Origin of the sequence: Agrobacterium tumefaciens (assembly GCF_005221385.1) — a bacterium.
GTDB classification, from domain to species: Bacteria; Pseudomonadota; Alphaproteobacteria; order Rhizobiales; family Rhizobiaceae; genus Agrobacterium; species Agrobacterium tomkonis.
In genome coordinates this window covers 2,415,001-2,645,686 of the sequence record NZ_CP039903.1, presented here as the reverse complement: position 1 = coordinate 2,645,686, position 230,686 = coordinate 2,415,001, and the positions used below count along the sequence as shown (strand labels likewise).

The 230,686-nt window shown below is 59.1% G+C and carries 198 protein-coding genes and 3 riboswitches (2 of these 201 running past the window's edge); of the genes, 107 read left to right on the top strand and 91 right to left on the bottom strand.

Translation table 11 applies throughout. From position 1 onward, the window contains the following. The 3 genes from CFBP6623_RS13215 to fdxA form a co-directional block, all read left to right on the top strand. Nucleotides 1–1,832 carry the 3' portion of a helicase-related protein gene (locus CFBP6623_RS13215; RefSeq protein WP_046799634.1) on the top strand. It extends 1,261 nt beyond the left edge of the window, so 1,832 of the gene's 3,093 nt are visible here — the last part of the coding sequence; its start codon lies beyond the left edge, outside the window; the stop codon is at nt 1,830–1,832. Nucleotides 1,833–1,836: 4 nt separating this feature from the next. Continuing rightward, on the top strand, nt 1,837–2,253 hold the full coding sequence (locus CFBP6623_RS13210) for an RNA-binding S4 domain-containing protein (RefSeq protein WP_046799633.1): 417 nt from the start codon (nt 1,837–1,839) through the stop codon (nt 2,251–2,253). A 158-nt stretch (nt 2,254–2,411) separates the two neighbouring features. After that, nucleotides 2,412–2,750, top strand: a complete 339-nt coding sequence (gene fdxA, locus CFBP6623_RS13205) for a ferredoxin FdxA (protein ID WP_046799760.1) — start codon at nt 2,412–2,414, stop codon at nt 2,748–2,750. An 87-nt stretch (nt 2,751–2,837) separates the two neighbouring features. Here the strand turns inward: fdxA and holA are convergent, their stop codons facing one another. The 3 genes from holA to leuS are packed head-to-tail and all read right to left on the bottom strand — an operon-like array spanning nt 2,838 to nt 7,055. Continuing rightward, complete coding sequence (gene holA, locus CFBP6623_RS13200; RefSeq protein ID WP_046799632.1) at nt 2,838–3,875, bottom strand: DNA polymerase III subunit delta; 1,038 nt, start codon at nt 3,873–3,875, stop codon at nt 2,838–2,840. Between the two features lie 11 nt (nt 3,876–3,886). Then, nucleotides 3,887–4,432: an LPS assembly lipoprotein LptE gene (lptE, locus tag CFBP6623_RS13195; RefSeq protein WP_046799631.1), complete on the bottom strand. Its 546-nt coding sequence runs from the start codon at nt 4,430–4,432 to the stop codon at nt 3,887–3,889. Next, nucleotides 4,425–7,055, bottom strand: a complete 2,631-nt coding sequence (gene leuS / locus CFBP6623_RS13190; RefSeq protein WP_046799630.1) for a leucine--tRNA ligase — start codon at nt 7,053–7,055, stop codon at nt 4,425–4,427. The genes lptE and leuS overlap by 8 nt, the downstream gene beginning before the upstream one ends. Nucleotides 7,056–7,247: 192 nt before the next feature. On the opposite strand from leuS, the gene CFBP6623_RS13185 reads away from it, so the two are divergent. Continuing rightward, nucleotides 7,248–7,907 (top strand): YggS family pyridoxal phosphate-dependent enzyme, encoded by a 660-nt coding sequence (locus CFBP6623_RS13185; RefSeq protein ID WP_046799629.1) that lies wholly within the window; start codon nt 7,248–7,250, stop codon nt 7,905–7,907. 60 nt (nt 7,908–7,967) lie between these two features. Here CFBP6623_RS13185 and CFBP6623_RS13180 read toward each other — a convergent pair whose 3' ends face one another. Next, the gene (locus CFBP6623_RS13180) at nt 7,968–8,669 is read right to left on the bottom strand and encodes a DUF1013 domain-containing protein (protein WP_046799628.1); all 702 of its coding nucleotides are present in this window, start codon (nt 8,667–8,669) and stop codon (nt 7,968–7,970) included. Nucleotides 8,670–8,904: 235 nt separating this feature from the next. Here CFBP6623_RS13180 and acs point away from each other — a divergent pair, with 235 nt between their 5' ends. After that, nucleotides 8,905–10,860 carry an acetate--CoA ligase gene (acs, locus tag CFBP6623_RS13175; RefSeq protein WP_046799627.1) on the top strand — a complete coding sequence of 652 codons (1,956 nt, stop codon included), beginning with the start codon at nt 8,905–8,907 and terminating at the stop codon, nt 10,858–10,860. 96 nt (nt 10,861–10,956) lie between these two features. On the opposite strand, the gene CFBP6623_RS13170 is transcribed toward acs, so the two are convergent. The 6 genes from CFBP6623_RS13170 to CFBP6623_RS13145 form a co-directional block, all read right to left on the bottom strand. After that, a complete protein-coding gene (locus CFBP6623_RS13170) occupies nt 10,957–11,964 on the bottom strand; it encodes a TRAP transporter substrate-binding protein (RefSeq protein ID WP_046799626.1) in 1,008 nt (335 codons plus the stop codon). Nucleotides 11,965–12,003: 39 nt separating this feature from the next. Then, nucleotides 12,004–13,281, bottom strand: a complete 1,278-nt coding sequence (locus tag CFBP6623_RS13165) for a TRAP transporter large permease (protein ID WP_003492595.1) — start codon at nt 13,279–13,281, stop codon at nt 12,004–12,006. 4 nt (nt 13,282–13,285) lie between these two features. Continuing rightward, nucleotides 13,286–13,816, bottom strand: a complete 531-nt coding sequence (locus tag CFBP6623_RS13160; RefSeq protein WP_046799625.1) for a TRAP transporter small permease — start codon at nt 13,814–13,816, stop codon at nt 13,286–13,288. Between the two features lie 105 nt (nt 13,817–13,921). Beyond that, nucleotides 13,922–15,082: a fumarylacetoacetate hydrolase family protein gene (locus tag CFBP6623_RS13155; protein ID WP_046799624.1), complete on the bottom strand. Its 1,161-nt coding sequence runs from the start codon at nt 15,080–15,082 to the stop codon at nt 13,922–13,924. A gap of 204 nt (nt 15,083–15,286) precedes the next feature. Continuing rightward, nucleotides 15,287–16,003: a FadR/GntR family transcriptional regulator gene (locus tag CFBP6623_RS13150; protein WP_046799759.1), complete on the bottom strand. Its 717-nt coding sequence runs from the start codon at nt 16,001–16,003 to the stop codon at nt 15,287–15,289. Nucleotides 16,004–16,119: 116 nt separating this feature from the next. After that, nucleotides 16,120–17,565, bottom strand: coding sequence for an FAD-binding oxidoreductase (locus CFBP6623_RS13145; protein ID WP_046799623.1), 1,446 nt, complete (start codon nt 17,563–17,565; stop codon nt 16,120–16,122). A 217-nt stretch (nt 17,566–17,782) separates the two neighbouring features. Between CFBP6623_RS13145 and denD the strand changes: the two genes are divergently transcribed. From denD to CFBP6623_RS13125, 4 genes are all read left to right on the top strand, one after another. Further along, complete coding sequence (gene denD / locus CFBP6623_RS13140; RefSeq protein WP_046799622.1) at nt 17,783–18,769, top strand: D-erythronate dehydrogenase; 987 nt, start codon at nt 17,783–17,785, stop codon at nt 18,767–18,769. Next, entirely contained in the window at nt 18,766–19,668 is a 903-nt protein-coding gene (locus CFBP6623_RS13135; RefSeq protein ID WP_046799621.1) for an NAD(P)-dependent oxidoreductase, read from the top strand. Before denD ends, CFBP6623_RS13135 begins: the two co-directional genes overlap by 4 nt. Before the next feature lie 9 nt (nt 19,669–19,677). Then, on the top strand, nt 19,678–21,462 hold the full coding sequence (locus tag CFBP6623_RS13130) for an IlvD/Edd family dehydratase (protein ID WP_046799620.1): 1,785 nt from the start codon (nt 19,678–19,680) through the stop codon (nt 21,460–21,462). Between the two features lie 124 nt (nt 21,463–21,586). Further along, complete coding sequence (locus CFBP6623_RS13125; RefSeq protein WP_046799619.1) at nt 21,587–22,561, top strand: threonine ammonia-lyase; 975 nt, start codon at nt 21,587–21,589, stop codon at nt 22,559–22,561. A gap of 15 nt (nt 22,562–22,576) precedes the next feature. On the opposite strand, the gene CFBP6623_RS13120 is transcribed toward CFBP6623_RS13125, so the two are convergent. Both CFBP6623_RS13120 and CFBP6623_RS13110 read right to left on the bottom strand, forming a co-directional pair. After that, nucleotides 22,577–23,680 carry an NAD(P)/FAD-dependent oxidoreductase gene (locus CFBP6623_RS13120; protein ID WP_046799618.1) on the bottom strand — a complete coding sequence of 368 codons (1,104 nt, stop codon included), beginning with the start codon at nt 23,678–23,680 and terminating at the stop codon, nt 22,577–22,579. Nucleotides 23,681–24,128: 448 nt separating this feature from the next. After that, nucleotides 24,129–25,307 (bottom strand): M20 aminoacylase family protein, encoded by a 1,179-nt coding sequence (locus CFBP6623_RS13110; RefSeq protein WP_046799617.1) that lies wholly within the window; start codon nt 25,305–25,307, stop codon nt 24,129–24,131. Nucleotides 25,308–25,881: 574 nt separating this feature from the next. On the opposite strand from CFBP6623_RS13110, the gene CFBP6623_RS13105 reads away from it, so the two are divergent. After that, complete coding sequence (locus CFBP6623_RS13105) at nt 25,882–34,377, top strand: GH36-type glycosyl hydrolase domain-containing protein (protein WP_046799616.1); 8,496 nt, start codon at nt 25,882–25,884, stop codon at nt 34,375–34,377. A 101-nt stretch (nt 34,378–34,478) separates the two neighbouring features. Here the strand turns inward: CFBP6623_RS13105 and CFBP6623_RS26825 are convergent, their stop codons facing one another. Together CFBP6623_RS26825 and CFBP6623_RS13095 are read right to left on the bottom strand one after the other, a co-directional pair. Beyond that, the gene (locus tag CFBP6623_RS26825) at nt 34,479–34,796 is read right to left on the bottom strand and encodes a hypothetical protein (protein WP_162249030.1); all 318 of its coding nucleotides are present in this window, start codon (nt 34,794–34,796) and stop codon (nt 34,479–34,481) included. Between the two features lie 292 nt (nt 34,797–35,088). Beyond that, nucleotides 35,089–36,852 (bottom strand): glucan ABC transporter ATP-binding protein/ permease, encoded by a 1,764-nt coding sequence (locus CFBP6623_RS13095; RefSeq protein WP_080841830.1) that lies wholly within the window; start codon nt 36,850–36,852, stop codon nt 35,089–35,091. Nucleotides 36,853–37,190: 338 nt separating this feature from the next. Here CFBP6623_RS13095 and CFBP6623_RS13090 point away from each other — a divergent pair, with 338 nt between their 5' ends. The 6 genes from CFBP6623_RS13090 (at nt 37,191) to CFBP6623_RS13065 (ending at nt 45,729) form a co-directional block, all read left to right on the top strand. After that, entirely contained in the window at nt 37,191–37,928 is a 738-nt protein-coding gene (locus CFBP6623_RS13090) for a helix-turn-helix transcriptional regulator (RefSeq protein WP_080841831.1), read from the top strand. A gap of 106 nt (nt 37,929–38,034) precedes the next feature. Further along, complete coding sequence (gene pyc, locus CFBP6623_RS13085; RefSeq protein ID WP_080841832.1) at nt 38,035–41,496, top strand: pyruvate carboxylase; 3,462 nt, start codon at nt 38,035–38,037, stop codon at nt 41,494–41,496. 128 nt (nt 41,497–41,624) lie between these two features. Beyond that, the gene (locus CFBP6623_RS13080; RefSeq protein ID WP_046799612.1) at nt 41,625–42,425 is read left to right on the top strand and encodes a DeoR/GlpR family DNA-binding transcription regulator; all 801 of its coding nucleotides are present in this window, start codon (nt 41,625–41,627) and stop codon (nt 42,423–42,425) included. 13 nt (nt 42,426–42,438) lie between these two features. Then, nucleotides 42,439–43,629 (top strand): MFS transporter, encoded by a 1,191-nt coding sequence (locus CFBP6623_RS13075; protein ID WP_046799611.1) that lies wholly within the window; start codon nt 42,439–42,441, stop codon nt 43,627–43,629. A gap of 120 nt (nt 43,630–43,749) precedes the next feature. Continuing rightward, complete coding sequence (ispG, locus tag CFBP6623_RS13070; protein WP_046799610.1) at nt 43,750–45,000, top strand: flavodoxin-dependent (E)-4-hydroxy-3-methylbut-2-enyl-diphosphate synthase; 1,251 nt, start codon at nt 43,750–43,752, stop codon at nt 44,998–45,000. A gap of 66 nt (nt 45,001–45,066) precedes the next feature. Continuing rightward, entirely contained in the window at nt 45,067–45,729 is a 663-nt protein-coding gene (locus tag CFBP6623_RS13065) for an OmpA family protein (protein WP_046799609.1), read from the top strand. Between the two features lie 32 nt (nt 45,730–45,761). Here CFBP6623_RS13065 and CFBP6623_RS13060 read toward each other — a convergent pair whose 3' ends face one another. After that, nucleotides 45,762–46,676, bottom strand: coding sequence for a polyprenyl synthetase family protein (locus CFBP6623_RS13060; RefSeq protein WP_046799608.1), 915 nt, complete (start codon nt 46,674–46,676; stop codon nt 45,762–45,764). Between the two features lie 135 nt (nt 46,677–46,811). On the opposite strand from CFBP6623_RS13060, the gene mtgA reads away from it, so the two are divergent. Next, nucleotides 46,812–47,558 (top strand): monofunctional biosynthetic peptidoglycan transglycosylase, encoded by a 747-nt coding sequence (gene mtgA / locus CFBP6623_RS13055; protein WP_080841833.1) that lies wholly within the window; start codon nt 46,812–46,814, stop codon nt 47,556–47,558. Between the two features lie 14 nt (nt 47,559–47,572). On the opposite strand, the gene CFBP6623_RS13050 is transcribed toward mtgA, so the two are convergent. Then, nucleotides 47,573–48,592 (bottom strand): aldose epimerase family protein, encoded by a 1,020-nt coding sequence (locus tag CFBP6623_RS13050; RefSeq protein WP_046799607.1) that lies wholly within the window; start codon nt 48,590–48,592, stop codon nt 47,573–47,575. Between the two features lie 74 nt (nt 48,593–48,666). Beyond that, on the bottom strand, nt 48,667–49,593 hold the full coding sequence (metA, locus tag CFBP6623_RS13045) for a homoserine O-acetyltransferase MetA (RefSeq protein WP_046799606.1): 927 nt from the start codon (nt 49,591–49,593) through the stop codon (nt 48,667–48,669). Nucleotides 49,594–49,675: 82 nt separating this feature from the next. Next, nucleotides 49,676–49,752: riboswitch (SAM riboswitch) on the bottom strand. Between the two features lie 89 nt (nt 49,753–49,841). Between metA and CFBP6623_RS13040 the strand changes: the two genes are divergently transcribed. The 7 genes from CFBP6623_RS13040 (at nt 49,842) to CFBP6623_RS13005 (ending at nt 58,157) form a co-directional block, all read left to right on the top strand. After that, nucleotides 49,842–50,495 (top strand): thiamine diphosphokinase, encoded by a 654-nt coding sequence (locus tag CFBP6623_RS13040; RefSeq protein WP_046799605.1) that lies wholly within the window; start codon nt 49,842–49,844, stop codon nt 50,493–50,495. Nucleotides 50,496–50,499: 4 nt separating this feature from the next. After that, nucleotides 50,500–52,326 (top strand): ABC-F family ATP-binding cassette domain-containing protein, encoded by a 1,827-nt coding sequence (locus tag CFBP6623_RS13035; protein WP_046799604.1) that lies wholly within the window; start codon nt 50,500–50,502, stop codon nt 52,324–52,326. A gap of 91 nt (nt 52,327–52,417) precedes the next feature. Further along, nucleotides 52,418–52,810, top strand: a complete 393-nt coding sequence (locus tag CFBP6623_RS13030; RefSeq protein WP_046799603.1) for a VOC family protein — start codon at nt 52,418–52,420, stop codon at nt 52,808–52,810. A 44-nt stretch (nt 52,811–52,854) separates the two neighbouring features. Then, nucleotides 52,855–52,965, top strand: a riboswitch (TPP riboswitch). Between the two features lie 37 nt (nt 52,966–53,002). Continuing rightward, entirely contained in the window at nt 53,003–54,016 is a 1,014-nt protein-coding gene (gene thiB / locus CFBP6623_RS13025; protein ID WP_046799602.1) for a thiamine ABC transporter substrate binding subunit, read from the top strand. A gap of 19 nt (nt 54,017–54,035) precedes the next feature. Further along, nucleotides 54,036–55,676 (top strand): thiamine/thiamine pyrophosphate ABC transporter permease ThiP, encoded by a 1,641-nt coding sequence (thiP, locus tag CFBP6623_RS13020; protein WP_046799601.1) that lies wholly within the window; start codon nt 54,036–54,038, stop codon nt 55,674–55,676. Then, nucleotides 55,673–56,389 carry an ATP-binding cassette domain-containing protein gene (locus tag CFBP6623_RS13015; RefSeq protein WP_046799600.1) on the top strand — a complete coding sequence of 239 codons (717 nt, stop codon included), beginning with the start codon at nt 55,673–55,675 and terminating at the stop codon, nt 56,387–56,389. Before thiP ends, CFBP6623_RS13015 begins: the two co-directional genes overlap by 4 nt. Nucleotides 56,390–56,696: 307 nt before the next feature. Continuing rightward, entirely contained in the window at nt 56,697–58,157 is a 1,461-nt protein-coding gene (locus CFBP6623_RS13005; protein WP_046799599.1) for a M48 family metalloprotease, read from the top strand. Between the two features lie 61 nt (nt 58,158–58,218). Here the strand turns inward: CFBP6623_RS13005 and leuC are convergent, their stop codons facing one another. Next, a complete protein-coding gene (leuC, locus tag CFBP6623_RS13000; RefSeq protein WP_046799598.1) occupies nt 58,219–59,628 on the bottom strand; it encodes a 3-isopropylmalate dehydratase large subunit in 1,410 nt (469 codons plus the stop codon). 402 nt (nt 59,629–60,030) lie between these two features. On the opposite strand from leuC, the gene CFBP6623_RS12990 reads away from it, so the two are divergent. Beyond that, nucleotides 60,031–61,308, top strand: coding sequence for an MFS transporter (locus CFBP6623_RS12990; protein WP_046799597.1), 1,278 nt, complete (start codon nt 60,031–60,033; stop codon nt 61,306–61,308). Nucleotides 61,309–61,355: 47 nt separating this feature from the next. On the opposite strand, the gene CFBP6623_RS12985 is transcribed toward CFBP6623_RS12990, so the two are convergent. The 3 genes from CFBP6623_RS12985 to rplS form a co-directional block, all read right to left on the bottom strand. Then, the gene (locus CFBP6623_RS12985) at nt 61,356–62,189 is read right to left on the bottom strand and encodes an amino acid ABC transporter permease (RefSeq protein ID WP_046799596.1); all 834 of its coding nucleotides are present in this window, start codon (nt 62,187–62,189) and stop codon (nt 61,356–61,358) included. Then, nucleotides 62,186–62,983, bottom strand: a complete 798-nt coding sequence (locus CFBP6623_RS12980) for a transporter substrate-binding domain-containing protein (RefSeq protein ID WP_046799595.1) — start codon at nt 62,981–62,983, stop codon at nt 62,186–62,188. The genes CFBP6623_RS12985 and CFBP6623_RS12980 overlap by 4 nt, the downstream gene beginning before the upstream one ends. 125 nt (nt 62,984–63,108) lie before the next feature. Continuing rightward, nucleotides 63,109–63,648, bottom strand: a complete 540-nt coding sequence (rplS, locus tag CFBP6623_RS12975; protein ID WP_046799594.1) for a 50S ribosomal protein L19 — start codon at nt 63,646–63,648, stop codon at nt 63,109–63,111. A 267-nt stretch (nt 63,649–63,915) separates the two neighbouring features. Between rplS and CFBP6623_RS12970 the strand changes: the two genes are divergently transcribed. Then, nucleotides 63,916–64,662, top strand: coding sequence for a sulfite exporter TauE/SafE family protein (locus tag CFBP6623_RS12970; protein ID WP_046799593.1), 747 nt, complete (start codon nt 63,916–63,918; stop codon nt 64,660–64,662). Here CFBP6623_RS12970 and trmD read toward each other — a convergent pair. The 5 genes from trmD to ffh all read right to left on the bottom strand — a co-directional run bounded on the left by trmD (nt 64,644) and on the right by ffh (nt 68,342). Then, complete coding sequence (gene trmD / locus CFBP6623_RS12965; protein WP_046799592.1) at nt 64,644–65,342, bottom strand: tRNA (guanosine(37)-N1)-methyltransferase TrmD; 699 nt, start codon at nt 65,340–65,342, stop codon at nt 64,644–64,646. The two genes, CFBP6623_RS12970 and trmD, sit on opposite strands and share 19 nt — an antisense overlap. A gap of 4 nt (nt 65,343–65,346) precedes the next feature. Beyond that, entirely contained in the window at nt 65,347–65,913 is a 567-nt protein-coding gene (gene rimM / locus CFBP6623_RS12960; protein ID WP_046799591.1) for a ribosome maturation factor RimM, read from the bottom strand. A gap of 121 nt (nt 65,914–66,034) precedes the next feature. Next, the gene (gene rpsP / locus CFBP6623_RS12955; protein ID WP_003505093.1) at nt 66,035–66,412 is read right to left on the bottom strand and encodes a 30S ribosomal protein S16; all 378 of its coding nucleotides are present in this window, start codon (nt 66,410–66,412) and stop codon (nt 66,035–66,037) included. A 33-nt stretch (nt 66,413–66,445) separates the two neighbouring features. Then, nucleotides 66,446–66,763: a chorismate mutase gene (locus CFBP6623_RS12950; protein WP_046799590.1), complete on the bottom strand. Its 318-nt coding sequence runs from the start codon at nt 66,761–66,763 to the stop codon at nt 66,446–66,448. Nucleotides 66,764–66,773: 10 nt separating this feature from the next. Further along, complete coding sequence (ffh, locus tag CFBP6623_RS12945; RefSeq protein ID WP_046799589.1) at nt 66,774–68,342, bottom strand: signal recognition particle protein; 1,569 nt, start codon at nt 68,340–68,342, stop codon at nt 66,774–66,776. Between the two features lie 327 nt (nt 68,343–68,669). On the opposite strand from ffh, the gene CFBP6623_RS12935 reads away from it, so the two are divergent. The 7 genes from CFBP6623_RS12935 (at nt 68,670) to CFBP6623_RS12905 (ending at nt 76,020) form a co-directional block, all read left to right on the top strand. Beyond that, a complete protein-coding gene (locus tag CFBP6623_RS12935; RefSeq protein WP_080842473.1) occupies nt 68,670–69,740 on the top strand; it encodes an MBL fold metallo-hydrolase in 1,071 nt (356 codons plus the stop codon). A gap of 120 nt (nt 69,741–69,860) precedes the next feature. Then, nucleotides 69,861–70,760, top strand: a complete 900-nt coding sequence (dapF, locus tag CFBP6623_RS12930; protein ID WP_046799587.1) for a diaminopimelate epimerase — start codon at nt 69,861–69,863, stop codon at nt 70,758–70,760. Continuing rightward, complete coding sequence (mtaB, locus tag CFBP6623_RS12925) at nt 70,757–72,031, top strand: tRNA (N(6)-L-threonylcarbamoyladenosine(37)-C(2))-methylthiotransferase MtaB (protein WP_046799586.1); 1,275 nt, start codon at nt 70,757–70,759, stop codon at nt 72,029–72,031. Before dapF ends, mtaB begins: the two co-directional genes overlap by 4 nt. 32 nt (nt 72,032–72,063) lie before the next feature. Beyond that, nucleotides 72,064–73,500 (top strand): signal recognition particle-docking protein FtsY, encoded by a 1,437-nt coding sequence (ftsY, locus tag CFBP6623_RS12920; protein ID WP_046799585.1) that lies wholly within the window; start codon nt 72,064–72,066, stop codon nt 73,498–73,500. A gap of 2 nt (nt 73,501–73,502) precedes the next feature. Then, nucleotides 73,503–74,153, top strand: coding sequence for a septation protein A (locus CFBP6623_RS12915; protein WP_046799584.1), 651 nt, complete (start codon nt 73,503–73,505; stop codon nt 74,151–74,153). Then, nucleotides 74,150–74,746 carry a DUF2585 domain-containing protein gene (locus CFBP6623_RS12910; protein ID WP_046799583.1) on the top strand — a complete coding sequence of 199 codons (597 nt, stop codon included), beginning with the start codon at nt 74,150–74,152 and terminating at the stop codon, nt 74,744–74,746. Before CFBP6623_RS12915 ends, CFBP6623_RS12910 begins: the two co-directional genes overlap by 4 nt. A 92-nt stretch (nt 74,747–74,838) precedes the next feature. Then, the gene (locus CFBP6623_RS12905; protein ID WP_046799582.1) at nt 74,839–76,020 is read left to right on the top strand and encodes a GGDEF domain-containing protein; all 1,182 of its coding nucleotides are present in this window, start codon (nt 74,839–74,841) and stop codon (nt 76,018–76,020) included. Between the two features lie 17 nt (nt 76,021–76,037). Here the strand turns inward: CFBP6623_RS12905 and CFBP6623_RS12900 are convergent, their stop codons facing one another. The 5 genes from CFBP6623_RS12900 to ccmA all read right to left on the bottom strand — a co-directional run bounded on the left by CFBP6623_RS12900 (nt 76,038) and on the right by ccmA (nt 79,158). After that, nucleotides 76,038–76,643 (bottom strand): DsbE family thiol:disulfide interchange protein, encoded by a 606-nt coding sequence (locus CFBP6623_RS12900; protein ID WP_046799581.1) that lies wholly within the window; start codon nt 76,641–76,643, stop codon nt 76,038–76,040. After that, nucleotides 76,640–76,813, bottom strand: a complete 174-nt coding sequence (gene ccmD, locus CFBP6623_RS12895) for a heme exporter protein CcmD (protein ID WP_046799580.1) — start codon at nt 76,811–76,813, stop codon at nt 76,640–76,642. Before ccmD ends, CFBP6623_RS12900 begins: the two co-directional genes overlap by 4 nt. Nucleotides 76,814–76,818: 5 nt before the next feature. Continuing rightward, the gene (locus tag CFBP6623_RS12890; RefSeq protein WP_046799579.1) at nt 76,819–77,580 is read right to left on the bottom strand and encodes a heme ABC transporter permease; all 762 of its coding nucleotides are present in this window, start codon (nt 77,578–77,580) and stop codon (nt 76,819–76,821) included. Between the two features lie 74 nt (nt 77,581–77,654). Then, nucleotides 77,655–78,314: a heme exporter protein CcmB gene (gene ccmB / locus CFBP6623_RS12885; protein WP_046799578.1), complete on the bottom strand. Its 660-nt coding sequence runs from the start codon at nt 78,312–78,314 to the stop codon at nt 77,655–77,657. Between the two features lie 202 nt (nt 78,315–78,516). Then, nucleotides 78,517–79,158: a heme ABC exporter ATP-binding protein CcmA gene (ccmA, locus tag CFBP6623_RS12875; RefSeq protein WP_046799577.1), complete on the bottom strand. Its 642-nt coding sequence runs from the start codon at nt 79,156–79,158 to the stop codon at nt 78,517–78,519. A 273-nt stretch (nt 79,159–79,431) separates the two neighbouring features. Here ccmA and acnA point away from each other — a divergent pair, with 273 nt between their 5' ends. From acnA to CFBP6623_RS12860, 3 genes are all read left to right on the top strand, one after another. Beyond that, entirely contained in the window at nt 79,432–82,125 is a 2,694-nt protein-coding gene (acnA, locus tag CFBP6623_RS12870; RefSeq protein ID WP_046799576.1) for an aconitate hydratase AcnA, read from the top strand. A 196-nt stretch (nt 82,126–82,321) separates the two neighbouring features. Beyond that, nucleotides 82,322–83,062 (top strand): DUF1223 domain-containing protein, encoded by a 741-nt coding sequence (locus CFBP6623_RS12865; RefSeq protein WP_046799575.1) that lies wholly within the window; start codon nt 82,322–82,324, stop codon nt 83,060–83,062. A gap of 400 nt (nt 83,063–83,462) precedes the next feature. Continuing rightward, nucleotides 83,463–83,855, top strand: a complete 393-nt coding sequence (locus tag CFBP6623_RS12860; protein ID WP_046799574.1) for a DUF2794 domain-containing protein — start codon at nt 83,463–83,465, stop codon at nt 83,853–83,855. Nucleotides 83,856–83,982: 127 nt separating this feature from the next. Here the strand turns inward: CFBP6623_RS12860 and CFBP6623_RS12855 are convergent, their stop codons facing one another. The 3 genes from CFBP6623_RS12855 to CFBP6623_RS12845 all read right to left on the bottom strand — a co-directional run bounded on the left by CFBP6623_RS12855 (nt 83,983) and on the right by CFBP6623_RS12845 (nt 88,206). Further along, a complete protein-coding gene (locus CFBP6623_RS12855; protein WP_046799573.1) occupies nt 83,983–84,720 on the bottom strand; it encodes a Bax inhibitor-1/YccA family protein in 738 nt (245 codons plus the stop codon). Between the two features lie 217 nt (nt 84,721–84,937). After that, complete coding sequence (locus tag CFBP6623_RS12850) at nt 84,938–87,499, bottom strand: ABC transporter permease (RefSeq protein WP_080841837.1); 2,562 nt, start codon at nt 87,497–87,499, stop codon at nt 84,938–84,940. Then, nucleotides 87,496–88,206, bottom strand: a complete 711-nt coding sequence (locus CFBP6623_RS12845) for an ABC transporter ATP-binding protein (RefSeq protein WP_046799572.1) — start codon at nt 88,204–88,206, stop codon at nt 87,496–87,498. The genes CFBP6623_RS12850 and CFBP6623_RS12845 overlap by 4 nt, the downstream gene beginning before the upstream one ends. 103 nt (nt 88,207–88,309) lie before the next feature. On the opposite strand from CFBP6623_RS12845, the gene CFBP6623_RS12840 reads away from it, so the two are divergent. Both CFBP6623_RS12840 and thpR read left to right on the top strand, forming a co-directional pair. Next, nucleotides 88,310–88,960 (top strand): arylesterase, encoded by a 651-nt coding sequence (locus CFBP6623_RS12840; protein WP_046799571.1) that lies wholly within the window; start codon nt 88,310–88,312, stop codon nt 88,958–88,960. Nucleotides 88,961–89,028: 68 nt separating this feature from the next. Further along, nucleotides 89,029–89,622, top strand: coding sequence for an RNA 2',3'-cyclic phosphodiesterase (thpR, locus tag CFBP6623_RS12835; RefSeq protein ID WP_052818732.1), 594 nt, complete (start codon nt 89,029–89,031; stop codon nt 89,620–89,622). Here the strand turns inward: thpR and CFBP6623_RS12830 are convergent. Continuing rightward, nucleotides 89,556–90,035 (bottom strand): low molecular weight protein-tyrosine-phosphatase, encoded by a 480-nt coding sequence (locus CFBP6623_RS12830; protein WP_046799569.1) that lies wholly within the window; start codon nt 90,033–90,035, stop codon nt 89,556–89,558. The two genes, thpR and CFBP6623_RS12830, sit on opposite strands and share 67 nt — an antisense overlap. A 59-nt stretch (nt 90,036–90,094) precedes the next feature. On the opposite strand from CFBP6623_RS12830, the gene CFBP6623_RS12825 reads away from it, so the two are divergent. From CFBP6623_RS12825 to CFBP6623_RS12795, 7 genes are all read left to right on the top strand, one after another. Then, complete coding sequence (locus CFBP6623_RS12825) at nt 90,095–90,400, top strand: 4a-hydroxytetrahydrobiopterin dehydratase (protein ID WP_046799568.1); 306 nt, start codon at nt 90,095–90,097, stop codon at nt 90,398–90,400. 51 nt (nt 90,401–90,451) lie between these two features. After that, complete coding sequence (locus tag CFBP6623_RS12820; RefSeq protein ID WP_046799567.1) at nt 90,452–90,832, top strand: YkvA family protein; 381 nt, start codon at nt 90,452–90,454, stop codon at nt 90,830–90,832. Between the two features lie 296 nt (nt 90,833–91,128). Next, a complete protein-coding gene (locus tag CFBP6623_RS12815; RefSeq protein WP_003523183.1) occupies nt 91,129–91,632 on the top strand; it encodes an invasion associated locus B family protein in 504 nt (167 codons plus the stop codon). 266 nt (nt 91,633–91,898) lie between these two features. Then, entirely contained in the window at nt 91,899–93,071 is a 1,173-nt protein-coding gene (gene rlmN, locus CFBP6623_RS12810) for a 23S rRNA (adenine(2503)-C(2))-methyltransferase RlmN (RefSeq protein ID WP_077998729.1), read from the top strand. 108 nt (nt 93,072–93,179) lie between these two features. Then, entirely contained in the window at nt 93,180–94,133 is a 954-nt protein-coding gene (locus tag CFBP6623_RS12805; protein ID WP_046799566.1) for an ABC transporter substrate-binding protein, read from the top strand. A gap of 106 nt (nt 94,134–94,239) precedes the next feature. Then, nucleotides 94,240–95,121 carry an ABC transporter permease gene (locus tag CFBP6623_RS12800; RefSeq protein WP_046799565.1) on the top strand — a complete coding sequence of 294 codons (882 nt, stop codon included), beginning with the start codon at nt 94,240–94,242 and terminating at the stop codon, nt 95,119–95,121. Continuing rightward, nucleotides 95,118–95,912, top strand: coding sequence for an ABC transporter ATP-binding protein (locus CFBP6623_RS12795; protein WP_046799564.1), 795 nt, complete (start codon nt 95,118–95,120; stop codon nt 95,910–95,912). The genes CFBP6623_RS12800 and CFBP6623_RS12795 overlap by 4 nt, the downstream gene beginning before the upstream one ends. 41 nt (nt 95,913–95,953) lie before the next feature. Here the strand turns inward: CFBP6623_RS12795 and CFBP6623_RS12790 are convergent, their stop codons facing one another. Continuing rightward, on the bottom strand, nt 95,954–96,601 hold the full coding sequence (locus CFBP6623_RS12790) for a LysE family translocator (RefSeq protein WP_046799756.1): 648 nt from the start codon (nt 96,599–96,601) through the stop codon (nt 95,954–95,956). Nucleotides 96,602–96,750: 149 nt separating this feature from the next. Beyond that, nucleotides 96,751–97,605: an SDR family NAD(P)-dependent oxidoreductase gene (locus CFBP6623_RS12785; RefSeq protein ID WP_046799563.1), complete on the bottom strand. Its 855-nt coding sequence runs from the start codon at nt 97,603–97,605 to the stop codon at nt 96,751–96,753. A gap of 315 nt (nt 97,606–97,920) precedes the next feature. On the opposite strand from CFBP6623_RS12785, the gene CFBP6623_RS12780 reads away from it, so the two are divergent. Continuing rightward, complete coding sequence (locus CFBP6623_RS12780) at nt 97,921–99,144, top strand: argininosuccinate synthase (protein ID WP_046799755.1); 1,224 nt, start codon at nt 97,921–97,923, stop codon at nt 99,142–99,144. A 54-nt stretch (nt 99,145–99,198) separates the two neighbouring features. On the opposite strand, the gene CFBP6623_RS12775 is transcribed toward CFBP6623_RS12780, so the two are convergent. The 3 genes from CFBP6623_RS12775 to CFBP6623_RS12765 form a co-directional block, all read right to left on the bottom strand. Next, nucleotides 99,199–100,395 carry a multidrug effflux MFS transporter gene (locus CFBP6623_RS12775; protein WP_175415497.1) on the bottom strand — a complete coding sequence of 399 codons (1,197 nt, stop codon included), beginning with the start codon at nt 100,393–100,395 and terminating at the stop codon, nt 99,199–99,201. 5 nt (nt 100,396–100,400) lie between these two features. Further along, nucleotides 100,401–100,859 (bottom strand): MarR family winged helix-turn-helix transcriptional regulator, encoded by a 459-nt coding sequence (locus CFBP6623_RS12770; protein WP_046799562.1) that lies wholly within the window; start codon nt 100,857–100,859, stop codon nt 100,401–100,403. A gap of 133 nt (nt 100,860–100,992) precedes the next feature. Continuing rightward, nucleotides 100,993–101,349 carry a hypothetical protein gene (locus CFBP6623_RS12765; RefSeq protein WP_225244928.1) on the bottom strand — a complete coding sequence of 119 codons (357 nt, stop codon included), beginning with the start codon at nt 101,347–101,349 and terminating at the stop codon, nt 100,993–100,995. A gap of 244 nt (nt 101,350–101,593) precedes the next feature. On the opposite strand from CFBP6623_RS12765, the gene CFBP6623_RS12760 reads away from it, so the two are divergent. From CFBP6623_RS12760 to ppa, 4 genes are all read left to right on the top strand, one after another. Next, the gene (locus tag CFBP6623_RS12760) at nt 101,594–103,654 is read left to right on the top strand and encodes a M3 family metallopeptidase (RefSeq protein ID WP_046799560.1); all 2,061 of its coding nucleotides are present in this window, start codon (nt 101,594–101,596) and stop codon (nt 103,652–103,654) included. A 162-nt stretch (nt 103,655–103,816) separates the two neighbouring features. Further along, nucleotides 103,817–105,637 carry a translational GTPase TypA gene (gene typA / locus CFBP6623_RS12755; protein ID WP_046799559.1) on the top strand — a complete coding sequence of 607 codons (1,821 nt, stop codon included), beginning with the start codon at nt 103,817–103,819 and terminating at the stop codon, nt 105,635–105,637. Between the two features lie 216 nt (nt 105,638–105,853). Further along, nucleotides 105,854–106,360 (top strand): GNAT family N-acetyltransferase, encoded by a 507-nt coding sequence (locus CFBP6623_RS12750; RefSeq protein ID WP_006310825.1) that lies wholly within the window; start codon nt 105,854–105,856, stop codon nt 106,358–106,360. 168 nt (nt 106,361–106,528) lie between these two features. Beyond that, the gene (gene ppa, locus CFBP6623_RS12740; RefSeq protein WP_003492422.1) at nt 106,529–107,062 is read left to right on the top strand and encodes an inorganic diphosphatase; all 534 of its coding nucleotides are present in this window, start codon (nt 106,529–106,531) and stop codon (nt 107,060–107,062) included. A gap of 5 nt (nt 107,063–107,067) precedes the next feature. Here the strand turns inward: ppa and CFBP6623_RS26820 are convergent, their stop codons facing one another. Next, nucleotides 107,068–107,379: a DUF167 domain-containing protein gene (locus CFBP6623_RS26820; RefSeq protein ID WP_046799558.1), complete on the bottom strand. Its 312-nt coding sequence runs from the start codon at nt 107,377–107,379 to the stop codon at nt 107,068–107,070. Further along, a complete protein-coding gene (locus CFBP6623_RS26815; RefSeq protein ID WP_003492418.1) occupies nt 107,376–107,666 on the bottom strand; it encodes a YggT family protein in 291 nt (96 codons plus the stop codon). Before CFBP6623_RS26815 ends, CFBP6623_RS26820 begins: the two co-directional genes overlap by 4 nt. Nucleotides 107,667–107,803: 137 nt before the next feature. Between CFBP6623_RS26815 and CFBP6623_RS12730 the strand changes: the two genes are divergently transcribed. Further along, entirely contained in the window at nt 107,804–109,036 is a 1,233-nt protein-coding gene (locus CFBP6623_RS12730; protein WP_046799557.1) for an MFS transporter, read from the top strand. 12 nt (nt 109,037–109,048) lie between these two features. Here the strand turns inward: CFBP6623_RS12730 and CFBP6623_RS12725 are convergent, their stop codons facing one another. The 6 genes from CFBP6623_RS12725 to hemC all read right to left on the bottom strand — a co-directional run bounded on the left by CFBP6623_RS12725 (nt 109,049) and on the right by hemC (nt 115,093). After that, the gene (locus CFBP6623_RS12725; RefSeq protein WP_046799556.1) at nt 109,049–109,780 is read right to left on the bottom strand and encodes a glutamine amidotransferase; all 732 of its coding nucleotides are present in this window, start codon (nt 109,778–109,780) and stop codon (nt 109,049–109,051) included. Continuing rightward, nucleotides 109,770–110,258, bottom strand: a complete 489-nt coding sequence (locus CFBP6623_RS12720; RefSeq protein ID WP_046799555.1) for a TerB family tellurite resistance protein — start codon at nt 110,256–110,258, stop codon at nt 109,770–109,772. The genes CFBP6623_RS12725 and CFBP6623_RS12720 overlap by 11 nt, the downstream gene beginning before the upstream one ends. A gap of 14 nt (nt 110,259–110,272) precedes the next feature. Further along, entirely contained in the window at nt 110,273–111,889 is a 1,617-nt protein-coding gene (locus CFBP6623_RS12715; RefSeq protein WP_046799554.1) for a heme biosynthesis protein HemY, read from the bottom strand. A 4-nt stretch (nt 111,890–111,893) separates the two neighbouring features. Next, the gene (locus CFBP6623_RS12710) at nt 111,894–113,345 is read right to left on the bottom strand and encodes a COG4223 family protein (RefSeq protein WP_062654428.1); all 1,452 of its coding nucleotides are present in this window, start codon (nt 113,343–113,345) and stop codon (nt 111,894–111,896) included. Nucleotides 113,346–113,418: 73 nt separating this feature from the next. Continuing rightward, nucleotides 113,419–114,159 carry a uroporphyrinogen-III synthase gene (locus tag CFBP6623_RS12705; RefSeq protein ID WP_046799552.1) on the bottom strand — a complete coding sequence of 247 codons (741 nt, stop codon included), beginning with the start codon at nt 114,157–114,159 and terminating at the stop codon, nt 113,419–113,421. Between the two features lie 4 nt (nt 114,160–114,163). Beyond that, entirely contained in the window at nt 114,164–115,093 is a 930-nt protein-coding gene (hemC, locus tag CFBP6623_RS12700; RefSeq protein ID WP_046799551.1) for a hydroxymethylbilane synthase, read from the bottom strand. 73 nt (nt 115,094–115,166) lie between these two features. Between hemC and tsaD the strand changes: the two genes are divergently transcribed. The 5 genes from tsaD (at nt 115,167) to CFBP6623_RS12675 (ending at nt 118,731) form a co-directional block, all read left to right on the top strand. Further along, complete coding sequence (tsaD, locus tag CFBP6623_RS12695; RefSeq protein WP_046799550.1) at nt 115,167–116,264, top strand: tRNA (adenosine(37)-N6)-threonylcarbamoyltransferase complex transferase subunit TsaD; 1,098 nt, start codon at nt 115,167–115,169, stop codon at nt 116,262–116,264. Then, nucleotides 116,264–117,247 carry an NAD(P)H-dependent glycerol-3-phosphate dehydrogenase gene (locus CFBP6623_RS12690; RefSeq protein ID WP_046799549.1) on the top strand — a complete coding sequence of 328 codons (984 nt, stop codon included), beginning with the start codon at nt 116,264–116,266 and terminating at the stop codon, nt 117,245–117,247. The genes tsaD and CFBP6623_RS12690 overlap by 1 nt, the downstream gene beginning before the upstream one ends. A gap of 88 nt (nt 117,248–117,335) precedes the next feature. Beyond that, nucleotides 117,336–117,629, top strand: a complete 294-nt coding sequence (locus tag CFBP6623_RS12685) for a YciI-like protein (RefSeq protein WP_046799548.1) — start codon at nt 117,336–117,338, stop codon at nt 117,627–117,629. 6 nt (nt 117,630–117,635) lie between these two features. Next, on the top strand, nt 117,636–118,079 hold the full coding sequence (locus tag CFBP6623_RS12680) for an EVE domain-containing protein (protein ID WP_046799547.1): 444 nt from the start codon (nt 117,636–117,638) through the stop codon (nt 118,077–118,079). A gap of 7 nt (nt 118,080–118,086) precedes the next feature. Beyond that, entirely contained in the window at nt 118,087–118,731 is a 645-nt protein-coding gene (locus tag CFBP6623_RS12675; protein ID WP_046799546.1) for a class I SAM-dependent methyltransferase, read from the top strand. Between the two features lie 9 nt (nt 118,732–118,740). On the opposite strand, the gene CFBP6623_RS12670 is transcribed toward CFBP6623_RS12675, so the two are convergent. Continuing rightward, nucleotides 118,741–119,109 (bottom strand): hypothetical protein, encoded by a 369-nt coding sequence (locus CFBP6623_RS12670; RefSeq protein ID WP_080841839.1) that lies wholly within the window; start codon nt 119,107–119,109, stop codon nt 118,741–118,743. Nucleotides 119,110–119,414: 305 nt separating this feature from the next. On the opposite strand from CFBP6623_RS12670, the gene sdhC reads away from it, so the two are divergent. From sdhC to CFBP6623_RS12590, 16 genes are all read left to right on the top strand, one after another. After that, the gene (gene sdhC / locus CFBP6623_RS12665; RefSeq protein WP_046799544.1) at nt 119,415–119,807 is read left to right on the top strand and encodes a succinate dehydrogenase, cytochrome b556 subunit; all 393 of its coding nucleotides are present in this window, start codon (nt 119,415–119,417) and stop codon (nt 119,805–119,807) included. An 11-nt stretch (nt 119,808–119,818) separates the two neighbouring features. Next, nucleotides 119,819–120,199 (top strand): succinate dehydrogenase, hydrophobic membrane anchor protein, encoded by a 381-nt coding sequence (gene sdhD, locus CFBP6623_RS12660; protein WP_046799543.1) that lies wholly within the window; start codon nt 119,819–119,821, stop codon nt 120,197–120,199. A gap of 7 nt (nt 120,200–120,206) precedes the next feature. Next, nucleotides 120,207–122,048, top strand: coding sequence for a succinate dehydrogenase flavoprotein subunit (sdhA, locus tag CFBP6623_RS12655; protein WP_046799542.1), 1,842 nt, complete (start codon nt 120,207–120,209; stop codon nt 122,046–122,048). A gap of 15 nt (nt 122,049–122,063) precedes the next feature. After that, nucleotides 122,064–122,843 (top strand): succinate dehydrogenase iron-sulfur subunit, encoded by a 780-nt coding sequence (locus CFBP6623_RS12650; RefSeq protein ID WP_003523509.1) that lies wholly within the window; start codon nt 122,064–122,066, stop codon nt 122,841–122,843. Between the two features lie 205 nt (nt 122,844–123,048). Further along, entirely contained in the window at nt 123,049–123,591 is a 543-nt protein-coding gene (locus tag CFBP6623_RS12645; RefSeq protein WP_046799541.1) for a protease inhibitor Inh/omp19 family protein, read from the top strand. A 93-nt stretch (nt 123,592–123,684) separates the two neighbouring features. Then, nucleotides 123,685–124,848, top strand: coding sequence for a cell division protein ZapE (zapE, locus tag CFBP6623_RS12640; RefSeq protein ID WP_046799540.1), 1,164 nt, complete (start codon nt 123,685–123,687; stop codon nt 124,846–124,848). 178 nt (nt 124,849–125,026) lie between these two features. Continuing rightward, nucleotides 125,027–125,989, top strand: coding sequence for a malate dehydrogenase (mdh, locus tag CFBP6623_RS12635; RefSeq protein ID WP_003504984.1), 963 nt, complete (start codon nt 125,027–125,029; stop codon nt 125,987–125,989). Nucleotides 125,990–126,021: 32 nt separating this feature from the next. After that, on the top strand, nt 126,022–127,215 hold the full coding sequence (gene sucC, locus CFBP6623_RS12630) for an ADP-forming succinate--CoA ligase subunit beta (protein WP_046799539.1): 1,194 nt from the start codon (nt 126,022–126,024) through the stop codon (nt 127,213–127,215). Nucleotides 127,216–127,232: 17 nt separating this feature from the next. Further along, on the top strand, nt 127,233–128,135 hold the full coding sequence (gene sucD / locus CFBP6623_RS12625; RefSeq protein WP_046799538.1) for a succinate--CoA ligase subunit alpha: 903 nt from the start codon (nt 127,233–127,235) through the stop codon (nt 128,133–128,135). A gap of 178 nt (nt 128,136–128,313) precedes the next feature. Beyond that, nucleotides 128,314–131,310 carry a 2-oxoglutarate dehydrogenase E1 component gene (locus CFBP6623_RS12620; protein ID WP_046799537.1) on the top strand — a complete coding sequence of 999 codons (2,997 nt, stop codon included), beginning with the start codon at nt 128,314–128,316 and terminating at the stop codon, nt 131,308–131,310. A gap of 53 nt (nt 131,311–131,363) precedes the next feature. Continuing rightward, nucleotides 131,364–132,593 (top strand): 2-oxoglutarate dehydrogenase complex dihydrolipoyllysine-residue succinyltransferase, encoded by a 1,230-nt coding sequence (odhB, locus tag CFBP6623_RS12615; RefSeq protein WP_046799536.1) that lies wholly within the window; start codon nt 131,364–131,366, stop codon nt 132,591–132,593. 69 nt (nt 132,594–132,662) lie between these two features. Further along, a complete protein-coding gene (locus CFBP6623_RS12610) occupies nt 132,663–133,076 on the top strand; it encodes an MAPEG family protein (protein WP_046799535.1) in 414 nt (137 codons plus the stop codon). A gap of 13 nt (nt 133,077–133,089) precedes the next feature. Beyond that, the gene (locus CFBP6623_RS12605; protein ID WP_046799534.1) at nt 133,090–133,734 is read left to right on the top strand and encodes a LysE family translocator; all 645 of its coding nucleotides are present in this window, start codon (nt 133,090–133,092) and stop codon (nt 133,732–133,734) included. A 67-nt stretch (nt 133,735–133,801) separates the two neighbouring features. Further along, nucleotides 133,802–135,208, top strand: a complete 1,407-nt coding sequence (gene lpdA, locus CFBP6623_RS12600; protein WP_046799533.1) for a dihydrolipoyl dehydrogenase — start codon at nt 133,802–133,804, stop codon at nt 135,206–135,208. Between the two features lie 127 nt (nt 135,209–135,335). Further along, entirely contained in the window at nt 135,336–135,836 is a 501-nt protein-coding gene (locus CFBP6623_RS12595) for a cytochrome b (protein ID WP_046799532.1), read from the top strand. 224 nt (nt 135,837–136,060) lie between these two features. Further along, nucleotides 136,061–136,549, top strand: coding sequence for a DUF2867 domain-containing protein (locus tag CFBP6623_RS12590; protein WP_046799753.1), 489 nt, complete (start codon nt 136,061–136,063; stop codon nt 136,547–136,549). On the opposite strand, the gene CFBP6623_RS12585 is transcribed toward CFBP6623_RS12590, so the two are convergent. Together CFBP6623_RS12585 and CFBP6623_RS12580 are read right to left on the bottom strand one after the other, a co-directional pair. After that, nucleotides 136,533–137,627, bottom strand: a complete 1,095-nt coding sequence (locus CFBP6623_RS12585) for a TraB/GumN family protein (RefSeq protein WP_046799531.1) — start codon at nt 137,625–137,627, stop codon at nt 136,533–136,535. The two genes, CFBP6623_RS12590 and CFBP6623_RS12585, sit on opposite strands and share 17 nt — an antisense overlap. 80 nt (nt 137,628–137,707) lie before the next feature. Beyond that, nucleotides 137,708–138,655 (bottom strand): tyrosine recombinase XerC, encoded by a 948-nt coding sequence (locus tag CFBP6623_RS12580; RefSeq protein ID WP_080841840.1) that lies wholly within the window; start codon nt 138,653–138,655, stop codon nt 137,708–137,710. Nucleotides 138,656–138,776: 121 nt separating this feature from the next. On the opposite strand from CFBP6623_RS12580, the gene CFBP6623_RS12575 reads away from it, so the two are divergent. From CFBP6623_RS12575 to fdhD, 8 genes are all read left to right on the top strand, one after another. Next, nucleotides 138,777–140,993: a primosomal protein N' gene (locus CFBP6623_RS12575; protein ID WP_046799751.1), complete on the top strand. Its 2,217-nt coding sequence runs from the start codon at nt 138,777–138,779 to the stop codon at nt 140,991–140,993. Nucleotides 140,994–141,073: 80 nt separating this feature from the next. After that, on the top strand, nt 141,074–141,460 hold the full coding sequence (locus CFBP6623_RS12570) for a phage infection protein (protein ID WP_046799530.1): 387 nt from the start codon (nt 141,074–141,076) through the stop codon (nt 141,458–141,460). Between the two features lie 261 nt (nt 141,461–141,721). After that, a complete protein-coding gene (locus CFBP6623_RS12565) occupies nt 141,722–142,288 on the top strand; it encodes a F0F1 ATP synthase subunit delta (protein ID WP_170979849.1) in 567 nt (188 codons plus the stop codon). Next, complete coding sequence (atpA, locus tag CFBP6623_RS12560) at nt 142,288–143,817, top strand: F0F1 ATP synthase subunit alpha (RefSeq protein ID WP_046799528.1); 1,530 nt, start codon at nt 142,288–142,290, stop codon at nt 143,815–143,817. The genes CFBP6623_RS12565 and atpA overlap by 1 nt, the downstream gene beginning before the upstream one ends. Nucleotides 143,818–143,847: 30 nt before the next feature. Next, entirely contained in the window at nt 143,848–144,726 is an 879-nt protein-coding gene (locus CFBP6623_RS12555) for a F0F1 ATP synthase subunit gamma (protein WP_046799527.1), read from the top strand. A gap of 23 nt (nt 144,727–144,749) precedes the next feature. Further along, complete coding sequence (atpD, locus tag CFBP6623_RS12550; protein ID WP_046799526.1) at nt 144,750–146,204, top strand: F0F1 ATP synthase subunit beta; 1,455 nt, start codon at nt 144,750–144,752, stop codon at nt 146,202–146,204. Between the two features lie 129 nt (nt 146,205–146,333). Continuing rightward, entirely contained in the window at nt 146,334–146,744 is a 411-nt protein-coding gene (locus CFBP6623_RS12545; RefSeq protein WP_003492358.1) for a F0F1 ATP synthase subunit epsilon, read from the top strand. A gap of 361 nt (nt 146,745–147,105) precedes the next feature. Further along, the gene (fdhD, locus tag CFBP6623_RS12540) at nt 147,106–147,921 is read left to right on the top strand and encodes a formate dehydrogenase accessory sulfurtransferase FdhD (protein WP_080841841.1); all 816 of its coding nucleotides are present in this window, start codon (nt 147,106–147,108) and stop codon (nt 147,919–147,921) included. Nucleotides 147,922–147,966: 45 nt separating this feature from the next. Here the strand turns inward: fdhD and CFBP6623_RS12535 are convergent, their stop codons facing one another. From CFBP6623_RS12535 to CFBP6623_RS12515, 5 genes are all read right to left on the bottom strand, one after another. Next, entirely contained in the window at nt 147,967–149,706 is a 1,740-nt protein-coding gene (locus CFBP6623_RS12535) for a methyl-accepting chemotaxis protein (protein ID WP_046799525.1), read from the bottom strand. Between the two features lie 410 nt (nt 149,707–150,116). Continuing rightward, nucleotides 150,117–150,593 (bottom strand): chemotaxis protein CheW, encoded by a 477-nt coding sequence (locus CFBP6623_RS12530; RefSeq protein WP_003504949.1) that lies wholly within the window; start codon nt 150,591–150,593, stop codon nt 150,117–150,119. A gap of 264 nt (nt 150,594–150,857) precedes the next feature. Continuing rightward, nucleotides 150,858–155,018, bottom strand: coding sequence for a translocation/assembly module TamB domain-containing protein (locus tag CFBP6623_RS12525; protein WP_046799524.1), 4,161 nt, complete (start codon nt 155,016–155,018; stop codon nt 150,858–150,860). Between the two features lie 45 nt (nt 155,019–155,063). Then, nucleotides 155,064–156,989 (bottom strand): autotransporter assembly complex protein TamA, encoded by a 1,926-nt coding sequence (locus CFBP6623_RS12520; RefSeq protein WP_046799523.1) that lies wholly within the window; start codon nt 156,987–156,989, stop codon nt 155,064–155,066. A 175-nt stretch (nt 156,990–157,164) separates the two neighbouring features. Next, nucleotides 157,165–157,416, bottom strand: coding sequence for a YMGG-like glycine zipper-containing protein (locus CFBP6623_RS12515; protein WP_003492347.1), 252 nt, complete (start codon nt 157,414–157,416; stop codon nt 157,165–157,167). 371 nt (nt 157,417–157,787) lie between these two features. Here CFBP6623_RS12515 and hemA point away from each other — a divergent pair, with 371 nt between their 5' ends. Further along, on the top strand, nt 157,788–159,005 hold the full coding sequence (gene hemA, locus CFBP6623_RS12510; RefSeq protein ID WP_046799522.1) for a 5-aminolevulinate synthase: 1,218 nt from the start codon (nt 157,788–157,790) through the stop codon (nt 159,003–159,005). Nucleotides 159,006–159,040: 35 nt separating this feature from the next. On the opposite strand, the gene CFBP6623_RS12505 is transcribed toward hemA, so the two are convergent. Further along, nucleotides 159,041–160,234 (bottom strand): 1-deoxy-D-xylulose-5-phosphate reductoisomerase, encoded by a 1,194-nt coding sequence (locus CFBP6623_RS12505; protein ID WP_046799521.1) that lies wholly within the window; start codon nt 160,232–160,234, stop codon nt 159,041–159,043. 186 nt (nt 160,235–160,420) lie between these two features. On the opposite strand from CFBP6623_RS12505, the gene CFBP6623_RS12500 reads away from it, so the two are divergent. Both CFBP6623_RS12500 and CFBP6623_RS12495 read left to right on the top strand, forming a co-directional pair. Beyond that, the gene (locus CFBP6623_RS12500; RefSeq protein WP_046799520.1) at nt 160,421–161,122 is read left to right on the top strand and encodes a phosphatase PAP2 family protein; all 702 of its coding nucleotides are present in this window, start codon (nt 160,421–160,423) and stop codon (nt 161,120–161,122) included. 33 nt (nt 161,123–161,155) lie between these two features. Then, entirely contained in the window at nt 161,156–162,409 is a 1,254-nt protein-coding gene (locus CFBP6623_RS12495) for an FAD-dependent oxidoreductase (protein ID WP_046799519.1), read from the top strand. 6 nt (nt 162,410–162,415) lie between these two features. Here CFBP6623_RS12495 and CFBP6623_RS12490 read toward each other — a convergent pair whose 3' ends face one another. The 4 genes from CFBP6623_RS12490 to CFBP6623_RS12475 are packed head-to-tail and all read right to left on the bottom strand — an operon-like array spanning nt 162,416 to nt 166,313. Then, the gene (locus tag CFBP6623_RS12490; RefSeq protein ID WP_046799518.1) at nt 162,416–163,342 is read right to left on the bottom strand and encodes an ROK family protein; all 927 of its coding nucleotides are present in this window, start codon (nt 163,340–163,342) and stop codon (nt 162,416–162,418) included. A gap of 3 nt (nt 163,343–163,345) precedes the next feature. After that, entirely contained in the window at nt 163,346–164,512 is a 1,167-nt protein-coding gene (gene nagA, locus CFBP6623_RS12485) for an N-acetylglucosamine-6-phosphate deacetylase (RefSeq protein WP_062654427.1), read from the bottom strand. Further along, nucleotides 164,509–165,531, bottom strand: a complete 1,023-nt coding sequence (locus CFBP6623_RS12480; protein WP_046799516.1) for an SIS domain-containing protein — start codon at nt 165,529–165,531, stop codon at nt 164,509–164,511. The genes nagA and CFBP6623_RS12480 overlap by 4 nt, the downstream gene beginning before the upstream one ends. A 26-nt stretch (nt 165,532–165,557) precedes the next feature. Further along, complete coding sequence (locus CFBP6623_RS12475; protein ID WP_046799515.1) at nt 165,558–166,313, bottom strand: GntR family transcriptional regulator; 756 nt, start codon at nt 166,311–166,313, stop codon at nt 165,558–165,560. Between the two features lie 439 nt (nt 166,314–166,752). Between CFBP6623_RS12475 and CFBP6623_RS12465 the strand changes: the two genes are divergently transcribed. The 5 genes from CFBP6623_RS12465 (at nt 166,753) to CFBP6623_RS12445 (ending at nt 172,257) form a co-directional block, all read left to right on the top strand. Further along, nucleotides 166,753–167,934 carry a Gfo/Idh/MocA family protein gene (locus CFBP6623_RS12465; RefSeq protein ID WP_046799514.1) on the top strand — a complete coding sequence of 394 codons (1,182 nt, stop codon included), beginning with the start codon at nt 166,753–166,755 and terminating at the stop codon, nt 167,932–167,934. Nucleotides 167,935–167,946: 12 nt separating this feature from the next. Beyond that, entirely contained in the window at nt 167,947–168,831 is an 885-nt protein-coding gene (locus tag CFBP6623_RS12460) for a carbohydrate ABC transporter permease (protein ID WP_046799513.1), read from the top strand. Further along, on the top strand, nt 168,828–169,685 hold the full coding sequence (locus tag CFBP6623_RS12455; RefSeq protein ID WP_046799512.1) for a carbohydrate ABC transporter permease: 858 nt from the start codon (nt 168,828–168,830) through the stop codon (nt 169,683–169,685). Before CFBP6623_RS12460 ends, CFBP6623_RS12455 begins: the two co-directional genes overlap by 4 nt. Before the next feature lie 38 nt (nt 169,686–169,723). Next, a complete protein-coding gene (locus tag CFBP6623_RS12450; RefSeq protein WP_046799511.1) occupies nt 169,724–170,956 on the top strand; it encodes an ABC transporter substrate-binding protein in 1,233 nt (410 codons plus the stop codon). 188 nt (nt 170,957–171,144) lie between these two features. Then, a complete protein-coding gene (locus tag CFBP6623_RS12445; RefSeq protein ID WP_046799510.1) occupies nt 171,145–172,257 on the top strand; it encodes an ABC transporter ATP-binding protein in 1,113 nt (370 codons plus the stop codon). Between the two features lie 152 nt (nt 172,258–172,409). Here the strand turns inward: CFBP6623_RS12445 and CFBP6623_RS12440 are convergent, their stop codons facing one another. Then, nucleotides 172,410–172,895 (bottom strand): hypothetical protein, encoded by a 486-nt coding sequence (locus CFBP6623_RS12440; RefSeq protein WP_046799509.1) that lies wholly within the window; start codon nt 172,893–172,895, stop codon nt 172,410–172,412. Between the two features lie 243 nt (nt 172,896–173,138). On the opposite strand from CFBP6623_RS12440, the gene CFBP6623_RS12435 reads away from it, so the two are divergent. From CFBP6623_RS12435 to CFBP6623_RS12410, 6 genes are all read left to right on the top strand, one after another. Continuing rightward, on the top strand, nt 173,139–174,002 hold the full coding sequence (locus CFBP6623_RS12435; RefSeq protein ID WP_046799507.1) for a MurR/RpiR family transcriptional regulator: 864 nt from the start codon (nt 173,139–173,141) through the stop codon (nt 174,000–174,002). Nucleotides 174,003–174,086: 84 nt separating this feature from the next. Beyond that, nucleotides 174,087–174,869 (top strand): SDR family oxidoreductase, encoded by a 783-nt coding sequence (locus tag CFBP6623_RS12430; protein WP_046799506.1) that lies wholly within the window; start codon nt 174,087–174,089, stop codon nt 174,867–174,869. Between the two features lie 44 nt (nt 174,870–174,913). Then, nucleotides 174,914–176,833 (top strand): beta-N-acetylhexosaminidase, encoded by a 1,920-nt coding sequence (locus CFBP6623_RS12425; RefSeq protein WP_046799749.1) that lies wholly within the window; start codon nt 174,914–174,916, stop codon nt 176,831–176,833. 13 nt (nt 176,834–176,846) lie between these two features. Next, the gene (locus tag CFBP6623_RS12420) at nt 176,847–178,280 is read left to right on the top strand and encodes a M81 family metallopeptidase (protein WP_046799505.1); all 1,434 of its coding nucleotides are present in this window, start codon (nt 176,847–176,849) and stop codon (nt 178,278–178,280) included. Between the two features lie 62 nt (nt 178,281–178,342). Continuing rightward, nucleotides 178,343–179,548, top strand: coding sequence for an MFS transporter (locus tag CFBP6623_RS12415; protein WP_062654426.1), 1,206 nt, complete (start codon nt 178,343–178,345; stop codon nt 179,546–179,548). A gap of 79 nt (nt 179,549–179,627) precedes the next feature. Further along, nucleotides 179,628–180,368, top strand: coding sequence for a copper homeostasis protein CutC (locus CFBP6623_RS12410; RefSeq protein ID WP_046799503.1), 741 nt, complete (start codon nt 179,628–179,630; stop codon nt 180,366–180,368). Here the strand turns inward: CFBP6623_RS12410 and CFBP6623_RS12405 are convergent. From CFBP6623_RS12405 to CFBP6623_RS12375, 7 genes are all read right to left on the bottom strand, one after another. Further along, the gene (locus tag CFBP6623_RS12405; RefSeq protein WP_080841842.1) at nt 180,334–181,485 is read right to left on the bottom strand and encodes a glycosyltransferase family protein; all 1,152 of its coding nucleotides are present in this window, start codon (nt 181,483–181,485) and stop codon (nt 180,334–180,336) included. The two genes, CFBP6623_RS12410 and CFBP6623_RS12405, sit on opposite strands and share 35 nt — an antisense overlap. Further along, nucleotides 181,482–182,729, bottom strand: a complete 1,248-nt coding sequence (locus CFBP6623_RS12400; RefSeq protein ID WP_046799501.1) for a glycosyltransferase — start codon at nt 182,727–182,729, stop codon at nt 181,482–181,484. Before CFBP6623_RS12400 ends, CFBP6623_RS12405 begins: the two co-directional genes overlap by 4 nt. 43 nt (nt 182,730–182,772) lie before the next feature. Then, on the bottom strand, nt 182,773–183,981 hold the full coding sequence (locus tag CFBP6623_RS12395) for a glycosyltransferase family protein (RefSeq protein ID WP_046799500.1): 1,209 nt from the start codon (nt 183,979–183,981) through the stop codon (nt 182,773–182,775). A 72-nt stretch (nt 183,982–184,053) separates the two neighbouring features. After that, a complete protein-coding gene (locus CFBP6623_RS12390; RefSeq protein WP_046799499.1) occupies nt 184,054–185,229 on the bottom strand; it encodes an ABC transporter permease in 1,176 nt (391 codons plus the stop codon). Then, nucleotides 185,226–186,224: an ABC transporter permease gene (locus CFBP6623_RS12385; RefSeq protein ID WP_046799498.1), complete on the bottom strand. Its 999-nt coding sequence runs from the start codon at nt 186,222–186,224 to the stop codon at nt 185,226–185,228. Before CFBP6623_RS12385 ends, CFBP6623_RS12390 begins: the two co-directional genes overlap by 4 nt. A gap of 1 nt (nt 186,225) precedes the next feature. Then, complete coding sequence (locus tag CFBP6623_RS12380; RefSeq protein WP_046799497.1) at nt 186,226–188,127, bottom strand: ABC transporter substrate-binding protein; 1,902 nt, start codon at nt 188,125–188,127, stop codon at nt 186,226–186,228. Continuing rightward, nucleotides 188,124–190,016, bottom strand: coding sequence for an ABC transporter ATP-binding protein (locus CFBP6623_RS12375; RefSeq protein ID WP_046799496.1), 1,893 nt, complete (start codon nt 190,014–190,016; stop codon nt 188,124–188,126). Before CFBP6623_RS12375 ends, CFBP6623_RS12380 begins: the two co-directional genes overlap by 4 nt. A 211-nt stretch (nt 190,017–190,227) precedes the next feature. Here CFBP6623_RS12375 and CFBP6623_RS12370 point away from each other — a divergent pair, with 211 nt between their 5' ends. Next, nucleotides 190,228–191,187, top strand: coding sequence for a glycosyltransferase family 32 protein (locus CFBP6623_RS12370; protein ID WP_046799495.1), 960 nt, complete (start codon nt 190,228–190,230; stop codon nt 191,185–191,187). On the opposite strand, the gene CFBP6623_RS12365 is transcribed toward CFBP6623_RS12370, so the two are convergent. Both CFBP6623_RS12365 and CFBP6623_RS12360 read right to left on the bottom strand, forming a co-directional pair. Then, nucleotides 191,179–191,922, bottom strand: coding sequence for a polysaccharide deacetylase family protein (locus CFBP6623_RS12365; protein WP_046799494.1), 744 nt, complete (start codon nt 191,920–191,922; stop codon nt 191,179–191,181). The two genes, CFBP6623_RS12370 and CFBP6623_RS12365, sit on opposite strands and share 9 nt — an antisense overlap. Beyond that, a complete protein-coding gene (locus CFBP6623_RS12360) occupies nt 191,919–193,016 on the bottom strand; it encodes a glycosyltransferase family 4 protein (protein WP_046799493.1) in 1,098 nt (365 codons plus the stop codon). The genes CFBP6623_RS12365 and CFBP6623_RS12360 overlap by 4 nt, the downstream gene beginning before the upstream one ends. Nucleotides 193,017–193,143: 127 nt before the next feature. Between CFBP6623_RS12360 and CFBP6623_RS12355 the strand changes: the two genes are divergently transcribed. Both CFBP6623_RS12355 and CFBP6623_RS12350 read left to right on the top strand, forming a co-directional pair. Further along, nucleotides 193,144–194,484, top strand: a complete 1,341-nt coding sequence (locus CFBP6623_RS12355; RefSeq protein WP_046799492.1) for a nucleotide sugar dehydrogenase — start codon at nt 193,144–193,146, stop codon at nt 194,482–194,484. Between the two features lie 12 nt (nt 194,485–194,496). Then, nucleotides 194,497–194,979 carry a class I SAM-dependent methyltransferase gene (locus CFBP6623_RS12350; RefSeq protein ID WP_046799491.1) on the top strand — a complete coding sequence of 161 codons (483 nt, stop codon included), beginning with the start codon at nt 194,497–194,499 and terminating at the stop codon, nt 194,977–194,979. A 37-nt stretch (nt 194,980–195,016) separates the two neighbouring features. On the opposite strand, the gene CFBP6623_RS12345 is transcribed toward CFBP6623_RS12350, so the two are convergent. The 4 genes from CFBP6623_RS12345 to CFBP6623_RS12330 form a co-directional block, all read right to left on the bottom strand. Then, entirely contained in the window at nt 195,017–196,711 is a 1,695-nt protein-coding gene (locus tag CFBP6623_RS12345) for an adenylate/guanylate cyclase domain-containing protein (protein ID WP_046799490.1), read from the bottom strand. Nucleotides 196,712–197,036: 325 nt separating this feature from the next. Next, nucleotides 197,037–197,738 (bottom strand): MBL fold metallo-hydrolase, encoded by a 702-nt coding sequence (locus CFBP6623_RS12340; protein WP_046799489.1) that lies wholly within the window; start codon nt 197,736–197,738, stop codon nt 197,037–197,039. Nucleotides 197,739–198,086: 348 nt separating this feature from the next. Next, nucleotides 198,087–198,542: a cyclic nucleotide-binding domain-containing protein gene (locus CFBP6623_RS12335; protein ID WP_046799488.1), complete on the bottom strand. Its 456-nt coding sequence runs from the start codon at nt 198,540–198,542 to the stop codon at nt 198,087–198,089. Nucleotides 198,543–198,585: 43 nt separating this feature from the next. Beyond that, nucleotides 198,586–201,303: an ABC transporter ATP-binding protein gene (locus CFBP6623_RS12330; RefSeq protein WP_046799487.1), complete on the bottom strand. Its 2,718-nt coding sequence runs from the start codon at nt 201,301–201,303 to the stop codon at nt 198,586–198,588. Between the two features lie 346 nt (nt 201,304–201,649). Here CFBP6623_RS12330 and CFBP6623_RS12325 point away from each other — a divergent pair, with 346 nt between their 5' ends. Further along, entirely contained in the window at nt 201,650–203,470 is a 1,821-nt protein-coding gene (locus CFBP6623_RS12325; RefSeq protein ID WP_167379133.1) for a serine aminopeptidase domain-containing protein, read from the top strand. On the opposite strand, the gene CFBP6623_RS12320 is transcribed toward CFBP6623_RS12325, so the two are convergent. Genes CFBP6623_RS12320 through CFBP6623_RS12300 form a run of 5 tightly spaced genes read right to left on the bottom strand, consistent with a single transcriptional unit; the run spans nt 203,438 to nt 209,226 of the window. Further along, complete coding sequence (locus CFBP6623_RS12320; RefSeq protein WP_046799485.1) at nt 203,438–205,894, bottom strand: glycoside hydrolase family 2 protein; 2,457 nt, start codon at nt 205,892–205,894, stop codon at nt 203,438–203,440. The genes CFBP6623_RS12325 and CFBP6623_RS12320 overlap by 33 nt on opposite strands. Then, nucleotides 205,891–206,874, bottom strand: a complete 984-nt coding sequence (locus CFBP6623_RS12315) for a DUF1839 family protein (RefSeq protein ID WP_052818788.1) — start codon at nt 206,872–206,874, stop codon at nt 205,891–205,893. The genes CFBP6623_RS12320 and CFBP6623_RS12315 overlap by 4 nt, the downstream gene beginning before the upstream one ends. Nucleotides 206,875–206,880: 6 nt before the next feature. Beyond that, nucleotides 206,881–207,789, bottom strand: a complete 909-nt coding sequence (locus CFBP6623_RS12310) for an amino acid--[acyl-carrier-protein] ligase (RefSeq protein ID WP_046799483.1) — start codon at nt 207,787–207,789, stop codon at nt 206,881–206,883. Nucleotides 207,790–207,793: 4 nt separating this feature from the next. After that, nucleotides 207,794–208,975, bottom strand: coding sequence for an acyl-CoA dehydrogenase family protein (locus CFBP6623_RS12305; RefSeq protein ID WP_080841845.1), 1,182 nt, complete (start codon nt 208,973–208,975; stop codon nt 207,794–207,796). Continuing rightward, nucleotides 208,975–209,226, bottom strand: a complete 252-nt coding sequence (locus CFBP6623_RS12300) for an acyl carrier protein (protein ID WP_003504852.1) — start codon at nt 209,224–209,226, stop codon at nt 208,975–208,977. The genes CFBP6623_RS12305 and CFBP6623_RS12300 overlap by 1 nt, the downstream gene beginning before the upstream one ends. Nucleotides 209,227–209,408: 182 nt before the next feature. Next, nucleotides 209,409–209,520, top strand: a riboswitch (TPP riboswitch). A gap of 94 nt (nt 209,521–209,614) precedes the next feature. Between CFBP6623_RS12300 and thiC the strand changes: the two genes are divergently transcribed. From thiC to CFBP6623_RS27020, 6 genes are all read left to right on the top strand, one after another. After that, nucleotides 209,615–211,438: a phosphomethylpyrimidine synthase ThiC gene (gene thiC, locus CFBP6623_RS12295; protein ID WP_046799748.1), complete on the top strand. Its 1,824-nt coding sequence runs from the start codon at nt 209,615–209,617 to the stop codon at nt 211,436–211,438. Between the two features lies 1 nt (nt 211,439). Beyond that, a complete protein-coding gene (thiO, locus tag CFBP6623_RS12290; protein WP_046799481.1) occupies nt 211,440–212,444 on the top strand; it encodes a glycine oxidase ThiO in 1,005 nt (334 codons plus the stop codon). Next, the gene (gene thiS / locus CFBP6623_RS12285; RefSeq protein ID WP_046799480.1) at nt 212,413–212,610 is read left to right on the top strand and encodes a sulfur carrier protein ThiS; all 198 of its coding nucleotides are present in this window, start codon (nt 212,413–212,415) and stop codon (nt 212,608–212,610) included. The genes thiO and thiS overlap by 32 nt, the downstream gene beginning before the upstream one ends. Nucleotides 212,611–212,614: 4 nt before the next feature. Further along, complete coding sequence (locus CFBP6623_RS12280; RefSeq protein WP_046799479.1) at nt 212,615–213,388, top strand: thiazole synthase; 774 nt, start codon at nt 212,615–212,617, stop codon at nt 213,386–213,388. Between the two features lie 88 nt (nt 213,389–213,476). Further along, nucleotides 213,477–214,481: a P1 family peptidase gene (locus CFBP6623_RS12275; RefSeq protein ID WP_046799478.1), complete on the top strand. Its 1,005-nt coding sequence runs from the start codon at nt 213,477–213,479 to the stop codon at nt 214,479–214,481. A 3-nt stretch (nt 214,482–214,484) separates the two neighbouring features. After that, nucleotides 214,485–214,880 (top strand): winged helix-turn-helix domain-containing protein, encoded by a 396-nt coding sequence (locus CFBP6623_RS27020; RefSeq protein WP_046799477.1) that lies wholly within the window; start codon nt 214,485–214,487, stop codon nt 214,878–214,880. Here CFBP6623_RS27020 and modC read toward each other — a convergent pair. The 4 genes from modC to CFBP6623_RS12250 form a co-directional block, all read right to left on the bottom strand. Next, nucleotides 214,849–215,925 carry a molybdenum ABC transporter ATP-binding protein gene (modC, locus tag CFBP6623_RS12265; RefSeq protein WP_046799476.1) on the bottom strand — a complete coding sequence of 359 codons (1,077 nt, stop codon included), beginning with the start codon at nt 215,923–215,925 and terminating at the stop codon, nt 214,849–214,851. The genes CFBP6623_RS27020 and modC overlap by 32 nt on opposite strands. Beyond that, complete coding sequence (gene modB, locus CFBP6623_RS12260; protein ID WP_046799475.1) at nt 215,922–216,629, bottom strand: molybdate ABC transporter permease subunit; 708 nt, start codon at nt 216,627–216,629, stop codon at nt 215,922–215,924. Before modB ends, modC begins: the two co-directional genes overlap by 4 nt. Nucleotides 216,630–216,682: 53 nt before the next feature. After that, nucleotides 216,683–217,474, bottom strand: coding sequence for a molybdate ABC transporter substrate-binding protein (modA, locus tag CFBP6623_RS12255; RefSeq protein WP_046799474.1), 792 nt, complete (start codon nt 217,472–217,474; stop codon nt 216,683–216,685). 206 nt (nt 217,475–217,680) lie between these two features. Then, entirely contained in the window at nt 217,681–218,964 is a 1,284-nt protein-coding gene (locus tag CFBP6623_RS12250; RefSeq protein ID WP_046799473.1) for an NAD(P)/FAD-dependent oxidoreductase, read from the bottom strand. A 130-nt stretch (nt 218,965–219,094) separates the two neighbouring features. Here CFBP6623_RS12250 and CFBP6623_RS12245 point away from each other — a divergent pair, with 130 nt between their 5' ends. Both CFBP6623_RS12245 and CFBP6623_RS12240 read left to right on the top strand, forming a co-directional pair. Beyond that, the gene (locus CFBP6623_RS12245; RefSeq protein WP_080841846.1) at nt 219,095–220,009 is read left to right on the top strand and encodes a LysR family transcriptional regulator; all 915 of its coding nucleotides are present in this window, start codon (nt 219,095–219,097) and stop codon (nt 220,007–220,009) included. A gap of 103 nt (nt 220,010–220,112) precedes the next feature. Next, a complete protein-coding gene (locus tag CFBP6623_RS12240) occupies nt 220,113–220,349 on the top strand; it encodes an Lrp/AsnC ligand binding domain-containing protein (protein ID WP_003521320.1) in 237 nt (78 codons plus the stop codon). A 294-nt stretch (nt 220,350–220,643) separates the two neighbouring features. On the opposite strand, the gene CFBP6623_RS12235 is transcribed toward CFBP6623_RS12240, so the two are convergent. From CFBP6623_RS12235 to epmA, 3 genes are all read right to left on the bottom strand, one after another. After that, on the bottom strand, nt 220,644–220,832 hold the full coding sequence (locus tag CFBP6623_RS12235) for a hypothetical protein (RefSeq protein ID WP_045019798.1): 189 nt from the start codon (nt 220,830–220,832) through the stop codon (nt 220,644–220,646). A gap of 377 nt (nt 220,833–221,209) precedes the next feature. After that, nucleotides 221,210–222,274 carry a lysine-2,3-aminomutase-like protein gene (locus CFBP6623_RS12230; RefSeq protein WP_046799471.1) on the bottom strand — a complete coding sequence of 355 codons (1,065 nt, stop codon included), beginning with the start codon at nt 222,272–222,274 and terminating at the stop codon, nt 221,210–221,212. Next, nucleotides 222,271–223,335: an EF-P lysine aminoacylase EpmA gene (gene epmA, locus CFBP6623_RS12225; protein WP_046799470.1), complete on the bottom strand. Its 1,065-nt coding sequence runs from the start codon at nt 223,333–223,335 to the stop codon at nt 222,271–222,273. The genes CFBP6623_RS12230 and epmA overlap by 4 nt, the downstream gene beginning before the upstream one ends. Before the next feature lie 251 nt (nt 223,336–223,586). Here epmA and efp point away from each other — a divergent pair, with 251 nt between their 5' ends. Further along, entirely contained in the window at nt 223,587–224,156 is a 570-nt protein-coding gene (gene efp / locus CFBP6623_RS12220; RefSeq protein WP_046799469.1) for an elongation factor P, read from the top strand. Between the two features lie 114 nt (nt 224,157–224,270). Here the strand turns inward: efp and CFBP6623_RS12215 are convergent, their stop codons facing one another. The 4 genes from CFBP6623_RS12215 to CFBP6623_RS12200 all read right to left on the bottom strand — a co-directional run. Beyond that, on the bottom strand, nt 224,271–225,713 hold the full coding sequence (locus CFBP6623_RS12215) for an efflux transporter outer membrane subunit (protein WP_046799468.1): 1,443 nt from the start codon (nt 225,711–225,713) through the stop codon (nt 224,271–224,273). Between the two features lie 149 nt (nt 225,714–225,862). Then, on the bottom strand, nt 225,863–228,952 hold the full coding sequence (locus CFBP6623_RS12210) for an efflux RND transporter permease subunit (protein WP_046799467.1): 3,090 nt from the start codon (nt 228,950–228,952) through the stop codon (nt 225,863–225,865). Nucleotides 228,953–229,006: 54 nt separating this feature from the next. After that, on the bottom strand, nt 229,007–230,209 hold the full coding sequence (locus CFBP6623_RS12205; RefSeq protein WP_046799466.1) for an efflux RND transporter periplasmic adaptor subunit: 1,203 nt from the start codon (nt 230,207–230,209) through the stop codon (nt 229,007–229,009). A gap of 202 nt (nt 230,210–230,411) precedes the next feature. Then, on the bottom strand, nt 230,412–230,686 hold the 3' end of the coding sequence (locus tag CFBP6623_RS12200) for a TetR/AcrR family transcriptional regulator (RefSeq protein WP_046799465.1). The gene runs 385 nt beyond the window's last position; the window shows 275 of its 660 coding nt (coding positions 386–660); its start codon lies off the right edge, out of view; it ends in the stop codon at nt 230,412–230,414.

Sequence of the window (230,686 nt, the reverse complement as noted above, 5' to 3'; positions counted from 1 at the left end):
GGATTGCGCAGATCAGAACATGGACTTATGTATCGAACCGCCCAGGATGGCTTGCCGATCCGACACACTGGCAAGAAAAGACGCGGGAAATCGAGGATCGATTGTCCGATGCGCTACATGAAAGGTTGACGAAACGCTTTGTTGATCGCAGGACATCTGTGCTCATGAGGCGCCTGAGAGAGAATGCGATGCTTGAAGCTGAAATCAGTGTAAATGGTGATGTCTTCGTAGAAGGACATCACGTCGGTCAATTGGCCGGATTCCGGTTCACGCCGGTGTCGGGAATGGAAGGGCCGGATCAGAAGGCCGTGCAAGGTGCGGCCCAGAAGGCGCTCGCTCTCGAATACGAGGCGCGTGCAGCGCGTCTGCATGCCAGTGGAAACGGCGATCTTGCTTTGAGCTCCGATGGTCTGGTTCGCTGGTTGGGCGAACCGGTGGCCCGCCTTTCGGCAGGTGATAACATCATGAAGCCGCGGGTGATCCTGCTGGCCGACGAACAGTTGAGCGGCAATGCCCGTGATCATGCGCTGGCGCGCGTCGAACGTTTCGTCAATCACCAGATTGCGACCGTGCTGAAGCCGCTGGATGATATTTCGCGCGCCGAAGACCTTCAGGGTCTGGCGAAGGGTCTGGCTTTCCAGCTGGTCGAAAATCTTGGCGTTCTGTTCCGCCGTGACGTCACGGAAGACGTGAAGTCGCTGGATCAGGATGCGCGTGCCTCCATGCGCCGCTACGGCGTGCGTTTTGGCGCCTATCACGTCTTCCTGCCCGCATTGCTGAAGCCGGCTCCGGCCGAGCTTGTCACGCTGCTCTGGGCGCTGAAGAATGACGGCCTCGGCAAGCCGGGTTATGGCGATCTCATTCCGGTTCTGGCCGCCGGCCGCACCTCTGTCGTGACGGACCCCGCTTTCGAGCGGATGTTCTACAAGCTTGCCGGTTTCCGTTTCCTCGGAAAGCGCGCCGTGCGTATCGACATTCTCGAGCGTCTGGCCGATCTCATCCGTCCGCTGTTGCAGTGGAAGCCCGGCCAGCAACCGCGTCCGGAAGGCGCTTATGACGGCCGTCGTTTCACGACGACGACCGCGATGCTTTCCATTCTCGGCGCAACGCTTGATGATATGGAAGAGATACTCAAGGGTCTTGGTTACCGCGCCGATCAGGTGACAGCAGAAGAGGCGCAGGCCTTCCTCGCCAATCAGACCGGTGCTGTTGCTCCGGCCACTGCCGATCAGGTGGCGGCTGACGAGGAAAGCGCTGAGACCGAGCAGGACGAGCCGGCTTCGGAAGAGCAGGCATCCGAGACGGTGGCTGTTGCGGAAGTCGAAGCCACCGATGAAACGCCGGTTGCGGAAGCTGTCAGCGAAGAGGCTGCGGTTAGCGAAGCCGTGCCTGTCGAAAGTGCTGAGGCAACCGAGCCGAAGCCCGTTCTTCTGTGGCGTCCGGGTGGCCGCAACGAAAACCAGCGCGGCGAAAACCGTCGTCCGGGCAATCGCGGTCACGGTCGTGAACAGGGCCGTGAACAGGGAGCGCGCGAGCAGGGCGAGCGTCGCGGCGAAGGCCGTCGCGACAATCGTGACGGCGCAAATCGCGAAGCTGCCAATCGTGGTGGTGAGGGTGAGCGCAAGCGTGATGGCGGACGCCCTGATCGCGGCAATCGCAATGATCGTCAGGATCGCGGCGAGCGCAAGGACCGGCCGGACCGCAACGACCGTGGCGGAAAGCCGCAGGGCCAGCAGCGTTTCGAAGCCAAGCCCCCTCGCAAGGAGAAGCCGATCGATCCGGACTCGCCTTTCGCAAAGCTCGCTGCTCTCAAGGAGCAGCTGAAGAAATAAGCCCATGGGGAGCAACGAACAGCCACTGGAGAGCACGCGTCAGCGTCTGGACAAGTGGCTGTTCTTTGCCCGCATGGCCAAGTCGCGTTCGCTTGCCCAGGGCTACGTGCAGTCGGGTCAGGTCAAGGTCAACGGTGTCACTATCCGCCAGCCCAGCCATACCGTGAAGGCGGGTGACAGGCTCGATATCGGTTTCGAGCGCATGGACAGGGTGCTGGTCGTCAAGTCCGGAGGGGCGCGGCGTGGACCCTACGAGGAAGCAAAACTTCTCTATGACGATCTGACGCCGCCCCGCGACCCATCCGACCGGTTTAGTCCGCTGGAGCAGGCGATGCGTGAACCGGGCAGCGGTCGTCCGACAAAAAAAGAGCGCCGGGCGCTCGACAGGTTTCTGTCTGATAGTGACGGAAGCAAAGATTAGAATAAACCTCCCGGCCAGACCCGTTTTTCAGAATTGTTTATCCTTGCTATCTGAAGTCAAAGGCATTACGTCCTTTGCGAAATTGCCCTGTCTGAATTCCGGGCGTCGGCTTGTGTTCCGAAGCCCAAAGACCCGGTCTGCATATTCTGGAGTTCATCATGACATATGTCGTGACCGACAATTGCATCCGCTGCAAATACACCGATTGCGTTGAAGTCTGCCCCGTCGACTGCTTTTACGAGGGCGAAAATTTCCTCGCCATCAATCCTGACGAATGTATCGATTGCGGTGTGTGCGAACCGGAATGTCCCGCCGAGGCGATCAAGCCCGATACGGAGCCGGGTCTCGACAAGTGGCTGAAGCTCAATGCCGAATATGCGGCGATTTGGCCAAATATCACGATCAAGCGCGACCCGATGCCGGAAGCCAAGGAAATGGATGGCGTCGCAGGTAAGCTGGAGCTTTATTTCTCCGCCGAGCCCGGACAAGGCGACTGATTTTTCGACGATACGGCATCTTTTACGCCGTTATTTTAAAAGCCCTCGCAGCCCAGGCGCGAGGGCTTTTTGCTGAATTTCAGCAGGTCATCCGCCGCGGCCGGATTGCAGGGTGGTCGACAGCAGCGTCAAAAGAGCCACGCTGTCTTCCAGGTTTTGCCGCTGGCGGCTTTGCAATATGGCGGCCTGCAGACGGTTCATTTCGCGGGCGATCGCCGCCGGCTGCCACGTCCGCAGCGCCCTTTCGATGATCGGCTTTCGGCGAAAATGGATGTGGCGTCCGAGTGTCTGCATCACCTGACCGGCCTGCTGCTTTTTCTCGTCCATCTCGGCCCGCATCTGGTCGAGCAGCTGGAATTGCTTGAGGCACCCCTGAAGCACAAGGAAGATCGGCGTCTTTGATGCGACGATCTTCTGGGTGGCGTGGAAAAAGGCGTTTCTGTCGCCTTTCAGGATGGCGTCAACGGCATCGTCAGCGGAAACCGTACTGGCATCGCCGATGATGGCCAGCACGTCCTCTTCCTCGATTACATCAGCACTACGGCAATAAAGCGCGAGCTTGCGAATTTCGTTGCGCGATGCGATGCGATCGCCTCCCAGGGATTCGATCAGCCTTTGTCGTGCGGCGGGCGCGATGCGCAGATTGTCGTTGGAAAGCTCCTGATCGATCAATGCATTCAACGATCGCGCATCATCCGCATAGCAGGGGATTGCGGCGATGGAGCGCGCGGGTTCCGCGATCTTGCGCAGCCCCGTGCCCTTCTTGATGTCGCCAGCCTCTATAATCAGGAAGCTTGCCTGAGGCGGTGTCTCGGCCAGAATCTGGAGCGCGTCCACCAGCGCCTTTTCTGCCGCTGCACCCTTTACCCAAACGAGTTTCTCACCACCGAAAAGACCGATGGCGTTCACCTCGTCGAGAAGGCGACCGGGATCGCCCTGCAGGTCGGATGCGGTCAACTTCAGCGATGCGAAAGCGTCATCGGGATCGATGCCTGTCTTTTTGGCGATGAGGCTTGCCCGCTCCGACACGAGGCCGCGATCCGGACCATAGAGCACGAAAACGCGAAAGCGCTCCGCCGGATTTTCGGCGAAGCGCTCAAATTCATGCGATTTTATCTCCGTCACGGCCGCGCTTCTCAGCGACCGAGGGTGGCGGCGATATCGGTACGGATGATTTCAGCCAGTTCCCGGGCCGCACGGTTCTCGGCGTCGCGGGTCGCCCTGATCTTGGCGAATTCCTGCTGCGGCAGGTCCACCTGCGCCGTCACGCTGCGGCGTGCGGAGCGCAGGATCTGGCCGTCGGAAATACGCGTCAGGACATATTGACCGCTCATCACCACGCGGCCGGGATAAGGGCCGTCATAGTTGTTGTTGGTGCGGGTGGTCAGGTCGTAATTCTCGACTTCCGTGGAGGAGGCGCTCGAGCTTACGGAAATCTTGACATTATACTGCGCCGTGGCCGGTTCACCCGCGCCGCCGGCCATCAGGAAGATCAGCTGGTTGCGAACTTCCTGACCAACCCTGCCACCGACTTCGGAGACACTGACAGCCGCCAGCCTCTCCTTTGTTCCGGAGGCTTCGCCATAGAGCGGGCGCACCTGGCATCCCGCCAGAAGACCGGCCATCATCACGACGGAAATTGCTGCCGCGACGCGGCTCCATCTCGAAAAAACGTCAGACAACAATGTTCACAATCCTCTGCGGAACCACGATGACTTTCTTGGGCTCGCCACCGGCAAGAATAGATTTGACGGCATCCAGAGCAAGGGCAGCCGCACGGACCGCATCTTGATCCGCATCGCGCGCGATTGTCAATTCACCGCGCTTCTTGCCGTTGACCTGCACCGGCATGACCACGTCGTTTTCCTCAACCAGCGAGGCGACGAAGACGGGCCATGGCGTCTGGGCCACGAGACCCTCATTGCCCAGCGCCGACCAGCATTCTTCCGCCAGATGCGGCGTCATGGGGGCAATGATGCGGATAAGGATTTCGACGGCGTCGCGTGCAGCCGCTTTCGCGTCATCCGGCTTACCGCCTGCTGCGACGTCCGCAAGTGGCCCGGCAAGCGCGTTGACCAGCTCATAGATGCGGGCGATCGCCTTGTTGAAGGCGAGCTTGTCCAAATCTTCCTGAACGGCCTTCAGGGTCTTGTGGGCGGCCTTGGAGGCTACCAGCCCTTCACCTTCCGTCGCCGGCTTCGGCTTGACGTTTTTCAGCTCCTCGGCGACTTCGCCGATGATGCGCCAGACGCGCTGGACGAATCGGTTTGCACCCTCCACGCCGGCTTCCGACCAGATAACGTCGCGATCGGGCGGAGAGTCCGACAGAACGAAGAAGCGTGCTGTGTCCGCGCCGTAGGATGCGATGATGTCATCCGGGTCGACCACGTTCTTCTTCGACTTCGACATCTTCTCGATAGAGCCGATTGTCAACTCTTCGCCGGAGGACAGCAGAAACGCGCGGCGAATGCCGTCGTTTTCCTCAATGCGCAAGTCGGCGGGCGATATCCATTCGCCATTCGGGCCTCCGCCGAGGCGGTAGGTCTCGTGAACCACCATGCCTTGCGTGAACAGGCCCTTGAAGGGTTCCTTGACGCCGACATGGCCGGTCTCGCGCATGGCGCGGGTGAAGAAGCGCGAATAGAGCAGGTGCAGGATGGCATGCTCGATGCCGCCGATATATTGATCGACCGGCAGCCAGTGATTGGCAACTTTCGGGTCGGTCGGCTGGTCTTCCCACGGCGCTGTAAAGCGGGTGTAATACCAGCTGGAATCGACGAAGGTGTCCATCGTGTCGGTTTCGCGCCGTGCGTCATGGCCGCATTGCGGGCAGGAAACATGACGCCATGTGGGGTGGCGATCCAGCGGGTTGCCGGGCACGTCGAAAGTCACATCGTCGGGCAGCTTGACCGGCAGGTCCTTTTTCGGAACCGGCACCACACCGCAGACTTCGCAGTGAATGACCGGGATCGGGCAGCCCCAGTAACGCTGGCGGGAAATGCCCCAGTCGCGCAGGCGGAAATTGACCTTGCGCTCGGCCTGCGGCGCATTGCCCAGCATCTCAGCGGACAGCTTCTGCACGACCGCCTCGAAGGCATCAGTCGTATTCATGCCGTTCAGGAAGCCGGAATTGATCATCACGCCGTCGTCGGCGAAGGCCGTCTCGTCAATGGTGAAGTTTGCCGCATCCGGGCCTTCGGGTGCAACGACGGCCACGACCGGCAGGCCGTATTTGCGGGCGAAATCCAGATCGCGCTGGTCGCCGGACGGGCAACCGAAAATCGCGCCGGTGCCATAGTCCATCAACACGAAATTGGCGACATAGACCGGCAGTTCCCATGTCGGGTCCAGCGGGTGCACGACCTTGACGCCGGTATCGATACCCTTCTTTTCGGCGGTTTCCAGCGCGGCCAGAGAGGTTCCATGGCGGCGGCATTCGTCGCAGAACGCGGCGATATCTGGGTTGTTCGCCGACAGTTCCCTTGCCAGCGGGTGGTCGGCGGCGATCGCCAGGAAGGAGGCGCCGAACAGGGTATCCGGGCGCGTCGTATAGACTGTGATGTCTGAAAAACCTTCCGGCGCCGTCTCAGCGACGGTCTGCCAGCGCAGCGACAGGCCTTCGGAACGGCCGATCCAGTTTTTCTGCATCAGGCGCACTTTTTCCGGCCATTGATCCAGTTCGTCCAGCTCGTCCAGCAAATCCTGGCTGAAATCGGTGATACGGAAGAACCATTGCGTCAGTTCGCGCTGTTCCACCAGCGCGCCGGAGCGCCAGCCGCGGCCGTCAATCACCTGCTCATTGGCGAGAACGGTGTGGTCGACCGGGTCCCAGTTGACCTTGGACTGCTTGCGGTAGACCAGGCCCTTTTCCATGAAATCGACGAACAGCGCCTGCTGGCGATGGTAATATTCCACATCGCAGGTTGCGAATTCACGGGTCCAGTCCAGCGACAGGCCCATGGATTTCAGCTGGCCGCGCATGGTGGCGATGTTCTGGTAGGTCCAGTCCTTGGGGTGGACCTTGTTCTGCATGGCCGCATTTTCCGCAGGCATGCCGAAGGCATCCCAGCCCATCGGATGCAGGACGTTGAAGCCGCGCGCGCGCTTGTAACGCGCAACCACATCACCCATCGCGTAGTTGCGGACATGGCCCATATGGATGCGTCCTGAGGGATAGGGAAACATCTCCAGAACGTAATATTTCTCGCGCGGATCGCTGTTGTCGGTGACGAAAACCTTGTCTTCGTTCCATTTTTGCTGCCAGCGCGGCTCGGCGTCGCGAGGATTGTAACGTTCGATGGCCATTGTCTAAAATTCCGGGTATCGAGGGGAAAAATTTGCGCTGACCTTCACCATGAAACGACCGGGGCGTCAAGTTTGGCGGGGCATTCGGGCGTTCAATCTTGGCCAGCGTGCCTCAAATGGTGCTAAACCCGCTTGGCATCAAGGCAATCGGCGTCTAGTTAGCGGTTCGAACGGTTTAAAAAAGGTCTTGTGATGGAAATCGAAGCACGTCTTGAGGATGTCAGGCAGCGCATTGCGGATGTTGCGGAAAAATCCGGCCGCAAGGCGACGGATGTTGCCTTGGTTGCGGTGTCGAAGACATTCGACGCGGAAGCGATCCAGCCCGTCATCGATGCCGGCCAGCGCGTGTTCGGCGAAAACCGCGTGCAGGAAGCACAGGGCAAGTGGCCTGCCCTCAAGGAGAAGACATCCGATATCGAGCTGCATCTGATCGGACCGCTGCAATCCAACAAGGCGGCGGATGCGGTGGCGCTGTTTGATGTCGTGCAGAGTATCGACCGGGAGAAGATCGCCCGCGCGCTTTCCGAAGAATGCGCCAAACAGGGCCGTAGCCTGCGGTTTTATGTGCAGGTCAACACCGGCCTTGAGTCGCAGAAGGCCGGCATCGATCCGCGTGAAACCGTTGCCTTCGTGGCTTTTTGCCGTGACGACTTGAAACTGCCGGTCGAGGGGTTGATGTGCATTCCGCCGGCGGAGGAAAATCCGGGGCCGCATTTCGCGCTTCTGGCCAAGCTTGCCAGACAATGCGGCCTTGAGAAGCTTTCCATGGGCATGTCCGGCGATTTCGAAACCGCCGTCGAGTTTGGTGCCACCAGCGTCCGGGTCGGCTCGGCGATCTTCGGCAGCCGGTAAAATCTCGAAAACAAAAAACCCGGCACTGCGGCCGGGTTTCAAATGTCGGAAAGACTTCGATCAGTATTGATCGTCCTCGTCTTCGTCCTTCGGTGCAGACTTCAGCGAGGAGAGCTTCTTGAACACGGCGTCGGCGTCGATCTGCTCTTCTTCCTCGCGCTGGAAGTTGTAATCCAGACCTTCCGTCGCCGTTGCCGGCTGCAGCGTGTTGCCAAGCTCTTCGGCTGTTGGCAGCGGGCGGCCGCGCGAAGCGCGTTCGACTTCAAGGTCAAGATCGATCTGGCTGCAGAGGCCAAGCGTTACCGGGTCCATCGGCGTCAGGTTGGCCGAATTCCAATGGGTGCGGTCGCGAATCTGCTCGATGGTGGATTTGGTTGTGCCGACGAGACGCGAAATCTGCGCATCCTTCAGTTCCGGATGGTTGCGAACCAGCCAGAGAATGGCGTTCGGACGGTCCTGGCGCTTGGAAACCGGCGTGTAGCGCGGGCCACGACGCTTGGATTCCGGCACGCGCACCTTCGGCTCGGAAAGCTTGAGCTTGTGGTTGGGGTTGCCTTCGGCGCGGGCGATCTCGTCGCGGGAAAGCTGTCCCGTCGCGATTGGATCGAGACCCTTGATGCCCTGTGCGGCTTCACCGTCGGCAATCGCCTTGACTTCCAGCGGATGCAATTTGCAGAACGTGGCTATCTGGTCGAACGACAGCGCGGTGTTGTCAACCAGCCATACAGCAGTTGCCTTTGGCATGAGCAATTGTTGAGCCATAGATACAGTCCTTCTGTCCGTCCGCGCCGGTGTCGCGGGCGTGGTATCAACCACTGAATTTCCGGGATATGACGGCTCTATAGCGGCATTGCATCAGAATTGCAATTCTTTGCGAAACAAATGACCTTTGTCTAATTGCCGTGTGCATTTGAACTGCTATGAATTCAACACATGCCTGAGGTGGGAGTCTCAAGGCGCGCTCATAACAGGACATACTTGGTTTCAGGAGGAGTTTATGTCTGCCAAAATCTACCCGGTGCTCAAATCCGCGAAAGCCCGCACGCTCATCGACAATGAGCGGTACCAGAAATGGTATCAGGAGAGCGTCGAGGATCCGGAAAAATTCTGGGACAAGCACGGCCGGCGGATCGACTGGTTCAAGCCCTATACCAAGGTCAAGAACACCTCCTTCAAGGGACGTGTACCGATCAAGTGGTTCGAGGATGGCCTGACGAACGTCTCCTACAACTGTATCGACAGGCATCTGAAGACGCATGGCGAGCGCACGGCGATCATCTGGGAAGGCGACAATCCCTATATCGACAAGAAGATCACCTATAACCAGCTCTATGATTATGTCTGCCGTCTGGCGAATGTGCTGAAGAAGCACGGCGTCAAGAAAGGTGACCGCGTCACCATCTACATGCCGATGATCCCCGAGGCGGCCTATGCCATGCTCGCCTGCGCCCGCATCGGTGCCGTGCATTCCGTCGTCTTTGGCGGCTTCTCGCCGGAAGCGCTGGCCGGCCGTATCGTCGACTGCGAATCAACCTTCGTCATCACCTGCGATGAAGGCGTGCGTGGCGGCAAGCCAATCCCGCTCAAGGAAAACACCGACAAGGCGATCGATATCGCCGCCAAGCAATATGTCATCGTCAACAAGGTTCTTGTCGTGCGCCGCACTGGTGGCAAGACCGGCTGGGCGCCAGGCCGCGATATCTGGTACCATCAGGAAATCGCCACGGTGAAACCGGATTGCCCGCCAGCGAAGATGCGGGCGGAAGATCCGCTGTTCATCCTCTACACATCAGGTTCCACTGGCAAGCCGAAGGGCGTTCTGCACACGACGGGCGGCTACCTCGTCTATACGTCGATGACGCATGAATATGTCTTCGACTACAAGGATGGCGAGGTTTTCTGGTGTACGGCCGATGTCGGCTGGGTTACCGGCCATTCCTACATCGTCTACGGGCCGCTTGCGAATTGTGCGACGACGCTGATGTTCGAAGGCGTTCCCAACTTCCCGGATCAGGGTCGTTTCTGGGAAGTCATCGACAAGCACAAGGTCAATATCTTCTATACCGCACCGACGGCGCTCCGGTCGCTGATGGGGGCGGGCGACCAGTTCGTCACGCGCTCGTCGCGCGAAAGCCTGCGGCTGCTTGGAACGGTCGGCGAGCCGATCAATCCGGAAGCATGGGAGTGGTATTACCATGTGGTCGGCGAGGACAAGAGCCCGATCGTTGATACCTGGTGGCAGACGGAAACGGGTGGCATTCTGATATCGCCGCTGCCCGGAGCGACCGATCTGAAACCGGGTTCGGCGACACGGCCATTCTTCGGCGTGCAGCCGCAGCTTGTCGATGCTGAAGGCAATGTGCTGGAAGGGCCGGCGGACGGCAATCTTTGCATCACCGACAGCTGGCCGGGCCAGTCGCGGTCGGTATATGGCGATCATCAACGCTTTATCGATACGTACTTCTCGACCTATAAGGGCAAGTATTTCACCGGCGATGGCTGCCGGCGTGACGAGGATGGCTATTACTGGATCACCGGTCGCGTCGATGACGTGCTGAACGTTTCAGGCCACCGTCTCGGCACGGCCGAAGTGGAATCGGCGCTGGTATCGCATCATCTCGTTTCGGAAGCGGCCGTGGTTGGTTATCCGCACCCCATCAAGGGACAGGGCATTTATTGTTATGTCACGCTGATGGCGGGGCAGAATGGCGATTATGCGCTGCGCGAGGAGCTGGTGAAGCATGTGCGCAACGAGATCGGGCCGGTCGCAACGCCGGACAAGATCCAGTTCGCGCCGGGCCTGCCCAAGACCCGCTCGGGCAAGATCATGCGGCGTATTCTGCGCAAGATCGCCGAGGATGATTTTGGTGCACTGGGGGATACGTCGACGCTTGCCGATCCCGCGGTGGTGGAAGACCTTATCGCCAACCGCCAGAACCGCACTGCATCCTGATTTTCTGGAAAGGCTGCTTCGGCAGCCTTTTTCGTTCTGCAAACGAAAACACCCGGAAGCGAGCTTCCGGGTGTTTTTTATTCAATACAGTCAGGCTTACTGGCCGCGGATTTTCTTCAGGTCGGCCAGAACGGCGTCAACAACGTCTGCGCCGATTTCAGCCTTGTGCTTTTCGTAAACGACCATCGACTTCTCGCGGATACGCGCCTGCTCTTCCGGAGACAGCGAGTTGACCTCGAGACCGGCAGCCTTGATCTTTTCCAGCGACTTCTGGTTCAGTTCGCGGATGACCTTGCGCTCTTCGTCGCGGCCGACGACTGCGCATTCACGCAGGGCCGTCTGTTCTTCGGGCGTATAGCTGTCGAAGATCGGCTTGGAGAAGAGGAAGAGGAACGGCGTGTAGGCGTGGTTCGTCTCGGTGATGTACTTCTGCACCTCGTAGAACTTGGAGGTGTCGATCGTCACATAGGGGTTTTCCTGCGCGTCGATGGCGTTGGTTTCAAGCGCCGAGAAGACTTCGCCGAAAGCCATCGGCGTCGCATTGGCGCCGAGGTTCTGGAAGGTGTCGAGGAAGATGTTGTTCTGCATCACGCGGACCTTGAGGCCCGAGAAATCTTCCCACTTGTTTACGGCATGCTTGGAGTTCGACAGGTTGCGGAAGCCGTTTTCCCAATAGGCCAGGTTTACGAGGCCCTGTTCTTCCAGCTTCTTGTTCATCATGTCGCCGAAAGCGCCGTCCATGACCGCGTCAGCTTCCTTGTCGTTCGCAAACAGGAACGGCAGGTCGAATACGCCGAGCGACGGGATGAGGCCGACGAGCGGCGACGAGGACGTCACGACGGCTTCCTGAACGCCGGAGCGCAGGGCCTGTGTTGCCTGAAGGTCGCCGCCGAGAGCGCCGCCCCAGAATGCCGTCAGCTTCAGCTTGCCGCCCGACTTGTCGTCGAGGCAGGCCTGCATGGCCTTGATGCCATTGCCAACCGGGTGATCCTGGTTGATGCCGTTCGACACGCGGATGTTACGGCTGTTGAATTCAGCCATTGCCGGTGCTGCGGCGCCAACGGCAAAAGCGATGGCGGTTGTGGTCAGAAGAAGCTTTCTCATAATATCCTCCCTTGGATTGTGGTCGAGAAAAAGTATCGGTTAACGAAGGTACTGCAGAGGTACCAGGACGATATCCGGGAAAATCACCAGCAGCGCCAAGACGATGGTTTCGGCAACGAGGAACGGCCAGACGCCGACCGTGACCTTGCCGAGCGGGATACGCCCGACACCGCTGACGACGTTCAGAACGACGCCAACCGGAGGGGTAATCAGGCCGATGGCGTTGTTGATGATGAAGAGTACACCGAAATAGACCGGATCGATGCCTGCCTGCTTGACGATAGGCATCAGAACAGGCGTCAGGATCAGGATGGTCGGCGTCAGGTCAAGCGCGGTGCCGACGATGAAAACCAGCACCATCATGGCGGCCATCAGCAGCATCGGGCGATCGATCAGCGGCTCGATATAGCCTGCCACTTCGTTCGGAATATTCGCAGCCGTGATGAGCCACGCGGAGACGAGTGCTGCGCAGACGAGGAACATGATGATCGAGGTGCTCTTGGCGGCACGCAGGAGCACGTGAAACAGGTCCGCCGGCTTCAATTCGCGATAGATCACCATGCCGACAAACAGCGCATAGGCGGCGGCAACGACGGCGGCTTCCGTCGGTGTCATGATGCCGGCCTTGATGCCGCCGAGAATGATGACAGGCATGCCGAGCGCCCAGCCGGCACGAGCAGTCACGAGCAGACGTTCCTTGCCCGAAGTCTTGGGCAGGGGCTTTACGTTGTCCTTACGCACCACGATCAGCCAGGCGATGATGAGCGATGTGCCCATCAGAATACCCGGAACGATGCCGGCGAGGAAAAGCTGGGTGATCGAGACGTTGGCGGCGACACCGAAGACAATGAAGGCCATGGACGGCGGAATGACCGGGGCGATGATGCCACCTGCGGCAATGAGGCCGCCGGAGCGCGGGATATTGTAGCCGGCCTTCGCCATCATCGGAATGAGGATCGCGGCAAGGGCTGCGGTATCAGCTGCGGCCGAACCGGAGATGCTGGCCATGATGATGGCCGCGACGATCGCCACGATGCCGAGGCCGCCACGGATATGGCCGACAAGCGCGATCGCGAAGTCGATGATGCGGCGGGAGAGACCACCGGAATTCATCAGTTCGCCAGCCAGAATGAAGAAGGGGATGGCGAGCAGCGTGAAGGTGTCTGCGCCCGAAATCATGTTCTGGGCGATGATCGCGGTGTTGAACATGCCCATGTACCACATGAGCACGACGCCGCAGAACATCAGGGAGAAGGCGACGGGAACGCCAATCGCCATTGCTCCCAGCAGAGAGCCGACAAAAACGAAAAGTGTCATGGTATCAGCGCTCCGAAAGCTGTTCGATCGTCAGGTTCTCGCCCGCGAACTGGGCGATTTCATCCTCTGTGACGCGACCGGTCAAATAGCGGTACAGGCGTTCCAGTGCGATGATGAACATCAGGCCGCCGGTGAACATGCCGATGCCATAGACCCAGATCATCGAAAGCTTGGTGACAGGGGCATGCATGCTGGCATTGATGGCGGACTGCTTCCAGGTTCCCCAGAAGAAGATGGCGGAACAGGCCAGGATGATGATGTTCGACGCGATCATGCAAAAGACGCGGGCGCGGCGCGACAGGAACATCACGAGCGTTTCAATGCCCATGTGGCTGTTTTCGCGAAAGGTCAACACGGCGCCGATGAAAGTCAGCCACACGAAGAAATAGCGCGACAGTTCTTCCGAGATGTTGATGCCGGAATTCATCGTGTAACGCATGACGACGTTGACGAAGACCATGATCGACATGCCGGCGAGCAGCAGGACGAGAATGATTTCGAGAATCCGGTAAAAGAGATTGATGGTCTTTTGCATTTTCCCCTCCCGAAGAAATATCTGAAGCATTTACGGCTAAGGATTGCCGCCAATGCTCCACCTATGGGTTTTTCGCAAAAATTGCACGTACCCTCTGCTGATCGCTCAGAGTAGCCCGCGTTTCGCCAGATTGCGCATCAGGGCCGCGGTGCCGAATGTCCATTCCGGGCATTCGTCTGTTGTCGCGACCCAATTGATCAACTTGCCGAGCTTGGGCGAGGAGATTTCGACACGGTCGCCCCTGGAATGGGTGAAACCGAGACCCGGCCCATGACGATCCTTTACCGGTGCGAACATCGTGCCAAGGAAAAAGACGGCTCCGTCAGGATATTGATGATTGCGGTTCAGGAGCTGGGACGCAAGGTTTTCCGGCGTGCGGCTGATGGCCTCCATGGGGCTTACACCCGTCATGGTGAAACCGTCTTCGCCTTCAACCAGAAGCGAGATTTGCGACTTCTTCACGTCGTCGATGGTGAAGCGTCCGTCAAACAGGCGGATGAAGGGGCCGATCGCGCAGGATGCGTTGTTGTCCTTCGCCTTGCTGAGCAGCAGGGCGGAGCGGCCTTCGAAATCGCGCAGGTTGACGTCGTTGCCAAGCGTCGCGCCGACGATGCGGCCGTCGGAGGCGATGGCGAGTACCACTTCCGGCTCCGGGTTGTTCCATTGCGACTTCGGGTGAACGCCGATCAGCGCGCCGCAACCGACCGAAGCCATGGCCTGCGCCTTGGAGAATATTTCCGCATCCGGGCCGATACCCACTTCCAGATATTGCGACCAGAGGCCCATTTCCTGAAGCAGTTTTTTCACTTCGGCCGCTTTTTCAGAGCCGGCCTCAAGTCCCTTGAGATTGTCGCCGAGAACCGGCGCCAGTCTTCCGCGGATTTCCTGCGCACGAAGCGGGTCGCCCTTGGCCTGCTCTTCGATCACGCGTTCCAGCATGCTGTCGGCGAAGGTGACACCGGCGGCCTTGACGGCTTGAATGTCGTTGGGGGCAAGAAGCTCGCCGGCGGAGCCGTCCAGAAAGGCTTCGAGCGCGCCGAGTGCGACGAAAGTGCCGGTGTCGGCAAGCCGCTCCACGAGATCCGTCTTTTCCAGAAGTTCGGACATGGTGGGTGAGATGGAGGTAAGGTCGTAAAGGACGCCGTCCTTGAGCAGAACCGGGCAGGGGCCGCCTTCGCTTTTCGACCAGACGCGGCCGACGAGCAGCGCGTTCTCGGAATCTTCAGGCAAAATTGCGGTAGCGTCGATGGACCTGGTGCCGGTCATGTAGTCCTCCCCTTCAGCCCTCCAGACAATCCGCCTCCTGCGGTCTTATTGTCTGGATGTCTGACAACCTAATCTTATTCTTCTTAGTATGACTTTTCTGACGAGTCTAGCGGTCCAGAAGACAAAATTATCGTCTTTCGCCCCTGGATTACCGGAAAGCCGTAAAACCTGTCCTATAGCTTTGCGGTTGAGGCCTTATTATCCTCAGAATATATCCAGTTCGAGGTTGACCCGGCTTGCTGCGCCGATCAGATGTCTGCGCATCGCATTCTTGGCCGCAGTCGCGTCTGCGCTTTCGACTGCCTCGTAGATTGCCACATGTTCGGCGATTGTCACTTCGAGAATTTCTCCGAAAACCGCGCGTGCGAAAGCGATGTTGATCGCCGAGCTGATGCGTTCGGCAATGAAGCCGAGGAACATCAGGAAATATTCATTCTGCGTCGCTTCCGCCAGAATGCGGTGGAAGTCGAGATCGGCCGCCACGCCCTCCGTCGACCAGTCGTCGGCAGTCTTCATCTTTTCCAGCGCTGCAGCGAGCCGCGTCAGCTGCTGCGGGCTGCGGTGCAGCGCTGCCAGACCCGCTGCCTCGATTTCGAGCGGCATACGAAGCTGGAAGAGATCACGGAAATTTTCCGGGTCGTTCAGGCGGGAGCGCTCGATGCGGATGGACAGTCTTTGCCGGGGATCGGTGACGAATGCGCCGACGCCCTGCCGCGTTTCAACGAAGCCTTCGTTGCGCAATTGCGCGATTGCCTCGCGGATGACCGAGCGGCTGACGCCGAAGGTTTTTGCAAGCACATGTTCCGTCGGCAGCCTGTCTCCCGGCCCGAGTTTCGAATCATTGATCTCGCGTGCGATCTCTGCGGCGATCCGGCCGGGCAGATGGTCGTTGCGATGTATCTGATTGAACTCCAGCGTCATGGTTGCTCCCGTTCCATAGAAACGATTGGTTCGTTTTCCCACGGCAGCGACTTCCTCCTTCGCCACGAGCGGGGTTTTCAAAGGCGGCGTATGCGGCCGCCCTTGCCATTCCTCGATTAGCTATCCGGTTGCAGGCTTATCTGGCAACCGGGATTCATCCGTAAATCGGGGTCGAAGGCGTTTTTCAGGCCGGTGATCATCCGGCGCTGCACATCAGATAGCCGGCTTTCGAAATCGGAGCGTTTCAGGCGGCCGATGCCGTGCTCGGCGCTGATGCTGCCGACGTAGCGGTCGAGGACCTCGTTGACGAGTGTCTTGGACTTGTAGATGAACGCATCACGCTCCTCCGGTGTGGCACCGTTTGGCGGAAGCACGTTGAGATGGACGTTGCCATCGCCGACATGGCCGTAGGAAACCGCGAGGCATTCCGGCAGCTTTTCCGCCAGTTCCGCTTCCGCCTCGGCCACGAAAGCCGAAAGTTTCGAAAGCGGCACCGAGATATCGGTGCGCATATGGCTGCCGCGCAGTGCCTGGCCTTCATTCATGCCCTCACGGAAGAGCCACAACGACTGCGCCTGTGCGCGAGAGGAGGCGATGACGCCGTCCAGCACCAGTCCGTCTTCCATGACGCCCTCGAGGAAACGGCCCATCAGATCGGCAGTATCCACCAGACCGGAGCCGGAAATTTCCATCAGCACATAGGCCGGGTAATCGCCGGCGATCGGCATCTTGAGGTCGGGGATTGCCTCGATCGCAAGTGTGAAAGCCACCGGCGGCATGAATTCGAAGGCGGACATCAGGTCGCAGCATTCGCGGCGGGCGCGGCGATAAAGCTTGATGGCATCGTCAAGCGAATTGAGGCCGAGCAGCGCAGTCTCGACATGTTCAGGATTGGGGTAAAGCTTGACGGCAACGGCGGTGACGATGCCGAGCGTTCCTTCCGCGCCGATAAAAAGCTGCTTTAAATCAATGCCGCGATTGTCCTTGCGCAGCGTGGACAGGCCGTTCCAGATGGTACCGTCCGGGAGGACCACTTCGAGCCCCAGAACCAGCTCGCGGGTCATGCCGTAACGCAGGACATTGATGCCGCCGGCATTGGTTGAGACGTTGCCACCGATGCGGCAGCTGCCCTGCGCGCCGAGGGACAGCGGGAAGAACATGCCTTTGTCCTCCACCGCATCCTTGAATTCCGAGAGAATGCAGCCGGCTTCAACGACAGCGGAAAAATCGTCGCTGTCGATGGCGCGGATGGCGTTCATGCGCTCCAGGCTCAGCACGACCTGATGTTTCGGGGCATCGGGAATGCCGCCGAGCACCAAGCCGGTGTTGCCGCCCTGGGGGATGATGGCGAGGCCGAGTTCGGCGCAGGCGCGCACCGTGTCGGACACTTCCTGCGTAGAACGAGGGCGGATGACGGCCACGGCCGAACTGGTGACATCACCGTGCCAGTCACGGCAATAGCGCAGCATGTCTTCCTGCGATGTCAGCAGCAGGGCTTCACCAAGCCTGCTCTTCAGCGAGAACCGCAATTCCTCGATATCGTGTTCACTCACGATCGTCATTCCACCCTCTCCGTCCAATCCGCCCTAAAATATGAGGGCAAGGGTTTGTGGCCTTGCATTTGCCGGCACCCTTGCTTTTGTTAGTTTGTGAAAAAATACTATTTTCAATCGGATCATATAAGGTTATCAGACAACCTTACAAGCTAATTTATCGGTCCATCGGCCGATGATGTTTTTTCGGTCTCGGGAGAATGACCGGGACACAGAGGAGGAAGACATGCATATCGCAATCATCGGCGCCGCGGGCATGGTTGGCCGCAAGCTGACGCAGCGTCTCGTGAAAGATGGATCGCTCGGTGGCAAGCCGATCGAGAAATTCACGCTTATCGACGTGTTCCAGCCCGAAGCGCCTGCCGGTTTTTCCGGTGCTGTCGATGCGCGCGCAGCTGATCTCTCCGCCCCGGGTGAAGCTGAAAAGCTGGTGGACGCCCGTCCGGATGCCATCTTCCATCTCGCCGCCATCGTGTCTGGTGAAGCGGAACTCGATTTTGACAAGGGCTACCGTATCAATCTCGACGGCACCCGTTATCTCTTCGACGCCATCCGCATTGCTAACGGTAAGGATGGTTACAAGCCGCGCGTGGTTTTCACCTCGTCGATTGCCGTCTTCGGCGCGCCGCTTCCCTATCCGATCCCGGATGAATTCCACACCACGCCGCTGACAAGCTATGGCACGCAGAAGGCAATCTGCGAGCTGCTGCTGTCCGATTACAGCCGTCGCGGTTTCTTCGATGGTATCGGCATCCGTCTGCCGACTATCTGCATTCGTCCGGGCAAGCCGAATGCGGCGGCCTCCGGCTTCTTCTCGAATATCCTGCGCGAGCCGCTGGTCGGCCAGGAAGCGGTTCTGCCAGTGCCGGAAAGCATCCGCCACTGGCATGCCTCGCCGCGTTCCGCCGTCGGTTTTCTCATTCATGGTGCGACGATCGACGTCGAAAAAGTCGGTCCGCGCCGCAACCTGTCGATGCCCGGCCTCAGCGCCACCGTTGGTGAGCAGATTGAAGCGCTGCGCAAGGTGGCTGGCGAAAAGGCCGTCGCCCTCATCCGTCGCGAGCCGAACGAGATGATCATGCGCATGTGCGAAGGCTGGGCCCCCGGTTTCGAAGCCAAGCGCGCTCGCGAACTGGGCTTTACGGCTGAGAGCTCCTTCGAAGAAATCATTCAGGTTCATATCGAAGACGAACTGGGAGGTTCACTGAAATGAGGATCAGTGGGGAGGAGAAGAACCGGTCTTTTGCCTTTATCGGCACGGGCCTGATGGGCGGGCCGATGGCGCGGCGTCTGTTGGGTGCCGGCTTTTCGGTCACGGTCTGGAACCGTAGCGCGGATAAGGCGGAGGCTCTTGTTGCCGATGGTGCGGTTCTCGCGGCATCGCCGGCGGAGGCCGCCAAGGGTGCCGATATCGTCATAACCATGTTGAGCGATGGCAAGGCTGTGGGCGAGGTGCTGTTCGAGGCCGGCGTGGCCGATGCGCTGAAAAAGGGAGCTGTCGTGATCGACAGCAGCTCGATTGCGCCGCCGATTGCGCGCGAACACTCCTCCCGGCTTGAGGCGCTTGGCATTCATCACATCGATGCCCCGGTCTCCGGTGGTGTGCCGGGCGCAACTGCCGGCACACTCGCCATCATGGCGGGTGGCGACGAGGCGCTGATCTCGGGTCTTGCAGATGTCTTTGCGCCGATGGGCCGGCTGACCTATGTCGGTCCTTCAGGCGCGGGCCAGCTCTGCAAACTCGCCAACCAGCAGATCGTCGCCATTACGATCGGCGCGGTTGCCGAGGCGATGATGCTAGTGGAAGCGGGCGGCGCATCCCGGGAAGGTTTTCGCAATGCCATACGCGGCGGTTTTGCCGAAAGCCGGATTCTGGAGCTGCATGGCGAGCGCATGGTGAAGCGCAATTTCGTGCCGGGTGGTCCATCCAAGTTTCAGCTCAAGGACCTGAACGGCGTGCTGGCGATGGCGAAGGATATGTCGTTGACGTTGCCGCTGACCCAGCAGGTGACGCGGGAATTCGATGACTTCGTGGGTGATGGCGGAGCCGATATCGACCATAGCGGTATCCTGCTTTACCTCGAAAAACTCAACAACCGCGAACAGGGCTGAAGCGATCTCATGAGCGACGACAAGACACCCATGCGCCGCCTGAGGTCCCAGGATTGGTTCGACAACCCTGACCATCTCGACATGACGGCGCTCTACCTGGAGCGCTTCATGAATTACGGCGTGACGCCGGAAGAGCTGCGTTCCGGCAAGCCGGTCATCGGCATCGCCCAGAGCGGCAGTGACCTGACGCCTTGCAACCGCGTCCATGTGGAACTCGTCAAGCGGGTGCGCGATGGCATCCGCGACGCGGGTGGCATCCCTATCGAGTTTCCGACGCACCCGATGTTCGAAAACTGCAAGCGCCCGACGGCGGCGCTTGACCGCAATCTTGCCTATCTCAGCCTTGTGGAAGTGCTGTACGGTTATCCGCTCGATGGCGTCGTTCTGACCACCGGCTGCGACAAGACCACGCCTTCTGCGCTGATGGCGGCAAGCACGGTCGATATCCCGGCCATTGTGCTTTCCGGCGGGCCGATGCTTGACGGATATCATGACGGCGATCTGGTTGGTTCCGGCACTGTCATCTGGCGCATGCGCCGCAAATATGGTGCGGGCGAAATCACCCGCGAGGAGTTTTTGCAGGCGGCGCTCGAATCCGCTCCTTCCGTGGGCCATTGCAACACCATGGGCACGGCGTCCACCATGAATGCCATGGCGGAAGCGCTCGGCATGTCGCTCACCGGCTGTGGCGCGATCCCGGCCGCTTATCGTGAGCGCGGCCAGATGGCCTATCGCACCGGCCGCCGCGCGGTTGAACTGGTTGTGGAGAATATCAAGCCTTCCGACATCATGACGCGTGAAGCGTTCCTGAACGCGATCCGCGTCAATTCGGCAATTGGCGGTTCCACCAATGCCCAGCCGCATCTGGCGGCAATGGCGAAACATGCGGGTGTTGAGCTGCGCGAGGAGGACTGGCAGGTCCACGGCTACGACATTCCGCTTATCGCCAATGTCCAGCCGGCCGGTAAATGGCTGGGTGAGAAATATCACCGTGCCGGCGGCACGCCCGCCATCATGTGGGAGCTTCTCAAGGCGGGCAAGCTCGACGGAAGCTGTCCGACCGTAACCGGCAAAACCATGGCGGAAAATCTGGAAGGTCGGGAATCGACCGACCGCGACGTGATCCTGCCTTACGATAAGCCGCTGAAGGAACGGGCCGGTTTCCTCGTTCTCAAGGGCAATCTCTTCGATTTCGCCATCATGAAGACAAGCGTGATCTCGGCGGAATTCCGGCAGCGCTATTTGAGCGAACCGGGCCGCGAGGGGATTTTCGAGGGAAAATGCGTGGTGTTCGATGGTTCTGAGGACTATCACGCCCGCATCAACGATCCATCCCTCGGTATTGACGAACGCACCATTCTCGTCATTCGCGGCGCAGGGCCGCTCGGCTGGCCGGGTTCGGCTGAGGTCGTCAACATGCAGCCGCCGGATGCGCTGTTAAAAAAAGGCATCACCAGCCTGCCGACAATCGGCGACGGCCGGCAATCGGGAACGGCGGACAGCCCGTCGATCCTCAATGCCTCGCCGGAAAGTGCAGCCGGTGGTGGGCTCGCCTGGCTTCGCACCGGCGACGTGATCCGTATCGACTTTAATGAAGGGGCATGCAACGCGCTGGTGCCGGAGGCAGAGCTTGAAGCGCGCAAGGCTGATGGCATCCCGGCGGTACCGGCGGATGCGACGCCCTGGCAGCGAATCTACCGTCAATCGGTGACGCAGCTTTCGGATGGCGCGGTTCTGGATGGGGCTGCGGATTTCCGAAGGATTGCCGAGAAGATGCCCCGCCACAATCACTGATTCGGCACTGATCAGACATGATGAAAATCCCCGGCCACGACCGGGGATTTTTCTTTTCCGGGCGGTTTCACAATTGATTGCGACCTCCTAATGTACCTGCAAATCCGCATCACAGGAGCAGGGCATGACAGATATTTCGATGATCGAGGCGGCGCGTCAGCGCATCGGCAACCAGGCGGTGCGGACACCGCTGCTGTCATCACCGTTTCTGGATGAGATTGCGGGCCGAAAACTGTTTGTGAAGGCCGAGTGCCTGCAAAGGACAGGTTCCTTCAAGTTTCGCGGCGGCTGGTCAGCCGTCTCCGGTCTGCCTGCCGAGGTGCGCGCTAAGGGCGTGCTCGCTTTTTCTTCGGGTAACCACGCGCAGGGCGTGGCGCTTGCCGCCCGCCTGCATGGTGTTCCCGCCGTCATCATCATGCCCTCCGATGCGCCGAAGATCAAAATCGACAATACCCGCGCCTATGGTGCGGAGGTGGTGCTTTATGACCGGGCGAACGAGGATCGAGACGCCATCGGCGACCGACTGTCGCGCGACCGTGGGCTGACACCGATCAGGCCTTACGACGAACCGCTTGTCATTGCCGGGCAGGGCACGGTGGGGCTGGAGATCGCTGAACAGGGCGCGGAGCTGGGGATCGGTGCGGCAGAGGTTCTGGTGCCCTGCGGTGGAGGCGGTCTCACCTCGGGCATCTCGCTCGCGCTTGCCGCGAAAGCACCGAACTACAAGGTCAGGACTTCAGAACCGGAGCGGTTCGACGACGTGGCGCGCTCCCTTGCCGCGGGTAAGATAGAGCGCAACGCAACGGCCTCGGGTTCGATCTGCGACGCGATCGTTACGCCGCAACCCGGCAACATCACCTTCCCGATCATGGCCGGGCTTTGCGGAAAAGGCATTGCCGTGACCGATGAGGAAGCGCTGCGGGCCACGGTCCTCGCCTTCAACCGGCTGAAGGTCGTTGTTGAGCCCGGTGGCGCGGTGGCTCTTGCCGCGGCGCTTTTCCATGGTGGTGAACTGGAAAGTGAAACGGTGATTGCGGTTGCGTCCGGCGGCAATGTGGATCCCGGGATCATGGCGGATGCGCTGGCTCGCTTTGGCTGAGGCGGCAGGCGTAGATTAATCCCTGAGCCGTGCCGCAATGTCGGCGGCAATCGCCAGTGAGGCGGTCAGGCCGGGGCTTTCTATGCCAAAAAGATTGACGAGGCCGGCAAGTCCGTGGGTTTCCGGCCCGTCGATGCGAAAATCCATGGCGGGTTCGTCGGGTCCGGAAATCTTTGGCCGTATGCCGGAATAGGCTGGGATCAAGGCATCGTCCGGAAGGCCCGGCCAATAACGCCGTATAGCATCGCTGAAACCCTCCATGCGGCGGGGATTGACGGCGTAATCGATGGTTTCGACCCATTCCACGTCAGGGCCGAACCGAGCCTGACCGGCGAGATCGAGCGTGAGGTGCACGCCGAGGCCGTGGGTGTGCGGTGCGGGATAGATGAGCCGCGAAAACGGCGACTTGCCTTTCAACGAAAAATAGCTGCCTTTGGCGAAGCGCGCCTGAGGGATGACTTGTGCCGGCAGGCCCTCGATCTTTTTTGCCACCATCGGCGCGATGAGGCCGGCGGAATTGATGAGCAGGCGGCATGTCAGGCTCATCGGCTCCTTGCCGCCGACATCAACACGGAACCCCCCGCTGATTGTCTGCGCCCTTTCGAAAGGTGCGTTCAAGGCAAGGGCGGCGCCATGGTCTTCCGCCTCACCGAGCAAGGCCAGCATATAGCCGTGGCTGTCGATGATGCCGGTCGAAGGTGAGAGCAGGGCTGCCCTGCAGGCAAGAGCGGGCTCAAGCGAAAGCGCCTGCCGTTCATCGATCAGCTCCAGGTCGTCGCAGCCGTTGGCCTCACCCTTGTGCTTGAGCCCGGTCAGCAGGGTCATTTCAGCGTCATCGGCCGCCGCGATAATTTTGCCGCAGCGGCGATGCGAAACACCGTGGCTCTGGCAGAAGGCATAGAGCCGCGCCTTGCCCTCCACGCAGAACCGGGCCTTGAGGCTTCCGGCCGGATAATAAAGCCCGGCGTGAATGACCTCGCTGTTGCGGGAAGAGGTCGCGGAACCGAGTTCTTTTTCGCTCTCCAGGATGATGACAGAGAGGCCGCGCATCGACAGTTCACGGGCCGCCGCCAGCCCGATCACTCCTGCCCCGATGATGATGGCGTCGATATCCATCATGTCTCCCTGTCCGCAGATAGTCCATTTGAACGAACGCCGCCGCGCCGCGCCAATATTCCGCGATGGGTAGATTGATGCTTGTCGGGAGGCAAGTGGCGACCCCTATTTTTCCCAATTGGCGCTTCTTATGGAATTTTATCTCTACTGGAACGGTAGGGGATGAAGCTATTCTGTGGGTGAGATTAACCATCGCCCGCTTGACGGGCCAGACACGGAAGGGAGCGCACAATGTCTTATTCCAAAGCAGGAAAAGTAAAAGACTTTGTCTCGCAGCCCCAGTCACCACGCAACTGGAGAGATTCGGTGCATGCGGCTCTTGTCGGCGTCTGTGTGGCGTTTGTCGCCGCCGTCATATTCGGTCTCGTTCCCTGATCCTCCCGTCTTTTCCATCAGGGTATTTGAGAACAAAAGGCCGGTCGCTCCTCCGATCGGCCTTTTTCATGCGCATTCACGCCTTCAGATAATCCTCGGCCAGATTGACCCAGAAGGCGGTTCCGATCGGCAGGATGTCGTCGTTGAAGTCGAATTTCGGGTGGTGCAGCGGTGGGTCGTTGTCGGTGCGCGCCGTGCCAAGGAAGAAATAACAGCCCGGCCGTTTTTCCAGCATATAGGCAAAATCCTCCGCGCCCATCGACGGACGCTGCATCTCGGCCACCTTTTCAGATCCGGCAAAACGGCGGGCGAGATCGGCGACATAGTCCGTCTCCGCCTTGTGGTTGATGGTTGCGTTATAGCCGCGCTCGTACTCGATGGTGACGCTCATGCCATAGCTTGCGGCCTGGCCTTCGGCTATCGCCCGAATGCGCTTTTCCAGTTCATCGCGCACGCCCGCATCGAAGGAGCGGATGGTGAGCAGCATCTCCGCCGTTTCGGGAATGACGTTGCTGGCAACACCGGCATGGAACGCGCCCACGGTGACGACGGCTGACAGTTGCGGATGGATGTTGCGGGACACGACCGTTTGCAGCGCCATGATGATGCTCGCACCGGCAACGATGGGGTCGGCGGCATCCTGCGGTTCGGCGCCGTGGCCGCCATAACCGTTGACGGTGATCTTGCACTCATCGACGGCGGCAAGGATCGGTCCGTCGCGCAGCACGAATTGCCCGAAAGGCACGCCGGGATCGTTATGCAGGGCAAAAACCGCATCGCAGGGGAAGCGGTCAAACAGGCCGTCCTCGATCATGATGCGGGCGCCGCCGAAATTCTCTTCTGCCGGCTGGAAGATAAGATGCAGCGTTCCATCGAAATTCCGGCGTTCGGCAATGATCCTTGCCGCACCCAGGAGCATGGCGGTGTGGCCGTCATGGCCGCAGGCATGCATAACGCCCTGATTGGCGCTGGCATATTCCGCCCCGGTCTCCTCGTGGATCGGCAGGGCGTCGATATCGGCACGAATGCCGAGCGTGCGGGCGCTGTCGCCATTGCGAAGCGTCGCGACGATGCCGGTGCCGGCAAGCCCCCGTGTCACCTCATAGCCCATTTCCACCAGCTTTTCGGCTATGAAATCCGACGTCTTGAATTCGGAAAGGCCGATTTCGGGATGGCGGTGCAGGTGATGGCGGATCGCCACCACATCCGGCATGTGGTTGGCAAAGGAGGTGACGTTGGCGGTCTGTCTGGTCATTTTCGAAGTCCCGGTTTACGCCGCTTTTTTCCGGCGCCTTTTAGCAAGGACATAGCAGCATATGTCTCTGCGCGTAAGAGGCGTTCCGGCACCCGAAATGCCCTGAAATTCAGCGCTTGCATCGTGCCGCGACAGGTGGCATGGAACTATTGACGTCCTGGGGCATTAGCTCCTTTCGGATGTGGCGCGGGCCTTCTCGGTTTCGTGTTGCCTTTCAGGTTGTCAACGGGGGACTATCGGGCGTTGCGCGAACAATTTTCGCCGTTGAGGAGTATGCGAAATCCGGTCGGAACGGCTTTGCCGGGCCGTGGGATGAGATTTTCCTGTCGCCGGAAATCCCCTGTTCGCACTGATCACTCGCCTTGCAAATATTTCGGAAAAATTGTGCCACCCGATGTGGCAACGACGGATATCCTTCATCGGATGATACGATCCGCCCGACGGCCGGTCCGGTTCACCGAAGGTTCAGGATAAGTCATAAATATAGCGTGGCCTGATTTTCGTGTGTGCTTCCGCCACGGACGAATGCCGGTCAAGTCGAACAAGTATCCCTTAAGTTCAGAATACGAGCCCGATGTCATTTCATATCACCCCGACCGCCGCCGCCCGTGATTCCGAGACGAAGCAGATTGATCACAATGATTCGATCCGCGCGTCCTATATGACGATTGAGGAACTGCATGATGCGGGCGCCGCGCTTTCCCGCGATGGTGCCGATAGTCTTCCTGGCTTCATGGAATTCGATTTCTTCGAGCGTCATCGTGAGAACGAGAAGGAAATCCTCAGGGTCTATCGCACGACGGCCGTCGATGCGGAGAATGGTGCGACGATCACGCCAGCGGCGGAATGGCTGCTCGACAATCACTACGTCATCGAAGAAGCAATCCAGGAAGTGCGTCGCGATTTTCCGCGCAAGTTCTATCGCCAGCTACCGACGATGACGGTGGGCGGGGTGACGATCCCGCGGGTCATGGCGCTCGGCTGGCTTTATGTCGCCCATACCCACAGCACGGTTTCGCGCGAGAACATGACGGCGCTGGTGGATGGCTACCAGACCTCGAAGACGCTGCAGATCGGCGAATTGTGGGCGCTGCCTTCCATCATTCGTTTTGTCCTCATCGAAAATCTGCGCCGTATCTCCATCCGCGTCGAGCGTTCGCGCCGTATGCGCCAGAAGGCGAATGAGGTCGTCGATGAAATCATCCGGCTGAATGATGCGGAAGCCTCGGCCGCGCTTCTCAAGCAGGTCGATTCGCTGGTCGATGATCCGACTTTCGCGACACAGTTCCTCTATCGTCTGCGCAACGGTTCGCAGACCTCCGGTTTTGCCGTTGCCTGGCTCGAAGAGCGTCTTCACGCTGCCGGCACCGATGCCGAAAACGTCATGATGTCGGAACATAATCGTCTCGCCTCCGGCAATGTGACGATGGGCAATATCGTCAAGAGCCTGCGCGAAATCGACGATACCGAATGGTCGGTGTGGTTCGAGGAAGTCAGCCATATCGACAAGGTTCTGCGCGAGGAGACCGATTACGAAGTTCTCGATTTCGGTTCCCGCAACACCTATCGCAACACGATCGAGCTTCTGGCTCGCCGTTCTCCCAAGACCGAAGTTGAGGTTGCGCGCGCCGCCGTCGAAATGGCGCGCTCCGATATACCTGCCGGTGCGGATGAAAATCATCGCGTCAATGTCGGCTCCGTGCTTGTCGGCCAGCGCCGGTTCGAGCTTGAAAAGGCACTGGGTTACCGGCCGCTGGTGTCGCAGCATATCGTCCGCTCGATGCGCAAGTTCAATTGGCTGGCAATCGCCGCGCCGGTGCTTCTGATCACTGCGATTGCCATGCTGGCGGTCGGCTGGTTCCTCGCGGAAGCGGGCATGCCCTGGTATGTCGTCACCGCCTTCCTGCTGATGTTCGCATTGCCGGCCTCCGAAGGGGCGACCGGTCTCTTCAACACGCTCGTCACCTTCTTCGTGAAGCCGTTCCGGCTGGTCGGATACGAGTTTAAGAACGGCATTCCGCAGGATGCCCGCACGCTGGTCGCCGTGCCCTGCATGCTCACCAGCCGCGACAGTGTCGACGAGATGATGCGCAATATCGAGGTGCACTATCTCGCCAATCCGCATGGCGAGATTTATTTCTCGCTCGTCAGCGACTGGCGCGATGCGCAATATGAGCAATCCGATGAGGATCTCGAAATCCTCGACTATGCCAAGCGCGAGCTTGCGGCGCTGAACAGCCGTTATGCCTTTGACGGCAAGACGCGCTTTTACCTGCTGCACCGCCGCCGCATCTACAATTCGGCCGAAGGCTGCTGGATGGGCTGGGAGCGCAAGCGCGGCAAGCTGCATGAATTGAACATGCTGCTGCGCGGCGACAAGGATACGACATTCCTGGGCGGCGCCAATGTCGTGCCGGAGGGCGTGAAATACGTCATGACGCTGGATGCCGACACGCGCCTGATGCGCGATGCGGTGACCAAGCTCGTCGGCAAGATGCATCACCCGATCAACCGTCCGGTGATCGACCCGGTATCCGGACGGGTTGTCGAAGGTTACGGCCTGCTGCAGCCGCGCGTTACACCCTCGCTCACCACCGGCAAGGACGCCTCCGTTTTCCAGCGCGTCTTCTCTATCAACCGCGGTATCGACCCTTACGTCTTCACCGTTTCCGACGTCTATCAGGACCTGACCTCCGAAGGCACCTTCACTGGCAAGGGTCTTTATGATGTGGATGCCTTCGAGGCGGCGCTGAAGGGCCGGATCGAGGAGAACTCCATCCTCAGCCACGATCTGCTCGAAGGATCCTTCGCGCGCTGCGCATTGGTGACCGACGTGGAGCTGGTGGAGGACTTCCCGACCCGCTACGAGGTGGAAGTCTCGCGCCAGCATCGCTGGGCGCGTGGCGACTGGCAGCTTCTGCCCTTCATCCTTGACCGTGCCCGTGGCGTTACCGCCATCGGCCGCTGGAAGATGGTCGATAACCTGCGTCGCTCGCTGACCCCGATCGCCTGGTTCTTCGCGTCGATCCTCGGCTGGTATTTCATGGACCCGCTCGGTGCGCTGATCTGGCAGATCCTGCTGATCTTCTCGCTGTTTGTCGCGCCTACGCTTTCCCTGCTGTCCGGCCTCGTGCCGCGCTCTACTGATATTGTGCCGCAGGCGCATTTTCATACCATCTGGTCGGAAATCCGCGCGACCAATGCGCAGGTTGCGCTGCGCATCGTCTTCATCGCCGATGCTGCATGCATGATGACGGATGCGATTGCCCGCTCGCTTTACCGTCTGCTTGTCAGCCACAAGCTGATGCTGGAATGGCGTACCGCCGCCAGCATGCAGTCGAGTGCCCAGGGCAGCATCGTCGATTATTATCGACAGATGTGGCATGCGCCCGTGGTGGCGATGCTCGGCCTGCTGTTTGCGGCGCTGCCGGGCGACAACGCCTTCCTGATCGGCATTCCCTTCACGCTTCTCTGGGTTCTGTCTCCGGCAGTCGCCTGGTATGTCAGCCAGTCGGCTGAAACCGAAGACCGGCTGTTCGTTTCGGAGCACGTCTCCTTCGAGCTTCGCAAGATCGCGCGTCGCACATGGCGTTATTACGAAGCCTTCGTGACGCCGCAGGAAAACCACCTGCCGCCTGATAACTTCCAGGAAACACCGGAGCCGATCGTCGCTTCGCGCACATCGCCCACCAATATTGGTGTTTATCTGCTTTCGATTATTTCGGCGCGTCAGTTCGGCTGGATCAGCTTCGCCGATACGCTGGAGCGGATCGAGAATACGATCCAGACCGTCGAAAAGATGGAGAAGCATCGCGGCCATCTCTACAACTGGTATCATACCGACACCCTGCAGACGCTTGGACCACGCTATGTTTCGGCGGTGGACAGCGGCAACCTCGCCGGTCACCTGATCGCGGTTTCGTCCGCCTGCCGCCAATGGGCGGAGGCGCCGTCCGCACATCTTCAGGGCAATCTGGACGGTATCGGCGATCTTGCCGGCATTCTGCGCGAAACGCTGAAGGCGCTGCCCGATGACCGCAAGAACCTGCGACCGCTGCATCGCCGTCTTGAAGAGCGCATCATCGGCTTCTCGAACGCTCTCGCCTCCGTCAAGCGCGAGCATGAATTCGCCTCGATCCGCGTCATCAATCTCGCGGTTCTTGCGCGCGATATCCAGAAACTCGCTACCAACGTCGATCACGAGGTGAAATCCGCACAGAGCGCGGAAGTGACACGCTGGGCGCAATTGCTCGTCGATTGCTGCGAAGCGCATATTTCCGACAGTGCCATTGACCTCACCAATATGGAGCCGCTGCGCCAGCGCCTCGCATCGCTGCGCGACCGCAGCCGCAACCTTGCCTTCTCGATGGACTTCACGTTCCTTTATCGTAAGGATCGCCGTCTTCTGTCGATCGGTTATCGCGTCGAAAGCAAGGAGCTGGATGAGGCCTGCTACGACCTTCTGGCTTCCGAATGCCGCCTGACGAGCCTCTTCGCCATCGCCAAGGGCGATCTGCCGACCGAGCACTGGTACCGTCTCGGCCGCCAGGTCGTGCCGATCGGCGCGCAGGGTGCGCTGGTCTCCTGGTCCGGCTCGATGTTCGAATATCTGATGCCGCCGCTCGTCATGCAGGAGCGTCAGGGGGGTATTCTCAACCAGACCAACAATCTGATCGTCAAGGAACAGATGAACCATGGCCGCCGTCTCGGCACGCCGTGGGGCATTTCCGAAGCGGCGTTCAACGCCCGCGATCATAACATGAACTATCAGTACACCAATTTCGGTGTGCCGACGCTTGGCCTCAAGCGTGGCCTTGGCCAGAATGCGGTGATCGCGCCTTATGCGTCGATCCTCGCCAGCCAGTACGATCCTGACGGTGCGCTCGAAAACCTCGACAAGCTGCGCAAGCTTGGCGCGCTTGGCCAATACGGTTTCCACGATGCGGTGGACTTCACGCCGACGCGTGTGCCTGACGGCAAGGTCTGCGCGGTGGTCTACAACTATTATGCCCACCACCACGGCATGTCGATTGCGGCTGTCGCCAACGTCGCCTTTGATGGCGTGCTGCGTGAATTGTTCCACTCCGATCCGGTGATCGAGGCCGCCGAACTGCTGCTGCAGGAAAAGGCACCGCGCGAAGTGCCTGTTATGAGCGCCAAATACGAGCCGGAAACACCCGGCAAGGAACAGGCCGACCTGTTGCGTGCGGAAGTGCGCTCCATCGCCGATCCTGCGGTGCGCGACCGCGAAGTGGTGTTCCTCTCGAACGGCCATTATTCGACGATGCTCACCTCCACGGGTGCGGGTTATTCGAAATGGAATGGGCAGGCGATTTCCCGCTGGAAGGCCGACCCGACAGAAGATCGCTGGGGCACCTTCATCTTCCTGCGCGACACCACCAATGGACAATGGTGGAGTGCGACGGCCGAACCGCGCGTCGTCGAAGGTGAAAAGACCAAGACGATTTTCACCGACGACAAGGCGGAGTTCCACAAGACAACAGGCGATCTGCAGAGCGTGGTTGAGTGCATCGTCGCCACCGAGCATGATGCCGAAGGCCGCCGTATCACCCTGCTGAACGTCGGTTCCGAGGATCGCTACATTGAAGTGACCTCCTATATGGAGCCGGTCATCGCGTCTGAAGATGATGACAACGCCCATCCGCTGTTCTCGCGCATGTTCGTGCAGACGGAGATCGGTCGACGCGGTGACGTCATCCGCGCCTGGCGCAACCGCCGCAGTCCGAACGAGCCGGGCACCGTCATCGCGCATCTTGCCGCCGACAATGCCGGCCCTTCGCGCCCGACGGAATTCGAGACGGATCGCGCCAAGTTCATCGGTCGCGGACGTTCGCTGCGTGAAGCGGCGGCTTTCGATACGGGTGCGACGCTTTCCAGCACCGACGGTTTCACGCTTGATCCGATCCTGTCGCTGCGCCGCACCGTGCGTGTGCCGGCGGGCAAGAAGGTGAGCGTGATCTTCTGGACGATCGCCGCGCCGAGCCGCGAGGAGGTCGACAAGGCGATCGACCGTTACCGTCATCCGGATGCTTTCGCGCATGAACTCGTGCATGCCTGGACGCGTACGCAGGTCCAGATGCGCCATGTCGGCGTCACCTCACAGCAGGCGGCCGCCTTCCAGCATCTCGGTCGTTATCTGACCTATCCGGACATGCATCTGCGGGCGGATTCGGAAACGCTGAAAACGGGTCTCGCCTCGCAGCGCGCCCTGTGGCCGCTTGCCATTTCTGGCGATTTCCCGATCTTCAGCCTGCGTATCAATGACGATATGGACATGGATATCGCCCGTGAGGCGCTGAGCGCCCATGAATACCTGCGTTCACGCGGCGTGATCTTCGATCTGGTCATCGTCAATGAGCGGGCCGCGTCCTATGCCCAGGATATGCAGCATGCGCTGGATCATATTTCCGAGGCGCAGCGCCGCATCAATCCTGCGGACGGCGGTCGTCCGCACGTCTTCTCCGTGCGTCGCGACCTGATGGACGAAGAGACCTGGAGCGCGCTTCTCGCCGCCTCCCGCGTTGTTCTTCACGTGCGCAACGGCAAGATTGTTGATCAGATCAACCGCGCTGTGTCGCTATTTGCGGCCCATCGCGGCCCTGACGGTACGAGTGACGCTGCGCAGGCGCGTCTGCCTGTGCCGGCCTTCCCCGTCGCGGAGCCGGTCGAGGATGCGGGCGATCTCGATTTCTGGAACGGTTTTGGCGGCTTCGCCAAGGGCGGTCAGGAATATGTCGTGCGCCTCAATGGCGGGCAGTCGACGCCGCATCCGTGGATCAACGTCGTCTCGAACGAGAGTTTCGGCTTCCATATTTCGGCCGAAGGCGCCGGTTTCAGCTGGAGCCGCAATTCGCGCGACTATCAGCTGACGCCATGGAGTAACGATCCGGTCATCAACCGGCCGGGTGAGGCCTTCTATGTCGCCGATGTGGAGACAGGAAAGCTCTATACGCCCTGCGCCGCGCTTTCGCGCGATCCCGAAGCCATGTTTGAAACCCGCCATGGTCTCGGATATTCCGTGCTGACCGGTGTAGCGGATACGCTCGAAGTCGAGCTGACACAGACCGTTGATCGCGAAAAACCGATCAAGTTTTCGCAGGTCATCGTTCGCAACAAGGGCTCGAAAAGCCGCCGCCTGAAGGTCTATGCCTATGTGGAATGGGTGCTTGGCAATAACGGCCAGAAATCCGCGCCGTTCATTCTGAGCAGGCACGATGCTGCCAGCAACGCGATTTTCGCGTCGAACCCTTACAGCATCGACTATAGCGCCCGCACGTCCTTCCTGACGCTCGACACCGAGGCAAGCGGTTTCACCACCAGCCGCCGGGAATTCATCGGCCGCTTCGGTTCCGCGCAGGCGCCGCAGGGCATCGTGTCCGGCGCCGCACTCAGCGGCAGCACCGAAGTTGATGGCGATCCCTGTGCCGCGCTGATGCAGGAAATCCACCTGAAGCCCGGCGAAGAACGGCACATGACCTTCATTCTCGGCGATGCCGACAATGCGGAAGAGGCCGAAGCGCTGGTGAAAGATGCACGCCAGGCCGACTTCCAGACGGTGCTGGACGAGAGCAAGGCGTTCTGGACTGGCTTTACCGGCCAGTTGCAGGTTTCCACGCCCGATGCCGGCTTCAACCACATGGTCAACAACTGGCTGCCCTATCAGGCGCTGGCGTGCCGCATTCTGGCGCGCACCGCCTTTTACCAGTCGAGCGGCGCCTTCGGCTTCCGCGACCAGCTTCAGGATACGCTGGCCTTCCTGCTCTACCAGCCGGATCTCGCCCGCAAGCAGATTCTGCGTGCGGCTGGCCGCCAGTTCCCGGAAGGTGACGTGCAGCACTGGTGGTTGCCGCTTACGGGTGCCGGTGTCCGCACAACCATTTCGGACGACGTCGTCTGGCTGGCTTATGCGATCAACCAGTATGTCTCGGCCACGGGCGATGCCGCCATCCTCGATGAAAGCATTCCCTTCCTGAAAGGCCCGGCATTGATGCCCGGCCAGCATGATGCTTTCTTCCAGCCGGAGACGAGCGACAGGTCCGTCACGCTTTACGAACATGCGGCGCTGGCGCTTGATCTCGCCATTCATCGCACCGGTGAAAACGGTCTGCCGCTGATCCTCGGCGGTGACTGGAACGACGGCATGAACCGTGTCGGCGTTGGCGGCAAGGGCACCAGCGTCTGGCTCGGCTGGTTCCTGGCCGGGGCTTTGCGCGATTTCATCGAGATCGCCGAAAAGCGTGGCGATACAGATCGTGTCGGCAAGTGGGCGGCGCACCGTGAAAAGCTGCGCAATGTTCTCGAAACCGCTGGTTGGGACGGCAGCTATTATCGTCGTGGTTACTTCGATGATGGCACACCGCTCGGTTCCGCTGAAAGCGAGGAATGCCGGATCGATTCGCTCGGCCAGAGCTGGAGCGTTCTCTCCGGTGAGGGCGAGGAAGGTCGGTCGCGGCAGGCAATGGATGCCGTGATGGAGCATCTGGTCGATGAAAAGACCGGCATCATCCGGCTGTTCACGCCGCCCTTCTCTCGTGCGCCACATGATCCGGGCTACATCAAGGGATATCCGCCGGGTGTACGCGAAAACGGCGGGCAATATACCCATGCGGCGACCTGGGTGGTTCTTGCCCTTGCGAAGCAGGGTAGGGCGCAGGAGGCATGGAACTGCTTCAAGCTGCTTAACCCGGTCAATCATGCACTCGATGCGGCGGCGTCGGAAACCTATCGGGTCGAGCCCTATGTGGTGACCGCCGATGTTTACGGTGAGGGCGCTTATGCGGGTCGTGGCGGCTGGAGCTGGTATACGGGTTCCGCCGGCTGGCTTTACCGTGCTGCAGTCGAGGGTATTCTCGGTATCACCCGCACTGACGGCAAGCTGCATATTTCGCCGTCGCTACCGGAAGACTGGAGTGGTTTCTCGGTGAAGATCACGCTCGACGGGAAGGCAAGGAACATCGCCGTTGATCGTAAGGCCGGCACGGCGGAAGTTTCCGTATCTGTCGATGGCAAGGCTCTCCCGGCAGGAGATCGGGTGATCCCCTTCAACTGAGACGATCAGGTCTCTGTTCGCTTTAAAGTCAGGCTCCTGTGGTGATGCAGGGGCCTGAATTTTTTGGGTCTACTTGCCTCTGATTCAGCATATTGGCCGCATCATAACCCGGAAGCCCAGTCTCCTTGGTAGCCACGGGCTGAAAACGGCGGCACCGGGATGAGATTATCCACGAAAGCCTTGATATGCGGGCGGGTTGTCCGGCAACCGCCCCGGGCGGAAGCAGCTGCTGCGAGCAATCCATTCCCGAAGCTGGGCGACGGCAGGAATCCGTCATCTATGGTCGCTTTCAGGGATCGCTGGCAGGGATATGGAAGGGGCGCTGCAAGTTTCGCGATATTTTTTCGGTAGATCGGAAAGGGAGCTACCTTGCAATCGAGCACATCCTTCACAGAATCTGCACTGTTGGTATTGCTCACCATTCTTTCCTTGGCGTTGTCCTGCTGGTTGGCGCGCTACCCACGGAAGACCAGTGTCGGAATAACGCTTGGCGTGGTGCTCGGAGTTTTCCTGACCAATCTCGCAGCAGGTATCGTTGCCTTTCTGGGAGATGTCCTCCCATTCGGGCAGATCGATTTCTGGCTGGCAAGTTCTTTAGCCGGAGTTCTCCCATAGGCTGACCTGTGATCTGACACGGCCGTCGGGCAGCGAACAAAGAAAAAGGGCGGACAACAAGTTGTCCGCCCTTTCCGTATTCCGTTCGCCAGAGCGTCAGGACGCTATGGCCTTTGGCCGGGGCTGGCCTTCGTCTTCCGTCAGCAGGCCGCTGGTGCGCAGCAGAGAGGTGAAGCGTCCGCCGCGCTGGCTCAGCTCATCGAAAGTACCCTTTTCGATGATGCGACCCTGATCGAGGAACAGCACGAGATCGGCGTCGCGAACCGTGGAAAGGCGGTGGGCGATGATGAAGGTCGTGCGGTTCTTTCTCAGCGCATCCACGGCGGCCTTCACGCGGGCTTCCGTTTCCACGTCCAGCGCGCTGGTCGCCTCGTCGAGAACCAGAATGGGCGCGTTCTTCAGAATAGCGCGGGCGATGGCGATGCGCTGGCGTTCACCGCCGGACAGGCGGTTACCGCGTTCGCCGACCTGCGTCAGGTAGCCGGTAATACGGCTGTCGATGAAATCCGTTGCTGCAGCTGCTGCCGCCGCTTCCACCACTTCCGCATCGGTTGCCGATTCGCGACCGAGGCGAATGTTTTCGCGGATAGAACGGTTGAGCAGACCGGCATCCTGGAACACGGTCGCGATGGAGTTGCGGAGCGAGTTCTTTGTTACCGTCGAAATATCGGTTCCATCAATCAGGATCTGGCCGGAATCCGGATCATAGACGCGCTGCAACAGGTTGATGAGCGTGGTCTTTCCGGCGCCGGTTGGCCCGACGATGGCGATGGTTTCTCCGGCTTTGGCCGTAAACGAGACGTCGTGAACGCCCTGCTTGGTGTTGGCAAAACCGAAATTGATGTTGCGGAACTCCACGGTGCCGGAGACATTCGACAATTCGCGGGCGTCGCCCGGTTCTTCCCGTTCCTTGACGGAATCTTCCAGCACGAAGAAATCTTCAAGCTTGGCGCGGGCTTCGAAAATCTGCGTCACGAACTGGCGCATCTGGTCCAGCCTGCCAATCAGGAGATTGGCAAAACCGATGAAGGCGATAACGTCGCCGACGCGCAATTCGCCGTTCTTCACCAGCACGGTACCGATGACGAGAATGATCATCATCGAAACGGTGGAGGCCGTGCGATTGAGCGCGCTGGCGAAAGCCCACCAGTCGAGAACAGGGTATTGGGCGCTCAGCAGTTTTTCGGTGAAGGATTTCAGCGCTTTCGTTTCAGCTTCGATGCGGTTGTAGCTGTGCAGCACCGACACGTTGCTGATGGAATCGCTGACATGGGCAAAAACGCTGTGATAATGCTCTTCGACCGAAGCCTGGCCATCCTTGGTGCGGCCCATCACCCATTTGCCGATGAACCAGTAGACGATGCCGAGGCCAATCAGCACGAAGCTGAGGCGCAGGTCCATTGCCATGGCTGTCGGGATGAGCAGCACCAGCGCCACGAAGGTGGCCAGATGGGTGCGCATGAATTCCAGCCAGAGGCCAAAGAGCGTCTCGCTGGCGCGCAGCAGGGTATGCAGGGCGTTGGACGTGCCGCGCAGATGGTGCCAGGAAAGCGGCATCGAAATGATGCGACCGAAGGCTTCCGTCAGCAATGTCGCACGCCGGCCATGCGCCAGCCGGTCGGCCTCGCGGGCGACCGCGACGTAAGCGACGGTGTTGAAGACGCCGAAGCCCGCCCACAAAATGAGGATAGGCGTAACATTGGTGCCGGAGGAAATGGCGTCGATGATCCGGCCGAACAGCACCGGTTCGGCGATGGTGATCGCTGCAAGAATGACGTTGGCGATGACGACCACCGTCACCCGCCATTTATGAACGGTCAGATAGCGCAGAGCGCGTGTGTAAACCTGAAACAAGGTCAAATTTTCAATCCAGTCCGAGCGTCTTTTTCGAGCGGTTAATTGTTCGGCCTCAACGCCATGCTACTTTAGCAAGGTTGCATGAGACGGCGAAATTTGTGTAATTATCGCTCTTTCTGTCTGAATGGCGGCTTAACAAATTGACCGCGCGTGCGAACCGAAAAAAAACCGAACCCGATGTTTCTGGGACGCTGTCACAAGATTTCGCATCTTCGTTTCAGGGATTGCTAACGACGATATGTTCAATCTGAACCGACCGGCGCCCGAGTAACATGACGTCATCGCGGGACCATGTCCTTCGTGCCATCCCTTTTAAGTCAAGCTCCGGACCCTGTGTCTTTATGCACGATATTCTTCATTTCATCTCTGCGTGTTACCAGGCGGGAAACGCCGATCGCGTTCGCACCGAATTTGCCACGCTCATTCGCGAATATGGTTTCGAATATTTCCTCATCAGCAGGCGGATGACGGGTGAGATCGCCTCCACCGGTCAGGTTCTCGCACAACATCTGCCTGACGGCTGGCTCGAGGTCTATAGGGCCAAAAAATACAATCTCGTCGATCCCGTCCGCAAGGTGATCGGCATGGTGCACAAGCCATTTCAATGGAAAGAAGCGCTGGAAGGATTGCCGCGTGCGATGCACCGAAAAAGGGCGAGCGTCTTTTTTCACGATGCCGGCCGTTATGGTCTGCAGGGTGGTTACGCCTTTCCGGTGCACGGCCGCGCGGGGTTTATCGGCGCGGTCTTCATTGGCGGCCAGGACCGGCAATTGCCGTCACTGCAGGTCGAACTGCTTGATGCGGCGACACGTGCAGTGTTCTGGCGCCTGCTTGATCTTTCCGGTCAGGCCCATGGTCTCAGTAATGCCCCTGACGTTTCCGCTCTGGAGTTGACGAGGCGTGAAATGGAAGTGCTGACGCTGATGGCGGACGGCATGACCTCCACCGAAATTGGACGCCAGCTATCGATCTCCAACCATACGGTCGACTGGTATATCAATGGAATCCAGCGCCGTTTCAGCGCCAAGAACCGGCAGCATACCGTAGCACTTGCTTTTCGTCATGGCCTGTTGAGCTAACGTCGACAGGACGGTTCTCTCCCGAATTGCCCTTTCCAAGACCGGGTTTTGCTGCTTAATTCCGCAGTGCAGCAGAAATTTTGTTTTGGCGTGTGGGGAGACCGTCTTGAAAATATCGAAAATACTTGTTGCCAACCGATCCGAAATAGCGATCCGCGTTTTCCGGGCAGCCAACGAGCTTGGGATAAAAACCGTTGCGATTTGGGCGGAAGAAGACAAGCTGTCTTTGCACCGCTTCAAGGCGGATGAATCCTATCAGGTCGGCAGGGGGCCACATCTCGCCAAGGATATGGGGCCGATCGAGAGTTATCTTTCGATCGAGGAGGTCATCCGCGTGGCCAGGCTTTCTGGAGCGGATGCTATCCATCCCGGTTATGGCCTTCTATCCGAAAGTCCTGAATTCGTGGAGGCCTGCAACAAGGCCGGCATAACCTTCATTGGACCGACTGCTGATACGATGCGCCAGCTCGGCAACAAGGTGGCTGCCCGCAATCTGGCGATTTCGGTTGATGTGCCCGTCGTTCCCGCCACCGATCCGCTGCCGGACGATATATCGGAAGTGGAGCGCATGGCCGAGGAGATCGGCTATCCCGTTATGCTGAAGGCCTCCTGGGGCGGCGGCGGACGCGGTATGCGCGCCATCCGCAAAAAGGAGGATCTCGCCCGCGAGGTCACCGAGGCCAAGCGCGAGGCGAAGGCCGCTTTCGGCAAGGACGAGGTCTATCTCGAAAAGCTGGTAGAGCGCGCCCGCCACGTCGAGAGCCAGGTTCTCGGCGACACGCATGGGAACGTCGTGCATCTGTTCGAGCGCGATTGTTCGATCCAGCGTCGCAATCAAAAGGTAGTCGAGCGTGCGCCGGCACCTTATCTCAGCGAAGCGCAGCGTCAGGAACTGGCGGCCTACTCCCTGAAGATCGCAGCCGCGACCAATTATATCGGTGCCGGTACGGTCGAATATCTGATGGATGCCGATACCGGCAAATTCTACTTCATCGAGGTCAATCCGCGCATTCAGGTGGAGCATACCGTCACCGAAGTCGTGACCGGCATCGATATCGTCAAGGCGCAGATTCACATTTTGGAAGGGGCTGCGATCGGCACGGCGGAGTCCGGCGTTCCGAAACAGGAGGATATCCGCCTCAACGGCCATGCGCTGCAGTGCCGCATCACCACGGAAGACCCGGAACACAACTTCATTCCGGATTACGGCCGCATCACCGCCTACCGCTCCGCTTCGGGCTTCGGTATTCGTCTGGATGGCGGCACGTCATATACGGGCGCTGTCATCACCCGTTATTATGATCCACTGCTGGTGAAGGTCACCGCGTGGGCGCCGCAGCCGGACGAGGCGATCAGCCGCATGGACCGTGCGCTGCGCGAGTTCCGTATCCGTGGCGTGGCGACCAACCTCACCTTCCTCGAAGCCATCATCGGTCACGACAGCTTCCGTAACAACACCTATACGACCCGCTTCATCGATTCGACGCCGGAACTGTTTGCGCAGGTCAAGCGGCAGGACCGCGCCACCAAGCTTCTGACCTATCTCGCCGACGTGACCGTCAACGGCCACCCGGAAACCAAGGGTCGCGCCAGGCCGTCCGAAAAGGCGGCAAAGCCCATCGTGCCCTATATCGATGCGCCGACGCCCGACGGTACCAAGCAGCTGCTGGACAAGCTCGGCCCGAAGGGTTTTGCGGACTGGATGCGCAATGAAAAGCGCGCGCTGGTCACCGATACGACCATGCGCGACGGGCACCAGTCGCTTCTGGCTACCCGTGTTCGCACCCATGACATTGCCCACGTTGCCAGCGTTTACGCCAAGGCGCTGCCGCAGCTTCTGTCGCTGGAATGCTGGGGTGGTGCGACGTTTGACGTTTCCATGCGCTTCCTGACCGAAGACCCGTGGGAGCGTCTGGCGCTTATCCGCGAAGGTGCGCCGAACCTGCTGCTGCAGATGCTTCTGCGCGGCGCAAACGGCGTCGGATACAAGAATTATCCTGATAATGTCGTCAAATATTTCGTCCGTCAGGCCGCAAGGGGCGGGGTCGATCTTTTCCGCGTCTTCGACTGCCTGAACTGGGTGGAGAATATGCGCGTATCGATGGATGCGATTGCCGAGGAGAACAAGCTCTGCGAGGCGACCATCTGCTATACCGGCGATCTGTTGAATTCGGCGCGTCCGAAATACGATCTCAAATATTATACCAACCTTGCCGCCGAGCTTGAAAAGGCTGGCGCGCATATCATCGCCGTCAAGGATATGGCAGGCCTGCTGAAACCGGCTGCCGCCAGGGTGCTGTTCAAGGCGCTGCGTGAGGCGACCGGTCTGCCAATCCACTTCCACACCCATGATACGTCGGGTATTTCCGCCGCGACCGTTCTTGCGGCTGTGGATGCCGGTGTCGACGCCGTCGATGCCGCAATGGATGCCTTCTCCGGCAATACGTCGCAGCCATGCCTCGGCTCGATTGTGGAGGCGCTGGCGGGGTCGGAGCGTGATACGGGTCTCGATACCGAATGGATCCGCCGGATTTCCTTCTATTGGGAGGCCGTGCGCAACCAGTATGCGGCTTTCGAAAGCGATCTGAAGGGACCGGCCTCGGAAGTCTATCTGCATGAGATGCCGGGTGGCCAGTTCACCAACCTCAAGGAGCAGGCTCGTTCGCTGGGTCTTGAGAGCCGCTGGCACGAGGTGGCGCAGGCCTATGCCGACGCCAACCGGATGTTCGGTGATATCGTCAAGGTGACGCCGTCCTCCAAGGTTGTTGGTGACATGGCGCTGATGATGGTCAGCCAGGATCTGACTGTTGCCGATGTCGAAAACCCTGATCGTGAAGTGTCTTTCCCGGACTCGGTGGTGTCGATGCTGAAGGGCGATCTTGGACAGTCGCCGGGCGGCTGGCCGGCAGCCCTGCAGAAAAAGGCGCTGAAAGGCGAAGCCCCCTATACGGTTCGCCCCGGTTCGTTGCTGGAAGATGCCGATCTCGATGCGGAGCGCAAGGTCATTGAAACCAAGCTGGAGCGTAAGGTCGATGATTTCGAATTCGCGTCTTATCTGATGTATCCGAAGGTATTCACCGACTTTGCGCTGACAGCCGAGACATACGGCCCGGTTTCCGTGCTGCCCACCCATGCCTATTTCTACGGCATGGAGGATGGTGAAGAGCTGTTTGCCGATATCGAGCGCGGCAAGACGCTTGTCATCGTCAATCAGGCCTCGTCCGGCATTGACGACAAGGGCATGGTGACGGTGTTCTTCGAGATCAACGGTCAGCCCCGCCGCATAAAGGTGCCGGACCGCGCCCATGGCGCTTCCGGTTCCGCCGTGCGCCGCAAGGCCGAGCCTGGCAATGTGTTGCATATCGGCGCGCCGATGCCGGGCGTGATCAGCCGCGTCTTCATCAATCAGGGCCAGGAGGTCAAGGCCGGCGACGTGCTCCTGTCCATTGAGGCCATGAAGATGGAAACCGCACTTCACGCCGAACGGGACGGCAAGGTCGCTGAAGTTCTGGTGCGTCCTGGCGACCAGATCGACGCGAAGGATCTGTTGATCTCCTACGCCGAATAAAGGCGTATTTACATCGGCAATAAGATTGCAGACGCCCGCCCCTTCGGCGGGCGTTTTCTGTTGCGCTTCGGCAGAAACTCGAATATGCATGTTCGTGCACGTTTATTCCTGTTTATGCATGAGTCCCCATGAGCGATCATTTTGTCAGTGAGCGGCAGGCGCTCATCCTAGCGCAGTTGCGGCAAAGCGGCCGCGTGCTTGCGCAGGATCTTGCCCAGAACTTCGGTGTTTCCGAAGATACGGTGCGCCGCGACCTGCGCGAGATGGCGGCGCGGGGCGAATGCCTGCGGGTTTATGGTGGAGCGCTGCTCTCTGATAGTACGACGGTGCCGCTGAAGACGCGAATTGCCGAAGATGCCGATCGCAAGGCCCTGCTGGCGCGTGCTGTCATCCCGCTTCTCGATCCGGGCATGGTCGTTTTCATCGATGCCGGCTCCACTAACCTCGCTGTCGCAAGAGCCATTCCCGCCGGTCTCAAGTTGACGGTGGTGACGAATACGCCCGCGATAGCCGCCGAACTGACGGGGCGGGCCGATATCGATCTTGTGCTGATCGGCGGCAAGGTCGATCCGGCTGTCGGCGCTGCAATCGACGCCATGGCGCTCAGGCAGCTTGAACTGATGCGGCCCGATCTCTGTATTCTCGGTGTCTGCGGCGTTGCGGCCGAGACGGGCCTTTCGGCCGATGTTTTCGAGGATGCGGTGTTCAAGCGGCTCGCCTGCAGCGCCAGCCAGCGGATTGTCGCCGCAATCACCACGGAAAAGCTTGGCCACAGGGCAGCTTTTCACGTGCATGATTTTTCCCCACCTCTTTCCCTTGTGCTGGAACGGGATGCCGACCCCGCACTGGTGGAGGCGCTGTCGGGAAAAGGCGTGCAGGTTCATTGCGGCGACGATGACGTCGCTCAGTTTTCTCATGGTCAAGTCTGAAGGAATATTGCCGATGAATGGCCCCACGACATTTTCGCCGACAGGCATTCGCTCATCCTATCTGACGCGGCACAGGCTGGGTGTCTCCCTGCTGTTTTTGATGAACGGTTTCATGATGGGGTCCTGGGCGCCCAAGATTCCGGAATTTGCGGCGCGCCTGTCGCTCAGTGAAAGCGCGCTTGGCCTGATCATTCTGGTTTTCGGTATCGGTTCGCTGGTTTTCATGCCGATTGCCGGTTCGCAGATCGCCCGTTTCGGTTCGCGTACGGTGAGCCTCGTCACTGCGGCGATCTTCTTGCCGACACTGCTTTTCATCTCCTGGGCCAGCACGATCTGGGCGGGTGTGATCGCAGTCTTCCTGTTTGGCGGTCTCACGGGGGCGATGGATGTCGCCATGAACGCCAATGCCGTGGCAGTGGAGCGGGACATGCGCCGGGCGATCATGTCGTCCTGCCACGCCTTCTGGAGCCTTGGCGGCCTGATCGGGGCCGGTCTTGGCGGTTATCTCATCACGGCAATCGGTGTACAGGGCCATGCCATTGCGTTGACCGTCATCGCGCTTGTTTTGCTGGTTATTGCCTGGCCGCGGGTTCTCGCGGATCGTCCGCATGCCGAGGCTGAACGTCCGAAAGGCGGCTTGCCGCTGACGCCGCTGCCGTGGATCATCGGCCTGATGGCTCTGTTTTCTATGGTGCCGGAGGGTGCCATCCTCGATTGGGGTGCGCTTTATCTGCGCAATGAACTGGGGGCTTCCGTCTCGCAGTCCGGTTTTGCCTTTGCGGCTTTCTCCATGACCATGGCGGCCATGCGTTTTGCCGGCGATCTGGTGCGTGACCGGTTCGGTGCGGTCAACACCCTGCGGTTCTGCTCGGTCATGTCGATCACCGGTCTTTTGATTGCCGGTCTTGCGGGAAGCTCCACTTTCGTGATTATCGGCTTCGCCATTGCCGGCATCGGCATTTCCAACATGGTGCCCATCGCCTTTTCGGCGGCGGGCAACATGCCGGGGCTGGCGCCGGGAATCGGGCTTTCCGTCGTCACCACCATGGGGTACTCCGGCATTCTGGTGGCGCCGTCCGCCATCGGTTTCATTGCCGAACATACGGGCCTCGCCAGTGTCTTCCTCGCGCTGCCTTTGTTGCATGTGGTAGTTTTGCTGCTTTCGCGGCTCGCCCGACATGCGGATGGAGCTGGGAAAGAATAGGCGTCTCGAATTTTGCCATGATTGCGGTAAAGTAGAAGCTCTTATGCGTTGGGTGTTGACAAGCAGGCCCCCTTGTTTCACCTCAATTGCCAGACCTTGCCGCAAGCTCCAGAGACCGCCATGACGTCACACGCCGATTACGATCCAAAGCCCCGCCGCGCATCCGTCGCCGTCGACGTGGGCGGCGTCATCGTCGGTGGCGGTGCGCCCGTCGTCGTGCAGTCGATGACCAATACCGATACCGCGGATATCGACGCCACCGTCAGCCAAGTGGCGGCACTTTTCCAGGCCGGTTCGGAAATGGTGCGTATTACCGTTGACCGCGACGAGAGCGCTGCCGCCGTGCCGAAAATCCGCGAGCGGCTGCTGCGTCTCGGCATGGATGTGCCGCTGATCGGCGATTTCCATTATATCGGTCACAAGCTTCTGGCCGATCATCCGGCCTGCGCCGAGGCGCTGGCGAAATACCGCATCAATCCCGGCAATGTCGGTTTCAAGGACAAGAAGGACAAGCAGTTCGGCGAAATCGTCGAAATGGCGATCCGTTATGACAAGCCCGTCCGCATCGGCGTCAACTGGGGGTCGCTCGATCAGGAATTGCTGACCACGCTGATGGACCGTAACAAGGAAGAGGGTTTTCCGCTCTCCGCCCGTCAGGTCACGCGTGAGGCCATCGTCCAGTCGGCGCTGATTTCCGCCGAGCTTGCCGAAGAGATCGGCCTGCCGCGCAACCGCATCATCCTGTCGGCCAAGGTCAGCCAGGTGCAGGACCTGATCGCCGTTTATTCCATGTTGTCGGAGCGCTCCAACCACGCCCTGCATCTGGGCTTGACCGAAGCCGGCATGGGTTCCAAGGGCATCGTCGCCTCGTCTGCCGCCATGGGTTACGTCTTGCAGCACGGCATCGGCGATACGATCCGCGTGTCGCTGACGCCGGAGCCGAATGGCGACCGCACCCGCGAGGTGCAGGTGGCGCAGGAATTGCTGCAGGTCATGGGCTTCCGGCAATTCATTCCGGTCGTTGCGGCATGTCCCGGCTGCGGGCGCACCACGTCCACCGTCTTTCAGGAACTTGCTCAGAATATCCAGAACGATATTCGCAAGAACATGCCGGTCTGGCGTGAAAAATATCCCGGCGTCGAGGCATTGAACGTCGCCGTCATGGGCTGCATCGTCAATGGTCCCGGTGAAAGCAAACATGCCGATATCGGCATTTCCCTGCCCGGAACCGGCGAAAGCCCGGCAGCGCCGGTCTTCATCGACGGGGAAAAGGCGCTCACCCTGCGTGGTCCCAACATTGCCGGTGATTTCGAAGCGCTTGTGGCCGATTACATCGAAAAGCGTTTCGGCCGGAAAGACGCGGCGGAGTAATGAGTATCCTCAAAGGCTCGAAATTCCACTGTCATACCTCCTGAACCTCTCGGAGCATCAAAACACATGATCAAAAAAATCGCGATCGTCGCCCTTTGCGGGACCTATCTTTCCGCCTGCACCACCACCGATCCCTATACGGGCGAGCAGAAGATGTCGAACACCGCTGGTGGTGCCGGCATCGGCGCCGTGGTTGGCGCGCTCGGTGGTCTGGCTGTCGGCGGTTCGCCGACCGGTCGCCGTAATGCCGCGCTCATCGGTGCGGGCATCGGTGCACTCGCCGGCGGCGCCATCGGCAATTATATGGATGGTCAGGAAGCTGAGCTTCGCGCCCAGCTTCAGGGTACGGGCGTTTCGGTTTCCCGCCGCGGCGACAGCATCGTCCTCAACATGCCGTCGAACATCACCTTTGCGACGGATCAGGACCAAGTCATCCCGCCCTTCTATCAAACGCTTGATTCCGTTGGAATCGTGCTGAACAAGTTCAACCGCACGCTGATCGACATCAACGGTCACACCGATTCTACCGGCCGCGCCGATTACAATCAGGGCCTCTCGGAGCGTCGTGCCGCTTCGGTTGCCAATTATCTCGGTGCGCGCGGCGTCGATCAGCGCCGTATTTCGACGCTTGGTTTCGGTGCTTCGCAGCCGATCGCATCGAATGCAACACCTGACGGTCGCGCTCAGAACCGTCGCGTTGAAGTGCTGATTTCGCCTCTCAAGGGCTGATTGGGCATAGGGAGCTGAGCGGGGAAACCGGCTCAGCTTTTCCGTTCGGCAATGAACCTTGCGGCCGCGATGAGAATTGCGGCCTTTTCGCCATAGGGGGCCAGGAGGTCACTGGCTTCCGTTACCTGTTCCTGCAGCTTGGCGCGCGCCCAGTCTTCGCCGCGCAAGGCGACCAATGTTCCCTTGCCGCGTGCGGCATCCTTGCCGGTTGCCTTGCCCATGGTGGCGGCATCGGCAGTGAGATCGAGAAGATCATCGGCGAGCTGGAAGGCGAGGCCGATTTTTTCGCCGAAGAGGCGTAGCCTTTGCCGTTCGGAGACGTCGCTTCCGGAAATGATCGCGCCAGCCTCACAGGCGAAACGCAGCAAAGCGCCGGTTTTCATAGCCTGCAATGTAATGATGCCGGCTTCATCCGGCGCCTTTTTTTCCGCAGCAAGATCAAACGCCTGTCCGCCGGCCATGCCGCCGATGCCGGCTGCGCGGGCAAGCGAAAGCACGAGCGCGGCCTTGCGCTCGGCCGCAAGCGGGTTTTCGTCCGCGGCGATAATATCGAAGGCGAGCGTCAACAGGCTGTCGCCGGCGAGAATGGCGGTCGCCTCGTCGAATTTGCGGTGCACCGTCGGCTGGCCGCGACGCAGGTCATCATCATCCATGGCCGGCAGGTCGTCATGCACAAGCGAATAACAATGCAGGCATTCCAGCGCCGCGCCGACATAATGGGCAGCTTCGGCGTCTCCGCCCAGAAGGGCTGCGCTTTCGATGACGAGGAAGGGCCGCAGGCGTTTGCCGCCGTTCAGCACGCCATGGCGCATGGCGTCGAGCAGGTTTTGCGGACGCGTGATCTCGTCTGCGCGTGCTTCACCGGAAAGCAGGCGGCCAAGCAAGGCTTCGGTTTTTGCCGCGTTTTCGCGCAGCCTCGTTTCGAAATTCGTTATCTGAGCGTCCATGCCGCGCTCTTTGACATGCCGCGCGGGGCCAGGCAACCTTTTCGTGATTCCCGGGCGTAACTGTTTGACCAGACTCGCCTTGAAGGCGGCAATGGACTATGAAAGGCTTCGATTGGCGCGGGGCTGAGACGGATATTGAGCAGTACGCCTGAAAGCGACGCAGATTACGCCGTGCTGGCGGAAGACCGGAGCAGTCCGAAGGTGGATTTTCGCACGTTGGCAAAGCGCATTATCATGACCTTGCTGGCTTTGCTGATCCTGCCCTATCTGCTGATCCCGGTCTATGCACTGCCGTTCTTCCGGCCGGTCTCGACGCTGATGCTTGCCGATCTGGTTACCCTGCAGGGCTATGACCGGCGCTGGGTGCCGCTTGAGGATATTTCTCCGCGCCTTGTGCAATCCGTGATGATGTCGGAAGACGGGCAATTCTGTTTCCACGGCGGCGTGGACTGGAATCAGATGCAATCCGTGGTCAGCAATGCGCTCGATGGGGCCTCCACCCGCGGCGCAAGCACCATTCCGATGCAGACGGCCAAGAACTTGTTTTTATGGAACGGCCGTTCTTTCCTGCGTAAAGGACTGGAACTGCCGCTGGCGATTGCGGCGGATTTCGTCTGGTCCAAAAAACGGATGATGGAAATTTATCTCAACGTTGCCGAATGGGGGCCGGGCATTTACGGCATCGAGGCCGCTGCGCAGCATCATTTCAAGGTACCGGCGGCAAAGCTCAGTTCCCGTCAGGCAGCACTGCTTGCCGTTTCCCTGCCCAACCCCATTGACCGGGTCGCCAGCAAACCGGGTCGTGGTCTGCAAAGGCTGGCTGGCCTTATCGAGCGGCGCGCCCGGGCCTCGGGTGCTTATGTCGGCTGCGTGCTGGACTGATCCAGCCCATCCGCTCAGCCTTTCTTGAAAATATAATCTGTTTCCTGACGCAGGGTTTCGCCCGGCCGCAGGATCGCGTGCGGAAAATCAGGGTGATTGACGGCATCAGGCCAAATCTGCGTTTCCAGGCAGAAACCGGCAAAGGGACCATAGTGGCGGCCATCGAGGCCGGGGACCGCAACGTTCAGCTTGAAGGCCGAATAGAACTGCACACCGGGTTCGGTGGTGTGAACCTCAAGGGCGATATCCGAGGCCGGGGAATAGGCGCGGGCAACCTTGCGTTTTGCGCGGCGCTCGGGCGAGAGGCAGAAATTGTGATCGTAGAGAACCTGCTCGCCATCCTCCTTGCGCCGCATCGGCGTCGGCTGGCGCAGGTCAAAGATGGTGCCTTCAACGGAGCGGATTTCGCCTGTTGGTATCTGTTTGTCATTGGTCGGCAGGTAAAAATCAGCGGCGATGCTGATCTCATGCCCAAGAGCGGTATCCGCACCGTCGAGGTTGAAATAGGAGTGCTGGCAGACATTGGCGATGGTCGGCTTGTCGGTCACCGTTTCATAGACCACCGAAAGCACGCCGCCGTCGAGGATCGTATAGGTGGCGGTGACCGTGCAGTTGCCGGGATAACCGGCGCGGCCGTCGGGATCGATGATCTGCAGAACGGCATGGCTTTCGCCATGCTCCATCAGCATCCAGTTGCGTTTGCCCATGCCGTCGCTGCCGCCATGCAGATGGGTTACGCCCTTTTCGTTCAGCTCCAGCTGGTATTCATGCCCGTCGATGGAGAATTTGCCGTCACCGATGCGGTTGGCATTGCGGCCAGGGGTGGCGCCGAAATAGGAGGAATATTTGTAGTCCTCGAATTTATCGAAGCCCAGAACGAGCGGCGGCTGGTGACCATCGAGGCGCAGATCCTGAATGACTGCGCCCCAGGTAATGACCTTGGCCGTCAATCCGCCCTTCGAGATGGTGACGCGTTCGACCTTTTCGCCGGTTGCCGTGAAACCGAAATTCTCCCGTGCTGCCCCGTCGCTCATTGCATCATTCTCCCGATTGCCATGAATTGCCGGGCGGACGTTGCGTCATTTCCCGGCAATTCGCAATCGGCAATTTACGCGGCGAGTTTGCCGATGGATTCGAGATCGTAAGGCGTCGTCTGGTATATCTCGTTGATCCAGTTGCCGAAAAACAGATGGGCATGGCTGCGCCAGCGGTTCAGCGGAGCTAGTTCCGGGTCGTTATGCGGAAAATAATCATGTGGCAGCTTGATGGGCACACCGGCATTCGCGTCGCGGAAATATTCATCCGAAAGCGAGGTTGAATCATATTCGACATGGTTGAACATGTAGAGCCGGTTGCCGGCCTTCTCATGCACCAGACACACGCCCATTTCCTCTGACTCCATCAGGATTTCAAGTTCGGGGTGTTTTTCGATGTCGGCGCGGCGCACTTCCGTCCAGCGTGATACTGGAACCTGGAAATCGTCCGAAAAGCCGCTCAGATAGATCGATGACGGGCAGAGATTGCGGTGACGATAAACACCGAACGCCTTTTCCTTCAGCTCGTATTTCGGCACCCCGTGGAAATGGTAGATGGCCGCCATCGCGCCCCAGCAGACATTCAGCGTCGAATGGACGTTGGTTTGCGTCCATTCAAAAATTTTCTGCATCTCGTTCCAGTAGGTCACATCTTCATAGTCCAGCATCTCGATGGGCGCGCCGGTGATGATGAAACCGTCGAACTTGCGGTGGCGCACTTCTTCCCACGTCTCATAGAAGGACAGAAGATGTTCTTCAGGCGTGTTCTTGGCGCGGTGGCCGCCGATACGGATCAGCGAAAACTCCACCTGCAACGGCGAGGCGCCGACGAGGCGGGCCATCTGCACTTCCGTCTTGATCTTGTTCGGCATGAGGTTGAGAAGCCCGATCTGGAGCGGGCGGATATCCTGCCGGATGGCCGCCGTTTCGGTCATGACCCGCACGCCCTCATGAACGAGGGTCTCAAAGGCGGGAAGCGTATCGGGAATCTTGATCGGCATGTCGAACTCTCTTTTCGGATGACGTAAAGAACGTTGCGAAAACAAAAAAACCGGCAGCGAAATCGCAGCCGGTCCCAGGAAATTGCCTTTTTCCTCGACCCTTTAGCGACTTCTTTAAAGTGGCTGCAAGCCGGTCGGCAAATCACCACTGAAGCGTTTCATAATCCCGAAGCCGGCGAAAATCAATATAGGCTGATTTCATCGGGTTTCGGCTTTCCCTTTTTGGCTGAGGTGAGATAAGGCAAGGCATGGATAAAGAGCGTTTCACCATTCTGCTTGGCGGCGATGTCACGGTGACCGACCGCCTGAAGCTGGCGGTTGCCGATAGCCGCGTGATCGCGGCCGATGGCGGCATGCGCCATGCCGGACCACTCGGTCTTGCGCCGGAGCTTTGGGTGGGGGATTTCGATTCCGCCAGCGAAGAGCTGCTGGGCGCCTGGCCAGATGTGGAGCGGCAGCCTTACCCGGCCGCAAAGGCCGTGACGGATGGCGAGATTGCGGTCTCGGAAGCACTCTCCCGTGGCGCGTCTTCGCTGCTGCTGGTGGGTGCGCTTGGAGGCGAGAGAAGCGACCATGCGCTGCAACATCTTCTTTATGCGGTGGCGCTTGCCGAACGGGGTCTCGACGTGACACTGACGTCAGGAGACGAGGAGGCGCAGCCACTGCTTCCCGGTTCGCTTGATGTCGATCTGCCGGCCGGTTCGCTGTTTTCGGTGGCCGGATTTACCGCCCTTGCGGGCCTTGATATCGGCAATGTGCGTTATCCGCTTGACGATTTCGCGCTTGCTTTCGGTTCTTCCCGCACTATTTCCAATGTCGCGAATGGCGGCCCTGTGCATTTCTCGCTGAAAAGCGGCAAAGCCATCGTCCTCGCCCGCCCTTATGATCTGACCGGAGCCTGACGCCTTGGCACCCCCAATTTTGAAACTCGACGATATCAAGCTGACTTTCGGCGTGACCCCGCTGCTCGACGGCGCCAATTTTCAGGTGGAGCCGGGCGACCGCATCTGCCTTGTCGGGCGCAATGGTTCCGGCAAATCGACCCTGATGAAGATTGCGGCCGGGCTGGTCGAGGCACAGTCGGGCGAGGTTTTCCGCCACCCTTCCGCTACCATCCGTTATCTGGAGCAGGCACCGGATTTTGCCGGTTACGATACCGTTCAGGCCTATGCCGAAGCGGGGCTTGGGCCGGGTGACGACCCTTATCGGGTGACGTACCTGCTCGAACATCTCGGCCTGACGGGACAGGAAAATCCGGCAAGCCTTTCCGGCGGTGAAGCGCGGCGTGTGGCCCTTGCCCGCGTCATGGCGCCGGAGCCTGATATTCTGATGCTGGACGAGCCAACCAACCATCTGGACCTGCCCACCATTGAATGGCTTGAAAGCGAGTTGCAGCAGACGCGCAGCGCGCTGGTGCTGATTTCGCACGACCGGCGTTTTCTCGAAAAAGTCTCGACCTCGACCGTGTGGCTCGATCGCGGCCAGTCCCGCCGTCTCAATCGCGGCTTTGCCCATTTCGAGGAATGGCGTGACAAGGTGCTGGAGGAGGAAGAGCTGGAGCAGCACAAGCTCGGCAAGGCCATTGAGCGCGAAGAACACTGGATGCGTTATGGCGTGACCGCGAGACGCAAGCGCAACATGCGCCGCGTCGGCGAACTTCAGGCCATGCGCGCCGAATATCGCGGCCACAAGGGGCCGCAGGGCTCCGTGCAGGCGACGGCTTCGGACGTGCGGGAATCCGGCAAGCTGGTCATCGAGGCCGAGGCCATCACCAAGGCTTACGATGAGCGCGTGATCGTCGCGCCGTTTTCGCTCAGGGTGCATCGTGGTGATTGTATCGGTTTCGTCGGGCCGAACGGCGCCGGCAAAACCACACTTTTGAAAATGCTGACCGGCCAGCTTGAGCCCGATAGCGGCACGGTGAAACTTGGCACCAATCTGGAAATCGCGACGCTCGACCAAAAGCGTGAGGATCTCAATCCCAACGATACGCTCGCGCATTACCTGACTGACGGCCGCGGCGACAATCTGCTGGTCAATGGCGAAGTGAAGCACGTTACGGGTTACATGAAGGATTTCCTGTTCCAGCCGGAACAGGCCCGCACGCCGATCCGCAACCTCTCTGGCGGCGAGCGTGCCCGTCTTATTCTGGCGCGCATTCTGGCACGGCCGACCAACCTCCTGATCCTCGACGAGCCGACCAACGATCTCGATATCGAAACGCTTGATCTGTTGCAGGAAATCGTTGCGGGCTTTTCCGGCACGGTTATCCTCGTCAGCCACGACCGTGATTTTCTTGACCGTACCGTCACCTCCACCATCGCACCCGCCAATCCGGATCAGCCGGACGGACGCTGGATCGAATATGCCGGCGGTTATTCTGATATGATGGCGCAGCGCAAGGGCGCGGCAGATGAAAAACGCAAGGCGGAGAAACAGGAAAAGGCGAAGGCCGCACCTTCGACTTCCGCTTCGCAAGATCCTGCAAAGGCCAAGGGCAAGCTTTCGTTCAAGCAGAAATTCGCACTCGAAAATCTGCCGAAGGAGATGGAAAAAGCCCAGGGTGAGATCGCAAAACGCGAGCAGCGCATGGCCGATCCCGCGCTTTTCACCAAGGATCCAGCCACATTCAATACGCTGGCGCAGGAAATGACCAAGCTGCGTGAAAAGCTCGAAACCATGGAAGAAGAATGGCTGGAGCTGGAGATGCTGCGCGAGGAACTGGAAGGCTGAAGGGGATCGTCTTTTACTGATTGAACGGCATCCGCCTTTGACAGGGAGGCGGAATTGCCGTTTCCTGTGCGGGTTCGGAGGAATTCAGAAAATGCGCATGATCTTCGTCAATCTGCCCGTCAAGAATATCGAGACATCGAGAGACTTCTTCACGGCGCTGGGTTTCAGCTTCAATCCGGAATATTCCGACGATCGCACGCTCTGCATGATCGTGGAGGAGAACATCTTCGTGATGCTGCTCCAGGAAGAGCGTTTTCGCGATTTCATCAATGGCGATATCGCCGATGCGAAGAGTAGCACCGAAGTGCTGACCTGTCTTTCCGCCGGAAGCCGCGAGGAAATCGACCGGATGATCGCAACTGCGCTTGCCTCCGGTGGCAGCGGCTGGAAACCCGTTCAGGATCACGGCTTCATGTATGCCGGCAGTTTTCAGGATCCGGATGGTCACGTCTGGGAACTGGTGCATATGACGGCGCAGGGCTGACGGCACTGTCTTGCCAATCGCAGACGGCGGGACTACACCATCATCTTGATCTAACGGGGTGTCTTTTGTGCTTGCGTGCAAAAGGCTGAGAGGCTTGCCAACCCGAAGAACCTGATCCGGTTCATACCGGCGGAGGGATTAGACGGCTTTAAGGCAGGCGGCTATTTCCCTTTTTGTTTTGAGGAGATACCCGTGCGCCGTCGTCTTTTCCTGAATTCCCTCGTCGCCGCCTCCGTGTTTCTGCCCGGCCTTGCCGTCGCGCAGGACAAGCAGGAGCTGACTGTCTACACCTATGAGAGCTTCGTGTCCGAATGGGGACCCGGTCCGAAGGTCAAGGAAGCCTTCGAGAAGGTTTGTGGTTGCACGGTCAATTTCGTCGGCGTGGCGGATGGTGTGGCGCTGCTCAACCGCCTGAAACTTGAAGGGGCTGGGTCCAAGGCGGATGTTGTCATCGGTCTCGACACCAACCTCGTCGCAGAAGCGAAACAGACCGGCCTTTTCGATGTCAGCGGCATCGATACGTCGGCGGCCAAGGTGCCGGGCGGCTATGAGGACGATGTCTTCGTCCCCTATGATTATGGGCATTTCGCGGTCGTCTATGACACGCAGACGGTAAAAAACCCGCCGACGAGTCTGAAGGAACTGGTGGACGGCGATCCTTCACAGAAGATCGCCATTCAGGACCCGCGCACCTCCACGCCGGGGCTTGGGCTACTTCTCTGGGTGAAATCGGTATATGGGGACAAGGCTCCGGAAGCATGGGCGAAGCTCAGGAAACGCATCCTGACTGTCACACCGGGCTGGTCGGAATCCTACGGTCTCTTCACCAAGGGTGAGGTGCCGATGGTGCTTTCCTACACCACATCGCCCGCCTATCACATGGTCGCCGAGAAGACGGACCGTTATCAGGCCGCGGCTTTTTCCGAAGGACATTACATCCAGATCGAAGTGTCCGGCCTTCTCAAAAACGCGCCGCACAAGGAATTGGCAAAGCAGTTCCTTGCTTTCACGCTCACATCAGGCTTTCAGGATGCGATCCCCGAAAACAACTGGATGATGCCGGTTGCGGCGACATCGAAGCCTTTGCCCGAGGCGTTTTCCAAACTCGTCGTGCCGCAGAAGACCTTCCTTATGGACCCGGAAGAGGTGGCGAAGAACCGCAAAGCCTGGGTCGACGAATGGCTTGCCGCCATGAGCATGAATTGAGGAAAAGGCACACCTACCCATGATGCTGCGTCGCGATTACCGGCGATCCGTTGTTTTCGGGACGGCGGCCTTTACCGCCGTTTTCCTGTTCATGGCGCTCGCCGTTGCGGCCCTCCTGTCTTTTGATGCCGGCGCATCCGCTGCCAGCATCATGGATGCCTATACGCTGCGTATCCTTCGCTTCACGCTTTATCAGGCAACACTTTCCACCTTCTTGTCCATTGTTCTCGGCCTGCCGGTGGCGTTGGCGCTCGCGCGGCGACGCGACTTTCCGGGGCGTATATGGATCATCCGGCTGATGGCGGTGCCGATGGGTTTGCCGGTGATCGTCGGCGCCTTCGGCATCATCGCCATATGGGGCAGGCAGGGCGTTTTGAATACGGCTCTCGCTTTTGCCGGCGCGGAGCAACCCTTCAGCATTTACGGCCTTTCCGGGATTCTTGTCGCCCACGTGTTCTTCAATCTGCCGCTGTGCGTGCGGCTGATGCTGGCCGGGCTGGAACGCATTCCGGGCGAATATTGGCGCATGGCGGCAAGCCTCGGCATGGGGCCGGTTTCGACGTTTCGCTTCATCGAATGGCCGGCGATTTCGCGGCTTGTTCCCGGCATTGCCGGACTTGTCTTCATGCTGTGCGCCACCAGCTTCACGCTGGTGCTGCTGCTCGGCGGCGGCCCGGCGGCCACGACGCTGGAGGTGGCGATCTATCAGGCGCTGCGGTTCGATTTCGATCCGCAGCGGGCGATTGCGCTTTCAGTTTTACAGATTGTCCTTACCGCAATCCTGCTCGGCCTTCTTGCCTTTCTGCCATCGCCGGAAGCGGAAATCGCCTCGCTTGGGCGGCCCCTTCGCCGCTTCGATGGCAAAGGGGTTGGTGCACGTCTTTGGGATGGGGCGGCAATCAATCTTGTGGTTCTGCTGATCGGCCTGCCGCTCGTCGCGATAACCGTCTCGGGGTTGAAGGCCGACCTGCCGCGTCTGCTTATCACGCCGATCTTCCTGCGCGCGGCTTTCACCAGCCTTGCCATTGCTGCGCTCTCCGCAACTCTCGTCGTGCTCTGCTGTTTTGCGATTATCGGTGCACGTCAGGCCGTTGGTTCACGGCGGCAGGCGGTTCAGCCGTTGCGCTTTCTATCCGCCACGATCGGCGCGGGGTCTTCGCTTGTGCTGCTGGTGCCGCCTGTTGTGCTCGGAAGCGGATGGTTTCTATTGTTACGGCCCCTCGGTGATGTCAGCATTTATGCGCCGGTTCTCGTGGCGATCATCAATATGCTGATGGCGCTGCCGCTTGCCATGCGGGTGTTGGAGCCGGCCTTTAACAGCCATTTTCTGCGCACCGGCCGGCTCTCCGCCAGCCTCGGGTTGCAGGGGATGGCGCGGCTGAGATTTGCGGATCTGCCGGTTTTGTGGCGGCCGCTGGCGATGGCGTTTTCCTTCGCCATGGCCCTGTCCCTCGGCGATCTCGGGGCGGTTGCCCTTTTCGGTTCGGAAAGTTTCGTCACCTTGCCATGGCTCGTTTATAGCAATATGGGCAGCTACCGCACCAATGACGCCGCCGGATACGCGTTTATCCTCGGTGTCGTCTGCCTGCTGCTTGCCGCAGGCGGCGTTTCGCGGCAATCGCAATCGGCAGAGGCGGGGGCGGGAAGGGCGAGCATATGACTGGCGATGATTTCGCGGTTCAGCTGGACAACGTCAGGCTGCGGCTTGGAACGCAGGATTTCGATCTGGATTGCGGCTTTCCTCAGGGCCAGGTGACCGCAGTTGTCGGCGCATCCGGTTCCGGCAAGTCGACACTCCTTAATCTGGTCGCCGGTTTTGAGGCGCCGGATGCCGGTCGCGTGGTGATAGGCCGGCGGGACATGACGGCGCTCGACCCTTCCGAAAGGCCGGTGTCGTCGATCTTTCAGGACAATAATCTTTTCGCCCATCTCGATATTTTCACCAATGTCGCGCTCGGCGTCAGTCCGGGGCTGAAATTGCAGGCGGAAGATCGGAAAAGCATCGGGGTGGCGCTGGCGCGCGTTGGTCTTGCTGGTTTTGACAAGCGCCTGCCAGGCACGCTTTCCGGCGGGGAAAGACAAAGGGCGGCTCTGGCGCGTGCGCTGGTGAGGAAAAAACCGGTCATGCTGCTGGATGAGCCCTTTGCCGCGCTCGATCCGGGACTACGCGCAGGCATGACCTCCCTGCTCCTCGACTTGCATGCGGAAACAAAAAATACGGTGATTATTGTCTCACACCATCCGGACGACATAAAGAAGCTGGCGCAGCGGGTGGTTTTTCTTGATCGCGGCCGCGTTGTCTACACAGGCCCGACCGCAGATTTCTTCGCCACACAAAATGTGAAGGCGGTGGACAGTTTTCTGAACGGCTGATCGCCTTATTTTCGACGCGTGCCGCTGGCAATCGCTTTAGATGACTTCAATGGCGCTAATTTGCACTTGCCAGTTTCAAGTTGTTGCCCGAGAAAAGACGGGAATTATTGCGTTCTTCAGGAATATTCCGGACTTGATGGATCGTTTTTACCGTATCGGCATTCATGGCTCGTTGGGGCGAATCTGTTATTCTGGTCTGCAATTAACGGATGATCAGGAACGTTAGGGGCAGGCATAGAGAATGAGAAATAGCATGACTGCACAGTGGAGGCTCTTCTCCCGTTCAGGCCTTCGCCGTTCGGGCAGGATGGCTGCCGCCTGTTCCGTGCTGACGGCGTCCGCCGTGTTCCTGTCGTCATGCCAGTCTCTCTTCAGCCCGGCTTACCAGTCCACCCTGCGCCCGTCGGATAATCCGCAAACCGTGGAAGAGGTGCAGAAGAATGATCCCCGCGCCCAGATGGGTGCGCGCGAACATCCGCGCATCGTGGCGAGCTATGGCGGTGAATATCGTGACGCCAAGACGGAACGGCTTGTCGCCCGTATTGCCGGCGCTCTGACGGCCGTTTCGGAAAATCCGCAACAGTCTTACCGTATCACTATCCTCAACTCGCCGGCCATCAATGCCTTTGCGCTGCCGGGCGGATATCTTTACGTGACACGCGGGCTTCTGGCGCTTGCCAACGATGCTTCGGAAGTCGCCGCCGTGCTTTCGCATGAGATGGGCCATGTCACCGCCAATCACGGCATCGAACGCCAGCGCCGGGAAGAGGCGGAGGTGATTGCCAGCCGCGTGGTTGCCGAAGTGCTGTCGAGCGATCTCGCCGGCAAGCAGGCGCTTGCGCGCGGCAAGCTGCGGCTCGCGGCCTTTTCGCGCCAGCAGGAATTGCAGGCGGATGTCATCGGTGTGCGGATGCTGGGCGAGGCCGGTTACGACCCCTTTGCCTCGCCGCGCTTTTTGGATTCCATGGCGGCCTATGCGCGCTTCTCTTCGGCCGATCCTGAAAACGACCAGAGCCTCGACTTCCTTTCCAGCCACCCCAACACGCCGCAGCGCATCGAGCTTGCGCGCCGCCATGCCCGCGCCTTCGGCCAGGACGGTCAGGTCGGGGATCGTGGACGCGACTGGTTCCTGGATGGCATAGACGGCCTGCTTTACGGCGACAGCCCACAGGAAGGTTACGTCCGCGGGCAGACGTTCCTGCACGGAACGCTTGGCATCCGTTTTGACGTGCCGGAAGGTTTTGTCATCGATAATAAGGTGGAGGCCGTTCTGGCGACCGGACCGGGCGATATGGCCATCCGTTTTGATGGTGTTGCCGATCCGAAACAGACCACCCTTGCCAATTACCTGACCAGCGGCTGGGTTGCCGGTCTGCTGCCGGAAACCGTCAAGGAGACGCAGATCAACGGTCTGGAGGCCGCGACAGCCCGGGCAAGCGCGGATAAATGGGATTTCGACGTAACCGTCATTCGTGTTGGCCAGCAGATATTCCGGTTCCTGACGGCGGTGCCGAAGGGTAATGCGCAGCTTGATTCCATCGCCAACGTGCTGCGCACGAGTTTCCGTAAAATGACCCCGCAGGAAATCGCATCGCTGAAGCCGCTGCGCGTGCGTGTGGTGACGGTGAAGTCCGGCGAAACCGTGGCAACGATCGCGGCGCGAATGATGGGAACCGAGCGCAAGCTCGATATGTTCCGCATGATCAATGCGATGAGCGCCACCGCCACGCTTCAGCCCGGCCAGCGGGTGAAGATCATTTCGGAATGAGGTCTCAAAGAAAAACCCCGGATCACTCCGGGGTTTTGTTGTTTAAGTCATTTTGCGGCAATTATTGCCATTCGCGCACGTCGACGAAGTGACCGGCGATTGCCGCCGCCGCCGCCATTGCCGGGGAAACGAGATGGGTGCGGCTCTTGTAACCCTGACGGCCCTCGAAATTGCGGTTCGAGGTGGAGGCACAGCGTTCGCCGGGCTTCAGACGGTCGTCATTCATGGCAAGGCACATGGAGCAGCCCGGTTCACGCCATTCGAAACCGGCGTCGAGGAAAATCTTGTCCAGGCCTTCCTGTTCCGCCTGTTCCTTGACCAGACCGGAGCCGGGCACGATCATGGCCGAGACGGTGGGGGCTACCTTGCGGCCATCGACGATTTTCGCCGCCGCACGCAAATCCTCGATGCGGCCATTGGTGCAGGAGCCGATGAAGACGCGATCAACGGCGATATCAGTGATGCGGGTACCGGGTTGCAGGCCCATATACTCCAGCGCGCGCCACTTGGACGTGCGCTTGTTTTCTTCCTCGATATCATCAGGATTGGGAACGACGCCTTCGACCGAAGTCACGTCTTCCGGTGATGAGCCCCAGGAGACGATGGGCGGCAGATTGGCGGCGTCCAGCACCACGACCTTGTCATAATGGGCGCCTTCGTCGGATTTCAGCGTCTTCCAGTAGGCAATGGCCTGTTCCAGCGTTTCGCCCTTCGGCGCGCGCGGCTTGTCCTTGATGTAGTCGAAGGTGGTCTCGTCCGGTGCGACCAGACCGGCGCGGGCACCGCCCTCGATAGTCATGTTGCAAACCGTCATGCGGCCTTCCATAGAAAGCGATCGGATCGCCTCGCCGGCAAATTCGATCACGTGGCCGGTGCCTCCGGCCGTGCCGATCTCACCGATGATCGCGAGGATGATATCCTTGGCGGTCACGCCCTCCGGAACCTTGCCATCGACACGCACCAGCATGTTCTTGGCCTTTTTCTGGATCAGTGTCTGAGTGGCCAGAACATGTTCCACTTCCGATGTGCCGATACCATGCGCCAGCGCGCCAAAAGCGCCGTGGGTGGAGGTGTGGCTGTCGCCGCAGACGATCGTCATGCCCGGCAGGGTAAAACCCTGTTCCGGCCCGACGATGTGGACGATGCCCTGGCGCTTGTCGCGTTCGGAATAATATTCGACACCGAAATCCTTGGCGTTCTGCGCAAGCGCTTCCACCTGAATGCGGCTTTCCTCATTCTTGATGCCTTCCAGCCGGTCAGCGGTGGTCGGGACATTGTGATCGACCACGGCGAGCGTGCGGGCCGGCGAATGCACCGGGCGGCCGGCGATGCGCAGGCCTTCGAAGGCCTGCGGACTCGTCACCTCATGGACCAGGTGACGGTCGATATAGAGAAGACAGGTTCCGTCCGGGTCACGATTGACGACGTGGTCGTCCCAGATTTTATCATACAAAGTGCGGGGTGCGCTCATGGCTCTATGCCTTGTCATGGAAAAGGGTAATCAGGGTTCAGTAAGGCGATGGACAGCAGGTGCTGTCAGGCGAGCCTAAGTCGGCTGGTGAGCGCCCCGGAAACGCGCGCAAAGAAACGTGCCGGCAGACGCTTGTGGTCCTGCAGCACATAAACATTCTGAGCGAGACATCCGAATTTAGATCCCATGGCAACTTTCATAGCAGATCGGCAGTTTTACGGCAATATGAATGCTTACTGGCCGTCAGGGTGTCGTTCATATGCGCTGCGTCAACAGTAAATGCCGGTCTCATAACGCGTTCCAATGGTTATGATGCAGTGCAACTTGCGTATTTTGCGCTGCACATATAGATGGGTTCCCTTATCATTTGCATTCGACGAGAAATCGAAGGGAGGAAAGCATATGGTATCCGAAAAAGCCCTCATCTCGAAGATCACCTGGCGGCTGATGCCGTTTCTTGGCCTTCTCTACCTCATCGCCTATATCGACCGCCAGAATGTCAGCTATGCCAAGCTGCAGATGGTCGATGCGCTGAGCCTCAGCGAATATGCCTACGGGCTTGGCGCCTCGCTGTTCTTCATCGGTTACTTCATCTTCGAAGTGCCGAGCAATCTGTTCCTCAACCGTTTCGGCGCCAGCAAATGGTTCGCCCGCATTCTGGTTTCCTGGGGTGCGGTCACCATCGCGCTTGCCTATACGCAGAACGCCACGATGTTCTACATCCTGCGCTTCCTGCTCGGGCTCTGCGAGGCTGGTTTCTTCCCCGGTGTGCTGTTCCTGATGACGCTGTGGTTCCCGCGTGATTATCGCGGCCGCATGATTGGCCTGTTCATGATTTTCAGCGCGCTTGCCAATGCGATTGGTGCGCCGCTTGGCGGCATGCTGCTCGATCTGGATGGTTTCCTCGGTTACGCCGGCTGGGAATGGGTGTTCCTGGCAACCGGTATTCCTGCCGTCATCGCCGGTATCGCCACCTTCTTTTATCTGGATGATACGCCGGAAAAGGCGAAGTTCCTGACGCAGGATGAAAAGGACTGGCTGAAGAACCGGCTGGCTGAAGAAAACAAGGGCATGGAAGAGCATGCGGAGGATGGCTTCAAGGCGCTGATCAATCCGCGCGTGCTGTTCATGGCGCTTTGCTATGTTGGTTTTCCGCTGGCCGCCTATGGTCTCAGCTACTGGCTGCCGACGATCGTGAAGAGCTTCGGCGTTTCCAACACCGCCAATGGTTTCATCAACATCATCCCGTGGGTGATCGTGGCTATTGCCCTGTTCGTTGTGCCTAACGCTGCCGACAAGGCGAAGAACAAGACGCCCTACATCGTCGGCCCGGCTTTCGTTGGCGCGTTCTGCCTGCTGATGTCGGCGCTGCTGAGCGATCCGGTCCTGCAGTTCAGCTTCCTCTGCATCGCCGCTGCGGGTATCTTTGCCGGCCAGCCGGTGTTCTGGAGCCTGCCCGGCCGCTTCCTCAAGGGTGCAGGTGCGGCCGCGGGCATTGCCGCCATCAATTCCGTCGGTAATCTCGGTGGCTTCGTGGCGCAGAATGTGGTGCCGTGGATCAAGGATCAGACCGGCAGCACGATTGCGCCGATGTTCTTCCTCGCCTTCTGCCTGGCGCTTGCGGGTGTGCTGGTCATCATCGCCGCGCGTAAAATGGGTGATCAGGCCAAGACGGCATGATTTCCTTTGTCAATACGACAGCCGGTTCTGCCGGCTGTCGCGTTCACTCATCCGCGTTTTGAGCGCATCGCCTTTTCGATCCGCCGCAGCATCAGCGACAGGCCGATGGTCAGGATCAGGTAGATGTAGGCGACGATCGAATAGGTCTCGAAAAACCGGAAAGAACCCGCGGCATAAACTTTTCCCATTTGCGTAATATCGGTGACGCCCAGCACCGAGACGAGCGAGCTGTCTTTCACCATCGAAACAAAATCGTTCGAAAGCGGCGGAAAGATCGTCCGGATCGCCTGTGGCAGGATAATCAGCCTGAAACGCCGGTAACGGCTGAAGCCAAGGGCCTTTGCCGCCTCGATCTGCCCTTCCGGGACGGCCTGTATGCCGGCGCGAAAAATCTCCGCAATGAAGGCGGCATAACCGATCGTCAGTGCGATGATCGCCCGCCAGGTCAGCGACACATCCCGCACCATCAACGGCTCCAACCAGCCATTGGTGACGAGCGGAAAGGTCAGCCAATTGTAGAGTGCTACCAGCCCCGGTGTGCCCACGAAGGCGATGTAAAACAGCAGGACGATGATCGGGATGCCGCGAACGACCTCGATGTAAAATCGCGCCACCTGCCGCAGCACGATATTGTCGGCCATGCCGACCAGCGCGAGAGCGAGGCCTAACAGTGCCGCCAGCGTGAAAGCGGCAAGCGTGACGGAGACCGTGATGCCGATACCCTTGGCGACGGTGCTGAAAACCTGAGCGTAAATGCCATTCACTGCGATCACCACCGCAAGGGCGATGCCGATCAAAATGATCGTGACCAGCCACCACGGAAAATCCTCGCTCTTGCCGTTTGGCCCAGTCCGTCGCGGGGGAGTGTCGTGGAGCGTCATTCGCCGAGCTTGTAGTCGAGGAACCACTTCTTATCCAGCGCGGCAAAGGTGCCGTCTGCCTTCAGGGCTGCAATCGCGGCATTGACAGGGGCGACGAGATCCGAGCCCTTCTTGAAGATGAAGCCAAAATCGTCTCCGCCCAATGGCCCGCCAACCAGCTTCAAGGTGCCGTTCGAAGCATCGACATAACCCTTACCCGCGACGCCATCGGTCAAGACCAGATCGACATCGCCGGTCTTCAACGCCTGAACGCTGGCGCCGAAGGTTTCCATCAGCCGCAGGCGCGGATTCTGTTCGTTGCCATCAAGAACATCGTAAACGGCGGTGTAGAAGGGTGTCGTGCCGGCTTGTGCACCGACAAGGCCTTTTTCGAAGGCGGTGAAACTCTTCGCATCGGTGAAGCGGGCCTCGTCGGCTCGCACCAGCATGAACATTTCCGATCGCATATAGGGGGTGGAAAAATCCACTTTTTGCCTGCGGTCGTCCTTGATGCTGATGCCGGTCATGCCGATGTCGTATTGCCCGGCGGAAACCGCCTGTATCATCGCATCCCAGGAGATGTTCTGGTATTCGAGCTTGAAATTCAGCCGCCTGGCGATTTCCTTCATCGCGTCATATTCCCAGCCGATGGCCTCGCCGGATTTCGGATCGATGAACTGCAACGGCGGATAGGCGTTTTCCGTGACGACGACGACGGTGCGTCCCTTCAGATCCGGCAGATCGGCGGCGCTGGCGAGCGTGGGCGCCATGGCCAAGGCGGCAAAGGCGGCGAGAAGCGGACGTCTGGCGATCATGGGAGCCTCCGGAAACGATTTTTTTTGAAAATGCACGCTTGCCGGGGCAAGGGCAAGTCACGTCGGCACAACAAAAAAGGCGGCCCGAAGGCCGCCTTTCCCGTAAATCCATTGAAATGGAAATCTTATTCCGCTGTGGCTTCTGCAGCCTTTGCTGCTTCTTCCGCTGCCTTGGCTTCTGCGGCTTCGGCTGCTGCCTTCTCGGCGGCGAGAGCCTGCGCTGCTGCTACCTTTTCGGCTTCCAGACGTGCCTTTTCTTCGGCTGCTGCCTGGCGCTCGGATTCGTTCAGCTTGCGGGCGCGCGTACCGGTGTTTTCAACGATACGGGCAGCCTTGCCGCGACGGTCGCGCAGGTAGTAGAGCTTCGCGCGGCGAACCTTACCGCGGCGAACGATTTCAACGCCTTCAACCAGCGGGGAGTAGATCGGGAATACGCGCTCGACGCCTTCGCCGTAGGAGATCTTGCGAACGGTGAAGCTTTCGGAAAGACCACCGCCGGAACGGGCGATGCAAACGCCTTCGTAAGCCTGAACGCGGGTACGGTTACCTTCCGTCACGCGAACGTTGACGCGCAGCGTGTCGCCCGGAGAAAAGTCCGGCAGGGTACGCTTTGCTTCGATCTTGGCAGCCTGTTCGGCTTCCAGCTGCTGAATGATATTGGTCATATTAACCTCTGATTTCTTCTGAAACAGCCAGAGCGCTCAACGTTCGTCTGTCGGTCAATGCCTTCAGACCATGCCTTGCGGCAGGAGCGGGTTCGCCATTCTTTGCTTGCGGTTAAAGGGGCAAACCCCAATTCCAAGCGCGCACATATACTAGCATGCGCCGTTTGTCATCCCTTTCATGACAAAATTTTATCAATTATGCGTTGCCTCGCAGCAGTTGCGAAGGGGCGTCTTGCCGGATATGGCATGAGAACCTTGGGAGGGGCCATGTCAGTTTTCATCGTTCTCATGCTGTTTGCTACCGGCTTTCTGTCTGGTGTCGTCAATGCGATTGCCGGTGGCGGCACTTTCCTGACCTTTGGGGCGATGACGCTTGCCGGCCTGCCGCCCATCGTTGCCAATGCAACGTCGGCAATCGTGCAGTTTCCGGGCTACATTACCTCCGTGATCGCCTATGGGCCGGAAATTCGTGCGCACTGGCGTGAGGCGATCCTGCTGTCGGCGGTGTCCGTCGTCGGTGGGCTCGGGGGGGCTTTGCTGCTGCTATCGCTTGACAATCCATCCTTCCGCCAACTGGTGCCATGGCTGCTTCTGGCGGCTACTGCCGTTTTCGCTGCTGGCCCGTGGCTGCGCCCCAAGACGAGTGCCGAGCGTTCGCCCGGCAATCTGCCAAGCCTCGCCTTTCAGGGGCTTGCATCCATTTATGGTGGTTTCTTCGGTGCCGGCATGGGCATCATGATGCTCGCCATCCTCGGAATAACCTCGGGCGGTAGCTATCATCACCTGAACGCGTTGAAGAACCTGCTGTCGGTGGTGATCGCAGTTATTGCAATCGCGATCTTCGTCAGCGGCGGCGTCGTGTCCTGGTGGGCTGCGCTCATCATGTTTCCGGCGGCAGCGCTTGGCGGTTATGTCGGCGTTCACACCGCAAGACGGGTGCCGCAATGGATCATCCGCTGGCTGGTGATTGCGGTGGGTCTGATATTGACGGCCTATTATTTCGTTTCGGCCTGAGCTTTTTTGAGAAGGTCTGGCCGTCTTTCCTTGGTCAGTGCCAGAGCCTGTTCGTGTCGCCACCTGTCGATGACGGCATGATTGCCTGATGTGAGGACAGCGGGAATGTCGCGGCCTTCCCAGACCTGCGGGCGGGTATAATGCGGATGTTCCAGCAGCCCGCCCTCGAAGCTTTCATGCACGCCGGAAAGATCGTTGCCCATGACACCAGGCAGTATGCGGACGACGGCGTCCAGCAGCGTCAGGGCCGCCGGCTCGCCGCCAGAGAGGATGTAATCGCCGATAGACACCTCCTCCAGCCCACGCGCGTCGATCACCCGTTGGTCGACGCCTTCGAAGCGACCGCAGACGATGATCGCGCCTTCACCCGCCGCCAGTTCGCGCACGCGGTTCTGCGATAGCGGTTTGCCACGCGGGCTCATCAGCAGGCGCGGTCGCGTGTCGCCATCCGAAACTTGGTCGATGGCTGCTGCCAGCACATCGGGTTTCAGCACCATGCCGGCGCCGCCGCCTGCCGGTGTGTCATCCACGCTTCTGTGTCTGTCAGTGGCAAATTCGCGGATCTGCACGGCATCCAGCGACCATTGCCCCCGCTCCAGCGCCTTGCCTGCCAGAGAATATCCGAGATGTCCCGGAAACATTTCCGGGTAGAGCGTCAGAACGGTAGCCTTGAAGGTCATGGATTTATGTCTTGCCGAACGGCGATACGCCGGTTTCGTCCTTGTCGTCGGGATTATCGATCAGGCCGGCGGCCATCGGGTCGATGAGAATGCGGCCGGCTTCCAGGTCGATTTCCAGCACGGCCGCTTCCGAAAAGGGAATGAGGGCAGGGCGACGGCCCGCACCTTTCAACTCCAGCAGGTCACCTGCGCCGAAATCGTAAACGGCGCTGACGGCGCCATAACTTTTGCCTTCAGCATCGACGGCTTCCAGCCCTTCGAGATCGGCATAATAAAACTCGTCATCGTCAAGTTCGTCGTCAGGCAGATTGTCACGGTCGACGAACAGTTCCAAACCGTTCAGGCTCTCCGCCGCATTGCGGTCGTTGATACCCCTGAAACGGACAACGACGACATTCTTGCCTTCGCGGACTTCCAGGATTTCGAAGATGCGGCCATCGGCGGTAACCAGATTGCCATAGTCGCCGAGCGCCATCGGGTCGGCTGTATAGGTGCTGACACGGACTTCGCCACGCAGGCCCTGCGCGCCGCCGATCTTTGCCATGAGTACCGGGTTTTCCAGCTTTGCCATCGGGCCGTCCGTCTTCTGGTGTTGGTTGCGTCAGCTTTAAGGTTTGTTGACGCCAAAATAAACAAAAAACGGGCGGCATGGAAAACCACGCCACCCGTTTTTTTAAAAGTTACCGTGCAGATTATTCTGCAGCAGAGGCTTCCGCAGCAGCAGCGGCTGCATCTTCAGCCTTCTGCTTCTTTTCAGCAACGCGTTCCAGAGCGCGCTTGCCCGGCTTTGCCTTTTCCGGGTTGCTGCGAGCGGCGCGCTCGGCAAGACCGGCTTCGGCGAGGAAGCGCAGAACGCGGTCGGTCGGCTGTGCGCCCTTGGCGATCCATTCCTTGATGAGGTCAGCCTTCAGCTCGATGCGCTGCGGGTTGTCCTTGGCGAGCATCGGGTTCCAGGAACCGACCTTCTCGAGGAAACGGCCGTCGCGGGGCGAACGGGCGTCTGCAACGACGATCTGGTAATACGGGCGCTTCTTGGAACCACCGCGTGCGAGACGAATTTTAAGTGCCATGTTGTTTACTCCTTAAGATGGCTTGTCCGCCGTTCAGGCGGTCTTTTCGTTACCGCCATGTTCGGCGGCGATTGCTTCATGATGCCGGATGACTTCCTTGATGATGAAGTTCAAGAACTTCTCGGCGAAATCCGGATCCAGATTGGCGTCCTTGGCCAGATGGCGAAGGCGTTCGATCTGGTATTCCTCGCGCGCCGGGTCTGCCGGCGGCAAATTGTACTTTGCCTTCAGCACGCCCACCGCCTTGGTACAGCGGAAACGTTCGGCAAGAATGTGGACCAGTGCGGCATCGATATTGTCGATCGACTGGCGGTATTCGGAAAGCTGGGCTTTCACTTCTGTGTTGTTCACTGGCGTCCCCTCACTTCTTTTTCGGGAAGCCGGGCAGGCCCGGCATACCGCCAAGACCCGGCAGCTTGGCGCCACCAAGACCAGGCAATCCACCCGGCAGGCTGCCAAGACCGGGCATTGCGCCCGGCTTGCCGAGACCGGCTGCTTCAGCCTGCTTCTGGAGCGCTTCGAGCTGCTTCGGATCGATATTCGACAGATCAGGCATACCGCCGCCCATGCCGCCGAGCCCCATCTTGCCCGCCAGGCCGCCCATCATCTGCTTCATGATGCCGCCTTTGCCCTTGCCGCCCATGGCTTTCATCATGTCGGCCATGCCGCGGTGCATTTTCAAAAGCTTGTTGATTTCGGCGGCATCCGTGCCGGAACCGGCGGCGATGCGCTTCTTGCGGCTGTGCTTCAGAATATCGGGATTGGCGCGTTCGGCCTTGGTCATGGAAGAGATGATGGCGATCTGGCGGTCGAACATCTTGTCGTTCATGCCGGCCGAAGCCATCTTGTCCTTCATGCCGGCCATGCCGGGCATCAGCCCCATGATGCCGCCCATGCCGCCCATCTTCTTCATCTGGCCAAGCTGGTCGGCGAGATCGTTGAGGTCGAACTTGCCCTTGGCCATCTTTTCGGCCATGGCGCGGGCTTTTTCCGCATCGATGTTTTCGGCGGCCTTTTCGACCAGCGAGACGATGTCGCCCATGCCGAGAATACGGTCGGCGATACGGCGCGGATGGAACTCGTCGAGTTCATTCATGCGCTCGCCGATACCGATCAGCTTGATCGGCTTGCCGGTGACGGCACGCATGGAGAGGGCCGCACCACCGCGTCCGTCGCCGTCCATACGGGTCAGCACGAGACCGGTGATGCCAACGCGCTCATCGAAGTTGCGCGCCAGATTGACGGCGTCCTGACCGGTCAGCGAATCCGCGACCAGCAGGATTTCATGTGGGTTGGACTTCTTCTTGATGTCGGCCATTTCCAGCATCAAGGGTTCGTCGATATGGGTACGGCCGGCGGTATCGAGGATGACGACGTCATGGCCGCCGAGCTTGGCCGCCTGCACGGCGCGCGCGGCGATATCGGTCGGCGACTGGCCGGCGATGACCGGCAGCGTATCGACACCGGTCTGGACGCCCAGCTGGCGAAGCTGTTCCTGTGCGGCCGGACGGCGCGTGTCGAGAGATGCCATCAGCACCTTCTTCTTCTCGCGGTCGGTCAGGCGCTTGGCGATCTTGCCTGTCGTGGTGGTTTTACCAGAACCCTGCAGACCGACCATCATGATGACGACGGGGGCGGCCGCATGCAGGTCGATCGAGACGCCTTCGGTGCCGAGCATCTCGACAAGTTCGTCATGCACGATCTTGACGACCATCTGGCCGGGCTTGATGGACTTCAGGACGGCGGCACCAACGGCCTTTTCACGCACCCTGTCGGTGAAGGAGCGCACGACTTCCAGCGCCACGTCCGCTTCCAGAAGCGCGCGGCGAACCTCGCGCAGGGCGGCGGCAACATCGGCTTCCGTCAGCGCGCCACGGCCGGTCAGTCCATTCAGAATGGAACCAAGGCGGTCCTGGAGGTTTTCAAACATCGTTTCTTCCTTCTTCGTTCCGGGGTTTCCGAAACGTCGGTGCTTTCGCTGGCAAAAACAAGACGCAAAGCCAAAAAGCACCCGAGGGCGCATCGCGCTGTCGGGTGTTGACCTCCGGGATCTCTTTATACCTCTGCGGGTCCCGGTCGGCGGCTTGGAGTCGTGAAACTGCCAGCTGATTGGCGGGGATAAACAGGAAAGCGCTGGAAAAGTCAAGGCGTTGCCGGTTTTCAGCCGTGCGGCCTTGCATTTCATCTTTGTGTGATCGGCTGCAAACCGCGATTGGCGCGGCTTGAACGGCACCATTCCGCTCCCTATACCTTTAGCATGAACCGTCGAAATTTCTTTCGTTTTTCAACCCTTGGATTGCTCGCTGTGGCGGGCGGGGCGCTGTTTGCCCGCCGTTCGAACGCCAGCGCCTATTATAGCGGGCCGATCTCCGATCATTTCGACGGGGTGCGCTTCTTTAATCCCGGCGGCTCGCCGCCCGGCAATTTCATGGGCCTGTTGAAATGGCGCTTCAATGGTGAGCGCGCTACGTGGCCGGAAAATTATCCGAGCCCTTTTCCTTTCGCAAAGCCGGAAAGCCGGGTTGATGGCAAGAATATCCGTGTCACCTTCGTCGGCCATGCCTCCTTTCTGATCCAGACAGCAGGGTTGAATATTCTCGTCGATCCGGTGTGGTCGCAACGTACCAGCCCGTTCAGCTTCGCCGGTCCCAAACGGGTCAATCCGCCCGGCATCCGTTTCGAGGATCTGCCGCCCATCGATCTGGTTCTGCTGACGCACAATCATTACGACCATCTGGATATGGAAACGCTGAAGCGGCTGCATGTGGCGCACAAGCCGCTTTTCATCACGCCGCTCGGCAATGACGCCATCATCCGCACCGGCGTGGAGGCGGCGCGTATCAAGGTGGGCGACTGGGGCGATGTCGTGGAGGCGGGGTCGGTCAAAATTCATTTCGAACCGTGCCACCACTGGTCAGCCCGCGGGCTCAACGACCGCAGCATGGCATTGTGGGCTGCCTTCGTCATCGAGGGGCCGGGTGGGAAAATCTACCACATCGGCGATACCGGCTTTCATGAAGGCCTCAATTATCATGCTGCGCGCAAGAAACATGGCGAATTCCGCCTCGCCAACCTGCCTTTTGGTGCTTATGAGCCGCGCTGGTTCATGAAAGGCCAGCACCAGAACCCGGCGGAAGCCGTTGAGGGCATGAAGCTTTGCGGTGCCGCGCATGTCTGCGGCCATCATTGGGGTACGGTGCAACTCACCGACGAGGCTGTCGATGCGCCACTTGCGGCGCTGAAAACGGCGCTTGTGGAACAGGGTGTGGAGGAAAGCCGTTTCCGGCCCATGCGCCCCGGTGAGGTTTTCGACGTACCCTCCGCCTGAGCGCTGTCCGGTTTGCGCCGCAACAGTCTGGTAATTTGCCGGTCTTTCCGCCATATAGGGCGAAAGCGCGGGTAAATCCCGTATGAAATCCGGTTTCAGATAGTTTTCAGGTTCAAGGCGATGGCGGATACGGTCGAATTTGCGAAGATGAACGGGCTTGGCAACAAGATCCTCGTTGTCGACATGCGCGGCCGCAAGGATATGGTCACGCCTGCGGCAGCAATCGCGCTCAATGCCGATCCCGCAACCCAGTTCGACCAGATCATGGCAATCCATGATCCGCGTGTCGGCGGCACGGATGCCTTCATTGATATTCTCAATTGCGACGGCACGAAGGCCCAGGCCTGCGGCAATGGAACGCGCTGTGTGGTACAGGCTCTGTCTTCCGAAACCGGCAAGACCAGCTTTACCTTCCAGACGGTGGCGGGCATTCTGAACGCCGTCGAGCATGAAGACGGCATGATATCAGTCGATATGGGCCTGCCGCGTTTCCGCTGGAGCGATATTCCGCTTTCGGAAGAGTTCCACGATACCAGCCGCATCGAATTGCAGATCGGGCCGATCGACGCGCCGATCCTGCATTCGCCGGCCGTCATGTCGATGGGTAATCCGCACGCGATTTTCTGGGTGGATCGTGACCCGATGAGTTTCGATCTTGAGCGGTTCGGGCCGCTGCTCGAAAACCACCCAATGTTTCCGGAAAAGGCCAATATCACGCTAGCGCAGGTGATGTCCGACAGTGCGCTTCGCACCCGCACCTGGGAGCGCGGCGCCGGGCTGACGCTCGCCTGTGGTTCCGCCGCCTGCGCTGCCGCCGTTTCCGCCGCCCGCACCGGCCGCACGGGCAGAAAGGTCACCATCGATGTCGCCTCCAGCCCCGTGCGCGTGCCGCTCGTCATCGATTGGCGCGAGGACAATCACGTCATCATGACCGGGCCGGCCGAATGGGAATGGTCCGGCACCGTCGATCCCGTTACCGGCGCGTGGTCGCGTGATGCGGTGGAGCGGGGGGGCGTATGAGCGGCGTCGAGGTCATAACCTTCGGCTGTCGTCTCAACACCTATGAATCGGAAGTGATGCGGGCGGAGGCCGAAAAGGCCGGGCTGAACAATGCCGTATTGGTCAATACCTGTGCCGTTACAGGTGAAGCGGTACGTCAGGCGCGTCAGGCCATCCGCCGGGTGCGGCGGGACAATCCGCATGCGCGTATCATCGTTACCGGTTGTGCTGCCCAGACGGAAAAACAGACCTTTGCCGAAATGCCCGAGGTGGATGCGGTGCTGGGCAATGAGGAAAAGCTGAAAAGCTCCTCCTATCGGGCGCTGCCGGATTTTGGCGTTTCGGCGGAAGAAAAGCTGCGCGTCAACGATATCATGAGCATCAAGGCGACCGCGCCGCAGATGGTCAAGCATATTGACGGGCACGTGCGCGCCTTCATTCAGGTGCAGAATGGCTGCGATCATCGCTGCACCTTCTGCATTATTCCCTATGGACGCGGCAATTCCCGCTCCGTGCCGATGGGTGCGGTGGTGGATCAGGCGCGCAGGCTGACGGAAAGCGGCTATTGCGAGATCGTGCTGACCGGAGTGGATGCGACCAGCTATGGGGCTGATCTGCCGGGCGAGCCTTCTCTCGGCTACCTCGCCAAGACATTGCTGAAGCAGGTGCCGGACATTCTGCGCCTGCGCCTTTCCTCCATCGACAGTATCGAGGCCGATCATCATCTGATGGATCTGATTGCCGATGAGCCGCGTTTCATGCCGCATCTGCATCTCTCCCTTCAACATGGCGATGACATGATCCTGAAACGCATGAAACGCCGCCATTCACGGGCTGATGCCATCCGCTTCTGTCAGGACGTGCGGTCGCTGAGGCCTGACATCGCCTTCGGCGCGGATATGATCGCCGGGTTCCCGACCGAGACGGAAGAAATGTTTGAAAACGCCGCCACGCTTGCGGAAGAATGCGGTATTTCCAGCCTGCATGTATTTCCTTACAGCCCGCGTGCCGGCACGCCGGCGGCCCGCATGCCGCAGCTCGACCGGGCGCTGGTGAAGGACCGGGCGGCGAGGCTTCGCGAACGCGGTGAAGCGCTTAAGGTGGCGCAGTTGCAGAATATGGTCGGTTCGGTGCAGACGATCCTGGTGGAAAACACCGGTTTTGCCCATACCGATAATTTCACGCTGGTGGCGGCGCCTGATCTTGCCCCGCGCACTCTTGCGCAGGTTGCGATTACCAGCCACAACGGCAAACATCTGAATATGAAGCTTCTGGCGGCGAACGCTGCCTGAGGCGGCTCAAGAGAAAAGACACGGGAACGACCATGGCCCTCGGCTTCATCAAAAAAGTCTTTTCGTTCGGCAAGGACAAGGCCGAAACGAATGAGCGGCCACAAGAGGATGCTGCACTTGTGCGCGGCAATGAAAATGCCTCTTTCGAAGCGGCGTTGAGCGAGGCCGAAGCGCATATACCTGTCGACGAGGATCCGGTTTCCGAACTGGAGATGGAGACGGCGGGCGGGCCTGTTCCGGACGAGGCAGCGGATGCCACGCCTTCGGAAGAAGAAGACGATGAGGACGCGCCGCTTCTGCCCGGGGCCGAGCTTTCCGGGGATATGGGGCTGGTGCCGCTGTCGCTGCTGCAGGCGGAGGCCGCCGCCGAAGAGCAGGCCGAGCCTTTACCGGAAGCTGTCGATGCCGTGCTCGATGCTGACGCGATGGATGCATTGCTCGATGAGGCGGAGTCGGTAGATGCCGTCGACCCCCCTGTAGTGCCACAGGCTTTGCCAAAGGGCTTTTCATCGGCAAGCGAGCGTGAAGAGCCTGTCGCCGAAGCACCGCAACCGAAGCTCAGCTGGTTTCAGCGCCTGCGGGCCGGGCTTGCCCGCACCTCGTCGCAGCTGACCACGCAGATTTCGGCGCTGTTTACCAAGCGCAAGCTGGACGAGGACACGCTTGACGAGCTGGAAGACCTTCTCATCCAGTCGGATCTGGGCGTCGAGACCGCCATGCGCATCACCGGCGCTTTGTCTTCCGAACGTTACGGCAAGGATGTGAGCGGTGAGGATGTGGCGCGTATCATGGCCGGTGAGATCACCAAGGTCCTGAAGCCGGTCGCCAAACCTTTGGAACTCGATCTTTCGCACAAGCCGCATGTCATTCTCGTCGTGGGCGTCAACGGCACCGGCAAGACGACGACCATCGGCAAGTTGGCTGCCAAACTCTCAGGCTCGGGCCTTAAAGTGATGCTCGCAGCTGGCGACACGTTCCGCGCAGCGGCGATAGAGCAGCTGAAAATCTGGGCGGATCGCACCGGCTCGCAATTTATCGGCACGAAGCTCGGGGCAGATGCCTCCGGTCTGGCCTACGATGCCTATGAGCAGGCGCGGGCGGAAAAAAGCGATGTGCTCATCATCGATACGGCCGGCCGTCTGCAGAACAAGACGGAGCTGATGGCTGAACTGGAAAAGATTGTCCGTGTGCTTGGCAAGCTCGATCCGGATGCGCCGCACACCGTGCTGCAGACGCTGGATGCGACGACCGGCCAGAACGCCTTGAACCAGGTGGAGATATTCCGCAATGTTGCGGGTGTTTCGGGCCTGATTATGACAAAATTGGATGGCACGGCGCGGGGCGGTATCCTCGTCGCCATTGCTGCCAAACACAAGCTGCCGGTTTATTTCATCGGTGTGGGTGAAGGCGTTGATGATCTGGAGCCCTTCGAGGCGGAAGATTTCGCCAAGGCCATTGCGGGAGTTTGAGTATGGATATTGAAAGCAATTCCAAGGAAAGCGAAAAGATGGTGGCGGAAATCAGCCCGCTCCTGAAATTCGTGCTTGAGCTTGGCCCGCTCATGGTTTTCTTTTTCGCCAATTCCCGCGGCGAATGGCTGGCCTCGACTTTTCCGGTTTTGACGGAATTCGGTGGGCCGATCTTCATCGCCACCGGCCTGTTCATGATCGCGACCGCCGCCGCTTTGACCGTGTCCTGGATTCTGACGCGGAAGTTGCCGATCATGCCGCTGATATCAGGCATCGTCGTCTTTGTGTTCGGCGCGCTGACGTTGTGGTTGCAGAACGATACCTTCATCAAGATGAAGCCGACCATCGTCAACACGCTGTTCGGCGTCATCCTGCTGGGCGGTCTGTTCTTTGGCCAGTCGCTGCTCGGTTATGTCTTCAATTCGGCCTTCAAGCTGACGGATGAAGGTTGGCGCAAACTGACGCTGCGCTGGGGCGTGTTTTTCCTGTTTCTGGCGGTGTTGAACGAGGTCGTCTGGCGCATGTTCACCACCGACACCTGGGTTGCCTTCAAGGTGTGGGGCACGATGCCGATCACCATCATCTTCACCATGGCGCAAATGCCGCTCGTCATGCGCCATTCTGTCGAGCCTCTCGGCAAGGACGAAAAATGACAATTGCGGAAATGTCGGCTTCCCGTTCGCGTTCGCTTAGATGGTTCGGCGTGGCCGCCGGGCTGCTTCTGCTGCAGATCGTCATTCTCTATGCCATGGGCCGTATTCCCATCTGCGAATGCGGTTACGTGAAGCTGTTCGAGCCGGGTGTGAACACGCCGGGCAATTCCCAGCATCTGGCCGACTGGTATACGCCCTCGCATATCATTCACGGCTTTCTGTTTTATTGGTTCGCCTGGCTGCTGTTCCGCAACAAACCGTTTTCCATGCGGCTTTCCTTCGCGGTTCTGATCGAGGCGGCGTGGGAACTTCTCGAAAATTCACCCATCATCATCGATCGTTATCGCACAGCGACCATGGCGCTGGGTTACACCGGCGACAGCATTCTGAACTCGGCGATGGACACGGTTTTCATGGCGCTGGGTTTCCTTTTTGCCGCCCGCGTGCCGGTGTGGCTGACGGTAATAATCGCCATCTTCTTCGAAATCTTCACGGGGTGGCTAATCCGCGATAATCTGACGCTGAACGTGGTCATGCTGGTCTGGCCGCTCGATGCGATCAAGGAATGGCAGAACGCACTCCCGCAAATGTGAACGAGCCCACGGGCGATATATGCAAGTTTTCTTAATGGCATTGCGGTAATGTCCGGTGCTTAAAGGCTTGTCTCTCGTTCCGGCAGAACACATTGCAAGATAATTTCGCCTATCTTCTCCCCTTCATCATGCTGACATTCGGCGTAGTGTTCCTGTTCCTGCAAAGGATCGGTCATGTTTCGGCGCGGTATTGGGGTGTCGGCTATCTTGCCGCGGCTTTTGGTTTTGCTGCCCCCCTGGTGCTCGGCGGTCTGCCCTTCGAAGTGCAGGCGATTATCTCGAACCTGCTGTTCTTTTCCGCCTTTTTTCTCTACGGCCATGCGCTGCTTACCCATTTCGGGCGGCCGCTCCATACGATGGCACGGCTGTCGCTCGTGCTTGCAGCCGTTGTCCTGGTTTCATTTCACGTTTTCATCACGCCGGATCTGAAGCGCGAGCTCGTCATCGGCGATCTCGTCTGCGCCCTGCTGCTCGCTTTTCCGGTCTGGCTTGTGCGGAAGCGGCCGGTGACCCTCGCGGATCGGCTGATGGTGGCGATTGCTTCTCTGGTGGTGCTGGAAACGCTGGTGCGTATCGGCATGTTGCTGGTGATGACGCCGAACGGCTCGATGATCGAGCTCAGCGAATTTTTCGAGTCGGACTATGCCTTCTACATGCAGCTTGCCGCGAGCATATTCGGCTTCCTGCTCGCGCTTTCCGTGCTCGCAAGCCAGATTTCCGTCACCGTCGACCGGCACCTGCATGCCGCGGAACACGACCCGTTGACGGATGTGCTGAACCGGCGCGGCTTTGACCGACGTGTTCCCGATTTTCGCAACGACACGCCTGATGGGGCGGTCATTGCCTGCGATATAGACCATTTCAAGCGCATCAACGACGTTTACGGCCATGCTGCCGGAGATATCGTTCTCATTGGCCTTTCCGATCTTCTCAGGCGGAACGCGCCTGAAGGCGCGCTGGTGGCGCGTTTCGGCGGCGAGGAATTCGTGGTCTTCCTGCCCGGCCAGACGGCCACGGCTGCCGGCCAGCTTGCCAATGGCATGCGCTCTAACCTCTCGTCCCTCGATTGGCGCAACCGGGGTGTGGCCAGTCAGATCACCGCAAGCTTCGGTGTTTCGGCCGTCGCAAGGGGAGATCATTCCATCCATGATGCCATCAAGCGGGCAGATGACAGCCTTTATGCCGCAAAGCGCGGCGGTCGTGACCAGGTCGTGCTGGAAGGTATACGCATTCCGGCCGAAGGCCCGTCGCTCCGGGTTATTTCGAAGAATTGAGCTTTCCTGCTCGGGGGCTATCTGCCGGCTGCGGCCGTGATGGCTGGCAGCAGGTCGCGCTCGACGCTGCGGGCATCGAAGGGGCCAACCTTTTTATAAAGGATCGTGCCGTCGGCGCCGACAAGGTAACTTTCGGGGATGCCATAGACACCCCAGTCGATTGCGGCCTTGCCGTTCGGATCGACGCCTATTGCGGCAAAGGGATTGCCAAGTTCGCCAAGGAAGCGGAGCGCATTGTCCTGCTTATCCTTGTAATTGATGCCGACGACGGTGATGCGGCTGTCTTTCGCCAGTTCCTGCAATAGCGGATGCTCCTGCCGGCAGGGAATGCACCAGGAGGCAAAGACGTTGACCAGCGTCAGCTTGCCCTTGATGGCGGCATCGGTGAGCGCCGGCAGGTTCGAGCCTTCCAGCGGCGGCAGCGACAGGGACGGCGCCTTGGTGCCGATGAGTGCGGAGGGAATGGCGCTGATATCCAGCCCGTTCACGTCCTGATCATAAAGCATCTTGCCGGCGACGAGGGCAAAACCGCCGAAAAGCAGAAGCGGCAGCAGCGCCAGCCCATAACGCGCGCGGCCGGTCGTCTTGGTTTTGGAGCCCTGATCCTGGCTGGCCTGCGTCATTGCGCGTCTCCTGCGGAACCGGCTCTCGCCCTTCGGCGCACACCGGATGCCTCCAGTTGCTTCAGTTCCCGTTTGCGTGCCTGACCGTCCACGACAACCCAGGCGATGAGACAGAGAACGACAAGCCCGGTCGCTGCGTAGGACATGCCGATATAAAAGGCGTGCGTCATATGCCTCAGCCCTCCCGGTTGGCCATGCGGGCGGCAAGCCGCCGTTGTGCGGCCACGCGCCGGCGCCAGATTTCGTTGCGCATGGCGGCGATGTGTAATGTGAAGAACAGCAGCGTGAAGCCGATCGCCATGGTCAGAAGCGGCCAGAGAAATTCCGCGTCGATGGCGGAACCACCCATGCGGATAACGCTTGCCGGCTGGTGCAGCGTGTTCCACCATTCGACCGAGAACTTGATAATCGGAATATTCACGAAACCGACGAGGATCAGCACGGCGCTGACGCGGGCGGCTCTGGATGGATCGTCCATGGCGCGGTTGAGCGCAATGAGGCCGAGATACATCAGGAAAAGCACGAATACGGAGGTCAGTCGTGCATCCCACACCCACCAGGTTCCCCACATGGGTTTGCCCCAGAGCGAGCCGGTAATGAGGGCAATCAGCGTGAATGCGGCACCGATGGGGGCGGCGGCCTTGTGGCTGACATCCGCCAGCGGATGACGCCAAACGAGGGTGCCGATGGCTGAAACCGCCATGATCGAATAACACATCATCGCAAGCCAGGCGGATGGCACGTGCACATACATGATGCGCACGGTGTAACCCTGCTGGTAATCACCGTCGGTGGTGAAGGAGAGATAAAGACCAGCGGCCAGCACCATCGCCGTGAGTGCAGCGAGCCAGGGCAGAATGCGTGCGGCCAGCGCCAGAAACCGTGTGGGATTGGCGAGATCACTGAATTTGGTGATGGTGAAGGTCTGCTCGTTCATGCCGCTTGTGTAACCCGAGAATGGCCGCCCCGCAATTGATCCCTGTCAACAGGGGATCGTCAATCGCGGCTTCATCAATCCATAACATTGCGCAGGGCCAAAGCGGCAAAGAAAGGACCGGTCACGGCTGAAAATAACGTGATCGCGCAGAGAATGAGGAACGGTGGCATGAATGGCGCAGGATCCTGCACCGCCGCATAAGAAGCGCTGACGCCGAAGATCAGTACCGGAATGGCGAGTGGCAGGACGAGGATGGAGACAAGAAGCCCGCCGCGCGGCAGGGCGACCGCGACGGCGGCTCCTACCGCGCCGATGAAGGTGATGGCTGGTGAGCCGACGAGAAGTGTCAGCATCACAGCGCCGATCGCCACTTCGTCCATGTTCATGAACAGACCGAGCAGTGGCGAGGCCAGCACCAGCGGCAGGCCGGTTCCGACCCAATGCGCCAGGCATTTGACCAAGACCGTCAGCACCAGCGGGTTTTCCTGCATGAGAATGAGGTCCAGCGACCCGTCATCCCGCTCCGCCTGAAACAGCCGGTCGAGGCCGAGAAGGGCGGACAGAAGAGCGCCGATCCAGACGATGGCGGGGCCGATGCGGGCAAGCAGATTGAGATCGGGGCCGACACCGAAGGGGATGACGGCAACCACAGTCATGAAGAACAGCACGCCGATCAAGGCACCGCCGCCGGCGCGGATGGAGAGTTTGATGTCGCGGAGGAGGAGGGCGATCATCGGGGCACCCTCGGTGGGTGTGGTTTACCCCCCTCTGCCCTGCCGGGCATCTCCCCCTCAAGGGGGGAGATTGGCAAGATGCTCTTCCACCACTCCATTTTCGAGCGTTGAGATTGTCGAGGCCTAGCCGCAGATAGATCTCCCCCCTTGTGGGGGAGATGCCCGGCAGGGCAGAGGGGGGTGAAACCACAAGCTCCGCCGTTCATGCCCAAGCCTCCACGCCCGCGAACCCCGTCATCTGCAATTCCCGCGCATTCTCCAATCCCAACGGCTGATGAGTCGCCGCCAGGACGATGCCGCCTTTCCCAAGATGGTCTTTTACGAGATCGGTAAACATACCGTCCGCAGCCTTGTCGAGTGCCGCCGTCGGCTCGTCGAGAATCCATATGGGCCGCCAAACAATCAGAAGCTTCGCCATGGCAAAACGCCGTTGTTGGCCGGCGGAGAGATAACCGAAGGGCAGATGAGTAATGCCGGCGAGACCGACGATCTCAGCCGCCTCATCGATTGCGATGCCCGCACCACCGGAAAAATCACCGAGGAAATCTTTCCAGAAACTCAGATTTTCCGAAACGGTCAGTTCCATTTTCATCGCATTGCGATGGCCAAGATAATGGCAGGCTTCCGAGGGGCGCATGTCCCCTTCTATTCCTTCGCCGGCTATCTTTATCCATCCCTGTTCGGGACGTAGCAAGCCGGCCACGGTACGCAGGAGAGTGGATTTTCCCGAGCCGTTTCGACCGGTCAGCACCAGTGCCTCACCGTTGCTTAACTTGAAGGAAATATTCATGAATATGAAATCTTCGCCGCGTCTTACGCCAAGATTTTCCGCCGTCAAATCCATGCCGGGGTTCCGTTTGAGATTTTCATCATCACAATCGTAAAAAAATCGATTTGAGTCACTGAATGGTCTGGCACGTTTCTCGGAAATTATCTATATGGATGTCAACCACGCTAGCGGCCGGCGTGAACATCATCTTGCGCCGGACCTGAATGTTACGAGGAGTAACTTTCACGTGCGGACAGCGGAAATGGTCGTACCCGCATCCTGATGTGCTTGCGAGCACAGGGGTCCGCACGCGCGTGTTGGCTATCAGATTATGCGGGGTTTTAAACCGTGGCCAAATCTCTCGACAGTTTCCAATGTCGTTCCGTCCTTACCGTTGACGGTAAGGACTATGTTTATTTCAGCCTTCCCAAGGCTGAGGCAAACGGTCTCAAGGGCGTTTCCAAGCTGCCTTATTCCATGAAGGTTCTTCTGGAGAACCTGCTTCGTTTCGAGGACGGCCAGTCCGTCACCAAGGAGCACATTCTGGCCGTTGCCGAATGGCTTAATAATAAGGGCCTGACCGAAACGGAAATCGCCTATCGTCCCGCCCGCGTTCTCATGCAGGATTTTACCGGCGTTCCCGCCGTGGTCGATCTTGCCGCCATGCGTGATGCCATGGTGTCGCTCGGTGGCGACCCGGAGAAAATCAATCCGCTCGTTCCCGTCGATCTCGTCATCGACCACTCGGTCATCGTCGATGAATTCGGTACGCCGAGCGCCTTTGCCCGCAACGTCGAACTTGAATATGAACGCAATGGCGAGCGTTACCGCTTCCTGAAGTGGGGCCAGCAGGCGTTCAAGAATTTCCGTGTGGTTCCGCCAGGCACCGGCATCTGTCACCAGGTCAATCTTGAATATCTCGGCCAGACCGTCTGGACGAAGGAAGAGGATGGCGAGACGATTGCTTATCCGGATACCTGCGTCGGCACCGACAGCCACACCACCATGATCAATGGTCTCGGCGTTCTCGGCTGGGGCGTCGGCGGCATCGAGGCTGAAGCCGCCATGCTCGGCCAGCCGGTCTCCATGCTGCTGCCCGAGGTCATCGGCTTCAAGCTGACCGGCAAGATGAAGGAAGGCGTGACTGCGACCGACCTCGTTTTGACCGTCGTGCAGATGCTGCGCAAGAAGGGTGTTGTTTCCAAATTCGTTGAATTCTTCGGCCCGGGCCTCGATTCGATGACGCTCGCCGACCGCGCGACCATCGGCAATATGGGGCCGGAATATGGTGCGACCTGTGGCTTCTTCCCGGTTGATGGCGAAACCATCAATTACCTGACCATGTCCGGCCGTGCCAAGGACCGCATCGCACTCGTCGAAGCCTATTCGAAGGCGCAGGACATGTGGCGCACAGGCGATGGTGCCGACCTCGTCTTTACCGACACGCTTGAACTCGACCTCGGCGACGTCGTGCCCTCCATGGCCGGCCCGAAGCGTCCGGAAGGCCGCCTGCCGCTCGAAACCATTGCGCCGAATTTCGCAACGGCTCTCGAAAGCGAGTACAAGAAGCCCGGCCAGCTTTCGAACCGTTATGCGGTTGAAGGCGAAGACTTCGATCTCGGCCATGGCGATGTGGCGATTGCCGCCATCACCTCCTGCACCAACACGTCCAACCCCTCGGTTCTTATCGCTGCCGGGCTTCTCGCCCGCAATGCGGTGGCCAAGGGGCTGAAGTCCAAGCCATGGGTGAAGACCTCGCTTGCGCCGGGATCGCAGGTTGTTGCCGAATATCTTGAAAAGGCGGGCCTGCAAAAGGATCTCGACGCTATCGGCTTCAACCTCGTCGGCTTTGGCTGCACCACCTGCATCGGCAATTCGGGCCCGCTGCCGCCGGCCATCTCCAAGACGATCAACGACAAGGGCCTGATCACCGCGGGTGTTCTTTCGGGCAACCGTAACTTCGAAGGCCGTATTTCCCCTGACGTTCAGGCGAACTACCTCGCTTCGCCGCCGCTCGTCGTGGCTTATGCCCTTGCCGGCACGGTCCAAAAGGACTTGACCAAGGAGCCGATTGGCGACGACCAGAACGGCAACCCGGTCTATCTCAAGGATATCTGGCCGACCTCCAGGGAAATCCAGGAATTCATCCTGAAATACGTGACCCGAGAACTTTATGAAACGAAATATGCCGACGTGTTCAAGGGCGATGCGAACTGGCAGGCCGTTCAGGTTCCTCCGGGCCAGACCTATGCCTGGGACGACAAGTCGACCTATGTGCAGAACCCGCCTTATTTCGTCGGCATGGGCAAGAAGGGCACGGGTCTGAAGAATATCAAGGGCGCGCGCGTTCTCGGCCTCTTCGGCGACAAGATCACCACCGACCATATTTCCCCGGCCGGCTCGATCAAGGCTGCTTCGCCGGCCGGCGCCTATCTGACCGAAAACGGCGTTGCCGTTGTCGACTTCAACCAGTATGGCACGCGGCGCGGCAACCATGAGGTGATGATGCGCGGCACCTTCGCCAATATCCGCATTCGCAACCACATGCTCGGCCCGAACGGCAAGGAAGGTGGATACACCATCCACTATCCGTCCAAGGAAGAGATGTCGATCTATGACGCTGCCATGAAGTACAAAGCGGAGGGCGTTCCGCTCGTCATCTTCGCCGGTGTCGAATATGGTAACGGCTCTTCCCGCGACTGGGCGGCAAAGGGTACCAATCTGCTTGGCGTCAAGGCTGTGATCGCGCAGTCCTTCGAGCGCATCCACCGTTCGAACCTCGTCGGCATGGGCGTTGTGCCTTTCGTCTTCGAGGAAGGCACGACCTGGGCAAGCCTCGATCTCAAGGGTGACGAAGTCGTCGAGATCGACGGTCTCGAAGGTGAAATCAAGCCGCGTGAAAAGAAAATCGCCAAGATCACTTACAGCGACGGTTCGGTGAAGGAAGTTCCGCTTCTTTGCCGCATCGATACGCTGGATGAAGTGATTTACATGAACAATGGCGGCATTCTGCAGACCGTTCTTCGCGATCTGGCTGGCTGATAAAGCCTAGATGAGCAAGAGGCGCCGGGCAAAATCCCGGCGTCTCTTTCATTTCTTGTTCTGTTTTTTTGTGATTGCCGCTCACCCCTTCGTGACTTTCTATTGAAGGGCAATAGACGTTATTTTCCGGTTTGCATCCCGGCAGGATTGATCGCATCAATTCGTCTGGATATCCTGCCGGACAAAGGTTTTCGTAATGCCACTGAAATTCCCCCTGTCGATATGTCTTCTCGGCACGTTCCTCGTCACCTCCGCGCAGGCGCAGGAGGCTGTGAAGGGCGTCGTCGAATTGTTCACATCGCAGGGATGCGCATCCTGCCCGCCGGCAGATGAAGCGCTGCGCAAGATGATCCAGAAAGGCGATGTCGTCGGTCTTTCTTACCATGTCGATTACTGGAATTATCTTGGCTGGACGGATTCGCTGGCATCCAAGGAAAATACTGAACGGCAATATGGCTACATGCGGGCGCTCGGCCGTAACGGGGTCTATACGCCACAGGCCATTCTGAACGGCCGCGACCATGTCAAGGGTGCGGATGTGCGCGGTATCTATGACAGGCTCGATGCTTTCAAGCGCGAAGGCCAGGGGCTGAACGTGCCGGTCTCGTCAAAATTTGCAGGCGATGAGGTGGAGATTGATATTGGCGCCGGTAATGGCAAGGCCGATGTCGTCGTTGCCTATTTCACCCGCGAACAGACGGTGGATGTGCAGAAGGGCGAGAACCAGGGGAAAAAAATGTCCTACTGGCACAGCGTTTATGACGTGCAAACTGTTGGCATGTGGGATGGTTCGCCGATGACGGTGAAGCTGCCGGCCAGCGTTGTGGCAAAGGTGAAAAAGGGCGGCTGCGCCGTTCTGCTGCAGACGGCCAATGCCAGCGGAGATCCCGCAGCAATCGTCGGCGCAAGTATCCTGCTTGGAAATGAAACCCCCTGATCGCCTGTCGGGCGATTGAAGATCCGGTCCGGGCATTGGGGGCTGGGGGTAAAGGGTCAATGCACCGGACCGGGTCATCTTGGTGCCTAGGCATCAATTGACAATAGGACTATTCCATCCAATTCGGGCCATGGTTTGACCGAAATACGGCAGGCCATGCGAAAATGGCTGCCTAAATGGTTACCATTTTTTACCCCTGCTTTTGTTGCAGGCAGTGTCTTTGACATCGTTGGGCGGCAATTTTTCAGGGTTACCTTCTTCCCGTTCTATAGCCGGCTGAAAGATGTTGAGGCCCATCCAGCGACTTCTGCACCGGTGCACAAGCGTCTCGCAAGGCTTGCAATTTCGCTTTCACAGGCTCACATTGATGAGAAGACTTGGGTGGAATCGGAGGTATTGGATGACCGATCAACCGGATGTGCAGCAGGTGCAGACCGCTTCACGCGATAATTCCACCGTTGTCGATCTCCGCGAATACAGAAAAGACAAAGACCCTTTGCCGGTCACGTTTCACCGGCGTGAACTGGACGCGATCCTGCGCATCTATGGCCGCATGGTGGGTGAGGGGGAATGGCGTGATTATGCCATTGACCACCTGAAGGAAAAGGCGGTGTTTTCCGTCTTTAAACGCTCAGGCGAAATGCCGCTTTACCGGATTGAGAAGAACCCCAAGCTGGCGTCAAAACAGGGCGCTTATTGTGTGGTCAATACCGATGGCCGCATTCTCAAGCGTGGCCATGAGCTGCCGCAGGTTCTCAAGGTTTTCGACAAGGTTCTGAAGCTGATCGAATGAGCTTCTAAAATAGATGGCTCGCTTGGCGGATACGACCGTGGGAAAGCGATTATCAGTTATGGATGTTTAAAAATAAAAAGGCGGCCGAAGGGCCGCCTTTCATCTGTCGTCTGTTGAACTCTCAACCTTAGTCGTCGCGGTTACCCATGAACTGCAGCAGGAAGGTGAAGAGGTTGATGAAGTCGAGGTAGAGCGTCAGCGCACCCATGATGGCCTTGCGGCCGGCAACGGCAACGTCGTCACCATCAAAGTACATTTCCTTGATCTTCTGGGTGTCGTAGGCGGTCAGGCCTGCGAAGATCAGCACGCCGATTGCGGAGATCGCGAACTGCAGCGCGGAGGATGCAAGGAAGATGTTGACGATGGACGCGATGATCAGGCCGAACAGACCCATGATCAGGAACGAACCAAGACCGGAAAGGTTCTTTTTCGTCGTGTAACCGTAAAGCGAGAGCGCACCGAACGAAGCGGCGGTCACGAAGAACGTCTGAACGATGCTCTGGCCGGTGAAGACGATGAAGATCGACGACAGCGACACGCCCATCAGCGCGGCATAGACCCAGAAGGTCGTCTGCGCGGCGGAAACGCTCATGTTCTGAATACGGAAGCTAAGGAAGAAAACCAGTGCCAGCGGTGCGAGCATGATGACCCAACGCAGCGGGGATGCATAAAGCAGCTGCTGGAAGGCAGGGTTGGACGCAGCGAATGAGTAGGTTGCGAAAGCCGCAACGCCGGTGATGACCAGAGCCAGCGCCATCAGGTTGTAAACCTTCAGCATATAGGCGCGGAGACCTTCATCGATCATCGCACCAGTCTGTGCACGGGTCTGCGCCATGCGGTTCTGGTAGTTATTGAAGTCAGCCATTGTTTCCTCTTTTGAGCTCCGTAATTGCTACGGTGTCGGGATACCTCCCGGGCGCCGCTGCGGAGCTTCAGCAAGCCTGTCCAGAATATGATGGCAGAACGTGTCCGATACAAGGCCTTTTGCAGTCGAAAAGACACCATATGCGCGAAAAGCGCTCACGTTTTGGCGATCATTACAAAGAATTAATCGCTAAAGTTAAGCGGGGCACAACCGATGATCATTCCCCCGCCTGCCGCAGAACCGGCGCGGCCTTCTGGCCGAGAATGCGCCAGGTGCCGATGAGGCCTATGCCAACAGTCATGACGAGAGCGACAACGAGGGTCCCGATCGCCACATCCGGCAGGAAACTGGAAGGCAACTTCATGATGCGGGCGATCACGAACCATGCGGAGACGCCGCCGGCGAAAAGCGCGAAGACGGCGGTGGCGAGACCGAGCATCATATATTCGTAGGAGAAAGCGCGAATGAGCAGATTTCGCGTGCCGCCCAGCGTTTTCAGGATGACGGCATCATGGGTGCGGGCTCGGTTTCCGGCAGCGAGTGCGCCGGCGAGAACGAGAACTGATGCTATCAATGCGACGGCTGCGGCAGCACGGATGGCGGTGGCGAGCTGGCCGACCAGCCGGTTGACGACATCGAGAGCGTCCTTCACGCGCACGCTGGTTATCGTCGGGTAGGTGTTGGTAACGGAGCGCAATATCCGGCCTTCGTCGCTTGCGGAAGCGGAAGGATCGGCAAGTGTCGCCAGCCAGGCATGCGGTGCGCCGCGGAATGTATTCGGCGAAAATACCATGACGAAATTGATCGACAGGGATTCCCATTCGACGTTGCGCAGATTGGCGATCTTTGCCGTAATGCTGCGGCCGAGGACGTTGACGGTTACTGTGTCGCCAATCTTGAGGCCGAGTTCCTGTGCCTCTTTTGCCGCGAAGGAGACCAGCGGTTCACCGCTATAGTCTGGCCCCCACCATGTACCTTCCGTGAGCTTCGTGTTTTCCGGCATGTTTTCGGAATAGGTTATGCCGCGATCGCCACGCAACAACCAGCGGCCGGATGGCGGCACCTCCATCTTCGTCACATCTTCGCCGTTGAGCGCTAGAATGCGGCCGCGCAGCATTGGCACTTCGGTCAGCGTGCCTTGTGGTGCTTCCCGTTTCAGCAGATCACGGAAGCCCTGCACCTCGCTGCCCTGAATATCGACGAAAAAGAAATTCGGTGCGCGTTCCGGCAGGCTGTCGGTCAGCTCGCGGCGCAGATTGCCGTCGATCAGTGTCAGCGTCACGAGCAATGTCAGGCCAAGGCCAAGTGAGAGAACGACCGAAGGCGTGAGCGCTCCCGGCCGGTGAATATTGCCGATCGCCAGACGAAGGGCGGCGGAATGGACGCGCGGGCTGCATTTGGCGATGGCCTTGACGCCGGAGGCCACCAGCCGCAGCACCACGAAGGCAAAAGCGATGGCGGCGAGGAACACCGAGGCTATGAAGCGATCTTCCGCCGAGAAGATGGCAAGGGCGGCCAGCGCTGCCAGCAACAGGCCCGTTGCTGCCAGATAGGGCCAGGACGGCCAGTTGCCTTCCTCGAAACCCTGTTCGCGGAAAAGTGCCGTTGCCGGAACCTCACGCGCCTGGCCTAGCGGCACGATGGCGAAAGCGAACGTCGTCAAGAGGCCGAACAAAGCGGCGAGACCGAGCGCACCGGGATAGAAGGCAAGCTCTTCCGGTACGGGCAGCACGCCTTCCAGAAACCGCATGGCAATCAGAGGTGCGATGGCGCCAACAACGAGACCGATGACGATGCCGACGGCGGCAATGAAGGCGATCTGGAAAAGATAGGTCATGGTGACCACGGAGGCCGGTGCGCCGAGGCATTTCAGCGAGGCGATCGTCGTGCGCTTGGAATCGAGAAAGGCGCGAACGGCGTTGGCGACACCGACACCACCGACGATAAGGGCGGTGAGGCCCACCAATGTCAGGAATTGCGAGAAGCGGTTGACGTTTTCGGTCAGCGACGGTGCTGCCCGATCACTGGTGCGGATGGACCAACCGGCATTGGGAAAGGCCTTGTTGGCCGCGTCGGTCATCGTTGCCCGCGCTGCAGGGTCACTCAGCTTGATCTTGTAGGCGTGTTCGACGAGGCTGCCGGTCTGAACGAGACCGGAGGCGAAAAGGGCGTCGCGGCTGATCATCAGCCTTGGCGCGAAACCGAAACCGTCGGATAGCGCATCCGGCTCATCGACCACCGTGCCGGTCAGTTTCAGCTTCGTGTTACCAAGCAGGACTTCGTCGCCGATCTTGATGCCGAGCCGTTCCAGCAACAGCGGTGCGGCAATGGCGCCGTAGGTGTCGCCATTGCCGGCCAGAAGTTCACTCAGCGGCCGGTTGGGATCGGCTACGAAGGTTCCATAGAGCGGATAGGCGCCGTCAATGGCTTTCACTTCCGTCAGCGTCTGTTCGGAACCATCCGCAAGGCGGGCCATGGAGCGAAGCCCGGTGGAAACCGCGACCGTGCCAAGGCCGTCCAGATAGGCCTGTTCCTCCTGCGTCGCCTCCCTGTTGCGCAATTCGAAACGCACGTCGCCGGCTAGGATCGACTGGCCTTCGGTGGCAATGGCGCTGGTGACAGCACGTGACACGGAATTGACGGCGGCGATTGCGCCGGTTCCAAGCGCGATACAGGCGAGGAAAATGTAAAAGCCGCTCAACCCGCCGCGAATTTCGCGCCGTGCGAGCCTCATGGCATTTCTGATATTCGCGAAAGACGGAAGAAGGGATCCCATCATGCCGATACCGCCCGCGCCATCTGGGGGCGCGCGCTGTCGCCCTCAATCTCGCCGGAGCGCACTTTGATCTGCCGAGAGCAGCGGGCGGCGAGTGACGGATCATGGGTAACGAGGACCATGGTCATGCCGCGTTCGGCCTGTTTGGTAAAAAGAAGATCGGCGATCTGTTTGCCGGTATCGGTATCGAGATTACCCGTGGGCTCATCGGCGATCAGCACGGCCGGCGAGGGGGCAAGCGCGCGGGCGATGGCGACACGCTGCTGTTCGCCACCGGAGAGCTGGCCGGGATAGTGGTTGAGGCGTTCTCCGAGACCGACGGCGACGAGTTCACGCCTGGCGATCTCGAAGGGATCGGGGGTATTGGCCAGTTCCAGCGGAACGGCGACGTTTTCCAGCGCCGTCATATTGGCGATGAGGTGGAAGGACTGGAAAACGATGCCGATATTCTTGCCGCGAAAATCCGCCAGCGCATCCTCGCCGAGCCTGTGCAGTTGCGTATCCGCGATGATGATTTCACCGCTGTCCAGCCGTTCGAGACCGGCAAGCACCATCAGCAGCGTCGATTTCCCCGAGCCGGAAGGGCCGACAATGCCGACTGCTTCACCTTCACCGATCAAAAGATCGATGGATTTGAGAACGTGGACGGAGGCGGCGGCGTTGCCGAGCGTGAGGTCGGCCTTCTTCAGCTCTATGATGCTTTTCGTCACAATTCTCGTTCCTATATAAGGTGATGAAAATGGTCTGGCGGTGTCGATGCGGTCGGTATTTCAGACAATGGAAACCAAGTTAGGCCAAGTTAGGAAAGCCGTGATGAGATTTAAAGCTGCCCTGTTTCACTTCATCGTCATTTTCGCCGCCGCCCTTTCCGGCACGGCTGCCACGGCTCAGGAACGGACATTGCAACTGGTCGGCCTCGGCGACAGTCTCATGGCCGGGTATCAGCTGCCACCCACCGACAGCTACACAGTACAGCTTGAAGCTGCATTAAAGGCGAAGGGCGTCAATGTCGCCATCGCCAATGCCGGCGTGTCCGGCGATACCTCGTCCGGTGGTCTGGCGCGGGCGGAATGGTCGGTTCCTGATGGTACGGACGGAGTCATTCTGGAACTCGGCGCCAACGATGCGCTGCGTGGTATTGCCCCGGAACAGACGGAAAAGAACCTCGATTCCATCATTTCCGGTTTTCAGAAACGCAATATAGCGGTGCTGCTGGTCGGCATTATGGCGCCGCCGAATATGGGTGACGACTACGCCAGGCGCTTCAATCCGATCTTTTCGAAGCTTGCGGAAAAATACAACCTGCCGCTTTATCCCTTCTTTCTGGATGGCGTAGTGAGCGATGACAAGCTGAAACTGGATGACAAGATGCACCCCAATACCGAAGGTGTTGCCATGATGGTGGAGAAATCTTTGCCGGCTGTTGAAAGCTTCATCAAGACAATCGGTGCGCAAAAAAAATAAGCACTTGCGCCCGTCTGCATTGCGTGATTCGCTATGCTTGTTCTGCCAAGAGATTCGGGGAGCTCGCCATGCCGAGACTGTTTACCGCCCTCGAAATTCCGCGCAATGCGGCTATGAGCCTCTCATTGTTGCGCGGTGGTCTGCCGGGAGCCCGGTGGATCGATGTGGAGAATTATCACATAACCCTGCGTTTTATCGGTGACATCGACGGACGGACCGCCGATGAGGTTGTCGATAGGCTGGATCGGATCGAGAGGCCGGAGTTCCAGCTCAATCTCACCGGTATGGGTTCCTTCGGCTCCAAGAAACCGCATTCCATCTGGGCCGGGGTTTCTCCCTCACCGGAAATGCATGCGCTGCAGGCCGAAGTCGAGAGAATTTGTCAAAGGATCGGTCTCCCGCCTGATCCGCGCAAATTCATGCCGCATGTGACGCTGGCGCGGCTGCGCTCCTCGCGTCTGGATGATGTGGTGCATTATCTTTCCGGACGCGGCAATTTCCGCACATCGCCCTTCACTGTCGGACGTTTCGTGCTGATGTCGTCGAAGGAATCGGTGGGCGGCGGCCCCTATGTCGTGGAAGAGGCGTTCCCACTTCACGAAGCGCGGTCCAGCTCCATCTTTTCGAGCAACGAGCTGCATCCCGCCAAAAGCATGTTGTAGACGGTCAGAAATCCGTCTTCACCACCGAAATAGGGATCCGGGACGCTCTCGCGGCGTCCCGAAGCATAGTCCAGAAACAGGTGGATTTTGTGCCTGCGGTTTTCCGGCGCCTTTTGAAGCAGTTTCGCCAGATTGCTCGTATCCATGGCAAGGATGAGATCGAAGTTTTCGAAATCGGCCTGGCTGACCTGCCGCGCGCGCTGCCCTGAAATATCGATGCCATGCTTGCGGGCTATCGCGATGGATCGGCGATCCGGGGCATTGCCGGTATGCCAGCCGCCGGTGCCGGCGGAGTCGACCGTCAATTGGCGGGATACACCATCTCTATCGGCAAGGTTTGTCAAAACGCCTTCGGCAAGTGGTGAGCGGCAGATATTGCCCATGCAGACAAAAAGAACAGCTATATGTTTCATGGAATATGCGTCGATCCGGTCGTTGAGGCGTTAATGGGTATCAAGCGGAGGCAAGATTGATGAAATATCCCAGAGTTGAACCGGAAGCCATCCGGCAGGCATTGTCTAAACTCGAAGGCTGGGCCCTGCGCGAGGACGGGGCGGCGATCGTCAGGTCCTTCAAGTTCTCCAGTTTTGCGGAAGCCTTCGGTTTCATGGCGGAATCGGCTCTTGCGGCGGAAAGGCTCAATCATCACCCGGAATGGTCCAATGTCTACTCGCGCGTGAAAGTCTGCCTCACCACCCATGATTCACAGGGCGTAACCGAGCGGGATTTTCTCCTGGCCGAGGCCATGCAGAAGGCAGCGGCAGGCCGGGGGAATTGAACGGCGGGCGTTAACTCCCATATAATAGCCGTGACCGGAGGACCGTCGATCATGGATGATGTGAAAATCGGTGAAATTCTTCTGCCGGGTGAAACCGACAAGCAGCAGGAGCGCGAGAATGTCGTGCGCGCCAAATTCTGGCCGAAGCTGAAGCGGGTGATGACCAAGGTGCCGTTCGCGCGCGACGCGGCTGCGGCCTATTATTGCGCGATCGACCGTGACACGCCGCTGCGCGCCAAGGGCATTATTCTCGCTGCGCTCGCTTATTTCATCATGCCCATCGACGCCGTGCCGGATATGCTGGCGGTCGTCGGTTTTACCGATGATATCGCAGTCATCACTGCCGCGCTCGCCATGATCCGCGCCCATATCAAGATGGAGCATTACGATGCGGCGGATGCCATGCTGAAGAGACAGCAGGAAGCCGGGTAACGCCTCTGTGATGTGCCCGCCCGACGCAGCCTGACGGGTGACAAATTCTTGCCTGAATTTGTGTGTCATACACATGAAGGAAGGTCGTTCCGCGCCCTTCCTTCAGGGTGCGGGGAGTCGCCAATCTGTAACACTGCAAGACGTTTTAGGCATTTTATGCGTGTTGTTGACGGTTTGGTAACCGCTTCCCGACCACAATGAGAAAAGACGATCCGCACCTGAACGTGGCCGATCCAGAAAATGGAGCCCGCCGCTGCTTCGGGCTAATGGAAGACAATAACCCGGCAGGAAATTCTATGTTTGTAAGAAGTGTAGCAACCGCAGCGGCCATTTTGCTGACCAGCGTCGGCGTAGCATCTGCACAGTCGCCCACGCGCATCCAGCAGTTCAATGCTTGGGGTGCCTATTCGTACAAATCGGGCAACAGCACCGTCTGCTACGTTCTTTCCATTCCGACCGCCAAGGAACCGGCGAGCGTCGATCACGGCGATATCTTCTTCATCGTGTCGCAGCGTCCCGGCCAGAACATCTCCTATGAGCCGCAGGCCATGGTGGGTTATCCGCTGAAGCAGGGCTCCAAGGTCAATGTGACGATCGACAACAAGAACTTCGTCATGTTCACCAAGGACAAGGCTGCCTGGGTTGAAAACGCTGCCGAAGAGCCCGCTCTCGTGGCTGCGATGAAGGGCGGCAAGTCGATGACGGTCAAGGCGGTTTCCGGTCGCGGCACCGCGACATCCTATTCCTATTCGCTCTCGGGTATTTCGGCTGCTCTCAAGCAGATCGAGAGCTGCAAGTAATCCTGACGCTTTATCGCGTTTGATAATGGCCGGTCATCGACCGGCCATTTGCGTTTTTGCTTGTTTGATGCTAAAGGCGCGGCAACATTGACAGGCGGATGCGCGAAAAGTGCTCCGCCTTTGATTTTCTCGACATGCAGACGATTTTCCGCCTATCAGACAGGCCGGTCGTGCGATGCATGGAACGATGGGATAGCGTGATGTCCGTAATGCAAGCCCCTGCCGGCCTGGCAGTCAAAACCCCGCTGATCGCCAATAGCGATCTCATGTCCGGAAAGCCGTCGCTGATCGGCCTGACGCGTGAGGAAATGGGCGAGGCGCTGGCCGAGATCGGCGTGCCGCAAAAGCAGGTGAAGATGCGCGTCAGCCAGTTGTGGAACTGGCTTTATGTGCGCGGCGTCTCGGATTTCGACAACATGACGAATGTCGCCAAGGAGCTTCGCGAGAAGCTGAAGGCGGCCTTCACCATCGCCCGTCCAGAAATCGTCGAGGAGCAGATCTCCAATGATGGCACCCGCAAATGGCTGATGCGTTTTCCACCGCGCGGTGCGGGACGTCCGGTCGAAATCGAGACGGTCTATATTCCCGAAGAGGGTCGCGGCACGCTGTGCATTTCGAGCCAGGTCGGCTGTTCGCTCACCTGTTCCTTCTGTCACACCGGCACGCAGCGCCTGGTGCGCAACCTGACGGCCGAGGAAATTCTTGCCCAGCTGCTGCTCGCGCGTGACCGGCTCGGCGATTTTCCCGATGGTTCGACACCGGTCGGCGCTTATGTGCCGAGCGAAGGCCGCAAGGTGTCCAACATCGTGATGATGGGCATGGGCGAGCCGCTCTATAATTTCGAGCATGTTAAGACCGCGCTTCTGATCGCGACCGATGGTGACGGCCTGTCGCTCTCCAAGCGACGTGTGACGCTGTCCACCTCAGGCGTCGTGCCGGAAATCTTTCGTACCGGTGACGAAATTGGCGTGATGCTGGCGATTTCGCTGCATGCGGTGCGTGACGATCTGCGCGACATGCTGGTGCCGATCAACAAGAAATATCCGCTGAAGGAACTGATCGAGGCCTGCCGCAACTATCCGGGTCTTTCCAATGCCCGCCGCATCACCTTCGAATATGTGATGCTGAAGGACGTCAATGACAGCCTGGAAGACGCCAAGATGCTGGTGCAGCTGCTGAAGGGCGTTCCAGCCAAGATCAACCTCATTCCGTTCAATCCGTGGCCGGGCACGAACTACCAGTGCTCCGAATGGGCGCAGATCGAGAAGTTCGCCGATTTCATCAATCAGGCGGGTTATGCCTCGCCGATCCGCACGCCGCGGGGCCGCGATATTCTCGCTGCCTGCGGCCAGTTGAAGTCGGAATCTGAACGCATGCGCAAGACCGAAAGGCTGGCTTTCGAGGCGATGATGATCGCCAATCACGGTGCGGATGACTGAATCAGCCGCATTTGCGCCATAAAGCTGGTTTTCCGGCGGTTCTCCGATTGATTTCGGTCTGTCTTGTTCCTAGAAAGACGAAAACAGGGAACCAACAGGAGGATATCCATGCGCGCATTCATTCTGGCTCTCGCTGCTGCGAGCGCCATCGTTCTGCCGGCCAAGGCTGAAAACGTCACCGTTGCCGTCACCGCCATTGTTGAACATCCGGCGCTTGACGCTGCCCGTGACGGCGTCAAGGCTGCCCTTGCCGAAGCTGGCTACAAGGAAGGCGAGAACCTCAAATTCCTCTACGAGTCCGCGCAGGGCAATCCCGGCACCGCGGCGCAGATTGCGCGCCAGTTCGTCGGCGATGCGCCCAACGTCATCGTACCGATCTCCACGCCGTCGGCTCAGGCTGTCGTTGCGGCCACGCGTGACATTCCGGTTGTCTTCACGGCGGTTTCCGATCCCGTCGGCGCACAGCTCATCAAGAGTATGGAAAAGCCCGGCGGCAATGTGACCGGCCTTTCCGACATGCTGCCGGTTGGCGAACATCTGGCGCTCATCAAGGAAATTTCGCCGAACGCCAAGTCCATCGGCTTCATCTACAACTCGGCCGAAGCCAACTCCGCTTCGACGCTCGCCCTGCTGAAGGCCGAGGCCGAGAAGGCTGGCCTGAAGGTCGTCGAGTCCGTCGCCACCAAGTCCGCTGAAGTTCAGGGCGCGACGCGCGCTCTGGTTGGCAAGGCTGATGTGATCTACGTTCCGACCGACAACACCATCGTTTCTGCTTTCGAGGCGGCAGCGGGCGTTGCGAGCGAAGCCAAGATCCCGCTTTATGCCGCTGATACGGATTCCGTCGCGCGTGGTGCGGTTGCAGCCCTCGGCTTCAACTATTTCGACGTTGGCAAACAGACCGGCGCCGTCGTTGTCCGCATCCTCAAGGGTGAAAAGCCGGGCGACATTGCTGCAACCGTCGCTGTTGGCACCGATCTCGTGATCAACAAGAAGGTTGCCGAAAAAGTTGGCGTCACCTTCCCTGAAAGCGTGACGAAGCGCGCCACCAAGGTCATCGACTGAACCGAAACCAGACTGAATTGCGGGCGGCGGTATTACGCCGCCCGTTTTACGTGGCACGAGACGGTGCCCGTATCCGCCTGATGGCGGCAATAACAAGGACATTACCGTGAGCCAAATCGCCTTCTGGGGTGCCGTGGAGCTGGGACTGGTCTTCGCTTTTGTGGCGATTGGCGTCTATCTCGCTTTCCGGGTGCTAGATTTTCCTGACCTGACCGTGGACGGTTCGTTTCCGCTCGGCGCTGCCGTTGCCGCCGTGCTGATCATCGCCGGTCTGAATGCCTGGGTGGCGACGGCGGTTGCGATGGTTGCCGGTGCCGCTGCGGGCATGGTCACCGCAACGCTCAACGTTCGTTTCAAAATCCTCAACCTGCTTGCTTCGATCCTGACGATGATCGCGCTGTTTTCCGTCAATCTGCGGGTGATGGGAAAGCCGAATGTGGCGCTGCTCAATCAGGATACGATGGTATCGCCGTTTTACGGCCTCGGCCTTTCCGAATATCTGGTGCGGCCGCTCTTCGTCGGCGCGCTGGTGCTGATCGCGGTCATTCTCGTCTGGCGTTTTCTTGAAAGCGATGCGGGCCTTGCCATGCGGGCGACGGGAGCCAATGCGCGGATGGCGCGGGCGCAGGGCGTGAAGACCGGCAACCAGATCTATCTCGGCATGGCGCTTTCGAATGCGCTGGTTGCACTCGGCGGTGCGCTGTTTGCACAGACCAACGGCTTTGCCGATGTGACCTCCGGTGTCGGCACCATCGTTGTCGGGCTTGCGGCCGTCATCATCGGTGAGACGCTGTTTGGCGCACGCGGCATTCTGATCGCGCTCATCGGCTGTGTCTTCGGCTCCATTGCTTATCGTCTTGCCATCCAGCTCGCTTTGTCGAGCGATGTGCTCGGTCTCAAGGCGTCCGATCTCAATTTCGTAACGGCGGTATTGGTGGCCATCGCATTGATCCTGCCCCGACTGCGCCGCGGGGGAGCAACATCGTGATTTCCCTTTCCGATATTCAGGTCGTCTTCGGACGTGGCACGCCGCTGCAAAAGCAGGCGCTGGCCAAGATCGATCTCACCATCGAGGATGGCTCCTTCGTCACCGTCATCGGTTCTAATGGCGCCGGCAAATCCACGCTTCTCGGCGTCTTGGCCGGCGACGTGCTGCCGACGGCGGGCAAGGTGATGATTGGTGGTGCCGACGTTACCCGTAAGCCGACCGCCAGCCGGGCCGGTCGGGTGGCACGCGTGTTTCAGGACCCGCTTGCGGGCAGTTGCGGCGCACTCACCATCGAAGAAAATCTGGCATTGGCGGCGTCGCGCGGCGAGCGTCGCGGGTTGTTGTCGGCGCTTGGACGCGGCAGGCGGGATTTCTTTAGAGAACGTATCGCCTCGCTCAATCTCGGTCTCGAAAACCGACTGAAGGATCGCATGGACCTGTTGTCCGGCGGGCAAAGACAGGCAGTGTCGCTTGTCATGGCGACGCTTTCCGGTTCGGATGTGTTGCTGCTCGACGAACATACGGCAGCGCTCGATCCCGGCATGGCGGAGTTCGTGATGGAATTGACCCGCAAGGTGGTGTCGGAGCGCAAGCTGACAACGCTGATGGTCACGCATTCCATGCGTCAGGCGCTGGATTATGGTACCCGCACGATCATGCTGCATGCCGGTGAAATTGTACTCGACGTGTCCGGTGACAGCCGCAAGGACCTGGAAGTCGAGGATTTGATCGACATGTTCCGCAAGATACGCGGCCAGAAGCTGGATGACGACGAGCTTTTGATCGGCTGATCATTCCCAAAGGCGCCTTCGGGCGCCTTTTTTATTTGCGCTCAGCGCGTCTGCGTGAAGAAAATCTTGACGGCGAAAAGCGAAAAGACGCCGGCGATCGTGTAATCCAGTCCGCGCAGAACCTTCCGGTTGCGTTGCAGCCAGGCGGAGAGAACATCTGCGGCAATCACGATGCCGATGCCGATCGGCAGCGCCACGATGATCGACCAGAGCCCTAGGAAAATAAGCTTGCCGGTGACATGCGGATCGGACGCGCTGACGAATTGCGGCAGGAAGGTCATGAAGAAGATGATGATCTTCGGGTTCAGGAGATTGACCCAGATGCCGTTCAGGAGCGCCGATTTCAGGGAGGACTGGGCTTTCTCGCCGGTGGTCTTGACCATCACGAAATCCGAGCCCTTGCGGATCGCCTGAATGGCGAGCCAGACCAGATAGGCGGCCCCGCCGGTCTTCAGGATCATGAAGGCCGTCGGCGAGGCGACAATGAGGGCGGCGACCCCGAAAGCGACCAGCATCGTGTGCACCGTGATGCCGATATTGGTTCCCAGAAGCGTCATGAAACCCGCTGTCCGGCCCTCGCGCAGCGACCGGCTGATCCAGAGCGTCATGTCAGGCCCCGGCGTCACCGCCAAAAGCAGAATGGCGATGGTGAAGGCGATAAGTGTTGGCAGGCTCGGAACGAAATCCATCGCGGCACCCATGAAAGCGGCAAATGATGCCGTTGCTTAACGCGATTTCGTGTTCCTGCCAATGTTTTTGCGCGCCGGTGCGTTGGCGCGAAAGCAGCTGATCAATTAGAAAGCCGCCGCAATTTTCAAATCGCGGCGGCCGAGAACATTCAGTTTTTCAGGAAGCTGGTGAAGGCGGCGGAATATTCCGTGTGCCAGCGTGAAAGCGGCGGGCGGTTCTGGACGATGTCCTGCGCCGCCCAGAGAATGCGTTTCTCGTCCGTCGGGCGGTCCACTTCGCCATCCGGGCAGAGAATGTAGAAATCGCCCCGGCTGATACTCTCGATCATGAAATCGACTGTCTGCTCGCCGGTCCATGCGCCCTGCGGCTTTTCCGTCCTGCCATTGGCGGTCAGGCCGGTGAAGACGAAACCGGGGATCAGCAGGTGGGCAGAAACCGCGCCGTTGGGAATATTGCGCAATTCGTGCTGAAGTGCCTCCGTGAAGGTTTTGACACCCGATTTGGAGACGTTATAGGCGGGATCCCCGGGCGGCGTGGTGATGCCCTGCTTCGAGCCGGTATTGATGATGAGCGACGCCTCGCCATGGGCAACCATGCCCTGGCCAAAGACGCGGCTGCCGTTCACCACCCCCATCAGATTGACGTTGATGACTTTTTCCCAATTGGCCTGTGGTCCGAAAATGGCGCTGCCGGGCTGGATGCCGGCATTGTTCATGAGGACGTGGATGCGTCCGAAACGCTGGATGACGGCGCGTTCCAGCGCCTCCAGCTCATCAAGTTTCGATACGTCGGTCGGGATGGTGACGATCTGCGCTTCACCGTCCTTGGCGACGTTCAGAATATCCGCATGCGCTGCGGCGAGCTTTTCACCGTCGAGATCGACGAGCACGACACTCATGCCGAAGCTTGCGAATTTGCGGGCGGCGGCAAGTCCGATGCCGGATGCCGCACCTGTTATGACAGCGACATTATCTTCCTTGAATGCAGGGTGGATGGTTGTCATAGGTTTCTCCTTCGCGTCGTTTCTGCTGTTTCCAGCGGTTTGCAACGTTGCCTGAACCTGAGTGGCTTCATTCACGGTCTTCAAGTCGATCGCGCCGCTTCATGATAAAGCGCGAATTTTCTAAATGCATGTGACAATCGCTTCGTTCCCAGCGGCGCGGCCTGTCATCACCCGTCGCCAGACGCCCCCATCAATTGTTTTGTCGCTTATCTCACGGAAAAGCGCTTCACACATTTCGGGTTGCACTGTAAAAGTGCCGAAATCCCAAGGAAATGGCGGTGCCCGGATGCCGTCATCATGCAGATGGACATCACTATGGCACTTCCGAAAGACGTTAAGAAAGTCGTTCTCGCCTATTCCGGCGGTCTCGACACCTCGATCATCCTGAAATGGCTTCAGACGGAACTCGGCGCTGAGGTCGTGACCTTCACTGCCGATCTCGGCCAGGGCGAAGAGCTTGAGCCGGCGCGCAAGAAGGCCGAGATGCTGGGCATCAAGGAAATCTTCATCGAGGACGTCCGCGAAGAATTCGTGCGCGATTTCGTATTCCCGATGTTTCGCGCCAACGCCGTTTATGAAGGCGTCTATCTGCTCGGCACCTCGATTGCCCGTCCGCTGATTTCCAAGCACCTGATCGAGATCGCCAAGAAGACCGGCGCTGACGCCATTGCCCATGGCGCCACCGGCAAGGGTAACGACCAGGTCCGTTTCGAGCTTTCGGCCTATGCGCTGAACCCCGACATCAAGATCATTGCGCCGTGGCGCGACTGGGCGTTCAAGAGCCGTACCGACCTTCTGGAATTCGCCGAACAGAACCAGATCCCGGTCGCCAAGGACAAGAAGGGCGAAGCGCCGTTCTCGGTTGACGCCAACCTGCTGCACTCCTCTTCCGAGGGCAAGGTTCTGGAAGACCCGGCACGGGAAGCGCCTGAATATGTGCATATGCGCACCATTTCCCCGGAAGCGGCGCCCGACAAGGCAACCGTCATTAAAGTCGGCTTCCGCAAGGGCGACGCCTGCTCCATCAATGGTGTCGAAATGTCGCCCGCGACGCTTCTCGCCACGCTCAACAATTACGGTCGTGAAAACGGCATCGGCCGTCTTGATCTGGTCGAGAACCGTTTCGTCGGCATGAAGTCGCGCGGCGTTTATGAAACGCCCGGCGGCACGATCCTGCTTGCCGCACATCGCGCCATCGAATCCATCACGCTCGACCGGGGTGCAGCGCATCTCAAGGACGATCTGATGCCGCGTTACGCTGAACTCATCTACTACGGCTTCTGGTTCTCGCCGGAGCGCGAAATGCTGCAGGCGCTGATCGACAAGAGCCAGGAACATGTGGAAGGCGAAGTGACGCTGAAGCTCTATAAGGGCAATGTCATGGTAACCGGCCGCGAGAGCGAAAAGTCGCTTTATTCCGACGCGCTGGTGACCTTCGAAGACGACCACGGCGCTTACGACCAGAAGGATGCGGCAGGCTTCATCAAGCTCAATGCACTGCGTCTTCGCACGCTCGCCAAGCGTAACCTCAGCAAATAATTCTGCTGTCGTGGAAATAATGAAACCCGCTGGCTGCGACGCCGGCGGGTTTTTTCATGTCTCTCTTCTGGAGACGATGCGGAAGCCGATATAGCTGACGACGGCGGTGAATTCCATCACCGGAATGATGATGCCGAAGCCGGTCAAAGGTGAGCCGATGAGCGAGGCTGCCGCACCACCCGCAAAACCCGATCCCATCTGGATGAAGCCCATCATCGCCGAGGCCGAACCGGCAATATGCGGGAACGGTGCAAGGGCCGCCGTCACCATGGATGGCGTCAGCAAGGCTATGCCGACTGTCGCGACCGCCACGGGTCCCATGATCGAAAGGAAGGATGGCGGTATCAGGAATACCGACAGCAGGATGAGGAGACCGCCTGTTGCCGAAAAACAGAGACCAAGTATGACTGAACGGCGGTCACCCAATCGCGGCGCGATATAACGCAGGGCGATGGAGCCGAAGAAATAGGCGCCGGTTTGCATCAGCATGCCGATGCCGAATGCGGTGGGGGTCATGCCGACTTCATTGATGAGAATGAAGGTCAGCATGGTGGCCTGCGCATAAAGCGCGCCGATGGAACCGCCGAGCACGAGTGCGGCAAGAAGAAAACGTGGCTGTGTGAGCAATGTGCCATAGGTAGACAGGAGACGGCGGGGGCGGATCAGGTTTCTGTCCGGGACTGTCGTTTCGCGCAGAAAGACCACGACCGAAAAGATGGCTATGGCCCCGAGACCGGCCATGAGGAAAAACACCGATTGCCAGCCGAAGGCTGCAAGGGATAGCCCGCCGATTGTTGGTCCCATGGCCGGGCCGACGGCCAGCATGATGCCGATGAGGTTCATGATGCTGGAGGCGTCAGCGCCGGTGAACTGGTCGCGGACCACCGCGCGCGCCACTGTCATGCCGACGGAGGCGCCGATGCCCTGTACCAGCCGGGCGACAAGCAGGACTTCAATCGTCGGTGCAAAAACCGCAAGCAGCCCGCCGCCGAGAAAGATTGAAAGAAAGAACAGGCTGGCCTTTCGCCGTCCAAAAGCGTCGGATGCCGGTCCGGCTATCAACTGGGCGATGGCGAAACCGGCAAAATAAAGCGACAGGCTGAGTTTGACGGCGGGCTCGGTGGTGGCGAAAACCCGTGTCAGCTCCGGCATGGCAGGTGTATAGATCGCCATGGAAATGGGCGCCAGCGCCGTCAGTAACGCACCCAGTATTGCCGTACGCTTTCTGGACATGATCGTTTCTGGCGGCATTGCGATCAGCTGTTCTGGCTCGGCTGTTCCGGCTGCAGATTGTTACGAAGTGTCTGCAGGAAGCTGCGGAAGAGCGCAACTTCTTCCTCGTTCAGACCCTGGGTGGCGTGACGAACCAGCTGGTCGATTTCCTGCCGCACGGCTTCAAGCATGTCGGCGGAGGTTTTCGTCAACACGATGCGCTTGGAACGTCTGTCCTGCGGGTCCTGCTGGCGCTCGATGAGGTCAAGCGATTGCAGCTTGTCGAGATAGGCGCAGATCGTCATGGGCTCAATGCCGAGGCGGGCGGCGATGTCAGATTGTTTGCTGCCATCAACGACGGCAACCGTCAGCAATGCTCTTGCCTCGCCGGGGGTCAAGCCCAGTCCGGCTTCGGAAATGCGGCGCTCAAATGCACTGTTCAGCAGACGCGCGCCGCTGTTCAGCAAAAATGCCAATGAATCTTTTTCGCGTTTCGTGCCCATGCTTCGCCTTTTCGTAAGTCAGCCTTACTAAATTCCGGGCGATAATCAATGGTACACAAATCATATTGTCGAAAATCGAGTAAAGTATGTGTCAGTTCGGTTGCTATATGCTCAAAAAGATAGTCGAAGATCGTTACGCCAAAGCAAAAAAAGACAGGACGTCCTGCATTTTTTGCGCCTCTTCCGCCGTGCCGATGGAGCTGGCGATTTCGGCCCGGTCGGAAAAATACGACAGGAAGTCGAAATCCGTATCATCGGTCACGTCGGATATGTCGATTACCTCACCCTTGGCGTTCAGCGTCTGCACCGGCAGTTCGGAGGAAAGCTCAAGCCAGGTATCGTGGCCGATTTTCCCCGCATCGTAATATTCCCGGGCGATTTCGCGCAATTCGCGCGGGCTGATGCGGGTGAAATCGATGCGTTTTACCGTCTCCTCGAAACCTGCACCTGCATCGGATTTGGCCGCCTTGCCGAAATCGGTATTGCCCACGGATCTGGCATTTCTGGAATTGTCCCTGAAAAGGAAATTATTAGAGGACCTTAAAGAATAAATCTCCATAATACATATCTCCATCATGGGATATTATTTCAATAAACCAGATCATGTCGCCGCGGCTCCGGTCAATACTTTGCCGTGCAGACATTGGCGTATTCCACACCAAATTCCGGATATTGAATTGGCGGTGGAGGCGTGCCCATATGGGTTTAAACCGGAATTGTACAAGGAAGATGAAATGCCATCCAAGACCGCGCTTTATCCCGCACTCGTTACCTGGAACGGTCACAACGGTCTGCCGAAATTCGATGCGGTCAAGGATGAGGATTTCGCTCCGGCCTTCGAAGCTGCCCTTCTGTCGCATGAACGGGAAATCGACGCGATTTCCGGCAATGCTCAGGCGCCGACGTTTGAAAACACCGTGACCGCGCTCGAAATAGCAGGCGACGAACTTTCGCGCATTTCAGCCCTGTTCTGGAACAAGGCGGGGGCGCATACCAATGGCGCCATTCAGGCACTGGAGCGGGAAATCGCACCGAAAATGTCGCGGCACTATTCGAAGATCGGCATGAATGAGGCCCTGTTCAAGCGTATCGATACGTTGTGGGAGAAGCGCGATTCCCTCGGGCTGACGGGCGAGGAAAAGCGTGTTCTCGAACGCCACTGGAAGGGTTTCGTGCGCTCCGGCGCCAAGTTGCAGAAGGACCGGCAGGAACGGCTGGCGACCATCAACGAGGAGCTTGCCGGTCTTGGCGCCAGCTTCGGGCAGAATGTGCTGGCGGATGAAAAGAGCTGGAAACTGCTACTTGCCACGGAAGAGGAGCTTGCCGGCATTCCCGGCTTTCTGCGCGATGCGATGGCGGGTGCTGCCCGCGAGCATGGCGAAGACGGGAAATTCGCCGTTACCCTTTCCCGCTCGATCATCGAGCCTTTTCTGACCTTTTCCGAGCGCCGGGATTTGCGCGAACAAGCCTTCAAGGCCTGGGCGGCGCGCGGTGAAAACGGTGGCGAGACCGACAATCGCGAGATCGTCCATCGCACACTCGAACTGCGTGAGGAGAAGGCAAAGCTTCTCGGTTACGCGAATTTTGCCGCCTATAAGCTCGACGACACAATGGCAAAAACGCCCGACGCCGTGAACGGCCTTCTCGGTCAGGTCTGGGAAAAGGCAGTTCTTCGCGCCGCTGAAGAAGAGGCCGAGCTTGCCGCCATCATTGCCGAGGAAGGCAGGAACCACGAGGTTTTGCCATGGGACTGGCGTCATTATGCAGAAAAATTGCGGACACGGAAATTCAGCTTCTCCGAGACTGAGTTGAAACCCTATCTGCAACTGGAAAAGATCATCGAGGCCTGCTTCGATGTGGCCAACCGGCTCTTCGGAATTCGCGCCGTGGAAGCAAAGGGCGTTGCCGCCTACCATCCGGATGTGCGGGTTTTCGAAATCCGCGATGAACAGGGCGATCTGAAAGCCATGTTCCTCGGCGATTATTTCGCCCGTCCTTCCAAGCGTTCCGGCGCGTGGATGAGCTCGTTCCAGTCACAGCACAAGCTGCCCTTGAAGAACGGCACCATCGGCGAAATACCGATCATCTATAATGTCTGCAATTTCGCAAAACCGGCCGAAGGAAAACCGGCACTGCTCTCGCTCGACGATGCACGCACGCTGTTTCATGAATTCGGCCACGCGCTGCATGGCATGTTGTCTGATGTTACTTACCCTTCCGTGTCCGGAACGGGTGTCTCGCGCGATTTCGTCGAATTGCCGTCGCAGCTTTACGAACATTGGCTGACGGTTCCGGAAATCCTGGAAAAATATGCCCTGCATTATGAAACCGGTGCGCCGATGCCGAAAGCGCTGCTGGACAAGGTTCTGGCCGCGCAGACCTACAATGCCGGTTTCAGCACGGTGGAATTTACTTCTTCGGCCATTGTCGACATGGCGTTTCACACCCGCGACAGCGTTGGTGATCCAATGGCCGTGCAGGGTGAGGTGCTTTCCGCGCTCAACATGCCGAAATCCATCGTCATGCGGCATGCGACGCCGCATTTCCAGCATGTGTTCTCCGGTGACGGTTATTCCGCCGGTTATTATTCCTACATGTGGTCGGAGGTGCTGGATGCCGATGCGTTTTCCGCATTTGAGGAAACCGGCAATGCCTTTGATGGTGAGATGGCGCGCCGGCTGAAGGACAATATCTATTCTGTCGGCGGTTCCATCGATCCGGAGGAGGCCTATCTTGCCTTCCGCGGCAAGATGCCGAGCCCGGACGCCATGCTGTTGAAGCGCGGCCTCGTATAAGAGCACGCTATAAAAGACTGTCATATTTCTGAGCTAGAACCGGAGCGCAGGGGGCTTATGACAAGCCCCCCCTTTCGCATTTGCAAAAAAAAGGTTATGAGCGCGCCAAACTAAATTGGCGCATCTCACGATAGTAGCGCCCAACCTCAGAGATTTTGAACAATGGCACTTCGCAACATCGCGATCATCGCGCACGTTGACCATGGAAAAACGACGCTCGTGGACGAGCTTCTGAAGCAGTCCGGCTCGTTCCGCGACAACCAGCGCGTCGCCGAGCGTGTGATGGACAGCAACGATCTCGAAAAGGAACGTGGCATCACCATTCTCGCCAAGGCGACCTCGGTGGAGTGGAAGGGTGTTCGCATCAACATCGTCGACACCCCCGGCCACGCCGACTTCGGCGGTGAAGTCGAGCGTATCCTGTCGATGGTGGATGGCGCGATCGTTCTGGTCGATTCGTCCGAAGGCCCGATGCCGCAGACCAAGTTCGTGGTCAGCAAGGCGCTTAAGGTTGGTCTTCGCCCGATCGTCGCGATCAACAAGATCGACCGTCCGGATGGCCGTCATGAAGAAGTCATCAACGAAGTGTTCGACCTTTTCGCGAACCTCGACGCCACCGACGAGCAGCTCGACTTCCCGATCCTTTACGGTTCCGGCCGTGACGGCTGGATGAACGTCAACCCGGAAGGTCCGAAGGATCAGGGTCTTGCACCCTTGCTCGACCTGGTTCTCGAACATGTTCCGGAGCCCAAGGTCGAAGAAGGCCCGTTCCGTCTTATCGGCACGATCCTTGAAGCCAACCCCTTCCTCGGCCGTATCATCACCGGTCGTATCGCCTCCGGTTCGATCAAGCCGAACCAGGCCGTGAAGGTGCTCGGCCAGGACGGCAAGACGATCGAAACCGGTCGTATTTCCAAGATTCTCGCATTCCGCGGTATCGAGCGCACCGCGATCGATGAGGCTCATGCGGGCGACATCGTTGCGATCGCCGGCCTTTCCAAGGGCACTGTCGCAGACACCTTCTGTGATCCCTCCGTCACCGAGGCGATGACCGCGCAGCCGATCGATCCGCCAACCGTTACCATGTCCTTCATCGTCAATGACAGCCCGCTTGCCGGCACCGAAGGTGACAAGGTTACGAGCCGCGTTATCCGCGACCGCCTGTTCAAGGAAGCCGAAGGCAACGTTGCGCTGAAGATTGAAGAAGCCGAAGGCAAGGATTCGTTCTTCGTGTCCGGCCGTGGCGAATTGCAGCTGGCCGTTCTGATCGAAACCATGCGCCGCGAAGGCTTCGAGCTTGCTGTGTCGCGTCCGCGCGTCGTGATGCACAAGGATGAGAACGGCACCCTGCTGGAGCCGATCGAAGAAGTCGTGATCGACGTTGATGAAGAGCATTCCGGCGTCGTCGTTCAGAAGATGTCCGAGCGCAAGGCTGAAATGGCCGAGCTTCGTCCTTCCGGCGGCAATCGCGTTCGCCTGAAGTTCTACGCCCCGACCCGCGGCCTGATCGGCTACCAGTCTGAATTGCTGACCGACACGCGCGGCACCGCAATCATGAACCGCCTGTTCCACGATTATCAGCCCTTCAAGGGCCAGATCGCTGGTCGCGTCAACGGCGTTCTGCTGTCGAATGGTTCGGGCGAAGCCGTCGCTTACGCCATGTTCAACCTTGAAGATCGCGGCCCGATGATCATCGAGCCGGGTGAGAAGGTTTATGCTGGCATGATCATCGGCATTCACACGCGCGATAATGATCTCGAAGTGAACGTGCTGAAGGGCAAGCAGCTGACCAACATTCGCGCCGCCGGCAAAGATGAAGCCGTCAAGCTGACCCCGCCGATCCGCATGACGCTCGATCGCGCTCTTTCCTGGATCCAGGAAGACGAGCTGATGGAAGTGACGCCGAAGTCCATCCGTCTGCGCAAGATGTTCCTCGATGCCAACGACCGCAAGCGTTTCGAAAAGGCCAAGCTTGCTGTCTGATTGCGGCTTGTTATTACGAATTTGAAAGAACCCGGCTTCGAGCCGGGTTTTTTTATGCATTCGTTTTTATGTGTGCATGAGTCGAAAGGTGCTTGTGTCAAAGGTTAAGGATGCGTTAATTTTTGCTGGTCGTCCACATGAATAGGCTGTGGGTAAGCTTGCCGGTGTTAACCTTTATGACTGGCAAGTTTCCGTGGCCGGGGCCAGAATCGCGTTATGAAAACGTTATCCATCGATGTTCGCCGTGCCGAGCCGCATGATGCGCGCGCCATCTCCGAAGCGCACCGTCTGTCGTGGCAACAGGCCTATGCGGGGCTGATCCCGCACCGGCCGTTGACGCAGATGCTGGAACGCCGCGGCGAAATCTGGTGGAAGAAGGCGACCAGAGGCTCCGCCACCATGCTGGTGGTGGAAGTGGCCGGTGTGGTTGCCGGATATGCGACGCTGGGCCTCAGCCGGGCGCGTGGGCTGCCGCATGACGGCGAGATTTACGAACTTTATCTGCGGCCGGAATATCAGGGCATCGGGCTCGGCTCGCTGCTGTTTACGGAGGCCCGCAGGCTGCTGACATCGCTTGGCTGCAATGGCATCGTCGTCTGGTGCCTCGAAGACAGTGACGTCGCCAATCGGTTCTTCCGTTCGCACGGCGGCCGAGACATTGCCGAAGGTATGGAAGATTTCGGCGGCAAGTCGTTACGCAAGGTTGGTTTCGTCTGGAACTGACAAAAGCTGCGGATTGATTGCGTATTGGTGTGGTTTTTCCCGTCGCCATGCGTAATCGCGATAACCTCAAATCCCGCATTCTGCCTAATCCGCTCAAAGCCATGTTGCAATGCGGCGACTTTCCCAGTATCGAAAACCAAATCCAACCCGTCGAATTGAGGGAAGCGAATGCGTATCGATGCAATTTCCATAGGCAAGAACCCGCCGGATGACGTGAATGTTATCGTTGAGGTGCCGGTCGGTGGCCATCCGATCAAGTACGAGATGGACAAGGACGCCGGTGCGCTGATCGTTGATCGCTTCCTCTACACGCCGATGACCTATCCGGGTAACTATGGCTTCGTGCCGCACACGCTGTCCGACGATGGCGACCCGATCGACGTTCTCATCTGCAACACCCGCCCGCTGGTTCCCGGCTGTGTTATCAACGTCCGTCCCATCGGCGTGATGATCATGGAAGATGATGGCGGCAAGGACGAGAAAATCCTCGCTGTTCCGGCTCCGAAGCTGACGCGCCGTTACGACAAGGTTCACAACTACACCGACCTGCCGGAAATCACGCTGAAGCAGATCGAGCACTTCTTCGAGCACTACAAGGATCTGGAGCCCGGCAAGTGGGTGAAGATGGGCGGCTGGCAGGATGTCGACGTCGCCAAGAAGCTGATCGTCGAAGCCATTGAGCGCTACAAGGCGCAGGGCTGATCGGCTTAATCTGTCAGCTTTTTAAAGAGCTTTTCGAAATCCTCCGGGTCGGTGTCGATCCGGAGGATTTTTTTGCGCGCTGTTTCGCCTGAAATGATGGTGATGGACGATTTGGGCAGCCTGAGTTTTTTTGCCAGCAAAACAATCAGGGCCTTGTTCGCCTTGCCGTCTTCCGGCACGGCGCTGACGCGGGCTTTCAGATAGGCGCGTCCGTCCGCATGCTGCTCCACACCGTCAATCGCGTCCCGCCCGCCGCTCGGCGTCAGGCGAATAGACAGGCGGACATGATCATCGTGTTTCTGCCAGCAGCCGCTCAAACGGTCATCGGATAAAGCGTGTTCCACATGAAGGAGCGGATGAAGAAGATGATCAGCAGCAGGATGATCGGCGAAATGTCGATGCCGCCGAGATTGGGCAGAATGCGGCGGATGGGGCGCAGGGCCGGTTCCGTGACATTGACCAGGAAGCTGCCGATGGCATTCACAAACTGGTTGCGGGAATTGATGACGTTGAAGGCATACAGCCAGGAAAAAATGGCGCTGGCGATCAGCACCCACGTGTAGAGGTTCAAAGCCAGATCGATGGTCTGAAACAGGGCAAGCATCAATATCTCCGTATCTTGGTTGCAAGACATTTAGACATTCGCTGGTGAACCGGCAAGTGTTGCGCCAATAGGGCTGGCGATTCTTGTGATATCGCTCTATTGCAAACGTCTCATATTCTCTCGAGAGCACCCAGCCGATGTCCCTGCCTTCTGCCGAAAACCGTTTCGGTGCATTCCGGCATAGTTCCTATCGTCGCTTCTTCAGCGCCCGCTTTTTTTCAGCCTTCGCCATCCAGATTGTCAGCGTCTCAGTCGGCTGGCAGATGTACGAGGTGACCGGTAACGCCTTTTATCTCGGTCTGATCGGGCTTTTTCAGTTTCTGCCGTCGCTGCTTTTGATCCTCGTTACCGGAACAGTTGCCGATAGACACAATCGCCGGCGTATCATGGCCGTTTGCCTTGTGGTCGCGGCTGGCTGCGCCGCCGCCCTGCTTGGTTTGACGCTGACGCACAGCTTTTCTCCGTGGCCGGTTTTCGCCATTCTGGTCGTGTTCGGAATTGAGCGGGCGTTCATGGGGCCGGCGGTTCAATCGCTGGCACCCAATCTTGTGCCCGTCGAGGATTTGCCGAACGCCATAGCGTGGAATTCTTCTTCCTGGCAGATGGCATCCATTCTTGGCCCGGTTGCGGGTGGTTTGCTTTACGGTCTCGGCGCTTCCGTCGCCTACATTGTGGCATTCATGCTCTTCATCGTGTCAGCGACGCTGGCGGTGACAATCCGCAAGCCGGAACAACGCGGCCCGGCGAAAGCCATCAGCCTCGAAACAATGCTGGCAGGCTTCAAATTCATTTCGCAGGAAAAAATCGTCCTTGGCGCCATTTCGCTCGACCTCTTCGCGGTACTGCTGGGCGGCGCAGTCGCCCTGATGCCGATTTTCGCCAAGGAAGTTCTGACGCTCGGGCCATGGGGTCTCGGGTTGTTGCGTGCCGCCCCCGGCATTGGTGCAATTACCGTTGCAGTCATTCTGGCCTTCAGGCCCATCCGCCACCATGCCGGCCTGCTGATGTTTGTCGGTGTTGGCCTCTTCGGCATTTCTACTGTCGTGTTTGGTCTTTCCGAAACCGCGTGGGTGTCGATTGTTGCATTGGTGGTCATGGGCGCATCGGACATGGTGTCGGTTTATGTGCGGGAAACCCTGATCGCGCTCTGGACGCCGGATGAGGTGCGCGGGCGTGTGAATGCGGTGAACATGGTGTTTGTGGGTGCATCGAACGAGCTGGGTGAATTCCGTGCCGGCACCATGGCGCATGTCGTCGGGGCGGTGCCTGCCGTCGTCATTGGTGGAGCAGGCACGCTTGCTGTCGCGGTTATCTGGGCGCTCGGTTTTTCGAAACTGCGCAAGATCGACAATCTGGATGCGCCGCGCTGACGGCAACGGGCCTCAGCGCTGGGCCTTGCCCTCAAAAACCAGATCGAGGAAATTGCTGAGCCAAGAGCGGAGCGGCGTGTCGAACAACATGCGGCCCTCAAGGTGCTGGCTGCCGACCTGCGCATTCGGCATGCCAAAGCGCTGCGCGCCGCGCACCACCCAGCTGTGCATCATGGCGCGGGTGAGTTCGGCGTGAAACTGTAGCGCCCAGGCATTTTTACCATACCGATAAGCCTGGTTGGGATAGGTTTCGCCTGATGCCAGAAGCTCGGCTCCGCGCGGCAGCTCGAACCCTTCCTTGTGGAAATGATAAACCATCTTCGGCCAATGCGGCATCAAAAGCCGTCCGTGTTCGGTAGCGTGAAGCGGATACCAGCCGATTTCCACCTTGCCGTCCCGGTCGGCCTCAACCTTGCCGCCCAGATGTTTGGACAACATCTGCGCGCCAAGACAGATGCCAAGAAAGGGCTTGTTCTCCTTCAGCGGAACCTTCAGCCAGTCGATTTCGGCTTTGACATAATCATGCGGGTCATTGGCGCTCATTGGGCCGCCGAAGATGATGGCGCCCGCGTGTTTCTCGAGTGTCTGCGGCAGGTCGTCGCCGAGTGCGGGTCGCCTTATATCCAGCCGATACCCTTTTTCCACCAGCATCTGGCCGACGCGGCCGGGCGTGGAACGTTCCTGATGCAGGACGATGAGCAGCGAAGGTTGTTTTCCCTGTTGCCTGGAAGGGTCAAACAGCATCGTCGTGGTTTTCGCTTTCTTCAGCCGGCCCGGACCTCGTGGCGGCCTGCTGACGTTGCAGAACCCTGTCGCGCACTGAAACACCAAGCAGATCGGCAACTCGCCAGATCACATGGTCTTCCATTTCGCTTCGTTCGCCGTCAGCGTAAACAATATCCCATAATATGCCAATAAGCTCCACCCGCTGATCTTCATCGAGATGGCGACGGATATCGGTGGTGAAGCGGTAATAATCAACAGCTTCCTTGCCCGCCTCCTGACCGGCGGCGAGAAGCGCATCAAGCTTGCCGGAATCGAGATGGTAATAATCCTGAAGGATTTCGCGCAGGCGGTCCCGCTCGCTTTTCGAGACGGTGCCATCCGCTTCCATTACCTGAAAACAGAGGGCGGCGACTGCCACCCTTAAATCATCCGGGCTGAAATCATCCGTATGCGGGCCGACGAGGTTTTGAATAAACGACTGAATCCGGTTGAGCATCGATATCCTGTTCGTCAGAAGAGTTTGAGCCGGGTCTTGGGTTCGGCTTCTGCGCCGGGTTTCTTGACGCCGGGATCATCCGGCGCGCCGCCGAAGAAGGGTACGGCTTCCGCCTTCTCGTCCGCTGCTTTGGTTTCAACGGGCGCTTCGATAGTGGCGGGCTTTTTCTCCTTCGGAGCCGATACGGTAGGCGCGACCTCTATCGGTTCGGCGGGAACGGGTTTCGGCTCAGCGCGAGGCTCGGGAGCAGCTTCGACGACGATTGTTTTCGCAACCGGTTCCGCCCTTGCGGGTGCTGCGGCCATCGCATTTTCGATTGTCAGGTCTTCGACTGGACCTTCGAGCTGGCCAAAAGGTGCTTTCCATTCAAAGGCATCGAGACGGCCGGTCACTGGCGAAACCGGCAGCCATTTTTCCGAAACGACGCCATCCGCCACCCATGCGGGGTCACGCGGCGCGCGCAGCGCCTGCGCCATCCAGTAACGCACCCGGCCCTGATCACCCGTTTCAGCCTCCTCGATATCGGCCATCAGCAGGAAGATGCTTTCACGCGGCTCGATGCGGGCTGCGGCTTCTGCCTTGGCCCGCGCCTTGGCAAATTCCTTGGCATCGAGCGCCGCCTGCGCCACGGCAAACAGGGATTCGATATTGTTGGGCTTCAGGCTTTCCAGCCGCTCGGCGCGTTTCAGCCGGTCGATGGCGGTATCGCCGCTGCGGGCGCGGACATAAAGCTCGGCGATCTGCGGGTGCGGATCGATTTTCCACACGGGCTCCAGAACCGTGGCGGCCTTGCGCAGGTTGTCTTCGCGCAGATAGGATTTTGCTGCGATCAGCGCTGCCGGAACGAGGCTCTTTGCGAGCTTGAGGGCGTGTTTGGCATCCTCGCGCGCGCTGACCGGATCGCTTTCCAGCTTTTCGCCGGCCTTGGCGGTGAGAAGCACGGCTTTCAGCCGTTCCGCCTCGCCGCGTTCGATGACGCTGGCTGCCTTCTGCTGATCGAGCAGACGGATCGCGTCATCCCATTGTCCGTTACGACAACGATTTTCCAGCGTCGCCTGGGCTGCCCAGGGCAGGTAGGGGGCTTTTTCCGCCGCGTCCTCGGCATATTGCTGGGCGGCCTCATATGCACCCTGACGGCGCGCCTCGATATAAAGGCCGCGAAGGCCAAGCTCGCGGGTTTCGGGATCGCGGGCCATGGCTTCGAACTTGCGGCGCGCTTCGTCATATTTGCCTTCGATGAGATCGGCCTGCGCATCGAGCAAGTGGATCAGCGGCTCCTGATCGGCGTTGAGCAATCCTTGCGTGCGGGCCGTCATCTTGCGGGCGAGGATGGCGTTGCCGGCGCCTGCGGCGATGAGGCCGGTGGAGAGCGCCTGGTAACCGCGGTCGCGCTTGCGGGCACGAAAATAGCGGCGGGCGGCATTGGGCGAGGTCCATACGGCGTTGACGATCCACCAGACCAGCATGACGGCTGCAACCAGCGCCGCGATGATCGAGGCGGCGACCATCAGGCTCATTTCGATCAGCTGGCCCTGCCAGACGATGGAAAGCACGCCCGGCCGGTCCGCAAGCCAAGAGAAACCGAAACCAAGCGCCAGAACGATAAGGGCGAAAGTCAGAATTCTGGTCATGCCCTTACCCCTGCTTGCCGGTGCTGGTGATGGCGCGGTTCAATGTGCCGCCGACCAGATTTTCGACCTCGATGCGCGCATCCAGAGATTTCTTGTAATCGGTGGATGCCGTCCTGGCCGCCTCTGGAAGCCCGTTCCATTCAAGTGCTGCGCCCTGCAGATCACCGTTGCGCAGCTTGTTTTCCATGCGTGCGATCATGGCGTCGGGTGTCTCACCCTCGATATTTCCGACCGGGCGGACCTTCACCAGCGAAAAGGCGCTTTCTGTCAGGCGCTCCATGATGCCCTGATTGGGGTCGGGCTGGTTGATGGCCGACAGCATCGCATTGGCGACATCAGGGAATTTCTGCATCAGCTCCGACCGCGACGGCACGCCGGTTGCGGCAAAGGATTGCAGCGATGTGATGGCTGGATCGTCAGGCGTGACCTTGGAGAGCGTGTCGAGTTCCGTCAGGAACGGCCCGCCACGATCGATCGCGGCCTTCAACGCGGCCGAGGCGATGGCGCGGGCGACTTCGATATCGTCGCGTGGTTCGTTGATCTTGGTTTCCGCATCGGTAAGGCGGCGCGTCAGTTCCGCCGTTGCCGAGGCCTGTGCGGATCGTTCCGATTGCAGGGCGGCTTCCAGCGCGGTGACTTTTTCCGAAAGCCCATCCACCTGCGGGGCCTCACCCTTTGCGCCTTCGAGCGTCGCGATGCGCTGTTCCAGTGCCGAGGTATCGGCTGCCGGGGCATTGGCGAGTTGCTGCCGCAGGCCGGTGATATCGGTTTTCAGTGCAGCGATCTCATCGCTTCCGGCTCTTCCGGAATTGGAGGAGGGCAGTATACCTGCATATTGCATGCTGCCGGCGGCGGCGAGTGCTATGAGGCCGCCGACGATACCCGCTGCGATAAGGCCGGAGGTCGCCGCCTGTTTGCGGTCCGCCTGCTGCGGGGTGGACGGTTTGGCCGGTCCCGAAGACGAGGTCGTGGTCGAGGGTTTGGCAGCGGAGGTGTTGCCGGATGTGCTGGAGGAGGCGGTGGAGCCGAAGGCCGGTTTCGAAGCCGCAGCAGCGGTTGCGGCGGCACTCGTTCCGGCTGTATCCGTGGTCGGTTTTGCCTCGGCTTTGGGCGGAACAGTGGCCTGTGATACCGGCTCTTTCTGCTTGTCCCCGGGGGGCTCGGCCTTCGGTTCGGCGGCTGCGGGGTCCGCTTTGCCAACATTGGGCTCGGGCTCGATAGGGGTTTTCCCGGGCTGGTCCCAGATGGGGGCGGGATTGCCCGTTACGGCTGCCTCAGGCTTCGTTGCCGGAGCGCCCGGTTCTACAGGCGACGACGGCGTTTTGTCATCGGGCTTTTCGTCCATCCTGGCAGCGTCCCCATCGGCGGAAATTGCTTTCACGTCTTTTGCGTCCAGGTCGATTGTGACCGGTTCGGCTTTGGACTTGGAGTGGCGTGGCGGCTTTCCCGATACCATGACAACCTCATTTCTGCCTGCAGTACTCTAAACCTAGTCAGTGACGGCGGCAAAGGAAAGGGGCGAACGCCAATTAGGTTCCAGAGTGCTGGCACAGAAGTTCGAACATCGCCGCCTCGCTCGGCTCTTCGGCGGCGATGGCCTGTGAGCGGAAAATTTCCGGAACCAGAGAAAGCACGTTGCGGCTGATGCAGATGAACTGGACCGCCGCCAGCGCTGCCGCATATTTTTCCGCCGACGCATGGCTAAAAAAGGCCCGTGCCGCTTCGGACGAATAGAGCAGGACTACATCGGCAGCGGTGTCGAGAAGGGCCGTTTCAAGCATGGTTTCGGGGATGTTCGAGGGCAGCATCTCGTAACAGCCGACCGTTCTGAAGGGAATGCCCGCTGCGGCAAGGCCTTCCTCGAAGACGGAGCCACGTGGCCTGCCGGCGAGATAGAGCAGGGGTTGCCCTTCGGAAAGAAGAGCGCGGTGCTCCGTCACCAGCGCCGTCAGACCCAAGGCATCTCCGGAGGCGGTGAATATCTGCCCGAAGCCGGTATTTTTCGCCGCTTGCGCTGTTGCTCCACCGACGGCAAAAAGTGGTTTCGACAGATGCGGTGCCAGCTGCTCTCCGAATGTATCCAGCGCCCGCAATGCCTCTGCGCTGGTTACCGCGATGGCCGCCAGCGGGGCGGATAGCGCTGAGATGGCGCGTTCGCCATGATGGATGGGATGAAACAGCGGAAGAAGCACCGGCTCATGGCCGAGCGCTTCAAGCTTTGCGGCCGTCCTTTCGCCCGAACGCTGCGGCCGGGTGACGACGATCCGCATCGGCTCAGCTCCAGCCTTCGAAGAAATTGCTGCCCGCCTTGGCGCGCACGTCTTCGCCGGCCTGTCGGCCGAGTTTTTCCGCGTCCCTGCGGTTGCCGGAGATTTCAATGCCGTGGCTCGTCTGGCCATCGGGGGTAAGGATGAGCCCGGAAAAATGCAGATCTTCGCCGTCGCAGGTCGCATAACCGGCGATCGGCGTGCGACAGGAGCCGTCAAGCGCGGCCAGAAAGGCGCGCTCACAGGTCACGGCGTCAAAAGTCGGCCTGTCATTTATGGGGGCAAGCAGCTCGTCCATGCGCGTATCGCCGATGCGGCTTTCCACACAGATCGCGCCTTGCGCCGGCGCAGGGGGGAATTCCTTCGGATCGAGAATTTCCGTCGGGACATTCTCCTTGCCGAGCCTTTTCAGGCCGGCAAAGGCAAGAAGCGTTGCATCCGCCTGGCCTTCTTCCAGCTTGCGCAGGCGGGTATCGACCAGGCCGCGAAAAACGATGACGCTCAGATCTGGCCGCAGGCGGCGGATCAGCGCCTGACGGCGCAGGGAGGCGGAGCCGACAACGGCGCCCTGCGGCAGCTCCAGAAGCTTCGGCGCGGTGCGGCCGATGAAGGCGTCGCGCATGTCTTCGCGTGGCAGGAAGGCGGAAAGATAGAGGCCTTCGGGCAAAACGGTCGGCATGTCCTTGGAGGAATGCACGGCAATATCGAGTTCGCCGGACAGAAGCTGGCTCTCCAGTTCTTCCGTGAACAGGCCCTTTCCGCCGATCTCCGACAGAGCGCGGTCGGTTATCCGATCACCCTTGGTGGACAGCACGACGATTTCGAACATGTCTTCCGGCAGGCCATGCGCCGACATCAGCCGGTTGCGCGTCTCGTAAGCCTGTGCGAGCGCCAGCGGGCTGCCGCGCGTGCCGATTCGGAAAGGTTTTGTTTGCATCCGCGTCTATCCATTGTTACCGGAGTTGTCTTAGACCAACTCAGCGCATGATCGCAATGAACGAACAGATTTGATGACCCCCTTTCTTCGTATCCTCGGCATAGAGACCAGTTGTGACGAAACCGCTGCATCCATTGTGGTTCGGCATGCGGACGGTCGTGGCGAGATCGTCTCCGACGTCGTTTTGTCGCAGCTTGAGGAACACAGCGCCTATGGCGGCGTGGTGCCGGAAATTGCTGCGCGCGCCCATGTCGAGGCGCTGGACACGCTGGTGGAAGAGGCGCTGGAGCAGGCGGGCGTGACACTTGCCGATATCGACGCCATTGCCGCCACATCCGGTCCCGGCCTTATCGGCGGCTTGCTGGTGGGGCTGATGACGGGCAAGGCGATTGCCATGGCGGCAGACAAGCCGCTTTACGCCATCAACCATCTGGAGGGCCATGCGCTGACGGCGCGGCTGACGGACGGTCTTTCCTTCCCTTATCTGATGCTGCTGGTTTCAGGTGGGCATACCCAGCTGGTGCTGGTGCGTGGCGTCGGCGATTATGAGCGCTGGGGCACCACCATCGATGACGCTTTGGGTGAGGCCTTTGACAAGACCGCGAAACTTTTAGGCCTGCCCTATCCCGGTGGCCCAGCGGTCGAGAAGGCGGCAGTGAAGGGTGATCCGAACCGTTTTCCGCTGCCGCGTCCGATGGTCGGCGAAACCCGTTTGGATTTTTCCTTCTCCGGATTGAAGACGGCGGTGCGGCAGGCCGCAACAGCCATCGCGCCGCTTTCGGAGCAGGATATTGCCGATATCTGCGCGTCCTTCCAGAAAGCGGTGTCGCGCACCCTCAAGGATCGCATTGGCCGCGGCCTTGTCCGCTTCAGCCAGGAGTTTCCGCATCTGGAAACCAAACCGGCGCTGGTCGTGGCCGGCGGTGTTGCGGCCAATCAGGAAATCCGCCAGACGCTGCAGGCGCTTTGCGATACGCATGGCTTCCGTTTCGTTGCGCCGCCACACCGGCTTTGCACCGACAATGCCGCGATGATCGCCTGGGCGGGACTGGAGCGCATGGCGGATGGCAGGCAGGCAGATCCGCTGGAGATACCGCCGCGCTCCCGCTGGCCACTTGATGGCAATGCGGAGACTTTGATCGGTTTCGGCAAAAGGGGAGCCAAGGCCTGATGCAGCGGGAAAAAATCGTCGTCATCGGTGCTGGCGCCTTCGGAACCGCGCTTGCCGTCGTCATTGCGCTGGAAAACCGGCATGACGTCACCCTGCTCGGCCGTGATGCATCGCTGATGGCCGATCTGAAGGTTGATCGTGTTCACGATGCGGCTCTGCCGGGTGTCGAGCTGCCGGATGCGCTTGAATTTTCGGCCGAGCCGGATGTGCTGGCTGGCGCCAGTATCGTGCTCTTCGCCATGCCCTCGCAGGCCCATGCGGATGCGGCGCGTCATTACGGTCCTTATCTGGCTAATGACTCTATCATCGTCACGTGCGCCAAGGGCATCGACCGCAACTCCGGTCGTCTGCTGACGGAGCTTCTGGAAGCGGAACTGCCGCATCACCCGATTGCGGTCCTTTCCGGTCCGGGATTTGCGGCGGATATCGCGCGCGGGCTGCCGACCGCCATGGCGATTGCGGCGGAAGACGCAGCGGTTGCCGAACGGCTGGCGACCACGATTTCCGGCAGGACCTTCCGGCTTTATGCCTCCACTGACCGCATCGGCGTGCAGCTTGGCGGGGCGCTGAAGAATGTTCTCGCCATCGCCGCCGGCATCGTCGAAGGCGCGGGTCTTGGCGATTCCGCCCGGGCGGCGCTGATTTCGCGCGGGCTTGCCGAGATGTCGCGTCTCATTGTCGCCATGGGCGGCAAGGCTGATACTGTACGCGGTCTTTCCGGTCTTGGTGATCTGGTGCTGACGGCCACCAGCCACCAGTCGCGCAACCTGCGTTTCGGCATCGCGCTTGGCCGGGGTGAGGGCAAGGACATGTCCGGCGGGTTGGTGGAGGGCGCTTTTGCGGCTGCCGTCGCCGCCCGACTTGGAGAAAGTCACGCCGTCGACATGCCGGTTACCGAAGCGGTGGCTGCCATCATCGACGGAAATCTGGATGTGGCGAGCGCCATGCAACAATTGATGACACGGCCCATTACCACCGAATGAGGGTGGGGCCTTTGAATAGTTTTTACGCATGTCCTGGTCCCGAAACCGCTGACACTTTTGGGAGACATGCTCTAGCGAGGAGACTGAAATGCTGTTTGCCTTTGTCTGCAAGGACAAGCCTGGCCATCTGAACGTGCGTATGGAAACGCGCCCGGCCCATCTGGAGCATCTGAACAAGCTGAATGCCGAGGGCACGCTGAAGATCGCCGGCCCGTTTCTGGATGCCGAAGGCAAGCCGAATGGCAGCCTCGTGATCGTTGAAGCCGCTGATATAGATGCGGCGAAGGCGCTGGCCGATGCCGATCCCTATGCAAAGGCCGGCCTGTTCGAAAGCGTCGATGTGAAGCCCTATAACTGGGTCTTCAACAATCCGGGAGCTTGAGCGGGCATGGCGAATTACTGGCTTTACAAGTCCGAGCCGTTCAAATGGTCCTGGGAGATGCAGAAGGCCAAGGGCGAGGCGGGTGAAGAATGGACCGGCGTGCGCAACTATCAGGCGCGCAACAACATGCGCTCCATGAAGATCGGCGACAAGGGTTTCTTCTACCATTCCAATGAGGGGCTGGATGTCGTCGGCATCGTCGAAGTCTGCGCATTGTCGCATCCGGACTCGACTGCCGAAGGCGATCTGAAATGGGACTGCGTGGATATCCGCGCCGTTTGCGATATGCCGCAGCCGGTTTCGCTGAAGGATGTGAAGGCCAACCCCAAGTTGGAGAAGATGTCGCTCGTCACCTCCATGCGGCTTTCCGTGCAGCCCGTGACGGAAGAGGAATATCTCGAGGTCTGCCGCATGGGCAGCCTTGCCAATCCGCCGAAGTCACCGGACTGATCCTTCGGTGAAGACTGATCCCGAACGCTTCATTCTCGACAATGCTGCGATCATGCATCCGCCGCATGTGCCGGAATTGCGCCTTTATCTTGCCACCGAAGCTCATGAGCTGTGGCTGAAGACGGAGGAGGAGCTGGAAGAGATCGGTCTGCCGCCGCCTTTCTGGGCCTTTGCCTGGGCCGGCGGGCAGGGGCTTGCCCGTTATGTTCTCGATCATCCTGAAAGCGTTTCCGGTAAGCGCGTGCTGGATTTCGCCAGTGGCTCCGGCTTAGTCGCTATTGCTGCGGCAAAGGCCGGCGCAGCCAGGGTTCTCGCCGCCGATATCGACCCGTGGACGCAAACCGCCATTCGGTTGAATGCGGCGCTCAACAGCGTGGATATAGGGTTTACTGGCCTTGATCTGGTTGGCAAACCGGTAGAGGCGGATGTTCTGCTGGCGGGAGATGTGTTTTACGATCGCGCCTTCGCCGACCTTCTCCTGCCATGGTTTCTGGAATTGACGGCGAAGGGCGTGAGCGTGCTTGTCGGCGATCCGGGGCGGGCTTATCTGCCCAAACAGCGGCTTTTCGCCGAGGCTACCTATCAGGTTCCGGTGACGCGGGCTCTGGAAGACAGCGAAGTCAAGAAGACCACCGTTTGGCGTTTTGTCTGATTGTTTGATTTAAGGCCGGATGATGCAGACGCCATGCTCGTAGGCGCAGGCATTGCTGGCGGTTTCGGCACGAACATTTATTATCTTCGCTTTGGGCGCAAACTGCGCGGCCGTTGTTACGCCTGCGCCGTTTCGCGCAAGCCGACCGCCTACCGCGAAATAATTGCCGTTGCCGCGTATGCGAAGCCCCGATATCGCCCCTACATAGGTGCCGCCGGGAAGAGTGGAAGGCAACCCGTCGGTAGAGAAACTTGCCCGCGATTGTTGATGCCGATAATCATGGCGGCCGTGAAAATCCTCTGCCGCTGCGGGCGGCATTACGGTGAAAATGACGCCTGCGATCATCGTGGTCAGAGCGGCGATTCGGCGCTGTAACATGAGCCTCATTCTCCGGATTTTCTTGGTTAATCAAAGGTAAATTACACGATTTATGAATTACGTAAAGGTAAATATTTCGAGGGTGTAAATCTTGGAAACGCTCGATTTTTTATTTTGAGGCAAAAAAATCCAAAAAAAATTCGTGAACCAATCGATTAAATTCGAATCGGTCTTGAAATATGCTTGTCGTGACGCCCCCATGTGATTAAACGTCGCGGTTGGTGCAATGCACATTCTTTCGTCATGTGTAGTTGCTTGGGGGCGTCCGGTTTGAAGGGCGCACGGGAAAACGCCGCGAGGTTCTGATGGCGAATCTGACAAATAACCGGCCTCTGTCGCCGCATCTTCAAGTTTACAAGCTGATTCCGACGATGGTCTCATCCATCGTGCACCGCATCACCGGCGGCGCACTTTATTTCGGAACGCTGCTGGTTGCCTGGTGGCTGATCGCGCTTGCTTCCGGCCCGGCCTATTACGACTGGGTCAACTGGGCGATGGGCACGATCATCGGCAGGCTTATCCTGATTGGTTATACATGGGCTCTCGTCCATCACCTGGTGGGTGGTCTTCGTCACTTCATGTGGGATCTGGGATACGGCTTCGAAAAGCATTTTACCACCAAGCTGGCAAAGGCCTCGTGGGTGGTGTCGATCTGTCTGACCGCGCTGATCTGGGTCGTCGCCCTTATCGTGCGCTGAGGAGATTTATCATGGATATGCGTACCCCTCTCGGAAAGGTTCGCGGCCTCGGCTCCGCCAAGGAAGGCACCGACCATTTCTGGCGCCAGCGACTGACGGCGGTTGCCAACGTTCCGCTGCTGATCTTCTTCGTGGTCTTCCTCATCCAGTATGCCGGCGCGCCCTATGCGGAAGTCGTCGCGGCGCTGTCGAACCCGCTTGTTGCCGTTATCATGGGTCTGGTGCTGGTTTCCGGCCTCATCCACATGAAGCTCGGCATGCAGGTCATCATTGAAGACTATATTCACGCCGAGGTTTCGAAGCTCGTTCTTCTGATGCTCAATACGTTTTTCGCGGTTCTCATTGGCGGTCTTTGCATCTTCGCCATTCTGAAAATCGCATTCGCAGGATAATTCCGCCATGGCATCGATCAGTTCACCTTCCCAGAATGGCAAAGCTTACACCTATGTCGATCACTCCTATGACGTGATCGTGGTGGGCGCCGGCGGCGCGGGTCTGCGCGCAACGCTCGGCATGGCGGAACAGGGTTTCCGCACGGCCTGCATCACCAAGGTTTTCCCGACGCGCTCCCACACGGTTGCGGCGCAGGGCGGCATTGCAGCATCCCTCACCAACATGACGCCTGACTGTTGGCAGTGGCACCTTTACGACACCGTGAAGGGCTCCGACTGGCTGGGCGACGTTGATGCGATGCAATATCTCGCCATGGAAGCGCCGAAGGCTGTCTATGAGCTGGAGCACTACGGCGTGCCCTTCTCGCGCAATGCCGAAGGCAAGATTTACCAGCGCCCGTTCGGCGGTCACATGCAGAATTACGGTGAAGGCCCGCCCGTGCAGCGCACCTGTGCCGCCGCCGACCGTACCGGCCACGCCATTCTGCACACGCTTTATGGCCAGTCGCTGCGCAACAATGCGGAATTCTTCATCGAATATTTCGCGCTCGACCTGATCATGTCGGCGGATGGCCGCTGCACCGGCGTCGTGGCGTGGAACCTCGATGACGGCACGATCCATCGCTTCTCCGCCAAGATGGTGGTTCTGGCGACCGGCGGTTACGGCCGCGCCTATTTCTCGGCAACGTCTGCCCATACCTGCACCGGCGACGGCGGCGGCATGATCGCCCGTGCCGGTCTGCCGCTTCAGGATATGGAATTCGTGCAGTTCCACCCGACCGGTATTTATGGCGCGGGCTGCCTGATCACCGAAGGCGCACGCGGCGAAGGCGGTTATCTCGTCAACTCCGAAGGCGAACGCTTCATGGAGCGTTATGCGCCGTCCGCGAAGGACCTTGCCTCGCGTGACGTGGTGTCGCGCTGCATGACGATGGAAATCCGTGAAGGCCGCGGCGTCGGCAAGAACAAGGACCACATCTTCCTGCATCTCGATCATCTCGATCCTGCGATCCTGCATGAACGTCTTCCGGGCATTTCCGAAAGCGCCAAGATTTTCGCCGGTGTCGATGTGACGCGCGAACCGATCCCGGTCCTGCCGACCGTTCACTACAATATGGGCGGCATTCCGACCAATTATTGGGGTGAAGTGTTGAATGCCGATGCCAACAACCCGGAACGTATCGCGCCCGGCCTGATGGCTGTCGGCGAAGCCGGTTGCGCCTCGGTTCATGGTGCGAACCGCCTCGGCTCCAACTCGCTGATCGACCTCGTGGTCTTCGGCCGTGCCGCCGCCATTCGCGCTGCACAGGTTATCGACCGCGATGCGGCGGTTCCCGCGCTCGACATTGCTGCCTGCGACAAGATCATGGAACGCTTCGACAGCCTGCGTTTCGCCAATGGCTCGACGCCGACGGCGGTGCTGCGTGACAAGATGCAGCGCGCCATGCAGGACGATGCGGCGGTGTTCCGCACGCAGGAATCGCTGGAAAGCGGATGCCAGCGTCTTTCCGCCATCTGGAAGGAACTGCCTGACGTCAAGGTCACCGACCGTTCGATGGTCTGGAATTCCGATCTGGTCGAAACGCTTGAGTTGCACAATCTGATGGCGAACGCGATCACCACGGTCTATGGCGCGGAAGCGCGCAAGGAAAGCCGCGGTTCGCATGCTCGTGAGGATTTCGTCGATGGTCCATTCGCCGGTCGCGACGATGTGAACTGGCGCAAGCACACGCTTGCCTGGGTCAGCCCCGAAGGCGACGTCAAGCTCGATTATCGCCCGGTTCACACCGACCTGATCGCCGACGGCATCGATCCGAAAAAGATCGAGCCGAAGGCGCGCGTCTACTGATTTGAGGAACTGGATATGGTTGAACTCGCTCTCCCCAAGAATTCCCAGATCAGCGAAGGCAAGGTCTGGCCGAAGCCTGACGGTGCCAAGAATGTGCGCGAATACCGCATTTATCGCTGGAACCCGGATGACGGCCAGAACCCGCGCATCGATACCTATTATATCGATGTCGACGATTGCGGACCGATGGTTCTCGATGCTCTTCTCTACATCAAGAACAATATCGACCCGACGCTGACGCTGCGCCGCTCCTGCCGTGAAGGCATTTGCGGTTCCTGCGCCATGAATATCGACGGTACCAACACGCTTGCCTGCACCAAGGGCATGGAAGAGATCAACGGCACGGTGAAGGTTTATCCGCTGCCGCATATGCCCGTGGTGAAGGACCTCGTTCCTGACCTGTCGAACTTCTACGCCCAGCATCGTTCCATCGAGCCCTGGCTGAAGACGGTTTCGCCGACGCCCGCCAAGGAATGGAAACAGAGCCATGAGGACCGCCTGAAGCTGGATGGCCTTTATGAGTGCATTCTGTGCGCCTGCTGCTCCACCTCCTGTCCCAGCTACTGGTGGAATGGCGACCGTTATCTCGGTCCCGCCGTTCTGCTGCAGGCCTATCGCTGGCTGATCGACAGCCGCGATGAGGCAACCGGTGAGCGTCTCGACAATCTCGAGGACCCGTTCCGCCTTTATCGCTGCCACACCATCATGAACTGCGCGCAGGCCTGCCCGAAGGGTCTTAACCCGGCCAAGGCGATCGCGGAAATCAAGAAGATGATGGTCGAACGCCGCGTCTAAAAGCGATTCGCTGGCGACGGCGATTTATCCGGGCCGCGGTCTCCACCGCGGCTCTTTTTTCAACCGGGCCCGGGAATTTTCGGTAAAAATTGACCGAAATGGTAATTATCCCGGCCATCGCTTGCGCAAGGTAAGGCTTTAGTAATAATTCAGCCTTCTTGTTCGATCATGGTCTTTCCGGAAGCGAGAGAATCGGGAGCTTGATATGCAATTCAGATATGTGGTGACGGGCGTTGCGGTTGTAATGAGCCTTGCCGGTTGCCAACGTACCTCCTACGATTACAACAACAACGGTAGCAATAATCCCGGTTATACGCCGCCGCTGCAGGCGCAGCCGGTTCCCTCCGTTCAGTCCGGCGCCCTGCCACCGCCCGGCGGCGCTTCGGGCAGCCAGTTCCCGTCGGCGCCCGCCTCGGCAACGCCTGGCGGCACCGATGTCGCTTCTGCCGCTCCGCCGACGACAGCGCTCGATGTCACCAAGGAATCCATGGTCGGCAACTGGCGCATTTCCAATGGTGGCGCAAATTGCGACATGTTCCTGACGCTCACCAATCTCGGCAGCGGTTCGCGCGGCGGCACACGTGGCTGCTCCGGCGAGCTGACGGCTATGGGTTCCTGGGAAGTGTCCGGCAAGATGGTTCTCTTCAAGAACCGTGCAGGTGACACGATCGGTCGCGTCTACAAGAGCGCCGATGCGCGCTTTGACGGAACGACCAATAGCGGCCAGCCACTCAGCCTCAGCCGATAGAGCATTTCCGGTGTATCCGGATCGCCTTGCCTGTTCTGAGCCATTCCATTCGTCGCGGAAGCCTGTCGGTGTCCGCGACCGGAGCGCTTTTCCATGAAGCCATTGCCCGATTACAATCATAGTGTCGTTGAACAGCTCAACGCATTAACGGCGGCTGGCACCTTGCAGGCGGATGCGGCACAACTCGGTGTAGCAGCCCACCTCGACCGTATCCTTGCCGACCTGAAGGCACGCAAACCCGCCAAGAAAAAAAGCGCGCTCGGCTGGATGTTTGCGCGCAAGGCCGGGCCTGCCGCCGCCGTCAAGGGACTGTATGTCTATGGCAGCGTCGGCCGCGGCAAGACGATGCTTATGGACATGTTCTATGAGATGGCGCCCGTCTCTTCCAAGCGGCGCTGCCATTTTCACGAGTTCATGGCGGACGTGCATAATCGCGTGCATGCGCATCGGCAGAAGCTGAAGAATGGCGAAACCAAACAGGCCGATCCCATTCCGCCCGTCGCGGCCCAGCTGCTGGCGGAAGCGGAACTTCTGTGCTTTGACGAGTTTACTGTCACGGATATTGCCGATGCGATGATCCTTGCCCGGCTGTTCAGCGAGCTCTTCGCCAATGGCTGCACATTGGTGACGACCTCCAACGTCGTGCCCGACAATCTTTACAAGGACGGCCTTAATCGCAGCCTGTTCCTGCCCTTCGTCGATCTGCTTAAGAAGTATGTGGATGTGGTGACGTTGGACAGCCCGACAGATTACCGGATGGAAAAGCTGGAAAGCCTGCCGGTCTATGTCACGCCGCTCGACGGTTCGGCGGATCAGGCGATGGATATGGCCTGGCGTCACATGACCGGTGGCCATCTCGTCGCGCCGACGGAAATACCAATGAAGGGCCGCTCCATTCTGGTGCCGCGTGCCAGCGGCCGGGTCGCCCGTTTCTCGTTTTCCGACCTTTGTGAAAAGCCACTCGGGGCTTCCGACTTCCTCGCCATTGCCAATCGGTTCGATACGGTCTTCATCGATCATATCCCGCTGCTCAATGCGGACAAGCGGAACGAGACCAAACGTTTCATCATCCTCATCGATGCGCTTTACGACCACAGTGTCCGGCTTTTTGCCTCTGCCGCAGCCATGCCGGAGGACTTGCTAGGCAAGCGCAAGGGGACGGAGGGTTTCGAGTTCGATCGTACGGCCTCGCGGCTGTTTGAGATGCGCAGTGCGGATTATCTCGCTCTGCATCACGAAAAGCGGCAGAAAGTTTGACACTTTCGTGACGCATTTTCTTACGTTTACGTAAGAAAATAATGATCTAAACGATTGAAAATATTCATCACAAAAGAATCTGTTGCCAATTTTGGCCAATGGGGCTAATCGAAGTGCGACAATTTGGCTGCCGGTTTGGCGCGGTGAAATTGAATTGAAGCTCAAGAGGAAGCATTCGATGGCTCGCAAAAAAATTGCACTTATTGGTTCTGGCATGATCGGCGGTACGCTGGCACATCTCGCCAGCCTGAAGGAACTGGGCGATATCGTCCTCTTCGACATCGCCGACGGCATTCCGCAGGGCAAGGGTCTGGATATTGCCCAGTCCGGCCCGGTTGAAGGTTTCAATGCGAAGCTCACCGGTGCTTCCGATTACGCCGCCATCGAAGGTGCTGACGTCTGCATCGTCACAGCTGGCGTTGCCCGCAAGCCGGGCATGAGCCGCGACGATCTTCTCGGCATCAACCTCAAGGTCATGGAACAGGTCGGCGCCGGCATCAAGAAATATGCCCCGAACGCTTTCGTCATCTGCATCACCAACCCGCTCGACGCCATGGTCTGGGCGCTGCAGAAGTTCTCCGGCCTGCCGAAGAACAAGGTCGTCGGCATGGCCGGCGTTCTCGACAGCGCGCGTTTCCGCCTGTTCCTGGCTGAAGAATTCAACGTTTCGGTTCAGGACGTCACGGCGTTCGTTCTTGGCGGTCATGGCGATACGATGGTGCCGCTGGCACGTTATTCGACCGTTGGCGGCATTCCGCTGACCGATCTCGTCAAGATGGGTTGGCTGACCGCCGAACGCCTTGAGCAGATCATCCAGCGCACCCGCGACGGCGGTGCGGAAATCGTCGGCCTGTTGAAGACGGGCTCGGCCTATTATGCGCCGGCCGCTTCGGCAATCGAAATGGCTGAATCCTACCTCAAGGACAAGAAGCGCGTTCTGCCCGCCGCTGCTCATCTCTCGGGCCAGTATGGCGTTGACGACATGTATGTCGGCGTGCCCACCATCATCGGTGCCGGCGGTATCGAGCGCATCATCGAGATCGAACTGAACAAGGAAGAAGAAGCCGCCTTCCAGAAGTCCGTCGGCGCTGTCGCTGGTCTTTGCGAAGCCTGCGTCAACATCGCTCCGTCGCTGAAGTAATATTCCAAGCGGCTCCAAACAGGGATTATTCCATGAATATTCACGAATATCAGGCCAAGGCTCTTCTGAAGGGCTACGGTGCGCCGGTTGCTGAAGGCGTCGCCATCCTCAAGGTCGAAGAAGCCGAAGCTGCGGCAAAGCAGCTTCCCGGCCCGCTTTACGTCGTCAAGAGCCAGATCCATGCTGGCGGCCGTGGCAAGGGCAAGTTCAAGGAACTCGGCCCCGACGCCAAGGGTGGCGTTCGTCTGGCAAAGTCGATCGAGGAAGTCGTTTCCCACGCCAAGGACATGCTCGGCAACACGCTGGTAACGGCCCAGACGGGCGATGCCGGCAAGCAGGTCAACCGCCTCTATATCGAAGACGGCGCTGACATTGCCCGCGAACTTTATTGCTCGCTGCTGGTTGACCGTTCGGTCGGCCAGGTCGCTTTCGTGGTTTCCACCGAAGGCGGCATGGATATCGAGGCTGTCGCCCACGACACGCCGGAAAAGATCCACACCATCGCCATCAACCCGGAAAAGGGTGTGAGCGATGCTGACGTTGCCGCGATCTCCAAGGCTCTCGAGCTTGAGGGTGCTGCAGCCGAAGACGCAAAGTCGCTGTTCCCGATCCTCTACAAGGCCTTCAACGAGAAGGACATGGCTCTCCTCGAGGTCAACCCGCTGATCGTCATGGAAAATGGCCATCTGCGCGTTCTCGACGCCAAGATGTCCTTCGACGGTAACGCCCTGTTCCGCCATGACGATGTCAAGGCGCTGCGCGACGAGACCGAAGAAGACGCCAAGGAAATCGAAGCCTCGAAGTGGGACCTCGCTTACGTGGCTCTCGACGGCAACATCGGCTGCATGGTCAATGGTGCAGGTCTTGCCATGGCGACGATGGACATCATCAAGCTTTACGGCAAAGAGCCGGCTAACTTCTGCGACGTCGGCGGTGGCGCTGGCAAGGAGAAGGTTGCGGCAGCCTTCAAGATCATCACGGCTGACCCGAAGGTCGAGGGCATCCTCGTCAACATCTTCGGCGGCATCATGAAGTGCGACGTCATCGCCGAAGGCGTGATTGCCGCGGTGAAGGAAGTCGGCTTGCAGGTTCCGCTCGTTGTTCGCCTCGAAGGCACCAACGTCGAACTTGGCAAGAAGCTCCTGAACGAATCTGGCCTTGCGATTACGGCTGCTGACGATCTGGACGACGCAGCCAAGAAGATCGTCGCGGCGATCAACGGCTAATTGAGGGACCGGAAATAATGTCTATTCTCGTTAATAAAGACACGAAGATCCTTGTTCAGGGTCTGACCGGCAAGACCGGTACCTTCCACACCGAACAGGCGCTTGCCTATTACGGCACGCAGATGGTCGGCGGTATTCACCCGAAGAAGGGTGGCGAAACCTGGACCGGATCGAAGGGCGAAAGCCTGCCGATCTTCGCAACGGTTGCCGAAGCCAAGGAAAAGACCGGTGCAGACGCATCCGTGATCTACGTTCCGCCGGCAGGTGCCGCTGACGCCATCATCGAAGCCATCGAAGCGGAAATCCCGTTCATCACCTGCATCACCGAAGGTATTCCGGTTATGGACATGGTGCGCGTCAAGGCCCGCCTCGACCGTTCGAAGTCGCGCCTGCTCGGCCCGAACTGCCCCGGCATCATGACGCCGGAAGAATGCAAGATCGGCATCATGCCGGGCTCCATCTTCCGCAAGGGTTCGGTCGGTATCGTGTCCCGTTCGGGCACGCTCACCTATGAAGCCGTGTTCCAGACTTCCAACGAAGGCCTCGGCCAGACGACGGCTGTCGGCATCGGCGGCGACCCGGTCAAGGGCACCGAGTTCATCGACATCCTGGAAATGTTCCTTGCCGACGAAGCCACGCAGTCGATCATCATGATCGGCGAAATCGGCGGCTCGGCTGAAGAAGATGCGGCGCAGTTCCTGATCGACGAAGCCAAGAAGGGCCGCAAGAAGCCGATGGCCGGCTTCATCGCGGGCCGTACGGCTCCGAAGGGCCGCACCATGGGCCACGCTGGCGCTGTCGTTTCCGGCGGCAAGGGCGATGCAGAGTCCAAGATCGCAGCCATGGAAGCAGCCGGCATCAAGGTATCGCCTTCCCCGGCGCGCCTCGGCAAGACGCTGGTTGAAGTCCTCAAGGGCTGAGACCACATGAGACCGGTAACGGGCGGTGCGGCTTCAACGCCGCGCTGCCCGATGCCGCAAAGACGATAGACAGAACAGCATACCGCCCTGGCGGCAGACAGCAGTAATCAAAGCGGCAGGCCGGTGAAACGGCCGTAACGGCATCGAGGAGGCGGACGGACAAGTCCGCAGGAACACAATGGCAAGGCAAGAAGCGAACGAGCAGTTTCAGATCACGTCGTTTCTGGACGGCGCGAATGCAGCCTATATCGAGCAGCTCTATGCCCGGTACGAAGAGGATCCCTCTTCCGTGTCGCCGGAGTGGCAGAGCTTCTTCAAGGCGTTGTCCGACAATCCGGAAGACGTGAAGAAGGCCGCACAAGGCGCCTCCTGGAAGCGCGCCAACTGGCCGATCCCGGCAAATGGCGAACTGGTATCCGCACTCGACGGCAACTGGGCCACGGTCGAGAAGGCCATCGAGAAGAAGGTTCAGGCAAAGGCAGAGACGAAGAGCGCCGCTACCGGCAAGCCCGTCAGCGAAGCGGAAGTGCTGCAGGCGACCCGTGACAGCGTTCGCGCCATCATGATGATCCGCGCCTACCGTATGCGCGGCCACCTGCATGCCAAGCTCGATCCTCTCGGCATCGCCAGCGCCGTCGAAGATTACAACGAGCTTTCGCCGAAGTCCTACGGCTTTGAGGAAAGCGATTACGATCGCAAGATTTTCATCGATAACGTGCTCGGCCTCGAATATGCGAGTGTGCGCGAGATGGTCGAGATTCTCGAGCGTACCTATTGCTCGACGCTCGGCGTTGAATTCATGCACATGTCCAACCCGGAAGAAAAGGGCTGGATTCAGGAGCGCATCGAAGGCCCGGACAAGGGTGTGGACTTCACGCCCGAGGGCAAGAAGGCCATTCTGTCCAAGCTGGTCGAAGCCGAAGGTTACGAACAGTTCCTCGACGTGCGTTTCAAGGGCACCAAGCGTTTCGGCCTCGATGGCGGTGAATCGCTGATCCCGGCGCTGGAACAGATCATCAAGCGCGGCGGCCAGGAAGGTCTGGAAGAGGTCGTTCTCGGCATGGCCCACCGTGGCCGCCTGAACGTTCTGACCAACGTCATGGGCAAGCCGCACCGCGCCGTGTTCCACGAGTTCAAGGGCGGTTCGTTCAAGCCTGACGATGTCGAGGGTTCGGGCGACGTGAAGTACCATCTCGGTGCCTCCTCCGACCGTGAATTCGACGGCAACAAGGTTCACCTGTCGCTGACGGCCAACCCGTCGCACCTTGAAATCGTCAACCCCGTTGTCATGGGCAAGGCGCGCGCCAAGCAGGACCAACTGGCCAAGCAGTGGGACGGCGACATCATTCCGCTTTCCGAACGCGCCAAGGTGCTGCCGCTGCTTCTACATGGTGATGCCGCTTTTGCCGGTCAGGGCGTGGTTGCTGAAATTCTTGGCCTGTCCGGCCTGCGCGGTCATCGCGTTGCCGGCACCATGCATTTCATCATCAACAACCAGATCGGTTTCACGACGAACCCGGCCTTCTCGCGCTCGTCGCCTTATCCGTCCGACGTCGCCAAGATGATTGAAGCGCCGATCTTCCACGTCAACGGTGACGATCCGGAAGCTGTTGTCTATGCGGCCAAGGTTGCGACCGAATATCGCATGAAGTTCCACAAGCCTGTCGTCATCGACATGTTCTGTTACCGCCGCTTCGGCCATAACGAAGGCGATGAGCCGGCGTTCACGCAGCCGAAGATGTACAAGGTCATCCGTGGCCACAAGACCGTCGCCCGCATCTATGCCGACCGCCTGATTGCGGAAGGCCTGATCACCGAAGGTGATTTCGAGAAGGTCAAGGCCGATTGGCGCGCCCATCTCGAGCAGGAATTCGAGGCAGGCCAGTCCTACAAACCGAACAAGGCTGACTGGCTGGATGGTCAGTGGTCGGGCCTGCGCGCTGCCGACAATGCCGATGAGCAGCGTCGTGGCAAGACCGGCGTGCCGATGAAGCAGCTGAAGGAAATCGGCAAGAAGCTGTCGACCATTCCTGAAGGTTTCACCGCGCATCGCACGATCCAGCGTTTCATGGAAAACCGCTCGCAGATGATCGAGACGGGTGAAGGCATCGACTGGGCGATGGCGGAAGCGCTTGCTTTCGGTTCGCTCGTCGTTGACGGTCACAAGATCCGCCTTTCCGGTCAGGATTGTGAACGCGGCACCTTCTCGCAGCGCCATTCGGTTCTTTACGATCAGGAGACCGAAGAGCGTTACATCCCGCTCGCCAATCTCGCCCCGACGCAGGCCCGTTACGAAGTCATCAACTCGATGCTTTCGGAAGAAGCCGTTCTCGGCTTCGAATATGGCTACTCGCTCGCCCGCCCAAATGCGCTGACGCTTTGGGAAGCACAGTTCGGTGACTTCGCCAACGGCGCGCAGGTCGTGTTCGACCAGTTCATCTCGTCTGGCGAGCGCAAGTGGCTGCGTATGTCCGGTCTCGTCTGCCTTCTGCCGCATGGTTATGAAGGTCAGGGTCCGGAACATTCGTCTGCCCGTCTGGAGCGCTGGTTGCAGATGTGTGCGGAAGACAACATGCAGGTCGCCAACGTGACGACACCTGCCAACTACTTCCACATCCTGCGCCGTCAGATGAAGCGTGACTTCCGCAAGCCGCTGATCCTGATGACGCCGAAGTCCTTGCTGCGTCACAAGCGCGCCACCTCGTCGCTGGCGGAGCTTGCCGGCGAGTCCTCCTTCCACCGTCTCCTGTGGGACGATGCGGAGGTCATCAAGGATGGTCCGATCAAGCTGCAGAAGGATTCGAAGATCCGCCGTGTCGTCATTTGCACGGGCAAGGTCTATTACGATCTTCTCGAAGAGCGTGAAAAGCGCGGTATCGACGACATCTACCTGCTGCGCGTCGAACAGCTTTATCCGTTCCCGGCAAAGGCGCTCATCAACGAGCTTTCCCGTTTCCGCCACGCGGAAATGGTCTGGTGCCAGGAAGAGCCGAAGAACATGGGTTCGTGGTCGTTCATCGATCCTTACCTGGAATGGGTTCTGGCGCATATCGACGCCAAGTACCAGAAGGTCCGTTACACGGGCCGTCCGGCTGCCGCCTCTCCGGCGACCGGCCTGATGTCCAAGCACCTGGCGCAGCTTGCTGCGTTCCTGGAAGACGCGCTGGGAGAGTGAGAACTCTCCCGCATCGCCCCGCAAAAAAGACACCTGAATAACGGAACTAGATCATGGCCACTGAAATCCGCGTACCAACCCTCGGCGAATCCGTCAGCGAAGCGACCGTCGGCACCTGGTTCAAGAAGGTCGGCGATACCGTCAAGGCCGACGAACCTCTCGTTGAACTGGAAACCGACAAGGTTACCGTCGAAGTCCCGGCGCCCGCTTCCGGCGTGCTGACCGAAATCGTTGCACAGAACGGCGAGACCGTCGGTCTCGACGCGCTTCTCGGCCAGATCGCCGAAGGTGCTGCTGGCGCTGCGACCGCCGCACCGGCTGCAAAGCCTGCTGCCGCTGCCGCACCGGCACCCGCAGCAACCGCTGCTGCGCCCGCCGCCGGCGGCATGCCGCCGGCACCTGCCGCCGGCAAGCTGCTTGCTGAAAACAACCTGTCTGCCGATCAGGTCGATGGTTCCGGTAAGCGTGGCCAGGTTCTGAAGGGCGACGTTCTCGCCGCTGTCGCCAAGGGCGTTTCGGCGCCTGCCGCCGCGCCGGCTCCGGTTGCTGCTGCTCCCCGTCCGGTTTCCGCCGAGCAGGATCAGGTTCGCGAAGAGCGCGTGAAGATGACCCGCCTGCGCCAGACCATCGCCCGCCGCCTGAAGGACGCACAGAACACCGCCGCCATGCTGACCACCTATAACGAGGTGGACATGAGCGCGGTCATGGACCTGCGCAACCGTTACAAGGACGTGTTCGAGAAGAAGCATGGCGTCAAGCTCGGCTTCATGGGCTTCTTCACCAAGGCCGTGACCCACGCGCTGAAGGAACTGCCGGCTGTTAACGCTGAAATCGACGGCACGGACATCATCTACAAGAACTATTGTCACGTCGGCATGGCTGTCGGCACCGACAAGGGTCTCGTTGTTCCTGTCATCCGCGATGCCGACCAGCTCTCCATCGCCGGCGTCGAAAAGGAACTCGGTCGCCTCGCCAAGGCAGCGCGCGACGGTTCGCTCGGCATGGCCGACATGCAGGGCGGCACCTTCACCATCACCAATGGCGGTGTTTACGGTTCGCTGATGTCTTCGCCGATCCTCAATGCGCCGCAGTCTGGCATTCTCGGCATGCACAAGATCCAGGAGCGTCCGGTCGCCATCGGCGGTCAGGTCGTCATCCGCCCGATGATGTATCTTGCGCTCTCCTACGATCACCGTATCGTTGACGGCAAGGAAGCCGTGACCTTCCTCGTTCGCGTCAAGGAAAGCCTGGAAGATCCGGAACGTCTGGTTCTCGATCTCTAATCGGTCTTGCTTTTCCTTTCAGCGGGATTTCAACTGAGGTCCCGCTGAAATCGCATCAGGAGAGCGAAAGTGCAGCCGACATTTCTTGCCGCTTCCCCCTTTTTACCGTTGATCGGTCTCAGCGTCCTGTTGCTTGTGGTGCATGTAATGCTGCAAGCCATGACGGCGACGCGGGAACTGGGGCTGGACTGGAATGCCGGCCCGCGGGATGCGGAGAAGAAACCGGAAGGCAGGCTTACCGGCCGTGCAGCCCGCGCGTCTGAAAATTTCCGGGAGACCTATCCCGCTTTCATAGCACTCGCCTTCGGCGTCATCATGGCCGGCGATCCATCCGGACTGGCACTGACCGGCGCGTGGATATGGCTGATCTGCCGGGTGATTTACATACCGCTTTATCTGGCCGGCGTGCCTTATATCCGCTCACTGGTCTGGCTCGGCTCCATGCTCGGCCTGCTGCTGATGCTTTTCGTGTTGATGTTCTAGAGGCTTGTTTCAGATGCATCAGTATTTGATCGAACTTGCATCCCTGATGGCGATCTTCGCTTTCGCGATCGTGTCCCCCGGCGCCGATCTGGCAATGGTCATGCGCCAGGCCATGGTGCATGGGCGCAGGCAGGCCATCATCACCAGCTTCGGTGTCGGCACATCGCTGATGTTCCACGTCACCTATACGATCCTCGGGCTTGGTCTCATCATTTCCCAGTCGATCTATCTCTTCAACATCGTCAAGTGGCTTGGCGTCGCCTATCTGATCTATATCGGCATCAAGGCGCTGCGCGCCGGCAAGACGGAATTGCCGTCGGCTGAAGGCGAGGGTGGTGTTCAGGTCAAAAGCAGCCAGACGGCACTCAAGGCCTTCACGCTCGGTTTCGCCGCCAATGCGCTCAATCCCAAGCCGGTGTTTTTCTTCCTGTCGATCTTTTCGACGGTGGTTCATGCCCATACGCCGGTCGCCATCAAATTCGGATACGGTCTCGTCATGGCGAGCTGCCTTATCCTGTGGTTCGTCGGCGTCAGCCTGTTCATGACGACGCCGCGCATGCGCGCTGCATTTCAGCGCGCCAGCCAATGGATAGACCGCACCAGCGGCGTGGTCTTCATTGCACTCGGTATAAAACTCGCAACTGAAAAAGCGGCCTGAGTTTCAGGTCAAACGCAAGCAGGGCAATGATCCGGTATCTTGCCCGACATCAATCAGGAAAACGAACATGGCATATGATGTAGTTGTAATCGGCACGGGCCCCGGCGGTTATGTTTGCGCGGTCAAGGCGGCACAGCTGGGCCTGAAGGTCGCTGTCATCGAGAAGCGTGCGACCTATGGCGGCACCTGCCTGAATGTCGGCTGCATTCCCTCCAAGGCGCTGCTGCACGCGTCCGAAACATTTGCGCATGTTGCCCATGGCGTCGATTCGCTCGGTATCGAAGTCGCCGCGCCGAAACTGAACCTTGAAAAGATGATGGGCCACAAGGACGGCGTGGTGAAGGCCAATGTCGATGGCGTCGCCTTCCTGTTCAAGAAGAACAAGATCGATGCCTTCCAGGGTACCGGCAAGGTCGTTTCCGCCGGCAAGGTCTCCGTCACCAACGACAAGGGTGAAGTTCAGGAAATCGAAGCCAAGAACATCGTCATCGCCACCGGTTCGGATGTTGCCGGCATTCCGGGCGTTCAGGTCGATATCGATGAAAGCGTCATCGTCTCCTCCACTGGCGCGATCGCTCTTTCCAAGGTTCCGGAAAAGCTCATCGTTGTTGGCGGCGGCGTTATCGGCCTCGAGCTCGGTTCGGTCTGGTCGCGTCTCGGCGCGAAGGTCACCGTTATCGAATATCTCGACAATATTCTCGGCGGCATGGATAGTGAAGTTTCCAAGCAGGCGCAGCGTCTGCTGGCCAAGCAGGGCCTCGATTTCAAGCTCGGCGCCAAGGTGACGGCCGTTGAAAAGACCGCTGCCGGTGCAAAGGTCGTGTTCGAGCCGGTCAAGGGCGGCGCTGCCGAAACGCTGGAAGCGAATGTCGTGCTGATCTCCACCGGCCGCAAGCCCTACACCGAGGGTCTCGGCCTTGCGGAAGCAGGCGTGGTGCTGGACAGCCGTGGCCGCGTTGAAATCGACGGCCACTACAAGACCAATGTCGACGGTATCTATGCGATCGGTGACGTGGTGAAAGGCCCGATGCTGGCGCACAAGGCGGAAGACGAGGGCGTTGCGCTTGCGGAAATCCTCGCTGGCCAGCGCGGCCATGTGAATTATGACGTCATTCCGGCAGTCGTCTATACGCAGCCGGAAATCGCTTCCGTCGGCAAGACCGAGGAAGAACTGAAGGCTGCTGGCGTTGCCTACAAGGTCGGCAAGTTTCCCTTCACCGCCAATGGCCGCGCCCGCGCCATGCAGGTGACGGATGGTTTCGTGAAGATCCTTGCCGACAAGGAAACCGACCGGGTTCTCGGCGGCCACATCGTCGGCTTCGGCGCTGGCGAAATGATCCACGAGATTACTGTGCTGATGGAGTTCGGCGGTTCTTCGGAAGATCTCGGCCGCACCTGCCACGCGCATCCGACCATGTCGGAAGCCGTGAAGGAAGCAGCGCTTGCGACGTTCTTCAAGCCGATCCACATGTGATCGGCGTTTGAGCCTGACGCTCAAATATTAAATTTCAGTCATCTGCTGAACCCCGGCTTGCCATGCAGGCCGGGGTTTTTCATACTCGCGCCATAGCCTGTCTAACCTTTTGATAAAAGGCAATAAAATGGCGTATTCCAGTCAAGTTTCCTTCTCCGTTCCGCAACGTGTCATCCATTGGGCGATGGCGCTTCTGATCTTCTTCAACCTGCTGTTTCCCGACGCCATGGCCCATGCCTATCGGCTGATGCGGCGGGGTGAAACATTGACGCCGGAGCAGATTTCTTCGGCCAATATTCACGCTTATGTCGGTTTTGCCGTGCTGCTGCTTGCGGTTCTACGCCTCTGTCTACGCTTCTTTCAGGGTGTGCCGCCGCATCCCGCCGAGGAGCCCCGACCATTCCAGATCGCCGCCAAAGTGGCGCATTTCACCTTTTATGCCCTGTTCTTTGTGCTGCCCCTGTCCGGTATCGCTGCCTATTACTTTGGTGCCCAGCCGGCGGGGCAGTTACATTCCGGCCCTTTCAAGGCGCTGATGTGGGTGTTGATCGTCGGCCATGTTGCAGCTGTTCTGGTTCACCAGTTCTATTGGCGCACCAATGTCCTGAAACGGATGACGCACGGCTAGAGCGGGATGGCGAAAAGTGTAAGCGGTTTCCGCCTGAAATCCCGCTCTAACTTTATGATTTAGATCATGATTCAGATTTTAGGTCGATCCGACCTAAAATCATCATGATCTAGGACACGCGTCGTACTTTTGCCGGAAATGCCAAGCGGCGGTTTGTCGCGTTTTCTGTCCGGCTGAAAAGGAAGATGATGAGCCTCGCCGCATCGCGCGGTTGGGGTTCAGGGATGCCGGATAGCGGAGACATATTGCCGGGCGCTGACTGGCGGGATTGTTTTGAGGGCGAGATGGTGACGCCGGAATCGTCATCGCTGGATGTGAGCAGGCTTCTTCTCGATCATCCCCCGGCATGGATCACCAGCCTGATGGCGCTTCGAAACGGCGTCGTCTCGCTTTTCGGCTTGAAAACGGTCGAACTGGCGGCGGGCACTTCGGCGGGCGGTTTTCCGGTTCTGTCATCCACGCCGCAGCGGACAGTTCTCGGCTTCGATGACCACCATCTCGATTTCCGGATCGTTGTCGATCTCGAAGGGGCCCCTAACTGCCAGTTGGTGAATGTCACCACCATCGTCAGGCGCAAGAACGCCTTCGGGCGGCTTTACATTTTCGTGGTCGGACCGTTTCATCGGCGCATCGTGCCAGCGACGATGCGCCCGTTTTGCACCAACGTTCGGCCTGTCAACATTAGGGATGAGACGGTCAGTCGACCCGCGTGAGAGTAAAGCCCTTTGCGCGCAGCAATTCGATCACGCCTTCCTCACCCGGCAGGTGCAACGCGCCGACGGCCATGAAGACGTTGCCTTTGGCAAGCTCGGGGGTCGCCCGATCCGCCATGACGTGATTGCGATCGGTGATGATGCGTTGCTCGAAGGCGGCATAACCCTGATCGCCCTCTGCCGGTTTTTTGGTGTCGAGGCTTTTCAGCATGGGCATGGTCATGCCGATATCACCAGCGACATAGAGATCGGTCATGGTGGTCATGATGTCGTCCATGCGATCGCCGAGTTCCAATGTTTCGATCAAAGCCTGCAGATGAAACTCCATCGGCAGTTCTGACATGGCCGTCAACTGCTCGACCATCGTTTCCAGACCGACGAGACGTTTTCCGTCCGCGAGCGCGTCTTCGGCCAGTTTCTTGTCGAGAAAGGAGAGGCCGGTTGCCTTGCGTGCGAACTCGCAGGCCGGAAGGGCGACGAAGCTTGACAGCATCCAGGGCTTCATGCGCGAAACGGCATTCAGCGGAATGCCACGCTCCTTGAGACCCTTTTCCAGGCGCGTGACATTTTCGGATGACAAAATGTCGGTGATCGACTTGCCATCCAGAAACATGGTGAGTTCGGGTTTGCTCAGCAGCGAGGTCGCGACCTTCTTGTCGTCGACGATTTCGTCCGATTCCACGATGACGGTCGCGGATTTTTCGAAGGCAGGTGTCGCGGCGGCAGGCATTCCCAGAACGCGTGGGTCGGTGACGTGCATCGTACCGAGAAGATAGGACGGTTCCGTTCCGGCCTTTTCGATGCGCCAGAAATTGCCCTTGCCATTGGGGATCGCGGCCGCTTCCTGTTCGATCTTCGCGAAGGCCTGCGGATCGGTCTTGCGCATGTCCACGAGAATATCGCTGCCGGTGCAAGTGATCTGTTGCTCCGCGGCTTCCGCTTCACCCAGCGAAAGCAACGTCATGAGCAGGATGGCGATGGCAGTTACATGCAGGGCCGCCAGCAGCCAAAGCAGGGCGTCGCCGGTTTTGCCCATCAGGGTGGCGGTGAAGTTTTGTGGCTTTATCAGGCTGTGCATGGGTCCAATCCGGTTCTTGTTTGCTTATAGAACGGCGGTTTGGATGTCTGGTTAATGATTGTGGTTAACCATTTCCTGCTTCATGCGCGCGGGTGGGCGTTGTCGTAGATTTCCAGCAATCTTGCGGTATCGACGCCGGTATAGACTTGGGTAGTGGACAGGCTGGCATGGCCCAGCAGTTCCTGAATGGTGCGCAGATCGCCGCCGCCGGCCAAAAGGTGCGTGGCGAAGGAATGGCGCAGCGCATGCGGCGTGGCGTTTTCCGGCAGGCCGAAAGCGCCGCGCAGTTTCTGCATTTCCCGCTGGATGATGGCAGGCTGGAGTTTTCCGCCGCGTGCGCCAAGAAACATCGGTTCATTCGCCGCCAGAGCATAGGGGCAAAGCTTCTTGTAGGCGTCGACCGCTTCCGTCACAACCGCCAGCAGCGGCACGATACGGGTCTTGTTGCCCTTGCCGGTGATGCGAAGGCTGCGGGCACCGGGCGGGATATCGGCCGGTGTCAGACCGAGCGCTTCGGAAATACGAAGTCCGCAGCCATAAAGCAGTGAGAGGACTGCTGCATTGCGGGCGGCGATCCATGGCTCTTCGTTCAATTGCGCCTCGGCCGTGGTGATTTTCAACGCCTGCCGGTCGGTTAGTGGTTTCGGCAGGGATTTCGGCTGTTTTGGCGCGCGCATGGCGGTGGCGCCGGCCGCATTGACGAGGCCCTTTTTTTGCAGGTGGTGAAGAAGGGAGCGCAGTCCCGCCAGATGCCGGCCGAGTGAACGCGCACCAACACCTTCCTTGCGCCGGTTGGCCAGAAAGGCGCGAAGATCGACCGGGCGCAGATCGGCTATATCGGCAATGGCGGCGGGCTTGCCGATGTAACCTGTAAGGAACGTCAGGAACTGGCGGGTGTCGCGCTCATAGGCCTCTACGGTATTGTCCGAAAGACGGCGTTCGCCGGCAAGGGCGGCAAGCCAGGACTGGCGTTCGTTCAACAGATCCGGTTCGGCAAATGTCAGGATTTCAGTCACGCAGCGCTCCATTCCGTGTCTTGACGCTATGCTCTTATGGTCAGCATTTGGTTAAGAGATGGACTTTGCAAAGCCCGCCCACTACATGCGAGCGGTTTCCTTTTTCATTTCGCCGGGGCATGGTCGCCACATCATGGCAAAAGATTCGTCCGATCTGTTTGGGGCTCTGTTCGACCCGCCGTCGCCCACGCGCACGGTGCCCGTTCTCGTGCCCATGCCGGCGCCCGGGCCTTATAGTTATGCCGTGCCGGAAGATATGGTGGTGGAGACGGGCTCTGTCGTGCAGGTGCCGCTCGGCCCGCGGCAGGTCTTCGGCGTGGTGTGGGACGATGCCGGAGAGAAGGGCGTCGATCCGAAGAAATTGCGGCCCATCACCAAGAGTTTCGAGTGCCCGCCGCTGAAGGCGGAGATGCGGCGCTTCGTTGACTGGGTCGCCGCCTATACGCTTTCGCCGCCCGGTCTGGTGGCGCGCATGGCGCTGCGCGCGCCGGCCGCCTTCGATCCAGAGCCGATGATCGAGGGGCTGCGGCTGACCGAAGGCCGGCCGGAGCGCCTTACCCCCGCCCGCGAACGGGTGATGGAACTGGCGGCGGAAGGGCATGGCTGGACGAAGAGCGGGCTTGCCCATGCCGCCGGCGTTTCCACCAGCGTTGTCGATGGCCTCGTCAAGCAGGGCGTATTCGAGACGGTTTTTCTGCCGGCGCCGCCTGTTGTGGCCGAGCCTGATCCTGACTATGCCGAGCCGCGACTGGAAGGCCCGCAGAAACAGGCGGCATCGGAAATCCTCGAGGACGTGCGCAAAGGCGGTTTTCATGTCTCGCTGATCGACGGCGTGACCGGCTCCGGTAAGACTGAGGTGTATTTCGAGGCGGTGGCCGAGACGCTCCGGCAAGGCAGGCAGGTCCTGATCCTGCTGCCCGAAATTGCCCTGACGGCCGCGTTTCTGGAGCGTTTTCAGGATCGCTTCGGCGCAAAGCCGGCGGAATGGCACTCGGATCTGTCGCCGCGCATGCGTGAAAAGGTCTGGCGGCAGGCGGTGACGGGCGAGGTGAAGGTGGTGGCTGGCGCACGCTCGGCGCTTTTCCTGCCCTTCGACAATCTCGGTCTCATCATTGTCGATGAAGAGCACGACCCGGCCTACAAGCAGGAAGACCGTGTCTTTTATAATGCCCGTGACATGGCCGTCGTCCGGGCGCGAATAGCAGAATTTCCTGTCGTGCTGGTGTCGGCCACGCCATCGGTGGAAAGCCAGGTCAATGGCAGTTCGGGGCGTTACAACACAATCCACCTGCACACGCGGTTCGGCGATGCGGCGATGCCCGATCTGCATCTTGTCGATATGCGCCGTCATCCGCCGGAGAGGCGAGGGTTTCTCTCACCCGTCCTGCTGCGCGGCATCGGCAAGACCATCGAGAAGGGTGAGCAGGCGCTGCTTTTCCTCAATCGCCGCGGTTATGCGCCGCTGACGCTCTGCCGGGTTTGCGGCCACCGTTTCCAGTGCCCGCAATGTTCCAGCTGGCTGGTGGAGCACCGGTTCCGCAATCAATTGCAGTGCCACCAGTGCGGCCACAACGAGCCGACGCCCGATCATTGCCCGGAATGCGGTACCTTCGATCACCTGGTGGCGTGCGGGCCGGGTGTGGAGCGCATTGCCGAGGAGGTGGAGAAACATTTCCCCGAAGCCCGCACCATCGTGCTCTCCTCCGATCTCATGGGCGTCAAGCGCCTGCGGCTGGAGCTGGAGGCGATCGTCAAGGGTGAGGCGGATATCGTCATCGGCACGCAGCTCGTTGCCAAGGGGCATAATTTTCCCCTGATGACGCTTGTCGGCATCGTTGATGCCGATCTCGGCCTTGCCAATGGCGATCCGCGTGCGGCGGAGCGAACGTTCCAGCTGCTCTCGCAGGTGACGGGCCGCGCCGGGCGCACAGGCTTGAAGAGCCATGGTCTCCTGCAAACCTACCAGCCGCAGCATCCGGTCATGCAGGCAATCGTTTCGGGGGATGCCGCGGCGTTTTACGAAAGAGAGATCGTCGAGCGGGAAAAGGCCGTTCTGCCGCCCTTCGGTCGCCTTGCCTCGATCATCGTTTCCGCCGATACGCGCGCGGAAGCGGAAACCCATGCGCGAGGTTTAAGGGCCGCCGCCCCGCAGGTTACGGGCATCATGCTGCTCGGCCCGGCGGAAGCGCCGCTTGCCCTGATCCGCGGCCGTCATCGTTTCCGTCTCCTGGTGCATGGCCGACGCAATTCCGACATGCAGTCTTTTCTCCGGACGCTGCTGGCCAACGGACCCAAGGAACGGGGCAGCGTGCATGTGCAGCTCGATATTGATCCGCAAAGTTTCCTTTGAACTTTGCCAATCAAGGCGTTTTCCCGCTGTCATGACCGTGTCATAACGCAGCAGGCGAAAAGAATGATTTGGGGAACGAGATGGAGTTTTATTTTCCTGCCGAATTCGGCGAGCAGCTGGCCTTCGGTGCGGCAGCGGTGTCGGCCGTGATCGGCCTTTTTTTTATGTTCGCGCCCGGTATTACGCTGCGCGCTTTCGGTCTGCAGCCGGCTGGTGAGCGCAGGGACGGCTACGCGCTCGTGCGTTCATCGCTTGCCGGGTTCTATCTTGGTCTTGGCGCCGCCGCCCTGCTTCTGGCGCAGCCCATGGTCTATCTCGCTTTCGGCGCGGCTTTCGGTCTCAGCGTGTTCGGCGGCATTCTCTCCATTCTCTCGGATGGAGGCGCAACCATGCGGAATTTCATACTCCTGGTTGTACACTTTCTGCTGTCCGCACTGTCGTTGAGCTACGTCTTCGGGCTGGTCTGAGGCGGGCTTTTGGGCTTTTGTGCCGCACCAAACCCGCATCCTGGGCGAAAACGGAAAATTTAAACGCATTCCCCCTTGCCCAAACGGCGCTTTCCGCTATTACGCGTGTTGCGAGTCCCGGCGTCCTATGCTAGACGGACCGCGAAATTGGGAAAAGGCAGGGGGGAATTCCGGTCTTTTTCGGGGAAATTGAAACGATTTCAAGAATTTGATGCGGTGGAGCCCCATCGCTGACAATCTTGGATGATTAGCAGGGAAAAAGTGCCCGTGGCAGACACCTCCCAGGGAACATCCGGTGTAGCGGAAAGGTATGCGTCGTCGCTTTTCGAGCTTGCTTTGGAAGCGGGTGCGGTTGAAGCGGTTGGAGCCGATCTGGACAAGTTCGGCGCACTTCTCGACGAAAGCGACGATTTGAAGCGTCTGGTTGCGAGCCCGGTGTTTTCCGCCGAGGATCAGTTCAAGGCAATCACCGCGATCTGCGAGAAGGCCGGCATTGCCGGTCTTGCTGTTAATTTCCTCAAGGTCGTTGCCAATAACCGCCGTCTCTTTGCCGTTCCCGGCATGATCCGCGCCTACCGCACCATTGCCGCCGCCCACCGCGGCGAAATCACCGCCGAGGTCACCTCGGCACATGCGCTCGACGAGGCGCAGGAAACTGAACTGAAAGCGGCGCTGAAGAGCGTTACCGGCAAGGATGTGACGATTTCCGTTACCGTCGATCCGTCGATCCTCGGTGGTCTGATCGTCAAGGTCGGTTCCCGCCAGATCGATACGTCTCTTCGCACCAAACTTTCCACCCTTAAGCTTGCACTGAAAGAGGTTGGCTGATGGATATCCGCGCCGCGGAAATTTCCGCAATTCTGAAAGATCAAATCAAAAATTTCGGCAACGAGGCGGAAGTCTCGGAAGTCGGGCAGGTGCTTTCCGTCGGTGACGGTATCGCCCGCGTTTATGGCCTCGACAATGTTCAGGCCGGCGAAATGGTCGAGTTCCCCGGCGGCATCCGCGGCATGGCGCTCAACCTTGAAGCCGACAATGTCGGTGTGGTTATCTTCGGTTCGGACCGTGACATCAAGGAAGGCGACACCGTAAAGCGGACTGGCGCTATCGTTGACGTTCCCGTCGGCCCGGAACTGCTCGGCCGCGTCGTTGACGCGCTCGGCAACCCGATCGACGGCAAGGGCCCGATCAATGCCGCCAAGCGTTCGCGCGTTGACGTCAAGGCTCCCGGCATCATTCCGCGCAAGTCGGTTCATGAGCCGATGTCGACCGGCCTCAAGGCCATCGACGCCCTCATCCCGGTTGGCCGCGGCCAGCGCGAGCTCGTCATCGGCGACCGCCAGACCGGCAAGACCGCTATCATTCTCGACACGATCCTGAACCAGAAGGCCATTCACGACAATGGTCCTGACGGCGACAAGCTTTATTGCGTCTACGTCGCTATCGGTCAGAAGCGTTCGACCGTTGCCCAGTTCGTAAAGGTTCTGGAAGAGCGCGGCGCGCTGCAGTATTCGATCATCGTTGCTGCAACGGCTTCCGATCCGGCTCCGATGCAGTACCTCGCACCGTTTGCCGGTTGCGCCATGGGCGAATATTTCCGTGACAACGGCAAGCACGCTCTCATCGGCTACGACGACCTTTCCAAGCAGGCTGTTGCCTATCGTCAGATGTCGCTTCTGCTGCGCCGTCCTCCGGGCCGCGAAGCTTATCCGGGCGACGTTTTCTACCTTCACTCCCGTCTTCTCGAGCGCGCTGCAAAGCTCTCCGACGAAATGGGCGCTGGTTCGCTGACGGCTCTGCCCGTTATCGAAACCCAGGGTAACGACGTTTCTGCCTTCATTCCGACCAACGTGATCTCGATCACTGACGGCCAGATCTTCCTTGAAACCGACCTGTTCTATCAGGGTATCCGCCCGGCTGTTAACGTCGGTCTATCGGTTTCGCGTGTTGGCTCGGCCGCTCAGATCAAGGCGATGAAGCAGGTTGCCGGTTCGATCAAGGGTGAGCTTGCCCAGTATCGCGAAATGGCTGCCTTTGCGCAGTTCGGTTCGGATCTCGATGCTTCCACGCAGCGCCTGCTTAACCGCGGCGCCCGCCTGACAGAGCTTCTGAAGCAGCCGCAGTTCTCGCCGCTCAAGACGGAAGAACAGGTTGCGGTGATCTTCGCCGGTGTCAACGGCTACCTCGACAAGATTCCGGTCGCACAGGTCGGCAAGTTCGAGCAGGGTTTCCTCTCCTACCTCCGCTCGGAAGGCAAGGCGATCCTCGACACCATCCGCACGGAAAAGGCTATCAGCGACGATACCAAGGGCAAGCTCAAGGGCGCTCTTGATAACTTCGCCAAGTCTTTCTCGTAATCAGGGCTCTTTTACTCGGACGGATAACGGATGCCTTCACTAAAGGATCTGAAAAACCGCATTGCCTCCGTGAAGGCGACGCAGAAGATTACCAAGGCGATGAAAATGGTCGCCGCGGCGAAGCTTCGGCGCGCCCAGGAAGCTGCGGAGGCCGCCCGGCCTTACTCTCAGCGCATGAGCGCCGTTCTCGCCAACATCGCCAATGCGGTCGAGGCGGACGTTGCTCCGGCACTGATGACCGGCACCGGCAAGGACGACGTGCATCTGCTCGTCGTCTGCACGGCCGAACGTGGTCTTTGCGGCGGTTTCAACTCGCAAATTTCCCGTTTTGCCCGCGATCAGGCCCGCAAGCTGATTTCGGAAGGCAAGACGGTCAAGATCATCACGGTCGGCAAGAAGGGTTATGACAGCCTTCGCCGCGAATTTGCAGCGAACATCATCGAGCGCATCGAACTGCGCGAAGTGAAGAAGGTCGGTTTTGAAAATGCCGACCAGATCGCCAAGAAGGTGATTTCGCTCTTCAACGCCGGCGAGTTTGATGTCTGCACGCTGATCTATTCGGAATTCAAATCCGTCATCAGCCAGATCCCGACCGGCCTGCAGCTCATTCCGGCCGCAACGCCTGTTGTGGAAGAGGATGCCGCGACGCAGAACGCCGTCTACGAATATGAGCCGGATGCGGCTTCTATTCTGGAAGACCTTATTCCGCGCAACATTTCGGTTCAGGTTTTCCGGGCTCTGCTCGAAAACGTTGCCGGTGAAATGGGCGCCAAGATGAGCGCGATGGATAATGCAACGCGCAATGCCGGTGAGATGATCAACAAGCTGACGCTTTCCTACAACCGTCAGCGTCAGGCTCAGATCACCAAGGAACTCATTGAAATCATTTCGGGCGCGGAAGCGCTCTGAGGTAAGGAAAGAGGGTAAGGATAATGGCTAAGGCAGCTACCCCCAAGAAAACCGCAGCGGTGAACGGCGCGGGCAAGGTTACCCAGGTTATCGGCGCTGTTGTCGACGTGGCGTTCGAAGGCGAACTGCCTCCGATCCTGAACGCGCTCGAAACCGAGAACAACGGCAACCGCCTCGTTCTGGAAGTCGCGCAGCATCTCGGCGAAAACGTCGTCCGCACGATCGCCATGGACTCGACCGAAGGTCTGGTTCGTGGTCAGGCCGTCGCCAACACCGGCGCGCCGATCGAAGTTCCGGTTGGTCCGGAAACGCTCGGCCGCATCATGAACGTCATCGGCGAGCCGGTTGACGAAGCAGGCCCGATCGTTACGGCCAAGAAGCGCGCCATCCACCAGGATGCACCGTCTTACGTCGAACAGTCGACCGAAGCGCAGATCCTCGTCACCGGCATCAAGGTCGTCGACCTTCTGGCTCCTTATGCCAAGGGCGGCAAGATCGGCCTGTTCGGCGGCGCCGGCGTTGGCAAGACGGTTCTCATCATGGAACTGATCAACAACGTCGCCAAGGCGCATGGTGGTTACTCGGTATTCGCCGGTGTGGGTGAACGTACCCGCGAAGGCAACGACCTTTACCACGAAATGATCGAATCCAACGTCAACAAGCTCGGCGGCGGCGAAGGCTCCAAGGCTGCGCTCGTCTATGGCCAGATGAACGAACCGCCAGGTGCGCGCGCCCGCGTCGCCCTGACCGGTCTGACGATCGCTGAAAACTTCCGTGATGAAGGCCAGGACGTTCTGTTCTTCGTGGACAACATCTTCCGCTTCACGCAGGCTGGTTCGGAAGTGTCGGCTCTGCTCGGCCGTATTCCTTCGGCCGTGGGCTACCAGCCGACGCTGGCAACCGACATGGGCCAGATGCAGGAACGCATCACCACCACGACCAAGGGTTCCATCACCTCGGTTCAGGCAATTTACGTTCCCGCCGACGACTTGACCGACCCGGCGCCGGCTACTTCGTTCGCGCACCTTGACGCAACGACGGTTCTGTCGCGTTCGATCGCCGAAAAGGGTATTTACCCGGCTGTTGACCCGCTCGACTCCACCTCGCGCATGCTCGACCCGATGATCGTTGGCGAAGAGCATTACGAAGTTGCCCGTAAGGTTCAGTCGACCCTGCAGCGTTACAAGTCGCTTCAGGACATCATCGCCATCCTCGGCATGGACGAACTGTCGGAAGAAGACAAGCTGACGGTTGCCCGCGCCCGCAAGATCGAGCGCTTCCTGTCGCAGCCGTTCTTCGTTGCTGAAGTCTTCACCGGTTCTCCGGGCAAGCTCGTCGCGCTCGAAGACACGATCAAGGGCTTCAAGGGCCTGGTCAATGGCGAATACGACAACCTGCCGGAAGCTGCTTTCTACATGGTCGGTTCGATGGAAGAAGCCATCGAAAAGGCAAAGAAGCTGGCTGGCGAAGCTGCCTGATCATGAATTGGCGGGCGCGTGGTTCAGCCGCGCGCCTTGCCGGCAATGACGGCGAAACCGAAATGGTGAGGCCGGCGTTGTAAAAGACAAGTCCGTGACGCCCGCGTAATTGAAAAGAAGTGAATAGCCATGGCTGACAGTTTCAAATTCGATCTCGTTTCCCCGGAACGTCTGCTCGTTTCCGAAACGGTTACGGAAGTCGTCATCCCGGCAACGCTGGGTGAGATGACGGTTCTGGCCAATCATGCTCCGACGATGACGACGATCAAGCCGGGTCTGGTGACGGTGAAGTTCGCCTCCGGTGAGACGCATAAATACGTCGTTTTCGGCGGTTTTGCCGATATTCTCCCGACTGGTTGCACGCTTCTGGCGGAATCTGCGGTTTCGGCCGATGATATGTCCCCCGACACGCTGCAGAAGCGCATCGATGCGGCCAAGGCCGAAATCGAAGAGGGTAATCACCACCACGAGCATCTGACCAAGCTTGAAAAGCACCTTTACGAACTGACGAACCTGCATGAGGTTCTCGTCGCTGCTTGAAAGCACCGGGCGGGTTCGAAAGAATGACTGCCCACAAAAAAACTAAAACAGAAAGCGGCCACTTCGGTCGCTTTTTTTGTTTTGGGCTGTCGCCTCCCCATGTCAGGCGAAACATGGCTGCTTTCGCATCGGAGCCGGCCAGTTGGCCTGGTCTAAGCTTCTGACCGGCGTTGGCGGGATTGCATTAGCGATTCACGTGCGGAAAATGGGTCAGGCGAGGAGCGCCTTCAACGGTTCCGTTTCAACGGGTAAACCGGGGAAACCGATTCCGATTTTCAGGACTTTCGGCTAGATGTAATACCGGGAAGAAATGCTGTTTTGGGATCGTGAGCGAGACGAGGCAGATTTTCGTCATGGAGGAGTGATCGGCGTGTCGGCAAAGGCAAGTTACCGAAGGGTCGCAAGAACCGCTTTGCGCGAAGGGGCCATAACCGAGGGTGAGCGGGCGGTGCCCGAGGAGGTGCCGGTTGCCTTTTCTTATGGTGGCAGCACCCATGCCGTGATGATGGCCAGCCCCGCCGATCTCGTCGATTTCGCGGTCGGGTTCAGTCTTACGGAAGGCATCATATCCACAAGGGCGGAAATCCGGTCCATTGAGGTGATCGAGGCCGGGGCGGGCTTCGATGTTCAGTTGGATTTGCTGGATGCCAATGCGGATGCGCTAAGGGCAAGACGGCGGCATATGGCAGGCCCTGTCGGCTGCGGTCTTTGTGGCATCGAGTCCATAGAACAGGCGGTCCGGGTGGTGCCGGAGTTGAGCGGCGTGGAAGTCGCCGTTGACGGTGATGACATCATCGCCGCGATGAAAGCGCTGAATGAAGCGCAAAGCCTCAATCGCGAAACGCGGGCAGTTCACGGCGCGGGTTTCTACAATCCTCAAAAAGGGCTGCTTGCTGTCCGCGAAGATGTCGGCCGCCATAATGCGCTCGATAAGCTCGCAGGTGCGGTTATCAATGCGGACCTATCGCCTGATGCGGGCATTGTGGTGGTCACCAGCCGTCTGTCGGTGGAAATGGTCCAGAAGACGGCCATTCTTGGCAGCCCCATTCTGGCGGCGATTTCCGCGCCCACTGCGCTTGCCATCGAAACAGCCGAGAGTTCGGGTGTCACACTTGTGGCGCTGGTGCGGGGTGAAGATTTTGAAATCTTCACCCGGGCGGATCGTATCATTCTATAATATTGAGGCCGCCGTTTCCCGGCGGCCCTTGGCTTCAGAGCCGGCCTAGAACTCCGCCCATTCGGCTGCTGCGTTTCCGTGAGATCTTGGCGCGGCGGCATATCGCAGTTGCGATGTCGGTAGCCGGGTGACGACGGCTGGCTTTTTGTCGGCCGGGCGGGCAGGTGATGCCGATGCCTCATGCGATATTCTGAATTGCCGCAGCAATTCGTGCAGATTTTCTGCCTCACTGGCGAGGCCGTGGCTGGCGGCGGTGGTTTCCTCCACCATGGCGGCATTTTTCTGGGTTGCCTGATCCATGACGTTGACGGCCTGATTGATTTCCTTCAGCCCGTTGGCCTGTTCGCGCGATGCCTCGACGATGGCCGAAACATTGACGTCGATTTCGCCCATCTGCAATTGAATATCCTTGAGGGCGCCACCGGTTCTTCCCACCAGATCCACACCATTGGCGACCTGTTCGCGGGAGGTGTTGATGAGGGATTTGATTTCCTTTGCCGCAACGGCGGATCGCTGTGCGAGTTCCCGGACCTCCTGCGCCACGACGGCGAAACCCTTGCCCGCCTCCCCGGCCCGGGCGGCTTCAACGCCCGCATTCAGCGCGAGAAGATTGGTCTGGAAGGCAATATCATCGATGACACCGATAATGTTGGTGATTTCGCCTGACGAACGCGAAATGGCGTCCATTGCGGAAATCGCCTGCTGAACGATTTCGCCCGAATGTTCGGCATGGTCTTTCGTTCGCAGCACCAGCTTGCCGGCTTCGCCGGCGCGTTGGCTGGCATCGCTTACTGTTGTGGTGATTTCCTCAAGCGCGGCTGCCGTCTCTTCCAGCGAGGCGGCCTGTTGTTCGGTGCGCTGCGAGAGTTGATCGGCAGCAATGCGGATTTCGCCCGAGCCTGATGCGATGGTGGAGGCATTGTGGGCGATCGTCTGCATGGTGACCTGAAGCTTGCCGACAACTTCGTTGAAGTCCTGGCGCAATTTCTCCATGCTGGGCACGAAACTATTGTCCAGGCGCTGCACGAGGTCGCCAGCCGCCAGCGCCCGCAGGGCATCGGCAAGCACGCTGATGGCGCTCATGCGCGGCGTGACGTCGGTGGCGAATTTCACCACTTTCACCACTTTGCCGGCGTCATCCAGCACAGGATTATAGGCGGCCTGGATCCATATTTCCTTGCCGTTCTTGCCATAGCGAACAAATTCATCCGAGATGAATTCTCCCGCTGCAAGCCGCTGCCAGAAACTGGCATAGGCGGGCGAGGCGGCATAGGCCGCATCACAGAAGATGCGATGGTGCCTGCCCTCGATTTCCTTGAGGTCGTAATTTACGGTGGTGCAGAAATTTGGATTGGCGGTGATGATCGTGCCGTCGGGGAAAAACTCGATGGTGGCCTGCGAGCGGGAAAGTGCCTCCAGTTTGCCGGCGTCTTCCGCGGCCTTGATCTTCTTGGCGGTGATATCGGTGGCGATCTTGATCACCTTGTAGGGCTTACCCGAACGAAAAACCGGGTTGTAGGAAGCCTCGATCCAGATAACCGCGCCATCCTTGCGAATACGCCGATATTCCTTGGCCTGAAACTCGCCACGGGCGAGAGATTGCCAGAACTCCTGATAGGCACGCGATGCGGCGAAATCGCCGTCGCAGAAGATTCGGTGGTGCTTGCCGGTGATTTCGGCGAGATCGTAACCCAGCGCGGCACAGAAATTGCGGTTTGCCGTGAGAATATTACCTTTAAGATCGAATTCTATGACCGCCTGCGATCTGGAGATCGCATCGAGCATGTTTCGGTTATCTGCGCTTTTCCCTAACCCCAGCATTGGACGTCCCCCGAATATCGGCCACAGCGCGGCCAGCCGCATAAGAGGATGCGGTTCGCGCCGTATCATGTTGAACAACGAACAGGTTTGCCGCCGAAAGCGGCAATGCAGGCACTTGCGTCTTTTTGGCCTAGGTCAGGTATCGGACCCGCGAGATGGCGTGTCGGTGCGGTACTGATTTTCAGCTTTTAATATTAGATATCTATAATATTAAAATGTTCTTATTTACAAAATGCAGGAATAGAAAAAACAAAACCGCCGGGCGATGCTCCGGCGGTCTGGCGTGATTGTCGATACTGGGAGCGAAACGGACTCGTCTCTTTTGTCTGCGTCAGAATGCAAACCGCTGAGGGGAAGCCCGCCAATAGGCGGGCTTAAGCAGCGAGATCTTCCGCTTCAGTGCCCTTGAACATCTTTGCGAGGTTCAGGAAGCAGATCATGCCATGTTCGTTGGCGATGATGCCTTCGGAATAGGACTTGTCAAAGGAGGCCGAGATTTCCGGAACCGGCTGAACCTGGTTTGCCGGGATCGTCAGGATATCGGACACGCGGTCAACCAGCATGCCGATGACCATGTTGTGCACTTCGGCCACCACGATGGCGCTTCTCTCATTGGCGACGGTGCTCTTCATGCCGAGCTTGTGGGCCAGATCGATGATCGGAATGACCGAGCCGCGCAGGTTCATGACGCCGATAACGTCTTTCGGTGCGTGGGGAATAGGCGTGGAAGGCGCCCAGCCGCGAATTTCGCGGATAGTCGTCGTCTTCACGCAGAATTCCTGATCGTGCAGGCGGAACGCGATGATTTCCAGCGTCTCACCGCCAAAATTGGTAGAGTTTATCATTGCCATCAGAATTCTTCCCAATGCTCGCTGTGGAGGCCGGCGCAAGTGCACCGACACTTGCATATGCGGATTTGGCGTTCTGCCTGGTGCCTGAACAGCCGGAAATACAATTTCCGTCTTCAATGGAAGATTCGTAACATGAGATGGTTTCGCAAACCTAAATGCGAACGGCTCTGGAGTGTTTTCGTTTTCTTCGAATCGCGAAAACACTCTCTTTTTGTTTTACGCATTGTCCGGACGTAAACCCGCTACGCACTTTTACTGGAGTGCTTAGTATTCTTTCTCGTAAAATATACCGGCTGCACCTTCGCCATCGCCGCCCGCCTCACCGCGCAGTTTCACACCGCGCCCGACATCGAGGTTGATGATGGCTTTGGCACCGGATTCACCGCTCTGCTGCAGCTCGAGATAGGTTCTCTCATTGAGATATTTGCCGGCGGAAACGCGGGCCTGACCCTCTGAATCGGTGGAAATATCCAGATCATCGACGCCGAGATTGCTTCTGAGCTTGTCGAACAGCGAGGTTGAGCGACCGCCAGCCAGTTGGGCGGCGGCATCTGCCAGCCGGGCGATCTGCAAGGCGGAGAGTTTCGACATGGACTGACCGAAGATCAGCTGGGCCATGACTTCATCCTGCGGCAGGGCAGGGGCCGAGGAGAAGGCGAATGTCGGGTCGTTGGCATTGCCGGAAACCGCAACCGTGACGGTGGTTGAACCGACTGTTGAGTCCGCCTTCATATCGAGAACCGGGATGAGTCCGCCGCCGAAGCTGATGTTGCCGGTGGTGAAATCAAGACGACGGGTGAGGATTTCCAACCGGCCGCGGCGCATTTCAAAGCCACCGGAAATGACCGGAACCGCCGCCGTGCCGCGAATCGTCAGATTGCCGGTCAGTTCTGCGTCGATGCCACGTCCACGCACGAAGATGCCACTCGGTGCATTCACCTGCAGATCGAGATTGATGGTGGAAGAGCTGCCGCTGCCGCCCTGATCGCCACCGAGTGCTTTTGCCTGCGCACGTACCTTTGGCGGGGCGTTCTTGTGCTTGACGTCGATTTCCGTCAGCGAGGCCGGGAGTTTCTCCGGAATGGTGATGGCGCTTCTGTCCAGCGTCAGGTTGCCGCCCAGAACTGGCGAGTTCAGCAGCGGACCTTTCAACGTCAACGTGCCGCTCACCACCGTGGTCACCAATGTTCCGTCATTATAGCCGGCGCGATCCAGCGTGATTGAAATATCGGCTGGGAAGCCCGATCCGCCAGCAATGCCGATACTGCCTGTTCCTGAAATCGTTCCGCCGCCTGCCAGTTTACCCGTCAATCGGGAGATGACAGCGCGGTCGCGATCGAAGGTGATGGTTGCACCCAGTCCGTTGACGGTCAGGTTCCGGCGCACGTCGGTCAGGCGTGTGCCATCGGTGGTGATGCTGCCGGTAACAACAGGTGCTGTGGCGCTGCCGGAAATTTTCACGTCGATGGCAGCCGTGCCATCCACATCGAGACCCTGGGCGGCAGTCTGCGCCGCAACGGCGGAAAAGGGCAACCTGCCGGTAAAAGCCATCGAGAGCGGGCGATTGCCGGCGATGCCGAGAGACCCGCCACCCGAGAGCGCCATACCGCCTTGGCCGGTTACATTCGTATCGATCTGCAGTGTGCCGCCGGCAAAACGGCCGTTCGCCTTGATGCCAAGCGCCGCAAGCCCTGCGGCGCGGGTCTGCGAGACTTCGGCATTCGACCAGTTCAGATTATAATCGACCGAGGGATCGGATGCCGCGCCCTTGGCGCTGACGGTGCCGGATATGTTGCCCGCGGCGTCCAGCCCGGTAGCGAAGGCGTTGGCGAGACTGGCGGGAAGCGAACGGATATCGGCATTGATGTCGAGCGCCGATCCGGCGGTGCCGTTGACCTCAATGCGGCCATCGCCGGTGATGATGGTCAGATCGGAGATCCGCGCCGTGCCATTCTGGATGGCAATGGTGCTTGGTTTTTCAAGCCGCACGGCTATGCCCTTCGGGGCGGCGGAAAAAGTGTCGAGCCTTACCGTCATCGGTGTTCCGCCGGTATCGGCGCTGCCCTTCACCACCAGCGGTGCATTGTCGTAACGGCCGTTGACGTCGAATTGCGTTGTCGTGCCGGAATGGCCGATGGTGGCATTCAGGCCGGAAATCGATGCGGCGCCGGCGTTGACGCTGTCGGCACTGACCTTGCCGTTAATGGCGAGCGCCTGCAGGTCATCGATGGCTATATCGGCGGCGAGCTTGGAGATTGTCGTCGTGCCCTGACGGATGCTGCCGCCATTCGCCTTTATCGTTGCGGCAATCCGGCCATTGGCGTTGCTCAGGGCGATATCGCCGGCAATATCCCCATCCGCCTGCTGCGCAGCAAGTGCGGCCAGCAGGGCAAGATCGGGAAAATTGAACGAAAGATTACCCGTCGGCAGGAATTGCTGCGAGAATTGCAACTGCCCGTTCAGCAGGTTGCGGCCCACGGCCACGTGCAGTTCAGGTATCGCCGTACCGTTTTCCGTTTGCACCACGTTGGCGTTGGCGTCGATTTTCTGCCGGTCGAGGCTGCCGCTGGCGGTGAGTTTCGCCTGCGGCGCTGTGGGATCAGCCTTGCCTGTGGCGTTGATTTTCAGTGCTTCGAGGGTTCGTCCGGCGAGAACCGCGCTTTCAGAACTGAGGGTGACGTTGAAATCCGGTGCGGAAATTGCGCCGCTGGCATCGATTGCAAACTCGGCGACACCCTTTGCCTGCGGTGTCAGCTTTTCGAGAGCTGGGAATTTGCCGGTCAGGCTGGCGTTTAACGCATCGTTTTCCAGGCTGACATTGCCTGCCGCCTCGATCGTTCCGGATTTGACGGTGAGGTTCTCAACGCTGGTGCGCCCGCCAATGGTCAGGTCGATATCGCCCTGCAGGGCGATTGTGGTGTCGAATTTTTCCGCCAGCGCCGGCGGCAGGGTGGCCGGCAGGGCGAAGAGCTGCACGTTGGAGGTCAGGCGATTATTGGCGAAATCGAAACTGCCGTTCAGGGTTCCGCCGACGCTGGCGCTTTCGAGCGTCGCACCGTCAAAGCCGATGGCGGAAGAGGTGAGGCTGAGTGGCGCCTTGATGGTGAGCGGCGCACGCACCAGCCGGTCGATATCAGGGCTGACGAAGGATGATTGCGCAACCGACAGGACGGTGGCGATGGTGCCGCTACGGCTGGCAATGTTGAGATCGGTGCTTTCGGCCGTCAGTTTGACATCGTCAAGCCGGCCCTGGGGCAGGGCAAGGCTGCGCAATGATGCCGTGGTCTTCAAATGTGCGGCATCCGCGTCGCCTTTCAGGGAAAGGTCGAGGCCGTTGATGAGGGCTTGAACTTCGCCATTGCTGAGAGGCCAGCGAAAATCGACGGGACCGGCGGTGCCGATGAGGTTGGCGGCAAGATCGTTTTGACCGTTCGGATCGATGGTGCCGGAAGCAGTCAGCAACAATGTGCCGGTCTCCAGCGTGCTGCTGCCGATTTCGATGCGGCCCTGCTGTGAGAGCGTGGCGTTTGCATCAAGCTTCGTCTCGCCGGCAAAAAGCTGGCGGAAGGCGGGGGGGAGGAGCAGATCCGGCTGACCGCCGCCCGCGATCTCGATACGGCGCGTGCCGTCATCGCCAAGAATATGGCGGCCGCTAACATTGACGACGGGGTTACCGGCGACATTGCCGCGCAGCGTACCGGTCCAGTTGGAAAGCGGTCCTTCGCCGTTCACGTCGATCGCCACGGCGGGCGTACCAGGCAGCGAAAGCAGCGTGGCGAGAAGCCCGCCTTCGGGCTCCTTCATTTCCGCTTTCAGCTTCAGCACATTTTCATTTGGCAAAAAGGCGATGTCGGCATTCACGGCGGCATCCACCGCATTCATCCGATGGGCCGTAAGTGACAGCCTGATATCGTCCCGGGCGGCCTTGAGATTGCCTTCGGCCGTCAACTCGAAAGGGCTGCCGAGAAGTGATTGCCCAAGGCTGATATCTGGAAAGCTGAAATTATCGATGCCGACTTCAATCGGCAGCGAAGAACTACCGGAGCTTTTGGTGGTCGTCTGCTCGGAGGCTAGCGGTTTACGCTCGACATCGATCGATCCGGCCGAGACCCGGTCGGCATGAAAGGTTCCGGCAAGAAGCGAGAGCGGCGACCAGTCGACGGCGATCTGGTTCACGCGGGCATAGGGTCCCTGCCGGTCCGAAAGGGTGACGTTGTCGAGCCGGAGGCGGCCTGTCAAAAGGCCGCTCGGGGGAGAAATCTCGATCGTCTGATCGGGCGTCGATACAAGTGTTGAAATCTGCTTTGCGGCAATTCTGGCGCCCATCGGCGTAAACCCGACGAACAGAACCGCAAGCAGCACCAGCACCACGCCACACAAGGCAACGTAGCCCAGCCATTTCAGCAATCGAATCAACGTTTTCATCAAAGGTAATCTACACTCTGTTTTAAGGGTGTTCGATGGCGGCGTTTAAAAAGACTGGCCGATGCCAGCATAAATGCCGAAACTGTTACCACCATCATATTTATCAAGCGGCATGGCGACGTCGAGACGCAGAGGCCCGAAGGGCGTCGCGTAACGCAGGCCGATGCCGGCGCCCGCCCGGATATCGGAAAAATCGGGTGTCACTTCATCCGAAACCACACCCGCATCGATGAAGGGCACGATGCCGATCGTATCCGTGACCTTGATGCGGGCCTCAACGGAGCCGACCACATAGGAGCGGCCGCCCGTCGCGTCGCCGGCGGCATTATAGGGCGATATTTCCTGATAGCTGTAGCCGCGTACCGATCCGCCGCCGCCGGCATAAAAGCGCCTGGTGGTGGGTATGTCCTGCAGATCGCTGCCGCCGACCAGCACACCGCCGGAAAGCTTTCCGGCCATGATCAGCCGGTCCTCGGCGCCAAGCCCCTTGTAGCCCGAAATAGAGCCTTCGAAAGAGGAAAAGAAGGTGCCGTTCAGCGCTTCATAGCTCGGCTTGGCGGCCAGCGATGCGCGAAAGCCTTCGGTCGGATTGAGCTTGTCGTCGCGTGTGTCGCGAACGAATTCCAGCGGAATGGAGGTGGTGAGATATTCGTTCTTGCCGAATGCATCTTCCGTATCGGCCCATTGCACCTCAAGGCCGGCTGCGGCGGTATCGGTATCGTTCAGCTCGTAGGCGAAACCGGCCGTGCCCGTCACGGTCTTGGCGTCGTATGTATCGGGATGTTCGGTCTTGGCAATCAGGCTGGTCTTGAACGTGGTGCGCGGATTGAACATGCCGGGCTTGGTGAAGGTGATGCCCGCCGAATAATCCATGCCTTCGACGCTTGATGCCTCGGCGATGCGCGAGACCGAGCCTTCGATACGCAGCGATTCCGCCTGTCCGAAAAGGTTTCTGTGGCCCCAATAACCCTGAAGGCCGATGCCTTCCGTGGTGGAATATTGGGCGCCGACACCGAAATAACGGTGCTTGCCTTCAGACACTTCGATGGCGAGCGGAATGGTGCCGTCGCGCGCCAGCGTGCCGGCTTCCTTGATCGTCAGGCTGGAAAAGACGCCCAGCTGGCGCAGCCGGTCCGCGGCCTTGCGCAGCTTTTCCGGCGAATAGGGTTCGCCGCCATTGAGGCGCGAATAACGGCGGATGAAATCGCCATCGACGGTTTTTTCGCCTGTTACGGTAACCGTGCCCAGTGGGGCAACCGGCCCGCCGTCTGCTGCCATGGTAATGTCAACCGTATTTGTCGCGTGGTTTGCCACCGCCTCGCGTTTCGTCAGCTTGGCAAGCGGACGGCCTTCGGCCTTCAGATCGTCGATCAGCTTGTTGCCGGCGCGGATGATTGCCAGAGACCCGGCCTCGCCGCCGGTGGTCAGACCGTATTCCTCTAGGTCGCGGCCCGTCACATCGCCTTCAAGCCGGACGCTGCCCAGCGTGAATTTCGGACCCGGCGTCACCGTTATGACCACCGGTACGGGCGCGCTGTGATCAAAGACGGGATTGGGCGGCAGGGCATCCACATCCTTGCCGGCGACGGTGACCTTGACGATGCCGCCGTAACGGGCGTTTTCGTAAAGTGCTGCAATCAGTCTGTCCCTGTCGTCTCTTGCCTTTATCAGAAGGCCGAGATCGCCGGAGGCGGGCTTGTCCTTGTCGGCGAGAAGAAGTGAGCTGTTTTCGAGGCTGCCTTTAAGGGACTTATCGGCATCGGGAGCGTCAAGCGTGATGGCGTATTTGACGGGATTGATAACCTCGACCTCAGGTTCTTCCGAACCCCAAAGGCGCATACCGAACAGTTTGAAGGCAAAGGCGTCACGGGTAAACGCCGGATACAGGGCGAACGTGAAAGCAACCGCAAGTGCGGTGCCAGCTTTCCGATACGCAATACCTGTCTTCGGGTTAGTTCGTGTTCTTCGCATAAGCTGCTTTATGGTTGAGCATTTATTTTGGCTCCAACCCGTTTCCTGTCCGTTAACATTGCAATTTAATCATAAATAAACGGCGTTGAGGACCCTTTGGCTTGCGTTTTGCCCGCCTTAACGCAAAAAGCCCCGGGTGACCGGGGCTTCTGTGCAACGGTATTTCGCGGTGCGATTAACGGCAACGCGCCGTGTAACGCTGACCGTACTGGTCGCGATAATAGCAATAGCCCGGCTCGGAAGCATTGCCGATCAAGGCGCCGCCCACGCCGCCGATGGCCGCACCCACTGCCGCGCCACGAACATTGCCCGTGATAGCGCCGCCAAGGACCGCACCGGAAACGGCACCGATCGAAGCACCCTTTTCGGTCTGCGTGCAGCTTGCAAGCGACAGGCCGACCAGCGCAAATATGATTGCCTTTTTCATGAAACTCTCTCCAACGTTACAATGAGCTCTTCGGCTCGGTAGGCGTCCCATATTTATCTGCGGCGACTGCTACCTCCGACCGCCACAGATAACTAACAATTCGATGCCGTTAAGGGAAGCCTCATGTTTCGGGGATTCCTCCGCGCGTAAATCGATTGCGTGCCAGACAACGGAGCTACGCGAAAAAGGTTCCAAAATTCGTGGTTTTTTGATGTGAATCAATTTTGTACTTTTCATCGGCGGCTATAAACGGTTTATTGGAATGGTTCAAAACAACGGCGAATTGACGCAGACGCGGTTAAAGTGGCCCGAAAGGGTTGACGGTCCCGGTGTCGGAGCGGAAAACGGTCTGGTCAATTCTGGAGCATGGCATGGACTTCGAGGCATTTTTCACGACGGAACTGCAAAGCCTGCATTCTGAGGGACGTTATCGCGTTTTTGCGGATATCGAACGCCAGCAGGGCAATTTTCCCCGCGCGACACGGTATAACGCCAATGGCGAGCGCAAGGACGTAACGGTCTGGTGCTCCAACGACTATCTCGGCATGGGCCAGAACCCGAAAGTCATCGAAGCCATGAAAGCGGCGATCGATCACTGTGGCGCGGGTGCGGGAGGCACCCGGAATATTTCTGGTACCAACCATTACCATGTGCTTCTTGAACAGGAACTTGCCGATCTGCACGGCAAGGAATCGGCGCTGATCTTCACCTCGGGTTATGTGTCCAACTGGGCCACCCTCGGCACACTCGGCCAGAAGATTCCGGGCCTCATCATTTTCTCCGATGCGCTCAACCATGCATCGATGATCGAGGGTATCCGTTACGGTCGTTGCGAACGGGTGATCTGGAAGCACAACGATCTCGAAGATCTCGAGGCAAAGCTCAAGGCCGCTGATCCAGATGCGCCGAAACTGATCGCCTTTGAATCGGTCTATTCGATGGATGGCGATATCGCGCCTATCAAGGAAATCTGTGATCTGGCCGATCGTTATAGTGCCATGACCTATCTCGACGAGGTTCACGCCGTTGGCATGTATGGCCCGCGCGGTGGCGGCATTGCCGAGCGCGAAGGCCTGATGGATCGCCTGACGATCATCGAAGGAACGCTTGGCAAGGCCTTCGGCGTGATGGGTGGTTATATTACCGGCTCCACTGCGGTCTGCGACTTCATTCGCTCTTTCGCCTCCGGTTTCATCTTCACCACGGCCCTGCCGCCGTCGCTCGCTGCCGGCGCCATTGCCTCGATCCAGCATCTGAAGGCCAGCCCTTTCGAGCGCGCCCGCCATCAGGACCGGGTGCGCAAGCTGCGCGGCCTTCTGGACGCGCGCGGTATTCCGCATATGGACAATCCGAGCCACATCGTACCGGTCATGGTCGGCGATGCCGCCAAGTGCAAGTGGATTTCGGATATCCTGCTCGACAATCACGGCGTCTATGTGCAGCCGATCAATTATCCGACCGTGCCGCGCAAGACCGAGCGCCTGCGCATCACCCCGACACCGCTGCATAGCGATGCCGATATTGAGCAGCTGGTTGGTGCGCTGCATCAGCTCTGGTCGCATTGCGCGTTGGCGCGGGCGGTGGCGTGAAGCCGTAGCTCAAATAAAAGCAGACAGGGCCGCGTTTACGCGGCCTTTTCTTTGGTGGAGATCAACTTGCGGGCGTGGCGGCGGGCTTCTTCGTCCGCCGTAAACACATCTTCAATCGTGGAGGCGGAGCGGCCGTCATGCATGCGGTCCATGACCGTTTCGACGATTTCGGCCATGTCGAGGAAGCCGATGCCGCCCGCGACGAAGGCGTGAAAGGCGGTCTCTTCGGCTGCGTTCAGGGCCGCGCCCTGCAAACCACCACGCTCCAGCGCCATACGGGCGAGCCGCAACGCGGGGAAGCGGGCTTCATCCGGTGCCTCGAAATCGAGCCGCGCCAGTTTTGCGAAATCCAGTCGTTCCACGCTGAGATTACCGCGCTCAGGATAGGTAAGGGCATAGGAGATGGCGGTGCGCATGTCTGGCGAACCGAGCTGGGCGATATAGGAGCCGTCGGTGTAACCGACCATTGAATGTATGATCGACTGCGGGTGGACGATCACCTCCACCTGATCGGGCCGGAGATCGAAGAGATATTTCGCCTCGATCATTTCCAGCCCCTTGTTGAACATGGAGGCGCTGCCGATGGATACCTTCAGCCCCATCGACCAGTTGGGATGGGCGCGGGCAATATCGGCCGTTACATTGGCCATCTCGTCGCGTGACCAGGTGCGGAACGGACCGCCGGAGGCCGTCAGCACGATGCGTTCCACGGCCTGTTTGTGGTCGCCCGTCAGGCACTGGAAGATCGCGCTGTGTTCGCTGTCGACCGGGATCAGCCTGCCGCCGCCCTGTTTGACCGTGCGCAGAAAAACATCACCGGCTGAAACGAGGCATTCCTTGTTGGCAAGGGCGATATCGGCGCCGCGCCGGGCGGCTGTCAGCGTCGGGGCAAGGCCGGGCGTCCCGGCAATCGCCGCCATCACCCAGCCGGCATCCATCGACGCGGCTTCTTCAAGGCCTGATTTGCCAGCGGCAACTTTTATGCCGGTGCCGGCAAGGGCTGATTTCAATGCTTCATATTTGTCATCTTCGGCCGTCACCACCATCTGTGCGCCGAATTGACGCGCCTGCTCTGCCAGAAGTGCGATGTTTCCCGCGCCAGTCAGCGCCATGATCTGGAATTGGTCGCGGCCACCGAGCTGACGCACGACATCCAGCGTGTTGGTGCCGATCGAACCGGTCGAACCCAATATCGTCAGTTTGCGTGGCATTTCACTGGCATTCGTCATCTTCGGTCCGTTGGTATTGTGCGGTTCGCACCTTTTAGAGCATGCCATTCTTGCGAAACCGCTGCACAGTTTCGGTGACATGCACTAGCCTCTACTCGCGAAAATCAGCCATAACAAGGATAAAGCCCGGCTATTGTTTTTGCGGATGGCAAAGCCATATGCAAGAAAAACGATGAGAGGACTTAGATGCGACGTTTCCTGGTTTCCAGCGGATGGATTTTTGCGGCAAGCCTTGTGCTGGTGCTGGTCTTTATTCCTCTCGATCCACGTCTTTCCGAAAGCGCGCAGGCCCTGCCCGGAACGATCGTCTCCTTCAATCGCGCCATCACCGATTTCGGAACCTTCAGCTGGATGCTTTATTCCACGGGCGCCCTTGCCATTCTTGCCTATGTCGGCGCACGGGTTTTGCAGGCGCAGACCTATGCCGGTCGCTTGAGAACCGCATGGCGGCTTCTCGCCTATTTTTTCCTGACGATCGGAACGGCGAGCATTCTCGTCCACACGCTGAAATTCCTGATCGGGCGGGCGCGGCCGGAGCTTTTCCTGGAAATGGGGGCCTATAGCCTCACGCCGTTTACCGGGGATAATCTCTATGAAAGCTTTCCCTCCGGTCATTCGACCGCTGCCGGTGCGTTTTTCGGCGTTTTCGCCATGCTGATGCCGCGCTTCCGCTGGGCGTTTCTTTTGCTCGCCCTTGTCATCGGCGTTTCGCGTGTCATCGTTGGCGCGCATTATCCAAGCGATGTCGCCGTGGGGCTGCTGCTCGGTATGTGGACGGCCATGGCCTTCGCTTTTATCTTTGCTCGGTCCGAAATGCTGTTTCGGTTCGATGCCTATGGTTGGCCGCAGCCGAAAAATGCAAATCTTCCGGTGGCGGATCCACGATAGGGACGTTTAACGGGGCGGAAACGGAGAGATGTGATGGAAGAAGCGAAGGTCGTGCCGGAAAATGACGGTAAGGCGGTTCAGTACATCCATACCTCCGTTGCCATTGCCGGCGGTGGGCCGGCGGGTGTGATGCTTGGCCTGCTGCTTGCGCGCAGCGGTATCGATGTAACGGTGGTCGAGAAACACGGGGATTTCCTGCGCGATTTTCGCGGCGACACCATTCATCCCTCCACACTTGAACTGATGGAGCAGCTGGGTTTCATCGAGGAGTTCCTGAGCCTGCCGCATACGCGTGCGGCACGGCTGAACGCGGTTATCGGCGGCGAGCGTATCACGATTGCGGATTTTTCCCGGCTGCCGGTCCGCCATCGTTTCATCGCCTTCATGCCGCAATGGGATTTTCTCAATTTCATCGTCGGCAAGGCCGGGCAATATGAGAACTTCCGGCTGCTTATGAATGCGCCGGTCACCAGCCTGATCGAGCGCGCCGGGCGTGTCGGCGGTCTCATCGTCAATACACCTGATGGTGTGATCGAGATTGCCGCTGATCTGGTGGTGGGTGCGGATGGCCGCACTTCCATAGTCCGGGAGGCGGCGGGGCTCGAAATCCAGCGGTTCGGTATTCCGACCGAGGTGCTGTGGATGCGCCTTTCGAAGCAGCCGGGTGATTCGACCGAAACCATGGGACACGTCGGTTCGCGGCAGGGGTTCGTGATGATCAACCGGGGTGATTACTGGCAATGCGGTTATGTGGTGCGCAAAGGCTTTTTCGCGGACATAAAGCTGCAGGGACTTGAAGCGTTCAGGGACAGGGTGGCGGAAATTTGCCCTTTCCCGCGCGAGAGGCTTGACGAGCTTAAGAGCTGGGATGACGTGCATCTCCTGACCGTTCGCATCGACCGGCTGAAGCGTTGGTGGAAACCCGGTCTGATCTGCATTGGGGACGCGGCCCATGCCATGTCGCCGGTTGGCGGTGTCGGCGTCAATCTGGCCGTTCAGGATGCCGTTGCCGCTGCCAACGTGCTCGTGCCGGTATTTTTGTCCGGCCGGCCCGTTGGTGACGATGATCTCGCCGCAATCGAAAAACGGCGATCCTTCCCAACCAAGGCCACGCAATTTCTGCAGCGGATGATGCGTATCGGTCGCAAGAAGGGGCAGGCGGAGGAGTCGGAAAAGCCGAAAGGTCCGCCGGCCCTCGTGCTGGCGCTCATGCGATTTCCGCTTCTTGCCCATTTGACCGGGCGGCTGGTCGGGCTGGGCTTCCGCCGGGAAAAGATCGAGACATAAGACCGCTCAGGCAGGGACGGCGATTTCCTTCTCATATTTCAGTCCGATGACGGCGGAACCGATCAGCCCCGGCTCGATCCGGCAAATGGCAGGCACGACCAGCGGGCGATTGAAACGCCGGAGAACGCGGCCCCTGACCGCTTCGTCCAGAGCGATCAGAAGCTCTCGTGAATTCGAAAGCCCACCGCCGACAGGCACGATGGTTGCGCCGGTGACGTTGATCACCATCGCCAATGGTGAGGCGAGAATATCAATGAGAACATCGATGGTTCTCGCGGCCTGCGCATCGCCCGCCTGCCAGGCGGAGATGATGTCCTCGCTGGTCATCTCCTGCCGGTGAAGATGCAAATGCAGTTTTTCCATGCCGCGGGCGCTGCCGATCGCATCGACGCAACCGGTGAGGCCACAGCCGCACTCAAAACGCGGTAGCGCTACCGGCGGGTTGCCCGCCAATGTGGCAGCCACCGGCCCATGGCCCCATTCACCGGCGAAACCGCCATCGCTGTTGATGAGCCTGCCATCGATGACCAGCCCGCCGCCGACACCCGTTCCGAGGATGACGCCGAAGACGACACGATGGCCCTGTCCGGAACCGATTTCCGATTCGGCGATCACGAAACAATCGGCATCGTTTGAAACGATGACAGGAAGGTTGAGCGCTTTTTCCAACTCGTCCTTCAGCACCCTGCCATGGATACTCTGAATATTGGCAACGGTGGCCTTGCCGGTTTCGGGATCGATGACGCCGGCAATCGACAGCGACACGCAGGCGGGCGAACCGCCGCTCTCGTCGATGACGGACTTCAGGCCGGCTGCGAAATCCTCGAAACTGGTTTTCGGTGTCGGTATGCGCGGCACGGGGCGAATATCATCGGGGGCATAAGCAATGGCCCCCTTGATGGTCGTTCCGCCAATATCGAAACAAACGATCATTGTTCAGGCTCCGGAGCGCGCTGCATCGTGGATTTTTTCTCCGCCGATCCATGTGGAGTGCATTTGAAGGTCTGGTGTCAGCACGACGAAATCCGCATCGGAACCGGTCTGGAGTTTTCCCTTAGCCGTCGCACCGATGGCTTCTGCCGGATAAGCGGAGGCCATTCTCAAGGCTTCCTCCAGCGGCAGGTCCATCTTCTCATGCATGAAACGGATGCAGGAGAGCATGTCGATATCCGCCCCCGCCAGCGTGCCATCGGCGAGTGTAAGGCGTCCGCCATTGCGGTAGACGCGCCTGCCGTTCAGTTCGAAGCCGTCATCATCCGTGCCGATGGTGGACATGGCATCTGTGACGAGGAAGATGCGGGCGGGGCCGTTCTTGGCGCGCAGCGCAATGCCGATTGCGGCCGGATCGACATGGAAACCATCGGCGATCAGCCCGCAATCCAGTTTTCCGTTCGAGAGTGCGGCTCCCACCAGACCGGGTTCGCGATGGCCAAGCGGGCTCATGGCGTTGAAGAGATGGGTTACCATGGAAGCGCCGGCATCAGCATAGGCCGTCGCCACATCGAGACCTGTGTCGGTGTGGCCGAGGCTGACGACGATGCCTGCTTTTCGGAGCATTGTAACCTGCTCCTTGGTGACGTTCTCCGGCGCAATGGTGGTCAGCACGAAGGCGAGCTCCGCCTTGCAACGGGTCAGAACCTCAAGATCGGCTGCTTCCATCTTTCGGATCAGCGCCGGATCATGGGTGCCCTTGCGTGCGACCGAAAGATGTGGCCCCTCGAAATGCAGACCGAGGAAACCCGGCACATTTGCCGTACTGGCGGCGATGCCCGCCTGTGCCGCTTTGGAGGTCACATCCGGCTGGTCGGTGATGAGCGTGACCATCAGCGCCGTGGTGCCGAATTTTGCGTGGGCGGAGCAGATGCGCGCGATGCCGGCCACATCCGGCTGGTTGTTGAACATGACCCCGCCGCCGCCATTGACCTGAAGGTCTATGAAGCCCGGCGCGATGAGCAATCCGTTCGCATCAATCACTTCGGCTTCGGCAGGCACGTTGTGTGAGATGGCGGTGACATGTCCGTCGCTGGTCAGTAGCGCCTTGCCATCATGCCAGGCGGCGCCATCGAAAATACGGGCGCCGACAAATGCCTTTATGCCGCTCATTGGGTTTCCGTTACCTTCTTCAATGCCGCCGGCGCATCCGGGTTGAAGCCGCGTGCGCGCGACAATTGCTCGATGAAGCCGTAAAACGGCGCGATGAGCAACAGGGCATCGGTCAGCGGATGGTTGGTCTCGACGAAGGGCAGGGGCTTGGCCGGGCTGCCTTTTGCGGATGTGACGAAAACATTTGCGCCCTTATGGGCAAGATTTGCGGCGATATCCGTCACCGAAGTCTCGGCGCGGTCGCGTGCGGCAAAGGCGATGACCGGGAATTTCGGGGTGACCAGCGAAACAGGGCCATGCATGACTTCCGCCGAGGAGTAGGCTTCCGCGTGCAGTTCGCAGGTTTCCTTGCATTTCAGCGCGGCTTCTGCGGCAATGGCAAGGGCAGGGCCTCGGCCCAGCATATAAAGCGATTCTTCGCCCTTCACCGCCTCGGCAATCTGGCTCCAGTCCAGCGCAACGGCTCTTGCGAAATTCTGCGGCAGGTCGCTGACGGCTTTGGCGAGCAGGCTGTCTTCCGTCCACTCGGCAAGGATCGCGAGGCCGGCAACGATGGAGTTGACGAAGGATTTGGTGGCGGCGACCGCTTTTTCCGGTCCCGCCTGAATGTCGATGGCCTGATTGGCCGCATTGCCAAGCGGAGAGGGCAGGGTGTTGACGAGAGAGAAGGTGAGCGCTCCGCCCTTGCGGGCGCTTTCCGCCAGCGCAACGATATCAGGGCTTTTGCCCGATTGCGACACGGCGAAGGCCGCCGCCCGTTCCAGCCGCAGTTTCGTCTGGTAGATCGAGGCGAGCGAGGGCCCGAGCGACGCGACCGGCAGTCCGGTCTGCAATTCGATCGCATATTTCAGGAAATGCGCGGCGTGATCTGAGGATCCGCGCGCAATCGTGACGATAACGGCTGGATCGCGGGCCTTCAGCTGGCTGCCGGCTTCCTGAAAATCATTTTTCGCATTGTCCAGCAGACGGGCGACGGCATCGGGAATCTCGTTGATTTCCTGGCGCATCAGGGTTGTCATCGTTTCGTGTCCTTGGTCGGTGTGTTTCACTCTGAGGTCATCGTCAATTCGGCGACGAGGTCATAGGCGTCGCTGCGGTAAAGGGCGCGTGATATTTCCATGAGCCGTCCGCTTTCCAGATAGGCCATACGCTGAACGGACAGCGCTGCCGAGCCCGGCGGAACGCCCAGCAGCAGCGTTTCCTCATCCGTCAGATTGCGGGCGGAAATGCGCTGAATGGCACGGACGGGGCGAATGCCGTTTTTCTCAAGCTCCAGATAAAGCGAGTTCTCGACCAGCTGCGGGTCGGGCAGAAGATCACCGGGCAGGCTCGTCACTTCGAGCGCAATCGGCTGGTCATTGGCAAGGCGTAGGCGGGTAAGCCGCGCCACCATGGCGGATTGGGAAAGGCCGAGCGCCATCATCTCGTCGCCGGTCGGATAGAACAATCCCCTGTCCAGCCAGCGCGTGCTTGCGGCCATGCCGCGGCGGCGCATATCTTCCGTAAACGAGGTAAGCTTGGTCAGTGGCTGCTGCATGCGGGTGATGGGTTTGACGACAAAGGTGCCGGAACCGTGCCTGCGGACCAGAAGACCGTCGCGCACCAGATCATCCACCGCCTTGCGCACCGTCACGCGGCTGACGCAGGCGCTTTCGGCAATGTCACGCTCGGGCGGCAGGGCGTCACCATGCTTCAGCCGACCGCCATTGATGGCGTCTTCAATCGTCTGACGCAGTTTCAGATAGAGCGGGCCGCCGCCTCCCGATTGCAGGTCATCCAGATTAAGCACTGCCCCGTTCATCCATAACCTCTGTCACAATTAATGTGGCCAATTCTGGCTATACCATACGCGCCATAATCAGCAATACCAAAATAAAACCATTAACGAATTTGTACGATTAATAGGGGATTTATTCGGTAGTTTGCCGAATAATAAGGCTTTGTGCTTGAAATTCGTCCATTAACCAAAAAATTTTTCCGGTTGCAGATATTGCTCTAGACGATTGGCATTTTTTTGGTATTGTTTTCGCAGCGGTGGTCGACGGCGCTCTGTTGCGCACTCGTATCGCTGGGAAAAATCGGTCTCCGGTCCTGAGTTGGACGTGCGAAATCGAATTTAACTTGACCGTCTTGAAAATTAATTTCATCGTGGCAGGAAATTATCGCAGATAACTGAATGGCCAACGTAGAAATGGTCACTTCTGCGAAAATGAATTACGAATGAACAGGGAACAAAGTTCATGAAGGTGGGAATTATCGGACTCGGATTCCGTCTCGGTTATCTGGGCTACGTTTTTCATGAAATCGACAAGGATTTCGAGATCGTCGGTTATGTCGATCCCGCTCCGGCTGGCCTGCCGGGTCTGCAGGAAAAGGGCATTTCGGTCGGCAAGGCGTATGACAGCCCCGAGGCGCTGATCGCCAACGAAAATTTCGATCTTCTGATGATCGGCTCGCCGAACCATATGCACCTGGAGCATATCCGCCTCGGGCTCGAAGCCGGTTGCACCATCTTCAGTGAAAAGCCGATCGTCGTCAGCATCGAGGAAAGCCTTGAGCTTGCCCGACTGCTCAACAAGCACGGTCATGAGCGGCTACTGGTGGGCCTTGTCCTGCGTTATTCGCCGCTTTACCGCGATCTGCGCGCCGCTCAGGCCGAAGGCAAGCTCGGCGATGTTGTTTCCATCGAGGCCTCGGAACATATTCCGCCCTATCATGGTGCGTTCTTCATGCGCGACTGGCGGCGTTACGAGCATTATTCCGGCTCCTTCATGCTGGAAAAATGCTGCCACGATCTCGATCTTTATAATGGCGTCGTCGGTGCGCGGCCGCGGTTCGTATCGAGCTTCGGCGGTCGCAAGAGCTTCACGCTTGCCAATGCCCCGCAAAATGACGGCATCAACGACATGGAAGTCTATCACCGCAAGCCAAGCGGCTGGATGGGTTCCGAAAAGGTTTTCGACAGTGACGGCGACATCATCGATTACCAGACGGCGATCGTTGAATATGAAAATGGCGCGTCGCTTGCCTTCCATACCAATCTCAACGTTCCCGATGATTTCCGCCGCTTCTGCGTGATCGGCGCCAAGGGCATGGCGGAGGGTGACTTCGTGCGCGGCTTCCTCAACGTGCATAATGCCCGGACAAACGAAAAGACCGTGGCCAAGACCTATTCGGCGGCCACCACGCTCTCGCAGCATTATGGTGCGGACGAGCAGATGGCAGAGGATGTGATCGCCCATATCGTCAAGGGTGAGCCCTTGCCGGTTTCCGCACTCGATGCGATCGAGGCCGGCATTCTGGCGCTTGCCATGGATGAGGCGCGCCACGGCCGCAAGGTGGTGGACCTCAAGCCGGTCTGGGATGAATATGACTTGGCGCTCCATGGGCAGCCAAAATCCTCCGCCGTGAAATCGGCTTAAGGGGGCGCTGCGATGGATGCGAAACGCAGCGCGGTCGTCTTTGCCTGGCTTCTTCTTCTGCCGGCACTTTTATACATCACAGTTATCGTTGCTTATCCGCTCGTCGATACCTTCATCCTGTCGTTTACCGATGCGTCGCTCAGAAAAACGACGAATTGGGTGGGTTTCATCAATTACGAGAAGATCTTCAACGCAACTTTTGCCGATGTCATCACGCGGACCTTTGTCTGGACGTTCTTTTCCGTCTCGATAAAGATGATCATTGGCACATTTGGTGCGGTTCTTCTGAATTCGGCCGTGCCTGGCCGGGCGCTGTTCCGTATCCTGACGATGCCGCCGTGGATTGTGCCGATGGCTATCGGCATCTTCATGTGGGGCTGGATGTATAACGGCCAGTTCGGCATGATTTCCGGCGTGCTGCAGAATCTCGGTCTGGTAAACGGCCCGGTCGCGTTCCTTGCCTATGGCAACACGGCCTTCTGGGCGACGATCATCACCGATGTGTGGATCGGCGTGCCGATGGTGACGCTTTATCTGCTGGCTGCCATTCAGGCCATCCCGCAGGACCTCTATGAGGCGGCGTGGACGGACGGCGCCAGCCGCGCTTACCGCTTCCGCCGCATCACGCTGCCGCTGATGCTGCCTGCCATGATCACCATGTCGATGATCTCGCTGATTTCGACCTTCAACTCGTTCGACATCATCTGGATCCTGACGCAGGGCGGCCCGACCGGCCAAACGACGACCATGATCATCGACACATACAAGACGGCGATCGGCTCTTACAAATACGGTGAAGGTGCGGCCCGCGCCGTGCTGATCTGCATCTTCCTGTCGATCTTCACTTACTTCTACTTCCGCATCACCAGCCGTATCTCGCAGGAGGCCAGCCGATGACCGACAAAAATGCGATGATCAACCGCTACCGGTGGTATGAAATGGTCGGGATTTATTGCGGCATCGCCGTATTCCTGACCTTCGTGCTGGCGCCCTTCGTGGAAGGCTTTCTGGTTTCGCTGAAACCGCTCAGCCTGCTTTTCTCCTCGCCTTACAAGTTCTGGCCGCAAAACGGCTCCTTCGAGGCCTATCGGACCATGTGGGTCAGCGTTCCGGGCTTTGCCCGTTACGTTTTCAATTCCTTCTTCATCTCGACGATCTCAACCATCATCGTCCTCCTGCTGGTGGTGCCGGCATCCTATGCCTTTGCCCGGTTCCAGTTTCGTGGGCGTGGACAGCTGCTGGGTGCGTTTCTGGCGATCAACATGTTCTCAGGCGCGGTGCTTTTGATCCCGCTTTACCAGCTGATGCGCAATATGGGTGTGCTGAACACCTATCTGGCGATGATCATTCCCGGCGCCGCTTTCCTGATCCCCACCGCCATCTGGCTGCTGCGTACCTATATGCTGCGCATTCCGCGGGAGCTGGAAGAGGCGGCCTATGTGGATGGCGCGAGCTATTTCTATACATTCCGCCGGGTGATCCTGCCGCTGGCGATGCCTGGCATCGCCGTCGTCTCCATCACCACCTTCATCGGCGCTTATGCCCAGCAGTTCATCTTCGCGCTCACCTTCAATTCCAAGACCGAATATATGCCGCTGCCCATCGGCCTGTTTGCCTATTTCGGTCGTCAGGAAGTCATCTGGAATGAGTTGATGGCGGCCAGCTTCGTCGGCATCGCGCCGGCCATGGTCGTGATCTTCTTCATGCAACGATATCTCGTCAGCGGGCTTACCGCCGGCGCGGTGAAATAAACAACAACCGGAACGACCACCAAAACGGGAGACTAATTATGGCACTGAAACATTACGGATTGGCGCTTTGCGCATTCGCATTTGCCGGTTCCACTGCCCTTACCACGGTGACGGCACATGCCGCCGACAAGGAGATCAGCTGGATCTATTGCGGCGACAAGATGGACCCCATCCATGAAAAATACATCAAGGAATGGGAAGGCAAGAATGCCGGCTTCAAGGTTGTTCCGGAAGTCGTTGGCTGGGCGCAGTGCCAGGACAAGGCAACGACGCTTGCTGCCGCTGGCACCCCGGTCGCCATGGCCTATGTCGGTTCGCGCACGCTGAAGCAGTTCGCGCAGAACGATCTCATCGTTCCGGTGCCGATGACGGAAGACGAAAAGAAGACCTATTATCCCAACATCGTCGACACTGTAACCTTCGAGGACACACAGTGGGGTGTACCGGTCGCCTTCTCGACCAAGGCGCTCTATTGGAACAAGGACCTGTTCAAGCAGGCGGGTCTCGACCCCGAAGTGCCGCCGAAGACCTGGGCTGAAGAAATCGCCTTCGCCAAGCAGATCAAGGAAAAGACCGGCATTGCCGGTTATGGCCTGCCCGCCAAGACCTTCGACAACACCATGCACCAGTTCATGCATTGGGTTTATACCAATAACGGCAAGGTCATCGACGGCGACAAGATCACCGTCGACAGCCCGCAGGTCGTTGCAGCCCTCACGGCTTACAAGGACATCACGCCTTATTCCGTCGAAGGTCCGACGGCCTATGAGCAGAACGAAATCCGCGCCATCTTCCTTGATGGCAAGGTCGGCATGATCCAGGCCGGTTCGGGTGCTGCAACCCGCCTGCAGGAAACCAAGATCAACTGGGGCATTGCCACGTTGCCGCTCGGTCCCGAAGCCAAGGGTCCCGGCACGCTGCTCATCACCGACAGCCTTGCGATCTTCAAGGGAACCGGCGTGGAAGAAAAGGCGACAGAATTCGCCAAATTCATCACTTCGCCCGGCCCGCAGGGCGAATACGAATTGCAGGGCGGCGCTGGCCTCACCCCGCTGCGTCCGTCGCCTAAGGTCGATGAATTCATCGCCAAGGATCCCTTCTGGAAGCCGCTGATCGACGGTATCGCCTATGGTGGTCCCGAGCCGCTCTTCACCGACTACAAGGGTTTCCAGGACACGATGATCGAGATGGTGCAGTCTGTCGTCACCGGCAAGGCTACGCCGGAGGATGCCGCGAAGAAGGCCTCCACCGCTCTCGAGCAGTATAAATAATCCACAATGCGACGGTTGCGGGCGCAGGTCGCCCGCAACCTCATGAATTCGCCGCGAGAATGCCAGCCGCTGTGACGGAAGGGGCTTCCCGTGTTTTTCAACGGTTCCGGTAAGGCGCGGTTTTCCCCCGTGTTGCGGAACGTCTCTGAACGCAGCCTGATGTCGGCTGGTGACGGGAGAGGCAAGTTTTGGGTCAGCTTTATCTCAACAACGTCCGCAAGAACTATGGACATTTCGAAGTCATCAAGGGCGTTCAGCTCGACATCAGGGATGGCGAGTTCGTCGTTTTTGTCGGCCCTTCGGGATGCGGCAAATCCACATTGCTGCGCATGATCGCCGGCCTTGAGGATATTACCGCCGGTGACGTCGTCATTAACGGCGTGAAGGTCAATGAATTGCCGCCGGTCAAACGCGGCATCGCCATGGTCTTCCAGTCCTATGCGCTCTATCCGCATATGACGGTTTTCGAAAACATCGCTTTTCCGCTCCGCGTCGAAAAGATGGAAGAGAGCAAGATCAAGGAAAAGGTCGAAGGGGTTGCCAAGATCCTGCAACTCGACCAGCGTCTGCAGCAGCGCCCCGGCATGTTGTCCGGCGGTCAGCGCCAGCGCGTGGCGATCGGCCGTGCCATCGTTCGCGAGCCGAAGATATTCCTGTTCGATGAGCCGCTTTCCAACCTCGATGCGGCACTTCGTGCCGACATGCGCATCGAGCTTACCAATCTTCACCGGACGCTGCAGGCGACGATGATCTATGTCACCCACGATCAAGTCGAGGCCATGACGATGGCCGACCGCATCGTGGTGCTGAATGCCGGGGAAATCGCCCAGGTCGGCGCGCCCCTCGAGCTCTATCACAAGCCCGCCAACCTGTTTGTCGCCGGTTTCATCGGAAATCCGAAAATGAATTTCCTGAAGGTCATTTGCAAATCCGTCGGCGCCGAAGGCGTGACTGTGGAATATGAGGGCCAGACGGTAACGGTGCCGGTGGAGCCTCGCGCCGGCCTTGAAGGCAGGCAACTGACGCTTGGCATTCGCCCGGAACATACCGGTCTTGAAACGGCTGACCTCAATGTGAAGGTGTCGCCCAGCGTCATCGAGCGGCTGGGGGTGAACACGATCGCTTATGGCGTAGCCCCGACGGGCGAGAACTATTGCGCGCTGCTGTCCGGTTCAGCGCCTGTCGTCGTTGATGAACCGATCATCACCGGCATCAAGGCATCGGATTGCCACCTGTTCGATGAAAGTGGCATTGCGCTGGAACGGCGCGTCGACCTTTCAGTCCTCAAGCTTATCCAGTAAGGGGCAGGAACCGGGCCATGAAATCTGTTTTCCCGTGCCCGGCTGTTTCTGACGCGATGCATTTCCGGCGGTCTTCCGTCGTCGCCGCCAGACGAAAAAACAACGCCGGGATTTCGGCCCGGCGTTCGCAACGTTCCCGCATGCCTGCTCTATCATGGCATGGGATTGGGCATGTAACCGGTGAAACCGCTGATCTTCCAGCGTCCTTCGTGCAGCCGGCAATAATAGAGCGTCTGCCATTTCATGACGTCGAAGCCGCCATCGGCTTTGCGAAGCCCGCCGTCGAATTTCTTGCGAACCAGAGCAGTTTCGCCTTCCACTTCGATTTCTTCCAGCGTGGTGGTGGCAAAGATGGCGCCCCTTGGGTCTTCGGCAAATTGCTGGGTTTGAAAATCCTTGGCCTGTTTCAGCCACTCGTCGCGATAGGCGGCGAGCGACGGGAACGACAGGCGCCAATTGTCCGGGTTAGCCTCACGATTGGCGTTAATGCCGAGAAAGCCGTCCTCGACGAAATCGTCTGCGACCTGCGACCAGTCGGCGGCGAGGAAAGCATCGATGTCCCGTGTCACCAGCATTTCCCAGATCGAATGGCGGGCGGTGTCTGTTTCGGCAAAGGGGTTCTTGAATGGATCGCGCATGGTTATGGTCCGTTGTTGAAATTATTTTCAGGATTTGGAGATTTCTCTGGCGCAGATTGTTGGCATATGCTCATCTCGCAATCAACAGAGAAAATGATTTTCAAATCAAGGATGTGCGGCGTGTCGTCATCGGGACGAAAGATGATCGATTCAGGGGTATGTACGGTTGACGGGCGTCTCGGATTAGGATGCATCGGTAACGGGGCCAAGCCTTAAGTTTTGGCGGAACGGAGACCGGTGAACATGGATATTTTCGCAAGAATACAGGAAGACAGGGGGCAGTTCTCGCAATCGGAACGGCGGATCGCCGATATTCTGGTTTCGGACTTCGAATTTGCCGTCAATGCCTCGATCATCGAGCTTGCGGCCCGCGCCGAGGTTTCTCCGCCGACGGTGACGCGTTTCTGCCGTCGTGTGGGTTGTCTGAGCTTTTCAGATTTCAAGGTCAGCCTCGCCAAGACCGCTTATGTGGGCATTCGTTATCTAACCTCGGAACCATCAAGCACGGGCCCGTCGGATGTTGCCGAGGAGGTGCTTGCCAAGGCGCAGGAGGCGCTTTTCCTGCTGCACAAGACGCTTGACCCCGCCCTTGCCGAAAAGGCAGCGATCAAGATTGCCAATGGCGGCATGATCTACGCCTTCGGTGCCGGCGGTAATTCCTCGATGATCGCTTCGGAAATCCAGAACCGGCTGTTCCGCCTTGGGCTGCGCGTCTCCACCAGTGCCGATCACAGCATGCAACTGATGATGACGGCCGCCGCGCGCAAGGAGGACGTGATTATCGGTTCGTCCTTTTCCGGTCGCAATATGGAACTGGTGAAGTGTTTCAGGCTGGCGCGGGAAATGGGGGTGACCACCATCGCGCTGACCCAGAGTGACACGCCGCTGGCCGTGGCTGCCGATATCGTCGTGGCTGTCAATGTGCCCGAGGGAAACAACATCTTCCGCCCGACCTCGTCGCGTTACGCCTATCTGGCAGCCGTCGATATTCTGGCGACACTTGCCGCTTATCACCATCGGCAAAGGTCGATGGTGACGTTGCGTCACATCAAACAGCAGCTCGTGGAACATCGCGATTCGGATGACAAGCAATTGCTCGGTGACTGAGCAAGGACAATGAAAAAACAGGGGCTGCATTGCCTGATATCCCGCACCATGGCGGGTTGGAAAGCTTCAAGGGAGTGGTAGGAGATGAAGGACAGGAAAGACCAGCTCGCCGTCGTTACCGGCGCGGCAGGTGACATTGGTCGGGCGATTGCGGCGGCGCTTTCTGAAAGTCACGCGAAGGTGGTGTTGGTCGATATCGATGGCGGCGCCCTGTCCAATGCGCTTTCGCAGCTTTCCGATCCCGGCTTCGTTACGAAAACCTGTGATGTCACCGATCCGCAGGACCTTGCGCGGCTGGCCGCTGAGGTTGCGGAATTGGGCGACGTCGCAACCCTCGTCAACAATGCGGGTGCCGCAAGGGCCGTGAGCCTGCACGACACGACCGCTGACATATGGCGCAAGGACAATGCCCTCAATCTCGAAGCGCCGTTTCTCTGCTTCAGGGCTTTTGAGGATGCGCTGAAGCGGACAGAGGGGTCGGTGGTCAACATTACCTCCGTCAACGGCATGGCCGTATTCGGCCATCCGGCCTATAGCGCGGCAAAGGCCGGATTGATCCATCTGACGAAGCTGATCGCTGTCGAATACGGCAAATTCGGTATTCGCGCTAACGCCGTTGCGCCCGGAACCGTGCGCACACAGGCATGGGAAGCACGGGCGGCCAGCAATCCGCAGGTCTTCGAGGAGGCGAAGCACTGGTATCCGCTGCAGCGGATCGTGCGGCCCGAAGATGTGGCCAGCGCGGTTGCCTTTCTGGCCGGTCCACAGGCGCAGGCCATCAGCGGCGTGTGCCTGCCGGTCGATTGCGGGCTGACGGCGGGGCAGGCGCCGCTAGCCCGGACTTTTTCGCAATCCGAACACTACTGATCGAAGCCCTTTCACGGGCTCAAAACGCAATGAAGGGGAGCATCATGGCGCTCGCAAATTACCGTCTCGAAAATTCATGGCACCCGCTCGCAGAGTCCGCATCCGGCGGCTTTACGTTCACGCTGGTCAATCTTTCCCGCGAACCGCTGAAGGATTTTCGCATCGTCTACACCTCGCTGACGCGGACGGTGGACAAGCCGGCTTGCGGCAATGCCGTTTATCTGCGCCGCAATGCCAATTTCCATGAGTTTGCGCCGCCAGCCGGTTTCGTGCTTGAAGCGGGGAAATCCTGGCGCTTCACCGTCGACGGTCTCCTGAGGCCTGCCCGGCATCGCACCGACGGGGCGAAATCCGCCTATGTCAGCCTTGCCGATGGGACACATCGTGCAGTTGATGTCGGCGATCTGATGCTGGATGGGCGGCATAGCGAGCCGGCGCCCGTGCTGCTTCCGGAAGGCGAGCTCGAACTACCTTTCGCCATCCAGCCGTGGCCTGCTGAAATCAATGCCGAACCGGGTGAGGGCTTTCCAGTCGCGCTTTTCCCGACGGAAGACGCTAGTACGGAAGAAGTTTTTGCGGTGGAAACCGTGCTGTCGCTGTTCCGTAGGCTTTTTGCCGTTGGCCATGTGCCGTTCAGCCTTGCGCCGACTCATGAGGGTAAACCGCTCCATTTCAAGCAGCATAGCGGGCTGGAAGCCGAGGGTTATCGTCTCACCTTTTCCGGAGAAGCGGTGGTTGTGGAATATTCGGCCGCTGCCGGTCTGCAATATGGCCTGACCGTTCTGGCGCAATTGCTGCATGGCGCGCGTATTGATCCCAAATTCCGCTTCCCGACGTCGGGCAGCATCAGCGATGCGCCACGTTACAGCTGGCGCGGCTGCCATCTGGATGTCTCGCGGCAATTTTATCCGACCGGCGATGTCGTGCGGCTTATCGATATTCTCGCATGGCTGCGCATGAACCGTTTCCATTGGCATCTGACGGATGACGAAGCGTGGCGTCTCGAAATCAAGGCCTATCCGCTGCTGACCACCGTTGGCGCGACACGTGGTCCGGATGCGCCGCTTCTGCCGCAGCTCGGCAACGGGGCTGAACCGGTTTCGGGCTATTACACCCAGGACGACGTGCGCAGGGTTGTTGCCCATGCGGCGGCATTGAATATCGAAATTGTGCCGGAGGTCGATATTCCCGGCCATAGCACCGCGGCTCTCACCGCCTATCCGGATCTGACGGACGGGCAGGAAGCGCCGGACAGCTATCGTTCAGTGCAGGGATATCCGAACAATGCGCTCAACCCCGCTATCGAGCCGACCTATGAGTTCCTCGGCAAGATATTCGACGAGATGGTGGAGCTGTTCCCGTCGCGGCTGATTCATATCGGCGGCGATGAGGTTGCGGATGGTTCATGGTTGGCCTCGCCGCTTGCCAAGGCACTGATGGAAAAGGAGGGGCTCGACGGCACCTTCGGCATCCAGTCCTATTTCATGAAGCGCATTCAGGCGATGCTGCATGAGCGCGGTCGCCAGCTTGCCGGTTGGGACGAGGTTTCGCACGGCGGCGGTGTCGATCCGGCGGGAACATTGCTGATGGCATGGCAGAAGCCGGAAGTCGGTCTTGAGCTTGCAAAACAGGGTTATGACGTGGTGATGACGCCGGGCCAGGCCTATTATCTTGACATGGTGCAGGATGAGGCCTGGCAGGAGCCGGGTGCGAGCTGGGCCGGCACCGTTCCGCCTTCGCATACCTATGCCTATGAGGCCGTCGGCGAATTTCCCGAGGAATTGAAGGAGCGGATGAAAGGTGTTCAGGCCTGCATCTGGTCCGAACATTTCCTCAACCGCGCCTATTTCAACCATCTGGTTTTCCCGCGGCTACCGGCCATTGCCGAGGCGGCATGGACGCCAAAGGCGCAGAAGGACTGGCTGCGGTTCTCCGCCATCGTTCCCTTGAGCCCGGTTTATTAAGGGGGAAGGTGCCATGCGTATTGCCGTTGGTGGAATCCATACCGAATGCAGCACCTATTCGCCGGTGCTGATGGGCGAACAGGATTTTCGCGTCTTTCGCGGCGCGGAGCTTCTGGAGGCGGAATACTTCAATTTTCTCGGTGAAGGCGGGGCGGACGTGCTGCCGCTTTTGCACGCTCGTGCCGTGCCGGGTGGCCCGGTGTCGCGTGCGGCTTATGATGCGTTCAAGGCGGAGTTTCTTGACCGTCTCAAGGCTTGCCTGCCGCTCGACGGGCTTTATCTCGCCATGCATGGCGCGATGAATGTCGAAGGCATGGATGATGCAGAGGGGGACTGGATTTCCAGCGCCCGCACTGTCGTTGGGCCGGATGTGATCATTTCCGCAAGCTACGACCTGCATGGCAATGTCAGCCAGACCATCATCGATCAGCTGGATATATTCGCCGGCTACCGAACTGCGCCACATATCGACGTGCGCGAGACGATGGTGCGGGCCTGGACGATGTTGCTCAAAGCCCTGAAAACGGGTGAAAAGCCCGGCGTGGCTTGGGCGAAAATTCCCGTTCTCCTGCCCGGTGAAAAGACGTCCACCGAAGATGAACCGGCCAAAAGCCTTTATGCGGTTCTGCCGGGTTATGACGCCCGGCCCGGTATATGGGATGCGAATTTTATGATCGGTTACGTCTGGGCCGATGAGCCACGGGCGACGGCCTGCGCGGTGGTGACGGGATCGGATCGAGAGGCTGCACAGGCCGTTGCGGCCGAAATCGCGCAATCTTACTGGGATGCCCGGCAGAATTTTCGTTTCGGTCCTGTGACGGAACCGCTTGAGGCTATTCTGGATATTGCGGAAAAGACGGCTACCGGGCCGATCATTCTCGCTGACTCAGGCGACAATCCAACGGGTGGCGGGGTCGGCGATCGTGCCGATGTTCTGGCAGCGCTGATTGCGCGCAACTGGCAGGGTGCTCTCCTGGGCGGCATAACCGACCGACCGGCGGTTGAAGCCTGCTTTGCGGCTGGCGAGGGGGCAAGCCTTTCCCTAACGATTGGCGGCAGCCTCGACCCGCAGAGCCCGTCGGTCACCGTCGAAGCCAAGGTCCTGAAATTGGACGGTTCCGGCGCTGCGGATCAGCGACAGGCGGTGGTGGGCATCGGTGGTATCACCGTCATTCTGGCGGCGCGGCGCAGGCCCTATCACATGATTTCGGATTTCACCCGTCTCGGTTTCGATCCGAAGGCGGTGAAGCTGCTGGTCGTCAAGTCTGGTTATCTTTCGCCGGAACTTGCGCCGATCGCCAATCCCAACCTGATGGCGCTGACGGAAGGCGTTATCAATCAGGATATCGAAAACCTTCCCAACCGCCGCCGGGATGGGGATTTTTACCCATGGAAGCCGCATTTCGATTATATGCCCAAACCCATTCTTTCGGCCCGCTGGCGATGACAGCGGTCCGGTAGCTTTTATCCAGCGATCCGGCGGGGCCGGATCATCTCAGGCGAATATCCATGCCGTCGGCTCTTTCCATCGTCATCAACAATCCGTCGATCCGCATCGGGGCGCTCGCCATCCTGTTTTTCGGATTTTCGAATGCGGCGACCGCACCTTATCAGGCGGTCATCGGCATTCGCGAAATCGGACTCAGCAACACCGTCTATTCCCTGCTGATGCTGTTTGCCGCCATCATCAATGTCAGCGCCAGCGTACTGATGGGCATCGTCGCCGACAGGCTGGGCGAATATCGCAAGCCCATGCTGTTCATCGCGCTCTTCGGTGTCAGCGGCTATATGCTGGTTTATCTGGCGGGTAACGCCACGGCCTTTGTGAGCGCGAAGCTCATTCTCCTGCCGATTTTCGGGGCGATGAACTCGCTGATCTTCGCGCATGTACGCGCCGATGCCCGCAACCTTTCGACTGGCGACATGATTGCCGTAAACTCGATCATGCGGGCCACCATCTCGCTGTCATGGGTGCTGGTGCCGGGCATCGTCGGCATTTTTCTCATCAGTTCCGGCAATATGCTGACGGCGTTCCTGTTTTCGGGCCTGTGCGCACTCGTCTGCTTTCTGCTCGTGGCCTTCTGCCTGCCTCGGGCCGCCACGCCGGCGGCGGTGAATACGGAAGCGCGTTTCGGTCTGCGTGCCTCGCTTGCGGAAATCGGATCACGGCGGGTTTTGTTGCGGATCATCGCAATCGCGCTCATCTGCTCGATGCTGCATCTCAATGATTCGATACGTTCGCTCATCATAACGGGCCAGGCGAAGGGCACGGTGGCGGATATCGGCATCGTGGCGGGCATCGTCGCCGCGCTGGAAATCGTCTTCATTCTCTTATGGGGCTGGATCGAGAAGAAGGTGCCGCAAACCCTGACCTTGGCGGCGGGAGCGGTGCTTTATGCGCTTTACCTCATTCTGCAGGGGCTTGCGACGGAACCCTGGCATATCTACGCGCAGACTTTCATCAGCGCGCTGGGGGCTGCTGCCATCATCAGCATCCCCATCACTTATCTGCAGGAGTTGATCGCGGACCGGCCGGGGCTTGGAAGCTCGCTGATCGCGGTCAATATCTTCCTCGGCGCCGGTCTTGGCGCGTTGATTTTTGCCTTGGGAACGATGGTTTCCACTTATTCGGGAACCTCCATATTGGGGGCGATTGTGGGTCTTGGCGGCGTTTATATGCTCTACACGCTTGATGGGACGGGTCGCCGCAGGTAGAGCGTCGGACCGAAAAGTGCGGGCGGGTTTCGGATGGTCCGGTGCGTAAACAGGGCACGTTCAAATGAAAGAGGTTAGGATGATTCTCGAGATTTGCGTGGACGATGTGGCCGGTCTGGAAGCGGCGGTTCGGGGCGGAGCCGATCGGATCGAGTTATGCGCTGCGCTCTCCGGCGGTGGCGTCACGCCGTCTGCCGGCTTCATGCAACGGGCGGCGTCCTGTGGATTGCCTGTCAGCGTGATGATCAGGCCACGCGCCGGTGACTTCGTGTTCACGCGCGACGAAGCCGATGTGATGAAACGCGATATCGATGCGGCACGTGCGGCAGGCCTTTCCGGCCTGGTGCTTGGCGCATCGCTTGGCGACGGCTCGCTTGATATTGCCCTGCTTGAAGAACTGTGCCGTCACGCCGATGGGCTGGATATGACATTGCACCGCGCCTTTGATGTCGTTCCCGACATGGATGAGGCCCTTGAGGCCGCCATTGCGCTGGGCTTCCCGAGAATTCTCACTTCCGGCGGCGCACGTTCAGCGCTTGAGGGGATCGAGGCTCTGGCGCATCTATCGGAGATCGCCGCAGGCCGGATCGTCATCATGCCGGGTGCCGGTGTGCGTCCGCAGAGCGTGCAGGCATTGCTGGATCGCTTTCCGATCACGGAAATCCACGCATCCTGTTCCGCCGTCCCGCCTTATGATCCGGAAAGCCGGGTAGCGAAGCTCGGTTTCACCGGCGATGGTCGCAAGGGCACGGATGAGGCGGCGGTTCGCGAATTAAGGGCGATCCTCACCGCTCATCATAAAGGCGGCGCAAAGCTCTAGCCGTACCGGCCGCGCCATCGAGATCAAGGTGGATCGTGTCCGGTCCGGGCAGGGCCAATGCCGCCGTGATCGCGTCGGCCATGGATTGCGCGGAGATATCCTTTTCCTCCAGCACATGTGCCAACCCCAGCCGCACGAGCCGCTCGGCACGGGCGCTCTGTTCGGTTTCGCCACCCGCCGCGAAGGGAATGAGGAGAGAACGGCATTTGGCCTGAAGAATATCGCAGACGGTATTGTAACCGGCCTGCGAAACCGAAAGGCGCGCGCCGGCGAGCAGACTCGCGAAATCCTTGCGGAAACGGAAGACAGAGACATTGTCCGGTGCCTCAGCCGAAATTGCATCGAAATCCACCTGGGGCATGTTGGGGCCGGTGACGAGGCACCAGTTTTTGATGCCGTCCAGCAGCGGTGCGGCCTCAAGGGCGGCCCTAACAAGTGCTGCACCGACTGCGCCACCGCCGGCGGACACTACGATATCGAATTTCTCCGCCGGTTGCGGCGGTGGGTTCGGGGCGACAAGGCCAGTATAGACGATGCGCTGACTGATCTCGCCGGCGAGGGGAAAGGTGTCTTCCAGCCGGGCGAAATCCGGATCACCATGCACCAGCACGGCATCGAAATGTTTTTTCACCAGCGACACGGTTTCTTCGTCCCGGCCCGGCTTGGTTTTTTCCTGTAAAATGTCGCGCAGCGATGTCATGACCAGTGGGCGCGGTTCGCTGTCCTCGATCTCGTCCAGAAGCGGCAGTAATTCGAACCGCACCTGCCTGCGGCCGAAGGGGAAAGCTTCGATGATGACGATATCGGGTTTTGCACCGTGATAGGCGCCGATCAGCATATCGGTTCGAAGCTTCCTGAAGGCGTCGTCCACTGGTTTCCCGGAACTGTCGACAAGACCGGAAAAGCTGCCATCACTGACGGCGATCGGCGGCAATTCGACATGGCGGATTCCCTCACCCGGAAAGCCCGGAACCGGGGTGCCGCCTGTGACCAGAACGACATCGAAACCATCCGCCTGAAGGGCATTGGCAATGCGGCTGGCGCGGGCGATGTGGCCGATACCCAGAAGGTGCTGGACGTAGAAAAAGACGGAAGGGCGCTTTTCCGGATCACTCATGGTGCTTTTTCCCATTCGGTCTCAAACAGGGCTTTCAGCTCGTTAATGCTGGTGCGGTGATCGAAGGCGGTTCGCACGCGGTTCTCGGCGGCAGCACCCAAACGCTGACGCAATTGCGGATCGGTGATCGCGGCGCGCAACGCCTCGGCGAAGGCGGCGGGATTTTCCGACTCGGTCAGCAGGCCGTTTTCGCCAGAGACGAAAAACTCCGGAATGCCGGAAATATTGGTGGAAATGCAGGTCAGCGCCTGGCTGGCCGCTTCGACCAGCACATTGGGAAGGCCGTCGCGGTCGCCATCGCTGGTGATGCGGCAGGCAAGCGCGAAGAGATCGGCTTCGCGGTAATTCTCCAGCACCTGCTTCTGGTCCATGGCGCCGGTCCAGACGATCCTGTCGGCGATGCCAAGCTCATCGGCGAGTTTCTTCAGCACGGCAAGTTCGTCGCCGCCACCGATATGGGTGAAACGCCAATGGACCTCTTGCGGCAGCGAGGCAAGCGCCTGTAGCAGAATATCGATGCCTTTTTTCTTGACTGCCCGGCCGACGCTTAAAATCCGGACCGGATCATCTGCGTCCGATCCATCTCGTACTGGTCGCGATGTTTCGAAATGCGGGAAGCGGGTGAGATCGAGCCCGTGATAGCTGAGATGCACATTCCGTTTTGCCCCGGCAAGGGTCTGCAGGTGCTGAAAACCGCCGGCGGTGCAGGTCACTGCCCAACGGGCGCTCTGCAGCTTGGCGGCAAGGTCGCGATCGTCCGAGGTCCAGATATCCTTGGCGTGAGCGGAAATCGTCCAGGGCGTTCCGGTGATCAGATGAGTATAGGCGGCGACCGAGGCGGGCGTGTGAATGAAGTGAACATGCAGCCACTCGGCATCCACAGGCCATTCATGCGCCAGCACGGCGGCCTGCCCGAAACGGCGGAAACGGTTGCGGCTGAGATCATGCGGCAGATCGCTGAAAAACCGGCGGAGCGCCTTGGTGAAGCCCGGCTTTTTTCGGCAGGCCCAGAGCGCTTTCAGAACACGCAGGGGTTCCTCATGCAGATATTCCGGCAGGTATGTGACGGGCGCGCGGATTTCGTCATGAACGGGATGACGCTTTTTGTCTGTCGGCCGGCGCATGGACATGAGCTCGAGTTTCAGTCCGGCCTTTTCAAGTCCGAGAAGTTCCTGGGCGATGAAAGTCTCGGACAGGCGCGGATAGCCCTTGAGGAGCACCACGATTTTTTTTGTATCGGTCACGTTGCGCGTGTCTCTTTTGAAGCGGTGATTATCAGGGAGCCGGTCACGCGGTGAGCGTGATTGGCATCCGCTCGCCCTCGGGCGGCAGCCATTCGGCGATCCGTTTCGATATGTTTTCCAGGCCGTCGAGCTTCAGCTCCCGCGAATTGACGGAGGGCGGTGCACGGTTCGGCAGGGCTTTGAGAGCTTCCGCCATTTTTGCGGGGTTTTCGGCGTCCTCCGGCAAAAGCATGTCGAAAAGGCCGAGTTCCGAGGCGCGGCTGGCGCGGATCAGCTGCTCTTCCCGCGGCACGGTGCGCGGCACGACGAGGGCGGGCTTGTCGAAGGACAAAATCTCGCAGACGGTGTTATAGCCGCCCATCGACACGACGGCCTGGGCGCCGGCGACAAGATCTTCCATGCGGTTGTCGAATTCGATGATCTCGATATGGGGAATATCGGCAACGCTGCTCATGAAGCGCTGGCGCTGATCGGCCGGCATATAGGGGCCGAGCACCACAAGTGCCTTATGTGTCAGTTCGCTGTCATGGCGGTAGGCGTTGATGACATCGTCGATCAATTCGCTGCCATCGCCGCCGCCGCCGGTGGTGATGAGAAGGTAATCGCCTACCGGCCGGTGCGCCACGGTTTCTGCCTGCGTTTTCGACCTTTGCAGGAAGCCGACGAAATCCATCTTGTCACGAACGTTTTCGGGGACATCCAGCCCCGTCAGCGGGTCGTGGAAATCCGGCGGGCCATAGACCCAGACATGGTCATAGAACTGGCCGATCTTGGTCATGACGTTGTTGCGCTTCCACTCGGCTTCGAGCAGTTGCGGCGCATCCATGACATCGCGCAGGCCGATGACGAGCTTGGTTCCCTGTCCCTTGAGATAGGCGAGGGTTTCCTCCACTTCACCGCGAAGACCCATGGGTTCCTTGTCGACGATGAAGATGTCAGGCTTAAAGCTTTCGGCCGTATGATAGATGATGGAGCGGCGCATCTTCAGGGTTTCCTGAAGATCGATGTGCCTGTCCATCGAAGTATATTCGCCGTTGCGCAGCTTGATGACGCTCGGGATTTTCACGAAATCGACGCGGGCGCGATAATCGAAAGCGCCGGCAATGGTGGCACCGGAAATGATGAGGACGTTGAGGCCGCGATAATCTTCCACCAGCGCATGGGCGATCGTGCGACAACGCCGCAGATGCCCGAGGCCGAAAGAATCGTGGCTGTACATGAGAATACGCGCGTCGTTCAAACGGGAGGTCATGGGCCACACCTCTTATTGCCTTTCACGTTAAAGGCGATGGCGGAAAGGCAGTTCATCAAGGCGTATTCCATTTTATCTGAAAGGGTCCGCAGCATCACGTAGTCCGTCACCGAAGAAATTAAAGGCCAGAATGACGAGAACGACCGGGATCGTCGGTATGAGAAGCCATGGATATAGCGCAATGACGCTGACGCTGCGCGCCTCCGTGAGCAGAATTCCCCAACTTGTGATCGGCGGGCGCAGACCTAGACCGAGAAAGCTCAGCGCGGTTTCGCCGAGGATCATGCCCGGTATCGTCAATGTGGCCGAAGCGATGAGGTGTGACATGAAGCCGGGAATAAGATGTCTGCCGATGATGCGCGGTGTGCCCGCACCCATCAATTGTGCAGCCAAAACATAGTCTTCCTCGCGAAGCGCCAGCAATTTCGAGCGCACGGCACGCGCCAGTCCTGTCCAGTCCAGCATGCCGAGAATGATGGTGATGCCGAGATAGACGAGGATCGGGCTCCAGGTCACCGGCATGATTGCCGCAAGCGCCAACCATAGCGGAATGCTTGGAATGGATTGCAGGACCTCAATGATGCGCTGGACAATCAGATCGAAGGTGCCGCCGCGATAACCGGCGAGACCGCCGATCACAATGCCGAGAACGAAGCTCATGGCGACGCCGAGAAGGCCGATGGTAAGCGAGATGCGCGCACCGTAGATGATCCGCGACAGCACATCGCGTCCGAGCCGGTCGGTGCCGAGCAGGAACATTTCGCCGCCTTCAGCGGGGCATACAAAATGGGTCCTGCCTTCGAACATGCCCCAGAAACGGTAGGTATCGCCCTTGCAGAAGAAACGTAGCGGCTGAACATCCGTTGGCACGTCGCGATAGACACGCCGCAGATTGTCCATGTCGAGCGTCATTTCCCGACCGTATACGAAAGGCCCGACAAATTTTCCGTTATCGAACAAATGAATGGCCTGTGGCGGGGCGTAGATATGTTCAATATTGCGGGTATGGAGATTGTAGGGCGCGAGGAACTCGCTGATCAGGATCGAAAGATAAAGCACCACCAGAAAGGCGCCGGACCACACCGCGATCCTGTGTTGGCGGAACTGCCACCACATGAGCTTCAGCTGCGATGCCTTGCTGAAGGCTGCCATTCCGGATGTGTTCGGTTCGATCAGCGAAGGATCGAAAGGCGCGGTCGAGACGTAGTGGGGCAGCGCTTCGCCTGAATTCGGGATGGATGAAGTCATTTGACGTTACCACCTCCGAAGCGGATTCGCGGGTCGAGTATGGCAAGGGCGATATCCGACACCAGAACGCCGATCACCGTCAGGAAAGCGAGGAACATCAGGAACGAACCGGCCAGATACATGTCCTGGCTTTGCAGGGCCCGGATGAGCATGGGGCCGGTGGTCTCGAGCGACAGGACGACGGCGGTGATTTCCGCACCTGATATGATGGCGGGCAGGATCGAGCCGATATCCGAGATGAAGAAATTCAGCGCCATGCGCAAAGGGTATTTGGTCAGCACCTTGAAGGGGTGCAGGCCCTTGGCCCGGGCGGTGACGACATATTGTTTCTGCAATTCGTCCAGAAGATTGGCGCGCAGGCGGCGGATCATGCCGGCTGTGCCAGCCGTTCCGATGATGAGGACGGGTATCCAGATATGTTCGAGGATCGATCTGAACTTCGCCCAGCTCATCGCCTGGTTCAGATATTCCCGATCCATCAGATGGCCGATGGAGATGCCGAACCAGATATTGGCAAAATACATCAGGATCAGCGCCAGCATGAAGTTGGGGATGGCGATGCCGAGCAGGCCGAGAAAGGTCAGGCCATAATCGCCCCAGCTATATTTATGCGTGGCAGAGTAGATGCCGATTGGAAAGGCGATCAGCCAGGTGACGATGATGGTGAGGAACGACACGAGAACCGTGAGCCAGAGGCGATCTCCGACGACATCGCTAACGGGCAGCTGATATTCGAAGGAATAACCGAAATCGCCGACCAGCATGCCCGTCGCCCAGCGGAAGTAGCGAATCGGAGCAGGCTGGTCGAAGCCGTAGCGGACGCGCAGCTCTTCGATTTCGGCAAGGTTGGCCGTCTCGCCCATGGCACGCAGTTCGGCGACATAGCTTTCGAAATAATCGCCCGGCGGCAGTTCGATGATGGTGAAGACCAGCATCGAAATCAGGATCAGCGTGGGGATCATGACGAGGATGCGCTTGAGAATATATCGCAGCATATCAGGCGTCCCCGTCGTACCAGAAGGCATCCGGCAGGTAGACGCCGAGATACGATGTGGGTTCATAACCGAAAAGCGCTTTTTCCGGCACGTTTCGCATCCGTTTGACATGGACGACAGGCTGAAGCGCGCCGTTGACGATGCCGATGGAAAATACCTGCTGCGTATAGATGCCCAGCATTTCCAGCCAGATGGCCTCGCGCTCTTCCTCGGTGACGCTTCGGCGCCATTTTTTCAGGAGGCCGAGCAGATGTGCCGCCTCCGGCAAATCGGGCTCCTTGCCTTCGCGGCCGCCGGAAAGATAATGGATGCCCCAGACCGGCCATTGCAACTGGTCGTCACCGGTGGGCGCAAGGCCGGAAGGCAGCATGTCCGGGGTCGGCACACCATTGTCCATGCCCATCCATACCGACATCATCACCTCACCGCCCATGGCGCGCTTGCGGAAGACATCGCGCTGGGTGGGGCGGACCGAAACCGCAACGCCGATATGCCGCCAATGATCCGTCACCAGCTCCATCACGTCTGTCTCGAGCGTGCTTTCGCCTGTCGTCTCAACGATGATATAGGCCGGGCGGCCATCGGGCAGGAGCCTTATGCCGGCATTGTCGCGCTTGTCGAGACCCACTTCATCGAGCAGCCTGTTGGCTGCCGCGCGGTCGAAGGCGCTCCAGGCTTCGGCAAATTCCGGCCGGTAGAGCGGGCTTTCCGGCAGAACCGTGTCGGCGCTTTCCTTCGCCAGCCCGTAAAAACAGACCATGTTGATTTCGTGCCGGTTGATCGCAAGGGACAGTGCACGGCGCACCCGCACATCCTGGAAATAACCCCGCCATGCCGGGTCGGCGCAATTGAGGTTCGGCAGAAGCGCAACGCGCGATCCTTGCGAGCGCTTGTAAAGGTTGACCTTCAGGGGGAAGCGCTTTTCGGCATCCTTCAGGAAGGTGTAGTCGGCGAAATCGAGGCCGAAATATTGCAGATCGCTGTCGCCGGATGCCGTTTTGGCCGAGATAATGTCGGATGAGGTGACGTTCAGCAGGAAGCGATCGAGATAGGGCAGCTGCAGGCCGTTTTCATCGACGCGATGGTAATAGGGGTTGCGCTCGAACACGAACTGTTCGGCCGGTGGCGAGGTCGTGTTGCGCCATGCGTCCAGCGTTGGCAAAGCGGGGTTTTCCGGACGCACCTGCCGCGACATCTTGATATGCAGACCGCTCCAGTCATCCGCCTTGTTCTTCTTGATGAGTTTGGCGAGATTTTCGGCAGTCTGATATTTGATGTGGAACTGCTTCATATAAGCGGCGGGCAGGAACAGTCTCGCCGGCGAGGCAGCTGCAAGTTTCGCCAGAAAATCCGGGTTCGGACCTTCCCAGGTGTAACGCACGGTCATCTGGTCGACGACTTCGATCAGGGGCGGATTGTTGTTGACCAGAAGTTCGATCGGCGGACCGCCCTTATGGATTTCCTTATTGAGAGCGACATCCTCCCAGAAATAGCGGAAATCCTCCGAGGTAAAGTCGCTGCCATCGGACCATTTGTGGCCCTCGCGCAGCTTGAAGGTGAAGATGCGTTCTTCCTGAACGTCGTAGCTTTCCAGAATGTCCGGGTGCAGCTCGAATTTTTCGTCATAACCGACCAGCCGGGCATAATTGCTGATAGGCATCAGCCTGATATCGCGTTGGCCGCCGATGAGCATGCGCACGGAGCCGCCATGTTTTCCCGGCTCGCGGCCGAGCGATTTCATATTCATGACGCGGGGGTTTTTCGGCAGGCGTTCCGCAACGTCGGGCAACTCGCCCTTTTCCCGCTTTTCTTTGAAATAATCGGGGTCGGTATAGGCGGCGCGCGCATAGGCCGGCAGGAAGACGGAGGCCAGCAGGGCGAGAGTGGTGCGGCGCGTGATCAAGGGCGAAGCTCCCGGATATCAACGTTGCCGTTTGCGAGAACGAAGTGGCCGTCGCCCAGATCGGCGGAAATCATGTCGCCATCACCCTCGTCACGGAACTGTTTGCCCCAGTCGAATTTGCCCGTCGCGCTGATTTTCCCAATGGTACGGAAATCGAGCGGACGGTCGAGGTCGGGAAAGGGAACGGCCGCCAGCAGCGATTTCGTGTAGGGATGCACGGGGGAGCGCATCATGATTTCCCGTGGTGCCAACTCAACGATGCGGCCTTCGCACATCACGGCCACGCGGTCGGCCATATAATCCACCACCGCCAGATTGTGCGAGATGAAGAGGTAGGTGAGGCCGAGGTCTTTCTGCAAATCCTTGAGCAGGTTGAGGATCTGTGCCTGAACCGAGACATCGAGTGCGGAAACGGGTTCGTCACAGATCAGCAGTTCGGGCCCGAGCGCCAGTGCTCTCGCAATGCCAATGCGCTGCCTCTGGCCGCCGGAGAAGCTGTGGGGATAGCGGTTCAGCGCGCTTTCTCCAAGGCCGATGGCCTTGACGAGATTGCGGACTTTTTCGGCGCGGTATTTCGCATCACCCCGCCCGTGGATTTCCAGCGGCTCGCTTAAGATGTTGCCGACCGTCATGCGCGGAGACAGTGAGGAGATGGGGTCCTGAAAGACCATCTGTATTTTCGAGCGCAGCTCCTTGAGGTCGCCGTCCCTGGCATTGAGGACGTCGATATCGCCCTGCGGACGGTGGAAGGTGACGGAGCCTTCATCCGGACGGACGGCGCGCATGAGGATCTTGCTGACGGTGGTCTTGCCGCTGCCGCTCTCGCCCACCAGCCCGAGGCATTCGCCACGGCGGATTTCGAAACTGACGCTGTTGACGGCTTTGGTGGCGTTGGCGTCGCCTTTGCGGAACCAGCTGGACTTGCGGGTCGTGAAGGTCTTGCTGATGTTATCAACAGTCAAAAGCGGGCCGGGGGTCTTGTTCACCGCAGCGGTTTTTTTGCCGACAAGGCTTTCGTGATCAACCTTGATTTCACGCAGCGCCTTCAGCCTCTCACCGGGCTTCATGTCAAAATGCGGCACGGCGGCCATCAGGCCCTTGAGATAGGGATGGCTTGGCGACTTGAAAATCTCGTCGACCGTTCCGGCTTCCATGATCTCGCCCTGATAGATCACGGCAACTTCGTCGGCGATGTTTGCCACCACGCCGAGATCGTGGGTGATGAGCAACATGCTCATGTTCAGCCGGCTCTGGAGATCACGCAGCAGCTTGAGGATTTGCGCCTGGATGGTCACGTCGAGCGCCGTCGTCGGCTCATCGGCGATCAGCAGCGCCGGACGACAGATCAGCGCCATGGCGATCATGGCGCGCTGGCGCATGCCGCCGGATAATTCGAAGGGATACATGTTTACGACCTTCTTGGGTTTGGAAAACCCTACGAGGTCGAGCGTTTCATACATTTTTTCCGCGCGTTCCGCCGGTGACAGAATGCTGTGGATGCGCAGCGCCTCATCGATCTGATTACCGACGGTGTGCAGCGGCGAAAAGGAGGTCATGGGCTCCTGAAAAATCAGCCCGATGCGGTTTCCGCGTATCGAGCGGATTTCCCGGCCGTCTTTCGGCAATTGCAGCAGATCGACGGGGCCGGCTGCAGCATTTTCCGGATCGGTGAAGAGCACCCGGCCGTTCACCCGCGCCGTTTTGGGATGGATGCCCATGATGGTCTGGCCGATGACGGATTTGCCCGAGCCGGATTCTCCCACAAGTGCCGTGACTTTTCCGGGAAGGATGCGAAGGCTGGTGCCCCTCACGGCATCAATGGTGCCGCCCATAAGAGAAAACGAGACCCGCAGATTTTCAATACGGAGCAAATCTGCGCCTGCGCTCATGCCAAAGGGTTCCTTGCCGTCTCTTTATCGTTGCCTTGTGACAATTTGCTCAGGAGGGCTTAAAGGCACGTTATCGCAGGGTTTGTTGTCTGTCTATGCTTCTGAAACATCGAATTGTGCAGCAAATTCAAAGCCGGCTTCTGAAACGCAATGGCTTGCCTGACGGCTCTTGTTTGGCGATATGTTAACGAGTGTTTCTGGATGAGGATCCATGTCCGACAAGAAATATTATGACGCGCAGCTGGAGAAAGCCCGACAGTTGCAAAATGACGGCCAATATGCGGAAGCGCACGTGCTTCTCCTATCTCTGGTTGCGGAAAAAGATGGGCACCTGATGGGCGAGCGGACGGTGCTTGGCCTGCCACGCCGGCTGCACGCGGCGCGATTGCGCCTTGCCAAGGCGGAAGGCGATATGGTTGCCAAAATCGGTTACCAATATACGCTGGTGCCGCCGCCTCATGTGCTGGCAAAATATGCACAGTTTTCGCCGGAAGAGCGCCACACGCTCAATCTCAAAAGCAGGGAAAATGTGCCTCGGTTCATCCACCAGATATGGATCGGGCAAAAAGCCCCGCCGGTATCGGTGGAAGCCTGGGCCGCTCATGCCGCAAGGCACGGATATGGCTACCGCCTCTGGCGGGAGGCCGATCTTGAGCGGGAAGGCGTGTTTGCAGACGCCGTCTTCAAGACCATGCTGGATCAGGGAGATTATCCGGGCGCGGTGGATGTGGCCCGTTATATTGTACTGGAACGGTTTGGCGGCATTTATCTCGATTGCGACTGGTATCCGGCGCGTGACGATGTGAGTTTCGATGCATTCCTGCCTCTGGTGGGGCTGACGGCATTCGACGAAAAAACGCCGCGTGATACGGGGCAGGGCAGCATGTTGCTTGCCAACTCCTTTATCGCCGCTCCCGCAGGTCATCCGGTTTTTCGCAGGATGCTGGAGGCGTTTCCCGGTATCGTCAAGGAAATGCCGCGCGCACCGGCCTGGTGGTCGACCGGACCGCTGATTTTTACTGTCATCGCCCGGGAGGGAAGCATCAGCCTCGCACCGGCGGCGTTCGTTGCTGCGTCTCTTGCCGATCGCACGCCGTTTGCGGCGGTCGAAGCGCTTCGGCAGGAGCTCACCGAGGCGAATGGTCTGCTGATCGCCTGGAAATCATGGTGAGATTTCGTCAACGAGGTCTCTGGAAGAGCGCCATCTAGCAGCGGGATGATTTTTGGTTGCTTCGAAAAACCGACGAAGAAAACGCCAGACATTCTCGTCGTGCACGAGATGATGGGTGAGGATGCCGGTGGTGCCGCCGTCTTCGGCAGTCTTCAGGATGCGGGCAGCGGTTTCGGCGAAAAGGATGTCGTCGTCGCGGCCGCCTCGGCTGCCGTGCCAGTCGATCACGTCGACATGGGTGTTCAGACGCGGCGGCAGGGTGTTTTTTTCCGGGCCGAAAACGGACAGGGCGCGATATCCGAGACCCGCCAATCCCTCGATGACAATGCCATCCACGCGGTTCCATGGCGGCACGAGCATCGGCACGAAACGTGTGCCATGCAGGTCGTGGAGTTTATCCAGTCCGGATTGCAATTCGTCGAGAACGAGGGAAAGCTCCCGGTGAGCTCCGAGTTCCTGTTTCTTCTCGCCGTTCCCGGCATAATTTGTGTGCGACCAGCCATGCACGGCCACATGGGCAATATCTGACGCATCCAGATATTGCGCGAGCCTGTCCGTCGTCATTTCGGGAATGACTGCGAGGGTGACCGGAACGGAAAAGCTGCGGCAAAGATCAAGCAGCGTATCGAGCGCGGATGTCGGCTTCACGGCATCGTCGTCCCGGAGCCAGAGATCGGCGGTCATGCCGCGCCGGCTGCATTCATCCAGTGCTGCAACCAGTTTTTCTACACTCATGATCTTCGCGCCTTTGCTTGCAGCAGGATATGGTCCAGCGTTGTTGCGGCGTTTTCCAGCGATCGTTCATTGACGACGAAATGGCGGGCCGCTTTTGCCAGTTCTTCGCGCTGCCTGTCATTGCCCAGCAGGGTTTTGATTGCGTCGGCATAGGCGGCTGTATCATTTTCCGGTGTCAGTAATCCTGTGATGCCGGATTTTACCACTTCGGGAACACCGGCCACTTTTTCGGCCACCACCGGCAGGCCGGCGGCCTGTGCCTCAAGATAGGCAAGACCATAGGCCTCGCCATGGCCGGGCCAGACATAGAGGGATGCTTTGGAAAGAAGCGCGGCGATCTCGGTTGCGGTTGTTTCTCCGTGCCAGACAAGACGGTTGTCGGGAAATGCGCTGAACATGGCCTCTATGGCGCCGCGTTCCGGCCCGTCACCGATGATATCCAGCGTCCAGTCGAGATCCTGCGGTAACAAAGCGAGTGCTTCAGAAAGCGCGCGATAGCTGTTCAGCTTGTCGCCCGCCCGCATCATGGCGACGGTGATGAGCTTTGCCGGTGTCGGGTCTGGGGCATTCGCAAGAAACTTTTCGGTATCGATAAAGGGCGGCAACATTGCAGAGTGCAGGGTTGGGGAAGCGCGCAAAAGCCCTTCGCGATCCCGTGCGGTGAAGCAGATATTGACCGCGGCCGCGTTCAATGCGGCCAGCAATTCATCCTGTATCGCCTGCCAGCCCATGGCATTGCGCTTTGGCGAATAGGAGGCCTCGGCGGTGACGTAGGCAATATCGAAACGGCTGGTGAGTTCCGGCCCGAGTAAATCCGGGGCCTTGTAGTAAGGGTGGTAACAGAACCAGAGGTCCGGCGCGCCTTCCTGTTCCCAGCGCTTGGTCATCGTCTCGATTTCACGCTCGGCCGCATCGACAAGCGAGGTTCGTGCCGGATCGTCCGCCTGTTTCAAAAAGCTGCGCAGTTCGGAAGCAACGAAGACCGTGTGGCCGCCCATCATCATCGCCTGCATCAGCAGGCGCCCCATCAACCGGTCTCCGGAAGGAACGGGATGGTTGGGCGATTTGAGCGGCGAATAAAAAGCGATCTTCATGCCGACGGTTGTGCGTTGGCGGCGGTTCCTGCGTCAACCGGAATTTGAAAGGGACGAGCCTTGACAGCCCGGCCATTCTTGCCCAACTGAAAGGCATCTTTTGCACATGCGCGGAGCGTGACACGCTTTGAATTCTTCTGACGTTTCCCAGAACCTGCTTTCCAGCATCGAAAACAAAACCGCCAAGGCGGGTGTGATCGGCCTCGGCTATGTCGGCTTGCCGCTGGCCATGACGGTTGCCAAGGCCGGGTTCAGGGTCGTCGGCTTCGATATCGACCCCGGTAAAATTACCGCGATCGATGCGGGCCGCAGCTATATCGAGGCGGTATCCGATGAGGTGCTGGCAAGTGTCAGGCAGGACGACGGTTTCGTCGCGACCGCAGATTTCACCCGACTGGCCGAATGTGATGTGATCGCCATCTGCGTGCCGACGCCGCTTACGAAATATCGCGAGCCGGACCTTTCCTATGTCGAAAAGACCTGTCGGGATATTGCCGCGCATCTGCGCAAGGGGCAGCTCGTGGTACTGGAATCGACCACCTATCCCGGCACGACCGACGGGGTGGTGAAGACCATTCTGGAGAGCAGCGGGCTTGTTTCCGGCGTTGATTTCTTCATCGGCTTTTCGCCCGAGCGGGAAGATCCCGGCAATCGCGATTTCGAGACTTCGACCATTCCGAAGGTCGTCGCCGGCGATGGCGAAGCGGCCGGAAAAATGATGGCCGCGTTTTATGGTTCGGTTGTCAAAAAGATCGTGCCCGTTTCGACAAACGCTACGGCTGAGGCGGTGAAAATCACCGAAAACGTCTTCCGTGCCGTCAATATAGCGCTCGTCAATGAACTCAAGGTCGTCTACGAGGCCATGGGCATCGACATATGGGAAGTGATCGACGCGGCGAAAACCAAGCCTTTCGGTTTCATGCCGTTTTATCCTGGTCCGGGCCTCGGCGGCCACTGCATACCGATCGATCCGTTCTACCTCACCTGGAAATCACGCGAATATGAATTGCCGACGCGGTTCATCGAGCTTGCCGGGGAAATCAACACCGGCATGCCACGCCACGTCGTCGGGCGGGTTGCTGAAGCGCTCGATATTCACTCCGGCAAGGCGCTCAGCCGTTCGAAGGTTCTGGTCGTCGGCCTCGCCTACAAAAAGAATGTGCCCGATATTCGCGAAAGCCCCTCGCTGAAGCTCATCGAACTTATCCAGGAGCGCGGTGGTGAAGCGGCCTATTATGATCCGCATGTGGCGGAAATTCCGAAAACCCGCGAATACAGCCATCTGATGGGCATGAAATCAGTGTCATGGGACAGGCAGACGATCGGCGCTTTCGACGCCGTTCTCGTGGCCACCGACCATGACAATGTTAATTATGCCGCACTCGGCGAATGGGCGCCGCTGATCATCGACACGCGAAATGTCTTTGCGCGGCGAGATATTGCCGCAAAACACATCATCAAAGCCTGATACGGACGGACCATGAGCAGACTGGACAGTTTTATTCGCCGGTTGACCGCGCAGCGGGATATTCTCAACCACCTCGCGGCCGATCTCGATCTGCCGGAAGAGGGTGCGCTGATGGAAATTGGCCTGGGAAACGGACGCACTTTCAATCACCTGCGCGAACTGTTTCCCAGCCGTCGTATCATCGCCTTCGACAGGGCCATGGGTGCTCATGCCTCCTCCGTTCCGGCGGCGGAGGATCTTGTTATTGGTGAAATTTCTGAGACCGCGCCCGCCTTCATCGGTGCGGATGCGGCGATGGTTCATGCCGATATCGGCACGGGCTATCCGGAAAAGGATGCGGTTACACTGACGTGGTTGCCGGATCTTGCCGCCGGCGTGCTGGCGAAAGGCGGCATCGCCGTTAGCGGTCTGCCGCTGGATCATCCCCTGCTCAATCCGCTGCCGGTGCCGAAAAGCGTGCCGACGGACCGCTATTTTCTCTATCGCAAGATTTGAACCCGCGCAGGTAAACAGCAAGTGCCCCGGCCTTGTCCTATAGATAACGTTCGCTCTCTTCCTTCGAAAGCAGGAAAACTTTCATCTGCGAGTTCCGTCCGCGGATGGTGATCTGCTCACTGCGAAGGTCGGCGGTATCCTGCCCTGCCTGCGTTAGCGCTGGTTCGGAAACAACGATGGCTGCGCCGAATTCCTTGGCCTTGGATTCGAGCCGGCTTGCCACATTGACGGTATCGCCGATAGCCGTCAGGGTTTTTGCGGCGCCGTATCCCATGACGCCGACGATGCTCGGGCCGGCGTGAATGCCGACAACGACTTCCAGGCGGACGGCGAATTGTTTCTCCAACCCCTCGTTTAAGATTGCGATATCGCGCAATATGGTGGCAGCCGCCTTCATGGCATTGCGGCAGGCGTGTTCCTCATCCTCTCCAAGTCCAAAAAGGGCCATGGCGCCATCGCCGATGAACTTGTCGAGATGCCCGCCTGCGTGCTCGACGGCCTGGCCGACTATGGTGAAATAACGGTTGAGGAGGAAGACGACATCATAAGGCAGCTTCGCCTCGGACAGCGTGGTGAAGTTACGCAGATCGCAAAAGAGGATGGCGATTTCCTCTTCCCGGCCGGGGCGGGCCAGCTGCGCATCGACCGGCAGGTCGCTCTGCTGAGGCGGCGAAACGAGAAGCGCGATACCAAGATCGCTTGTGGGGCGCAGCTGACAGCCGAGCCGCACATCCGAATCGGCATGGATGCGCCGCAATGTGGTTTGCTCTATGTCTCCGGGCGGCGGAAGCGGGCCTTTGCTGTCCAGAATCTTGACCCGACAGGTTGAGCAGCGCCCTTTGCCGCCGCAGACGGAATAATGTGGTATGCCCGCAAGCCGGCTGGCCTCCAGAATGCTGAGCCCGGCCGGCACACGCGCCTGCGCGCCATGTTCGTAACGGATTTCGATGGCCGTCAACCGTTGCCGCCAGCTGCGCACGCCGCGCAGGACGAAAACCAGCATTACCGCGCCGATAAACGATGTTTCCACCGTCCCGGTGATGAGCCGGATCTGCGTCTCCATTTCCCGTTGCAGCGGTAATTCATCTTTTTGAATGGTATTGTCGACGAGTCCCGGAGGAAGCGCGTATTTTTCGTCGATCTCCGCCAGCCATCGACCGGCATCGCTGAAGCCCAGCAGCGCCAGAAGCGGCAGCAGCACCGCCACCGTCATGAATAACCCGGCTATTCGCGGATACCAGTCGCGGTAACGCAGCCAGAAATACAGGCCGATGCATCCGTGGACCCAGATCACCACCAAGGCGAGGCTTTGCCATGCGCCCTGTATCGGATTGTTGATCCACAGCCTGCGGATGACGGAGTAGTAGCCAACATCAATGCCATAAAGCATGTGCGACACGCGGATATTGACGGCGTGGCCGATGATCAGAAACGGGATCGACAGGCCGAAAATGACCTGAAGCGCTTCGCGCAACGGCATGCGCAATGTTCTGCGCAGATAGAGCGAGCGCAGAACAAGACAGACATGCACCAGAACCGAACCATAAAAAAGCAGGCTGCTGATGGGGTTGAGCCAGATCAGGCTGAACCATTTGCGCGCCCGTTCGGCGGTGTCGATCGAGATGAGTGCAAGGGAGTGATTGAAAAGATGGGAAAATACAAAAGCAAATATGATGAGACCGGATAAAATCCGGGCCTGTCTCAAGTTGGTCTCCGAAAAGAAACGGATCATGCAAATCCCATCATGTGGTCGCTCAGAGCAGAATCATCATTTAATAAGCCGTGACGTTCTTAGTGCAGGGAATCTCGTGGCAATATCGTGGAGCAAGAGGCTGGTAACGGTCAATTGTGCGTGTTCGAATGTCGCCAGCGCACGGCCTGTTTAAAAGGAATCGCCCAGTGTGCTCTCGCTCTTTGTTTTTACGCATTTTCCGGACATAAAACCGCTGCGCATTTTTACTGGAAATTTTCTGGAGGCACGATCGCAATCGCGACTTGGGGACGTTGCCAGGCACCCCAAAACCGTCGCCGCGACCAAGAGGTTGCGGTGACCGCGATCAGAGTTCGATTATCTGGCCGTCCATGGCAGCGAATGCGCCGCCGAACTCGGCTTTTGCCTGTTTTTCGATACTGTCCAGCTCTTCGTCGCTGCGGCTTGGGGCATGGTGGATGAAGCCGACATTTTTTGCGTCGGCCAGCTTGGCGAGACGGATCGCCTGTTGCCAGGACGAATGGCCATAACCGCGATAAAGGCCCATTTCGTCGTCGGTGAACATGGCGTCGTAGAGGAAAAGATCGACGTCCCTGATCAGATCGAGCACGGTTTCGTCGATGCTGCCCGGCTCATGTTCGGTATCAGTGATGATGGCGAGGGACTTTCCTTCCCAGTCCAGCCTGTATCCGATGGCATTACCGGGATGATTGAGCATTCCGGTTCTGATTGAAAGGCCGGGGCGCGGGTTGAGCGTGTCGCCGGGCATGAAGTCCCGCGTCGCCATCCTTGCGCAGCAAACCTCCAGCGGCACGGGGAACCAGGGTGGGCTCATGAAATCCTTGAGCATTTCCCGCGTTGTCATAATGCCGGCCAGGTGACCAGACCAAATAGCGACGTCGTTGCAGCTGTTGTAAAATGGCTTGAAGTAGGGGAAGCCGACAATGTGATCGTAATGGCAGTGCGAGAAGAACAGATCAACGTCGGTAATGCCTTCCGCCCGCAATGCAAGACCGGCGGGATGAAGCCCGGACCCTGCATCGAACAAAAGAACATGATCTCCGCATCGTACCTCAATGCAGATGGTATTGCCGCCATATTTTCGGAAGTTTTCACCTGAAACAGGAAGCGTTCCCCGCGCGCCCCAGATCTTTACCCGAAAATTTCTATTACTTTCCCGACTTGCTGTGTCGGAATCGAACGCCATGACACACCCCAATAACAACGGAATCTTGCACGCTTTCCTCCCATGAAGCCCGTTGTCTCTACAGATTTTTATATCCGCCTTTTTTGGCGGATGCCTTTACCTCTTATTCAGTCAGCATTTCATTTATATTGCAATGGTGCGACATTTATTTTTCTAATATCGCCCGTTGGGGTAGCAAGGAATTGCCGCTCATGTTCTGGCGCTTGCGCGCGCCTTGCTGAGTTCCGTCGTCGTCTGGGTGAGGCGTTCGGCAAGAACGCGCATGACTTTTATGGTGATGTCAGGGAAATCGGACATGAGCTTGAAGAACTGTTCCTTGCCGATCCGCAGGGCTTCGACATTGGTGGAGGCGCGCACGGTTGCGGTTCTGACGCTGTCACAGAGGATGGCGATTTCGCCGACAATGGCGTTGCCGGTCATTTCCGCCACCTTCAATGTGCCTGACGGGGAGTCGACCAGAACATCCACTTTGCCGGTCAGAACCACATAGGCCGCATCGCCGACATCCCCCTGCCGGAATAGCACGTCACCCGTATGATAGGACACCCGGTCCGATGCAAAAGCGAGTAGTTTGAGCTTCGACGGTTCCATTTCCGAAAAAAACGGGACGCGTTTCAGCATTTGAATTTCGTCTTTGAAGAGCATTGCCTTACCCTATTCTTGTTCCACCTCGGCCACGTTCTTGGACTTATGTTGCGACCATGTCCTTGAATGTACCGTTTTCCTGCGCCAGAGTCTCGTAACTTCCGTCGGCGGTGATTAGTCCCTGATGGACGAATATGACCCGGCCGAACATGCGCGAGAGCGTTGCATTCGACAGAACCCATATGATTGACGGGTTATTGTTGTTCTGTTTCAGGAGTGTGATGACCCGTTCGACAATTTCCTCCTGTTGTCGGGGGTCAAGGCCGGGAAGGGGGCGATTAAAGACGTAATAATCGGATTTGCGGATCAGCGCGCGGGCAAGATTGAGCTTCTGGCGCTGGAGCGGGCCAAGCCGCTTGCCACCGGCACCAAGGTTGAAATCGAGGCCGACTGCCAGAACACGCTCGTAGACGCCCTGCTTGCGCATGACATCGGCGACGATGCGGGTGATGCGCCGCGAGGCATCGGTATAACGATGGCTGACCTTGCCGAAGAGGATATTATCCAGCAGGCTGGTGGCGCTCATATATTTCGTCGGATCATATATTTCGATGACGTTTTTCAGGCTGTCGGGCAGGTTTTCATGGAACATGTGCCGGACCTCGACGATCCGGTTCATGATTTCCGGCGACAACAGGCCGAAACGCTGCCGGGGCTCGATGTAAAAGAAGCTCAGCCGCAGCATCGCGCGTTTTTCGCTCTCATTGGCATCATCGAAACCGCGGCCCTGCAGGCGCTGCAACATCTGCTGATAGACCGGAATGTCATCGGGCGTCATGAATGTCAGCTGCTGGAAGAATGGGTGGTCTCCCGGCAGGTCGGCGAAGATTTCGACGATGTTTTCGGCAATCGTGTAACCCATTTCAAACAGGGTTTTGACAAGACCGGTCTCGCGCATCAGCGAGCGGAAATAATCGCTTTCAATGATGGCCCGGATCGTCTGGGAAGAGTCCCGCATGGTGCCGAACAGCAGGTTTTCGCCGACCGTCGCTTCGCTGTTGTAGCTCTCAAGCTCGAAGGGCGCGATGAGGCCGCTGAGGTTCTCCTTTTCCAGTTCAGCGCGCAGGACATGCCGCAGTTCAACGATGCGGGCGGCAAGATGCAGGTCGGTCAGAGGGTCGATCGACGAGCGCAGTGCAAATTCGAGGATATCCTGCGACAGTTCCACGCTGTCTAGGACGGCCAGGATTGCCCGAATGAGATTTTCCGGTTTGCCGTCACCGGCCGGGCTGGAAGCGTAGTCGATCCATTCGCTGTTTATGTCGATCAGCGGATTGCCCGCCATCTTGGCTTCGCGAATTTCCCATTTGCGGTGTTCCAGAGCCGCACCCTCGTAGTTCTTATCTGCGAGCGGGGCGTGTTTCAGGCCATAAAGCAGATTGTCCATCAGGCTGGCGTGGAAAAAATAGCTGTCCGACGAGACATAGGAGATGCGCCGACCCGTCAGTGATTCAGGCAATTCCAATATGTCGACATCGTTGATGCTGATCTTGCCGGAGGCCGGCCAGAGTGTACGGCCGATCGCATCCGCAAGCGCCTCGCCTCCCGCACCGCCGACGATGGCGATGACTTCACCCGGCTCGATCTTCAGCGATGCCTGCTCCAGAAGCCGGCTGCCACTATCGTCTTCCAGCGTCAGATTGGTGATGACGATCGGTGCGGTGATGGCTGCGACGGTTCCCGGCGACAGTTTCTGCACGTTCTCTTCAATCATGTTCGGGGCATTGAACTGTTCGAAGACCTGCTCGTATTTCACCTGGACATCCTGACGTGCCTGATCCCAATCGATCAGCTCCTTCAGCGGTCCGGGCAATTCCTTATAGGCGTTGATGACGGCGACGAGCTGGCCAACATCAAGGCTGCCCTTGAGGGTGAGATAACCGCCAAGCGCATAAAAGAAGAAGGGCGTCAGCTGCGCGAGGAAGTTATTGATGAATTTGACCAGAAACTTCCACTGATAGAGATCATAACGGATCTTGAAGATGTCGCCGAGCCGGTGGGAGGCATCGGCGCGCTCGAAATTGGACGTATCATAAGCGTGGATAGTGCCGATGCCGTCGACCATTTCGCCAATACGTCCGGCAAGCTGGCGGGCGCTCAGCTGCCGCTGGCGACCGAGTTCAATGAGGCGACGGCGCATCTTGGGGATGATGCCGACCTGAATGGCGGCCATGAAGGCAGCGATCAGACCCAGCCAGAAATTCTGCACGAGGATGAAGAAGAGAGCGGAGAGAGCCTGACCGCCGAGAAGCGCCGGCTGCACGAAGGCGTCGCCGGTAAAACCGCCCAGCGGCTCAACCTCGTCCTTCACCATGCTGGATATCTCAGCGCCTTTGACCCGCTTGAAATGGCTGGGTGGGAACCGCAGGATCCTGTCGATCAGTTCAAAGCGGACACGCCGGAGAAGCCGTTCGCCAAGGCGGCCTTTGAACGTATTGATATAATATTTGAAAAGCCCGTTGATGACGACAAGCGCAAGGAATGTGAGGCTGAGCGCCATCAGCATCGACATGCGGTTGAGTTCAAGCCCGGGGAACAATGTCACGGTGCCCCAATAGGGAATATCGACCGTGAGATGCATGAAAAGCTGCGTTGCATTCGCCCCTTCGAAACCGTCTCCCTGAATGGGGCCGTTGACGATCTGCTTGGGCAGATCGAAGGCGAGGAAGTAGGGGATCATGGACAGGGCCACGATCAGCAGAATGAAAAGCTGCTGCCGCCTCGTGTGCGACCAGATATAACGCGTAAGGCTTTGTTCCATATAAAACTTCTATGACCTGTCGGGGCAAGCCCCGGGGTGTTGGTTTGCGCGGTGTCTAGACGATCCGGTGGCCGGGTGGCGCAAGCTCCTCCTGCAAATAGGTACGTGACTCGCTATTTATCAGTATATTCAAGCGGTTTCGAGCAAAATAGCATCCGCACCGAGGCTTACCCGCCACACTGAAAGATTGCTTTTGCAACCCGTGTGTCGCAATCGATATAAATGCGACAGTATTTTTAGAATTCTCTAATATTATTGTTTTTAGTGTAGAACAGGCGTTAAGACACTTGGGTATAGTGATCCCGTAGTGGTTGAGCCAGACGCTGGCGCAATAGTGGCAAGGTCGATGGCGATAGATATTTCAGAGCGTGCAGGCGGCGAATCTCCCCTTGAGTCACGGCAGCTTTTCGACATTGCAGCGGATGGGACGATCGCGCATCCTGTTTCTTTTGAAGGGCTTGCCGGTATTTTTCATCCGGCGCGCAAAGATGTGCAACGGGATCATGCGGTTCTTTTCGTCAGCCCGTGGGGAATGGAAGAGCTATGCAGCCGTAAGTTCCAGCGCGTTCTGGCCGAGCGGCTGGCCGCTTCCGGCGTCGCCAGCCTGCGTTTTGACTATCTTGGCTCAGGCGACGCGCTCGATCCGGAAGATGTCGGTCGGGCGGCGGACTGGCTTTCCGACACGCGCGCGGCGTTTGAGTATATGAAGCGTCTTTCCGGCTGCTCCGGGATTGTCGTCGTCGCGCAGGGTCTTGGTTGTGCGATTGCAGTTCAGGCACTTGCCGGCGCTTCCGCCATCGGTTCCATGGCTCTTCTGGCGCCAGTCGTCTCCGGTCGCGCCTATCTGCGTGAACTGGCGATGTGGTCTTCCATGATTGATGATGGTCTTGGTCTGTCGCCGGGGCAACGTTCGGCACAGCCCGGGGCGATTGCCGGAATGACCATGCCGGCAGGTATTGCGGATACGATCAAGAAGATCAATCTCTCCAGTCTCGAAACTGTTCCAGCCCCCAATGTCCTTGTGCTTTCGAGAGCCGGTCGGGTGACCGACAGCGATCTCGCCAGACATCTTGCGGCGATTGGCGGTGAGGTGAAGGAGGCGGCGTTTTCGGGTTATGACGATCTCGTTTCCAGCCCGACGCTTTCGAAAATATCCGGCGATGTCGTGAACCGACTGGTGGATTGGGTCTTGTCACAGACCCATGTCGGGAACCCCGCGGCACTCCCGGAAGATTTCACCATCAACGCTCCGCAGCGCGGCCAGGGTTTTTTCGAACAGCCGGTGCAGTTTGGCGAGGGCGGACGGCTTTTCGGCATCTTTTGCGAGCCGGATCATCGGCAACCGGTTTCTTCGGTCCTTCTGCTTGGTGCCGCCTATGACCGGCATGCGGGCTGGGGCAGGCTTTCCGTGCAGACCGCCCGTTTACTTGCGCGTGCCGGCGTCGCTTCGCTGCGCTTCGATGCGGCCAATATTGCCGACAGCCCGCCGGTCAAAAACGTTCCGGATCAGGTTCTTTACGATGTCTCGCAGAATGACGATGTCTCTGCCGCCCTCGATTTTCTCGAGCGGCGCGGCAAAGGTCCCTTCATCACGGCTGGCCGGTGCAGCGGCGCCTATCTCGCTTTTAACGGCGCGCTTGCGGATGCTCGGATCAGCGCAGTAGCTGCGGTCAATCCGGTCGTCTTCCACTGGCAGAAAGGCCGCTCGGTGGATGAAGCCTTGCACAAGCGGCCGCGCTCGTTTGGGGAGTACAGCCAGCGTTTTCGCCAGGGGGCGACATTCAAACGTCTCTTCAGCGGCGATGTGGATGTTGTCAGTGCCGGGCTGAACATCGTCAAGGCGACGATGAAGAAGCTCTCGACAAAAACGGCAAGGCTGTTCCGCCGGGGCAGTGAAGAAGGGCGCGCCGTATACGGAGCTTTCGATTCACTCAAGGCAAAGGGCACCGCTGTCAGCCTGCTCTACAGCGACAATGACGACGGGCTTGAGCATTTCCGCTATTATTTCGATGCCGATGGTCGCGGGCTTTCTGCCTATCAGAACGTATCGCTGACAATTATTGCCGATGCCGACCACAATCTTTCGACACCGGAAGCGAAAATGATCTTTATCGATGCGGTGACGCGGCTGGCTCTAAAAGGAGAAGCGTCGGCCGGAGCCCAGTGATACCACCTCTCCGGAAGGTGGCGTTTCGATTGTTCCGGCCTCCGGCATAAGATTGATTGTCTTGCTCTCGCCGGGGGCGAGGTGGAACCAGTTTTCCGAAGCACCATAGCCTTCCGCCGATACGTGGACGGATTGCGCGAGACGATCTGTACCGATTTCGAGCGACCAGTTGCCGTTGGTTTCACCGAGATCCAGATCCAGATTGGCGGCATGCAGCGCCTTTTTCCGGCCGAGCGGGAAATTGAAGGCGTCGGCGATGACGAGCCCGGTTGCGACATCACGAAGCCGGGCGACCGTGACATCATGGGATGGCGGGCCGAAACGATAGGCATAGGTGGTATCGAAAAAAGCGCCGAACAAATCTGTTGCGGCAATTATATGGCTCTGCCGCGGTGAAATCGTCAGCGGGCGTTTGGTGTGCACGACCGGCTGCATGCCGTCGCGCAGGCAGGTCAGCTCCAGCATGGCTTCAAAGCCGTCGCCGGTTTCGTTGATGAGATGGATATCCAGCCCGTTGGTGCCTTCATCGGAAAGGCTGAGCTGGATGGGGCGGAACGCTCTTTTCAGCGCGTGCCAGACGGATTTGGGCCGGCCGGTGGCGTCGATGATACCCCAGCCAGCGCCGGGAACGAGATCCTGCAGGGTCCAGACCAGCGCACCCCGGCAAGAGGAACCGCTGCGCCGCCATTCGGCGAAGGTCGTTTCCATGACCTCGGCAGTTGCTGCGCGTGACATGTCGAGATAAAGCCCGCCGTCCTCGCGCCGAAGAACGTCCGGCTCAACGTCGTAAAGCAGCTTCAGATAATGATCGCGAACATCTTCGAAATCCCAGGACGCGCCGCGATCGCGCGGCGTGCGGGCTTTCCAGCGTGGATCATGCACGGCCACGCCGGGAAGATATCTGTCCAGCGTTTCCTGTTCGGGAATATTGGAAAAGGCCAGGCACTCGGCGGCAAAGCGCACATCGGCGCGGCGGGCATCTTCCAGCGGACGGCAATAGGCGCCCACACCATAATAGTGACCAACCCCGGCATTGGGGAAAAATGGCAGCGCGCCGCCGGAGGGGGAATTGGTGACATAGGCCGCATCCGGCCGTTTCTCAGCCATCACATCCGGAATAATCTCCTCGGTGAGCGTCGCCTTCCATATCTGTTCCGGCAGGCCGAGCATGGCGCCCTGCTGGTACATCTCGCTGCCGCCGCAGAAAACGGTGAGTGATGGAGAAAGTGCTGTCGCCTCGAGGAATTGCGAGATTTCCGTAACGATATGCTGGCGCAGGCCGTCATCCTTTGCCGGGTAGTCGAAGTTGGCAAGCATGGCGTCCTGCCAGACCATGATGCCGAGTTCATCGCAAAGCGCGAAGAATTCCGGCGTCTCATAGGCCATGGTGCCGCCGATACGGATCATGTTCATGCCGGCTTCGGCTGCTTTTTTGAGCCATGGCTCGTAATTCGGTCGTGTTCCCGGCAGGCGCACGATGTCGGCCGTCGTCCAGACCGCGCCGCGGCAGAAGACGGGTTCCCCGTTCACCTTGAGCCCGAAACCGTTGCCGTCCTCGCCGTGATCGATCTCCACCTGGCGGAAACCGGTGCGCCCAAGCCTGTGTTGCTTGCCATCCAGCTCCAGAATGATGTCGTGCAGTGCGGGCCTGCCATGGGTGTGCGGCCACCAGATTTCGACCCCGGGTATAAGCAGTTCGCCGAGGAGTTTGCCGTCTTCGCCCTTCGAAAGATTGATGCTGTAACCAGCGCAGATCACCCGTGCGGACTGGATATCGCGGTTCGCTTCGAGAACGATGCTGACCTTCCCCCTGCCGGTATCGTCAAGTGAAGATCGCAGGGTGCAAAGCACGCTTTCCTGTCTGATGAGGCTGATGGGCCGCCATGGGCCTGCGGCATGGATTTCCGGGCACCAGCCGGGCATATAGCCGAGTGCGGTGGTGCGGATCAGCCGCAACCCTTGCGTATTCATCATCTGCGGACGCCAGCGGGCGCGCGGACCGGTCTTTTCGAGCCGTGGTGCAAGTGCTCGGAAGCAGATCGAAAGTTCGTCCGCGCCAGTGAGCGCGACTGGCACTTCCAGCCTTTCGAACATGCTTTGGCTGGCGGCGATCAGCTCACCGTTGAAGAAGATTTCGGCAATGGTGGAAAGGCCGTCGAAGCGCAGCGTGGCCCGTTCCCGCGCATCGGAAATCATTGTCAGCCGATACCATGCATCCTTGTCGTTGAGCGCGACAGGGGCAAACCGATCGAATTTCCCGGCCTCCTCCAGGGCCTGTGCCACCGTGCCGGGCACGGAGACGTGCAGGCTTTCAAGCGCTGCCGGAATGTCGGACGGGGTTTCGCAGGCATTGGCGGGCGTCAGTGTCAGCGTCCAGCCTTCACTCAGCAATTCCTCGCTTTCGCCCGGAAAATAGGTCCTCACGCGGCCTCGCTGGCATCAGATAGTTTCGCCGCAAGGCTTTCCATCAAACCATCCCATGCGTCCGCTGCCGGATCGAGCACGGATGCCAGCGCATCGAACTTACGGCGGGTGACGGCGCGGGCAAGCTGGAATTGCACAGTCTTGGCGACCTCCGAGATACGCAGCGCATGCTCTCTTGCTTCGGAAAAACCTTGCCTGTCCAGCCATTCGAGGTGGCTTGCCGCCAGTTCGAAATTGGCGCCGAGCTGGCGCAGCGTGTTGAAGGCATATTTGTGGAAAAAGCCGAAGGGCCTGTCGGCAACCTTTTCCACCTGCGCCGGAAACACGGCTGAAAAAGCCCTGACCGGATTGGCGGATGGCCGGCGCGAAAAATGAAATCTCAGCAACCGCTCGGCTGTCTTGCGAATATGGGCCGGTGACGGATCGCTGTCTGCGAATTTCGCAAATTCGGTGTAGGGCAGGAAGGGCGGATCGGTCTCGGCCAGATGGTGCTGGAACAATCCGTCGAAATCCTCGCCCGACAGATGGAAAAAGCCGGCATTGTGGAAATAGTCGAGTTCCCGGTTCGCCAGGTCGAGCCTGTTGATGGCGACGGTGGTCTTGCCGTGTTCCTTCTGATAGCCCACCCCATGGGTGTCGGGCATATAGAAACTGTCCATCTCGATCAGGCAGATGCGGCCGCGCTCCAGCTGCGCCTCAATGTGGTTTTCCACCCGGTCGAAGATCGCCAGTTCGGTGGCGCGAATGCCATAAAGCGCTTCGAGATCTTCCAGCGGCACCTTGAAGAAGGTGAACTGGTCACCCTCAAAGTCCTGCGTGAGGGTGAAGCCGAACATGGCTTCCGGGGCTAAGCCTTTCGAGGCCAGCACCTCGATCCACAAATCAATGTAGCAATTGGTTTCCGGCCACATTCTTTCTGAGGAATGGAGCGGGTGCTGCACATAGTTTTTGGGGTCGAGACCGGGAAAAATCTGCCGCATGGATAATCAGCCCCAGAGGGTTTCCACGACCTTTGCAGGCCATTTCTTCACATCCAGACCATGATGGGCAAACAGCGCCAGCGCAATGCGCTCAAGGCCGAAACCGACACAGGCGGTATGGGCGACATCGCCGTTGGCGAGGTTCAGACCCCATTTCTGGCCGAAGGCATCCTGATGGTAGTTGAAACTCATGCAGGCCGTCGGGCTGGTCGTGGATGTGACCGGGATCAGCAGTTCGAATTTCAGGTTCTGATCGCGCTGGTTGTTGGCGAGCATCTTGCCGGCACGGCCGAAGAAAGGATCGTTGGCAACATCGATGGTGACGTCGAGCCCGACCGCCTTCATCATTTCGACGCCGCGATCCATCCAGGTCTGGCGGAATTCGGTGACGTCGGACTCGGTGCCCATGCAAACATATTCGCGCATGCGGAAAAGCTGCTGGCGCGCCGGATCCTTGGAGGGTTCATGGCGGAAGCAATAGGACTGGATGTCATAGAGACCGCCGCCGGCAGGTAGCGCGCCGCGCTTGGCGATCGTCGGATAAAGGGGGTAGCAGGCTGCCGGCGTCAGCACGATGTCGGTGGCTTTCTGGTCCTTGGTCCAGTCTTCACCCTCATCCATGCATTTGAGAAGGCTGACATGGTCAAGCTCGCAGCCGCAGAAGGAATGGACCGTGCCGGCCAGCTGCGGGAAGCTCTTCATGTAGCCGCTTTTTTCGAAATAGGCGCGGTTGATGCCAGGCGGAAAACGGATCGCTTCGGCACCATCGGCAGCGCCCGTGCGGTCAATCAGCCGCTCGAATGCGGCAATGACGTCCTCGAACTGGCCGCTGCGTCCATAAAGACCGTCCACACCCGTTTCAATCAGCAGGCCTTCTTCGAACAGTCGATCGAGGAACGATGTTTGCATGTCCATGGTCTTATCCCAAGAGGCTGGTGTCCTGCTTGTGAACCAGCAGGAGATTGGCGGAATTGCCGAGAATACGGTCGTTGGAAATCATCAGGCGCGCGGAGTGCGCGTCGCGCAGGTGGCGGCCGATGCTATAGGGCGTGCCGTTCTTGTAACCCATGATGCCGCAGACCAGCATGGCGTGGTCGATGATCTCGAGAATGGTTTCCGAAGAGCAGATCTTCACATTGTTCATGGCAACAGCAAAGGCCATGGACATCAGTTTTTCGGCATCGCTCTTGGTGTCCTCGTAAGCCTTGATGCCGGCGATGATGTTGGATTTCACAACCTGCAGCTTGGTGGAAACCTCGGCAAGCCGGATCGCGCCGGGAGGGGCGGTGCCGGGTGATTTGCGTGCCGCCGCTCTGACGAAAGACTGGGCGCGCAGCACAGCATCCGAGGCGATGCCATACCAGACGGCGCTCCACAGGAGATGCGAGCTTGCAAGCATGGATTGCGCGGCGATTTCCGCGAACGGCTTCGGGAAAATTTGCGCCGCCGGCGCTTCACCTCGGAACAGAAAGCCGTCCGAACAGGTGCCGCGCATGCCGAGTGTATCCCAGACATGGGTCTTTTCGAGCGTGTACTGGTTTTTCAGGAAAACGGTCATCACCTGATCGGCCGGCGCGGCATCCTTGTGGGCGCGCGAGGTGATGAGGATCGCATCGGCATTGCTGCCATAGGAAATGACGGTGGCATCCTTTTCCAGCCGGCAAAAGTCGCCTTCGACCTCGATCGCGCAGATGGAGTTGCGCAGATTGCCGCCAATGCCGCCTTCGGTGGTGGCCGAGCCGAGCAGAAGCTGTTCGCTGGCGATGCGTTGCATGAACTCCGCATGCCACGCGCTTGCCTCGCCGTGTTCCACCAGGCTGGACAGCTTGATATGATGCATGGCGAAAATCATTGCGGTTGCCGAACAGGCCTGGCCGAGCCGGGCGCAGATATCGGCGATTTGCTGCAGGGATGCGCCTTCGCCGCCGAGGGAGGCGGGGACCTGGATGCCCAGCAGGCGTTCCTGCCGCAATGCATCGACAGCTTCCTGCGGGAAGCGGCCGGTGACATCCACTTCGTCTGCATGTTTGGCGGCAATGGTCGCGACACGGCCCGCGCGCGCGGACAGCGTTTCATCCTGCGGCGCTACGGTCACGTTCATCAGGCAGCCTCTTTACCATCCAGAATGAGCTTAACGGTGTCTTCAATGGCCTTGATGCTGGCGAAGGACTTGCGGTTCAGCAGATTGTCGGGAAACTCGATATCGAATGCTTCCTCGATACCCAGCATCAATTGCACCGATGCAAAGGAAGAAAGGCCTGCCGCATAAAGATCTGCTTCATCTGCAATCGTATCGACGGGGGTGGGAAGCTGGCCGAATTTTGCCAGTATTTCACGAATAGTCGCATTCATTCCGACGTATCTCCAATGAAATTAACATTAGGAAGGTTTGTGCTTATCGTTATGTCCCAAACGATAATATTCACCTAAACCGTTAGGTTAATTACAACTAACGGCAGCATGCGCCATTCCCGCACCTTTGCCAAGCGTTGATCGGCGGCCTTGACAAAAGGCGACCGGTGTTTTTTCCTGTGGCCATTCACCAGGGGTGTCCCGTCAAGGGGCTGAGATTCTGCTTTCATGCGCAGTGACCCGTTGAACCTGATCCAGTTCATACTGGCGTAGGGACGGTGCAAAGACCGACGGTCGGCTGGCGTGTGCAATGCGCTGTCGGCGCTGCGGTATTTTCCATCATTCCGGCTCGAACTGGGTCTCCACTGTCAAACTTTGGAGCCTCAAGATGAATATCGCTGCCAAGAATCTTCCGCTTTCGGTCACCACCGGACCGCATGCTGCTTCCACGAAAATCCACAAGCCAGGGATCCTGCATCCGCACATCCGCGTGCCGATGCGCGAGATCGCGGTTCATCCGACAGCCGGCGAACCGCCGGTGACGGTTTACGATTCCTCCGGCCCCTATACCGATCCCACACATCCCGTTCTGATTGAAAAGGGTCTGCCGCGACTGCGCCACGACTGGGTCATGGCGCGCGGCGATGTCGAGACTTATGAAGGGCGGCACGTCAAGCCGGAGGATAACGGCTTTGCCACCGGCGAGCGCCTGACGCCCGAATTTTCCGTGCGCCACCAGCCACTCAGGGCGACGGCCGGCAAGGCGGTGACACAGCTTGCTTATGCGCGGGCCGGCATCATTACGCCGGAAATGGAATTCATCGCCATCCGCGAAAATCTCGGGCGCGAGGCGGCAAAGGAGAAGTTGGTCCGCGATGGCGAAAGCTTTGGTGCGCATATACCTGACTACGTGACGGCGGAATTCGTTCGGCAGGAAGTGGCATCAGGCCGCGCCATCATCCCCGCCAATATCAATCATTCGGAACTTGAGCCGATGATCATCGGCCGCAATTTTCTGGTGAAGATCAACGCCAATATCGGCAATTCCGCCGTCACCTCCTCCATGGCGGAAGAGGTGGAGAAGATGGTCTGGGCGATCCGCTGGGGTGCGGATACCGTCATGGACCTTTCCACCGGGCGCAACATCCACAATATCCGCGAATGGATCATCCGCAATTCGCCGGTGCCGATCGGCACAGTGCCGCTTTATCAGGCGCTGGAGAAGGTCAACGGCATTGCCGAGGATCTGAATTGGGAGGTGTTTCGCGACACCCTGATCGAACAGGCGGAGCAGGGCGTGGATTATTTTACCATCCATGCCGGCGTGCGGCTGCATTACATTCCGCTCACCGTCAACCGCGTCACCGGCATCGTCTCGCGTGGTGGCTCGATCATGGCCAAGTGGTGTCTGCATCATCATCGCGAAAGCTTCCTTTATGAGCATTTCGACGAGATTTGCGATATCTGCCGGGCTTACGATGTCTCCTTCTCGCTGGGCGATGGCCTGCGTCCCGGCTCGATTGCCGATGCCAACGACGCCGCACAGTTCGCGGAGCTGGAGACGCTCGGCGAGCTGACACAGATCGCCTGGACGAAAGATTGCCAGGTGATGATCGAAGGCCCTGGTCATGTGCCGATGCACAAGATCAAGGAGAATATGGACAAGCAGCTGAAGACCTGCGGCGAGGCGCCCTTCTATACGCTTGGACCGCTCACCACCGATATCGCGCCCGGTTACGACCATATCACCTCCGGTATCGGTGCGGCGATGATCGGCTGGTTTGGCACGGCGATGCTTTGCTACGTTACGCCGAAGGAACACCTCGGCCTGCCGGATCGTAACGATGTGAAGGTCGGTGTCATCACCTACAAGATCGCCGCCCACGCCGCCGATCTCGCCAAGGGTCATCCGGCTGCGCAGGTGCGGGATGATGCGCTGTCACGCGCAAGGTTCGAATTCCGCTGGGAAGACCAGTTCAACCTGTCGCTGGACCCGGATACGGCGCGGTCCTTCCATGACGAGACCCTGCCGAAGGAGGCGCACAAGGTTGCGCATTTCTGCTCCATGTGCGGACCGAAATTCTGCTCGATGCGGATTTCCCACGATATCCGCGCCGAGGCGCAGAAAGAGGGGCTGGAAGCGATGGCCGCCCGCTTCAAGGAAGGCGGCGAGCTTTATATGCCGCTTCCGACGCCAGCAAATGCCGAATAAAATGCGCGTCCTTGTCAAGGGAACGGGGGTCGCCGGACTGACGGCGGCCTTCGAACTGGCGCGGAGCGGCGTTACTGTCGAGGTGTCGGAGCGCAATGCCGAGCCTTCTCGCGGGGCGTCGTTCTACGCGGGCGGCATGCTGGCGCCCTGGTGCGAGCGTGAAAGTGCTGAAGAGTTGGTTCTGACGCTTGGTCAGGCGGCGCTCGACTGGTGGGGCGAGGCGACCCCCGGCCTGGTGGTCCGCAACGGCACGCTGGTCGTCGCACCCGTCCGTGACAGGGCGGAGCTATCGCGCTTTGCATCGCGGACCAGCGGCTATTGCTGGGTGGATGAAGGCGAAATCGCCGATCTGGAGCCCGATCTTGCCGGCCGGTTCCGGTCCGGACTTTATTTCCCGGGCGAGGGGCATCTCGATCCGCGCCTTGCTCTGAAATCGCTGCATGAGCGGCTTTGCGCGATGGGTGTGCAGTTCCATATGGGTGTTCCTTTGGATGAACAGCGGTTCGACCGGGTGGTGGATTGCACCGGATCTGCGGCGGTGGGGGAGATTTGCAACCTTCGCGGCGTGCGGGGAGAGATGCTTTATCTCGCCACCCGTGACATTTCTTTCTCCCGTCCCGTCCGACTGCTGCATCCGCGCATACCGCTTTACATCGTGCCGCGCGAGCCTGGCCGCTTCATGGTGGGCGCGACGATGATCGAGACGGAGGATACCGGGGCGATTTCCGCCCGTTCGATGATGGAATTCCTGAATTCCGCCTATGCCGTGCATCCGGCCTTTGCGGAAGCGCAAATCATCGAGACCGGCACGGGCGTGCGCCCGGCCTATCCCGACAATCTGCCTGATGTCACGCAAGACGGCGGGACCATCTTCATCAATGGCGCGTACCGGCACGGCTTTCTGCTCTCGCCGGCGATGGCGCGCAAGGCGGTTGAGATCGTCTGCCAAACTCTTATTCAAAAGGAAAAGGACCATGAAACTTCTGGTGAATGGCGACGAGCTTGATCTTGCCGCCGAGACGCTGGCCGGGTTGCTCGCCAACCTTGAATATGAAGGCGAGTGGCTGGCGACGGCAGTGAATGGCGAGCTGGTGCATTCGGAAGAGCGCGCCGATTATCAACTGAAGGCGTTCGACTGTGTCGAAATCCTTTCGCCAATGCAGGGAGGTTGAGGCCATGCTGACGCTTTATGGCCGTGAGGTCGCGTCCCGCCTTCTCCTTGGCACGGCGCGTTATCCGTCTCCCGCTGTGCTTGCCGATGCGGTGCGGGTCAGCAATACGGATATTCTGACGATTTCGCTGCGCCGGGAAATGGCGGGGGGCAAGAAAGGCGGTCAGTTCTTCGAACTCATCCGCGAGCTGGACCGTCACATCCTGCCCAATACCGCCGGTTGCCACACCGTGAAGGAAGCGGTGCTGACGGCGAAGATGGCCCGTGAGGTGTTTCGCACCAACTGGATCAAGCTCGAAGTCATCGGTCATCACGAGACCTTGCAGCCCGATGTCTTTGCACTGGTGGAAGCGGCGAAAATCCTCTGCGGCGAGGGTTTCGAGGTCTTTCCCTATACGACTGATGATCTTGTCGTGGGCGAAAAGCTGCTGGAGGCCGGCTGCAGGGTGCTGATGCCATGGTGCGCGCCGATCGGCAGCGCCACGGGACCGCTCAATCTGACGGCGCTGAAATCGATGCGGGCGCGGTTTCCCGATGTGCCGCTGATCGTCGATGCCGGTATTGGCCGGCCGTCACATGCGGTGACGGTGATGGAACTTGGTTACGATGCCGTCCTCCTCAACACGGCGGTTGCCGGGGCGGGTAACCCGGTCGGCATGGCGGAGGCTTTTGCCCGTGCAATCGAGGCTGGCCGTCAGGCATTTCTTTCCGGGCTGTTGGAGCCGAGGGACATGGCTGTTCCCTCGACGCCGGTTATCGGGACGGCGGTTTTCTCCTGATCGCGGTTTTCCGCCAAGGTCGGGCACGTCACCTTTTGCGTTGACAGTGTCCTGCGGCGGCGGGATACCGGGAGAAAAGGGGAACGGCATGGCGACACGCAACAATCTTCTCACGGATATCGACGGTGTTTCGGTCGGCAATGTCACCGATCTTTCCCTCGGCTCCGGCGTCACGGCGATTGTTTTCGAAAAGCCCGCCATCGCCTCCGGCTCGGTTCTCGGCGGTGCGCCCGGCGGGCGCGATACCGGCCTGCTCGACCCGGCGATGACGGTTGAAACTGTGGATGCCCTGGTGCTTTCCGGCGGTTCGGCCTTCGGGCTGGATGCGGCGGGCGGGGTTCAGGCCGGGTTGCGTGAGATTGGTCGTGGGTTGCAGGTGGGTTCCACCCGCGTGCCCATCGTGCCCCAGGCGATCCTGATGGATCTGCTGAATGGTGGCGACAAGGGCTGGGGCCTGCATTCACCCTATCGCGAGATGGGATATGCAGCCTTCAAGGCGGCAGGCCGCGAGGCTTTCGAACTCGGAACGGTGGGCGCAGGAACGGGTGCGACGACCGCCACCTTCAAGGGTGGTCTGGGTTCGGCCAGTGCCATCAGTTCCGGCGGCTATAAGGTGGCGGCCATCGTCGCGGTCAATGCGCTTGGTTCCGCGACTGTTGGCGCAAGCCGCCATTTCTGGTCCGCGCCTTTTGAAATGCAGGGTGAATTCGGCGATTGCGGTTTTCCGGAGCGTTTCCAACCGGACCATACCGCACTGCGGCTCAAGGGGATCAATCTCACGGCGACAACCATCGGCGCGGTGCTGACCGATGCGACGCTTACAAAAGCGCAGGCGCACCGCCTGTCCATCATGGCGCATGACGGGCTGGCGCGTGCGGTTCTCCCTGCCCATTTGCCGAGCGATGGCGACACCATGTTCGCGGCTGCGACCGGCGACAGGCCGCTTGAAGGCGGCGTTCATTTCGCCGAGCTCTGCTATCTCGCCACGATCGTGATGGCGCGAGCGGTGGCGCGCGGCGTCTATGAGGCGATGGCGCTGCCGGTTGCGGGCGCTCAAAAGGCCTATCGCGATCTTCATGGGCAGGACCGCTGAGCGATGAACGAAACGAGAGCACCGCTGAAACCCGTCCTCCGCATCGACTTCCCCCCCGGCGAGCGCCTGGGCCACGGCAAAATCGAGTTGATGGAGTTGATCGTCGAGACCGGCTCGATTTCGGCCGCCGGGCGGGCGATGGATATGTCCTATCGCCGCGCATGGCTGCTGGTCGATGCGCTGAACCATATGTTCAGGCAGCCGGTGATCGAATCCCAGCGCGGCGGCAAGCAGGGAGGCGGTGCGGCATTGACCGCCTTCGGCACGGAATTGCTTGAGCGCTATCGCGGCATGGAAAGGCGGATGATCGAGGTCTTGCGTCAGGATATTGAGTGGCTGGAGGCCAACCGCAATCCGGAGGACGCGGTCAATACGGATCGAGAGCCGCCGATTTTATGATCGCATGAACCGGTTTCCCGGGCTTCAGTTGCAGGCGTTCTCGCGAGAGGTCGGTGATGCGCGACTGGATGATATCGCCACCGCAATCCACCTGAACCGTCACCATGCCGTCCTCGCTGACCGAGATATCTGCGACATGGCCTTCGAGAATGTTGAGTGCGCTGAGGCCCTCGGGCTTCACCAAAGCCAGCATCACATCGCGAGCCGGTATCAGCACCCGCGCAGGGCTGCCGGATGCTCCCTTTTTTGCCGGAACCTGAAGCAGCGCTGTGCTGAGTCTGACGGCGGCAAGCCCGTGCCGTTCATCAAAGCTTTCGATACGCCCTGACAGGATGCTGCCCGCTTCCCGCCGCTCCAGATGGCTGCTGAAATCGGATCTCCCGAGCACATCGGCCGCATTTCCCTGCGCCTCCACCTTACCGTCTTTCATCACCACGATGCGGTCGGCAAGGCGTGCGACTTCCTGGATGGAATGGCTGACATAAACAATCGGAATTTTTGTCTCGTCGCGCAGCCGCTCGAGATAGGGAATGATCTCGGCCTTGCGCTGTTCGTCCAGCGAGGCGAGCGGTTCGTCCATCAAAAGCAGTCTGGGGGAAGAAAGCAATGCGCGGCCGATGGCAACGCGCTGTTTTTCGCCGCCCGAGAGTTTGTTCGGACGGCGCTGCAAGAGATGGCCGATGCCGAGCATGTCGACGATACGGTCTTCTTGTACAGCCTTGGTTTTGTCTGAGGTGAACCATCTGCCATAATTCAGGTTCTGCGCCACGCTGAGGTGCGGGAAGAGCCGCGCCTCCTGAAAGACATAACCGAAACGGCGTTTATGGGCCGGCAGGAACAGCCGGTTTCCGCTATCGGCCAGCATTTCGCCGTCGAGCGAGACCTTTCCTTCATCCGGCCGCAGCAGGCCGGCGATGATGCGGATCATCGATGTCTTGCCGGAGCCGGAGCGTCCGAACAGTGCGGTCACGCCGCCTTCGGAGGCAAATGACGCGTCGAGTTCGAAAGAGCCGAGGCGGTGGCGGGTGGAGACCGAAAGCGTCATTCCATGCTCACCCGTTTGCCGATGATGCGGGCCAGAAACTCCGAAACGAGCAAGGCGAGCATGGAAATCACGACGGAAACGATGGTCAGCCGCAATGCACCTGCATCGCCACCGGGCACCTGGGTGAAGGTATAGATGGCGGCGGACAGGGTCTGAGTCTCTCCGGGAATATTGGACACGAAGGTGATGGTCGCGCCGAATTCGCCCATGGCCTTGGCAAAAGCGAGGATCATGCCGGCGATGATGCCGGGGAGCGTCAGCGGCAGGGTGACGGTGAGGAATACCCAGAACGGGCTTGCCCCCAAGGTACCCGCTGCCTCTTCCAGCTTGCGGTCCACCGCCTCGATGGAGAGGCGGATGGAGCGCACCATCAGCGGGAAAGCCATGACGGCGCAGGCGAGTGCCGCTCCCGTCCAGCGGAAGGAAAAGACGATGCCGAACCAGCTATCGAGAAATTGCCCAATGGCGCCCCTGCGGCCGAAGAGAACGAGCAACAAAAAGCCGGTGACGACGGGCGGCAGAATGAGCGGCAGGTGGACGATGCCGTTCAGCAGCGATTTGCCCCAGAAGCGGCCGCGGGCAAGCGCCACGGCCACCGCAATGCCGAAGGGCAGGCTGGCAAGCATGGCGATGGAGGACACCCACAGGCTGAGCCTGATCGCCGTCCATTCTTCGGGGCTGAGTGTCCACCAATGCAATGCCATATCCTGCAATCGTCAAGTTTCATGGCCCACCGGGAGGTGGGCCTGAGGCAAGCTTATTTCAAAACGGTAAAGCCTTGCTTTTCGAAGAAGGGCATTGCCTTGGCCGACTTCAGGAAATCCAGATAGGCTTTTGCTGCCGGTGATTTTGCTTCCGAAAGAATGGCGACCGGGTAGATGATCGGCGGGTGGCTGTTTTCCGGGAAGGTACCAACAATCTTCACGCCCGGATCGGCGGCGGCGTCGGTCTGGTAAACGATGCCATAGGGCGCTTCGCCGCGCGAGACGAGCAGCAGGGCGGCACGCACGCTTTCCGCGCCGGCGACTTTCTTTTCGACCGAAGACCAGGCGCCGAGCTTTTCCAGAGCGGCCTTGCCGTATTTGCCGGCGGGAACGGAATCGACCGCGCCCATGGCCAGACGGCCATCGCCCACGAGAGCAGCAAGATCAAAACCCTGCTTGATATCGACCGGCTTGGCCTTGTCTGCGGGAGCGACGAGAACGATACGATTGCCGAGAAGATTGGAGCGGCTGTCAGCGTTGATCAGCTTCTTTTCGGCGACATAGTCCATCCATGCAAGGTCAGCGGAAATGAAGATATCCGCCGGCGCGCCCTGCTCGATCTGCTTGGCAAGCGCGGAGCTTGCGGCGTAAGAAACGGTCGCTTCGTTGCCGCTGTCCTTTGCCCATTCGGCATTGATGGCGTCGAGCGCGTTTTTCATGCTCGCGGCGGCAAAGACCGTAACCTTTTCGGCGGCATGGGCCGGAACACCCACAAAGGAAGCTGCCACCCAGAAGGAGGTGGCGGCGGCAATGGTTTTGAAGAAGCTGCGACGTAAAAGTCTCATGATCTGTTACCCCCGGTTCGAGATATTCTGTTGAATATATCGATAGGCCTATAGGGCAATCATTATATTTTCAAGAATATATCGATGGGTCGGGGAAAAGGCCGCAGCTTTGGCGGGTGCGGGGCAGTAAAAAAGTTCGAAAACCTTGCATTCGTCATGTTCGGGTCTGCGCCCAACATTGCAAGCATAACTGCCCGCATGTCGGATTAGAAACGCTCGCCGGCGAAATGGGCGATCTGTGCGCCAGCTTCGTAGTAAGCTTCCTTCACCGCACGGAAAGCCTGTGCCTTGGGTTCCGTTATCGGCAGAGGCAGGTCGCTTTCGGCTATGTCACCCAGAATATGGTGCGCAATTATCTTACCGAAGGCGGTGCCCGGTGCGATACCGCGGCCGTTATATCCTGAAAAGCCGACGACATTGTCTGCGAATTTGTGAAAGCGCGGCACGGCGTTGTCGGTCATGCCGATCTGACCATACCATTCACATTCGAATTCCGTATCCCCGAGCTGGGGGAAAAGCCGCTTCAGCGAGCGCTTCGCCCAAGCCCGGTGAATGGCGGCGCCGGTGCCACGCAGGGCGCCGACACTGCCGAACACCAGTCGGCCGGCCTTGTCCATGCGGAAGGATGAGAGGATTTCCTTCGTATCCCAACAGCCCTCACGGCCCGGCAAAATGCTTTTTTTAAGGTTGTCGCCGAGCGGCTTGGTGGCGAAATTGAAATAGGGCAGGTAGATTTGTTCGTCGCGGACAATTTGCCATGGGCCGGTGCTGTAGGCTTCGGTGGCCACGACGATCCAGTTGGCGGTTACCGCTCCCTGCTGCGTCTTCACCACCCATTGTCCACCGCTGCGTTCGGTCGCCACCACGGGGCTTGCGGTGTGCAGTCGTGCGCCTGCCTTTTGTGCGGAGGCCGCGAGACCACGAACATAAGCAAGCGGCTGGATCGTGCCGGCGCGGGTGTCCAGAAGAGAGCCGGAATAAGCCGTGCTGCCGGTGCGCCTTGCCGTTTCATCGGCATCGAGAATGCGGACGGGTGCGCCCCTCGCAGCCCATTGTTCACAGCGCTCGCGAATTTCGGTGAGGCCCTTCTCGCCGACGGCGCAATGTAAAGTGCCGTTTTTTTCGATCTCGCAGGGAATCTCGTGTTTCTCCACCAATGCGCGCACGAGCAGCGGCGCATCACCCAAAAGGCCGAGAAGGCGTTCCCCATAAACCTCGCCCAATACGCCCGGCAATTCCTTTGGCATGACCCACATGCCGCCATTGATGAGGCCGACATTACGGCCTGCGCCGCCGAAGCCGATTTCCTTGCCTTCGAGAAGGACGACGTCTACGCCTCTTTCAGCAAGATGCAGGGCAGCGGATTGCCCGGTGAAGCCGCCACCGACGACCACGACATCGGCAACCGCCGAGCCCTGCAAGGCGGACGTTACGGGCGGCTGCGGCGCGGTCTTTTCCCAGAGGCCGTGCGAGCGGGGGTCGTTATACATCGTTCCACCATATTCCGGGCCAGTTCATTTGTTTTTCGTATGAGTGACAAGCCCTTGTTTATGAGACTTTACAAGCGGTCGTGTCTGTTGAATATCGACATATCGTCAAGAGTTCATTCCGTGAGGGAATATGGTTCTGCCACCGCGCCGTTTTCTGCCGTCGCTTTCGCTGCTGGCGGCCTTCGAAGCCGCTTCGCGCGCGGGCAGCGTCACCGCCGCGGCGAGGGAACTGGGCCTGACGCAGGGCGCGGTCAGCCGGCAAATCCTGGCGCTGGAAGAACAGCTTGGTGTGGCGCTATTTCTCCGCGAGCGACAGACGATCCGGCTGACAAGGGCGGGGGAGGGTTATGCGCGGGAAATTCGCGAAGCGCTGCGGCGCATATCGACCGCTTCGCTCAATCTGCGCGCCAATCCGGATGGGGGCACGCTCAATCTCGGTGTGCTGCCCAGCTTCGGCACGCGCTGGCTCGTGCCGCGCCTTCCCGATTTCATCGCTCGGCATCCGGGTGTTTCGGTCAATCTTTTAACGCGGTCGTCACTGTTCGATTTCCGGACCGATACCGTCGATGCGGCGATCCATTTCGGCCTACCGCACTGGCCGGGCACCGAGCTGGTTTTCCTGATGCATGAAAAGGTCGTTCCGGTATGCAGCCCGGCCTTCAGGGAGCGCCATGGACTTTCAAGACCGGGCGATCTGTTACAGGTGCTGCTGCTGCATATGACGACCCGGCCGGATGCCTGGGAACAATGGTTTCGCAGCCATGAGGTGCGTTTCGACAATGTGCACGGCATGCTCTTCGATCAGTTCACCACCATTGCCGAAGCCGCAGGTGCGGGGCTGGGCGTATCGCTCATTCCTTCCTTCATGATCGAGGAAGAGTTGCGAAGCGGGCGTCTGGTTGCGGCTGTTGCGGGGGAAGTGCAAAGCGAAGAGGCCTATTATCTTGCCTGTATGCCTGATCGCGCCGGTTATGCGCCGCTCGAGAGCTTCCGGCGCTGGATCGTTGCCGAGGTGGCACGTGGGGCGGGGGCGTTTTCGGCGTAAACTGGCGGGCGGTCTTGCAAGTCTGGTGCGGCTCAGCCAATAGTGCGCCATGACGTGTGGCGCCAGACGCCACACACCGAAAGTTCCAATACGGGAGATGTCCGTGAAGCCCATTTTTGTTCAGCTTCAATGTGAGCCCGGCAAGACTTATGATGTCGCCGACGCCATCTATAAAACCGAACTGGTTTCCGAGCTCTATTCCACCAGCGGCGAATATGATCTGCTGTTGAAAATCTATCTTCCGCAGGAAGAGGATATCGGCAAGTTCATCAACCAGAACATCGTCAATATTCCGGGGATCGTCCGCTCGCTGACGACGCTGACCTTCACCGCGTTCTGACGCGGATAAGCCTTCATGCACATATCGATATCATCGCTGTGAAGGCGGTGGTTGGCTCCCTGGGGCGCCACGCCGCTTCATCGGATCGAGATGTGTATCTTTGGGGAGGAGGCCTTGTCCGGGCTTTCAGATCAGCGGATCGGAGTGTTTTGATACACCCTGAATGGGCTGCGTCACACCGGCAGACGAATTGTCATGCAAAATAAAAGCGCGCCATCGGCCCGCAATTTGAGGTCCGATATTTGGCGCGCTCTGGTTTTGACGGTTCTGTGAGCGGGCGATAGTTTCCCCGCATCAGGCCGCGGCCAGATTCCGGTTGCGCACGAGATCACGGATTGCGATCCGCACGTCATCGGCGCTGTCGAACTTCTGTTCGTCCAGATCGTGAACGTGGAACTTCACCGCGATGAACTTCAACCGGTCGTTGTCCGGTATGACGATGCCGACGGGTTCGCCAGCGAATTCAATGACTTGCTTTTGCATAGATATACTCCCGCTGTGGCTACTTCACAGCATGTTGTCGAACTGAATTTCAGGAAATTGAGACCGTTAAGTCACATTCGACAGCAGCGGGAACACGTGGATTTAAATCCAGCATTCCAGGACACAAGACCAAGGATTGCGTTAATGTTGATATATTTTGACATGACACACTCCCTGTAATTGGTGTTGGCCCGGAATCAGGAGACTCGTTCTCCAGTTACACACTGATAATCCAGACCTGCACTAAAATCAATGCTGATTGTTATAGGTAGAATATTTTTCTTTATGATGACAGGAGAGGGGCGGAATTGTGAAATTTTTGTTTTCGTTGATGGCCGCTCGCAAAAGCCCGGCACAGCGGGCTTTTTATGTTTTTTTTAATTGCTGCCGGCTGTCTGCGGCGGATAAATATGATCGTTTCCGTTGAAATCGGATATGGAATAACAGCCCTCGCGGGTTTTTTCGGCCGCATTTCTGCCAATTGCCGCCTTGCCGTGGCCGCCGGGTATGTCGAGAACATAGGTCGGCTGGCAGAGACCGGAGAGATTTCCCCGCAAAGCGGAAACGATTCGCTGGCCCTCTTCGATCGTCAGCCGGAAATGGCCGGTGCCGGGGGCAAGATCGGGATGATGCAGGTAATAGGGCTTGATGCGCGTCTCAACAAAGGCGCGCATCAGCTCCGCTAGAATTGCCGGGTCGTCATTGACGCCCTTCAGAAGCACCGTCTGGCTGACCATGGCTATGCCGGCATCAATCAGCCGCGCGCAGGCGCTTCTGGCTTCGTCGCCGAGTTCGCGCGCGTGATTGGCGTGCAGGGCAACATAGGTGGTCTTGCCGCTTGCCTTCAGTGCATCGATCAGCGCCGCGTCGATGCGGTCGGGATCGACCACCGGCACGCGGGTATGGAAGCGAACGATCTTCACATGCGGTATGTCTTTTAACCGCTTCATCAGGTCGGACAGGCGTCGCGCCGAGAGCACCAGCGGATCGCCGCCGGTAAGGATGACTTCCCAGATGGCCGGGTTGGCATTTATGTAGTCAAATGCGGCGTCCAGCTCCTCCGGGCTCATCATGCCGTTGCCCTGCGGGCCGACCATTTCGCGACGGAAACAGAAACGGCAATAGACCGGGCAGACATGCACCGCCTTCAATAGGACCCGGTCGGGATAACGGTGAACGATGCCATGCACCGGGCTGTGGGCGTCGTCGCCGATCGGATCGTCCCGCTCTTCCGGAAGGTGGACGAGTTCGGCTGGATCCGGGACGAATTGCCGGGCGATCGGATCGTTCGGATCGCCGCTATCCACCAGCCCGGCAATGGCCGGCGTGATCGCCAGCGCGTAACGCTGGGTCACGGCGCGCAGGCTCTCCAGCGCGCTGGCCTCGACCAGCCCCGCTTCGACGAGTGCTTCAGGTGTCTTGATGGTTTCAAGCCTTGTCATCGTCCATATTCCGCAACGGGCGCCCACATGACGAGATCGATACGGGGAGCGCCGGTTGCCAGCATTACCAGCCGGTCAAAACCGAGCGCAATGCCGCTGGCTTGCGGCATGATGGCAAGAGCCGCCAGAAAATCCTCGTCCAGCGGATAGGTCTCGCCATAGACCCGCTGTTTCTCGGCCATTTCCATTTCGAAGCGCCGCCGCTGCTCGGCAGCGTTGGTCAATTCACCGAAGGCGTTGGCCAGTTCCACGCCGCAGGCATAAAGCTCGAAACGCTCCGCAACGCGCGCATCCTTCGCAGACTTGCGGGCAAGGGCTGCTTCACTGGTCGGGTATTCATCCAGAATGGTGGCGCGGCCGAAACCCAGTTCCGGCTCCACCCGCTCGACGATGACACGGCTGAACATATCCGCCCAGGTGTCATCGTCGGCGACGCGGATGCCGGCATTGGTGAGGCTGGCGGCAAGGTGGTGCACGTCCGTCTCGCCGTTTCGGCTGATGGTGGCCAGAAGGTCAATTCGCGCATATCGCTCGAAGGCTTCGGCGACGCTCAGACGCTCCGGCTCCAGGAAAGGATCGACGCTGCGGCCGCGATAGGTGAAGTTTTTTGTGCCCGTGGTTTCGGCGGCCAGCGCCAGAAGATCGGCGCTGTCCTTCATCAGGCTCTCGTAGGTTTCGCCGACCCGATACCATTCCAGCATGGTGAATTCCGGATGGTGCAGGGGGCCCCTTTCGCGGTTTCTATAAACATGGGCGAAACAGGAAATCCGTTTTTCACCGGCGGCCAGCAGTTTCTTGCAGGCGAATTCCGGCGAAGTGTGAAGATAGAGCGATACGGTCTGGCCAGCCGGGGTGAGGCCCTCAGTGGCGAAAGCGTGCAGATGGGCTTCGTTGCCCGGAGAAATCTGCAACGTGGCAGTATCGACTTCGAGAAAATCGGCGCGGGCGAAATAGCTGCGAAATGCTGACTGGATCGCATTGCGGCCAATGAGAAAAGCGCGGCGGTCGGCGTGGACGTCCGGCGTCCACCATGGCGACATTGTCTCGTTGCTTGCGCGCATCTTTTCTTCGTTTCCGTCTTCTCTGCGGCGTCCGATTGCGGCTAAACAGTCCGCAAAACGCCTGATCGCGTCATTTAAAGCAATTCCGGGCGGAAAACCGCTAGGCACTCTTCCGCGAATTGCTGTAGAAGGCTGGCAATTCGCGCGGATTTAAGGTAGTTGCGCCCCAGAAAAAAGACAAAATGTCTGCCGGGGCCGGTGCTGCCGCGCAGTCCTTTACGACGCATTTCATCGAGTTACAAGGAAGTCATATGGTCAAGGTTATCGCCTCATCCGTCCGCAAGGGCAATGTTCTCGACGTGGACGGCAAGCTTTACGTCGTTCTTACCGCGCAGAACTTCCACCCAGGCAAGGGCACGCCGGTTACGCAGGTGGACATGCGCCGCATCGTTGACGGCGTGAAGGTCTCCGAGCGCTGGCGCACCACCGAGCAGGTCGAGCGTGCTTTCGTTGAAGACCTGAACTTCCAGTTCCTTTATGAAGACGGCGAAGGCTTCCACTTCATGAACCCGGAAAACTACGATCAGGTCGTTGTCGACGTGGATACGATGGGTGATCAGAAGGCCTACCTGCAGGAAGGCATGACCTGCGTTCTTTCCATTCACGAAGGCAATCCGCTGTCCGTCGAACTGCCGCGCCACGTCACGCTGGAAATCATGGAAACGGAACCGGTCGTGAAGGGCCAGACGGCGTCTTCTTCCTACAAGCCGGCAATTCTCTCCAACGGTATCCGCACCATGGTGCCGCCGCATATCGATGCCGGTATCCGCGTGGTCATCGCGACGGAAGACAATTCCTACGTCGAACGCGCCAAGAACTGAGCCTGACGGCCGGTTAAACAAAAGCGCCGGGCGACCGGTGCTTTTTTATTTGTGCCCTGAACAACAAAAAGCCCGCGTCGAGACGCGGGCTTTTTGTTTGCCTTGCGGCTTTTCTTACATGGACTTTGCGGCGGTCCGGGTTGGGCCAGCCGGCTTCTTCGGGGCAGGCTGGCCAACGGCATAACCGCCACCGAGAGCCACGTTGAGCGAGACATAATCCTGCGCGGTCGTCTGGATCGCCGTGGCAAGGTTTGCCTGCGCATCCGAGACCGAACGCTGGGCATCCAGAACATCGAGCAAAGACGATGCACCATCGCGATAGCTGGCGGTGGAGAGCTGCAGCGCTTCCTGGTAGGAGGCGACGGTCTTTCTCAGCGCGTCCACGGTACGCTGGTCGCGATTGATGGCGGCCAGAGCATTTTCGACTTCTTCCACGGCGGTGAGAACGGTCGCCTTCCAGACGAGATATTGCTCGCGTGCCTGTGAGTTGGCGATGTCGACATTGGCGCGGAGCCTGCCGCCATCAAGGATCGGAAGAGTGAGGCTTGGACCGAAGGACCAGCTGTTGGCCGTTCCTCTCGAGCCGCCACTCAGGAAATTGTAGCTCGGGGTGATCGCGCCACCAAGCTCGATGCTCGGATAAAGTTGAGCCTCGCTTACACCGATCGTGGCGACCGCAGCGGCAAGATTGCGTTCGGCGACGCGGATGTCAGGACGGTTGCGGATCAGGTCGGCCGGGATACCGGTGCGGGGAACTGCGCGCGCAACAGGCTGGCGTGCGCCCTTCTGCAGTTCGGTAATGAGCGACGAGGCCGGCATGCCGAGCAGGGTCGCGATGCGATGTGCTGCCCTGCGGAAGCTGGTTTCGAGGCCGGGTATCTGCGACAGTGTGGAATTGACCAGACCTTCGGACTGGACGACATCGAGGCGCGAGGCCGCACCCGCTTCGAGCTGCAACTTGGTCAGATCAAGCGTTTCGCGGCGCGAACCCAGGTTCTGGCGAGCGATCTCCAGACGTTCCTGATAGTAGCGCACGTCGATATAGGCGGCGGCGACGGCCGAAATCAGCGTCAGGCGCTGAACGTCGACCGTGGAGTAGGCGGCATCCAGCGATGCATTGGCGCTTTCGGTTGCGCGGCGGTAGCGGCCGAAGAGGTCAAGGAACCAGGAAACGCTGAAGCCGCCGGAAGACACGTTGGTGACGGGAGTGTCACGGTAGCTGCCCTTGGTCTCGCTGATCTGGTGTTGACCCTGCGCCGTGAGGCTCGGCAGGCCGCCGGCGCCCTCCGTGATCACCTGGGCCTGCGCCTGATTGATGCGCTCGATCGCCTGCATCACGGTAAGGTTCTGCGCCAGGCCGGTGGAAACGTAACCGTTCAGGCGGTTGTCGTTAAAGGCCGTCCACCATGCAACGTTGCTGATGTCGCCATTACTGGTTTTTCCGGCTTCCGCAAACTTTCCCGGCAATTGGATTTCCGGCGTCTTGTGGTCGGGTCCGACGACGCAGCCTGAAAGCAGCAGCATTGTCAGGGGAAGAGTAGCGCGAATAGACAGCATGTAATTTTCCCAATTCTCTGGTTGGCTTACCGAGCGCGGCTTGCTGGCAAATGGGCTGCGCGGTCGATATGCCGTAGAAACGTGCATTAGCCAAATCGGCAACATTTCTAGCAGCGTATTAACGGTTGGCACAGCCCATTTTTGTTTTGTTAACGCCTTGAAAGGCGACGAATGATGACGAAAAAGGACGGAACGAAGAAAATTCCGAGGAGTGTTGCAGAAAGCATACCACCCAGCACCCCGATACCGATTGCATTTTGCGCAGCAGAACCCGCTCCGGTTGCGATTGCGAGAGGCACGACACCGAGGATGAAGGCGAGCGATGTCATGATGATCGGACGCAGGCGAAGCTTCGCTGCTTCCAGCGTTGCTTCCAGCAGAGTTAGCCCGTGTTCCTGCCTTTCCTTGGCGAATTCGACGATCAGAATCGCGTTTTTCGCCGCAAGGCCGATGGTCGTCAGCAGGCCCACCTTGAAGTAGACGTCGTTCGACTGGCCGAAGAAATGGGCTGCGGTCAATGCGCCGAGGACGCCCACCGGCACGGCCATGATGACCGAGAAGGGGATCGACCAGCTCTCATAAAGGGCGGCAAGGCAAAGGAACACGATCAGCACCGACAGCGCGTAGAGCATCGGCGCCTGCGAGCCGGAAAGGCGTTCCTGGTAGGAAATGCCCTGCCACGCCACGGTGTAACCGCCCGGCAGGCTTGCCGTCAGCCGTTCCATTTCGTCCATGGCGTCACCGGATGCAACGCCGGCGCCGGCGGTGCCTTCGAGCGAAATCGCGCCCGTGCCGTTGAAACGGGCGAGAGACGGCGGAGCGTTGATCCATTTCACCTCGCTGAAGGAGGAGAAAGGCACCATCTCGCCGCTGGTGTTGCGGGCATACCAGAATTTGAGATCATCCGGCTGCATGCGGTAGGGCGCATCGCCCTGCACATAAACTGGCTTGAGTTCGCCGTTCAGGGTGAAGTCATTGACATCCCGGCCCGCAAAGATCGTCGACAGCATGAGGTTCACGGAGGAGAGATCGACGCCCATGGCCCCCATCTTTTCCTGGTCGAGAATGATCTTCATCTGCGTTTCATTGTCCTGACTGTCGCTTCGAAGCGAACTGATCTTCGGATTGCCGGTGGCAAGCGCGATCAGTTCCTTGGAAGAAGCGGTCAGTGCCTCGGTGCCGTTGCGGCCGCTATCCACGAGATACATCGAGAAACCGCTCGATGTGCCCATGCCCTGAATTGCCGGCGGCAGAAGCGGGAACACCTGCGCATCGCGGAAACCGAAGAAAGTGCCCATCGCGCGCTGCACGATGGCGCCGGCGTGCTGATCGGGTGCGGTTCTCTCGGCGAAATCCTTGAGCTTGGTGAAGACGATGGCGTTGTTCTGGCCGGAACCGCCGAAGCTGAAGCCGAGCACGCCGAAAACTGATTCGACATTGTTGGCTTCTTTTTCGCGGAAGTAGTTTTCGACCTGCTTCACCACCTCGTTGGTCCGCTCGATGTTGGAACCGGTCGGTGTCTGGATGATCGTCAGAAGCACGCCCTGGTCTTCCTGCGGCAGGAACGAGCTGGGCAGTTTGGAAAAGAACCAGGCGCAGCCGCCGATCACGATCGCGAAGAGGATCATGACACGCAGGGGCCGCTTCAGCAGGTAACCGATGGAGGAAACATAGCCGTCCGTCGTCTTGCCGAAGCCGCGGTTGAACCACGCTCCCGGTCCGCGCTGCTTCTTGTGATGGTCGATCGGCTTCAGCATCGTAGCGCAGAGCGCCGGCGTCAGAACGATGGCGACCACTGCCGAAAGCAGCATGGCCGAGACGATGGTGATCGAGAACTGGCGGTAGATGATGCCCGTCGATCCGCCGAAGAAGGCCATCGGGATGAAAACGGCAGTCAGGACGAGCGCGATGCCGATGATCGCACCGGTAATTTCGCCCATCGACTTTTCGGTTGCCTCGACCGGCGACAGTCCCTCTTCCGACATGATGCGTTCGACGTTTTCGACGACGACGATGGCGTCATCGACGAGAAGGCCGATTGCCAGAACCATGGCGAACATGGTGAGCGTATTAATCGAATATCCTGTCAGCGCGAGCACGCCGAACGTGCCGAGAAGCACGACGGGCACCGCAATCATCGGAATGAAGGTGGCTCTGAGGTTCTGCAGGAACACCAGAAGCACGACGAAGACGAGGATGATCGCCTCGATCAGCGTGTGCACCACTTTCTCGATCGACAGCTTTACGAAGGGCGTCGTGTCGTAGGGATATTCGATCGCGACGCCTTCCGGCAGCGAGCCTTCGACGGCGGAAAGTGCAGACTTCACGCGTGCTGCCGTGTCGAGCGCGTTGGCGCCCGTGGCGAGGTTGACCGCGAAACCGGCAGACGGGCGACCATTGGAGCGGGAATCGCCGCCATAGGTTTCCTGGCCGATTTCGATGCGGGCGACGTCGCTGAGGCGAACGGTTGCGCCATCCTTCTCGACTTTCAGGATGACCGATTCGAAATCGGCAACCGTGGTCAGCTGGCTCTGCGCCGTCACGGTCACATTGAGCTGCTGGCCCTTGACGGCGGGTACGGCGCCAAGCGAACCGACGGAAACCTGGGTGTTCTGGCTCTCGATGGCGCTGGTCACGTCAGCCGTGGTCAGCTGGTATTTGTTGAGCTTGAAGGGATCCAGCCAGATACGCATCGCATATTCGGAGCCGAAGACGTTGATGCTGCCCACGCCTTCAAGGCGCTTGATCTGGTCTTCGACGCGCGAGGAGAACACGTCGCCGAGATCGGCGGAGTTGCGCTTGCCGTCGGTTGAGATCAGCGCGCCAACCATCAGAATGCTCGATGTGGAGCGGCTGACCTGAAGACCCTGTTGCTGCACGGTGTCGGGCAGTTGCGACTGGACGAGCTGCAGCTTGTTCTGCACCTGAACCTGCGCGATGTCCGGCAGGATGGTATTGCCGAAGGTCAGCGTCACTTCGGCGCTGCCGGTGGAGGACGACGAGGTCATATAGGTGAGGTCGTCGAGGCCGGTCATGCCGTCCTCGATGATGGTCGTCACCGATTTCTCGACGGTTTCGGCGCTGGCGCCGTTATAGGTCGCGCTGACGCGTACCGTCGTCGGCGCAATATCGGGATATTGCGAGATGGAGAGGGTCGCAATTGCCAATGCGCCGCCCAGCATGATGACGATGGCGATAACCCATGCAAAAACGGGGCGCCTGATGAAGAAATGGGCCATGGCAGTCCTGCCTTACCTTTTACGAGCTTCGAGCGGGGTGGGTCGTGCTCATGTTTATTTCGAGGGGGCGGCGGCAGGCTGAGCTTGCTGCGGCATAACGACGATACCGCGATCGTCGATGGTCACTTCAACCGGTGCGACCGTCGCACCATCGGCAATCCACTGGAAGCCGTCGACGATGAGCTTGTCGCCATCCTTGACGTTTTCCGTCACCAGCCAGGCGTTGCCCGACTGCTGGCTGGAGGGGAAGGTGCGGGTTTCCACCTTGTTTTCCGCGGTCACGAACTTTGCCGTCAGCTCGCCATTGGCGTTGCGGCTTGCGGCGCGCTGCGGAATGCGGAAACCCTTTTCCTTGCCGATGGTCAGCGTGGCGCGGACATAGGTGCCGGGAAGCAGCAGATCGTCCGGGTTCTCGAAGAGGGCGCGAATGGAGAAGGTGCCCGTGGTTTCGCTCACCGCCATGTCCGACATGTCGATCTTGCCGTCATGCTTGTATTCTGTGCCGTCTTCCAGCGTCAGGTGAATACCCGTTTCCTTCGTATCGCCGCCGAGCTGGCCCGACGAGATCGCTTTTTTCAGGCGCAGGAGATTGATGCTCGATTCCATCAGGTCGATATAGATCGGATCGATGCGGCGCAGCGTCGTCAAAGCCGTTGTCTGGTTCGCCGTGACCACGTTGCCAATGCTGAAAGCAGTCGCGCTGGTAATGCCGTCGAAGGGCGCGCGGACCTTGGTGAGATCGAGGTTGATTTCAGCTGTTTCCAGCGCCGCCTTGGTCTGGGCCACATCGGCCTGGGCCTGCAACAGCGTCACCTTGGCGTTTTCATATTCGATCTGGGTTGCGCCGCTGTTGACCAGCCGCTCGTAACGGGCAAGGTTTGCCTCGGCGCTCGGAACGCTTGCTTCGGCCTTCGCCACGCTAGCCTTGGCCTGCGCCACCTCCGCCATATAGGTGTTGTCCTCGATCTGGTAGAGAACATCGCCCTGCTTGACTTCGCTGCCTTCCTTGAAAGGAATTTCGCGGATGATGCCGGTAACGCGCGGGCGGATTTCCGCCGTCTGGAACGCGCTGGCGCGGCCGGGAAGAACGGTGGTCAAGGGATATTCGCTGGTCTTCATCACGATGATGCTGACCGGTGACGGTGGGCGCTCGGCACCCTGGCCGGCGGTCTGGCTGCTCTCGCCGCCATCGCTGCATCCCGCAAGAACCGCGGTTACACACAGAGAAGCAAATAGGGGTAAAATACGTCGGCTCATTGTTCTTCCCTGCGTATCGATCGCATTCAACTATAAGCGCAATGTCGCTCGGCGGATGCGCGTCCGGGAGGAGCAGGTATGACAGGAAAGGCCTTATTGGGGGCCTTCGTCATCACATTCATTCCGGACCGCCACGCGCATAGAAGCGCAGGCTTAGGCGCTTCGCAAGCAATTGCGAGAAGGTGACGTAAATAGGGAATCGTCACTTAGCAAGCGGATTGCGCAATCCGGCGTCGATTAAATCGACGAGTTGATCACAACGTGTTGCCAAATTGCCGATATCTTCCCGTGCAAGGAGGACGGGATGGATAACGCTTGTCAGCGCGTGGAGCACGGTTTCCGCGAGCGGCGGAATATCCGCCGGCGCATAGACCTTCGCGTCGATACCGTCGCTGATAATGTCGGCTAAAAGGTTTGCGATGACGGATTTATAATAGTCGCCGCACTTCATGTCCTGCTTGGCCGTCATCAGGATCA

What these genes read in the sequence shown, in the direction of transcription:
- CFBP6623_RS13050 (WP_046799607.1), bottom strand. Translation starts at nt 48,592, where the DNA reads ATGAGCGACGGGGCAGCACGGGAGAATTTCGGTTTCACGGCAACCGGC.
- CFBP6623_RS12350 (WP_046799491.1), top strand. Translation starts at nt 194,497, where the DNA reads ATGAGCAGACTGGACAGTTTTATTCGCCGGTTGACCGCGCAGCGGGAT.
- CFBP6623_RS12310 (WP_046799483.1), bottom strand. Translation starts at nt 207,789, where the DNA reads ATGGACATGCAAACATCGTTCCTCGATCGACTGTTCGAAGAAGGCCTG.
- sdhC (WP_046799544.1), top strand. Translation starts at nt 119,415, where the DNA reads ATGGCGAATCTGACAAATAACCGGCCTCTGTCGCCGCATCTTCAAGTT.
- CFBP6623_RS12865 (WP_046799575.1), top strand. Translation starts at nt 82,322, where the DNA reads ATGCCACTGAAATTCCCCCTGTCGATATGTCTTCTCGGCACGTTCCTC.
- CFBP6623_RS12720 (WP_046799555.1), bottom strand. Translation starts at nt 110,258, where the DNA reads ATGCTCAACCGGATTCAGTCGTTTATTCAAAACCTCGTCGGCCCGCAT.
- CFBP6623_RS13090 (WP_080841831.1), top strand. Translation starts at nt 37,191, where the DNA reads ATGCACGATATTCTTCATTTCATCTCTGCGTGTTACCAGGCGGGAAAC.
- sdhD (WP_046799543.1), top strand. Translation starts at nt 119,819, where the DNA reads ATGGATATGCGTACCCCTCTCGGAAAGGTTCGCGGCCTCGGCTCCGCC.
- CFBP6623_RS12280 (WP_046799479.1), top strand. Translation starts at nt 212,615, where the DNA reads ATGCTGACGCTTTATGGCCGTGAGGTCGCGTCCCGCCTTCTCCTTGGC.
- CFBP6623_RS12530 (WP_003504949.1), bottom strand. Translation starts at nt 150,593, where the DNA reads ATGGCAATGATAAACTCTACCAATTTTGGCGGTGAGACGCTGGAAATC.
- CFBP6623_RS12935 (WP_080842473.1), top strand. Translation starts at nt 68,670, where the DNA reads ATGAACCGTCGAAATTTCTTTCGTTTTTCAACCCTTGGATTGCTCGCT.
- CFBP6623_RS12840 (WP_046799571.1), top strand. Translation starts at nt 88,310, where the DNA reads ATGAGATTTAAAGCTGCCCTGTTTCACTTCATCGTCATTTTCGCCGCC.
- CFBP6623_RS12205 (WP_046799466.1), bottom strand. Translation starts at nt 230,209, where the DNA reads ATGAGCCGACGTATTTTACCCCTATTTGCTTCTCTGTGTGTAACCGCG.
- CFBP6623_RS12990 (WP_046799597.1), top strand. Translation starts at nt 60,031, where the DNA reads ATGGTATCCGAAAAAGCCCTCATCTCGAAGATCACCTGGCGGCTGATG.
- modA (WP_046799474.1), bottom strand. Translation starts at nt 217,474, where the DNA reads ATGAGACTTTTACGTCGCAGCTTCTTCAAAACCATTGCCGCCGCCACC.
- rpsP (WP_003505093.1), bottom strand. Translation starts at nt 66,412, where the DNA reads ATGGCACTTAAAATTCGTCTCGCACGCGGTGGTTCCAAGAAGCGCCCG.
- mtaB (WP_046799586.1), top strand. Translation starts at nt 70,757, where the DNA reads ATGAGCGGCGTCGAGGTCATAACCTTCGGCTGTCGTCTCAACACCTAT.
- CFBP6623_RS13150 (WP_046799759.1), bottom strand. Translation starts at nt 16,003, where the DNA reads ATGACGCTGGAGTTCAATCAGATACATCGCAACGACCATCTGCCCGGC.
- CFBP6623_RS12750 (WP_006310825.1), top strand. Translation starts at nt 105,854, where the DNA reads ATGAAAACGTTATCCATCGATGTTCGCCGTGCCGAGCCGCATGATGCG.
- CFBP6623_RS12390 (WP_046799499.1), bottom strand. Translation starts at nt 185,229, where the DNA reads ATGACTTCATCCATCCCGAATTCAGGCGAAGCGCTGCCCCACTACGTC.
- rplS (WP_046799594.1), bottom strand. Translation starts at nt 63,648, where the DNA reads ATGACCAATATCATTCAGCAGCTGGAAGCCGAACAGGCTGCCAAGATC.
- ccmD (WP_046799580.1), bottom strand. Translation starts at nt 76,813, where the DNA reads ATGACGCACGCCTTTTATATCGGCATGTCCTACGCAGCGACCGGGCTT.
- CFBP6623_RS12685 (WP_046799548.1), top strand. Translation starts at nt 117,336, where the DNA reads ATGCTGTTTGCCTTTGTCTGCAAGGACAAGCCTGGCCATCTGAACGTG.
- CFBP6623_RS12670 (WP_080841839.1), bottom strand. Translation starts at nt 119,109, where the DNA reads ATGTTACAGCGCCGAATCGCCGCTCTGACCACGATGATCGCAGGCGTC.
- CFBP6623_RS13030 (WP_046799603.1), top strand. Translation starts at nt 52,418, where the DNA reads ATGCGCATGATCTTCGTCAATCTGCCCGTCAAGAATATCGAGACATCG.
- thpR (WP_052818732.1), top strand. Translation starts at nt 89,029, where the DNA reads ATGCCGAGACTGTTTACCGCCCTCGAAATTCCGCGCAATGCGGCTATG.
- CFBP6623_RS12705 (WP_046799552.1), bottom strand. Translation starts at nt 114,159, where the DNA reads ATGCGGATCGTCGTCACCCGGCCGCAGCGTTCGGGCGAAAGGACGGCC.
- nagA (WP_062654427.1), bottom strand. Translation starts at nt 164,512, where the DNA reads ATGAGCGGCATAAAGGCATTTGTCGGCGCCCGTATTTTCGATGGCGCC.
- CFBP6623_RS12850 (WP_080841837.1), bottom strand. Translation starts at nt 87,499, where the DNA reads ATGATGGGATCCCTTCTTCCGTCTTTCGCGAATATCAGAAATGCCATG.
- CFBP6623_RS12370 (WP_046799495.1), top strand. Translation starts at nt 190,228, where the DNA reads ATGTCCGACAAGAAATATTATGACGCGCAGCTGGAGAAAGCCCGACAG.
- CFBP6623_RS13120 (WP_046799618.1), bottom strand. Translation starts at nt 23,680, where the DNA reads ATGATGGATATCGACGCCATCATCATCGGGGCAGGAGTGATCGGGCTG.
- CFBP6623_RS12410 (WP_046799503.1), top strand. Translation starts at nt 179,628, where the DNA reads ATGATTCTCGAGATTTGCGTGGACGATGTGGCCGGTCTGGAAGCGGCG.
- CFBP6623_RS12325 (WP_167379133.1), top strand. Translation starts at nt 201,650, where the DNA reads ATGGCGATAGATATTTCAGAGCGTGCAGGCGGCGAATCTCCCCTTGAG.
- CFBP6623_RS12605 (WP_046799534.1), top strand. Translation starts at nt 133,090, where the DNA reads ATGCATCAGTATTTGATCGAACTTGCATCCCTGATGGCGATCTTCGCT.
- typA (WP_046799559.1), top strand. Translation starts at nt 103,817, where the DNA reads ATGGCACTTCGCAACATCGCGATCATCGCGCACGTTGACCATGGAAAA.
- CFBP6623_RS12575 (WP_046799751.1), top strand. Translation starts at nt 138,777, where the DNA reads ATGGCAAAAGATTCGTCCGATCTGTTTGGGGCTCTGTTCGACCCGCCG.
- leuC (WP_046799598.1), bottom strand. Translation starts at nt 59,628, where the DNA reads ATGAGCGCACCCCGCACTTTGTATGATAAAATCTGGGACGACCACGTC.
- ffh (WP_046799589.1), bottom strand. Translation starts at nt 68,342, where the DNA reads ATGTTTGAAAACCTCCAGGACCGCCTTGGTTCCATTCTGAATGGACTG.
- modC (WP_046799476.1), bottom strand. Translation starts at nt 215,925, where the DNA reads ATGACGCTTTCGGTCTCCACCCGCCACCGCCTCGGCTCTTTCGAACTC.
- CFBP6623_RS12805 (WP_046799566.1), top strand. Translation starts at nt 93,180, where the DNA reads ATGCGCGCATTCATTCTGGCTCTCGCTGCTGCGAGCGCCATCGTTCTG.
- CFBP6623_RS13015 (WP_046799600.1), top strand. Translation starts at nt 55,673, where the DNA reads ATGACTGGCGATGATTTCGCGGTTCAGCTGGACAACGTCAGGCTGCGG.
- thiP (WP_046799601.1), top strand. Translation starts at nt 54,036, where the DNA reads ATGATGCTGCGTCGCGATTACCGGCGATCCGTTGTTTTCGGGACGGCG.
- acs (WP_046799627.1), top strand. Translation starts at nt 8,905, where the DNA reads ATGTCTGCCAAAATCTACCCGGTGCTCAAATCCGCGAAAGCCCGCACG.
- CFBP6623_RS13160 (WP_046799625.1), bottom strand. Translation starts at nt 13,816, where the DNA reads ATGCAAAAGACCATCAATCTCTTTTACCGGATTCTCGAAATCATTCTC.
- CFBP6623_RS13110 (WP_046799617.1), bottom strand. Translation starts at nt 25,307, where the DNA reads ATGACCAGACAGACCGCCAACGTCACCTCCTTTGCCAACCACATGCCG.
- CFBP6623_RS12275 (WP_046799478.1), top strand. Translation starts at nt 213,477, where the DNA reads ATGGCGACACGCAACAATCTTCTCACGGATATCGACGGTGTTTCGGTC.
- CFBP6623_RS12715 (WP_046799554.1), bottom strand. Translation starts at nt 111,889, where the DNA reads ATGACCAGAATTCTGACTTTCGCCCTTATCGTTCTGGCGCTTGGTTTC.
- CFBP6623_RS12535 (WP_046799525.1), bottom strand. Translation starts at nt 149,706, where the DNA reads ATGCTCGATGCGATCTCCAGATCGCAGGCGGTCATAGAATTCGATCTT.
- CFBP6623_RS12300 (WP_003504852.1), bottom strand. Translation starts at nt 209,226, where the DNA reads ATGAATGCGACTATTCGTGAAATACTGGCAAAATTCGGCCAGCTTCCC.
- CFBP6623_RS12415 (WP_062654426.1), top strand. Translation starts at nt 178,343, where the DNA reads ATGCCGTCGGCTCTTTCCATCGTCATCAACAATCCGTCGATCCGCATC.
- CFBP6623_RS12505 (WP_046799521.1), bottom strand. Translation starts at nt 160,234, where the DNA reads ATGACGAATGCCAGTGAAATGCCACGCAAACTGACGATATTGGGTTCG.
- CFBP6623_RS12815 (WP_003523183.1), top strand. Translation starts at nt 91,129, where the DNA reads ATGTTTGTAAGAAGTGTAGCAACCGCAGCGGCCATTTTGCTGACCAGC.
- CFBP6623_RS12790 (WP_046799756.1), bottom strand. Translation starts at nt 96,601, where the DNA reads ATGGATTTCGTTCCGAGCCTGCCAACACTTATCGCCTTCACCATCGCC.
- CFBP6623_RS12650 (WP_003523509.1), top strand. Translation starts at nt 122,064, where the DNA reads ATGGTTGAACTCGCTCTCCCCAAGAATTCCCAGATCAGCGAAGGCAAG.
- CFBP6623_RS12770 (WP_046799562.1), bottom strand. Translation starts at nt 100,859, where the DNA reads ATGGGCACGAAACGCGAAAAAGATTCATTGGCATTTTTGCTGAACAGC.
- CFBP6623_RS12215 (WP_046799468.1), bottom strand. Translation starts at nt 225,713, where the DNA reads ATGCTGTCTATTCGCGCTACTCTTCCCCTGACAATGCTGCTGCTTTCA.
- CFBP6623_RS12680 (WP_046799547.1), top strand. Translation starts at nt 117,636, where the DNA reads ATGGCGAATTACTGGCTTTACAAGTCCGAGCCGTTCAAATGGTCCTGG.
- CFBP6623_RS12455 (WP_046799512.1), top strand. Translation starts at nt 168,828, where the DNA reads ATGACCGACAAAAATGCGATGATCAACCGCTACCGGTGGTATGAAATG.
- CFBP6623_RS12500 (WP_046799520.1), top strand. Translation starts at nt 160,421, where the DNA reads ATGCGACGTTTCCTGGTTTCCAGCGGATGGATTTTTGCGGCAAGCCTT.
- CFBP6623_RS26815 (WP_003492418.1), bottom strand. Translation starts at nt 107,666, where the DNA reads ATGCTTGCCCTGTTTCAGACCATCGATCTGGCTTTGAACCTCTACACG.
- CFBP6623_RS12910 (WP_046799583.1), top strand. Translation starts at nt 74,150, where the DNA reads ATGACAATTGCGGAAATGTCGGCTTCCCGTTCGCGTTCGCTTAGATGG.
- CFBP6623_RS12855 (WP_046799573.1), bottom strand. Translation starts at nt 84,720, where the DNA reads ATGGCTGACTTCAATAACTACCAGAACCGCATGGCGCAGACCCGTGCA.
- CFBP6623_RS12490 (WP_046799518.1), bottom strand. Translation starts at nt 163,342, where the DNA reads ATGATCGTTTGTTTCGATATTGGCGGAACGACCATCAAGGGGGCCATT.
- CFBP6623_RS12425 (WP_046799749.1), top strand. Translation starts at nt 174,914, where the DNA reads ATGGCGCTCGCAAATTACCGTCTCGAAAATTCATGGCACCCGCTCGCA.
- dapF (WP_046799587.1), top strand. Translation starts at nt 69,861, where the DNA reads ATGGCGGATACGGTCGAATTTGCGAAGATGAACGGGCTTGGCAACAAG.
- ccmA (WP_046799577.1), bottom strand. Translation starts at nt 79,158, where the DNA reads ATGGATTTGACGGCGGAAAATCTTGGCGTAAGACGCGGCGAAGATTTC.
- CFBP6623_RS12555 (WP_046799527.1), top strand. Translation starts at nt 143,848, where the DNA reads ATGCCTTCACTAAAGGATCTGAAAAACCGCATTGCCTCCGTGAAGGCG.
- CFBP6623_RS12430 (WP_046799506.1), top strand. Translation starts at nt 174,087, where the DNA reads ATGAAGGACAGGAAAGACCAGCTCGCCGTCGTTACCGGCGCGGCAGGT.
- ppa (WP_003492422.1), top strand. Translation starts at nt 106,529, where the DNA reads ATGCGTATCGATGCAATTTCCATAGGCAAGAACCCGCCGGATGACGTG.
- CFBP6623_RS13130 (WP_046799620.1), top strand. Translation starts at nt 19,678, where the DNA reads ATGAGCGACGACAAGACACCCATGCGCCGCCTGAGGTCCCAGGATTGG.
- thiO (WP_046799481.1), top strand. Translation starts at nt 211,440, where the DNA reads ATGCGCGTCCTTGTCAAGGGAACGGGGGTCGCCGGACTGACGGCGGCC.
- CFBP6623_RS12480 (WP_046799516.1), bottom strand. Translation starts at nt 165,531, where the DNA reads ATGACAACCCTGATGCGCCAGGAAATCAACGAGATTCCCGATGCCGTC.
- CFBP6623_RS12780 (WP_046799755.1), top strand. Translation starts at nt 97,921, where the DNA reads ATGGCACTTCCGAAAGACGTTAAGAAAGTCGTTCTCGCCTATTCCGGC.
- leuS (WP_046799630.1), bottom strand. Translation starts at nt 7,055, where the DNA reads ATGGCCATCGAACGTTACAATCCTCGCGACGCCGAGCCGCGCTGGCAG.
- CFBP6623_RS12495 (WP_046799519.1), top strand. Translation starts at nt 161,156, where the DNA reads ATGGAAGAAGCGAAGGTCGTGCCGGAAAATGACGGTAAGGCGGTTCAG.
- CFBP6623_RS13080 (WP_046799612.1), top strand. Translation starts at nt 41,625, where the DNA reads ATGAGCGATCATTTTGTCAGTGAGCGGCAGGCGCTCATCCTAGCGCAG.
- hemA (WP_046799522.1), top strand. Translation starts at nt 157,788, where the DNA reads ATGGACTTCGAGGCATTTTTCACGACGGAACTGCAAAGCCTGCATTCT.
- CFBP6623_RS13040 (WP_046799605.1), top strand. Translation starts at nt 49,842, where the DNA reads ATGGATAAAGAGCGTTTCACCATTCTGCTTGGCGGCGATGTCACGGTG.
- CFBP6623_RS12580 (WP_080841840.1), bottom strand. Translation starts at nt 138,655, where the DNA reads ATGGAGCGCTGCGTGACTGAAATCCTGACATTTGCCGAACCGGATCTG.
- ispG (WP_046799610.1), top strand. Translation starts at nt 43,750, where the DNA reads ATGACGTCACACGCCGATTACGATCCAAAGCCCCGCCGCGCATCCGTC.
- CFBP6623_RS12305 (WP_080841845.1), bottom strand. Translation starts at nt 208,975, where the DNA reads ATGAACGTGACCGTAGCGCCGCAGGATGAAACGCTGTCCGCGCGCGCG.
- CFBP6623_RS12775 (WP_175415497.1), bottom strand. Translation starts at nt 100,395, where the DNA reads ATGCCGCCAGAAACGATCATGTCCAGAAAGCGTACGGCAATACTGGGT.
- modB (WP_046799475.1), bottom strand. Translation starts at nt 216,629, where the DNA reads ATGGCATTGCATTGGTGGACACTCAGCCCCGAAGAATGGACGGCGATC.
- sucC (WP_046799539.1), top strand. Translation starts at nt 126,022, where the DNA reads ATGAATATTCACGAATATCAGGCCAAGGCTCTTCTGAAGGGCTACGGT.
- CFBP6623_RS12585 (WP_046799531.1), bottom strand. Translation starts at nt 137,627, where the DNA reads ATGCACAGCCTGATAAAGCCACAAAACTTCACCGCCACCCTGATGGGC.
- CFBP6623_RS12760 (WP_046799560.1), top strand. Translation starts at nt 101,594, where the DNA reads ATGCCATCCAAGACCGCGCTTTATCCCGCACTCGTTACCTGGAACGGT.
- atpA (WP_046799528.1), top strand. Translation starts at nt 142,288, where the DNA reads ATGGATATCCGCGCCGCGGAAATTTCCGCAATTCTGAAAGATCAAATC.
- CFBP6623_RS13135 (WP_046799621.1), top strand. Translation starts at nt 18,766, where the DNA reads ATGAGGATCAGTGGGGAGGAGAAGAACCGGTCTTTTGCCTTTATCGGC.
- CFBP6623_RS12365 (WP_046799494.1), bottom strand. Translation starts at nt 191,922, where the DNA reads ATGAGTGTAGAAAAACTGGTTGCAGCACTGGATGAATGCAGCCGGCGC.
- CFBP6623_RS12595 (WP_046799532.1), top strand. Translation starts at nt 135,336, where the DNA reads ATGGCGTATTCCAGTCAAGTTTCCTTCTCCGTTCCGCAACGTGTCATC.
- metA (WP_046799606.1), bottom strand. Translation starts at nt 49,593, where the DNA reads ATGCCGATCAAGATTCCCGATACGCTTCCCGCCTTTGAGACCCTCGTT.
- CFBP6623_RS12465 (WP_046799514.1), top strand. Translation starts at nt 166,753, where the DNA reads ATGAAGGTGGGAATTATCGGACTCGGATTCCGTCTCGGTTATCTGGGC.
- CFBP6623_RS13165 (WP_003492595.1), bottom strand. Translation starts at nt 13,281, where the DNA reads ATGACACTTTTCGTTTTTGTCGGCTCTCTGCTGGGAGCAATGGCGATT.
- CFBP6623_RS13155 (WP_046799624.1), bottom strand. Translation starts at nt 15,082, where the DNA reads ATGACCGGCACCAGGTCCATCGACGCTACCGCAATTTTGCCTGAAGAT.
- CFBP6623_RS12825 (WP_046799568.1), top strand. Translation starts at nt 90,095, where the DNA reads ATGAAATATCCCAGAGTTGAACCGGAAGCCATCCGGCAGGCATTGTCT.
- CFBP6623_RS12435 (WP_046799507.1), top strand. Translation starts at nt 173,139, where the DNA reads ATGGATATTTTCGCAAGAATACAGGAAGACAGGGGGCAGTTCTCGCAA.
- epmA (WP_046799470.1), bottom strand. Translation starts at nt 223,335, where the DNA reads ATGCGCGCAAGCAACGAGACAATGTCGCCATGGTGGACGCCGGACGTC.
- CFBP6623_RS12475 (WP_046799515.1), bottom strand. Translation starts at nt 166,313, where the DNA reads ATGAACGGGGCAGTGCTTAATCTGGATGACCTGCAATCGGGAGGCGGC.
- fdxA (WP_046799760.1), top strand. Translation starts at nt 2,412, where the DNA reads ATGACATATGTCGTGACCGACAATTGCATCCGCTGCAAATACACCGAT.
- CFBP6623_RS12985 (WP_046799596.1), bottom strand. Translation starts at nt 62,189, where the DNA reads ATGACGCTCCACGACACTCCCCCGCGACGGACTGGGCCAAACGGCAAG.
- CFBP6623_RS12970 (WP_046799593.1), top strand. Translation starts at nt 63,916, where the DNA reads ATGTCAGTTTTCATCGTTCTCATGCTGTTTGCTACCGGCTTTCTGTCT.
- CFBP6623_RS12345 (WP_046799490.1), bottom strand. Translation starts at nt 196,711, where the DNA reads ATGATCCGTTTCTTTTCGGAGACCAACTTGAGACAGGCCCGGATTTTA.
- ccmB (WP_046799578.1), bottom strand. Translation starts at nt 78,314, where the DNA reads ATGATCGCCCTCCTCCTCCGCGACATCAAACTCTCCATCCGCGCCGGC.
- CFBP6623_RS12785 (WP_046799563.1), bottom strand. Translation starts at nt 97,605, where the DNA reads ATGACAACCATCCACCCTGCATTCAAGGAAGATAATGTCGCTGTCATA.
- CFBP6623_RS12545 (WP_003492358.1), top strand. Translation starts at nt 146,334, where the DNA reads ATGGCTGACAGTTTCAAATTCGATCTCGTTTCCCCGGAACGTCTGCTC.
- rimM (WP_046799591.1), bottom strand. Translation starts at nt 65,913, where the DNA reads ATGGCAAAGCTGGAAAACCCGGTACTCATGGCAAAGATCGGCGGCGCG.
- CFBP6623_RS13185 (WP_046799629.1), top strand. Translation starts at nt 7,248, where the DNA reads ATGGAAATCGAAGCACGTCTTGAGGATGTCAGGCAGCGCATTGCGGAT.
- CFBP6623_RS12820 (WP_046799567.1), top strand. Translation starts at nt 90,452, where the DNA reads ATGGATGATGTGAAAATCGGTGAAATTCTTCTGCCGGGTGAAACCGAC.
- CFBP6623_RS27020 (WP_046799477.1), top strand. Translation starts at nt 214,485, where the DNA reads ATGAACGAAACGAGAGCACCGCTGAAACCCGTCCTCCGCATCGACTTC.
- CFBP6623_RS12230 (WP_046799471.1), bottom strand. Translation starts at nt 222,274, where the DNA reads ATGACAAGGCTTGAAACCATCAAGACACCTGAAGCACTCGTCGAAGCG.
- hemC (WP_046799551.1), bottom strand. Translation starts at nt 115,093, where the DNA reads ATGCAAACAAAACCTTTCCGAATCGGCACGCGCGGCAGCCCGCTGGCG.
- rlmN (WP_077998729.1), top strand. Translation starts at nt 91,899, where the DNA reads ATGTCCGGAAAGCCGTCGCTGATCGGCCTGACGCGTGAGGAAATGGGC.
- CFBP6623_RS13075 (WP_046799611.1), top strand. Translation starts at nt 42,439, where the DNA reads ATGAATGGCCCCACGACATTTTCGCCGACAGGCATTCGCTCATCCTAT.
- CFBP6623_RS12250 (WP_046799473.1), bottom strand. Translation starts at nt 218,964, where the DNA reads ATGTATAACGACCCCCGCTCGCACGGCCTCTGGGAAAAGACCGCGCCG.
- CFBP6623_RS12245 (WP_080841846.1), top strand. Translation starts at nt 219,095, where the DNA reads ATGGTTCTGCCACCGCGCCGTTTTCTGCCGTCGCTTTCGCTGCTGGCG.
- CFBP6623_RS13060 (WP_046799608.1), bottom strand. Translation starts at nt 46,676, where the DNA reads ATGGACGCTCAGATAACGAATTTCGAAACGAGGCTGCGCGAAAACGCG.
- CFBP6623_RS12915 (WP_046799584.1), top strand. Translation starts at nt 73,503, where the DNA reads ATGGATATTGAAAGCAATTCCAAGGAAAGCGAAAAGATGGTGGCGGAA.
- CFBP6623_RS12450 (WP_046799511.1), top strand. Translation starts at nt 169,724, where the DNA reads ATGGCACTGAAACATTACGGATTGGCGCTTTGCGCATTCGCATTTGCC.
- CFBP6623_RS13210 (WP_046799633.1), top strand. Translation starts at nt 1,837, where the DNA reads ATGGGGAGCAACGAACAGCCACTGGAGAGCACGCGTCAGCGTCTGGAC.
- lpdA (WP_046799533.1), top strand. Translation starts at nt 133,802, where the DNA reads ATGGCATATGATGTAGTTGTAATCGGCACGGGCCCCGGCGGTTATGTT.
- CFBP6623_RS13065 (WP_046799609.1), top strand. Translation starts at nt 45,067, where the DNA reads ATGATCAAAAAAATCGCGATCGTCGCCCTTTGCGGGACCTATCTTTCC.
- CFBP6623_RS12515 (WP_003492347.1), bottom strand. Translation starts at nt 157,416, where the DNA reads ATGAAAAAGGCAATCATATTTGCGCTGGTCGGCCTGTCGCTTGCAAGC.
- CFBP6623_RS12210 (WP_046799467.1), bottom strand. Translation starts at nt 228,952, where the DNA reads ATGGCCCATTTCTTCATCAGGCGCCCCGTTTTTGCATGGGTTATCGCC.
- CFBP6623_RS12360 (WP_046799493.1), bottom strand. Translation starts at nt 193,016, where the DNA reads ATGAAGATCGCTTTTTATTCGCCGCTCAAATCGCCCAACCATCCCGTT.
- CFBP6623_RS12730 (WP_046799557.1), top strand. Translation starts at nt 107,804, where the DNA reads ATGTCCCTGCCTTCTGCCGAAAACCGTTTCGGTGCATTCCGGCATAGT.
- CFBP6623_RS13170 (WP_046799626.1), bottom strand. Translation starts at nt 11,964, where the DNA reads ATGAGAAAGCTTCTTCTGACCACAACCGCCATCGCTTTTGCCGTTGGC.
- CFBP6623_RS13145 (WP_046799623.1), bottom strand. Translation starts at nt 17,565, where the DNA reads ATGACGATCGTGAGTGAACACGATATCGAGGAATTGCGGTTCTCGCTG.
- efp (WP_046799469.1), top strand. Translation starts at nt 223,587, where the DNA reads ATGGTCAAGGTTATCGCCTCATCCGTCCGCAAGGGCAATGTTCTCGAC.
- trmD (WP_046799592.1), bottom strand. Translation starts at nt 65,342, where the DNA reads ATGACCTTCAAGGCTACCGTTCTGACGCTCTACCCGGAAATGTTTCCG.
- CFBP6623_RS12405 (WP_080841842.1), bottom strand. Translation starts at nt 181,485, where the DNA reads ATGAGTGATCCGGAAAAGCGCCCTTCCGTCTTTTTCTACGTCCAGCAC.
- CFBP6623_RS12335 (WP_046799488.1), bottom strand. Translation starts at nt 198,542, where the DNA reads ATGCTCTTCAAAGACGAAATTCAAATGCTGAAACGCGTCCCGTTTTTT.
- CFBP6623_RS12710 (WP_062654428.1), bottom strand. Translation starts at nt 113,345, where the DNA reads ATGGTATCGGGAAAGCCGCCACGCCACTCCAAGTCCAAAGCCGAACCG.
- CFBP6623_RS12525 (WP_046799524.1), bottom strand. Translation starts at nt 155,018, where the DNA reads ATGAAAACGTTGATTCGATTGCTGAAATGGCTGGGCTACGTTGCCTTG.
- CFBP6623_RS12980 (WP_046799595.1), bottom strand. Translation starts at nt 62,983, where the DNA reads ATGATCGCCAGACGTCCGCTTCTCGCCGCCTTTGCCGCCTTGGCCATG.
- ftsY (WP_046799585.1), top strand. Translation starts at nt 72,064, where the DNA reads ATGGCCCTCGGCTTCATCAAAAAAGTCTTTTCGTTCGGCAAGGACAAG.
- CFBP6623_RS12620 (WP_046799537.1), top strand. Translation starts at nt 128,314, where the DNA reads ATGGCAAGGCAAGAAGCGAACGAGCAGTTTCAGATCACGTCGTTTCTG.
- CFBP6623_RS12395 (WP_046799500.1), bottom strand. Translation starts at nt 183,981, where the DNA reads ATGACCTCCCGTTTGAACGACGCGCGTATTCTCATGTACAGCCACGAT.
- CFBP6623_RS12890 (WP_046799579.1), bottom strand. Translation starts at nt 77,580, where the DNA reads ATGAACGAGCAGACCTTCACCATCACCAAATTCAGTGATCTCGCCAAT.
- tsaD (WP_046799550.1), top strand. Translation starts at nt 115,167, where the DNA reads ATGACCCCCTTTCTTCGTATCCTCGGCATAGAGACCAGTTGTGACGAA.
- CFBP6623_RS12235 (WP_045019798.1), bottom strand. Translation starts at nt 220,832, where the DNA reads ATGCAAAAGCAAGTCATTGAATTCGCTGGCGAACCCGTCGGCATCGTC.
- CFBP6623_RS12520 (WP_046799523.1), bottom strand. Translation starts at nt 156,989, where the DNA reads ATGCGAAGAACACGAACTAACCCGAAGACAGGTATTGCGTATCGGAAA.
- CFBP6623_RS13180 (WP_046799628.1), bottom strand. Translation starts at nt 8,669, where the DNA reads ATGGCTCAACAATTGCTCATGCCAAAGGCAACTGCTGTATGGCTGGTT.
- CFBP6623_RS12860 (WP_046799574.1), top strand. Translation starts at nt 83,463, where the DNA reads ATGACCGATCAACCGGATGTGCAGCAGGTGCAGACCGCTTCACGCGAT.
- CFBP6623_RS12330 (WP_046799487.1), bottom strand. Translation starts at nt 201,303, where the DNA reads ATGGAACAAAGCCTTACGCGTTATATCTGGTCGCACACGAGGCGGCAG.
- atpD (WP_046799526.1), top strand. Translation starts at nt 144,750, where the DNA reads ATGGCTAAGGCAGCTACCCCCAAGAAAACCGCAGCGGTGAACGGCGCG.
- CFBP6623_RS12315 (WP_052818788.1), bottom strand. Translation starts at nt 206,874, where the DNA reads ATGCGGCAGATTTTTCCCGGTCTCGACCCCAAAAACTATGTGCAGCAC.
- CFBP6623_RS12440 (WP_046799509.1), bottom strand. Translation starts at nt 172,895, where the DNA reads ATGCGCGATCCATTCAAGAACCCCTTTGCCGAAACAGACACCGCCCGC.
- thiS (WP_046799480.1), top strand. Translation starts at nt 212,413, where the DNA reads ATGAAACTTCTGGTGAATGGCGACGAGCTTGATCTTGCCGCCGAGACG.
- odhB (WP_046799536.1), top strand. Translation starts at nt 131,364, where the DNA reads ATGGCCACTGAAATCCGCGTACCAACCCTCGGCGAATCCGTCAGCGAA.
- mdh (WP_003504984.1), top strand. Translation starts at nt 125,027, where the DNA reads ATGGCTCGCAAAAAAATTGCACTTATTGGTTCTGGCATGATCGGCGGT.
- sucD (WP_046799538.1), top strand. Translation starts at nt 127,233, where the DNA reads ATGTCTATTCTCGTTAATAAAGACACGAAGATCCTTGTTCAGGGTCTG.
- CFBP6623_RS12385 (WP_046799498.1), bottom strand. Translation starts at nt 186,224, where the DNA reads ATGCTGCGATATATTCTCAAGCGCATCCTCGTCATGATCCCCACGCTG.
- CFBP6623_RS13105 (WP_046799616.1), top strand. Translation starts at nt 25,882, where the DNA reads ATGTCATTTCATATCACCCCGACCGCCGCCGCCCGTGATTCCGAGACG.
- CFBP6623_RS12645 (WP_046799541.1), top strand. Translation starts at nt 123,049, where the DNA reads ATGCAATTCAGATATGTGGTGACGGGCGTTGCGGTTGTAATGAGCCTT.
- CFBP6623_RS12375 (WP_046799496.1), bottom strand. Translation starts at nt 190,016, where the DNA reads ATGAGCGCAGGCGCAGATTTGCTCCGTATTGAAAATCTGCGGGTCTCG.
- CFBP6623_RS12725 (WP_046799556.1), bottom strand. Translation starts at nt 109,780, where the DNA reads ATGCTGTTTGACCCTTCCAGGCAACAGGGAAAACAACCTTCGCTGCTC.
- zapE (WP_046799540.1), top strand. Translation starts at nt 123,685, where the DNA reads ATGAAGCCATTGCCCGATTACAATCATAGTGTCGTTGAACAGCTCAAC.
- CFBP6623_RS13005 (WP_046799599.1), top strand. Translation starts at nt 56,697, where the DNA reads ATGGCTGCCGCCTGTTCCGTGCTGACGGCGTCCGCCGTGTTCCTGTCG.
- denD (WP_046799622.1), top strand. Translation starts at nt 17,783, where the DNA reads ATGCATATCGCAATCATCGGCGCCGCGGGCATGGTTGGCCGCAAGCTG.
- CFBP6623_RS12570 (WP_046799530.1), top strand. Translation starts at nt 141,074, where the DNA reads ATGGAGTTTTATTTTCCTGCCGAATTCGGCGAGCAGCTGGCCTTCGGT.
- thiC (WP_046799748.1), top strand. Translation starts at nt 209,615, where the DNA reads ATGAATATCGCTGCCAAGAATCTTCCGCTTTCGGTCACCACCGGACCG.
- CFBP6623_RS12900 (WP_046799581.1), bottom strand. Translation starts at nt 76,643, where the DNA reads ATGACGCAGGCCAGCCAGGATCAGGGCTCCAAAACCAAGACGACCGGC.
- CFBP6623_RS12830 (WP_046799569.1), bottom strand. Translation starts at nt 90,035, where the DNA reads ATGAAACATATAGCTGTTCTTTTTGTCTGCATGGGCAATATCTGCCGC.
- CFBP6623_RS13125 (WP_046799619.1), top strand. Translation starts at nt 21,587, where the DNA reads ATGACAGATATTTCGATGATCGAGGCGGCGCGTCAGCGCATCGGCAAC.
- CFBP6623_RS12420 (WP_046799505.1), top strand. Translation starts at nt 176,847, where the DNA reads ATGCGTATTGCCGTTGGTGGAATCCATACCGAATGCAGCACCTATTCG.
- sdhA (WP_046799542.1), top strand. Translation starts at nt 120,207, where the DNA reads ATGGCATCGATCAGTTCACCTTCCCAGAATGGCAAAGCTTACACCTAT.
- CFBP6623_RS12590 (WP_046799753.1), top strand. Translation starts at nt 136,061, where the DNA reads ATGCCGGATAGCGGAGACATATTGCCGGGCGCTGACTGGCGGGATTGT.
- CFBP6623_RS12690 (WP_046799549.1), top strand. Translation starts at nt 116,264, where the DNA reads ATGCAGCGGGAAAAAATCGTCGTCATCGGTGCTGGCGCCTTCGGAACC.
- CFBP6623_RS12460 (WP_046799513.1), top strand. Translation starts at nt 167,947, where the DNA reads ATGGATGCGAAACGCAGCGCGGTCGTCTTTGCCTGGCTTCTTCTTCTG.